The 221,640-nt window shown below is 64.7% G+C and carries 227 protein-coding genes, 1 tRNA gene, 2 pseudogenes and 1 riboswitch (2 of these 231 cut by a window edge); of the genes and pseudogenes, 109 read left to right on the top strand and 121 right to left on the bottom strand.

What is annotated here, in order from left to right; translation table 11 throughout:
* Window positions 1-187, bottom strand: partial view of a DNA topoisomerase IB gene (locus PVE73_RS04510; protein WP_277365795.1) — the beginning only. Its footprint begins 890 nt before the window's first position; the window shows 187 of its 1,077 coding nt (coding positions 1-187); its start codon is at window positions 185-187; the stop codon falls past the left edge of the window.
* A gap of 188 nt (window positions 188-375) precedes the next feature.
* Between PVE73_RS04510 and PVE73_RS04505 the strand changes: the two genes are divergently transcribed.
* Window positions 376-609, top strand: coding sequence for a hypothetical protein (locus PVE73_RS04505; protein WP_277365794.1), 234 nt, complete (start codon window positions 376-378; stop codon window positions 607-609).
* Here PVE73_RS04505 and PVE73_RS04500 read toward each other — a convergent pair.
* The 7 genes and pseudogenes from PVE73_RS04500 to PVE73_RS04470 all read right to left on the bottom strand — a co-directional run bounded on the left by PVE73_RS04500 (window position 596) and on the right by PVE73_RS04470 (window position 8,262).
* The gene (locus PVE73_RS04500) at window positions 596-1,588 is read right to left on the bottom strand and encodes a UDP-glucuronic acid decarboxylase family protein (RefSeq protein ID WP_277365793.1); all 993 of its coding nucleotides are present in this window, start codon (window positions 1,586-1,588) and stop codon (window positions 596-598) included. The two genes, PVE73_RS04505 and PVE73_RS04500, sit on opposite strands and share 14 nt — an antisense overlap.
* Window positions 1,589-1,614: 26 nt before the next feature.
* Window positions 1,615-2,706, bottom strand: coding sequence for a glycosyltransferase (locus PVE73_RS04495; RefSeq protein WP_277365792.1), 1,092 nt, complete (start codon window positions 2,704-2,706; stop codon window positions 1,615-1,617).
* On the bottom strand, window positions 2,706-3,800 hold the full coding sequence (locus PVE73_RS04490; RefSeq protein WP_277365791.1) for a glycosyltransferase: 1,095 nt from the start codon (window positions 3,798-3,800) through the stop codon (window positions 2,706-2,708). The genes PVE73_RS04495 and PVE73_RS04490 overlap by 1 nt, the downstream gene beginning before the upstream one ends.
* Window positions 3,800-4,930 carry a glycosyltransferase gene (locus tag PVE73_RS04485; protein WP_277365790.1) on the bottom strand — a complete coding sequence of 377 codons (1,131 nt, stop codon included), beginning with the start codon at window positions 4,928-4,930 and terminating at the stop codon, window positions 3,800-3,802. Before PVE73_RS04485 ends, PVE73_RS04490 begins: the two co-directional genes overlap by 1 nt.
* A 1-nt stretch (window position 4,931) precedes the next feature.
* Window positions 4,932-6,053 (bottom strand): glycosyltransferase family 4 protein, encoded by a 1,122-nt coding sequence (locus PVE73_RS04480; protein WP_277365789.1) that lies wholly within the window; start codon window positions 6,051-6,053, stop codon window positions 4,932-4,934.
* A pseudogene (locus tag PVE73_RS04475) lies at window positions 6,050-7,105 on the bottom strand (NAD-dependent epimerase/dehydratase family protein); the annotation flags it as partial. The pseudogene PVE73_RS04475 and the gene PVE73_RS04480, both read right to left, overlap by 4 nt.
* A 47-nt stretch (window positions 7,106-7,152) precedes the next feature.
* Window positions 7,153-8,262 carry an NAD-dependent epimerase/dehydratase family protein gene (locus tag PVE73_RS04470; RefSeq protein ID WP_277365787.1) on the bottom strand — a complete coding sequence of 370 codons (1,110 nt, stop codon included), beginning with the start codon at window positions 8,260-8,262 and terminating at the stop codon, window positions 7,153-7,155.
* 193 nt (window positions 8,263-8,455) lie between these two features.
* Here PVE73_RS04470 and PVE73_RS04465 point away from each other — a divergent pair, with 193 nt between their 5' ends.
* The 9 genes from PVE73_RS04465 (at window position 8,456) to PVE73_RS04425 (ending at window position 15,139) form a co-directional block, all read left to right on the top strand.
* A complete protein-coding gene (locus tag PVE73_RS04465; RefSeq protein WP_277365786.1) occupies window positions 8,456-8,716 on the top strand; it encodes a hypothetical protein in 261 nt (86 codons plus the stop codon).
* Window positions 8,717-8,895: 179 nt separating this feature from the next.
* A complete protein-coding gene (locus PVE73_RS04460; protein ID WP_277365785.1) occupies window positions 8,896-10,272 on the top strand; it encodes a UDP-glucose/GDP-mannose dehydrogenase family protein in 1,377 nt (458 codons plus the stop codon).
* A 240-nt stretch (window positions 10,273-10,512) separates the two neighbouring features.
* Entirely contained in the window at window positions 10,513-10,803 is a 291-nt protein-coding gene (locus PVE73_RS04455; protein WP_277365784.1) for a hypothetical protein, read from the top strand.
* 130 nt (window positions 10,804-10,933) lie between these two features.
* A complete protein-coding gene (locus PVE73_RS04450) occupies window positions 10,934-11,161 on the top strand; it encodes an aa3-type cytochrome c oxidase subunit IV (protein ID WP_277365783.1) in 228 nt (75 codons plus the stop codon).
* A gap of 59 nt (window positions 11,162-11,220) precedes the next feature.
* Window positions 11,221-12,564 (top strand): Re/Si-specific NAD(P)(+) transhydrogenase subunit alpha, encoded by a 1,344-nt coding sequence (locus PVE73_RS04445; RefSeq protein WP_277365782.1) that lies wholly within the window; start codon window positions 11,221-11,223, stop codon window positions 12,562-12,564.
* Window positions 12,564-12,989, top strand: coding sequence for an NAD(P) transhydrogenase subunit alpha (locus tag PVE73_RS04440; RefSeq protein WP_277365781.1), 426 nt, complete (start codon window positions 12,564-12,566; stop codon window positions 12,987-12,989). Before PVE73_RS04445 ends, PVE73_RS04440 begins: the two co-directional genes overlap by 1 nt.
* A gap of 1 nt (window position 12,990) precedes the next feature.
* On the top strand, window positions 12,991-14,388 hold the full coding sequence (locus PVE73_RS04435; RefSeq protein WP_277365780.1) for an NAD(P)(+) transhydrogenase (Re/Si-specific) subunit beta: 1,398 nt from the start codon (window positions 12,991-12,993) through the stop codon (window positions 14,386-14,388).
* A gap of 105 nt (window positions 14,389-14,493) precedes the next feature.
* On the top strand, window positions 14,494-14,724 hold the full coding sequence (locus PVE73_RS04430) for an AbrB/MazE/SpoVT family DNA-binding domain-containing protein (protein WP_277365779.1): 231 nt from the start codon (window positions 14,494-14,496) through the stop codon (window positions 14,722-14,724).
* Window positions 14,714-15,139: a PIN domain-containing protein gene (locus PVE73_RS04425; protein ID WP_277365778.1), complete on the top strand. Its 426-nt coding sequence runs from the start codon at window positions 14,714-14,716 to the stop codon at window positions 15,137-15,139. Before PVE73_RS04430 ends, PVE73_RS04425 begins: the two co-directional genes overlap by 11 nt.
* Window positions 15,140-15,181: 42 nt before the next feature.
* On the opposite strand, the gene PVE73_RS04420 is transcribed toward PVE73_RS04425, so the two are convergent.
* From PVE73_RS04420 to PVE73_RS04405, 4 genes are all read right to left on the bottom strand, one after another.
* A complete protein-coding gene (locus tag PVE73_RS04420) occupies window positions 15,182-15,673 on the bottom strand; it encodes a DUF992 domain-containing protein (RefSeq protein ID WP_277365777.1) in 492 nt (163 codons plus the stop codon).
* Between the two features lie 109 nt (window positions 15,674-15,782).
* Window positions 15,783-16,658 (bottom strand): tetratricopeptide repeat protein, encoded by an 876-nt coding sequence (locus PVE73_RS04415; protein WP_277365776.1) that lies wholly within the window; start codon window positions 16,656-16,658, stop codon window positions 15,783-15,785.
* A 129-nt stretch (window positions 16,659-16,787) separates the two neighbouring features.
* Window positions 16,788-17,015 carry a 30S ribosomal protein S21 gene (gene rpsU / locus PVE73_RS04410; protein ID WP_028033117.1) on the bottom strand — a complete coding sequence of 76 codons (228 nt, stop codon included), beginning with the start codon at window positions 17,013-17,015 and terminating at the stop codon, window positions 16,788-16,790.
* A gap of 151 nt (window positions 17,016-17,166) precedes the next feature.
* Entirely contained in the window at window positions 17,167-17,925 is a 759-nt protein-coding gene (locus PVE73_RS04405) for an SDR family oxidoreductase (protein WP_277365775.1), read from the bottom strand.
* Between the two features lie 203 nt (window positions 17,926-18,128).
* Here PVE73_RS04405 and PVE73_RS04400 point away from each other — a divergent pair, with 203 nt between their 5' ends.
* From PVE73_RS04400 to PVE73_RS04380, 5 genes are read left to right on the top strand one after another with little or no spacing between them, the layout of a single operon-like run.
* Window positions 18,129-19,382, top strand: coding sequence for a sarcosine oxidase subunit beta family protein (locus PVE73_RS04400; RefSeq protein WP_277365774.1), 1,254 nt, complete (start codon window positions 18,129-18,131; stop codon window positions 19,380-19,382).
* Between the two features lie 9 nt (window positions 19,383-19,391).
* Complete coding sequence (locus PVE73_RS04395) at window positions 19,392-19,688, top strand: sarcosine oxidase subunit delta (RefSeq protein ID WP_277365773.1); 297 nt, start codon at window positions 19,392-19,394, stop codon at window positions 19,686-19,688.
* On the top strand, window positions 19,688-22,678 hold the full coding sequence (locus PVE73_RS04390; protein ID WP_277367346.1) for a sarcosine oxidase subunit alpha: 2,991 nt from the start codon (window positions 19,688-19,690) through the stop codon (window positions 22,676-22,678). Before PVE73_RS04395 ends, PVE73_RS04390 begins: the two co-directional genes overlap by 1 nt.
* Window positions 22,671-23,216 (top strand): sarcosine oxidase subunit gamma, encoded by a 546-nt coding sequence (locus tag PVE73_RS04385; RefSeq protein WP_277365772.1) that lies wholly within the window; start codon window positions 22,671-22,673, stop codon window positions 23,214-23,216. The genes PVE73_RS04390 and PVE73_RS04385 overlap by 8 nt, the downstream gene beginning before the upstream one ends.
* A gap of 54 nt (window positions 23,217-23,270) precedes the next feature.
* On the top strand, window positions 23,271-23,570 hold the full coding sequence (locus PVE73_RS04380; protein WP_277365771.1) for a hypothetical protein: 300 nt from the start codon (window positions 23,271-23,273) through the stop codon (window positions 23,568-23,570).
* A gap of 122 nt (window positions 23,571-23,692) precedes the next feature.
* Here PVE73_RS04380 and PVE73_RS04375 read toward each other — a convergent pair.
* The 5 genes from PVE73_RS04375 to PVE73_RS04355 all read right to left on the bottom strand — a co-directional run bounded on the left by PVE73_RS04375 (window position 23,693) and on the right by PVE73_RS04355 (window position 30,589).
* Window positions 23,693-24,639 (bottom strand): IS630 family transposase gene (locus tag PVE73_RS04375; protein ID WP_277362644.1). Its coding sequence is split into 2 segments (ribosomal slippage): window positions 23,693-24,303 and window positions 24,303-24,639, totalling 948 coding nucleotides; the frame shifts between segments, so codons are not numbered across the junction.
* A 91-nt stretch (window positions 24,640-24,730) separates the two neighbouring features.
* Window positions 24,731-25,444 (bottom strand): SDR family oxidoreductase, encoded by a 714-nt coding sequence (locus PVE73_RS04370; protein ID WP_277365770.1) that lies wholly within the window; start codon window positions 25,442-25,444, stop codon window positions 24,731-24,733.
* Window positions 25,445-25,688: 244 nt separating this feature from the next.
* Window positions 25,689-26,174: a MaoC family dehydratase gene (locus tag PVE73_RS04365; RefSeq protein ID WP_277365769.1), complete on the bottom strand. Its 486-nt coding sequence runs from the start codon at window positions 26,172-26,174 to the stop codon at window positions 25,689-25,691.
* Between the two features lie 114 nt (window positions 26,175-26,288).
* Window positions 26,289-29,414 carry an efflux RND transporter permease subunit gene (locus tag PVE73_RS04360; protein ID WP_277365768.1) on the bottom strand — a complete coding sequence of 1,042 codons (3,126 nt, stop codon included), beginning with the start codon at window positions 29,412-29,414 and terminating at the stop codon, window positions 26,289-26,291.
* 14 nt (window positions 29,415-29,428) lie between these two features.
* Entirely contained in the window at window positions 29,429-30,589 is a 1,161-nt protein-coding gene (locus tag PVE73_RS04355; protein WP_277365767.1) for an efflux RND transporter periplasmic adaptor subunit, read from the bottom strand.
* A gap of 243 nt (window positions 30,590-30,832) precedes the next feature.
* On the opposite strand from PVE73_RS04355, the gene PVE73_RS04350 reads away from it, so the two are divergent.
* The 8 genes from PVE73_RS04350 to PVE73_RS04315 all read left to right on the top strand — a co-directional run bounded on the left by PVE73_RS04350 (window position 30,833) and on the right by PVE73_RS04315 (window position 37,623).
* The gene (locus tag PVE73_RS04350; protein WP_277365766.1) at window positions 30,833-31,387 is read left to right on the top strand and encodes a cytochrome c oxidase assembly protein; all 555 of its coding nucleotides are present in this window, start codon (window positions 30,833-30,835) and stop codon (window positions 31,385-31,387) included.
* Window positions 31,388-31,389: 2 nt separating this feature from the next.
* Window positions 31,390-32,538, top strand: a complete 1,149-nt coding sequence (locus PVE73_RS04345) for a c-type cytochrome (RefSeq protein ID WP_277365765.1) — start codon at window positions 31,390-31,392, stop codon at window positions 32,536-32,538.
* A complete protein-coding gene (locus PVE73_RS04340) occupies window positions 32,535-33,536 on the top strand; it encodes a c-type cytochrome (protein WP_277365764.1) in 1,002 nt (333 codons plus the stop codon). The genes PVE73_RS04345 and PVE73_RS04340 overlap by 4 nt, the downstream gene beginning before the upstream one ends.
* A 3-nt stretch (window positions 33,537-33,539) precedes the next feature.
* Window positions 33,540-36,077 (top strand): cytochrome c oxidase subunit I, encoded by a 2,538-nt coding sequence (gene ctaD, locus PVE73_RS04335; protein WP_277365763.1) that lies wholly within the window; start codon window positions 33,540-33,542, stop codon window positions 36,075-36,077.
* Between the two features lie 8 nt (window positions 36,078-36,085).
* Complete coding sequence (locus PVE73_RS04330) at window positions 36,086-36,469, top strand: hypothetical protein (protein ID WP_277365762.1); 384 nt, start codon at window positions 36,086-36,088, stop codon at window positions 36,467-36,469.
* An 87-nt stretch (window positions 36,470-36,556) separates the two neighbouring features.
* Window positions 36,557-36,736: a hypothetical protein gene (locus tag PVE73_RS04325; protein ID WP_277365761.1), complete on the top strand. Its 180-nt coding sequence runs from the start codon at window positions 36,557-36,559 to the stop codon at window positions 36,734-36,736.
* Window positions 36,737-36,856: 120 nt separating this feature from the next.
* Complete coding sequence (locus tag PVE73_RS04320) at window positions 36,857-37,312, top strand: CBS domain-containing protein (RefSeq protein ID WP_277365760.1); 456 nt, start codon at window positions 36,857-36,859, stop codon at window positions 37,310-37,312.
* A 20-nt stretch (window positions 37,313-37,332) separates the two neighbouring features.
* Window positions 37,333-37,623, top strand: a complete 291-nt coding sequence (locus PVE73_RS04315; protein ID WP_277365759.1) for a hypothetical protein — start codon at window positions 37,333-37,335, stop codon at window positions 37,621-37,623.
* 3 nt (window positions 37,624-37,626) lie between these two features.
* On the opposite strand, the gene PVE73_RS04310 is transcribed toward PVE73_RS04315, so the two are convergent.
* From PVE73_RS04310 to PVE73_RS04300, 3 genes are read right to left on the bottom strand one after another with little or no spacing between them, the layout of a single operon-like run.
* Window positions 37,627-37,905 (bottom strand): hypothetical protein, encoded by a 279-nt coding sequence (locus PVE73_RS04310; RefSeq protein WP_277365758.1) that lies wholly within the window; start codon window positions 37,903-37,905, stop codon window positions 37,627-37,629.
* Window positions 37,906-37,938: 33 nt separating this feature from the next.
* Window positions 37,939-38,985, bottom strand: coding sequence for a Gfo/Idh/MocA family oxidoreductase (locus PVE73_RS04305; RefSeq protein ID WP_277365757.1), 1,047 nt, complete (start codon window positions 38,983-38,985; stop codon window positions 37,939-37,941).
* Window positions 38,982-39,995, bottom strand: a complete 1,014-nt coding sequence (locus tag PVE73_RS04300) for a zinc-binding dehydrogenase (protein WP_277365756.1) — start codon at window positions 39,993-39,995, stop codon at window positions 38,982-38,984. Before PVE73_RS04300 ends, PVE73_RS04305 begins: the two co-directional genes overlap by 4 nt.
* A 245-nt stretch (window positions 39,996-40,240) precedes the next feature.
* Here PVE73_RS04300 and PVE73_RS04295 point away from each other — a divergent pair, with 245 nt between their 5' ends.
* Window positions 40,241-40,504 carry a hypothetical protein gene (locus tag PVE73_RS04295; RefSeq protein WP_277365755.1) on the top strand — a complete coding sequence of 88 codons (264 nt, stop codon included), beginning with the start codon at window positions 40,241-40,243 and terminating at the stop codon, window positions 40,502-40,504.
* Window positions 40,505-40,521: 17 nt separating this feature from the next.
* Here the strand turns inward: PVE73_RS04295 and PVE73_RS04290 are convergent, their stop codons facing one another.
* The 4 genes from PVE73_RS04290 to PVE73_RS04275 form a co-directional block, all read right to left on the bottom strand.
* Window positions 40,522-40,668: a DUF3096 domain-containing protein gene (locus PVE73_RS04290; RefSeq protein ID WP_277365754.1), complete on the bottom strand. Its 147-nt coding sequence runs from the start codon at window positions 40,666-40,668 to the stop codon at window positions 40,522-40,524.
* Window positions 40,669-40,697: 29 nt separating this feature from the next.
* A complete protein-coding gene (locus tag PVE73_RS04285) occupies window positions 40,698-41,453 on the bottom strand; it encodes a hypothetical protein (protein ID WP_277365753.1) in 756 nt (251 codons plus the stop codon).
* A 145-nt stretch (window positions 41,454-41,598) separates the two neighbouring features.
* Window positions 41,599-43,944: an EAL domain-containing protein gene (locus PVE73_RS04280; RefSeq protein ID WP_277365752.1), complete on the bottom strand. Its 2,346-nt coding sequence runs from the start codon at window positions 43,942-43,944 to the stop codon at window positions 41,599-41,601.
* Window positions 43,945-44,040: 96 nt separating this feature from the next.
* Window positions 44,041-47,517 carry an indolepyruvate ferredoxin oxidoreductase family protein gene (locus PVE73_RS04275; protein ID WP_277367345.1) on the bottom strand — a complete coding sequence of 1,159 codons (3,477 nt, stop codon included), beginning with the start codon at window positions 47,515-47,517 and terminating at the stop codon, window positions 44,041-44,043.
* A gap of 395 nt (window positions 47,518-47,912) precedes the next feature.
* Between PVE73_RS04275 and PVE73_RS04270 the strand changes: the two genes are divergently transcribed.
* From PVE73_RS04270 to PVE73_RS04260, 3 genes are read left to right on the top strand one after another with little or no spacing between them, the layout of a single operon-like run.
* On the top strand, window positions 47,913-48,485 hold the full coding sequence (locus PVE73_RS04270) for a TRAP transporter small permease subunit (RefSeq protein ID WP_277365751.1): 573 nt from the start codon (window positions 47,913-47,915) through the stop codon (window positions 48,483-48,485).
* Complete coding sequence (locus tag PVE73_RS04265) at window positions 48,485-49,876, top strand: TRAP transporter large permease subunit (RefSeq protein WP_277365750.1); 1,392 nt, start codon at window positions 48,485-48,487, stop codon at window positions 49,874-49,876. The genes PVE73_RS04270 and PVE73_RS04265 overlap by 1 nt, the downstream gene beginning before the upstream one ends.
* A gap of 18 nt (window positions 49,877-49,894) precedes the next feature.
* Window positions 49,895-50,533 (top strand): exopolysaccharide biosynthesis protein, encoded by a 639-nt coding sequence (locus PVE73_RS04260; RefSeq protein ID WP_277365749.1) that lies wholly within the window; start codon window positions 49,895-49,897, stop codon window positions 50,531-50,533.
* 53 nt (window positions 50,534-50,586) lie between these two features.
* On the opposite strand, the gene PVE73_RS04255 is transcribed toward PVE73_RS04260, so the two are convergent.
* The gene (locus PVE73_RS04255) at window positions 50,587-51,681 is read right to left on the bottom strand and encodes a TRAP transporter substrate-binding protein (protein ID WP_277365748.1); all 1,095 of its coding nucleotides are present in this window, start codon (window positions 51,679-51,681) and stop codon (window positions 50,587-50,589) included.
* A gap of 240 nt (window positions 51,682-51,921) precedes the next feature.
* Between PVE73_RS04255 and PVE73_RS04250 the strand changes: the two genes are divergently transcribed.
* Window positions 51,922-52,689, top strand: coding sequence for a gamma-glutamyl-gamma-aminobutyrate hydrolase family protein (locus PVE73_RS04250; RefSeq protein ID WP_277367344.1), 768 nt, complete (start codon window positions 51,922-51,924; stop codon window positions 52,687-52,689).
* Between the two features lie 7 nt (window positions 52,690-52,696).
* On the opposite strand, the gene PVE73_RS04245 is transcribed toward PVE73_RS04250, so the two are convergent.
* Together PVE73_RS04245 and PVE73_RS04240 are read right to left on the bottom strand one after the other, a co-directional pair.
* Window positions 52,697-53,095 carry a hypothetical protein gene (locus PVE73_RS04245; RefSeq protein WP_277365747.1) on the bottom strand — a complete coding sequence of 133 codons (399 nt, stop codon included), beginning with the start codon at window positions 53,093-53,095 and terminating at the stop codon, window positions 52,697-52,699.
* Window positions 53,096-53,176: 81 nt separating this feature from the next.
* Complete coding sequence (locus PVE73_RS04240) at window positions 53,177-54,151, bottom strand: 2-hydroxyacid dehydrogenase (RefSeq protein WP_277365746.1); 975 nt, start codon at window positions 54,149-54,151, stop codon at window positions 53,177-53,179.
* Between the two features lie 190 nt (window positions 54,152-54,341).
* Here PVE73_RS04240 and xylB point away from each other — a divergent pair, with 190 nt between their 5' ends.
* From xylB to PVE73_RS04225, 3 genes are all read left to right on the top strand, one after another.
* A complete protein-coding gene (gene xylB, locus PVE73_RS04235) occupies window positions 54,342-55,796 on the top strand; it encodes a xylulokinase (protein ID WP_277367343.1) in 1,455 nt (484 codons plus the stop codon).
* The gene (xylA, locus tag PVE73_RS04230) at window positions 55,793-57,103 is read left to right on the top strand and encodes a xylose isomerase (protein WP_277365745.1); all 1,311 of its coding nucleotides are present in this window, start codon (window positions 55,793-55,795) and stop codon (window positions 57,101-57,103) included. Before xylB ends, xylA begins: the two co-directional genes overlap by 4 nt.
* Before the next feature lie 281 nt (window positions 57,104-57,384).
* Window positions 57,385-57,609 (top strand): hypothetical protein, encoded by a 225-nt coding sequence (locus PVE73_RS04225; RefSeq protein ID WP_277365744.1) that lies wholly within the window; start codon window positions 57,385-57,387, stop codon window positions 57,607-57,609.
* Between the two features lie 23 nt (window positions 57,610-57,632).
* Here the strand turns inward: PVE73_RS04225 and PVE73_RS04220 are convergent, their stop codons facing one another.
* A complete protein-coding gene (locus tag PVE73_RS04220; protein WP_277365743.1) occupies window positions 57,633-58,427 on the bottom strand; it encodes an IclR family transcriptional regulator C-terminal domain-containing protein in 795 nt (264 codons plus the stop codon).
* Window positions 58,428-58,484: 57 nt separating this feature from the next.
* Here PVE73_RS04220 and PVE73_RS04215 point away from each other — a divergent pair, with 57 nt between their 5' ends.
* From PVE73_RS04215 to pcaF, 3 genes are read left to right on the top strand one after another with little or no spacing between them, the layout of a single operon-like run.
* Window positions 58,485-59,342 carry a CoA-transferase gene (locus tag PVE73_RS04215; RefSeq protein WP_277365742.1) on the top strand — a complete coding sequence of 286 codons (858 nt, stop codon included), beginning with the start codon at window positions 58,485-58,487 and terminating at the stop codon, window positions 59,340-59,342.
* Entirely contained in the window at window positions 59,339-60,151 is an 813-nt protein-coding gene (locus PVE73_RS04210; protein WP_277365741.1) for a CoA-transferase subunit beta, read from the top strand. The genes PVE73_RS04215 and PVE73_RS04210 overlap by 4 nt, the downstream gene beginning before the upstream one ends.
* Complete coding sequence (gene pcaF / locus PVE73_RS04205) at window positions 60,144-61,349, top strand: 3-oxoadipyl-CoA thiolase (protein WP_277365740.1); 1,206 nt, start codon at window positions 60,144-60,146, stop codon at window positions 61,347-61,349. The genes PVE73_RS04210 and pcaF overlap by 8 nt, the downstream gene beginning before the upstream one ends.
* Window positions 61,350-61,446: 97 nt before the next feature.
* Here pcaF and PVE73_RS04200 read toward each other — a convergent pair whose 3' ends face one another.
* From PVE73_RS04200 to puuE, 6 genes are read right to left on the bottom strand one after another with little or no spacing between them, the layout of a single operon-like run.
* The gene (locus PVE73_RS04200; RefSeq protein ID WP_277365739.1) at window positions 61,447-61,854 is read right to left on the bottom strand and encodes a type II toxin-antitoxin system VapC family toxin; all 408 of its coding nucleotides are present in this window, start codon (window positions 61,852-61,854) and stop codon (window positions 61,447-61,449) included.
* Window positions 61,851-62,111: an AbrB/MazE/SpoVT family DNA-binding domain-containing protein gene (locus tag PVE73_RS04195; protein ID WP_277365738.1), complete on the bottom strand. Its 261-nt coding sequence runs from the start codon at window positions 62,109-62,111 to the stop codon at window positions 61,851-61,853. The genes PVE73_RS04200 and PVE73_RS04195 overlap by 4 nt, the downstream gene beginning before the upstream one ends.
* A gap of 60 nt (window positions 62,112-62,171) precedes the next feature.
* Window positions 62,172-62,771: a nucleoside deaminase gene (locus PVE73_RS04190; RefSeq protein WP_277365737.1), complete on the bottom strand. Its 600-nt coding sequence runs from the start codon at window positions 62,769-62,771 to the stop codon at window positions 62,172-62,174.
* Complete coding sequence (locus PVE73_RS04185; RefSeq protein WP_277367342.1) at window positions 62,768-63,268, bottom strand: ureidoglycolate lyase; 501 nt, start codon at window positions 63,266-63,268, stop codon at window positions 62,768-62,770. The genes PVE73_RS04190 and PVE73_RS04185 overlap by 4 nt, the downstream gene beginning before the upstream one ends.
* Before the next feature lie 21 nt (window positions 63,269-63,289).
* Window positions 63,290-64,123, bottom strand: coding sequence for a bifunctional allantoicase/(S)-ureidoglycine aminohydrolase (locus PVE73_RS04180; protein WP_277365736.1), 834 nt, complete (start codon window positions 64,121-64,123; stop codon window positions 63,290-63,292).
* On the bottom strand, window positions 64,120-65,553 hold the full coding sequence (gene puuE, locus PVE73_RS04175; RefSeq protein WP_277367341.1) for an allantoinase PuuE: 1,434 nt from the start codon (window positions 65,551-65,553) through the stop codon (window positions 64,120-64,122). Before puuE ends, PVE73_RS04180 begins: the two co-directional genes overlap by 4 nt.
* Before the next feature lie 175 nt (window positions 65,554-65,728).
* Between puuE and uraH the strand changes: the two genes are divergently transcribed.
* From uraH to xdhC, 4 genes are all read left to right on the top strand, one after another.
* Complete coding sequence (gene uraH / locus PVE73_RS04170; protein ID WP_277365735.1) at window positions 65,729-66,094, top strand: hydroxyisourate hydrolase; 366 nt, start codon at window positions 65,729-65,731, stop codon at window positions 66,092-66,094.
* Window positions 66,094-67,572, top strand: a complete 1,479-nt coding sequence (gene xdhA / locus PVE73_RS04165) for a xanthine dehydrogenase small subunit (protein WP_277365734.1) — start codon at window positions 66,094-66,096, stop codon at window positions 67,570-67,572. Before uraH ends, xdhA begins: the two co-directional genes overlap by 1 nt.
* A complete protein-coding gene (xdhB, locus tag PVE73_RS04160; RefSeq protein ID WP_277365733.1) occupies window positions 67,569-69,914 on the top strand; it encodes a xanthine dehydrogenase molybdopterin binding subunit in 2,346 nt (781 codons plus the stop codon). The genes xdhA and xdhB overlap by 4 nt, the downstream gene beginning before the upstream one ends.
* A 265-nt stretch (window positions 69,915-70,179) precedes the next feature.
* On the top strand, window positions 70,180-70,980 hold the full coding sequence (gene xdhC / locus PVE73_RS04155; RefSeq protein WP_277365732.1) for a xanthine dehydrogenase accessory protein XdhC: 801 nt from the start codon (window positions 70,180-70,182) through the stop codon (window positions 70,978-70,980).
* Here xdhC and PVE73_RS04150 read toward each other — a convergent pair whose 3' ends face one another.
* The gene (locus PVE73_RS04150; protein WP_277365731.1) at window positions 70,981-71,901 is read right to left on the bottom strand and encodes a LysR family transcriptional regulator; all 921 of its coding nucleotides are present in this window, start codon (window positions 71,899-71,901) and stop codon (window positions 70,981-70,983) included. It lies immediately after the preceding gene.
* Window positions 71,902-72,024: 123 nt separating this feature from the next.
* Between PVE73_RS04150 and PVE73_RS04145 the strand changes: the two genes are divergently transcribed.
* From PVE73_RS04145 to PVE73_RS04130, 4 genes are all read left to right on the top strand, one after another.
* A complete protein-coding gene (locus PVE73_RS04145) occupies window positions 72,025-73,239 on the top strand; it encodes a urate hydroxylase PuuD (RefSeq protein ID WP_277365730.1) in 1,215 nt (404 codons plus the stop codon).
* Window positions 73,240-73,265: 26 nt separating this feature from the next.
* Complete coding sequence (gene guaD, locus PVE73_RS04140) at window positions 73,266-74,570, top strand: guanine deaminase (RefSeq protein ID WP_277365729.1); 1,305 nt, start codon at window positions 73,266-73,268, stop codon at window positions 74,568-74,570.
* 207 nt (window positions 74,571-74,777) lie between these two features.
* On the top strand, window positions 74,778-76,043 hold the full coding sequence (locus tag PVE73_RS04135; protein WP_277365728.1) for a glycerate kinase: 1,266 nt from the start codon (window positions 74,778-74,780) through the stop codon (window positions 76,041-76,043).
* Between the two features lie 738 nt (window positions 76,044-76,781).
* Window positions 76,782-77,402, top strand: coding sequence for a UdgX family uracil-DNA binding protein (locus PVE73_RS04130; RefSeq protein WP_277365727.1), 621 nt, complete (start codon window positions 76,782-76,784; stop codon window positions 77,400-77,402).
* A 90-nt stretch (window positions 77,403-77,492) separates the two neighbouring features.
* Here PVE73_RS04130 and PVE73_RS04125 read toward each other — a convergent pair whose 3' ends face one another.
* Together PVE73_RS04125 and PVE73_RS04120 are read right to left on the bottom strand one after the other, a co-directional pair.
* Window positions 77,493-78,467: a WD40 repeat domain-containing protein gene (locus tag PVE73_RS04125; protein WP_277365726.1), complete on the bottom strand. Its 975-nt coding sequence runs from the start codon at window positions 78,465-78,467 to the stop codon at window positions 77,493-77,495.
* A gap of 3 nt (window positions 78,468-78,470) precedes the next feature.
* Entirely contained in the window at window positions 78,471-79,508 is a 1,038-nt protein-coding gene (locus tag PVE73_RS04120; protein ID WP_277365725.1) for a GTP-binding protein, read from the bottom strand.
* A 152-nt stretch (window positions 79,509-79,660) separates the two neighbouring features.
* Between PVE73_RS04120 and PVE73_RS04115 the strand changes: the two genes are divergently transcribed.
* Entirely contained in the window at window positions 79,661-80,389 is a 729-nt protein-coding gene (locus PVE73_RS04115; protein ID WP_277365724.1) for an intradiol ring-cleavage dioxygenase, read from the top strand.
* Between the two features lie 2 nt (window positions 80,390-80,391).
* Here PVE73_RS04115 and PVE73_RS04110 read toward each other — a convergent pair whose 3' ends face one another.
* Window positions 80,392-81,174: a creatininase family protein gene (locus tag PVE73_RS04110; protein WP_277365723.1), complete on the bottom strand. Its 783-nt coding sequence runs from the start codon at window positions 81,172-81,174 to the stop codon at window positions 80,392-80,394.
* A 142-nt stretch (window positions 81,175-81,316) separates the two neighbouring features.
* Here PVE73_RS04110 and PVE73_RS04105 point away from each other — a divergent pair, with 142 nt between their 5' ends.
* The 3 genes from PVE73_RS04105 to PVE73_RS04095 all read left to right on the top strand — a co-directional run bounded on the left by PVE73_RS04105 (window position 81,317) and on the right by PVE73_RS04095 (window position 83,976).
* Complete coding sequence (locus tag PVE73_RS04105; RefSeq protein ID WP_277365722.1) at window positions 81,317-81,793, top strand: MarR family transcriptional regulator; 477 nt, start codon at window positions 81,317-81,319, stop codon at window positions 81,791-81,793.
* Between the two features lie 196 nt (window positions 81,794-81,989).
* Window positions 81,990-82,874 carry a DMT family transporter gene (locus tag PVE73_RS04100; protein ID WP_277367340.1) on the top strand — a complete coding sequence of 295 codons (885 nt, stop codon included), beginning with the start codon at window positions 81,990-81,992 and terminating at the stop codon, window positions 82,872-82,874.
* Window positions 82,875-82,956: 82 nt separating this feature from the next.
* Window positions 82,957-83,976 (top strand): LacI family DNA-binding transcriptional regulator, encoded by a 1,020-nt coding sequence (locus PVE73_RS04095; RefSeq protein ID WP_277367339.1) that lies wholly within the window; start codon window positions 82,957-82,959, stop codon window positions 83,974-83,976.
* 45 nt (window positions 83,977-84,021) lie between these two features.
* On the opposite strand, the gene PVE73_RS04090 is transcribed toward PVE73_RS04095, so the two are convergent.
* The gene (locus tag PVE73_RS04090; RefSeq protein ID WP_277365721.1) at window positions 84,022-84,450 is read right to left on the bottom strand and encodes a helix-turn-helix domain-containing protein; all 429 of its coding nucleotides are present in this window, start codon (window positions 84,448-84,450) and stop codon (window positions 84,022-84,024) included.
* A 68-nt stretch (window positions 84,451-84,518) separates the two neighbouring features.
* Here PVE73_RS04090 and PVE73_RS04085 point away from each other — a divergent pair, with 68 nt between their 5' ends.
* Complete coding sequence (locus PVE73_RS04085) at window positions 84,519-86,789, top strand: heavy metal translocating P-type ATPase (RefSeq protein WP_277365720.1); 2,271 nt, start codon at window positions 84,519-84,521, stop codon at window positions 86,787-86,789.
* On the opposite strand, the gene PVE73_RS04080 is transcribed toward PVE73_RS04085, so the two are convergent.
* The 5 genes from PVE73_RS04080 to PVE73_RS04060 all read right to left on the bottom strand — a co-directional run bounded on the left by PVE73_RS04080 (window position 86,722) and on the right by PVE73_RS04060 (window position 92,666).
* The gene (locus PVE73_RS04080; protein WP_277365719.1) at window positions 86,722-87,648 is read right to left on the bottom strand and encodes a metal ABC transporter permease; all 927 of its coding nucleotides are present in this window, start codon (window positions 87,646-87,648) and stop codon (window positions 86,722-86,724) included. The genes PVE73_RS04085 and PVE73_RS04080 overlap by 68 nt on opposite strands.
* A gap of 9 nt (window positions 87,649-87,657) precedes the next feature.
* The gene (locus PVE73_RS04075) at window positions 87,658-88,869 is read right to left on the bottom strand and encodes a metal ABC transporter permease (protein ID WP_277365718.1); all 1,212 of its coding nucleotides are present in this window, start codon (window positions 88,867-88,869) and stop codon (window positions 87,658-87,660) included.
* A 3-nt stretch (window positions 88,870-88,872) separates the two neighbouring features.
* The gene (locus PVE73_RS04070) at window positions 88,873-89,688 is read right to left on the bottom strand and encodes a metal ABC transporter ATP-binding protein (RefSeq protein WP_277365717.1); all 816 of its coding nucleotides are present in this window, start codon (window positions 89,686-89,688) and stop codon (window positions 88,873-88,875) included.
* A 14-nt stretch (window positions 89,689-89,702) separates the two neighbouring features.
* Entirely contained in the window at window positions 89,703-90,674 is a 972-nt protein-coding gene (locus PVE73_RS04065) for a zinc ABC transporter substrate-binding protein (protein ID WP_277365716.1), read from the bottom strand.
* A gap of 873 nt (window positions 90,675-91,547) precedes the next feature.
* A complete protein-coding gene (locus PVE73_RS04060) occupies window positions 91,548-92,666 on the bottom strand; it encodes a substrate-binding domain-containing protein (protein WP_277365715.1) in 1,119 nt (372 codons plus the stop codon).
* Between the two features lie 295 nt (window positions 92,667-92,961).
* On the opposite strand from PVE73_RS04060, the gene PVE73_RS04055 reads away from it, so the two are divergent.
* From PVE73_RS04055 to rlmN, 5 genes are all read left to right on the top strand, one after another.
* A complete protein-coding gene (locus PVE73_RS04055; protein WP_277365714.1) occupies window positions 92,962-94,317 on the top strand; it encodes an ABC transporter substrate-binding protein in 1,356 nt (451 codons plus the stop codon).
* 360 nt (window positions 94,318-94,677) lie between these two features.
* On the top strand, window positions 94,678-95,640 hold the full coding sequence (locus PVE73_RS04050; protein WP_277367338.1) for a sugar ABC transporter permease: 963 nt from the start codon (window positions 94,678-94,680) through the stop codon (window positions 95,638-95,640).
* Window positions 95,637-96,773 carry a carbohydrate ABC transporter permease gene (locus PVE73_RS04045; protein WP_277365713.1) on the top strand — a complete coding sequence of 379 codons (1,137 nt, stop codon included), beginning with the start codon at window positions 95,637-95,639 and terminating at the stop codon, window positions 96,771-96,773. Before PVE73_RS04050 ends, PVE73_RS04045 begins: the two co-directional genes overlap by 4 nt.
* 72 nt (window positions 96,774-96,845) lie before the next feature.
* Window positions 96,846-97,934, top strand: coding sequence for a sn-glycerol-3-phosphate ABC transporter ATP-binding protein UgpC (ugpC, locus tag PVE73_RS04040; RefSeq protein ID WP_277365712.1), 1,089 nt, complete (start codon window positions 96,846-96,848; stop codon window positions 97,932-97,934).
* A gap of 219 nt (window positions 97,935-98,153) precedes the next feature.
* The gene (gene rlmN / locus PVE73_RS04035; RefSeq protein WP_277365711.1) at window positions 98,154-99,383 is read left to right on the top strand and encodes a 23S rRNA (adenine(2503)-C(2))-methyltransferase RlmN; all 1,230 of its coding nucleotides are present in this window, start codon (window positions 98,154-98,156) and stop codon (window positions 99,381-99,383) included.
* A gap of 11 nt (window positions 99,384-99,394) precedes the next feature.
* Here the strand turns inward: rlmN and PVE73_RS04030 are convergent, their stop codons facing one another.
* From PVE73_RS04030 to PVE73_RS04020, 3 genes are all read right to left on the bottom strand, one after another.
* The gene (locus PVE73_RS04030) at window positions 99,395-100,036 is read right to left on the bottom strand and encodes a LysE family translocator (protein ID WP_277365710.1); all 642 of its coding nucleotides are present in this window, start codon (window positions 100,034-100,036) and stop codon (window positions 99,395-99,397) included.
* Between the two features lie 94 nt (window positions 100,037-100,130).
* Window positions 100,131-101,285 (bottom strand): N-acetylglucosamine-6-phosphate deacetylase, encoded by a 1,155-nt coding sequence (nagA, locus tag PVE73_RS04025; protein WP_277367337.1) that lies wholly within the window; start codon window positions 101,283-101,285, stop codon window positions 100,131-100,133.
* Complete coding sequence (locus PVE73_RS04020) at window positions 101,282-102,292, bottom strand: SIS domain-containing protein (RefSeq protein WP_277367336.1); 1,011 nt, start codon at window positions 102,290-102,292, stop codon at window positions 101,282-101,284. The genes nagA and PVE73_RS04020 overlap by 4 nt, the downstream gene beginning before the upstream one ends.
* 343 nt (window positions 102,293-102,635) lie before the next feature.
* Between PVE73_RS04020 and PVE73_RS04015 the strand changes: the two genes are divergently transcribed.
* The 3 genes from PVE73_RS04015 (at window position 102,636) to PVE73_RS04005 (ending at window position 105,409) form a co-directional block, all read left to right on the top strand.
* Window positions 102,636-103,589: an ABC transporter substrate-binding protein gene (locus PVE73_RS04015; protein ID WP_277365709.1), complete on the top strand. Its 954-nt coding sequence runs from the start codon at window positions 102,636-102,638 to the stop codon at window positions 103,587-103,589.
* A 141-nt stretch (window positions 103,590-103,730) separates the two neighbouring features.
* Window positions 103,731-104,615: an ABC transporter permease gene (locus PVE73_RS04010; protein WP_277365708.1), complete on the top strand. Its 885-nt coding sequence runs from the start codon at window positions 103,731-103,733 to the stop codon at window positions 104,613-104,615.
* Entirely contained in the window at window positions 104,612-105,409 is a 798-nt protein-coding gene (locus PVE73_RS04005; RefSeq protein WP_277365707.1) for an ABC transporter ATP-binding protein, read from the top strand. The genes PVE73_RS04010 and PVE73_RS04005 overlap by 4 nt, the downstream gene beginning before the upstream one ends.
* A gap of 23 nt (window positions 105,410-105,432) precedes the next feature.
* Here the strand turns inward: PVE73_RS04005 and PVE73_RS04000 are convergent, their stop codons facing one another.
* The 6 genes from PVE73_RS04000 to PVE73_RS03975 form a co-directional block, all read right to left on the bottom strand.
* Window positions 105,433-106,206 (bottom strand): carbohydrate ABC transporter permease, encoded by a 774-nt coding sequence (locus PVE73_RS04000; protein ID WP_277367335.1) that lies wholly within the window; start codon window positions 106,204-106,206, stop codon window positions 105,433-105,435.
* A gap of 109 nt (window positions 106,207-106,315) precedes the next feature.
* The gene (locus tag PVE73_RS03995) at window positions 106,316-107,251 is read right to left on the bottom strand and encodes a sugar ABC transporter permease (protein WP_346772395.1); all 936 of its coding nucleotides are present in this window, start codon (window positions 107,249-107,251) and stop codon (window positions 106,316-106,318) included.
* 83 nt (window positions 107,252-107,334) lie between these two features.
* Complete coding sequence (locus PVE73_RS03990) at window positions 107,335-108,627, bottom strand: extracellular solute-binding protein (protein ID WP_277365706.1); 1,293 nt, start codon at window positions 108,625-108,627, stop codon at window positions 107,335-107,337.
* A 137-nt stretch (window positions 108,628-108,764) separates the two neighbouring features.
* Window positions 108,765-109,592, bottom strand: a complete 828-nt coding sequence (locus PVE73_RS03985; RefSeq protein WP_277365705.1) for a sugar phosphate isomerase/epimerase family protein — start codon at window positions 109,590-109,592, stop codon at window positions 108,765-108,767.
* Window positions 109,593-109,628: 36 nt separating this feature from the next.
* Window positions 109,629-110,798, bottom strand: a complete 1,170-nt coding sequence (locus PVE73_RS03980) for a dihydrodipicolinate synthase family protein (RefSeq protein WP_277365704.1) — start codon at window positions 110,796-110,798, stop codon at window positions 109,629-109,631.
* A 10-nt stretch (window positions 110,799-110,808) separates the two neighbouring features.
* Window positions 110,809-111,960, bottom strand: coding sequence for a Gfo/Idh/MocA family oxidoreductase (locus PVE73_RS03975; RefSeq protein ID WP_277365703.1), 1,152 nt, complete (start codon window positions 111,958-111,960; stop codon window positions 110,809-110,811).
* A gap of 187 nt (window positions 111,961-112,147) precedes the next feature.
* Here PVE73_RS03975 and PVE73_RS03970 point away from each other — a divergent pair, with 187 nt between their 5' ends.
* The 4 genes from PVE73_RS03970 to PVE73_RS03955 all read left to right on the top strand — a co-directional run bounded on the left by PVE73_RS03970 (window position 112,148) and on the right by PVE73_RS03955 (window position 115,952).
* Window positions 112,148-113,176, top strand: coding sequence for a tripartite tricarboxylate transporter substrate binding protein (locus PVE73_RS03970; RefSeq protein WP_277365702.1), 1,029 nt, complete (start codon window positions 112,148-112,150; stop codon window positions 113,174-113,176).
* Window positions 113,177-113,242: 66 nt separating this feature from the next.
* Window positions 113,243-113,776 carry a tripartite tricarboxylate transporter TctB family protein gene (locus PVE73_RS03965; protein ID WP_277365701.1) on the top strand — a complete coding sequence of 178 codons (534 nt, stop codon included), beginning with the start codon at window positions 113,243-113,245 and terminating at the stop codon, window positions 113,774-113,776.
* A 15-nt stretch (window positions 113,777-113,791) separates the two neighbouring features.
* Complete coding sequence (locus PVE73_RS03960) at window positions 113,792-115,315, top strand: tripartite tricarboxylate transporter permease (RefSeq protein WP_277365700.1); 1,524 nt, start codon at window positions 113,792-113,794, stop codon at window positions 115,313-115,315.
* The gene (locus PVE73_RS03955; protein ID WP_277365699.1) at window positions 115,305-115,952 is read left to right on the top strand and encodes a TetR/AcrR family transcriptional regulator; all 648 of its coding nucleotides are present in this window, start codon (window positions 115,305-115,307) and stop codon (window positions 115,950-115,952) included. The genes PVE73_RS03960 and PVE73_RS03955 overlap by 11 nt, the downstream gene beginning before the upstream one ends.
* Here the strand turns inward: PVE73_RS03955 and PVE73_RS03950 are convergent.
* The 13 genes and pseudogenes from PVE73_RS03950 to PVE73_RS03890 form a co-directional block, all read right to left on the bottom strand.
* A complete protein-coding gene (locus tag PVE73_RS03950; RefSeq protein ID WP_277365698.1) occupies window positions 115,942-116,604 on the bottom strand; it encodes a TetR/AcrR family transcriptional regulator in 663 nt (220 codons plus the stop codon). The genes PVE73_RS03955 and PVE73_RS03950 overlap by 11 nt on opposite strands.
* Before the next feature lie 115 nt (window positions 116,605-116,719).
* Window positions 116,720-117,382 (bottom strand): ThuA domain-containing protein, encoded by a 663-nt coding sequence (locus PVE73_RS03945; protein ID WP_277365697.1) that lies wholly within the window; start codon window positions 117,380-117,382, stop codon window positions 116,720-116,722.
* Between the two features lie 9 nt (window positions 117,383-117,391).
* The gene (locus PVE73_RS03940; RefSeq protein ID WP_277365696.1) at window positions 117,392-119,053 is read right to left on the bottom strand and encodes an acyltransferase; all 1,662 of its coding nucleotides are present in this window, start codon (window positions 119,051-119,053) and stop codon (window positions 117,392-117,394) included.
* Window positions 119,050-120,060, bottom strand: a complete 1,011-nt coding sequence (locus PVE73_RS03935) for a hydroxyacid dehydrogenase (RefSeq protein WP_277365695.1) — start codon at window positions 120,058-120,060, stop codon at window positions 119,050-119,052. Before PVE73_RS03935 ends, PVE73_RS03940 begins: the two co-directional genes overlap by 4 nt.
* Window positions 120,057-121,916, bottom strand: a complete 1,860-nt coding sequence (locus PVE73_RS03930) for a DUF2264 domain-containing protein (protein ID WP_277365694.1) — start codon at window positions 121,914-121,916, stop codon at window positions 120,057-120,059. The genes PVE73_RS03935 and PVE73_RS03930 overlap by 4 nt, the downstream gene beginning before the upstream one ends.
* Window positions 121,917-122,948, bottom strand: a complete 1,032-nt coding sequence (locus tag PVE73_RS03925; protein ID WP_277365693.1) for an oligopeptide/dipeptide ABC transporter ATP-binding protein — start codon at window positions 122,946-122,948, stop codon at window positions 121,917-121,919. It abuts the gene before it with no gap.
* A complete protein-coding gene (locus PVE73_RS03920; protein ID WP_277365692.1) occupies window positions 122,945-123,985 on the bottom strand; it encodes an ABC transporter ATP-binding protein in 1,041 nt (346 codons plus the stop codon). The genes PVE73_RS03925 and PVE73_RS03920 overlap by 4 nt, the downstream gene beginning before the upstream one ends.
* On the bottom strand, window positions 123,960-125,096 hold the full coding sequence (locus tag PVE73_RS03915; protein ID WP_277365691.1) for an ABC transporter permease: 1,137 nt from the start codon (window positions 125,094-125,096) through the stop codon (window positions 123,960-123,962). The genes PVE73_RS03920 and PVE73_RS03915 overlap by 26 nt, the downstream gene beginning before the upstream one ends.
* On the bottom strand, window positions 125,093-126,088 hold the full coding sequence (locus tag PVE73_RS03910; protein WP_277365690.1) for an ABC transporter permease: 996 nt from the start codon (window positions 126,086-126,088) through the stop codon (window positions 125,093-125,095). The genes PVE73_RS03915 and PVE73_RS03910 overlap by 4 nt, the downstream gene beginning before the upstream one ends.
* Before the next feature lie 135 nt (window positions 126,089-126,223).
* Window positions 126,224-127,915 (bottom strand): annotated as a pseudogene (locus PVE73_RS03905) (ABC transporter substrate-binding protein).
* A 369-nt stretch (window positions 127,916-128,284) separates the two neighbouring features.
* Window positions 128,285-129,946: a heparinase II/III family protein gene (locus PVE73_RS03900; protein ID WP_277365689.1), complete on the bottom strand. Its 1,662-nt coding sequence runs from the start codon at window positions 129,944-129,946 to the stop codon at window positions 128,285-128,287.
* A gap of 232 nt (window positions 129,947-130,178) precedes the next feature.
* Window positions 130,179-131,189, bottom strand: a complete 1,011-nt coding sequence (locus PVE73_RS03895) for a LacI family DNA-binding transcriptional regulator (protein ID WP_277365688.1) — start codon at window positions 131,187-131,189, stop codon at window positions 130,179-130,181.
* A gap of 130 nt (window positions 131,190-131,319) precedes the next feature.
* Window positions 131,320-132,603: an FAD-binding oxidoreductase gene (locus PVE73_RS03890; protein ID WP_277365687.1), complete on the bottom strand. Its 1,284-nt coding sequence runs from the start codon at window positions 132,601-132,603 to the stop codon at window positions 131,320-131,322.
* A 478-nt stretch (window positions 132,604-133,081) separates the two neighbouring features.
* Here PVE73_RS03890 and PVE73_RS03885 point away from each other — a divergent pair, with 478 nt between their 5' ends.
* The 3 genes from PVE73_RS03885 to PVE73_RS03875 all read left to right on the top strand — a co-directional run bounded on the left by PVE73_RS03885 (window position 133,082) and on the right by PVE73_RS03875 (window position 135,175).
* Window positions 133,082-133,927, top strand: a complete 846-nt coding sequence (locus PVE73_RS03885) for a glycosyltransferase family A protein (RefSeq protein WP_277365686.1) — start codon at window positions 133,082-133,084, stop codon at window positions 133,925-133,927.
* 149 nt (window positions 133,928-134,076) lie between these two features.
* Window positions 134,077-134,658 carry a YqaA family protein gene (locus PVE73_RS03880; protein WP_277365685.1) on the top strand — a complete coding sequence of 194 codons (582 nt, stop codon included), beginning with the start codon at window positions 134,077-134,079 and terminating at the stop codon, window positions 134,656-134,658.
* 13 nt (window positions 134,659-134,671) lie between these two features.
* Entirely contained in the window at window positions 134,672-135,175 is a 504-nt protein-coding gene (locus tag PVE73_RS03875) for a disulfide bond formation protein B (protein ID WP_277365684.1), read from the top strand.
* 100 nt (window positions 135,176-135,275) lie between these two features.
* Here the strand turns inward: PVE73_RS03875 and PVE73_RS03870 are convergent, their stop codons facing one another.
* Window positions 135,276-135,833: an HNH endonuclease gene (locus PVE73_RS03870; RefSeq protein WP_277365683.1), complete on the bottom strand. Its 558-nt coding sequence runs from the start codon at window positions 135,831-135,833 to the stop codon at window positions 135,276-135,278.
* A gap of 129 nt (window positions 135,834-135,962) precedes the next feature.
* Window positions 135,963-136,607: a DNA-3-methyladenine glycosylase gene (locus tag PVE73_RS03865; protein ID WP_277365682.1), complete on the bottom strand. Its 645-nt coding sequence runs from the start codon at window positions 136,605-136,607 to the stop codon at window positions 135,963-135,965.
* A gap of 79 nt (window positions 136,608-136,686) precedes the next feature.
* On the opposite strand from PVE73_RS03865, the gene gluQRS reads away from it, so the two are divergent.
* Window positions 136,687-137,574, top strand: a complete 888-nt coding sequence (gene gluQRS / locus PVE73_RS03860) for a tRNA glutamyl-Q(34) synthetase GluQRS (RefSeq protein WP_277365681.1) — start codon at window positions 136,687-136,689, stop codon at window positions 137,572-137,574.
* Window positions 137,575-137,587: 13 nt separating this feature from the next.
* Here the strand turns inward: gluQRS and PVE73_RS03855 are convergent, their stop codons facing one another.
* Window positions 137,588-137,872 carry a hypothetical protein gene (locus PVE73_RS03855; protein WP_277365680.1) on the bottom strand — a complete coding sequence of 95 codons (285 nt, stop codon included), beginning with the start codon at window positions 137,870-137,872 and terminating at the stop codon, window positions 137,588-137,590.
* A gap of 130 nt (window positions 137,873-138,002) precedes the next feature.
* Here PVE73_RS03855 and PVE73_RS03850 point away from each other — a divergent pair, with 130 nt between their 5' ends.
* The gene (locus tag PVE73_RS03850) at window positions 138,003-138,893 is read left to right on the top strand and encodes a DMT family transporter (protein WP_277365679.1); all 891 of its coding nucleotides are present in this window, start codon (window positions 138,003-138,005) and stop codon (window positions 138,891-138,893) included.
* Here the strand turns inward: PVE73_RS03850 and PVE73_RS03845 are convergent.
* A complete protein-coding gene (locus tag PVE73_RS03845; protein ID WP_277365678.1) occupies window positions 138,860-139,711 on the bottom strand; it encodes a YihY/virulence factor BrkB family protein in 852 nt (283 codons plus the stop codon). The two genes, PVE73_RS03850 and PVE73_RS03845, sit on opposite strands and share 34 nt — an antisense overlap.
* Window positions 139,712-139,794: 83 nt before the next feature.
* Here PVE73_RS03845 and PVE73_RS03840 point away from each other — a divergent pair, with 83 nt between their 5' ends.
* The 7 genes from PVE73_RS03840 to PVE73_RS03810 all read left to right on the top strand — a co-directional run bounded on the left by PVE73_RS03840 (window position 139,795) and on the right by PVE73_RS03810 (window position 145,135).
* The gene (locus PVE73_RS03840; RefSeq protein ID WP_277365677.1) at window positions 139,795-140,628 is read left to right on the top strand and encodes an SDR family oxidoreductase; all 834 of its coding nucleotides are present in this window, start codon (window positions 139,795-139,797) and stop codon (window positions 140,626-140,628) included.
* 27 nt (window positions 140,629-140,655) lie between these two features.
* The gene (locus PVE73_RS03835; RefSeq protein WP_277365676.1) at window positions 140,656-140,856 is read left to right on the top strand and encodes a twin transmembrane helix small protein; all 201 of its coding nucleotides are present in this window, start codon (window positions 140,656-140,658) and stop codon (window positions 140,854-140,856) included.
* A 26-nt stretch (window positions 140,857-140,882) separates the two neighbouring features.
* Window positions 140,883-141,464, top strand: coding sequence for a cob(I)yrinic acid a,c-diamide adenosyltransferase (locus tag PVE73_RS03830; RefSeq protein WP_277365675.1), 582 nt, complete (start codon window positions 140,883-140,885; stop codon window positions 141,462-141,464).
* Between the two features lie 34 nt (window positions 141,465-141,498).
* Entirely contained in the window at window positions 141,499-142,212 is a 714-nt protein-coding gene (locus PVE73_RS03825; RefSeq protein ID WP_277365674.1) for a rhomboid family intramembrane serine protease, read from the top strand.
* Window positions 142,213-142,428: 216 nt separating this feature from the next.
* Window positions 142,429-143,178 carry an electron transfer flavoprotein subunit beta/FixA family protein gene (locus PVE73_RS03820; protein ID WP_277365673.1) on the top strand — a complete coding sequence of 250 codons (750 nt, stop codon included), beginning with the start codon at window positions 142,429-142,431 and terminating at the stop codon, window positions 143,176-143,178.
* A gap of 25 nt (window positions 143,179-143,203) precedes the next feature.
* Window positions 143,204-144,133 carry an electron transfer flavoprotein subunit alpha/FixB family protein gene (locus PVE73_RS03815; protein WP_277365672.1) on the top strand — a complete coding sequence of 310 codons (930 nt, stop codon included), beginning with the start codon at window positions 143,204-143,206 and terminating at the stop codon, window positions 144,131-144,133.
* Between the two features lie 120 nt (window positions 144,134-144,253).
* The gene (locus tag PVE73_RS03810; RefSeq protein ID WP_277367333.1) at window positions 144,254-145,135 is read left to right on the top strand and encodes a 3-hydroxybutyryl-CoA dehydrogenase; all 882 of its coding nucleotides are present in this window, start codon (window positions 144,254-144,256) and stop codon (window positions 145,133-145,135) included.
* A gap of 260 nt (window positions 145,136-145,395) precedes the next feature.
* Here the strand turns inward: PVE73_RS03810 and PVE73_RS03805 are convergent, their stop codons facing one another.
* A complete protein-coding gene (locus tag PVE73_RS03805) occupies window positions 145,396-147,711 on the bottom strand; it encodes an acyl-CoA dehydrogenase (protein WP_277365671.1) in 2,316 nt (771 codons plus the stop codon).
* A 242-nt stretch (window positions 147,712-147,953) separates the two neighbouring features.
* Here PVE73_RS03805 and PVE73_RS03800 point away from each other — a divergent pair, with 242 nt between their 5' ends.
* Window positions 147,954-149,096 (top strand): autotransporter outer membrane beta-barrel domain-containing protein, encoded by a 1,143-nt coding sequence (locus tag PVE73_RS03800; protein ID WP_277365670.1) that lies wholly within the window; start codon window positions 147,954-147,956, stop codon window positions 149,094-149,096.
* A 128-nt stretch (window positions 149,097-149,224) separates the two neighbouring features.
* Window positions 149,225-150,171, top strand: a protein-coding gene (locus PVE73_RS03795) for an IS630 family transposase (RefSeq protein WP_277364682.1) whose coding sequence is annotated in 2 segments (ribosomal slippage) — window positions 149,225-149,561 and window positions 149,561-150,171 — 948 coding nt in all. Because the reading frame shifts where the segments join, the coding sequence is not laid out codon by codon here.
* Window positions 150,172-150,177: 6 nt separating this feature from the next.
* Here the strand turns inward: PVE73_RS03795 and PVE73_RS03790 are convergent.
* Window positions 150,178-150,531, bottom strand: coding sequence for an MliC family protein (locus tag PVE73_RS03790; RefSeq protein WP_277365669.1), 354 nt, complete (start codon window positions 150,529-150,531; stop codon window positions 150,178-150,180).
* A 56-nt stretch (window positions 150,532-150,587) separates the two neighbouring features.
* Window positions 150,588-151,259 (bottom strand): TlpA disulfide reductase family protein, encoded by a 672-nt coding sequence (locus PVE73_RS03785; RefSeq protein WP_277365668.1) that lies wholly within the window; start codon window positions 151,257-151,259, stop codon window positions 150,588-150,590.
* A gap of 29 nt (window positions 151,260-151,288) precedes the next feature.
* Here PVE73_RS03785 and argH point away from each other — a divergent pair, with 29 nt between their 5' ends.
* Genes argH through lysA form a run of 3 tightly spaced genes read left to right on the top strand, consistent with a single transcriptional unit; the run spans window position 151,289 to window position 154,239 of the window.
* A complete protein-coding gene (gene argH / locus PVE73_RS03780) occupies window positions 151,289-152,710 on the top strand; it encodes an argininosuccinate lyase (protein WP_277365667.1) in 1,422 nt (473 codons plus the stop codon).
* Between the two features lie 34 nt (window positions 152,711-152,744).
* Window positions 152,745-152,948, top strand: a complete 204-nt coding sequence (locus tag PVE73_RS03775; RefSeq protein ID WP_277365666.1) for a lipoprotein — start codon at window positions 152,745-152,747, stop codon at window positions 152,946-152,948.
* A 25-nt stretch (window positions 152,949-152,973) separates the two neighbouring features.
* Window positions 152,974-154,239, top strand: a complete 1,266-nt coding sequence (lysA, locus tag PVE73_RS03770) for a diaminopimelate decarboxylase (protein ID WP_277365665.1) — start codon at window positions 152,974-152,976, stop codon at window positions 154,237-154,239.
* Window positions 154,240-154,245: 6 nt separating this feature from the next.
* Here the strand turns inward: lysA and PVE73_RS03765 are convergent, their stop codons facing one another.
* From PVE73_RS03765 to PVE73_RS03750, 4 genes are read right to left on the bottom strand one after another with little or no spacing between them, the layout of a single operon-like run.
* Window positions 154,246-155,427, bottom strand: coding sequence for an OpgC domain-containing protein (locus PVE73_RS03765; RefSeq protein WP_277365664.1), 1,182 nt, complete (start codon window positions 155,425-155,427; stop codon window positions 154,246-154,248).
* Window positions 155,424-157,232: a glucans biosynthesis glucosyltransferase MdoH gene (mdoH, locus tag PVE73_RS03760; RefSeq protein WP_277365663.1), complete on the bottom strand. Its 1,809-nt coding sequence runs from the start codon at window positions 157,230-157,232 to the stop codon at window positions 155,424-155,426. Before mdoH ends, PVE73_RS03765 begins: the two co-directional genes overlap by 4 nt.
* 48 nt (window positions 157,233-157,280) lie before the next feature.
* On the bottom strand, window positions 157,281-157,433 hold the full coding sequence (locus PVE73_RS03755; protein ID WP_277365662.1) for a hypothetical protein: 153 nt from the start codon (window positions 157,431-157,433) through the stop codon (window positions 157,281-157,283).
* Window positions 157,420-159,006: a glucan biosynthesis protein gene (locus PVE73_RS03750; protein ID WP_277365661.1), complete on the bottom strand. Its 1,587-nt coding sequence runs from the start codon at window positions 159,004-159,006 to the stop codon at window positions 157,420-157,422. Before PVE73_RS03750 ends, PVE73_RS03755 begins: the two co-directional genes overlap by 14 nt.
* Before the next feature lie 90 nt (window positions 159,007-159,096).
* On the opposite strand from PVE73_RS03750, the gene PVE73_RS03745 reads away from it, so the two are divergent.
* The gene (locus tag PVE73_RS03745) at window positions 159,097-159,435 is read left to right on the top strand and encodes a hypothetical protein (protein WP_277365660.1); all 339 of its coding nucleotides are present in this window, start codon (window positions 159,097-159,099) and stop codon (window positions 159,433-159,435) included.
* Window positions 159,436-159,457: 22 nt separating this feature from the next.
* On the opposite strand, the gene PVE73_RS03740 is transcribed toward PVE73_RS03745, so the two are convergent.
* Both PVE73_RS03740 and PVE73_RS03735 read right to left on the bottom strand, forming a co-directional pair.
* Window positions 159,458-159,534, bottom strand: a tRNA-Arg gene (locus PVE73_RS03740).
* Window positions 159,535-159,633: 99 nt separating this feature from the next.
* Complete coding sequence (locus PVE73_RS03735; RefSeq protein WP_277365659.1) at window positions 159,634-160,797, bottom strand: M20 aminoacylase family protein; 1,164 nt, start codon at window positions 160,795-160,797, stop codon at window positions 159,634-159,636.
* A 186-nt stretch (window positions 160,798-160,983) separates the two neighbouring features.
* Between PVE73_RS03735 and PVE73_RS03730 the strand changes: the two genes are divergently transcribed.
* Both PVE73_RS03730 and PVE73_RS03725 read left to right on the top strand, forming a co-directional pair.
* A complete protein-coding gene (locus PVE73_RS03730; protein ID WP_277365658.1) occupies window positions 160,984-162,090 on the top strand; it encodes a D-alanyl-D-alanine carboxypeptidase family protein in 1,107 nt (368 codons plus the stop codon).
* Window positions 162,091-162,094: 4 nt separating this feature from the next.
* Window positions 162,095-163,138: a GTP-binding protein gene (locus PVE73_RS03725; protein ID WP_277365657.1), complete on the top strand. Its 1,044-nt coding sequence runs from the start codon at window positions 162,095-162,097 to the stop codon at window positions 163,136-163,138.
* 54 nt (window positions 163,139-163,192) lie between these two features.
* Here the strand turns inward: PVE73_RS03725 and PVE73_RS03720 are convergent, their stop codons facing one another.
* The 5 genes from PVE73_RS03720 to PVE73_RS03700 all read right to left on the bottom strand — a co-directional run bounded on the left by PVE73_RS03720 (window position 163,193) and on the right by PVE73_RS03700 (window position 167,138).
* Entirely contained in the window at window positions 163,193-163,417 is a 225-nt protein-coding gene (locus tag PVE73_RS03720) for a sulfurtransferase TusA family protein (protein WP_277365656.1), read from the bottom strand.
* 14 nt (window positions 163,418-163,431) lie between these two features.
* The gene (locus PVE73_RS03715; RefSeq protein ID WP_277365655.1) at window positions 163,432-164,715 is read right to left on the bottom strand and encodes a murein L,D-transpeptidase family protein; all 1,284 of its coding nucleotides are present in this window, start codon (window positions 164,713-164,715) and stop codon (window positions 163,432-163,434) included.
* Window positions 164,716-164,942: 227 nt separating this feature from the next.
* A complete protein-coding gene (locus PVE73_RS03710) occupies window positions 164,943-165,893 on the bottom strand; it encodes an acetyl-CoA carboxylase carboxyltransferase subunit alpha (RefSeq protein ID WP_277365654.1) in 951 nt (316 codons plus the stop codon).
* 95 nt (window positions 165,894-165,988) lie between these two features.
* Window positions 165,989-166,915, bottom strand: coding sequence for a site-specific tyrosine recombinase XerD (locus PVE73_RS03705; RefSeq protein ID WP_277365653.1), 927 nt, complete (start codon window positions 166,913-166,915; stop codon window positions 165,989-165,991).
* Window positions 166,916-166,991: 76 nt separating this feature from the next.
* Window positions 166,992-167,138, bottom strand: a complete 147-nt coding sequence (locus tag PVE73_RS03700) for a histidine kinase (RefSeq protein WP_277365652.1) — start codon at window positions 167,136-167,138, stop codon at window positions 166,992-166,994.
* A 109-nt stretch (window positions 167,139-167,247) separates the two neighbouring features.
* Between PVE73_RS03700 and PVE73_RS03695 the strand changes: the two genes are divergently transcribed.
* The 5 genes from PVE73_RS03695 (at window position 167,248) to PVE73_RS03675 (ending at window position 170,995) form a co-directional block, all read left to right on the top strand.
* Window positions 167,248-167,835, top strand: a complete 588-nt coding sequence (locus PVE73_RS03695; RefSeq protein WP_277367332.1) for a shikimate kinase — start codon at window positions 167,248-167,250, stop codon at window positions 167,833-167,835.
* A gap of 17 nt (window positions 167,836-167,852) precedes the next feature.
* The gene (aroB, locus tag PVE73_RS03690; protein ID WP_277365651.1) at window positions 167,853-168,980 is read left to right on the top strand and encodes a 3-dehydroquinate synthase; all 1,128 of its coding nucleotides are present in this window, start codon (window positions 167,853-167,855) and stop codon (window positions 168,978-168,980) included.
* The gene (locus PVE73_RS03685) at window positions 168,977-170,266 is read left to right on the top strand and encodes an HlyC/CorC family transporter (protein WP_277365650.1); all 1,290 of its coding nucleotides are present in this window, start codon (window positions 168,977-168,979) and stop codon (window positions 170,264-170,266) included. The genes aroB and PVE73_RS03685 overlap by 4 nt, the downstream gene beginning before the upstream one ends.
* A gap of 102 nt (window positions 170,267-170,368) precedes the next feature.
* Window positions 170,369-170,596 (top strand): type II toxin-antitoxin system Phd/YefM family antitoxin, encoded by a 228-nt coding sequence (locus PVE73_RS03680; protein ID WP_277365649.1) that lies wholly within the window; start codon window positions 170,369-170,371, stop codon window positions 170,594-170,596.
* Window positions 170,597-170,995, top strand: coding sequence for a type II toxin-antitoxin system VapC family toxin (locus PVE73_RS03675; RefSeq protein WP_277365648.1), 399 nt, complete (start codon window positions 170,597-170,599; stop codon window positions 170,993-170,995).
* Between the two features lie 9 nt (window positions 170,996-171,004).
* Here PVE73_RS03675 and PVE73_RS03670 read toward each other — a convergent pair whose 3' ends face one another.
* A complete protein-coding gene (locus PVE73_RS03670) occupies window positions 171,005-171,307 on the bottom strand; it encodes a BolA family protein (RefSeq protein ID WP_277365647.1) in 303 nt (100 codons plus the stop codon).
* A gap of 229 nt (window positions 171,308-171,536) precedes the next feature.
* On the opposite strand from PVE73_RS03670, the gene PVE73_RS03665 reads away from it, so the two are divergent.
* The 5 genes from PVE73_RS03665 (at window position 171,537) to PVE73_RS03645 (ending at window position 176,494) form a co-directional block, all read left to right on the top strand.
* Window positions 171,537-172,154 (top strand): J domain-containing protein, encoded by a 618-nt coding sequence (locus tag PVE73_RS03665; protein WP_277365646.1) that lies wholly within the window; start codon window positions 171,537-171,539, stop codon window positions 172,152-172,154.
* A gap of 76 nt (window positions 172,155-172,230) precedes the next feature.
* Window positions 172,231-173,217, top strand: coding sequence for a cobaltochelatase subunit CobS (gene cobS, locus PVE73_RS03660; protein ID WP_277365645.1), 987 nt, complete (start codon window positions 172,231-172,233; stop codon window positions 173,215-173,217).
* 8 nt (window positions 173,218-173,225) lie between these two features.
* Window positions 173,226-173,573, top strand: a complete 348-nt coding sequence (locus tag PVE73_RS03655) for a GFA family protein (RefSeq protein WP_277365644.1) — start codon at window positions 173,226-173,228, stop codon at window positions 173,571-173,573.
* Window positions 173,574-173,589: 16 nt separating this feature from the next.
* Window positions 173,590-175,485: a cobaltochelatase subunit CobT gene (gene cobT / locus PVE73_RS03650; protein WP_277365643.1), complete on the top strand. Its 1,896-nt coding sequence runs from the start codon at window positions 173,590-173,592 to the stop codon at window positions 175,483-175,485.
* Window positions 175,475-176,494, top strand: a complete 1,020-nt coding sequence (locus PVE73_RS03645) for an esterase-like activity of phytase family protein (protein WP_277365642.1) — start codon at window positions 175,475-175,477, stop codon at window positions 176,492-176,494. Before cobT ends, PVE73_RS03645 begins: the two co-directional genes overlap by 11 nt.
* A gap of 4 nt (window positions 176,495-176,498) precedes the next feature.
* Here PVE73_RS03645 and PVE73_RS03640 read toward each other — a convergent pair whose 3' ends face one another.
* Window positions 176,499-177,125: a VUT family protein gene (locus PVE73_RS03640; RefSeq protein ID WP_277365641.1), complete on the bottom strand. Its 627-nt coding sequence runs from the start codon at window positions 177,123-177,125 to the stop codon at window positions 176,499-176,501.
* A 52-nt stretch (window positions 177,126-177,177) separates the two neighbouring features.
* The gene (gene rpmB, locus PVE73_RS03635; protein WP_277365640.1) at window positions 177,178-177,474 is read right to left on the bottom strand and encodes a 50S ribosomal protein L28; all 297 of its coding nucleotides are present in this window, start codon (window positions 177,472-177,474) and stop codon (window positions 177,178-177,180) included.
* 201 nt (window positions 177,475-177,675) lie between these two features.
* Between rpmB and PVE73_RS03630 the strand changes: the two genes are divergently transcribed.
* Window positions 177,676-178,455 carry a DUF3108 domain-containing protein gene (locus PVE73_RS03630; RefSeq protein WP_277365639.1) on the top strand — a complete coding sequence of 260 codons (780 nt, stop codon included), beginning with the start codon at window positions 177,676-177,678 and terminating at the stop codon, window positions 178,453-178,455.
* Window positions 178,456-178,473: 18 nt separating this feature from the next.
* Entirely contained in the window at window positions 178,474-179,367 is an 894-nt protein-coding gene (locus tag PVE73_RS03625) for an EamA family transporter (protein ID WP_277365638.1), read from the top strand.
* 3 nt (window positions 179,368-179,370) lie between these two features.
* Here PVE73_RS03625 and gloB read toward each other — a convergent pair whose 3' ends face one another.
* Window positions 179,371-180,138, bottom strand: coding sequence for a hydroxyacylglutathione hydrolase (gene gloB / locus PVE73_RS03620; RefSeq protein ID WP_277365637.1), 768 nt, complete (start codon window positions 180,136-180,138; stop codon window positions 179,371-179,373).
* 101 nt (window positions 180,139-180,239) lie between these two features.
* Here gloB and PVE73_RS03615 point away from each other — a divergent pair, with 101 nt between their 5' ends.
* Together PVE73_RS03615 and PVE73_RS03610 are read left to right on the top strand one after the other, a co-directional pair.
* Entirely contained in the window at window positions 180,240-181,010 is a 771-nt protein-coding gene (locus PVE73_RS03615; protein WP_277367331.1) for a class I SAM-dependent methyltransferase, read from the top strand.
* A 1-nt stretch (window position 181,011) separates the two neighbouring features.
* A complete protein-coding gene (locus PVE73_RS03610; protein ID WP_277365636.1) occupies window positions 181,012-182,082 on the top strand; it encodes a nitronate monooxygenase family protein in 1,071 nt (356 codons plus the stop codon).
* A 31-nt stretch (window positions 182,083-182,113) separates the two neighbouring features.
* Here the strand turns inward: PVE73_RS03610 and metA are convergent, their stop codons facing one another.
* Window positions 182,114-183,052, bottom strand: coding sequence for a homoserine O-succinyltransferase (gene metA, locus PVE73_RS03605; protein WP_277365635.1), 939 nt, complete (start codon window positions 183,050-183,052; stop codon window positions 182,114-182,116).
* Window positions 183,053-183,106: 54 nt separating this feature from the next.
* A riboswitch (SAM riboswitch) is annotated at window positions 183,107-183,184 on the bottom strand.
* Between the two features lie 80 nt (window positions 183,185-183,264).
* On the opposite strand from metA, the gene hisC reads away from it, so the two are divergent.
* Together hisC and PVE73_RS03595 are read left to right on the top strand one after the other, a co-directional pair.
* The gene (hisC, locus tag PVE73_RS03600) at window positions 183,265-184,365 is read left to right on the top strand and encodes a histidinol-phosphate transaminase (RefSeq protein WP_277365634.1); all 1,101 of its coding nucleotides are present in this window, start codon (window positions 183,265-183,267) and stop codon (window positions 184,363-184,365) included.
* A gap of 3 nt (window positions 184,366-184,368) precedes the next feature.
* On the top strand, window positions 184,369-185,313 hold the full coding sequence (locus PVE73_RS03595) for a prephenate/arogenate dehydrogenase family protein (RefSeq protein ID WP_277365633.1): 945 nt from the start codon (window positions 184,369-184,371) through the stop codon (window positions 185,311-185,313).
* A 709-nt stretch (window positions 185,314-186,022) separates the two neighbouring features.
* Here the strand turns inward: PVE73_RS03595 and PVE73_RS03590 are convergent.
* On the bottom strand, window positions 186,023-187,003 hold the full coding sequence (locus PVE73_RS03590) for a DUF2125 domain-containing protein (RefSeq protein WP_277365632.1): 981 nt from the start codon (window positions 187,001-187,003) through the stop codon (window positions 186,023-186,025).
* Between the two features lie 63 nt (window positions 187,004-187,066).
* Between PVE73_RS03590 and PVE73_RS03585 the strand changes: the two genes are divergently transcribed.
* Entirely contained in the window at window positions 187,067-187,609 is a 543-nt protein-coding gene (locus PVE73_RS03585) for a gamma-glutamylcyclotransferase (protein ID WP_277365631.1), read from the top strand.
* A gap of 10 nt (window positions 187,610-187,619) precedes the next feature.
* On the opposite strand, the gene PVE73_RS03580 is transcribed toward PVE73_RS03585, so the two are convergent.
* From PVE73_RS03580 to ftsE, 4 genes are all read right to left on the bottom strand, one after another.
* The gene (locus PVE73_RS03580) at window positions 187,620-188,426 is read right to left on the bottom strand and encodes a 1-acyl-sn-glycerol-3-phosphate acyltransferase (protein ID WP_277365630.1); all 807 of its coding nucleotides are present in this window, start codon (window positions 188,424-188,426) and stop codon (window positions 187,620-187,622) included.
* A gap of 86 nt (window positions 188,427-188,512) precedes the next feature.
* Window positions 188,513-189,139 (bottom strand): YdcF family protein, encoded by a 627-nt coding sequence (locus tag PVE73_RS03575; protein WP_277365629.1) that lies wholly within the window; start codon window positions 189,137-189,139, stop codon window positions 188,513-188,515.
* 170 nt (window positions 189,140-189,309) lie between these two features.
* Window positions 189,310-190,239 (bottom strand): ABC transporter permease, encoded by a 930-nt coding sequence (locus PVE73_RS03570; RefSeq protein ID WP_277367330.1) that lies wholly within the window; start codon window positions 190,237-190,239, stop codon window positions 189,310-189,312.
* A 52-nt stretch (window positions 190,240-190,291) separates the two neighbouring features.
* Complete coding sequence (ftsE, locus tag PVE73_RS03565; RefSeq protein WP_277365628.1) at window positions 190,292-190,951, bottom strand: cell division ATP-binding protein FtsE; 660 nt, start codon at window positions 190,949-190,951, stop codon at window positions 190,292-190,294.
* Between the two features lie 194 nt (window positions 190,952-191,145).
* Between ftsE and PVE73_RS03560 the strand changes: the two genes are divergently transcribed.
* The 3 genes from PVE73_RS03560 (at window position 191,146) to PVE73_RS03550 (ending at window position 192,595) form a co-directional block, all read left to right on the top strand.
* A complete protein-coding gene (locus PVE73_RS03560; RefSeq protein ID WP_277365627.1) occupies window positions 191,146-191,481 on the top strand; it encodes a hypothetical protein in 336 nt (111 codons plus the stop codon).
* A gap of 148 nt (window positions 191,482-191,629) precedes the next feature.
* A complete protein-coding gene (gene hpt, locus PVE73_RS03555; RefSeq protein ID WP_277365626.1) occupies window positions 191,630-192,172 on the top strand; it encodes a hypoxanthine phosphoribosyltransferase in 543 nt (180 codons plus the stop codon).
* A 57-nt stretch (window positions 192,173-192,229) separates the two neighbouring features.
* On the top strand, window positions 192,230-192,595 hold the full coding sequence (locus PVE73_RS03550) for a response regulator (protein WP_277365625.1): 366 nt from the start codon (window positions 192,230-192,232) through the stop codon (window positions 192,593-192,595).
* A gap of 138 nt (window positions 192,596-192,733) precedes the next feature.
* Here the strand turns inward: PVE73_RS03550 and groL are convergent, their stop codons facing one another.
* The 7 genes from groL to PVE73_RS03515 form a co-directional block, all read right to left on the bottom strand.
* On the bottom strand, window positions 192,734-194,362 hold the full coding sequence (groL, locus tag PVE73_RS03545; protein ID WP_277365624.1) for a chaperonin GroEL: 1,629 nt from the start codon (window positions 194,360-194,362) through the stop codon (window positions 192,734-192,736).
* A gap of 100 nt (window positions 194,363-194,462) precedes the next feature.
* Window positions 194,463-194,777: a co-chaperone GroES gene (locus tag PVE73_RS03540; RefSeq protein ID WP_277365623.1), complete on the bottom strand. Its 315-nt coding sequence runs from the start codon at window positions 194,775-194,777 to the stop codon at window positions 194,463-194,465.
* 277 nt (window positions 194,778-195,054) lie between these two features.
* Window positions 195,055-197,670 (bottom strand): TIGR02302 family protein, encoded by a 2,616-nt coding sequence (locus PVE73_RS03535; protein WP_277365622.1) that lies wholly within the window; start codon window positions 197,668-197,670, stop codon window positions 195,055-195,057.
* Window positions 197,671-197,826: 156 nt separating this feature from the next.
* On the bottom strand, window positions 197,827-198,123 hold the full coding sequence (locus PVE73_RS03530; protein ID WP_277365621.1) for a GNAT family N-acetyltransferase: 297 nt from the start codon (window positions 198,121-198,123) through the stop codon (window positions 197,827-197,829).
* On the bottom strand, window positions 198,104-198,751 hold the full coding sequence (locus PVE73_RS03525) for an alpha/beta hydrolase (protein WP_277365620.1): 648 nt from the start codon (window positions 198,749-198,751) through the stop codon (window positions 198,104-198,106). The genes PVE73_RS03530 and PVE73_RS03525 overlap by 20 nt, the downstream gene beginning before the upstream one ends.
* Window positions 198,752-198,754: 3 nt before the next feature.
* A complete protein-coding gene (locus PVE73_RS03520) occupies window positions 198,755-199,687 on the bottom strand; it encodes a ring-cleaving dioxygenase (protein WP_277365619.1) in 933 nt (310 codons plus the stop codon).
* A 199-nt stretch (window positions 199,688-199,886) separates the two neighbouring features.
* Window positions 199,887-201,032: a PRC-barrel domain-containing protein gene (locus PVE73_RS03515; protein WP_277365618.1), complete on the bottom strand. Its 1,146-nt coding sequence runs from the start codon at window positions 201,030-201,032 to the stop codon at window positions 199,887-199,889.
* Between the two features lie 200 nt (window positions 201,033-201,232).
* On the opposite strand from PVE73_RS03515, the gene PVE73_RS03510 reads away from it, so the two are divergent.
* On the top strand, window positions 201,233-202,126 hold the full coding sequence (locus tag PVE73_RS03510; RefSeq protein WP_277365617.1) for a diacylglycerol kinase family protein: 894 nt from the start codon (window positions 201,233-201,235) through the stop codon (window positions 202,124-202,126).
* A gap of 29 nt (window positions 202,127-202,155) precedes the next feature.
* Here PVE73_RS03510 and PVE73_RS03505 read toward each other — a convergent pair whose 3' ends face one another.
* The 3 genes from PVE73_RS03505 to PVE73_RS03495 are packed head-to-tail and all read right to left on the bottom strand — an operon-like array spanning window position 202,156 to window position 203,156.
* Window positions 202,156-202,356, bottom strand: coding sequence for a hypothetical protein (locus PVE73_RS03505; RefSeq protein ID WP_277365616.1), 201 nt, complete (start codon window positions 202,354-202,356; stop codon window positions 202,156-202,158).
* A 32-nt stretch (window positions 202,357-202,388) separates the two neighbouring features.
* Window positions 202,389-202,826: a hypothetical protein gene (locus tag PVE73_RS03500; RefSeq protein ID WP_277365615.1), complete on the bottom strand. Its 438-nt coding sequence runs from the start codon at window positions 202,824-202,826 to the stop codon at window positions 202,389-202,391.
* A 12-nt stretch (window positions 202,827-202,838) separates the two neighbouring features.
* Entirely contained in the window at window positions 202,839-203,156 is a 318-nt protein-coding gene (locus PVE73_RS03495; RefSeq protein ID WP_277365614.1) for a hypothetical protein, read from the bottom strand.
* A 131-nt stretch (window positions 203,157-203,287) separates the two neighbouring features.
* On the opposite strand from PVE73_RS03495, the gene PVE73_RS03490 reads away from it, so the two are divergent.
* Window positions 203,288-204,412: an AI-2E family transporter gene (locus tag PVE73_RS03490; RefSeq protein WP_277365613.1), complete on the top strand. Its 1,125-nt coding sequence runs from the start codon at window positions 203,288-203,290 to the stop codon at window positions 204,410-204,412.
* Window positions 204,413-204,418: 6 nt separating this feature from the next.
* On the opposite strand, the gene PVE73_RS03485 is transcribed toward PVE73_RS03490, so the two are convergent.
* Window positions 204,419-205,120, bottom strand: coding sequence for a Crp/Fnr family transcriptional regulator (locus PVE73_RS03485; protein ID WP_277365612.1), 702 nt, complete (start codon window positions 205,118-205,120; stop codon window positions 204,419-204,421).
* 181 nt (window positions 205,121-205,301) lie between these two features.
* Between PVE73_RS03485 and PVE73_RS03480 the strand changes: the two genes are divergently transcribed.
* Window positions 205,302-205,718, top strand: a complete 417-nt coding sequence (locus PVE73_RS03480; protein ID WP_277365611.1) for a response regulator — start codon at window positions 205,302-205,304, stop codon at window positions 205,716-205,718.
* On the opposite strand, the gene PVE73_RS03475 is transcribed toward PVE73_RS03480, so the two are convergent.
* Window positions 205,701-206,252: a sigma-70 family RNA polymerase sigma factor gene (locus PVE73_RS03475; RefSeq protein WP_277365610.1), complete on the bottom strand. Its 552-nt coding sequence runs from the start codon at window positions 206,250-206,252 to the stop codon at window positions 205,701-205,703. The genes PVE73_RS03480 and PVE73_RS03475 overlap by 18 nt on opposite strands.
* Window positions 206,253-206,254: 2 nt before the next feature.
* Window positions 206,255-206,464 (bottom strand): NepR family anti-sigma factor, encoded by a 210-nt coding sequence (locus PVE73_RS03470; protein WP_277367329.1) that lies wholly within the window; start codon window positions 206,462-206,464, stop codon window positions 206,255-206,257.
* Between the two features lie 206 nt (window positions 206,465-206,670).
* Here PVE73_RS03470 and PVE73_RS03465 point away from each other — a divergent pair, with 206 nt between their 5' ends.
* The 4 genes from PVE73_RS03465 (at window position 206,671) to PVE73_RS03450 (ending at window position 208,362) form a co-directional block, all read left to right on the top strand.
* On the top strand, window positions 206,671-207,468 hold the full coding sequence (locus PVE73_RS03465) for a response regulator (protein WP_277365609.1): 798 nt from the start codon (window positions 206,671-206,673) through the stop codon (window positions 207,466-207,468).
* Window positions 207,469-207,607: 139 nt separating this feature from the next.
* Window positions 207,608-207,775, top strand: coding sequence for a DUF1328 domain-containing protein (locus PVE73_RS03460; protein WP_028034735.1), 168 nt, complete (start codon window positions 207,608-207,610; stop codon window positions 207,773-207,775).
* Between the two features lie 35 nt (window positions 207,776-207,810).
* Window positions 207,811-207,981, top strand: coding sequence for a hypothetical protein (locus PVE73_RS03455; RefSeq protein ID WP_277365608.1), 171 nt, complete (start codon window positions 207,811-207,813; stop codon window positions 207,979-207,981).
* 69 nt (window positions 207,982-208,050) lie between these two features.
* Window positions 208,051-208,362 carry a hypothetical protein gene (locus PVE73_RS03450; protein ID WP_277365607.1) on the top strand — a complete coding sequence of 104 codons (312 nt, stop codon included), beginning with the start codon at window positions 208,051-208,053 and terminating at the stop codon, window positions 208,360-208,362.
* 60 nt (window positions 208,363-208,422) lie between these two features.
* Here the strand turns inward: PVE73_RS03450 and PVE73_RS03445 are convergent, their stop codons facing one another.
* The 3 genes from PVE73_RS03445 to xylF all read right to left on the bottom strand — a co-directional run bounded on the left by PVE73_RS03445 (window position 208,423) and on the right by xylF (window position 211,672).
* Window positions 208,423-209,211 carry an ATP-binding cassette domain-containing protein gene (locus tag PVE73_RS03445; RefSeq protein ID WP_277365606.1) on the bottom strand — a complete coding sequence of 263 codons (789 nt, stop codon included), beginning with the start codon at window positions 209,209-209,211 and terminating at the stop codon, window positions 208,423-208,425.
* Window positions 209,212-209,220: 9 nt separating this feature from the next.
* On the bottom strand, window positions 209,221-210,534 hold the full coding sequence (locus PVE73_RS03440) for a sugar ABC transporter permease (protein ID WP_277365605.1): 1,314 nt from the start codon (window positions 210,532-210,534) through the stop codon (window positions 209,221-209,223).
* A 94-nt stretch (window positions 210,535-210,628) separates the two neighbouring features.
* Complete coding sequence (gene xylF / locus PVE73_RS03435; protein ID WP_277365604.1) at window positions 210,629-211,672, bottom strand: D-xylose ABC transporter substrate-binding protein; 1,044 nt, start codon at window positions 211,670-211,672, stop codon at window positions 210,629-210,631.
* Between the two features lie 308 nt (window positions 211,673-211,980).
* On the opposite strand from xylF, the gene PVE73_RS03430 reads away from it, so the two are divergent.
* A complete protein-coding gene (locus tag PVE73_RS03430; protein WP_277365603.1) occupies window positions 211,981-213,249 on the top strand; it encodes an ROK family protein in 1,269 nt (422 codons plus the stop codon).
* Here PVE73_RS03430 and phoB read toward each other — a convergent pair.
* The 7 genes from phoB to PVE73_RS03395 all read right to left on the bottom strand — a co-directional run bounded on the left by phoB (window position 213,228) and on the right by PVE73_RS03395 (window position 219,965).
* Window positions 213,228-213,914: a phosphate regulon transcriptional regulator PhoB gene (gene phoB, locus PVE73_RS03425; RefSeq protein WP_277367328.1), complete on the bottom strand. Its 687-nt coding sequence runs from the start codon at window positions 213,912-213,914 to the stop codon at window positions 213,228-213,230. The two genes, PVE73_RS03430 and phoB, sit on opposite strands and share 22 nt — an antisense overlap.
* A gap of 17 nt (window positions 213,915-213,931) precedes the next feature.
* A complete protein-coding gene (gene phoU / locus PVE73_RS03420; protein WP_277365602.1) occupies window positions 213,932-214,630 on the bottom strand; it encodes a phosphate signaling complex protein PhoU in 699 nt (232 codons plus the stop codon).
* A gap of 30 nt (window positions 214,631-214,660) precedes the next feature.
* The gene (pstB, locus tag PVE73_RS03415) at window positions 214,661-215,476 is read right to left on the bottom strand and encodes a phosphate ABC transporter ATP-binding protein PstB (RefSeq protein ID WP_277365601.1); all 816 of its coding nucleotides are present in this window, start codon (window positions 215,474-215,476) and stop codon (window positions 214,661-214,663) included.
* Between the two features lie 12 nt (window positions 215,477-215,488).
* Window positions 215,489-216,781: a phosphate ABC transporter permease PstA gene (pstA, locus tag PVE73_RS03410; RefSeq protein WP_277365600.1), complete on the bottom strand. Its 1,293-nt coding sequence runs from the start codon at window positions 216,779-216,781 to the stop codon at window positions 215,489-215,491.
* A gap of 4 nt (window positions 216,782-216,785) precedes the next feature.
* Window positions 216,786-218,165, bottom strand: a complete 1,380-nt coding sequence (gene pstC, locus PVE73_RS03405; protein ID WP_277365599.1) for a phosphate ABC transporter permease subunit PstC — start codon at window positions 218,163-218,165, stop codon at window positions 216,786-216,788.
* A 77-nt stretch (window positions 218,166-218,242) separates the two neighbouring features.
* Window positions 218,243-219,277, bottom strand: a complete 1,035-nt coding sequence (locus PVE73_RS03400; RefSeq protein WP_277365598.1) for a substrate-binding domain-containing protein — start codon at window positions 219,275-219,277, stop codon at window positions 218,243-218,245.
* Window positions 219,278-219,695: 418 nt separating this feature from the next.
* Window positions 219,696-219,965, bottom strand: coding sequence for a PepSY domain-containing protein (locus PVE73_RS03395; RefSeq protein ID WP_277365597.1), 270 nt, complete (start codon window positions 219,963-219,965; stop codon window positions 219,696-219,698).
* Window positions 219,966-220,093: 128 nt separating this feature from the next.
* Between PVE73_RS03395 and PVE73_RS03390 the strand changes: the two genes are divergently transcribed.
* Complete coding sequence (locus tag PVE73_RS03390; protein WP_277365596.1) at window positions 220,094-220,330, top strand: DUF3072 domain-containing protein; 237 nt, start codon at window positions 220,094-220,096, stop codon at window positions 220,328-220,330.
* Between the two features lie 5 nt (window positions 220,331-220,335).
* Here PVE73_RS03390 and PVE73_RS03385 read toward each other — a convergent pair whose 3' ends face one another.
* The 3 genes from PVE73_RS03385 to PVE73_RS03375 all read right to left on the bottom strand — a co-directional run bounded on the left by PVE73_RS03385 (window position 220,336) and on the right by PVE73_RS03375 (window position 221,033).
* A complete protein-coding gene (locus tag PVE73_RS03385) occupies window positions 220,336-220,482 on the bottom strand; it encodes a hypothetical protein (protein ID WP_277365595.1) in 147 nt (48 codons plus the stop codon).
* Window positions 220,483-220,608: 126 nt separating this feature from the next.
* Entirely contained in the window at window positions 220,609-220,821 is a 213-nt protein-coding gene (locus PVE73_RS03380) for a hypothetical protein (protein WP_277365594.1), read from the bottom strand.
* Complete coding sequence (locus PVE73_RS03375; protein WP_277365593.1) at window positions 220,803-221,033, bottom strand: hypothetical protein; 231 nt, start codon at window positions 221,031-221,033, stop codon at window positions 220,803-220,805. Before PVE73_RS03375 ends, PVE73_RS03380 begins: the two co-directional genes overlap by 19 nt.
* Window positions 221,034-221,187: 154 nt before the next feature.
* Here PVE73_RS03375 and PVE73_RS03370 point away from each other — a divergent pair, with 154 nt between their 5' ends.
* Window positions 221,188-221,439: a DUF982 domain-containing protein gene (locus PVE73_RS03370; protein ID WP_277365592.1), complete on the top strand. Its 252-nt coding sequence runs from the start codon at window positions 221,188-221,190 to the stop codon at window positions 221,437-221,439.
* A gap of 10 nt (window positions 221,440-221,449) precedes the next feature.
* On the opposite strand, the gene PVE73_RS03365 is transcribed toward PVE73_RS03370, so the two are convergent.
* Window positions 221,450-221,640, bottom strand: partial view of a dihydrodipicolinate synthase family protein gene (locus tag PVE73_RS03365; RefSeq protein WP_277365591.1) — the 3' end only. The gene runs 736 nt beyond the window's last position; 191 of the gene's 927 nt are visible here — the last part of the coding sequence; its start codon lies off the right edge, out of view; its stop codon occupies window positions 221,450-221,452.

Raw genomic sequence — 221,640 nt, 5'->3', positions numbered from 1 at the left:
GGATGCGGGCAAGCGTTTCGGCGTCTTCCAGGCGTCCGCCGCCGGGACCGAGATAGTAGAAGCCCTTGCCTGCGCGGCGGCGCCGGATTCCGGGCTCGCTGTCGTTGACGTAGACGAGGTCGGCCCGGCGTGCATCCTCCATCGGATCGTGGCGTGCCTGTGCGGGAATATCCAGAGTGTTCAGCATTGGCTCCTTCATGCGTCAGGAAGCGACGCGCGAGGCCTTAATGAGCAGCAATGCCGATTGTTCCTTTGTGGCATCAGGCCGCGTCAAATCGCCGTGCAAAGGTGGAAAAATGACGCAATCATGCCCTTCGCGATTGCCAAGCGGATCATTAGGCGACAACCTTTTGCGACAGATTTGCAGGATCGCCGATGAGTCGCAGCAAAAGACAGCATCCACTGCCGGAGCAGACGGCCGAAGCTCTGCCGCCCGATTTACGCCTCCTCCTCGACGAGATCGAGAAGGAGGCCGTTCCGGAAAAGCTGCTCGTCCTGGCAATGAAGCTCCAGACAGCGCTCGCGGAAAAACGGCGTTCGGAAGAGGCCGCTCAGGGCGCACGCGCAAAGACGCGCACGGGCGCGGGGAATTGGGTCAAGCAGCCGTAATCCGCTTCTCCGCTTCGTGAGCGAGGCGGAACCACGCGATGGTCTCCTTCAATCCCTCCTGCAAAGGAACGCGCGGCTCCCATCCGAGCAGCGTTCTCGCCCGCGTGATATCCGGCCGGCGACGTTGCGGATCGTCCTGCGGAAGTGGTCGGCAGACCACGCCTGACCCCTCCGGCACCATCTCGCGCACCAGCGCTGCCAGTTCATTGACCGTGAACTCCCCCGGATTGCCGAGATTGACCGGCGTTTTCGGGTTGGGCTCCACCGCCATGAGCGCCATCAGCCCTTTCACGAGGTCGGAAACATGGCAGAAGGAACGCGTCTGCGCCCCGGTGCCGTAAATGGTCAGCGGCTCCCCCCGAAGCGCCTGGTTGATGAAATTGGAGACGATGCGCCCGTCATCGGCCTGCATGCGCGGACCATAGGTGTTGAAGATGCGCGCCACGCGGGCATCCACCTGTCCGAGCCGCAAAAGGTCGAAGCAGAGGGTCTCGGCCGCCCGTTTCCCTTCGTCGTAGCAAGCACGCGGCCCGGTCGGGTTGACGTTGCCGTGATAGTCCTCCGGCTGGGGGTGGACCTCCGGATCGCCGTAGACCTCGCTGGTCGAGGCAAGCAGGAACCGGGCGCCATGCTCTTGCGCAAGCTCGAGCAGGTTCCGCGTTCCCACCACGCTGGTCATCATCGTGTGCACGGGATCCGCCTGGTAACGCGGCGGCGAGGCCGCGCAGGCGAGATTGTAAATCTCGTCGAGCGGTTCATCGACGCCGAGCGGGCTGCAGATATCCTGCGTGACGAGCCGGAAATCCGGATGGTTTTCAAGCGGCACGACGTTCGCGCGCGCGCCGGTCAGAAAGCTGTCCACGCATACGACGGCACAGCCCTCCGAAAGCAGCGCGTCGCAAAGATGCGATCCCACGAAACCGGCCCCGCCGGCGACGAGCACGCGCTTCCGTCCCGCATTGGCTTTTACGACGTCCATGCCGTCCCCTTCCTGCCGCGCACCATCTAGACGGCCTTTGCCAGCAGGGCATTGCCGACCTCGCGCAGAACCCGTGCGAACTCCCGCGCCCTCACGGCGCCCGTATGGCCGCTCGCCACACGATCCCGGGCAGCGGCCCCGATGGCCCGCCGCTTCTCGTCGGACATTTGTCTAATCATCCGGACAACCGCACCACTGTCGTCGGCGAGCAGGATCGATTCGCCATCGGCGAAAATCTCCTCGATGCCCTCCCAGCGGTCGCTGATGATGGGCACGGCACAGGCCCCCGCCTCGAACAGCCGCACGCTGGGCGACCAGCCGGCAGCCACCATGTCCGCCCGGGTCACGTTCAGCGTGAAGCGCTGCCGGCTGTAGAAGGAGGCGTGCGCCTCCGGCGGGAGATGCGCGATGCGCTCCACGTTCGGCGGCCATTGGATATCCGCGGGATACTGCGCCCCCGCCACCACGAACCGCTTCTCCGGCAACCGCCGTGCCGGCTCGATCAGCAGCCGCTCCAGCACCGGCTGGCGGTCGGGGCTATAGGTGCCGAGATAGCCGAGGTCCCAGCGGGCGGGCTCGCCCGTGGGCGCGTAGGCATCCGCATCGACCGAGCAGTAGAGCGCCTCGGCGCGGCGTGCGCCGAACTCGCGCTCCAGCCGGTCGAGCACCTTGCCGCCGGAAAAGGAGAGGTAGATGTCGAAGAGCGGCATCTGCCTGCGGGCGAGGAACGCCTCCTCGCCCCGCTTCAGGGCCGCCATCGTGACCGGCGTATCGATGTCGTAGAAGCAGAGGAGCCGCGGTCCCATCTCGGCCACCCGATCGATCACCTCCGCGCCATCCGGCACGTAAGAGCCGACGATCACCGCGTCCGCGTTGCGGATCGCGGGTTTGAACCGGTCGAGATCGGCAAACGCCTCGTAATAGGCGAGCCGGCAGAAATCCGGGTCGGGCAGGTCGCGGCTGTCGGCGTACCAGGGCACGTCGCGCTCCAGGAAGAGCACCTCGTGCCCCTCGGCGCGAAGCCCGCGCAGGAGAGCGCGATAGGTGGTCGCGTGCCCGTTCCCCCAGGAGGAGGATAGCGTCAGGCCGAGGATGACGATGGAAAGCGGTCGGCTCATTACTCAGCCGCCTCCACACGCCGCGCGCGGAAAAACCCGGTGATGATCCGGTCGACTTCGGCCGCCCTATGGGCGTAGGTGTGGTCGCGCAGGATGCGTGCGCGCGCCTTCTCGCCGATGGACCGCGCCCAATTCGCATCGAGCCCGGCGAGGATCTCGGCGACCTCCTGGCCGTCCCGGGCCACCAGCACCTCCTCGCCTTCCTTCAGGAACAGGTCGAGCCCGATCCAGGCGTCGGTGATGAGACATGCGCCCGCGCCAGCCGCCTCGAACACGCGCGTGGCCGGCGAGAACCCGTTCTCCGCCATGCTGGAGCGGCTGATGTTGAGCACGGCCTTGGGCGTGACGTTGAAGGCGTTGTGGTCGCGCGTCGACACATGGCCGATATAGCGGACATTCCCGCTCATCGGCTTGTCGTTCCAGCCCGACCCGCCGAGCAGGAAGGACTGCTTGGGCGAGAGTGAGGCCGCCTTGAAGAAGAATTCGTCCACGCGCGCCTCGCGGTCGGGCAGCCGGTTGCCGAGAAAGGCCAGGTCGCACGCAAAACGGCTCTCCGGCGGGACGGGATGATGCGTCTCAGGATCGAGCGCGTTGTAGATCGGGATGCATTCGCGTGCGCCGAAACTGCGATAGCCATAGACCACCGGATCGCCGCCGCCATAGGTGAGCACGAGGTCCACCTGGGGAAGCTGCCGGTGCAGCGGGTGATCCGCGTCCTGCTTGAGTTCCGCCAGCGTGGCCGGTGCGTCCACGTCCCAGTAGATCTTCAAGGCATCCGGACGCGCCTCGGCCAGCACGCGATCCATGAGCAGGTCGTCTTCGTAGCCGACACCGCTTGCCTTCACCACCACATCGGCCTCCCGTGCCTTGGCGGTAACCTCCTTCAGCGCCTCCTGCGTGCCGTCATAGACGACGACGCGGCACCAGTCGGGCGGTGCCATGTCGCGGTGCTGCTGGCGCTCGTAGACATTCGGCTCGTAGAAGGTGACGTCGTACCCGAGCTGGGCGAGATGGCGGATCAGCCCCCGGTAGTAGGTGGCGGCACCATTCCAGTACGAAGAAACAAGGCTTGAACCGTAAAAAGCGATTTTCATTACTCCGCGGCCTCCATCGGTGCCAACTGCCTTTGAACCTTTGCCGTGCCGTGGCGGATGAGCGCATCGAAGAGCTCGTCCACGCGGTGCGCGCAGCTATGTCTCGCCCGTATCGTCTCGAGCCCCGCCGCCGAAAGGCTGGCGGCGAGCCCCCGGTCCGAGAGGACACGGCGAAGCTCGGCCGACATCTCCTCCCCGTCATTCGCGAAGAGGAAATCCGTGCCGGGCCGGAACAGGCCTTCCATGTCGTTCCAGGGCGCCGAGATCAGCGGAATGCCGCAGGCGAGCGCCTCGAAAACGCGGATCGTCGGAATTCCCGGCAGCGCCTCCACATAAGGCCGGCGCGGGATATGCATGGTGACGCGGTGACGCGCGAAGGCTTCCGGCACGTCGTGATTGGCGATCCAACCGCCGTAGGAAAGGCCGGCTTTTTCCAAAGCATCGAGCGCCTCGGGCGGATAGCGAACGCCGCGCACGGTTCCCGTCAAGCTGAGCTTCGCCGCCGGGCCGATCAGGAATTCGCCGATCTCGACCGTGCGCTCGTCGTCGCCCCAATTGCCGATCCAGATGAGATCGCCTTCCTTCTCCTCGCCTTCAATGGGGCGAAAGAGCCGCGTATCCGCCGCCTCGTGCCAGGTCACGACATTGCGGCCCCAGCCTGCCTTGAGATAGCGCTGGCGGAGCGTCTCGCCGAAGGCGAGCACCAGGTCGTAATCGCGCAACCGCATCTCCGCGATCTGCGGCTCGGCCGAGACGGCGCGATGATGCGTGTCGTGGAAGACGAGCGTGAAGGTGCCGCTGCCGGCGCGCGCGCGACCGATGCGCGCCACGAGCGCCGGGTCGGTCCATTCGTGCACGACCACCACATCGGCATCGTGCAGCAGTTCCTCATGATCGAATTCCGCTCCATAGACGATGGAAACGAGCTCCGGGAAATCACGCCGGAAGCGCTCGACTGCGCTCCCCCCCTGGTCCCGCAGGAGGTTGGCCCTGCTCCACCCGTCCTCCGGCTCCAGCGCCAGGGCCGTGTGCCCGCGCGCCACGAGTTCACGCATCACGCCGCGCAGGAAATGGGCGTTGCCGTGATTCCAGTCGGAAACGAGGGAATGCGTATAGAAGATGAATTTCATCTCATGCCGCCATCGGTTCGTCGACAAGCTGCCGGTAGAGTTCCGCCATGCGGCTCGCCTGCACGTCCGGCGTGAAGCGGCGCGACCGGGCGAGCGCCTTCGCGCCCATCTCCGCGCGCAGGCCGGAATCCGATGCCAGCCTGCTCACCGCATGCGCCAAGGCGTCCGCATCCTTCGGATCGAAGAAGATCGCAGCATTGCTCCACAGCTCCCGATAGGTCGGGATATCCGAAAGCACGAGTGCGGCGCCGGCGCGCGCGCCTTCCAGCGCGGCAAGCCCGAAAGGCTCGTAGAGGGAGGGCGAGACGACGATGCCGGCGCGCCTGATCGAATCGAGCACCTCGCGGTGCGGGATTTCGCCCGGGCACCGGACGCGGGAGAATGTGATCTCCTGGCCGTTCGGGCCGCGCGTCGACCCGGCCATCACCACGGGCCAATGCATGCGCGCGGCCGCCTCGTCCAGCACGCGGCCGTTCTTGCCTTCGTCCCACCAGCGCGCGGCGGAAAAGACGAACGGCTCCTTCTCCACGCCCTGCAGGAAGGCGCTGATCGCGTTGTGGACGACCGTGAGCCTCGGCTGCTCGCCGTAGCACGCGCTGATCGCCTGCGCATGACTGCCGCTCGGGGAAACGACGGCATGGGCCTGGTCCATGCCCACCGCATTCTGCCGCTTCATCCATTCCCAGTCCGCGGGCAGCGGCTCGTTCCGCATCGCGTGCCACCAGGTGACCACGCAGGAATGCGACGCCACCACCACCGGCAGCTCCGTATCCATGCCCGCCGCCTGGGATGGCAGGTTGAGGTGCAGGAGATCCGCGTGTTGCTGGCGGGCGAGCCGCGCGAGCTTCGCGGGCAGGCCCTTCACGGCGGTCTCATCCGGCGCGATCCAGTCGAGCGGCTCGTCGAGCCAGACCACTTTGCCGAGCCGCTTCGCCTCTTCCGCCTGGTAGGAGGAGGGCTGCGGCCCGAGCCCCGCAAAGACCACGCCGATATTGTGGGCCAGGAGCCCGCGCGCGAGTTCCATCGCATAGCGCCAGACGCCGCCGACCGCATCGACGGTCATCAGCACGCGCCGGTGTTCGACGGGCGCGCTCTCTCCCGAGGGTATACGCAGCAAGTTCATGCAGTCAGCCTTTCCTGCTGTGGCGGCCGCCCAAGCCCGCGCGCCGCGCGGAACCAGTCCGCAAGATTCTTCAGACCATCGCGCCAGCCGATCCCGGCCGCCCAGCCGAGTTCGCGCTGAAGGCGTGCGGTGTCGGCCACGAAGTAGTACTGGTCGCCCGGGCGCCAATCGCCCCAGCCGATTACCGGGTCCGTGCCGGTGACGCGGCGGATCTCCTGCAGCACCAGGCGCAGGCTGACGGCATTGTGCACGCCGCCACCAAGATTGAACGTTCTGCCGCTGACCCGCTCGATACCCGCGAGTACCGCGCGGTACGCGGCAACTGCGTCGGCCACGTGCAGCACGTCGCGCACCTGTTTGCCGTTGCCGTAGATCGAGATCGGCTCGCCCTTGAGTGCGCGGATGAGGAAGTGGGCGACCCATCCCTGGTCTTCCGTGCCGAACTGATGCGGCCCGTAGATGCAGCTCATGCGCAGCACTGCCGTCGGGATGCCGAAGGATTTCGCGTAATCGAGCACATACTGGTCTGCGACGCCCTTGGAGCAGCCATAGGGGGTGCAGAAGTCCAGCCTCCGGTCCTCGCCGATGCCGTTCTGTCGGACCTCCATCGAGGCCGGGATGTAGCGATCCTCGAGCTCGATCATCTCGAGATCCTCAAGCGCGCCATACACCTTGTTGGTGCTGGCGAAGATGACCGGCGTGCGGCGCCCGCAAGCGCGTACCGCCTCCAGCACGTTCAAGGTGCCCCGCGCGTTGACCTCGAAATCGTCCACCGGCTGTTCGAGACTGGTCGTGACGGCCGTCTGGCCTGCAAGATGGAACACCGCCTTGGCGCGTTCGAACACCGGCCGGATCCCTTCGAGGTCGCGGACGTCGGCCACGGCCGGATGCACCCGGTCGCCGAAATCGCCCTTGAGCCATTCCAGATTTTCGCGCACGCCCGGGCGGCTCAGATTGTCCAGCACCACCACATCCTCGCCGTCGCGCAGGAAGCTTTCCGCAAGGTTGCAGCCGATGAAGCCGCTGCCTCCGGTGATGACGACCGGCTCCGCCTTGCCGCCGACGAACGGCATGGCCGGCCGCTTCGACCTCGTCGCCGTCATGAAACCAGTCCCCGCTCTTCCAGTTGCTTGCGCATCTGTGCGGCGTTGTCGACCGCGCCGGTCTCCCGCACCCATTCCGCGAACTCCGCCACCGTGTCCTCCAGACGGTGCTGCGGCTCGAAGCCGAGCAGGTCATGAGCCTTGGAGATGTCCGCGAAGCAGTGGCGGATGTCGCCCGAGCGCATCTTGTCGAGGATTTCCGGCTCGATCTCCGGCAGTCCCATCGCATCGGCCAGGATCTCGGCCACCTGCCGGATCGTATAGGCGTTGCCGCTGCCCACATTGATCACCTGGCCGGGCGCGTCCTTCGCTTCGAGCGCCAGCCGGAAGGCGCGCGCCACGTCGCGCACATGCACGAAATCGCGCTTCTGCCGCCCGTCCTCGAAGATGAGCGGCCGCTGATCGTTGGCGAGCCGGGAGGCGAAATTGGCGAGCACGCCCGTATAGGGATTGGAGAGCGCCTGACCCGGTCCGAACACGTTGAAGAGCCTCAGCGCCACCGCTTCGACGGGATAAGCCTCGCCGAAGATCAGCACCGCCCTCTCCTGCGCATATTTCGTCAAGGCGTAGATCGAGGCGAGATCGACAGGCTTTTCCTCGTCCGTCGCTATCGGTGCGAGCGGCTTGCCGTCCGCATCCGCGGGATCCCACTGGCCCGCCCGCAGCCTCTCCTTGCGCCGGCGGGCGCGGTCGAACCGCCTTCCTTCCGCAGTCTCGTAGAGGCCCTCGCCATAGACGCTCATGGAAGAGGCGACGACAATGCGTTCGACCGGGTTCTCGATCAGCGCCTCCAGGAGCACCCCGGTACCCAGTTCGTTCACGCCGACATAGCGGGCGATCTCGTACATGGACTGGCCGACGCCCACCTCGGCGGCGAGGTGCACCACGAAATCGGCGCCTTTCAGCGCCGTTTTCACACATTCGGGGTCTCGTATATCGCCGATATGGTAAACGACGCGATCGTCTCTCGGTGGTGCGGCGTCTCCATGCACCTGCTCCACCAGATTGTCGAGGACGGAGACCGAATACCCATTTTCGAGGAGTTCGTCAGTGACTTGCCGGCCGATGAAGCCGCAGCCCCCGGTTATAAGTGCTTTCTTGCTCACGGCTGCTCCTGCTGTGAAGAAGGGGTCGCCAGCTACAAACAAACCAACGTGGGTTTTGGTTCCCGCTGCACGCAGAGGTGAGCCGGCAAACCGCATCCGTCAGGAACTTTTCGGAAAACGTCGCGTTCAGTCCCGTAGTCGGCGCAGCCACTTAGCGCCGCGAAACCGCAACCGAGCTTGATGGGACGCCACCATGTCGCAAGCGAACACCACGACTGACCATGACACCATTCGCAAATGGGCCGAATCGCGCGGCGGACGCCCTGCACGTGTAAAGACCGGCGAGCCTGGCGGCATTCTTCGCATCGATTTCGGCGAGCCGGAGGAGAGCCTGGAGGAAATCGGCTGGGACGAGTTCTTCCGCATCTTCGATGACCGGAAGCTCGCCTTCCTGTACCAGGAAGAAGCCGGCGGCGGCGGCACCAGCCGCTTCAACAAATTTGTTGATCGATAACCGGCGCTTATCGGCCTTTCCGAGGCCGCCGGGCGGGGAGGCCACACCTCCCCGCAGCTTTGCCTCAGGAAATTGCCATTTGTCCGGAAACACTTACCGCATCCGTCTTCTTCTTCTTCTTCGGAACAACAACATACCCTTCGATGTTAGAGCCGGCGTGAACCGTACAGGAGAACGGCATGCAGATCACCATGATAGGCGCCGGCTATGTCGGCCTGACAACCGGTACCTGCCTGGCGGATATGGGCCACAGCGTCCGTTGCCATGATATCGATGCCGCACGGATCGTGCGTCTGGAACAGTTCGATCTTCCTCTCTATGAACCCGGGCTCGAGGAGGCGATGCGCCTGGCCGTCGATGCCGGACGCCTCTCCTTTTCTTCACGGCTCCGGGAGAGCGTGGCCAAGGCCGACGCCGTTTTCATCGCGGTCGGCACACCGACGGGGCCGGATGGCGGGATCGATTTGTCCCACATGCTGTCCGCGGCCAGGCAGATCGCGCCGCATCTGAAGCGAGGCGCCCTCGTCGTCATCAAGTCCACTGTGGTGGTCGGCACGGCGCGACGCGTCCGTGAGGTCATCGCGCGGGAACGCGGGGCCTTCGATATCCGCGTCGCCTCGAACCCGGAATTCCTGCGCGAGGGCTCCGCCATGAGGGACTTCATGGAGCCGGACCGCATCGTGCTGGGAGCGGACGACGCACGCTCCCGCAACATCCTGCGGGCGATCTATCGCCCTTTCGAGAAAGCCGGCGTGCCGATGGTCATCACGACGACCGGCAACGCCGAGCTCATAAAATACTCCGCCAACGCGTTCCTGGCGCTCAAGATCGGCTTTATCAACGACGTTGCCGATCTCTGCGAGAAGACGGGCGGCGACATCAGGGATGTGACGCGCGGCATCGGGCTCGACCCGCGCATCGGCGAGAGCTTCCTCTCGCCCGGTCCCGGCTTCGGCGGCTCGTGCTTTCCGAAGGACACGCGTGCCTTCGCCGCCACCGGGCGGGAGTTCGGCGCACCGCAGAAGCTGGTTGAAACGCTGATTGCCCGCAACGACCAGCGCAAATCCGCGCTCGCCCGCCGCATTCTCAAGGATGGCAGGCTCCAGCCCGGCAGCACCGTGGCCGTTCTGGGCCTCGCCTTCAAGGCAAACACGGACGACGTGCGCGAAGCGGCCGCGCTCACGATCATCCCTGCCCTCCAGGAAGCGGGGCTGCGCGTGGTGGCCCACGATCCGAAGGCCATGCAGAATGCGCGCCGGCACATGCCGGACCTTTCCTGGGCCGACTGCCCCTACAAGGCCTGCAAGGGCGCTTCCGCCGTGGTCATCCTGACCGAGTGGGATGAGTACCGCCAGCTCAGTCTCAGCCGGCTCGCGCGTGTCCTTTCGGGCGACGTGCTCTTCGACTACCGCAACCTCTTCGAGCCGCGCGCGGTGACGCGCCTTGGCCTGCGCTATTTCAGTCTCGGCCGCGCGGCCGCGGCGGTCCGCCAGAAGGCAGGCGTCTCTCCGATCGATGTATGGGAGCGCCGGGTGGCGGCCCCCGGCCATGCATGAAATGCCGCCCTGCGCTCCTGTGGCGCGGGGACAGGCCCACGGAAACGGTTTCGGGCGAAGCATGGAACCATTCTTCGACGACGCGGGGGCGATCGTGCGGCGGTGCAGGCGTCGCCCATCTCCCCGGAACTTCCTCCACGCTTTGCCCCGCTTCAGGACCGAAATCGACGAACGACTTGCGCGTTCGCTTCATGCGGACAAGAATTCATTCGAGGAGTTCGACCGGAAAGGAAGCCGCCAATGAACACCGCGAACCTGCAGATGGAGGGCGTGCTGATGGCGATGGCGACGCTCTGTCACCTGTTGCGCCGGAAAGGCGTGGCCGACATGGCCGAGATCGAGGCGGCGCTCGCCGAGGCGGAGAAGGTGCTGGCCGAGGACAGCCGCCGGCCCGAGCAACTCTCCCACGCGAATGTCGAGGCCGCGCTTTTCCCCATACGTTTCCTGCGCGAGGCGAACAAGCGGGACCTGCCCGGCACCTCGAAGGCCTATACGGATATCGCCACGATGGTGGGCCGGGGCCGGCGCTGACGCCCCGGCAATAGGCGCGTCCCTCCACGCCGCACGGGAAACATGGCGCTCCTGCGGCCATGCAGCCCATTGCCCTTCGCCATCCTTTTCGCTATTCCCCTCCCCAGTTTTCTTCCCGAGGGGTTATGCGATGGCACATGATACGCCGGAAGGCCCGGCCGAAATGGGTGCGGAAATGGATTACGCCGAGCACGAGCGCACCTATAACCTCTTCCTGAATATCAGCAAATATGTCTGTCTGGTGGTCGGGGCGCTGCTGGTGGCGATGGCCTTCGGCTTCTTCACCGCCGCCGGCATCATTTCCAGCACCATCCTCTTCATCCTCATCTGCGCTGTCGGCGCCTGGATCTTGCGGTAGCCCTGCCGTCACGGCCGGGGGGCCGCACCGGGGGGACCGTCCAACAGAAGGACTTGACGGTGGGACAAACGATCTTCGTTCCAAGGGAGGCCGATGCGAACGAGCCGCGTGTCGCAGCTTCGCCGGATACGGTGAAGCGCCTCAAGGGGCTCGGCTTCGACGTGGCGGTCGAACGGGGCGCGGGGCTGGCCTCGCGCATCCCCGACGACGAGTTCGAGAAGGCCGGAGCCACGCTGGGCGGCGCCGCGGATGCCTCCAGGGCCGATATCGTGCTGAAGCTGCGCCGGCCGACCGCTGCTGAACTCGAGACCTACAGGAAAGGCGCCGTGGTCATCGCCACCATGGACCCCCATGGCAACGAGGCCGATATCGCCGCCATGGCCAAGGCCGGCGTCACCGCCTTCGCCATGGAATTCATGCCGCGCATCACGCGCGCCCAGTCCATGGATGTCTTGTCGAGCCAGGCGAACCTCGCCGGCTATCGCGCGGTGATCGATGCCGCGGCCGAGTATGACCGGGCCCTTCCGATGATGATGACCGCGGCGGGCACCGTGCCGGCCGCGAAAGTCTTCGTCATGGGCGCCGGCGTCGCCGGCCTGCAGGCGATCGCGACCGCGCGCCGGCTCGGCGCCGTCGTCACAGCCACCGACGTACGAGCGGCGGCGGGCGAGCAGGTCGCCTCCCTCGGCGCCAAATTCATCATGACGGATGCGTTGAAGGATGCTTCCGGCCAGGGCGGCTATGCCCGCGAGCTGACGGAAGACGAGAAGAAGGCCCAGGCCGAGCTCGTCGCCGACCACATCACCAAGCAGGACATCGTCATCACCACCGCCCTCATTCCCGGCCGGCCCGCGCCGCGCCTGGTGACGGCCGCGATGGTCGCCTCCATGCGCCCCGGCTCCGTGATCGTGGATCTCGCGGTGGAGCGGGGCGGCAATGTAGAGGGATCGGTCGCGGGCCAGGTGGTGACCACCGCCAACGACGTGAAGATCCTCGGCCATCTCAACGTGCCGGGTCGCGTCGCGGCTTCCGCTTCGCTGCTCTATGCGCGCAACCTGTTCGCTTTTTTGGAGACGATGGTCGACAAGGAAGCGAAAGCCCTCTCCATCGATTTCGACGACGAGCTGGTGAAGGCCACCATGCTCACCCATGACGGCGCGGTGGTGCATCCGAACTTCGCCGGCGCTGCGCCCGCGGCAGGCGCCAGGCCCTCGCCCTCCGATCCGGAGGTCGTGAAGGCGGCTGCGGGCACGGAGCCCGGGCTCGAAGTCGCGCCGAAGAGGAAAGCGCCGGCCCGGCGCAAAGCCGCAGCCAAGCCGGCTGCCGGGAAGGCGGCGGACGGCGCGAAGCCCGCCCGCAGGACCAGGAAACCTGCAACGCCCAGGACGGGGGGAGACGCCTGATGGAAGAGAACGCGATAGAACAGGCGCTCGACCAGCTCGAGCGTGCCACGGCGAGCGTCCGCGCCGCCGTCGAAAGCCTGGAAGCGCAGAACGTGGCAGACGCGGCCGGCGCCCTTGCGCATGGCGCGACGGGAGGGGCGATCGATCCTTTCATCTTCCGCTTCGCCATCTTTGTGCTCGCCATCTTCGTCGGCTACTACGTCGTCTGGTCCGTCACGCCGGCGCTACACACGCCGCTGATGTCTGTCACCAACGCCATTTCCTCCGTCATCGTGGTCGGCGCGCTGCTGGCCGTCGGCATCTCGGCCTCGGGGCTTGCCACCGGCTTCGGCTTCATTGCCCTGGTGCTTGCCTCGGTGAACATCTTCGGCGGCTTCCTCGTCACCCAGCGCATGCTGGCCATGTACAAGAAGAAGGAAAAGTGACGTGGGCGCCAATCTCGCTTCCTTCCTCTATCTCGTCTCCGGCATCCTCTTCATCCTGGCGCTGCGCGGGCTTTCGCACCCCACCACCAGCCGGCAGGGCAATCTCTACGGCATGGTGGGCATGGCGATCGCCATCGTCACCACCCTGCTCCTGACGCGCCCCACCGCCGGCGGTTTCGCCCTCATCCTGCTCGGCCTCGCCGTCGGCGGCGGCACGGGCGCGGTGATCGCGCGCCGCATCGCCATGACCGCGATGCCACAGCTCGTCGCTGCCTTCCACTCGCTCGTCGGCCTTGCCGCCGTCATGGTGGCCGCCGCCGCGCTCTACGCGCCGGAGAGCTTCGGCATCGGCCAGTTGGGCGCCATCCATGCGCAGGCGCTCGTGGAGATGTCGCTCGGCGTAGCCATCGGCGCCATCACCTTCACCGGTTCGGTGATCGCCTTCCTGAAGCTCGACGGCCGCATGTCCGGCAAGCCGATCCTGCTGCCGGCGCGCCACGCCGTGAACGCCGCGCTCGCGATCGCCCTCGTCGTGCTCATCGTCCTGCTGGTCACGACCCAGAGCCATCTCGTCTTCTGGCTGATCGTCCTGCTTTCTCTGGCCCTGGGCGTGCTCATCATCGTCCCGATCGGCGGAGCGGACATGCCTGTCGTCGTGTCGATGCTCAACTCCTATTCGGGATGGGCCGCTGCCGGCATCGGCTTCACGCTCGGCAACCTGGCGCTCATCATCACCGGCGCGCTGGTCGGCTCCTCGGGTGCGATCCTGTCCTACATCATGTGCAAGGGCATGAACCGCTCCTTCATCTCCGTGATCCTGGGCGGTTTCGGCGGCGAGACCGCTGCGGCTGCCGATGACGGCATCGAGCGCACGGTGAAGCAGGGTTCGGCTGACGATGCGGCCTACCTGATGATGAACGCGCAGAAGGTCATCATCGTCCCGGGCTACGGCATGGCGGTCGCCCAGGCCCAGCACGCCCTGCGCGAGATGGCCGACAAGCTAAAGGCCAACGGCGTCGAGGTGAAATACGCCATCCACCCCGTTGCCGGCCGCATGCCCGGCCACATGAACGTGCTGCTTGCCGAAGCCCAGGTACCCTACGACGAGGTGTTCGAACTCGAAGACATCAATTCCGAGTTCGCCCAGGCCGATGTCGCCTATGTGATCGGCGCCAACGACGTGACCAATCCGGCCGCGCGCGACGACAAGTCCTCTCCCATTTACGGCATGCCGATCCTGGATGTGGACAAGGCCCGCACCTGCCTTTTCGTCAAGCGTTCCCTCGGCTCAGGCTACGCCGGCATCGATAACACGCTGTTCTACAAGGACGGCACCATGATGCTGCTCGGCGACGCCAAGAAGATGACCGAGGACATCGTCAAGGCGATGGATCACTGAGGTTCAGGACAGAAGCGAAAAAAGCCCGGCCGTTGCGCCGGGCTTTTTGTTGAAAAACGCCTGAATTGGATATACATTTTTAAGGTGTATATCTTGGAGGCTGCAATGCGTGTGTCCAGGTGGGGCAACAGTCTTGCCATTCGCCTTCCCAGTTCGGTGGTCCAGCTTCTGAAGTTGGAGGAAGGAGATGAAATTGAGTTGCACGCACAGGGAATGCGTTCGCTGGCGGTCGCGAAAAAACCTGAGCGCGAGGAGCTATTGACACGCCTGAGGCACTTCCGCGGCAAATTGCCTGCAGATTTCCGTTTCGACCGGGATGAGTTGAATGCCCGATAGGCGGGGCGGCGCCCCTTCGAGCGCGTTCATCGATACGAATGTGATCCTCTATCTTGCCTCGGACGATCAGCGGAAGGCTGAGCGGGCCGAAGGGATTGTAAGGCAGGGAGGCACCATAAGCGTCCAGGTGTTAAACGAGATCGCCAACGCGGGGCGGCGCAAGATGCGCCTCGACTGGCAGCAGCTTCACGACTTCATAGATGCGATCCGCAGGCTTTTGAGGGTGGAGAGCCTGACTGTCGATGTCCATGAAAGCGGAATGGCGATCGCTGAACGCTACGGAGTCTCCATCTATGACGGACTTATCGTCGCTTCCGCCTTGCAGGCTGGCTGCACCATCCTTTGGTCGGAGGATATGCAAGACCGCCTGGCCATCGGGGACTTGCGGATCGCCAATCCATTCAGAACTTCATGAGGCCCAAGCTGGCGATGAGATTGCCAGCTTGGGGAGTGGCAGTCACTGCGCGGTCGATCTCAACACGAATTCGTCGACACCGACGGCGATGTTCAGCCCCGTCTGGGCCTGCAGGCTGATCGGCTGCAGGACGAGATTCCTGTTGGTCCGGCTGACGAGGACATTGGCGCCACCGCCGATGCCGGCGGTCACTTCGGCGCTTGGCCCCACATAGGTGTCGGCGAGCGCTCCGGGCGCGTAGGGGTCTGCCGTGGTCGGCGCCAGGACGGCCCAGCGCATCACGCGTTCGCTTGTGCTGCCGATCTCCAGGCCGAACTTCTTCACTGCGCCGACATAGGTCTCCGGCGGGCGCGAGGAATCCGCGGGCTGGAAGGTGCATGAAAGCTCCTTGGACGTCACGAAGCCGATATCGGTGCCGCCTTCGATGATGCAATCGAGCATGCCGACCTCCGTCCGCTGCTGCGCTGCGGCAGGCATGGCGGTGGTCGACAGGGCAAAAATCGCTCCAAGCGCGGCAATTGCGCTCCTGTGCATGGCTGAAACTCCTTTGACGTTGCCGTCTTAGAACAGCAGCAGGCCAAGGATGGTTCCGAAGGAGCGGAAATCCGCCGCGCTCCGTGCCCGACGCGCGTGATGCGGCGTGTTACGTCCGCGACGCCGTGGTGGTGCCGCCTGCCCCCCGCGTCCGCGCGAGGCCGTCCTTGGCCGGACCATAATTGGGGTCGAGCGCCAGGGCGCGCGCATAGGAGCGTGCAGCCTTGTCCATCTCGCCGCGTTTCTCATAGACGAGCGCCTGGTTGGCCCAGCTTTCGGCGATGCCGTCGTCCAGGCGGATCGCGGTGTTGAAATCCGTAAAGGCGTTCTCGTCGTCGCCCAGCGCCAGATAGGAAAGTCCGCGTCCGTTATAGCCGTAGGGCTGGTTGGGGGCGAACGAGATCGCCTTGGCGAAGTCCTCGATCGCGAATTGGTGCTGACCGCTCGCCTGGTAGAGCAGGCCGCGCCTGTGAAAGGCGCGCGGATCGGTGGTGTCGAGCTGGATCGCCCGCTCGAAATCCTGGAAAGCTTCGGTCGAGCGGCCGGCAAGGCGGTAAAGCTCGCCCCGGCCGATATAGGCGCCGTCATAGCTCGGATTGAGCGCGATCGCCTGGTTGTAATCGGCCAGCGCCTTCTGCTGATCGCCCATATAGCGGTAGATGAGCGCGCGATTGGCATAGGCGCGGAAGGAGCGCGGGTTGAGCTCTATCGCCCTGTCGAAATCCTTGAGGGCCTCCCGGTAGTTGCCGGCACGTCCATAGGCTGCGCCGCGGATATTGTAGGCTTCCGGATCGTTCGGCGTTCGCTCGATGACGGCGGTGAGCGAAGCGATGTTTTCCTGCGATCCCTGTGCGGTATCGATGCGCGTCAGGTCCGTCACGGGATCGGTGGTGTTGCAGGCGGCCAGGGTGACGAGGGCCAATAGCGCGAGCGCCGTCCGCACTCGCCCAGGGGTTGCGCTTTCTGCAATCACTCCATCAGCCATGAATCTGCCCGTCCTTTTTGCATGTGCCGACGCATTCTAGCGAGCGCGCCGCAATAAAAAAGGTGGCTGCGATGTTCCGATCGCGCCACCTTGCTCATAAAGCCGCGGAAAAGGACAAAATAGAGGCGCTCAGCGCGCCGCCGCCCGTCCGCCGACAATCCCTTCGCGCTGGGCGCGCTTACGCGCCAGCTTGCGTGCACGGCGCACGGCCTCGGCCTTCTCGCGCGCCCGCTTCTCCGACGGCTTCTCGTAATGCCCGCGCATCTTCATCTCGCGGAAAATGCCTTCGCGCTGCATCTTTTTCTTGAGCGCGCGGAGCGCCTGGTCAACATTGTTGTCGCGGACGAGTACCTGCACCTGGGTTTCCTGTCAAAGCGTTGATCCTCTTGGCCGCAAATCCGGGTTCGCTCAACGGCCAATATCCCGCGACAGATTGTCCCGCCGCAGGATGCGCGGGCTCATACCAGAATCCACGGCATTTGTCGAGAGCCCGCGCACTGTTTCCGCCTTACGTCCGGTTGATGGAGACGCCGCCGTCGGCGAGCATGGCCGCACCGGTCACGAAGCTTGCGGCATCGGAGGCGAGGAAGAGGGCCGCGCGCGCGATCTCCTCCGGCTTCGCCACGCGCTTCAACGCGTGCAGCCCCTCCACGAAAGCCCACTCCTCCGGGGTCTTGAAAGTGGCGGCCGGTGTGTCCGTGCCGCCCGGCAGGAGCGCGTTGACGCGGATGCCGCGCGGGCCGACTTCGACGGCAAGTGCCTGCGTGAGCCCGACCAGCCCGGCCTTGGATGCCGCATAGGCCGCCATGCCGGGCATGCCCACCGTGTTGCCGACGAAGCTCGATGTGAAGATCAACGCGCCTCCGCCGCGGTCGAGCAGCGCGGGAATTTGATGCTTTGCCGCGAGATAGGCCGCGGTAAGGTTGACCGAGAGCGTGTCCTCCCAGTCCTCCCGGCCGAGTTCGGGCACCTGAGCCAGGCGGCCGACGGCGCCCGCATTGTTGAACGCGATATCGAGGCCGCCGAAGCGGAAGATCGCCCGATCCACCAGGGCTTTCGCATGCGCTTCCTCCCGCACGTCGCCGGGGACCGCTTCCGCCTCTCCCCCTTCTTCGCCGATTTCGGCCACGAGGCGCTCGAGTTCCTTCCCGCGCCTCGCGCTCACCACCACCTTTGCGCCCTCTCTGGCGAATAGGCTTGCCGTGGCGCGACCGATGCCGGAGCTGGCACCGGTGACGATTGCCACCTTTCCGGAGAGTGAGAACATTCGCATCATCCTTTCGAGCTGCACCGGCTTGCTGCCGGCATGGAACCGTGTTCTCAAAAGGATGGGTGTTCGGCCACCCGAAAGCTGACGGCATGCTTGGCGCAAAACGGCAAGTCCCGTCGCAATCAGCGCAAGGCGGGTCTGTCACTTTCAGTAGAGGTAGACCTCATCTGGTCAGGCAGGATCGGCAAGCGGGGAACCTAATGAAGAAATATTCCGTCTTCGCCATCGCGCGCGAAGCGATGCGCGGCCAGAGCGGCTGGCCGGAGCAATGGGGCTCGCCCGAGCCGAAGAAGGCCTATGACGTGATCGTCGTGGGTGCCGGCGGCCACGGGCTCGCCACCGCCTATTATCTCGCCAGGGAGCATGGTATCACCAATGTGGCCGTGCTGGAGAAGGGATGGCTTGGCGGCGGCAACACCGGCCGCAACACCACCATCATCCGTTCGAACTATCTCTATGACGAAAGCGCTGCGATCTACGATCACGCGGTGACCTTGTGGGCAGGACTTTCCCAGGAACTCAACTACAACGTCATGTATTCCCCGCGCGGCGTGATGATGCTCGCGCACAACGTGCATGACGTGCAGGTATTCAAGAGGCACATCCACGCCAACCGGCTGAACGGCGTCGACAACGCGTGGCTGACGCCGGACGAAGCGAAGGAATATTGCCCTCCGCTCAACATCTCAAAGGACGGGCGATACCCGATCATGGGGGCGGCGCTCCAGCGCCGGGGCGGCACGGCGCGGCACGACGCGGTGGCCTGGGGCTATGCGCGCGGGGCCTCGGCGCGCGGCGTCGATATCATCCAGAATTGCGAGGTCACCGCCATCAGGCGCGGGCGGGACGGCGCGGTCGCAGGCGTGGAGACCACGCGCGGACCCATCGCGGCGAAGAAGATCGGCGTCGTCGCAGCCGGCCATTCCTCCGTGCTGATGCAGATGGCGGGCGTCGAGGTACCGCTCGAATCCTTCCCGCTGCAGGCGCTGGTCTCGGAGCCGGTGAAGCCGGTCTTTCCCTGCGTGGTCATGTCGAACACGGTGCACGCCTATATCTCGCAGTCCGACAAGGGCGAGCTGGTCATCGGCGCCGGTACCGACCAGTACACCTCCTATTCCCAGACCGGAGGCCTGCACATCATACAGCACACGCTGGACGCCATTTGCGAGATGTTCCCGATCTTCAGGCGCATGAAGATGCTGCGCTCCTGGGGCGGCATAGTCGACGTGACGCCGGACCGCTCGCCGATCCTGGCCAGGACCCCGGTGAAAGGGCTGTACGTGAATTGCGGCTGGGGTACGGGCGGCTTCAAGGCGACGCCCGGCTCGGGTCACGTCTTCGCCCACACCATCGCCCGCGACGAGCCGCACCCCATCAACGCGCCCTTCACGCTGGAGCGCTTCCGGAGGGGCCGGCTGATCGACGAGGCGGCGGCCGCGGCCGTCGCGCACTGAGGTTTCCGCATGCTGTTGATCCATTGCCCCTACTGCCAGGAAGAGCGGCCCGAACTCGAATTCCGCCATGCCGGTGAGGCGCATATCGCCCGGCCGGAGAACATCGCGGACATTTCCGACGAGGCATTCGAGCGATACTTCTTCATCCGCTCCAATCCGAAGGGCGTCACCTTCGAGCGCTGGCGCCACATCCATGGCTGCGCGCGCTTCTTCAACGCGGCGCGGGATACCGTGACCGACAAATTCCTGATGACTTACAAGGCCGGCGAGCCGAAGCCGGATCTGGGGAAGATGCATCGCAAATGATGAGACAGCCTTTCCGCCTCCCCTCCGCCGGCCGGCTCGATCCGGAAAGGACGGTCGGCTTCACCTTCGACGGCAGGAGCTATGACGGGCTTGCCGGCGACACGCTCGCCTCGGCCTTGCTCGCGAACGGCGTCCACCTCGTCGGCCGCTCGTTCAAGTATCACCGCCCGCGCGGAATCCTCTCCGCCGGCGCGGAGGAGCCGAATGCGCTGGTCGGCATCCATCGGGATTCCGCGCGCAGGACGCCGAATGTTCGCGCCACCGTGCAGGAAATCTATGAAGGCCTCGCAGCCGTCTCGCAGAACCGCTGGCCCTCGCTCGCTTTCGACCTGGGAGCGGCGAGCAATCTCGGGGCGCCTTTTTTCTCCGCGGGCTTCTACTACAAGACCTTCAAATGGCCGAGGGCCGCATGGGAACGGCTCTACGAGCCCGCCATTCGCCGCGCGGCGGGCCTGGGCGTGGCGCCGGATGAGCCCGACCCCGACGACTACTCCAACCGCTTCGCCCATTGCGACGTGCTCGTGATCGGTGGCGGCGCAGCGGGGCTTGCCGCGGCCCTCGCGGCGTCCGAAAGCGGCGCGCGCGTCGTCCTGGCCGACGAGCAGGCGGAACTTGGCGGCGCGCTGAAATTCGAATCGGGCGCGGTGGTCGAGGGCAAGCCCGGCTGGGAGTGGTCGCGGGAAGCGGGGGCCGAGCTGCGCGCCCGCCCGAATATGCGCGTGCTCACCCGCACCACGGGCTTCGGCTACTACGCGCAGAATATGCTGGGACTCGTCGAGCGTCTGACGGAGCATCTGGCGCAGCCTGATCCCGATGCCCCGCGCGAACGGCTGTGGCAGGTGCGGGCCAAGCGTGTCGTGCTCGCCACGGGCGCCATCGAGCGGCACATGGTCTTCCCGCAGAACGACCGGCCGGGCATCATGCTTGCTTCCGCAGCGCGTGCTTATCTCAACCATTTCGGCGTGGCCGTCGGCAGCAAGGTCGCGGTCTTCACGGCGGAGGATTCGGCATATGCGGCAGCGCTCGACCTGAAAAGGAGTGGCGTCGCGGTTCCCGTCATCATCGATTGGCGGGACAATCCGCAAGGTACGTATCTCGAGGACGCGAAGTCGCTCGACATCGAGGTGCTCCGCGGCTGCAACGTGGTGGGCACCGAGGGCAGGCTGCGCATAAATCGCGTTTGCGTCGTTCACCGCGAGGAAGGCTGGCGGCGCGAGATCGAGGTGGATGCGTTGCTCACCTCGTCCGGCTGGACCCCCGCCGTGCACCTCTTTTCCCAATCACGCGGAAAACTTGCGTTCGACGCCGACACGCAGCGCTTCCTTCCGGGGCAATATACGCAGGACGCGACCTCCGTCGGCGCCTGCAACGGAACGATCGGGCTCGCGGAAACGGTGGAGGAGGCACTCGCCGCCGGCGCGAAAGCGGCCAAGGAAAGCGGTGCCGGGACGAGGCGAAGGGCGCGCAAGCTCGTCGCGCACGCAGGCGACTGCTGGTCGCCGGGCATGGCTGGCGACGCGCTCGGCCATCGGAAAGGCGCCATGGCCTTCGTCGACTTCCAGAACGACGTGACCGCGAAGGACATTCGCCAGGCCGTCCGCGAGGGCATGCGCTCCATCGAGCATGTGAAGCGCTTCACCACGACGGGCATGGCGACCGACCAGGGCAAGACGTCCAACCTGCACGGCCTCGCCATCGCCGCGGAGATGCTGGGCAAATCCATTCCCGAGGTGGGGCTCACCACCTTCCGTCCGCCCTATACGCCGGTCACCTTCGGTGCACTGGCGGGGCATGCGCGGGGGGAGCTCTTCGAGCCGGTGCGGCGCACGCCCATTCATTCCTGGGCGGAGGAGAACGGCGCTGTATTCGAGGATGTCGGCCAGTGGAAGCGCGCGTGGTACTTTCCGAGGACGGGAGAGGACATGCACCGGGCCGTAGCGCGCGAATGCCGCACGGTGCGTGAGGCGGCGGGCATCTTCGATGCGTCAACGCTCGGCAAGATCGAGGTCGTCGGGCCGGACGCCGCCCGCTTCCTCGAACTCCTCTACACCAACTCCTGGCAGAAGCTTGGGGTCGGGCGCTGCCGCTACGGCATCATGCTGCGCGAGGACGGCTTCATCTACGACGACGGCGTGGTGGGGCGGCTTGCGGAAGATCGTTTCTACGTGACGACCACGACGGGCGGTGCGCCGCGCGTGCTCCATCACATGGAGGACTATCTCCAGACCGAATTCCCGGATCTGGAGGTCTGGCTCACCTCGGTCACCGAGCAATGGGCGGTTATCGCCGTCCAGGGGCCGAAGAGCCGCGACATCGTCGCGCCGCTGGTGGACGGGATCGATATGTCCGATGAGGCGATGCCGCACATGTCCGTGCGCGAAGGAAAAGTGTGCGGCGTGCCGGCGCGGCTTTTCCGCGTTTCCTTTACCGGCGAGCGCGGTTTCGAGATCAACGTGCCGGCCGATTATGGCCGTGCGGTATGGGAGGCGGTCTGGGCTCAGGCGCAGAAGCATGGCGCCTGCGCCTACGGCACCGAGACGATGCACGTGCTGCGCGCGGAAAAGGGTTATATCATCGTCGGCCAGGACACGGACGGCACCGTGACGCCCCACGACGCGGGCCTCTCCTGGGCGGTCGCCAAGGGCAAGGCCGACTTTGTCGGCATTCGTGGAGTGAAGCGACCGGATCTCGTCGCCGAAGGGCGCCGGCAGCTCGTCGGCCTCAAGACAAAGGACCCGAAGACCGTGCTGGAGGAAGGCGCGCAGATCGTCGCCGATCCCAAGCAGCCCGTGCCCATGAGGATGATCGGCCATGTGACCTCGTCCTACTGGTCAGAGAACTGCGGCCGCTCGATCGCGCTGGCATTGCTGGAAAACGGCCGTGAGAGGATGGGTGAGCGGCTCTGCGTGCCGATGCCGGACGGTGTGATTGAGGTCGAGGTGGCCTCCATGATCTTCTTCGACGAGAAGGGGGAGCGCATCCATGGCTGAGACCGCCCGCCGCATCTCCGCACTCGAGGGCCGCGCCTATGAGGGAGACGGCATATCGCTCGCGCACGCCGCGCCTGCAAGCCGCCTCTCGCTGCGCGCACCGCAGGCTTCGCTCCAGGCCCTGTCCGGAGCGCTGGCCATCGAGCTGTCGCAGCGGCCCAGATCCGCCGCGGCCAATGGTGCGCGCGCGGCGCTCTGGCTCGGCCCCGACGAGTGGCTGGTGATCGATGACGGGGCGGCGGATCTCACGACCATCTGCGCCAAGGCAGATGTGCTCCACTCGGCCGTCGACATCTCTCACCGGAATACCGCAATTCTCGTCTCCGGCCCGCGCTCGGAGGAAGTGCTGAATTCCGGGTGCCCGCAGGACCTTTCGCTCGATCGCTTTCCGGTGGGCGCCGCGTCGCGCACCGTTTTCGCCAAGGCTGAAATCGTGCTGTGGCGCACGCGCCAGGACGCTTTTCGCATTGAATGTTGGCGGTCCTTCTCCGACTATGTCTTCAGCCTTCTGGAGAAAGCGGCACGGGAGAACGGTTAGTCGTCGGAACCCGGCTCCCGCGTCGGCGTTTCCTTCATAAAAGGAGCCACGTCCATGCTGCCCGATAAACGCAAGCCCGACCAGCGCCCGGAGCCCGAGGAACTGGAGGACGAACTGGAGGAGGGTCTGGAAGACACCTTCCCCGCGAGCGATCCCGTCTCGGCCGCGCAGACCACGCGCACCGGGGCTCCCAAGGAGTTCGCCAAGCCGAAATCGGATGAGGCATCAGACGAAGCCGCCCATCGGAAGGACGACGAACTGGACGAAGGGCTGGAAGACACGTTTCCGGCGAGCGACCCGATTTCCGTGACTTCGACCACCCATGCCGGCAGGCCGGAAAAAAAGAAAGATTAGGCTTGCGTGCCTAGATCATTTCAGCGTTTCCTGGAAACACTGAAATGATCTAGGTTTTTGATTTTACGCAATCCCGGACGGAAAACCGGTTTCCACTTTTCCTGGAATTGCTCTAGAGCCTTTCAGGTTTTGACGGAAGCGTATCCTGCATTGACGAAGTAGTTGCTGCATTCACTGGGCTGGATTAAGGAGACGAGGCCGCCGATGTGCCGCCATGTCTCCTCGATGGTCCGCTTCTGAGCCGCGCGCATCCAATGCTTGATCTTGGCGAAGGCCTGCTCGATCGGATTGAGGTCGGGCGAGTATGGGGGCAGATACCAGAGCCTTGCGCCGGCGGCTTTGATCATCTGCCGGACGGCGGCCGACTTGTGCGAGCCGAGATTGTCCATGACGACGATGTCGCCCGGTTCAAGCACCGGCACGAGCTGCTGCTCGACATAGGCGCGGAAGCACTGGCCGTTGATCGGTCCATCGAAGACGCAAGGCGCCGTCAGCCGGTCATGGCGCAAAGCGCCGAGGAAGGTCAGCGTGCGCCAGTGGCCGTGCGGGGCAAAGCCGCGCAGGCGCTTGCCGCGTGGTCCCCAGCCCCGCAGCGGCGCCATGTTGGTCTTGATCCAGGTCTCGTCGATGAACACCAGCCGTGTCGGATCGAGACCGGACTGCCAAGAACGCCAGCGTTGCCGCCGGCGGGCGATGTCGGCACGAGCCTGCTCAAGGGCGAACAGCGTTTTTTGAACCGAAGCCCCTCGCGGCGCAGGAACCGCCACACCGTATCGTGCGACACCTTCACGCCGCGCGCCGCCAGCTCTTCCTTCAGCTTGTGCAGCGACAGATGCGGCGTCTGGCTGATCCGCTCGGCGATGAAGGCACGGTGCGGCTCCAGCACGCGCTTGCGGTGCCCGCCCATCTTGCCCGGCGCCACAGACCCGCTCGCACGGTAGCGCTGAGACCACTTCACCGCCGACGAGACGGCAACGCCGAAACGAGCCGCCACCGACCGGCAGCTCTCGCCGGCCTCGACCGCCCCAACAACACGTTCACGCAGATCATTCGAAAGAGGTCGCGTCATCCCATGCTGGCCTCCACTCCAGCCAGCATCTTGAATCACAAAACCTCCGAAATCGGAATCCCCCTTCGATTCAGACACAACCGGAACCGCTCTAGATCGCCGTCACACCGCCATCGGCAGCCAGCGCTTGCCCCGTCATGAAGCTGTTGTTGGGATTCGCGGCGAACAGGATGACTTCCACCACCTCCTCCACTTCGCCGAGGCGCTTCATGGGCACGCCGCGTGTCAGCCCTGCCTCCGCGTGCTTTGCCCTGGCGGGTGACATCTTGAGCACGCCGGTCACCATCTCGGTGCGCGCGTAGGAGGGACAGACCGCATTGATCCGCACCCCTTTGCCGGCATATTCGGCGGCGGCGGTGCGCGTAAAGCCGATCACGCCGTGCTTGGCCGCCGAATAGGCGGCAAGCCGCGGCGCGCCGGCAAGCCCCGCTACCGAGGCGACATTGACGATCGCGCTGCGCCGCTTGTCGCGCCTGTACTGGCGCTCCATAACGGGCAGTTGGTGCTTCATCGCGTAGAAGACGCCCATCAGGTCGACGTCGATCACCCGGCGCGCCTCTTCGGAGGGGATGAGGTGCAGCTTCACGAAAGCTTGCGCGATGCCGGCATTGTTGATGGCCACATCCAGCCCGCCGAAGCGTTCCTGCGCAAGCGCGACGAGGTTTTCGGAGAGCACTTCTTCCGCGATGTCGCCGGCGAGGATCGCCGTCTCGGTTTCGAGCGAGTCGGCAAGCTCCCTCAGCGGCTCTTCCTTCAGGTCGGAAAGCACGAGCCGCGCTCCCTGGCCGGCGAGCCTGCGTGCCAAGCATCTTCCAAAACCGCCAGCAGCGCCCGTCAGAAGCACCGTCAGCCCCTCAAAAGCCTCCATTCAGCCCTCTCGCTCCAAATCCTCGTACGGCCTGCGACGACCATCGGCCGCGGCCCTGTCTTTTTTCATCTTCCCCAAGGAGTTGGTGCGCCACCAGACTCGTCCCCGCCGGGTCTTTTCACGGTTTGCTCCGCCACAGTCAAGAAACCGCTGAACGGGAGAATGGTTGCCGGCTGTCTTCTCACGCGGCTGTCTGGCCGGGAAGCTCGGAAGGCAGCGCCAGGGTTAGCCATCGGGCTGTGAGCGCGGGCTTTACGCTCTCCTCGATCTCGATCGTGACGTCGTAATGCGTCTCGACGATCCCGGATGGGCGGACCTTCATATGCGCCAGCACGAACCGGGCGCGTATGCGGGCCCCGGACTTTACGGGATTGAGGAAGCGCACGCGGTCGAAGCCGAAATTCATGCCCATCGAAACGCCTTCCAGCGGGGGAACGGCTTCGAAGATCAGTGTCGACAGGAGCGAGAGCGTCAGGAAGCCATGCGCGATCGTGCCGCCATAGGGCGTCTCCTCGGCGGCCCGCTCGGGGTCCGTGTGGATGAACTGGTGGTCATCCGTCGCGGAGGCGAACTGGTCGATCATCTCCTGGGAGACGGTGCGCCAGTTGGATACGCCGACCTCCTTGCCGACGAGAGCCAACGCTTCCTCGATTGCTACCGCCTTCATGGACAATGATCGCGCTCCGTTCTACGCTTGGCAGGCCACGGGTTTCGGCGGCTGCCTACAAAATGCGCGCACAGATACAGCGTTGAACGCGTGATGTCATCCCGCGTTTGAAGGCTATGTCTTCCTGGCGGTCGAGCTTGCGTTGGCAAGCTCGCGCTCCAGCCGCGCCTCCTCCTCCACCTTCGGCGTTATGAAACGGCCGAGCAGAAGATAGGCGACGGGGGTGAGATAGAGCGTCGAGAGCGCCGAAAGGCCCAGCCCACCCACGATCACCCAGCCGAGCGCAATGCGCGCCTCCGCACCCGCGCCCGAGGCGAGCACCAGGGGAACACCGCCGACGACAGTGCAGATCATCGTCATCATGACGGGGCGGAGGCGAATGAGCGACGCCTGCTCGACGGCCTCGCGGACCTTGAGCCCGCGATCCCTCAACTGGTTGGCGAATTCGACGACCAGGATGCCGTTCTTGGCCATGATGCCGACCAGGAGCACCAGGCCGATCTGGCTATAGACGTTCAGGCTGGTGCCGGTGAGCATGAGCGCAAACACCGCGCAGGCAAGTCCCAGCGGAACGGTGGCCATGATGATGATCGCGCTGACGAAGCTCTCGAACTGCGCCGCCAGGACCAGCAGGATGACGACCAGCGCGAAGCCGAAGACGGTCAGCATGCTGTTGCCGGTCTCGCCGAGGCTCGCCGCCTCCGCAAGCGGAATGATGCGGCTGCCCGGCGGCAGGTGAGGCGCGGCGATCTCCTCCGCCCGCTCGAGCGCGTCGCCCAGCGGAAAGTCCGCAGCGAGCGCGGAGGTTATGCGCACCACGCGCATCTGCTGCTCGCGGTTGAGGGAGGGCGGTACCGCCTCCTCGCGCAGGGACGTGACCGTGGCAAGCGGAACGAAACGACCGTCCCCGGTCTTTACGAAGACGTTCTCGAGGTCCGTCGGATCGTTGATCGGATTCATCGTGGAGACGAGCTTCACGTCGTAGCTCTTGTCGTCGATGAACAGGTCGGCGATCTTGCGCCCGTCGAGCAGCGCCTGGATGGATTCGCCGAGACCGTTGATGTTGATGCCGAGATCCGCCGCCCGGTCGCGATCGACCTCCACCTTGAGCTGCGGTTGGGTGGCATCTTGCGAGAGGCGCGGCTGATCGAAGCGCGGATCCTTCTCCATATCCGCGACGATCGCGAGGGCGGCCTCGGTCAGCCGCTCGTAGTTGCTTCCCGCGATGGCGAATTGCAGGCCGCTTCCTGAGCCCCGGATACCGAGGCTGTTCGGCTGGAAGGCGAAGGCGCGCACGCCCGGAATGCGTGCCGCCCGCGCGTTTATGTCCTCCATGATCTCCTGCTGGGAGCGCTCGCGCTCCTCCCAGGGGGCAAGGCCCATCATGAGGAACCCGCTATTGGTGCTGCCGCCCATCCCCGTGATGGAGAAGGTGGTGCGGATTTCGCCGCTGTCGCGCAGCGGCTGGATGGTCGCCTCCACCTCGCGCATCTTGCCGGCGAGATAATCCAGGCTCACCCCCTGGGGCGCGGAGACACGCATCATCGCCACCGCCCGGTCCTCGCTCGGCGTAAGCTCCGATTTGATCATCCCGAACGCGCCATAGGCAGCACCGGCAAAGAGGATCGAGAACAGGATCACCACCGAGGGCGCATCGAGGCAGAAATGCAGCGTGCGGGCGTAAAGGTCCGCAAGCCCCCCGCCCAAGCGCCCCAGAAGCCCGCCGCTTGTTTCTTCCGCCGCCTCACCGGACGAGAGCATGCGCGAGGCGAGCATGGGGCAGAGCGAAAGCGCGACGATCGAGGAGAGGAACACCGCGAACGCGAGCACGAAACCGAACTCGCGGAAAAGGCCGCCCGCCTGGCCGGGCAGGAACGAGAGCGGCACGAAGACGGCGACCAGCGTGGCGGTCGTCGCGATGACGGCGAAGAACACCTCTTGCGTGCCGAGAACGGCGGCCGCACGTGGCCCCATGCCCTGGTTGCGCCGGCGCACGATGTTCTCCAGCACGACGATGGCGTCGTCCACCACGAGGCCGGTGGCGAGCACCAGGGCGAGCAGCGTCAGGATATTGACGGAGAAGCCCACCAGATAGATCGCGGCGACGGTGCCGATGAGGGCGACCGGAATGGCGATGCCGGGAATGATCGTCGCCCGCCAGTCGCGCAGGAAGAGATAGATCACGAGGAGCACGATCGTCACGGAGATGAACAGCGCGATCTCCACTTCGTGGATCGCCCCGTTGATGAAGATCGCATCGTCGCTGGTGATCTGGATCGACATGCCCTCGGGCATCGTCTTCCTGAGGTCCTCGACCGCCTGCTTCACGCCCGAGGAGATATCGAGCGTGTTCGACTGCGCCTGGCGCAGGATGCCGAGACCGATGCCCGCGCGTCCATTGGTGCGCAGACGGCTCTCGCCGTCGTCGGGCCCGAGCGTCACGGTGGCGACGTCGCCGAGCCGCACATTCGGCGAAAGCTGGATGTTCTCCATATCCGCCGGCGTGGTGACGGAGGAGGTGGCGCGCACGATCAGGTCCTGCGTGCTGCTGGTGAGCGAGCCGGCAGGACTGTCGAAGGCCACCGTCTCCAGCGCAGTCCCGATATCGCCGACGGTCATCCCGTGGCTTGCCAGCCGCGACTGGTCGATATCGACGCGGAAGATCTTGGTGCGATCGCCGTAGACCTGCACGTCGGCGACACCAGGCACGGCCGCCAGCTTGTCGACGATCTCGTCGTCGATATAGAGCGTCATGTCCTCCACGTTCATCCTGTCGGACGTGACGGCGAGGCGCATGATCGCGTCGGCATTGTCGTCGGTCTTGACGACGACGGGGCTGTCCGCGTCGTCGGGCAGCCGGTTCTGGATGCGCCCCACCGCGTCGCGGACATCCGAAGCGGCAGTGTCGAGATTGACGCTCTCGCGGAACTCGATGGTGACCCGGCTTCTACCGAAGGATGAGGAGGAGGATATCGCCGAAACACCGGCGACGCGCGCCACCGCACCCTCGATCGTGGCGGTGATCTCGCGATCGATGGTTTCGGCGGCGGCCCCGTCGAAATTGGTGGAGACGGAGATCACCGGGCGGTCGACATCGGGAAGCTCGCGTACCTCCACTCCGAAGAGAGCGGCCAGGCCCGCGACCACGATCAACGTGTTGACGACGAAGGCGAAGACCGGGCGGCGCACGAAAAGCGCCGTCATGCCGTCCGCCGCCTTGTCGATATCCTTCTGGCTCATCCGCGCAGTCCCTTTCAGCCCCTGGGGGCAGGCGGCGTGCCGGCGCCTTCTTCATTGCCCGCAACGGCGATCGGCTGGCCTTCGCGCACGGCATGCACGCCTTCCACCACCACATAGTCGCCGTCGGCGAACACCCCGTCGACCAGGATGCTGTCGGAATTGCGCTGGATGATGCGCACGGGCAGGCGCCGCGCAGCCCCTTCCCGCACGACCCAGACATAGGCGCCTTCGGTGCTCCACTGCACCGCGAGCGGATCCACCGCCGGGTAGCTCTCGCCCGGGAAGCGCATGGTGACGCGGAACGCCATGCCCGAACGCAGCGTATCGGCGGGGTTCGCGATGCGGCCCTGCACGTGCAGGGTGCGGCTTGCCGTGTCGACCTCGTTGTCGATGGCGCTGACGGTGCCCTCGTACCGCTCGTCGGAGCGGGCGATCGACTCCGCCCAAAGCGGCATGCCGACCTCCAGAAGCCGCGCGAAGCGCTCGGGCACCCAGAAATCGACCAGGATCTGGGAGCGGTCGGCGATGGTGGCGATCTCGTCGGAGGAGGTGACGTAATCCCCCGGCGAGACGGGCAGGATACCGACGGTGCCGCCGATGGGCGCCACGATATCGCGCCGCTCGAGCGCCAGCGTGGCTTCACGCAGCGCGAGCTCGGCATTGCGAACGGCAAGCTCGGCCTCCGTTTGCTGGACGGCGGTGGCGGTGTTGGAAGAGCGCAGCGCGTTGACGCGCTCCAGCGTCGTGCGGGCATCGTCGAGCGCGATCTGCGCGCGGTCGACGGCGATGCGCTCGGATTCCGAATCCATCCGCGCGATGGCGTCGCCCGCTTCCACTTCGGCCCCTGGTTCGACGAGGATCTCCGTCAGCCTGCCTGACGTATAGGGCCGGACCGCGACCGTATGAAGCGCCTTGCCGTTGCCGATGGCGGTGAAGCGGTCGTTGATCGTGGCGCTGGCGACCGGGGCCGAGACGATGGCGGCCTGCATGCCGCCCCCGCGCCGGCGCGCCATGCCGCCTTGCCGATCCTCACTCGTGGGGGCGGCTTCGGCCGGTGCCTGCACCAGGCCCAGGTCGGCCACCATCTGGCGCGACCCGGGGAAGAACTGGTACCAGGCCCCGGCGGCGGCCGCGAGAATGAAGAAACATAGGAGGGCCTGCTTCCACCAGGACATTCGATTCTCCGGATCAGAACCGCGGCTGGCGCGGAGCGGGCGTGCGAACCCCATGGCCGCGACGCAATTATCATAAGTCTCTTCTACGACAATATTGAGCCTGATTTCACCAACCGGATTATTAAATTGCTGTAAGGATGCCGCCGCCGTGCAAAGGGAATTCCGCGACGGGTCTGGAACAAGTGGGGACTTTCGTCCGTTCACCGGATCATGTTGGAGACCGGCGGGTTCCTTGCCCAACACATGGCTGTCCACATCCTGGCGATGAATGTCGCAGCCCCCGCGCTCGTGCTCGCCTGGCGTCTTGTCGCCCCTCCCCGCGTGAAGCCGCCCGATGCGCGGTGGATCGGGCCGGCCGCGGCTCTGCAGGTCGGGCTGCTCTGGGTCTGGCACCTCCCCCTGCCGCTGGCCTTCGCCTACTCGGTGACTGGAGGAGAGGTGCTGATGCATCTCTCGCTTTTCGCCGCCGCGCTGTGGTTCTGGAGAGCGGTGCTCGACGAGGCGGAGGCTGCGCGCTGGCGCGCGCTGGGTGCCCTCCTCCTCACCGGAAAGCTCTTCTGCCTGCTCGGCGTGCTGCTGACCTTCGCGCCGCGCTCGCTCTATCTCAGGGCGGCCGAGCTTTGCCTCGGCGGCCGCATCGCCCCTGAGGCGCTGCTCGCCGATCAGCAGCTTGCCGGACTGATGATGCTGGTGGCCTGCCCTCTGGTCTATGTGCTCGCCGGCATCATCATTGCCGCACGCTGGCTGCGTGAGATCGAAAGCCGCAAGCCGACCTATCTGCCCGAAGGGAACGGTTGACCATGCGCTGGCTGAAAGTGCCAAGCTGGCCAGCGATCGTCATCGGGGTCGTCATCGCCGTGATTGGAGGTCTTTTCCTGGGTGCCGTCTTCGTACTTTCCGGCGTCTACAACGTCGCCGCCTCCCAAGAGCACTTCGGCATCACCAACGCGATCATCCGTCTGACGCTCCGCCGCTCGGTGGATGTGCACAGCATCACGACCGACGTGCCGGATCTGTCGGACGAGGGTCTGGCGGCCCTCGGCGCCAGGCATTTCGCGCTAGGCTGCGCGGCCTGCCACGGCTCCCCCGCCTCCGCGCAGAATCCGGTCGTCGCGGAGATGTATCCCGCGCCGCCGCCCCTTTCGGAGGCGGTGGAGGACTGGGACACGGAAGAGCTGTTCTGGATCGTCAAGCACGGGCTGAAATTCACGGGCATGCCTTCCTGGCCCGCGCTCGAGCGGGACGAGGAGGTCTGGGCACTGGTGGCCTTCCTGGAGCGCCTGCCGGAGACCGACGCCGAGGACTACGCGGCCCTGGCCGGCCTGGAGAATACGCGCAGCAAGGCCAGCCTGGAATTCGGCGCAGGCAGTGCCGGCCAGGAAAGCACGCTGGCCCTTTGCACCAATTGCCACGGAAGCGCGGAGGAGCCGCCCGTCCATCCTCTCGTGCCCGCACTCGAGGGCCAGAAGCAGCCCTATCTTCTGCGCGCGCTGGAGGAGTATGCCGCGCGCAAACGCCCGAGCGGCATCATGCAGGCGGTCGCCGAGGCGCTCGATCCGCAGCAAATGGAAACCCTCGCGCGGGCCTATTCGCTGCAGGCGATGACGCGCGACCGGTCCGCCGCGCTCGACGCGCAGGCGGTCGCGCGCGGTGAGGAGATCGCCCTGAACGGCGTGCGCGCCGACGACGTCCCCGCCTGCTCTTCCTGTCACCGTGCCGATACGTCCGGTCAGTTCCCGCGCCTCGACGGTCTTTCGGCCGAGTACATCTCCACGCAGCTGTCGCTCTTCCGCAACGGCATCCGCGACGGCTCCACCTATAGCGCCATCATGATGCCCATCGCCCGCCGGCTGAGCGACCGGCAAATAGAGGACCTCACCGCCTACTATGCCTCCCGTACACGGCAGCCGTCCGTCAGCGCCTCGCGTGGCTCGGGAGCCTTCCCATGAGGAGGACGAGGGGGCGATTCCGGCGGGCGTGCCTTCTTCTGCCGTTCGCGGCGTTGGCGGGATGCTCCGGCGTCCAATCGGTCCTGTCGCCCAGCGGCGTGGAAGCACTGCGGATCGACCCGCTGTTCTGGATGGCGACGGGGGTCAGCGCGGCCGTCACGCTGATGGTGGTCGTGCTCGTGGCGGTGGCGCTCTACGGGCCGGCGCGCTGGAGAGCACGTCTGGGAGGCGACCGTGTCGTCATCGGCGGGGGCATCGTCCTGCCGATCGTCGTGCTCACCGGCCTTTTCGCCTATGGCCTCTTCGTAATGCAGGCGGGAGCCGTGCGCGCCGAGCAGGATGGCGGGACGACGGTGACCGTTACCGGAAAGCTCTGGTGGTGGGAGGTCGTCTACGAGGGACCGGATGGCGAAGAGGTGCTGAGCGCCAACGAGCTGCGCCTGCCCGTCGGCCAGCCCGTCCGCCTGCGGCTCGAATCGGACAACGTCATCCATAGTTTATGGGCGCCGCAGATCGCCGGCAAGCTCGACATGATCCCCGGCCGCACCAACGAGGTGGTCTTCGAGGCCACCGAACCCGGCATCAGCCGCGGCCAATGCGCCGAATATTGCGGCGGCGCCCACGCGCTCATGGCCTTTTACGTCGTGGCCATGCCGCCGGAGGAGTATGAAGCGTGGCTGGCGCGCGAGGCGGGTGCGGCCCCGGAACCCGCGACCGAGCAACAGGCGCGCGGGCGCGAGATTTTCATGGAGCACGGCTGCGGCGGCTGCCATCAGGTGCGCGGAACCGGGGCGCAAGGCCTCATCGGTCCCGACCTCACCCATGTGGGCAGCCGCATGTCGCTCGCCGCCGGCATCATGCCGAACGACGAGGAGGCCTTCGCGCGCTGGATAAGCGAGAACCAGCACATCAAGCCGGAGAACAAGATGCCGCCCTTCCGCCAGTTTTCCGAAGAGGAGCTTTCCGCCCTTGCCGCCTATCTGGACAGCCTGGAGTAGACGATGAGCGAGGCCAAGGAGCTTCCCAACAAAGCCCCGCGCCCGGAAGGCGAATTGGAGGAGCTCGAGCGCGTCTGGAAGATCCCCATGGGCTTCCGGATGATCTCGGCGGTCAACAACCAGGTGATCGGCATCCTCTATGTCGGCATCGCCTTCCTGTTCTTCCTGCTTGCCGGCATCCTCGGCCTCATCATGCGCACGCAACTTGCCGTGCCGGAAAACGACCTCGTCAGCCAGGATTTCTACAACCAGATTTTCACCGTGCACGGCACGACGATGATGTTCCTCTTCGCCGTACCGGTGGTGGAGGCACTCGGCGTCCTCCTCCTGCCGCAGATGCTGGCCGCACGCGACCTGCCCTTCCCGCGGCTCTCCGCCTTCGCCATCTGGGCCTATATCGTAGGCGGGCTCGTCTTCTTCTCCACGGTCTTCTACGATCTCGCGCCCAAAGGCGGATGGTTCATGTATCCGCCGCTGACGCTGAAGGAGTTTTCGCCCGGCGATAATGCGGATTTCTGGCTGCTCGGCATCGGATTCATCGAGATATCCGCGATTGCCGGCGCCATCGAGATCGTCGTCGGCACGCTGAGGACGCGCCCGCCGGGCATGTCGCTCACGCGCATGCCCATCTTCGCCTGGGCGATGCTGATCTTCGCCGCCATGATCATGATCGCCTTCCCGGCGGTGATCCTGGGCACCATGCTGCTCGAGATCGAGCGCTCCTTCGGTTGGCCGTTCTTCACGGCGGCAAAGGGGGGAGACCCGCTTCTGTGGCAGCATCTCTTCTGGTTCTTCGGCCACCCGGAGGTCTACATCATCTTCCTGCCGGCGGCGGGGCTCGTCTCCATGATCGTCCCCACGATGGCGCGGCATCCGCTGGTGGGCTACCGGCTCATCGTCGTGGCGCTCATCGGCACCGGCTTTTTCTCCTTCGGCCTGTGGGTGCACCACATGTTCACCACCGGCATCCCGTCGCTCAGCCTTGGTTTCTTCTCGGCGGCCAGCATGGCCGTGGCGATACCCTCCGGCATCCAGGTCTTCTCCTGGATTGCCACCATGGCATCCAGCAGGGAGCGCTTCCGCCTCACCACGCCCTCGCTTTTCATCCTGGGTTTCCTGTTCATCTTCACCGTGGGCGGGGTGACGGGCGTGATGGTGGCGCTGGTGCCGATCGATTTCCAGGTGCACGACACCTATTTCGTCGTTGCCCACTTCCACTATGTGCTGATCGGCGGCATGGTTTTCCCGCTCTTTGCCACCTTCTACTACTGGGTGCCTGCATTCAGCCGGAACATGCTGTCCGAGCGGCTTGGCCGCTGGGTCTTCTGGCTGATGTTCATCGGCTTCAACGTCACCTTCTTCCCCATGCACATCACCGGGCTCGTCGGCATGCCGCGGCGGGTGTGGACCTATCCGGAAGGCCTCGGCTGGGACACGCTCAACATGGTCTCGACCGCAGGCTCCTATATCCTAGCGGCGGGCATCGCCCTCTTCGTGATCGATCTCTTCCGGCGCTTCCGGCCGACGGTCTCGGGTGGGGTCGATGATCCATGGGGGGCCGGCACGCTGGAGTGGCTCCCGGCCGGCGCCTATTCCGCCCGCAGCATCCCCTTCATCACAAGCCGCGATCCCCTGTGGGAGCAGCCAGGCCTGGCACGCGAGGTCGAGCAAGGACTCCACTTCTTGCCCGGAGCACCGACCGGCGGGCGCGAAACCATCGTCACGAGCCCGGTGGACGCCAAGCCGCAATACATCATCCGCATGCCCGGCGCGGGCTGGTCGCAGCTGATCGCGGCGGTCTTCATGGCCGGCTTCTTCCTGCTGCTCACCATCAAGCTGGTCGTGCCGGCGCTCGTCTGCAGCCTGGTCATGATCGTGGCCTGCTTCGTCTGGGGCTGGAAGCTGGACCATGGGCCCGAGATCGGGCCCGTCGACATCGGCGCGGGTATTCGCCTGCCCACCTACATGGCAGGGCCGAAGTCCCATGCCTGGTGGGCGATGATGGTGCTCATTCTGGTCGCCTCCTCGCTCTACATCGCCTATATCTTCTCCTATCTCTATCTCTGGATCGTTTCGCCGGAGGTCTGGGCGCCGCGGGGCTCGCCCGATCTGCCGGGTCGCGTGTGGCCCTTGGGCACAGCGCTTCTCATTGTCGCCGGCACTCTTGCGATCGCAATCGTCCGCAAATGGCTGCCGGATCCGGGGCGCAGGCAGGCGGGCGTTCCCCTGCTGCTGGCCATCGGCGCGATCTGCCTGGCGGGCGCTTTCACGGCCGAGATCCTCGGCCACTGGATGACGGGCCTGCGCCCGATGCAGAACGCTTACGGTGCCATGGTCTATATGGCCAGCGTGATCAATTTCCAGGTCGTCTTTGCCTGCGTCATTCTCGCCGGCTTCGCCATCGCGCGCTATCTGACGGGCAAGCTCGACCGTGAGCGCCGCGTCAACTACGAGAACGCGGCCCTGCTCAGCTATTACGCCGCCGCGCAGATGCTGCTCGGCCTGGCGCTTGTGCACGGCTTTCCGCGCCTGACGGGATAGGAGGTTCGATGAGCGAACTGGACCGGATGCGCAATCCGAACGAGGGGGCCGGCGCGGTCGCCGTCCTTCTCTACATCACGGTCGGCCTGTTTCTTTGGGGGCTGCATCTCACCATCGTCTATGCCGCGCATACGGCGATCTGCGCGCTCGCGGCCGCACCCGCAGCCGCCACCGTGACGATCGCAGCGGTCACAGTCCTCCTCGCGCTGCCGCTTGCAGCCATCCTCTTCAACCAGCGCCGTTTCGCGCGGCTTCTGGGCATCGGGGAAACGGTCACCGAGCCGAGGATATATGACGCCATCTCCTTCTTCGTGAACCTCCTCTCCCTGGTGGGAATCCTCTGGTCGGGCCTTGCCGTGGCGATGCTTTCCTCCTGTATTCTGGCCCGCTGAAAAGTGCCGGAAGCCGACGGAACCAAGTGCCCCGAAGCGGATTGGAAACGGGACATCGGGCCGTAACGGCCGCAGGAGAACAAGGAAATGTCCAACCGGGAACGCAAGATAGACCGCCTGTCGCGGGAGCAGACCAACGACTTCCTCCGACGATCCTCCCTCACTTACCTGGAATGCTGCGTCAGCCTGATGCTGACGCATCTGACCCGAGAAGAAGTCGCCACCATCCTGGAGCAGGAAGCCCACATGGTGCGCGAGCTCGGCTGAGCGCCTGCACGAAATCGCACTCCGGACAGGGAACACCCCAACGGTGGCATCCGTTGGGTCTCTGAGGACCGCTGGTAGAGGCCGCGAGTCCGGATGAAATTCTTGAGATGCGAGGTTACCATGAAAGTGAGCGAGATGATGACGCGGGACGTCCGCGTTGCCAACCCCGACGATACCATTCAGCAGGCCGCCCGCATCATGGCGGAGATCGACGCCGGTTCCCTGCCCGTCGGCGACAATGACAGGCTGGTCGGCATGCTCACCGACCGCGACATCGCGGTGCGGGCCATAGCCCAGGGGCAAGGTCCCGATTGCCGCGTGGGCGATATCATGACGCGGGACGTGAGATACTGCTTCGAGGACGAGGATACCGATCACGTGGCCCACAACATGGCCGACCAGCAGATCCGCCGCCTCCCGGTGGTCAGTCGCGACAAGCGCCTGGTCGGAATTCTTTCGCTGGGCGATCTCGCCTTCACCGAGGGCAAGCAGCCGGCCGGCGAGGCGCTCACAGGCATTTCACGGCCGGGTGGACGCCACACCCAGACAGGTGGCGACGGCGCCGCACGTGTCTGATCCGAACAAGGAGAGCCGCCATGGCTGACGACCGGAAAAGTAGGGGTCCCGAGGATGCTCACGAGGAAGCACCCGGACGCGCGGACGGCGACTGGGATGCCGTAAGAGGTGTGGAGACCGTTCCCGCACGCCCCAGTGACGGAAAAGACGTGCCTCTTGACCGTTCCGGCCGCGTGGATACGGACGAGCACTACGCGGAGGGGCAGGACAATCCCTATATGGAAAGTGACGATGCCCTTCCCGACGACGAGGAAGAGCGCGTCTTCCGCCGCAACAATGCGCGCGAGGGCGGCCGTTTCGACGAAACCTGAGCGTCAGCCGCCTGGGCGAGCGCTCGGGATCTGCTCCTGAGCGTCGCTCAGGATGCGGCGAAATTCGCTTTTCGCCGCAGCTTCGACGGCAAAGGCACCGCCTGATGGCACCGCGCCGGGATCCTCCTGATGATCCTGGAAAAGCGAGTGCGCCTCCAGCACTCGAAGAAGCCTGGAGGCGTGCTCGTCATAGCGTTCTTCCATCCGTGCCACATGTGCGATGAGAAAGGCCAGGGCCTCGCGCTGGGCCACCAGCCGTCCTTCGATTTCCTCGTTCGGCAACTCAGACAATGCTTCCTCCCTGCCTGCTGCGGTTCATTCCGCCGCCGCGCGCATGGTCTGCCGGCCATAGATGCGGTCCAGCACCTCCGCCACGTCCACGAACGCGTCGGCCTCCCGGTCGTAACCCGCATTCGCGGCGAGCCGCACGGCCCAGTCGATCGCGGCGCGCCCGCCCCAGTCGTCGGGCGGGGCGGCCAGCTGTTCGCGGGCGGTGCCGCGATAGCGTTCCGCCACGAAATCGTAGAATGAACCGTTCACATTGTGGAGCGCCAGGCCGCCCTCCGATCCGTAGAAGGCGGCGGCGATCTCGGCATCCTGCCCGGCGTGGAGGCGCCACGAGCAGGCGAGCCGCACGACCGTCCCCGGCTCCAGCGTCAAGGTCGCCACCGCGAAATCCTCTACGACCGAAGGGTCGGCGGGCAGGACTTCGCCGCCGGCGAAGAGATGGCTGGAAATGGCGCTCACCTTGGGAAAGCCGAGCGTCCACAGCGCAAGGTCCACCAGATGGACGCCGAGGTCAATCACGCAGCCGCCGCCGGAGAGCGCCGGGTCGTAGAACCAGGGCTTGTCCGGCCCATAAGCGTTGTGGAAAAGGAGATCGACCGCATGGACATGGCCGAGCCCGCCCCCCGCGACGATCGGACGAATCTGCCGCATCGCATGCGTATGGCGGTAGGAGAGGTCGAGTCCCAGGAGACGGTCGGCGGTTCTCGCCGCCTCCACGACCGCCCGAACCTCTTCACGGTTGCGGCCGAGCGGCTTCTGACAAAAGACCGCCACATCGCTGCCGAGCGCCTGCAGCACCTGCTGAGCGTGCTGCGCGCTTGGTGTTGCGATCACCACACCGTCGACGCCCTCCTCCAGAAGACCAGAAAGCCCCTTCACCGGCTTTGCTGCCGGCGCCAGCTTCAAGGCCTCCTTCAGACACGCTTTCGAGGGATCGGCCACCGCAGCCGCTTCGGCGACGCCGGCTTCGACCAGCGCCTTCATGCGGTTGCGGCCGATCCAGCCCATGCCTAGGAAGCCCAGGCGCGGCTTCTTGAGCGCCGCCCTGCGAGGATGATCGACCACGATCGTCATGGCATCCTCACCACCGCCTTGAGGAAGCCGTCCGGCCGGTCGCGCGTTGCATTGAGCGCGTCGTCCAGTCCCGAGAGCGGAAACATGTCGGTGATCAGCGGCATGGGGTCGAGCCTGCCGGAGAGGACCGCCTCGACGGCCTCCCGCATTCCCCGGATATAGGCCGCCGGATCGCGCTCATGCGCATTGACGACGTCGAAGCCCCGCCAGTTCCACAGCTGCATATTGATCTGCCGCGGCCCGTCCTGATGATAGCCCGCGACGATCAGCCTGCCGCCCTCCGCGGTCAGTTCGCCGGCGAGATCGAGCGGCCATGCCTTGCCGGTCGCCTCGATGACCCGCTCGCACAAGCGGCCCTCCGTCAGGGTGCCTACTTTCTCGATAATGGCGTGATGATCCTCCATGGGGATGGTCCGCGTCGCGCCCATCTGGCGCGCCATCCCCAGCGCGTATCCGCGCCGCGAGATGGCGATCACCTCGGCCCCGGCCTGCGTGGCGAGCCGGGTGAGGATGGCGCCCAGGAAACCCACCCCCACGATGGCGACCGTCTGGTCCGCCCGGATGTTGGCCCGGCGGAAGATGTTCATCGCGCAACCGAGCGGCTCCCCGGGCAGTGGCATATGCGCGAGCTCCGGCGGCAGGAGGACGGCCTGGCTCGCCTCGCCGACGTCGAATTCCGCATAGCTGTTCTGGAAAAGCGTGGTCACCGGCTGTCCCGGTTCGAGCCCCGTCACGCCCGGACCGACCGCATCGATCACGCCCCATCCCTCATGGCCGAGCGCGCCCGGCGCCGTCGGGAACGTCATCCATTCCGGCCCCGACCAGGGGCCGAGATTGGAGGCGCAGACGCCGCAGCCCGTCAGCCGCACACGGATCTGGCCGTCGCCGGGCTCCGGCACCGGCACGTCCTGGACCTCGATCGTCCCCGGGCCGGTGACGACGACTGCCTGCATGGTGGAGGGAGTGGAAGAGGAAGAGATGAAATTCGCGCGTTGGAGCGTTGTGGTCATTCCTGCCGCCTGGTGATTGGAGATTGCTCCTGATCAACAAGGAGAGCGCAACTTGGTTCCGCCGGCGGGTGGCATTCCGCTGGTCTTCAGGGGCCGGGGGCCCTCGCGCCTCGTGACCCAACGTCAGGAATTTTCGAAGGTTCCGCCCAGGGCTGGTTTACAGGCAATCGGGCCGGGCGCCGCGCTGCGAGGGAACAACGGGGCACATGCCCCGGTTCTGGAGAAAAGACGAGTCAGGAGCGGTCATGTCCATGTCCAGGAAGGAAGAGAAGAAGCCCGTGAAGGGCACGCCCACGCCCGCCGATCGGGAAGTGTTGAGGAGAGCCGGCGAGCCCGTATCCGGAGAAGCGCCGGATGCCGGCGGGTTCGAAGGCAACGAAACGATCAAGCCCGTCGATCTCTCGTTGCACGGCGATGGAATAACCGATTGGCAGGACGAACCGATGTCCGCGCGCAAAAGGCACCGCGAGCGCGAAGAGGAGAGGACCCTCAAGAAGAAGGGTGGCTGAAGCGGGTTCCGGGCGTTTCAGCCGGCAAGCTGCGGGAAAAGCCCCAACACACCGATGAGGATGAGGTAGAACGCCACGATATAGTTCAGCAGCCGCGGCATGATCAGGATGAGGATGCCGGCGATCAGGGAAACGAGCGGCGTAAGTCCGAATTCCATCATCATGGTTCACCTTTCAGCTTTGTTTCGGCCGGTCAGGCCGCGTGCATGAGATATTTGGCGGTCGGCAGGATGGTGAGTGGGGCGAGTTCGCCGTACCGGGGCCGATCGAACAACATGCGGCGTTCGCTCGCGGTCGATCCGAAGAACGGAAAGCGGTCCAGTGAAAGCTGCGCGCTGACATCGTAGCGCGTTTCGTACAGATAGATCGGCATCGTGAACGGCGGATAGAGGCGCGGTTCGCAAACTGCAGCCGAATCGAAGCTCCGGTTGTAGAAGGCCGTGTGCTCCTCCCGGATCATCGAGATGCAGCCGGTCGTCTGGAAACGCACCGTCGCGATGAAGGCCAGGCGAAGGGTGATGTAGGGGAGGACGCGCGAGCTTTTCGTCACCTCGGGATCCGTGGCGAGCCGGCTGGGGTCGATGAAGGTGTCCCCGCGATCGAGACGCGGCTGCAACACGTCCTTGAACACCGTCATCGTCGGCGCGTAGGGCATTTCCCGGGTAAGATAGTGGAGGCGGATCGTGCTGATGAGCTCGTTGTCCATGAAGACACCGAACTTGTAGCAGTTCGGCGTATTGTCGAGATCGTCGACCATCCGCTCGTCGGCGGATTCGGTGAGCAGCAGCCCATGGTGGCGAAAGGATTTGTAACGGAGCTTGTAGATCGCCTCCAGATCCTCGCCGCGATCACAGCGGCGGTATTCGATGCGGTCGAGAAGCGACATCGCCGTCCGCGTGAACGCCGAGGATTCATTGCCAACTCGCCTGGTCGGGATGGGATTCGACATACTTTCCGATGACATGGGCGCCCGCCTTCGCACACTAGTAGCAACAGCTCAGCATAACAGATGAAAAAAGAATAAAATCTAACATCACCGGTAACCCCTCATTAACCTTAAATTGGGGCGAAAGACCCTGCCTTCAAGCGCAGGTTCAGTGGCCGGTTGGTTTTGCGTGATGGTCCTGCTTGAGCTTCGCGGCGATCGCCGAGCGCGACGGCGTGTCGAAGCCGGCGAGAGACCAGGTGTGGGCGGACATCGTCTTGATGCCCGAAGACGTGAGGGCAGAACCGAAGAGAAAGCCCTGCACGAAGTCCGCCTGCACGCTCGAAGCGAGGATCTTCAGCTGGCCGAAGGTCTCGACACCTTCCACGGTGACGGCCAGGCCGAGATTCTTGGACAGGTCCACCACCCCCGTGAGCAGGCGAAGCGAGCGCTTGTTGTTGGTCACGTCGGCGAGGAAGCTGCCGTCGATCTTGACCTTGTCGAGCGGCAGCCGATGGAGGTAGCTGAGGCTGGAATAGCCCGTGCCGAAGTCGTCGAGCGCTATTCCCACGCCAAGCTGCTTCAGCGCCTCCAGATAGCCTCGGGTAGCGATATGGTCGTCGAGCAGCGTGGTTTCGGTGACCTCGATTTCCAGGCGGCGAGGATCGAGCTGCGCCTTCGAGAGCGCCTCGCGTACCGTTTCCACGACGGAGCCACTGTAGAAGTCCTTGGCCGAGAGATTGACGGAAACGCAGAGATGGGAGGGCCACTGGGCGCATTGCCCGCAGGCTTCCTGCAGCACGAACGCGCTGATTTCGGATATCAGGCCCATCTCCTCGGCGAGCGGGATGAAGACTGCCGGAGAGACGGCGCCAAGCTCGGCATGGTCCCATCGGCACAGCGCTTCGCAACTGGAGATCTGCATCGTGCTGAGATCGATGATCGGCTGGAAGACGACCCGCAACGCCTTCGTCTCGACCGCTGTCCTGAGATCCGCCTTCATCGTCTGCCGATGGCGGAAGGCGGCATCCATCTCGGTCTCGAACACGCGCCAGCCGTTCTTCCCCTCCTCCTTCGCCTTGTAGAGGGCGAGGTCGGCCTTCACGATCATCGCATCGACACTGTTCTCCCCGACGGACGAAAGAACGCCGCCGCCGCTGACCTGGATGCGCAGGATGTGCCCGGCCACGTCCACCTCGCCACGCAGGCTCTCGAAAACCTCGCAGGAGCGCCGGGTGAAATCCTCCTCGTTCTCCACCTGATTGAAAAAGATCATGAACTCGTCGCCGCCGAACCGGCTGACCTTGACGTCGTCGCCCGCGAAGGAGGCGAGTTTCTCGGCGACGGCATAGATGAGGCCGTCGCCGACCGGATGCCCCAACGTGTCGTTGATGCTCTTGAAATCGTCGAGATCGAAAACAGAAAGTCCACAGAGCCTCGTCTGGTCGCCCGTCGCCATCATCTCGGCGATGACGTCGTGAAAATAGGCTCTGTTCGGCAGGCCGGTCAGGCTGTCGTACCTGGCCATGTAGCGGATCTTCTCCTCCGCTTCGACGCGCTGCGTCACCTCCTCGAAGGTGAGCACCTTGAGCTCGTCCCGGCCCGCGCGCGCGGAGAATTCGAGATAGCGCCGGTCCGCGAGCCTCAGGAGCACCTTCCGGTCGCGCCCCCGCCGCAAGGCTTCCGTCAAGAGGTTCTCCGCGTATTTGGAATCCTTCTTGTTGAGCATTCCGGCCGCCACGCCGCGCATCAGAAGCGTCTTGAGCGTCCGCCCGATCATCTTGTCGGCCGAGGAAAAGCCCATGATGTCGGCGGCCTGGGCATTGGCGACGACCACCTTGCCGTCGGTGCCGAACATGACCAGTCCGTGGGACATCGTGTTCAGCGCCCGGTCGAAACGCTGTGCCAGCCGGCGCGACCGGTTGCCCTGGATGATCGCATCGAACAGCACGGTCTGGACGTTGTTCGACATCTTCCTGAGAACGAAGATGAAGGGGATCAGATAGAGCCCGAGAATGATGAACTGATAGCCTCCTCTCAGGATCATCCCTGCGGCCATCGGAACGACGATCGCCAGGGACTGCAGCAGCACCATCTTCTTCGACCCGTAGTTCCGGCCGACGATGGTGATCGTGGACCCCATGACGACGGTGACGGCACCGATTTCGCCGAAGACGTCGGGCCGATAGTAGAGGGTCACGAAGCTGAACAGCCCCATGGTGAGGGCCTGAAAGAAGCCTGTGTAGAGGTAGCTCACCTCCCAGCGGCGCGCCTCCTCATAGGTCGTGATCTGCGCCTTCTTCCCACCGGAAATGTTGAAATACCGGACGATGCCGGCGATCAGGAGCACCACGGCAAACCAGAGATAGATTGGTTCGCGCGAACTCGTATAGACAAGGATGGCGAGCAGGCAGTGGCAGACGCCGCCGATCAGCAGCACTTCGCCCTCGTTGAACAACGAGCGCACGAAGCCGACATAGACCTCTTCAGGTATGCCCGGTTTGCTTTTTCTCACGGCATCAACCCATTGCCCCGGCTCTCCCATCGCATAGCCGAATTAAGAAAACTTTATAACTGAAAAAGAGGATAAAGTTAGGTTCAGCCGAAGGGACTACTCCGCGGCCGCCTGCAACCGGGGGTCGGGGCTGGCGGTCTGCAGCCTTTGGAGGAGCCGCTCCCGCTCTTCGGCCGCTTTCCGGGCGTTCGCCTCCTTCACATGGCCGAAACCGCGGATGAGCGCGGGCACAGAGGCGAGCGCTGCCGCCGCTTCCTCGCGGTCCGGGGAGAGCATGTCTTCGATGAGGTCGAGATCAGCCTCGTATTGCCTGAGAAGCGCGCGTTCCATGCGCCGCTCGGCCGTGTAGCCGAACGGGTCGAACACGGTGCCGCGCAGCCCCTTGAGGCCGGCAAGCAGGGAGAAGGCCTTCAACATCCACTGCCCGTAGCGCGCTTTCTTCAGATGCCCCGCGCCGTCGCGCTTGGCGAAGACGGGCGGAGCCAGATGGAATTCAAGCCTGTCATAGCCTTCGAACTCGGCTGCGAGCTGGCGCCGGAAGGAGCCGTCCGTATAAAGCCGCGCCACCTCGTACTCGTCCTTGATCGCCATCAGCTTGAAAAGGTTGCGCGCGGCCGCCTCGGTGACCGCGGTGGAGCCGGGAACGGCCTTTTCCTCGGTCGCACGGAGCTTTGCGATTCGGGCGCGATAACGCTCGGCGTAAGTTTCGTCCTGATAGCCGGCGAGGAATTGCGCGCGCCGCTCTATGACCTCCTCCAGCGCCTGCGCGGACCCCTCCCGGCCGCCGGTGGCCGAGCGCGCCACCAGGTCGCGCACGAAGGCCGGCTCGTGCGCGGCGCGCCGGCCCCAGCGGAACGCCGCCACATTCATCTTCACCGCCTGTCCATTGAGCTCGATCGCCTTTTCGATCGCGTCTGCCGAGACCGGCAGGCCGCCTCGCTGATAGGCCATGCCCAGCATGAACATGTTGGCGCCGATGGAGTTGCCGAAAAGCACGGAGGCGGTCTGCGTGGCGTCGAAGAAGTGCGCCTTGTCCTCGCCGGCGGCCTTGCGCACCGCCCGCTTCAGGCTCTCCACCGGCAGCATGAAATCGGCCGAGCGCGCAAAATCGCCCGGCATCACCTCCGCCGTGTTGGCGAGGAAAAGCGTATGGCCCTCGCGCACCGTCGAAAGCACCTTGCGCGAGCCGGAGACGACGAGATCGCAGCCGAGCACCAGGTCGGCCTTGCCGGCCGCCACATGGATGGAGTTGATGTCGGAGGGCCGCCGCGCGATCCTGAGATGGGAGAAGACGGCGCCGCCCTTCTGGGCGAGGCCCGCCATATCGATGATGCCCGAGCCCTTCCCTTCCAGATGCGCGGCCATGCCGAGCACGGCGCCGATCGTCACCACGCCCGTGCCGCCGATGCCGTCGACGATGCCAGACCAGCCGCGCTCGATGGGGAAGAGCGCGGGCTCCGGCACGCCCTGAAGCGGATCGATGTTGCCCGCCGCGCCGTCCACCTTCTTGAGCTTCGCGCCGTGCACGGTCACGAAGGAGGGGCAGAAACCGTTGAGGCAGGAGAAGTCCTTGTTGCAGCTCGACTGGTCGATGCGCCGCTTGCGGCCGAACTCCGTCTCGAGCGGCTGCACCGAGACGCAGTTGGACTTCACGCCGCAATCGCCGCAGCCCTCGCAGACGAGCTCGTTGATGATCACCCGCCTGTCGGGATCGGGAAAGGTGCCGCGCTTGCGCCGCCGGCGCTTCTCGGCCGCGCAGGTCTGGTCGTAGATGAGGACGGAGACGCCCTTCACTTCCCTGAGACCGCGCTGCACCTCGTCAAGGTCGTCGCGGTGGTGCACCGTCGTGCCGGCCGGGAAGCGCAGGACACCTTCGTACTTTTCCGGCTCGTCGCTGACGACCGCGATGCGCTTCACGCCCATCGCCCGCACTTCCTCGGCGATCTGGCCCATGCTGAGCCCGCCCTCGTGCGGTTGGCCGCCGGTCATTGCGACGGCGTCGTTGTAGAGGATCTTGTAGGTCATGTTGGCGCCGGCGGCGATGGCGAAGCGGATCGCCAGCGAGCCCGAATGGTTGAAGGTGCCGTCGCCGAGATTCTGGAAGAAGTGCTCGCGTTTCGAGAACGGCGCCTGGCCGATCCACTGCGCCCCCTCTCCGCCCATGGCGGTGAAGCCCACCGTGCCGCGGTCCATCCACAGCGCCATGAAATGGCAGCCGATGCCGCCGCCCGCGATCGAGCCTTCGGGCAGCTGCGTCGAGGTGTTGTGCGGGCAACCCGAGCAGAAATAGGGCATCCGGCTCGCCACGTCCTTGGTCTCCGCCAGCATCGCCTGGAACTGACGGAGCCTGGCGACGCGGCCGGTGATTTCCTCCGAAGGCCCGATCACCCGCAGGATGCGCTCGCCGATGGCGATCGCGATCTCGTTGGGATCGAGCGCCCCTTTCACCGGAAAGAGCTGCGCGCCGCGCTCGTCCTTCTTGCCGATGATGACGGGATGGTTGGCCGTGCCGTAGAGGTTCTCGCGCAGCTGCACCTCCAGCAGGGAGCGCTTCTCCTCCACCACGATCACCATCTCCAGCCCGCGCACGAAATCGGCCATGTGCTCGAAGTCGAAGGGCCACGGGCAGGCCACCTTGTAGAGCCGCAGGCCGAGTTGGGCCGCGCGCTCCTCGTCGATGCCGAGATCCTCGAGCGCCTGGCGGGTGTCCAGATAGCTGGTGCCGATCGTGACGATCCCGAGCTTTGCGTGCGGCCCGCCCGACCAGACGACGCGGTTGAGCCCGTTGGCTTTCACGAACGCCGCCGCCGCTGCGCGCTTATGATCGTGCAGCCGCTCCTCCTGGCCGAGCTGGTTCACCTCGTGGCGGATGTTCAGGCCGCCCGGCGGCATGTCGAACTCGGGGATCGCGATATCGAACCGGTCGAGCGCCACGTCCACGGACGCCGTCGATTCGATATTGTCCTTCACGCATTTGATGGCCGTCCAGGTGCCGGCGAAGCGTGACAGCGCATAGCCGTAGAGGCCGTAGTCGATCAGCTCCTGGACCCCGGCCGGGTTGAGGACCGGCACCATCGTGTCCACGAAGGCGAACTCGCTCTGATGCGCCACGGTGGAGGATTCGGCCGCGTGGTCGTCGCCCATCAGGGCAAGCACGCCGCCATGCTTGGAGGATCCCGCCATATTGGCGTGGCGGAAGACGTCGCCCGTGCGGTCGACGCCCGGCCCCTTGCCGTACCACAGGGCGAAGACGCCGTCATATCTGCCCTCGCCCAGAAGCTCCGTCTGCTGCGAGCCCCAGCACGCCGTCGCCGCCAGTTCCTCGTTGAGGCCGGGCTGGAAGACGATATTGGCCGCCGAAAGCTCCTTGCCCGCCTTCCACAGCTGATGGTCGATCCCGGCCACGGGCGAGCCGCGATAGCCCGAGATGAAGCCTGCCGTGTCGAGGCCGGCGCGCCTGTCGCGTTCGCGCTGCATCAGAAGCATGCGCACGATCGCCTGCGCCCCCGAAACGAAGATCCGCTCCTGGCCGAGATCGTATTTGTCGCCGAGCGACACCTCATGGAGCGTCATGCCGAGTTCCTCCGCGCGGTCTACCGCCGTGGCGAGCCCCAAGCGAAGGGCCGGAAAGCCCATTCGCCTGAATCATAATAGTTTTCGCGCACGCTGCGGCCAAATGAAATCGGGCCGCGGAAAAAAAGAGCAACACGAATATGTGAAGATGCCGTGGCCGGACATTTTATTAGCCGGAGCAGGCCCGGCCCGCACGAATCGGTCGATCCACGATCCGGGGATATGGAGCGGTCACACTTTTGCCTGCAATGCAAAGCTGCTAAGAACCCGGTCTCAAAAGTCGGCCGGCGTCAAATCAGCATGGTCAACATGCGCCGGGACGGGTCCCGGAATGCCGGCGGGGAGTGGAGTGAAGGGATGAAACCAAGAGGTGGTGGGCACGCCAAGGCGGCCCGATGGGGGGCGTCGCCGTGCGGATAATCGCCCTGGTCGTCCGCGCGATCAGCGATCTGAACCGGCTGGTTGGCAATCTCTTCTCCTGGCTTTCGCTCGCCATCGTGCTCGTCTGCTTCACGGTGGTCGTCCAGCGCTATGTCTTCTCCATCAGCTATGTCTGGATGCAGGATCTCTATGTCTGGCTGAACGGCGCGATGTTCACCGCCGTGGCCGGTTTCGCGCTCCTGCGCAACGACCATGTCCGCGTCGACATCTTCTACCGCCCGGCCGCCATCCGCACCAAGGCGATCGTGGACCTCATCGGCGTCGTGGTCTTCCTGCTGCCCTTCTGCTGGATCGTCCTTTACTATGGATGGCCTTTCGTCGCCCGCTCCTGGCGCATCTATGAAGGTTCGGCCAACCCGGCGGGCATGCCGGGCCTCTTCATCCTGAAGAGCTTCATCCTCGTCTTTGCAGGGTCCGTTGCACTGCAGGGCGTAGCTATGGCCTTGCGCAGCATTCTGGTTCTCGCCGGAAACGAAGAGCTTCTTCCCGAAGGGCTGCGCTATGAAGGCGACGGGGGTGCCCACTGATGGACCCGAAGCTGATCGGCGAGATCCTCGCGGGCCTGATGTTCTTCGGCATCATCGGCTTCCTCATGATGGGCTTTCCGGTAGCCTTCACGCTGGCCGGCGTGTCCCTGCTCTTCGGCGCGGTCGGCCTGTTCTTCGGCGTGTTCGACCCCTCCAATCTCGGCAGCCTGCCGCCGCGCTATGCCGGCTTCATGACCAATGAAGTGCTGGTTGCTGTCCCCCTCTTCATTTTCATGGGCGTCGTTCTGGAACGGTCCAAGATCGCCGAGCAACTGCTCCTCACCATGGGCAAGCTGTTCGGCAATCTGCGCGGCGGCCTGGGCATTTCGGTCGTCGTCGTGGGGGCGCTGCTCGCCGCCTCCACCGGTGTCGTGGGCGCGACGGTCGTTACCATGGGGCTGATTTCGCTGCCCGCCATGCTGCGTGCGGGCTACGACCCGAAGCTCGCCTCCGGCGTCATCTGCGCGTCCGGCACGCTTGGCCAGATCATCCCGCCGTCGACGGTGCTCATCTTCATGGGCGACATGCTGGCCGGCATCAATTCGCAGGTGCAGATGGCGAAGGGTAATTTCGCGCCTGCACCCGTCTCTGTGGGCGATCTCTTCGCCGGTGCTCTTCTGCCGGGCCTGCTCCTGGTCAGCCTCTATCTCGGCTGGATGATCTTCAAGGCCGTATTCCAGCCGGAGACCTGCCCTGCAACGCCGGTTCCGCCCGAGGAGCGGCAGCATCTGCTCCGTGAGGTGGTGGTGGCGCTCGTGCCGCCTCTGCTCCTCATCATTGCCGTGCTCGGCTCGATCCTGGGCGGCGTCGCCACGGCGACGGAAGCCGCTTCGGTGGGCGCCGTCGGGGCTATGGTGCTCGCCGCCCTCCGATGGCGCCTTTCCTTCCGCGTGCTGCGCGAGGCCGTCATCTCCACCGCGGCGATCACCTCGATGGTGTTCATCATCCTTCTCGGCGCGTCGGTCTTCTCGATCGTCTTCCGCCTGATGGGCGGCGACAATCTCGTGCACGAGTTCCTCGCCAATCTTCCGGGCGGCCAGTTGGCGCCGGTGATCGCCGTGATGCTCATCATGTTCCTGCTGGGCTTCATCCTCGACACATTCGAGATCATCTTCATCGTGATCCCGATCACCGCCCCCATCCTGCTTGCGCTCGATGTCGACCCGGTCTGGCTCGGCGTTCTGGTGGGCGTGAACCTGCAGACGAGCTTCCTCACCCCGCCTTTCGGCTTTTCGCTCTTCTACCTGCGGGGCGTGGCTCCTTCGAGCGTGTCGACCGGCATGATCTACAGGGGCATCATTCCCTTCGTCTTCCTTCAGTTCGTCGCAATTGCCATCATGCTGAGCTTTCCGGGGATCGCCACATGGCTGCCCCGCTGGATCTACGGCTGAGAAACGGAGTGACTGCGCATGCGGTTGAACTTCGGCGACACCTCGCAGCCCCTCCGCGAGACGATCCGCAAGACGGTGGAAGCCATCGACGGGCGCAACGTCACGCTGCGCGAGATCGTCGAGCTCACGGGCGAGCAGGGCCTGCTCCTGCTCTGTGCGATCCTGACCCTGCCCTTTCTCCTGCCCGTCTCCATCCCCGGCGTGAGCACGGTGTTCGGGCTTGCCATTATCCTCATCTCGGTCGGCATCACCCTGAACCGCGCGCCATGGCTGCCCAAGAGGATCACCGACCGGCCGATCGATGCCGACAAGCTGATCCCCACCCTTCGAAAAGGATCGGAGATCGTGGAGCGCATCGAGAAGGTCATCAGACCGCGCATCGAGGCCCTGACGACGGGAGCAGCGATCAACCGCTTCAACGGCCTGGTGCTGGTCCTGGGCGGCGTCCTCCTGATGTTCCCGCTCGGGCTCGTGCCTTTCTCCAACACCCTTCCCGCCTTCGGCATCCTGTTCCTCGCCGTTGGCATTTCCCAGCGCGACGGACTTTTCGTGCTCGCCGGCTATGGCATGGCGCTCGCCACCATCGTCTATTTCTCGGTGCTTGGTTACGGGGCCTATATGGCCGGCCGCGGCTTGACGTCGGTCTTCGGCGGCTGAACGAAAAAGCCCGGGCGTTTCCGCCCGGGCCCGACACTTGAAGGCTCCACGCCTCAGATCTTGAAGTATTTTTCGCGCGCCTGGATGAAGAGCGAATCGGTGCCCTCCGTCTTCTGGCGCACGATGTTGAGTGCCGAGACGAAGCTTTCCGCCGTCTTCTTGGTCAGGGGATCGCTGGATTCGAGCAGACCCTGCAGGATCTCCTTCGCCGCGGTCGCGCCCGCCTCCATGATGTCCTCGGGGAAGGTGCGCACCTGCACGCCGTGGTCGTCGACCAGCGTCTGAAGAGCACGCGGATCGTTGGCCGCGAAATCGGCGGCAACATTGTCGTACTCGGCCTGGCTGGCGTCACGGATGATCGCCTGCAGATCCTCCGGCAGCTCCTGGTATTTCGCCTTGGAGACGACGAGTTCGGTCGCAAGCCCCGGCTCCACGAAGCTCGGGAAATAGTAGTTCTTGCAGACCTGGTAGAAACCGAGCGCGAGGTCGTTGTAGGGCCCCACGAACTCCGCCGCGTCCAGAGTGCCGGACTGCAGCGCCTGGAAGATTTCGCCCGCCGCCATGTTGGTGACGGTGGCGCCGAGCTTCTCCCACACCTGGCCGCCGAGGCCCGGAGTGCGGAAGCGCAGGCCCCTGACGGAGTCCACCCCGGTGAGTTCGTCGCGGAACCAGCCGCCCGCCTGCGTGCCCGTGTCGCCCGAGAGGAAGCCCTGCACGCCGAACTGGTCGTAGATCTCGTCCCAGATCTCCTGCCCGCCGAGATAACGCACCCAGGCCGTCAGCTCGCGCGAGGTCATGCCGTAGGGCACGCCGGTGAAGAACGACAGACCCTGGCTCTTGTTCTGCCAGTAATAGGCCGCGCCGTGGCTCATCTCGGCCGAGCCGTCGATGACGGCGTCGAGCGACTGCAGCGGCGGCACCAATTCGCCCGCGGCATAGACCTGGATGGTGAGCCGCCCGCCGGAAGCGGCGGTGATTCGGTCGGCGAGCCGCTGGGCGCCCACGCCGAGCCCCGGGAAGTTCTTGGGCCAGGTGGTGACCATGCGCCAGGTCTGGTTGCCCTGCGAGATGGCGGGTGTGGCGAGCGCGGCGGCACCTGCGCCGACACCGGCCAGTCCTGCCTTTTTTATGAATGAGCGGCGATCCATGAAGTACCTCCCATATTGCGGATCGAAAACAAGCGGAGATCGAGCGCGGCGGCGCGCGCCAGCCTCCCCCGATTGCCGGCGGCTATCAATACACGCGTGTGCGGCCAAGTCCAGTTGCCCCGGGCGGGCAATCGGCAGCTTGGGTAAACGCGTCCGACGGCCGCTTCGGCCGACGTTGGAGCTTGGAAGCTCCGGGAGACGTAATTACATGGGGAGCGTATGATCACCAGGACCGATTCCATGCCGCAGCCGCTCGTCGCCGTATCCACGGATGTGAAGCATTTCGAGAACTACACCTGGCACGCTGCGCCGGAGCAGTATCTCGAAGCGGCGCTCTCGGTTGCCCGTGTCCTGCCCGTGCTGGTGCCCTCCTTCGGCGAGAGGATCGACCTCGACGGGCTCCTTGCCTCGGTCGACGGCGTCATGCTCACCGGCGCGAAATCCAATGTCTACCCACCCCTCTATGGAGCAGCGGCGGACGAGGAGCACGGACCCTATGACGAGCGGCGCGACGCCACCACCATTCCGCTCATCCGCAAGGCGATCGAAAAGGGCGTCCCGCTGCTTGCCATCTGCCGCGGCATACAGGAGCTCAACGTGGCGCTGGGCGGCACGCTCGTCCGCGAGATCCAGGAGCGCGAGGGTGCGCTCGACCATCGCGGCCTCGGCGACACCCAGGACGAGCGCTTCGCCATCCGCCAGAAGGTGGAGATCAGGCCGGAAACCTGCCTTGCCGGTATTCTCGGCTCCGGCGAGGTCATGGTCAATTCCGTGCACCGGCAGGGCATCGACCGCCTCGGCCCGGATCTTCAGGTGGAAGCCCTGGCGCCGGATGGCACCGTAGAGGCGATTTCCGTCCGCGGGGTCCCGGGCTTTGCCGTGGGCGTGCAGTGGCATCCGGAGTACTGGGTGGCAAGCGACGACGCCTCACGTAAGGTCTTCGAGGCTTTCGGCGATGCGGTGCGCGCGCACGCGGCGGCGCGCCTGCGCCCTGCCGCGGCCGAGTGAGCGCTTCCTACTGCGCCCTGAGCGCGACGATTGGCGACAACGGCTTGAGCGATTCGTAGGCGACACCGTCCGCCGCGAAGAATTCCACGACGGATCTGCCGTCCGCCGCCACGAAGGAGAGTTCGCCCGCGCCGTCTTCCTGCCAGTAGCGCGCTTCGGCAAGGCGCGGCATCATGTCCACGCATTCCGGCGTAAGTTCGAGCGCCGCCCGCTGCAGTTCCGCACCGCCGCGCTTGACGACCGTGCAGTTCCCCTTCTGTCCGGAAACACTGAGCTCGTACCGGGATTGCGGCTTTGCCTTTGTACCCGCAGCCTGCGCCGCGTCGGAAGCGTTACGCCCCGGCGAAACAAAGGGTGCCGTCCCGAGCACCGCCAGAACAGCGAGTGCGGAGATTGCCAACTTCATTCCTCGCCCCTGCAACTTTTGCGATAATAAATGCATCATTATGGACAATCGTTAAGAAAACTTGACTGGAATGCAGCGCATTTAGGGTTCCTTCAGATGCGCCGTTTCCGCCACCGGGGTGAGCGGCGCGCCCCGCGTGAACCATGCAACCAGATTGTCGACCACGAGATCGGCCATCGCCTGGCGCGTGTGGACGGAAGCCGAAGCCACATGCGGCAACAGGCATGCATTCCCCAGCGACAGAAGGCTGTCGGGCACATTGGGCTCGTCCGCGAAGACATCGAGGCCTGCTGCCAGGATCGTACCGTCCCGGAGCGCGGCCGCAAGCGCGGCCTCGTCTACCGTGCTGCCGCGCCCCACATTGATGAAGACGCCGTTCGGCCCGAGCGCCCGCAGCACTTCGGCATTGACGGCCTTCTCCGTCGCCGCCCCGCCAGGCGCAACGGAAATCAGCGTGTCGACCGCCTCGGCGAGGCCGACGAGCGTCTGGTGATAGGCGTAGGGCGCATCCTCGACCTTGCGCCTGTTGTGATAGCTCACCGGCAGCCCGAAAGCCTCGACGCGCCGGGCGATCGCCCGGCCGATCCGGCCCATGCCGAAGATGCCGACGCTACGCCCGCGCAGCGTGGCGCATGTCAGCGGATAAGCGCCCTCGCGCCGCCAGCGTCCCTCGCGCAGATAGTTTTCCGCCTTGGGCAGTTCGCGAACGGTGTTGATGAGCAGGCCGAGCGCCGTGTCGGCGACCTCCTCCGTGAGTACGTCCGGCGTGTTGGTCACCACGATGCCTTTTCGACCCGCATGGGCGGCATCCACCGCGTCATAGCCGACGCCGAAGCTAGCGACGATCTGGAGTTTGGGCAGCGCATCCATGAATGCCGAGCTGATGGCGCCGGAAGCAGCCACTCCGACGACGCTCCGCTTCATCTCGTCCGTCAGGAGCGCAGGATCGGAGCGCTCCACCGCCATGAGCCTGAAGCGCTCGCCGATACGGCTCACCGCATGCGAATGCAACTTCCCAGGCACGAGAATGGTGACGTCTTCGGCTCCGTCGGGCATCGCACAGTCTCCAATGAGAATCAGCAATGCTATTGGAACGGGCGGCGCACGCAAATGTAAAGCCGGTTGCCTTTTCGTGGCTTGACGAATTGCCTCGCCGCGGGTGTTATATATATTTGTTTCGAAACTCGAAATAAATATGTTTGCAGCCGCGGCAACGGAGATCGCTGCGGTTGCATGGGAGGAAGCGATGTATCTCGGGCTCGACCTCGGCACCTCAGGGGTGAAGGCGCTCCTGGTTGACGACGGACAGGAAATCGTTGGCTCGGCCACCGGAACGCTTGATGTTTCAAGGCCGCACACGGGCTGGTCCGAACAGGATCCCGCCGACTGGATTCGCGCGGCGGAGGAAGCCGTCGCCGCGCTGAGATCCGCCCACGGGGCGGAGCTTGCGGCGGTGAAGGGCATCGGCCTTTCCGGCCAGATGCACGGCGCCACCCTCCTGGACGAAGCGGACAACCCGCTGCGCCCCTGCATCCTGTGGAACGACACCCGCAGCCACAAGGAGGCGGCCGATCTCGATGCCGATCCGCGCTTCCGCAGGATCACCGGCAACATCGTTTTCCCCGGCTTCACCGCTCCGAAGCTGAACTGGGTGAGGAACAACGAGCCCGACATCTTCGCCAGGACGGCAAGGGTGCTGCTGCCGAAAGACTATCTGCGCCTGTGGCTCACCGGCGAGCACATCTCCGAGATGTCGGACGCTGCCGGTACCGCCTGGCTCGACGTGGAGAACCGCCGCTGGTCGGCCGAACTGCTGGCTGCGACCTCCCTTGAGGAAAGCCAGATGCCGCGCCTTGTGGAGGGTACGGAGCGTGCGGGCACGCTGCGCGCCGAACTGGCGGGCCGCTGGGGCATTGGCCACGGCGTGGTGGTCGCGGGCGGTGCCGGAGACAACGCGGCCTCCGCCTGCGGCGCGGGCACGGTGACGCCCGGCGCTGCCTTCGTCTCGCTCGGCACGTCCGGCGTGCTCTTCGCCTCCAACGCCGCCTACCTCCCCAATCCGGAAAGCGCGGTGCACACCTTCTGCCACGCCCTGCCGGACACCTGGCACCAGATGGGCGTCATCCTGTCGGCCACCGATTCGCTCAACTGGCTCGCCGGCGTCACCGGAACCAAGCCGAGCGAGCTCACCGGCGAGCTCGGCGAGGGGCTGACGGCGCCCTCGGGCGTCATCTTCCTGCCTTATCTCTCCGGCGAGCGAACACCGCACAACGACGCCGTCATCCGCGGCAGCTTCGTGGGCCTCGCCCACCGGACGGACCGCGCCGCCCTCACCCGGGCCGTCGTCGAAGGCGTGGCCTTCGCCTTCCGCGACAGCCTCGAAGCCCTGAAGCAGGCCGGCACGGAACTTTCCCGCGTCACTGCGATCGGCGGCGGCTCGCGCTCGACCTATTGGCTCAACGCCATCGCCACCGCGCTCGGCATTCCCGTCGATGTCCCCGCCGAGGGAGACTTCGGCGCGGCCTTCGGGGCGGCCCGCCTCGGTCTCGTCGCGGCGGAGGGTGCGGACCCCCTCGCCGTCTGCACGCCGCCGGCTATCTCCGCCACCATCGAGCCTGCCTCCAGCCTCGTTCCGGCCTTCGAGGACGCCTATCGCCGCTACCGCGGCCTTTACCCCGCAATACGAGGAGTTTCGTCATGAGCACCGGTTTTTTCGGCGATCTGAAGCCGATCGCCTATGAAGGGCCCGAAAGCGACAATCCGCTCGCCTTCCGCCACTACAACCCTGACGAAATCGTGCTCGGCAAGCGACTCGAGGATCATCTGCGCTTCGCCGTCTGCTACTGGCACACTTTCGTCTGGCCGGGCGGCGACCCCTTCGGCGGCCAGACCTTCGAGCGCCCCTGGTTCGGCGACACGATGGAGAAGGCGAAGCTCAAAGCCGATGTCGCCTTCGAGATGTTCGAGATCCTCGGCGCCCCCTACTTCACCTTCCATGACGCGGACGTGCGTCCGGAAGGCTCCAGCCATTCCGAAAGCGTCTCCCGCCTGAACGAGATCGCCGACCACTTCGCCGGAAAGATGGAGAAGACGGGGGTCAAGCTGCTTTGGGGCACCGCGAACCTCTTCTCCCACCGCCGCTACATGTCGGGCGCCGCGACCAACCCGGATCCGGACGTCTTCGCCTATGCCGCCGCCACGGTGAAATCCTGCATTGACGTAACGAAGCGCCTGGGCGGCGAGAATTATGTGCTCTGGGGCGGGCGCGAAGGCTACGAGACCCTGCTCAACACCGATATGGGCCGCGAGCTCGACCAGCTCGGTCGCTTCCTCTCCATGGTGGTCGACTACAAGCACAAGATCGGATTCGGCGGCACCATCCTGATCGAGCCCAAGCCGCAGGAGCCGACGAAGCACCAGTATGACTTCGATGTGGCGACCGTCTTCGGTTTCCTGAAGCGCTACGGGCTGGAAAACGAGGTGAAGGTGAATATCGAGCAGGGCCACGCGCTGCTCGCCGGCCACTCCTTCGAGCATGAGCTGGCGCTGGCCACGGCCCTCGGCATCTTCGGCTCCATCGACATGAACCGCAACGATTACCAGTCGGGCTGGGACACGGACCAGTTCCCCAACAGCGCGCCGGAAGCGGCGCTGGCCTACTACTACGTTCTGCAGGCCGGCGGCTTCGCGACGGGCGGCACCAATTTCGACGCCAAGCTGCGCCGCCAGTCGCTCGATCCGGAAGATCTGATCGCCGCCCATATCGGCGGCATGGACATCTGCGCGCGGGGCCTGAAGGCGGCCGCCCACATGATCGAGGACAAGGCGCTGAGCGCGCCGCTGGAAGAGCGCTACGCGGGCTGGAAGGGCGCCGAAGCGCAGGCCATGCTGGCAGGCGAGCGCACGCTCGAGGAGATCGCCGAGCGCGTCGCGCGCGAGAACCTCGACCCCAAGCCGCGCTCCGGCCGCCAGGAGAAGCTGGAGAATATCGTAAACCGTTACGTCTAGCCGCTCCGGCGCTTCCCGCCGCTCCACGCCAAGGTTCGCAAGGCCTTGGGGCGGACGGCGGGAGGATGCTGATTTCTAACGATTTTAGGTAAGCTCCAAGCAAGACACGCGCCGTGACCGCGGCCTCGTGCCCGCATCCTGCTCGCGGAACACGACATATTAATGCGATGTAAACAAGCGAGATACTTCTCTATAAACTTGTCGCCAAATCTTCATCCCACCGCCTTCATCCCGACAGGATTGATGGCCTAGATTCAGGCCTCCAGATTCGGAGGCGTAGGATGACTGTTGATAAGAAGGTTGAAGCGGAGATCGACGCGCTGCTCGCGTGCAACGATCAGGCGTCCGTTATCGACACGCTGCTGTCGATGCCTCACGCGATGGCCGCCGATGATCCGGCCTGGGAAAAGCTGATGCACGCCCGCCTGCAGGAGCGGCTCGCCCGCAAGATGCGGGATATGCTCGAAGGTGCGGAAGAACGGAAGGATTCAAGGAGCGCCGCATGACTGTGGCGCGATCGCTCGAAACCCTATTGGAATGCGAGAATATCCTCGATCTTGGCTGCCGCCTCGAGAAGCGGCGGCAGGAGGGTCCTGCCCATTTCCTCGCAGGAAAAGCGCGCCGCCTGGGTGGAGACGTTGATCGCCGCCACGACGGCACCGGGACGCGCGCGCACCGGCACGGCGATCGACCGCAGACCCAGCTCGAGTTCCTCGTCGACGATGGCGTAGCCTGCCCGCCGGACGTCGGCGATGCGGGCCGCAAGGGCCTGCCGGTCCGTAACCGTCTTGGGCGTATTGGCGCGGATCGCCGCCTTGTCCAGAAAACAGGCGAGTTCGGCATCGTCCAGGCCTGACAGAAGCACCCGGCCCATCGAGGTGCAGTAGGCCGGCAGCCGGGTGCCGACGGAAAGGGATACGGAAACGATCCGCCGGCCCGCCACGCGGGCGACATAGACAACGTCTTCCCCTTCCAGCACCGCCGCCGAGCAGGATTCCCCCACCGCCTGCGAGACCTCCCGCAAGACAGGCTCCGCACGCGACCATCCGGATGTAGCGCCAAGCCACGTGCGGCTGAGCGAGAGCATCTTGGCGGTAAGCAGGAATTGCCGGCCCTCCTGCCGCACATAGCCTTCCGCCACCAGCGTAAGCAGCAGCCGCCGGGCGCCGGCGCGCGTCAGCCCCGCCGCCTCGGCGACCTCCGTGAGGCGCAGTCCGGAAGGCGCGCCCGCGAGGATCTGGAGCACACCGAGCCCCTTCGCCAGCGAACCCACCAGTTCGCTGCGTGCAGCACCGCTTTCCGTTGACTCGACCGCCTCGCTCATTTAAGAAAGTATCGCATATAAAACTTATGTTCGCAATACGAACATTTTGGAGGCGATATGGTGCGCTTCATGCCGCTCGACCAGGCGGTGCGGGAAAACCTTCACGACGGGAACACCGCGGCTTTCGAGGGATTTACCCATCTCATTCCCACCGCTGCCGCCCACGAGGCGATCCGCCAAGGCTTCAAGGACCTGACGCTCATCCGCATGACGCCTGATCTGGTCTATGATCAGATGGTGGGCATGGGCATGGCGAAGAAGCTGGTCTTCTCCTATGCCGGCAATCCGGGCGTCGGCCTGCTCCGGCGGCTGCGCGACGCTGTCGAGAACGGCTGGCCGCACCCGGTCGAGGTGGAGGAGCACTCCCACGCCGCCATGGCCAATGCCTACGAGGCGGGTGCCGCCGGCCTGCCGCTCACCGTCTTCCGCGGCTATCGCGGCGCCGGCCTGCCCAAGGTGAACCCGAACATCAAGAGCGTCACCTGCCCTTTCACCGGGGAGGAGCTCGCGGCAGTACCGGCCATCCGCCCAGACGTTTCCTTCATTCACGCCCAGAAGGCGGACAGGAAGGGCAATGTGCTGGTGGAAGGCATCATCGGCATCCAGAAGGAGGCCGTGCTTGCTGCCAGGCGCGCCGTGGTGACGGTCGAAGAGGTGGTGGACGATTTCTCCGGTCTCCACCCCAATCTGTGCGTTCTCCCGCACTGGACCATCACCGCGATCTCCGTGGTCCCCGGTGGGGCGCATCCCTCCTACACCCACGGCTATTACGCCCGCGACAACGCCTCCTATCTGGAATGGGACCAGGTGGCGGCCGACCGCGAGCGCTTCCGGGCATGGATGGAGGAGAATGTGATCAAGGCGAGGCCGGAGGATTTCGCCGACCGAGTCGAAAATCTGAGGGTGGCGTCATGAGCGAGCAGTCCTTCACCCCCAACGAGATGATGACCATCGCGGCCTCCCGCGCGCTGACGAGCCGGGATGTCTGCTTCGTCGGCATCGGCGCGCCGTCGGCCGCCTGCAACGTCGCCCGCCTCACCCACGCGCCGGACATCACGCTGATCTATGAATCCGGCACCATCGGCACCGCGCCGGATGTGCTGCCGCTCTCGATCGGCGACGGTGAGCTCTGCGACACCGCGCTCACCACGGTCTCCGTGCCGGAGATGTTCCGCTACTGGCTGCAGGGCGGGCGCATCACCATCGGTTTCCTCGGTGCCGCGCAGCTCGACAGGTTCGGCAACATCAACACCACCGTCATCGGCGATTACCACAAGCCCAAGACGCGCCTGCCCGGCGGCGGCGGCGCACCGGAGATCGCCTCCTCCTGTGGCGAGGTCTACATCACCATGGCCCAGTCGAAGCGCGGCATGGTGGAGAAGATCGATTTCTACACCTCCTTCGGCCACGGCGATGGCGGCGATCATCGCCAGCGGCTGGGTATTGCGACCAAGGGCCCGACGCTCCTCATCACCGACCTTGCGATCTGGAAGCCCGATCCGGAGACCAAGGAGTTCACGGTCGTCTCGCTCCACCCCGGCGTCACGCGCGAGATGGTGCAGGAGACCTGCGGCTGGCAGGTGAAATTTGCCGACAGGCTTGAAGAAACCCCGCCGCCCACCGAATTGGAACTGAAGACCCTGCGCGACCTCAAGGCGCGCACGGATGCGGCACACAAGGGCACCGGCAGCCCGGCCGCCAAGAGAGGATCCAAGGATGGCTGAAGCCTTCATCTGCGACTACATCCGCACGCCCATCGGTCGATTCGGCGGCGTCCTTTCCTCCGTGCGCGCCGACGATCTCGCCGCCATCCCGCTGAAAGCGCTGGTCGAACGCAATGCGGGCGTGGATTGGGCGGCCGTGGACGATGTCATCTATGGCTGCGCCAACCAGGCCGGCGAGGACAACCGGAATGTCGCGCGCATGGCGCTTCTTCTGGCGGGCCTGCCCGTGGAAGTGCCGGGTTCCACCATCAACCGGCTCTGTGGCTCGGGCATGGATGCGGTCGCCACCGCCGCACGCGCCATCAAGGCGGGCGAGACGGAATTGATGATCGCCGGCGGTGTGGAATCCATGAGCCGCGCACCGTTCGTCCTGCCCAAGGCGGAAACCGCCTTCTCCCGCAACGCAGAGATCTACGACACCACCATCGGCTGGCGCTTCGTCAACCCGCTGATGAAGAAGCAGTACGGCGTCGATTCCATGCCCGAGACGGGCGAGAACGTGGCCGAGGACTTCTCCATCGGCCGCGCAGAGCAGGATGCCTTCGCTGTCCGCAGCCAGGACAAAGCTGTGGCGGCGCAGGAAAACGGCCGGCTGGCAAAGGAGATCACGCCCGTCACCATCCCGCAGCGCAAGGGGGAGCCGGTCATCGTGGAGAAGGACGAGCACCCTCGCCCGGGCACGACGGTGGAGAAGCTCGCCAAGCTGCCCACGCCCTTCCGCGAGGGCGGCACGGTGACGGCCGGCAACGCCTCCGGCGTGAACGACGGTGCGGCAGCACTCATCATCGCCTCCGAAGCCGCGGCAAGGAAACATGGCCTCACGCCCATCGCCCGCATCCTGGGCGGGGCTGCCGCCGGCGTTCCCCCGCGCATCATGGGCATGGGCCCGGCGCCGGCGGCGAAGAAGCTCTGCGCCCGGCTCGGACTCGGCCCTTCGGATTTCGACGTGATCGAACTGAACGAGGCCTTCGCCTCGCAAGGCATCGCCGTGCTGCGCGAGCTTGGCATTCCGGAAGATGCTGCGCACGTGAATCCCAATGGTGGAGCGATCGCGCTCGGCCACCCGCTCGGCATGTCCGGCGCTCGCATTTCCGGCACGGCGGCGCTGGAACTGAGGGAACGCAGTGCAAGGCTGGCGCTTGCCACCATGTGCATCGGCGTGGGCCAGGGCATCGCACTCGCGCTGGAGCGTGCCTAGAGCATGATCCCGAAAAGTGGGTGCCGATCTTCGGAAAAGATCATGCTCAAGCAAAAAGTTAGATCATGATGCCGATTCGACGAAGCGGCATCATGATCTAGTCGTCGAGCCAGTTCTCGACGGCAAGCCCCGGCACGAAGCGGAACGCGCGGTCGCTGGTCACCAGCGTTGCGCCAGCTTCAAGCGCGTGCGCGGCGATGAGCATGTCGAGCGGCTGCATCGTGCGCCCCCGCCTGCGCAATTCGGCGCGCATCTCGCCGTAGCGGCATGCTGCCTCCGGCGTCCACGGCGATATTTTTACGAGACCGAACAACAGCTCCGCGGCGGCAGCAAGGTGTTTCGCCCCAGGCCGCAGGGCGAGCCCGTATCTGGTCTCGCCATAGCTCACGACGGAAACGCAAAGATCGTCCTTCCCATAGGCTGAGATCCGCCTGTCCAAGGCGCGGCTGCGGCCATGCATGAAGGCGCTCACCACATTGGTGTCCAGCATGAAGGGCGGCTTCATGCCAGCGGGTCGTCCCGTTCATGGAGTCCTTGCTCACGATCCTCCATGAATCCTTCCAATTCCTCGGGAGGAATCTGGTCACGCAGCCTGAAAAACCTGTCCCACGATCCCGTCCGTTGCGGCTTGGGCGAGAGAACCACATCTCCCGTGGCCGGATCGCGGCGAATTTCCACCTCATCGCCCTCGAAGCGGAATTCCGCCGGCAGACGCACGGCTTGGCTGCGGCCATTCCAGAAAAGCTTTGCGGTCCGGGGCATGGGCGCCTCCATTGATGGTATATACCATGATATATACCATCAATGTGCCCCGCAAGGCTGTCAACTCAACGGAATGGCGTTCCCCGCCTTGCTCTCCTGATAGATTTCTGAAAGCTGCGCATAGGTTTCGGTCAGCCGCGCGATTTTTTCCGAGACCCGGCTTCTCTCCGGCTCCGGCAGTTTTCGCCCAAGAGCAGGGATCGAATAGCTCTTCCAGAAGGCGTTTTCCGCATTGTAGCCGCCGGGGTCCAGCCGGAAGACCTCCTTCAGGATCTTGAGGTCATGCGGGATGGCGAAGGCGTCCCGCGAATCCTCATGGCTGAAGAGGTAGAAGAAATTGTCGAAGCCGGTCCAGGTGATGGCCGAGAGGCAGAGCGAGCAGGGCTCATGCGTGGAAAGGAAGATGCAGTCCGCGGTGTCGGGCCGCTTGTCCTTTGGCAGTTCATAGAACCGCTTCAGCGCGTGCATTTCGCCGTGCCACAGCGGGTTCTCCAACTCGTTGTTCGTCTCCGCCAATACCAAGGAAAGATCGCCTTTCCTCAGGATCGCCGCGCCGAAGAGCTTGTTTCCTGCTTCCACGCCGGCCCGTGTCTTCGGCACGATGTTCTGCTCGATGACCTCGAGCAGGCGGTCGATCAGGGTGGGATTGTCGGGTTTCATGGCTGTTCCGGCACATGGATCTCGTACAGGTCGGAAAAGAAGTACTCCTCCAGATTGCTGCCGTCTCCCCCGCGATCGACGATGAGGAAGTCCTGTTCTTCCCCGACCGGCGTCAGCACGCCGTGCCAGGTATTGCGCGCATAGTTCACGCCCTGTCCAGGCTTGGTGATGAAGGCGCGCGGCGTGCCCGGGCGGCCCGTTTCATCCGGGCAGACGGTCACCAGGAAGGGGCGCGGCGAAAGCGGCACGAAGGCCTGGCTGCCCAGCGGATGGCGCTCCACCATCCTCAGCGTCAGCGGCAGATCGTAGGGCTGCCCCCGCGCGATGCTGACGAGCACCCGCGCCTTCTCCCCCGTCATCTCCACGCGCGCCAGGTCGTGAAACCGCTGCGTCCTGCCGTTATTGATAGGAAAGCTTTCGGCACCCTCCGCTTCGATCACGTCGCCGAATGGAGCGAAAGCCTCCCGCGTCAACGGCTGGGCGATGATCCTCATGATATCCCCACTGACATCATGACGTCACCGTCCGCCCAACGGCCAAAGCTTCGCATGCCGGTTCACGTCCTTGTAAAGCAGGTAGCGGAATTTTTCGGGCCCGCCGGCGTAGCAGGCTTGCGGGCAGAAGGCGCGCAGCCACATGAAGTCGCCAGCCTCCACCTCCACCCAATCCTGGTTGAGCCGGTAGACGGCCTTGCCTTCGAGCACATAGAGTCCGTGCTCCATCACATGGGTCTCGGCGAAGGGGATCGCCGCACCCGGCTCGAAGGTGACGATCGTCACATGCATGTCGTGGCGCATATCCTCGGGGTCCACGAAGCGCGTGGTGGCCCACCTCCCCTCCGTGCCCGGCATAGGCGTTGGCGCCACGTCATTGTCGCTGGTGAAGAACGCTTCCGGCACCTCGATCCCGTCCACCGCCTCGTAAGCCTTGCGGATCCAGTGGAAGCGTGCAGGCGCCGAGCCTTCGTTGCGCACCGTCCAGCGGCTCGCGGGCGGCAGAAAGGCAAAGCCGCCGGGCTGCATGCGATGCATCCGTCCGTCGAGATGCACCGTCAGCTCGCCCTCCACCACGAAGAGCACCGCTTCCGCCGCGCCGTCGGGCTCGGGCTTCTCGCTGCCGCCGCCCGGCTGCACTTCCATGATGTATTGCGAAAACGTCTCCGCGAAGCCGGAAAGGGGCCGCGCGATGATCCAGCAGCGGGTCTTCTCCCAGAACGGCAGGCAACTGGTGACGATGTCGCGCATCACCCCCTTGGGGATCACCGCATAGGCCTCGGTGAAGACCGCCCGCCCCGTCAGAAGCTCCGTCTGCGGCGGGTGGCCGCCCTTTGGCGCGAAGTAGTTTCCGGTCATGACGGCAGCACGTCCTTGAGCCTCAGATAGGCGATGCGCTCCACTTGCCCGCAGGCGGTGGCGAATTCCTGCTCGCGGCTGTTCTCGGTGCGTGTCTCAAAGGCGCGCAGGATGCTCTCCTTCGTATTGTCCTTGACGGCGATGATGAAGGGAAAGCCGAATTTTCCCACGTAGCGTGTATTGAGCTCGGTAAAGCGCGCGCGCTCCTCGTCCGTCAGTGCGTCGAGCCCTGCCGAAGCCTGTTCGCGGGCCGATTCCGGCGTGAGCCGCCTCGCCGCTGCGAGCTTTCCCGCAAGATCGGGATGGGCCTTCAGCACGCCCAGCCTCTCCTCCTCGCTTGCCCTGCGGAAGACGCGCGCCAGCGCATTGGCGAGACCTCCGGCGCTATCGTGCGCCGGGCCAAGCTCCAGTCCGAACGCCCGCTCCGCGATCCACGGCGAATGCTCGAAGATCGAGCCGAAGCGTTCGACGAACTCGGCCCTGCCCATCCGGCTCGGCCTCAGTTTCGGCGGCTGATAGGCATGATGTTCCATCCAATGGTGTGCGATGTCGATGCGCCGAGGCAGCCATACCTTTTCATGGCTTTTCACATAGTCGATGAAGCGCTTGAGCGACGCCGCCCGCCCCGGCCGCCCCACGAGCCGGCAGTGCAGGCCCACGCTCATCATGGCCGGCCGCCCCGCCTTTCCCTCGTTATAAAGCGTATCGAACGCATCCTTGAGATAGGCGGAGAACTGGTCGCCCGAGTTGAACCCCTGCGGCGTGGCGAAACGCATGTCGTTGGCGTCGAGCGTATAGGGGATCACGAGTTGCGGCCGCGTGGCATTGCCCTGCCCGTCATGGTCGAGCCAATAGGGCAGGTCGTCGTCATAGGTATCGGAGATCCAGTCGAACCCGCCCTCCTCGATGGCAAGCTTCACCGAATTCACCGAAGTCCGCCCGAGATAAAGCCCCCGAGGCCGCTCGCCCACCACCTCCGCATGCAGCCGCACGGCTTCCTCGAGATCGCGGCGCTCGTCCTCCTGCGAATGCGCCCGGTAATCGATCCAGCGCAAACCGTGGCTGGCGATTTCCCATCCCGCCTCTTTCATCGCCGCCACCTGGTCCGGAGAGCGCGCCAATGCGCTCGCCACGCCATAGACGGTGACGGGAACTGCCGCCTCCGTGAACATGCGGTGCAGCCGCCAGAAGCCTGCCCGCGCGCCATATTCGTAGATTGATTCCATGTTCCAGTGGCGCATGTCCTGCCAGGGCGCCGCACCCACGATCTCCGACAGGAACGCCTCCGAAGCCGCGTCGCCGTGGAGGACGCAGTTCTCCCCGCCCTCCTCGTAGTTGACGACGAACTGCACGGCCACATGGGCGCCGTCAGGCCATTTCGGGTCCGGCGGCTTGGGGCCGTAGCCGCGCATGTTCCGGCAGTAGCGCATCTGGCCTTTCTCGTCTGTCATCTCGCCTCTTTCAAGGATAGTCCAAGGTGCGGGCGATCATTCCCGTCGAAAAATTTGAAAGTCTTTCTGCAGCCTTTCCCCCGCACCCCCCTTATGCGCCTCGCAGATTTGCCGCACAATCACCGGCTACGATGAGAAAAACAGGGGAGACCGCATGGGCGAGCGAGCTGAAGGCCGGCTGACGACCCATGTCCTGGACACGGCGGCAGGCCGGCCCGCCGCGGGCATGGAGATCACGCTCTACCGGCTGGATGGCGAGAACCGCACGTATCTGAAGACCGTCCGCACCAACGCGGATGGGCGCTGCGACGCGCCGCTTCTGGAAGGCAGCGCGTTCGCGCCCGGCGAATACGAGCTGATCTTCGAAGTCGGCAACTATCTGCGCGCCAGCCAGGTGGCGCTCCCCGCGCCGGCCTTTCTCGACCGCGTGCCCATCCGCTTCGGGATTTCGGAGCTTGCGCACTACCACGTGCCTTTGCTCGTTTCGCCCTATGGCTATTCGACCTACCGGGGGAGCTGATGACGGCAGTTCGCCACGAAATCCGCCTCCTCCTGAACGGCCTGAAGGTCGCGCTCACCGACGTGCGGCCGGAAGAAACCCTGCTCGACTATCTCCGCCTCGCCCGCCGCCTGACCGGCACGAAGGAAGGCTGCGCAGAGGGGGATTGCGGCGCCTGCACGGTGCTGGTCGGCCGGCTTTCCGGCGATGCCCTCGTCTATGAAGGCGTCAACGCCTGCATCCGCTTCCTTGCCTCGCTCGATGGCTGCCACGTCGTCACCGTCGAGCACCTGCAGCGGCCTGATGGCAGCCTCCATCCCGTCCAGCAGGCGATGGTGGATTTCCACGGCTCCCAATGCGGCTTCTGCACGCCGGGCATCGTCATGTCGCTCTATGCACTGTGGATGCGGAACCCGCGCCCCTCCGAACAGGCAATCGAGAAGGCGCTGCAGGGCAATCTCTGCCGCTGCACGGGCTACGAGCCCATCGTGCGCGCCGCCCGCGCCATTTCCTCCTATGGCGACCCCGGTTCTGACCCGCTGGCGCTGGAGCGCGGGAGGGTCATTGCCGAACTCAAGGCCATGAGGGACGGCACGTGCGTCGAGATGGGTCACGGGCGCGAGCGCCTCGTCGTTCCTGCAAGCGTAGATGATCTCGCCGAAGTGTTGGAGGCGGAGCCGAACGCCACCCTCGTCGCCGGCTCCACCGATGTCGGCCTGTGGGTGACCAAATTCATGCGCGAGATCGCGCCCGCGGTCTTCATCGGCGGCATCGAGGAATTGCGGACGATTTCGGAAAGCGACGGCGTCCTCACCATCGGTGCCGGCGTCAGCTATTCGGACGCCTTCTCACTGCTTGCGGAGTGCATTCCGGCTTTCGGCCGGCTCATAGACCGCATCGGCGGCGACCAGGTGCGCAATATGGGCACGATCGGCGGCAACATCGCCAACGGCTCGCCCATCGGCGACACGCCGCCTCCCCTGATCGCGCTCGGCGCGACCCTCACCCTGCGCAAAGGTGCCAGGCGGCGCACCATCCCGCTGGAAGACTTCTTCATCGCCTACGGGAAGCAGAACCGGCAGCCCGGCGAATTTGTCGAAGCCGTGCACGTGCCCTTACCCGCGCCCGACGCTCACTTCGCCGCCTGGAAGATCTCGAAGCGTCGCGACGAGGACATCACCGTCACGCTCGGCGCTTTCCACATGGAGCTCGGCGCGGATCATACGGTCGCTTCCATCCGCATCGCCTATGGCGGCATGGCGGCCACACCCAAACGCGCGCTCGCCGCGGAAACCGCACTCACCGCCAAGCCCTGGACGATGGAAACCGTCGAACAGGCTTTGCCCGCCTACGAGCGGGACTTCACGCCGATCACGGACATGCGCGCTTCCGCCGAATACCGGATGCTCGCGGCGAAAAACCTGCTGAGGCGGTTTTTCCTGGATACTTCGGGAACAAGCGGGCCGGTGACGGTCGAGCGATACGAGGAGGCGGTATGAACAAACACGCCTCCCAAAATGTCACAGCCCCCAAAATCACCGGCGGTGTCGCCACCGACCGCCGCCACGATTCCGCCCACAAGCACGTCACCGGCGAGGCGGTCTATATCGACGATATGCCCGAGCCCGCGGGCACGCTGCACGCCTATCTCGGTCTCTCGACCGTCGCCCACGGCACGATCCTTTCCATGGACCTTTCGGAGGTCGAGACCGCCCCTGGCGTGGTGGCGGTGCTCGCGGCCAAGGACGTGCCCGGCGAGAACGATATCGGCTCCACCGGGCATCACGATGAGCCGATCTTTCCCGAAATCGATGTTCAGTTCCTCGGCCAACCCATCTTTGCCGTCATCGCGGAAACCCGCGAAGCCGCCCGCCGCGCCTGCCGCCTGGCAAAGATCGAATACGAAGAAAAGCCGGCCATCATCGATGTCGCCGATGCCGAACCCGAAAATCCCCGTCTCGTCACGAAGCTGTTGAAACTCGAGCGCGGCGACGCGGCCCGGGCCATCGCCGCCGCCCCCCGCCGCATCGCGGGCCGGATGCGCGTGGGTGGGCAGGACCATTTCTATCTCGAAGGCCAGATTGCCTTCGCCATGCCCGGCGAGGATACGGACGTCACCGTTCACTCCTCCACGCAGCATCCCAGCGAAGTGCAGCACATGGTGGCGCAGGCACTGGGCGTGCCGTCCCACGCCGTCACCATAGAGGTGCGCCGCATGGGCGGCGGCTTCGGCGGCAAGGAAACACAGGCCAACCTTTTTGCCGTGGTTGCGGCCATCGCTGCCCGGAAGACCCGCCGGCCGGTGAAGCTCCGCCCGGACCGCGACGACGACATGATCGTCACCGGCAAGCGGCACGATTTCCTGATCGACTACGACGTGGGTTTCGACGACGAGGGCAACATCCTCGGCGTCGACTTCACCTACGCCGCCCGTTGCGGCTTCTCCGCCGATCTGTCCGGCCCGGTGACGGACCGCGCGCTGTTTCACTGCGACAACGCCTATTTCTATCCCGCCGTGCGTGCCGTCTCGGCGCCGCTCTACACCAACACGGTCTCCAACACCGCCTTCCGCGGCTTCGGCGGCCCACAGGGGCTGGTCGGAGCAGAGCGCGTGATCGAGGAGGTGGCCTTCGCGCTGGGCAAGGACCCGCTCGAAATCCGCAGGAAGAACTTCTACGGCGAGGCGGAGCGTAACGTCACGCCCTACCATCAGACGGTGGAGGACAATATCGTCCACCGCATCGTGGCGGAGTTGGAAGAAAGCGCCGACTATGCCGCCCGCCGCCGCGCCATCGCTGAATTCAACGGCCGAAGCGCGGTCGTGAAGCGCGGCATCGCGCTCACCCCCGTCAAATTCGGCATCTCCTTCACCGCCACCCATTTCAATCAGGCCGGCGCCCTGGTGCATGTCTATACGGATGGTTCCGTGCACCTGAACCACGGCGGCACGGAAATGGGCCAGGGTCTTTACGTGAAGGTCGCCCAGGTGGTCGCCGAGGAGTTCCAGATCGATATCGACCAGGTGAAGATCACCGCCACCACCACGGGCAAGGTGCCCAACACCTCGGCGACCGCCGCGTCCTCCGGCTCGGATCTGAACGGCATGGCCGCACAGAACGCCGCCCGCCAGATCAGGGACCGCCTGATCGACTTTGCCGCCCGTCACTACGAGGTGCCGAAGGAACAGATCGTTTTCCTGCCCAACCGGGTGCGGGTGGGCAACCAGGAGATTCCCTTCGCCGGTCTGGTCCGCCAGGCCTATATGGCCCGTGTCCAGCTCTCCGCCGCCGGCTTCTACAAGACGCCGAAGATCCATTGGGACCGGGAAAAAGGCTGCGGCCGGCCGTTCTACTACTTCGCCTATGGCGCCGCCTGCTCCGAAGTGTCGATCGACACGCTCACCGGGGAATACATGGTCGAGCGGGTCGACATTCTGCACGAAACCGGAAAGTCGCTGAACCCCGCCATCGATCTCGGCCAGGTCGAGGGCGGCTTCATCCAGGGCATGGGCTGGCTCACCACCGAGGAGCTGGTTTGGGACGAAAAGGGCGGGCTGCGCACCCATGCGCCCTCCACCTACAAGATTCCCCTCGCCTCCGACCGGCCCAGGATATTCAACGTGCAGCTCGCCGATTGGGCGGAGAACACGGAACCCACGATCCACCGTTCCAAAGCCGTGGGTGAGCCGCCCTTCATGCTGGCCATCTCCGTTCTGCACGCTCTTTCCGATGCGGTGGCGAGCGTCGCCGGCCACAAGATCTGCCCGCGCCTCGACACCCCCGCCACACCCGAACGCGTGCTGATGGCGGTCGAAAGGCTGAAGGCGGAAGCGGGGAAGTAGATTGCGGGGCCTTGGCTCGCTATTGTTCTGAAATGTTTTCGCCTTCTGTCACCCCCCTCTGCCCTGCCGGGCATCTCCCCCTCAAGGGGGGAGATTGGCTGGCCGAGGCCTATGCGCCAGCTTTGCAACGCATCAAGCAAGAGCGAGGCGACGGCGAAGGCGTAATCTCCCCCCTTGAGGGGGAGATGCCCGGCAGGGCAGAGGGGGGTAAGAGACGCTGCCGCCTACTCTCGAGCCGCACTCAAAACAAGCGGTCCCACTCGCCATGACCGCCCTCGCCAAAAGCCTCGCCGCCTTCCTCGATGCCTCCCCTGCCGCAGCCCTTGTCACCGTGGCCGAGGCAAAAGGCTCCACCCCGCGCGAAGAGGGAGCGTGGATGCTGGTTTCGCCTGAAAAGACCCTCGGCACGATCGGCGGCGGGCAGCTCGAATTCCTGGCAATCGCCAAGGCCCGCGAACTGATCGCGGAGAACATCGAGAGCGGAGCGATGGATATCCCGCTCGGCCCTGAAATCGGCCAGTGCTGTGGCGGCCGCGTGGCGCTCGACATCCGCATAGCGGAGCCGGATGCGCGCGCGCAGCTTGTGAAGCGTACCGAAGCCGAGGACGCCGCGCGCCCGCATGTCCATCTCCTCGGCGGCGGGCATGTGGGCCATGCACTGGCCGCCGCCTTCGCGCTGCTTCCCGTGCGCACGATTCTCGTCGAGACGCGGGTCGAGGCGCTGGAAGGAATACCCTCCGGCGTGGAGACCAGGCTGACGGCGGTGCCCGAGGAGACCGTTCGTGAAGCGCCGCTCCGCTCCGCCTTCATCGTGCTCACCCACGACCACGCGCTCGACTTCCTGATCGTGTCCGAGGCGTTGGCACGCGACGACGCCGCCTATGTCGGCATGATCGGGTCGAGGACGAAGAAGGCCACCTTCAAAAGCTGGTATCTGAAGAACGGCGGTGACGAGTCCCGCCTCGCCCGCCTCGTCACGCCCATCGGCGGCGCCGACGTACACGACAAGCGCCCGGCCGTCATCGCCGCCTTGACGGCAGCTGAGGTGATGCGGGCGCTGAGCTGACTATCGCCCCCGGAGAATCTCGCCGATCATGCGCTGGCACCGCTCGGCCATGAAATCCACGAGCAGGCGCACTTTCGGATCCTGCAGCTTCTTGTGCGGATAGACGGCCGCGAGTTTCACCGGCGCGGGCGGTGTGTCGGGCAGGATGACCTTGAGCCGCCGGTCGCGCAGGAAGGGCTCGATCTCGAAGCGTGGCTTGTTGATGATGCCGTGGCCGGCGAGCGCCCAACCGGTGATCACGTCTCCGTCATCCGTGTCGAAGGGCCCGCGCACTTCGAATTTCCTCGGCCCCTCCCGTGTCTGGAGCGTCCAGAAATATTCGCGCGTGCCCGGGAAGCGCAGCATCAGGCAATCGTGCCCGTCCTCCACCAGCTGCTCCGGCCGCTCGGGCTCTCCCCGCCGTTCCAGATAGGCGGGCGAGGCGGCGAGCACGCGCTCGCAATCCATGATGCCGCGCATGCGCAGACTGGAATTTTCCAGGAGCCCCAGCTTGAAGGCGACATCGATGCCCTCGCGCATGATGTCGACCTCGTGGTCGGAGAGCCTCAGCCGCACCTCTATATGCGGATAGCGCTCGCGGAACTCGGGAATGCCGCTGGCGATCAGCCTCTTGCCCAATCCGAGCGGCGCGGTGACCCGGATCGTCCCGCGCGGCTGGCCGGAAAGCGCGGCCACGGCCGCTTCCGCCTCCTCGACGGCCTCGATCACCTTCTTTGCACCGTCATAGAAGGCGCGGCCGTGCTCGGTCGGCGTGAGCTGCCGCGTGGTGCGATTCAGGAGCCGCACGCCGAGATGCTTCTCCAGTTCCTTGATGCGGTTCGAGGCCACGGCCGGCGAAATGCGCATGTCCCGCCCGGCAGCCGAAAGGCTGCCCAGTTCCACCACGCGCACGAAGACCGCGATATTGTCGAGATAGGCCATGCAGCCTTAAAACCCATTCGCACAGTCATTTTCCAGATAAATTTGAAAGTCATCGTGTCTGCCATCCCTTTTCCTTTAGAACGGAAACCGTAAGCTCGGTCCAAAACCGGAGTGGGAACGGGCATGAACGATTTCGCGGTGATGTGGGATTGGTTTTCCTTCGCAGTGCGCTGGCTGCACGTGGTGACGGCCATCGCCTGGATCGGCTCGTCCTTCTATTTCATCGCGCTGGATCTGGGCCTCGTGAAGCGCCCAGGCTTGCCCGAGGGCGTCTCCGGCGAGGAGTGGCAGGTGCATGGCGGCGGCTTCTACCACATCCAGAAATACATGGTCGCGCCGGCGTCCCTTCCCGAACACCTCACCTGGTTCAAGTGGGAGTCCTACTCCACCTGGCTGTCCGGATTCGCGCTGCTTGCCATCGTCTACTATGCCGGCGCGGACTTATTTCTCATCGACCGCAGCGTGCTCGACGTCTCCGCCCCGGTGGCGATCCTGATCTCGCTGGCCTCCATCGGGCTCGGCTGGCTCGTCTACGACACGCTCTGCAAGTCCCCGCTGGGAAGAAGCGACACCGGGCTGATGCTGGTGCTCTACGCCATCCTCGTTGCCATGAGCTGGGGCTACACGCAGCTCTTCACCGGCCGCGCAGCCTTCCTGCATCTCGGCGCCTTCACCGCCACGATCATGTCGGCGAATGTCTTCCTCCTCATCATCCCCAACCAGAAGATCGTGGTGGCGGATCTGAAGGCCGGCCGCACGCCCGACCCGAAGCTGGGGCTTCAGGCCAAGCAGCGCTCCCTGCACAACAACTATCTCACCCTGCCGGTGATCTTCCTGATGCTGTCGAATCATTACCCGCTTGCATTCGGCACCAGGTTCAACTGGATCATCGCCGCGCTGATCTTCATCATCGGCGTGCTCATCCGCCACTATTTCAACACCGTGCACGCGCGAAAGGGCAATCCGCACTGGACCTGGGCGGCAACAGGCATCCTCTTCGTCATCGTCATGTGGCTCTCCACCGTGCCCGGGGTGCTGACCGGCGAGCGCCGGGCCTCCGCCGCGGAGGAGCGCTTCATCGCCTCGGCGCATTTTCCCGCCGTGCGCGATACGGTGATGGGGCGCTGCTCCATGTGCCATGCGGCCGAGCCCGGCTATGAAGGAATCCATGCCGCACCCAAGGGCGTGCTGCTCGATTCGGATGCGGGCATTGCCGCCCACGCCCGCGAAATCTACCTTCAGGCGGGCCGCAGCCACGCCATGCCGCCGGGAAACGTCTCGGGCATGACGGAAGACGAGCGCCGGCTGCTCGCCACCTGGTTCGAGGAAGCGCGCTGAGCCCCGCGCCTGAAAGGCAAGATACGATGGCGAAAACCCTGATCCGCGCCCGCCTGCTCACTTTCCTCGCCGAGCCGCTGGCCTTCGACGATCATGCCTCCTACCGGTATGAGGAAGACGGCGCGGTGCTGGTGGAAGGCGGCGTCATCAGCGCCTGCGGAGATTACACGGCGATCGCGCCGGCGGCCGCCGATGCGGACGTGATCGACCATCGTCCGCACCTGCTCCTGCCCGGCTTCATCGATGCGCATGCGCATTTCCCGCAGATGCAGGTGATCGCGAGCTACGGGGCGGAGCTCCTCGATTGGCTCAACACCTATACCTTCCCGACCGAATCCGAGTTCGGCGACGCCGGCCATGCCGCCCGCATCGCGCGCTTCTTCCTGGACGAGATGGTGCGCCACGGCACCACCACGGCTGCGATCTACTGCACCGTCCACCCGCAATCGGCCGACGCCTTCTTCGCCGAAGCCCAGCGACGCGGCATGTGCATGATCGCAGGCAAGGTGATGATGGACCGCAACGCGCCGGCAGCACTCACCGACACGCCGCAATCGAGCTACGACGACACCAATGCGCTGATCGCGAAGTGGCACGGCACGGGCCGGCTCCACTATGCGATCACGCCGCGCTTCGCCATCACCTCGAGCCCCGAGCAGATGGAGATGGTGCAGGCGCTGGTGGCCGATCACCCGGATCTGCACTTGCAGACCCATCTTTCGGAAAACCACGCCGAGATCGCGCTTGCCTGCGAGTTCTACCCGCAGGCGAAGGACTACACCGGCATCTACGAACACTACGGCCTTCTCGGCCCGAAAAGCCTCTTCGGCCACTGCATCCACCTCTCGGACCGCGAGGCGGACGCGCTTTCCGAGTCGGGCTCCGTCGCCGTCTTCTGCCCCACCTCGAACCTGTTCCTGGGCTCCGGGCTCTTCGATTATTTCCGTTATCGCCGGCGCGAAAAGCCGCTGCGCATCGCAGCCGCCACCGACACGGGCGGCGGCACCAGCTATTCCATGCTGCGCACCATGGACGAGGGCTACAAGGTCGTCGCCTTCCACGGAGAAAAGCTCAATCCCCTCGCCTCCTTCTGGCAGATCACGCGCGGCAATGCCGAGGCACTCTCGCTCGGTCACCGCATCGGCACGCTGGAGCCGGGCACCGATGCGGATCTCGTCGTCCTCGACGCCCGCGCCACGCCAGCCATGCGCCTGCGCATGGAACGCGCCGAAACCCTTGCCGAGGAGCTCTTCGTGCTCCAGACCCTCGGCGACGACCGCGCGGTTGTGGAGACCTATGTGGCGGGGCGGGCGGCGAAGGGGCAGATTTAGCGTCACCAGACGAGCCCTTCTCTTGCTAACCTCAGTAACTTAGAACTACCAAGCTCTTTGACTTGACCGGCGCGATTTGGGATCGCTCAGGCATGGATCCTCGGGTCAAGCCCAAGGATCCATGCCTGACCGTCGATACCCTCGCCGACGGCCGAGCCTAAGAGCCATTCACACAGGGCTCTATCGGAAGGAAATCGGGAGGCTTTCATGACAATCTCGCCAGAACCATTCTTCGAAAGCCTCTTCCGCACCGCCGTCGCCGCCGCCGACCCGCAAAGGATCATCCCCGCTTTCCTGCCGGAGCGCCCCAAGGGCCGCACCATCGTGGTCGGTGCCGGCAAGGGCGCCGCCCAGATGGCGCAAGCCTTCGAGGAAGCGTGGGACGGACCGCTGGAAGGCGCCGTGGTCACCCGCTACGGCTATGGCGCGCCCACGAAGCGGATCGCGGTCATGGAGGCGGCCCATCCGGTGCCCGATGCGGCTGGGCTCGAGGGCTCGCGCCACCTCCTCCGCCTCGTCGGCAACCTCACGGAAAATGATCTGGTTGTGGCGCTGATCTGCGGCGGCGGTTCGGCTTTGCTCCCCTCCCCGCCGCCCGGAATGGCGCTGGAGGACGAGATAGCCGTCAACGAGGCGCTGCTTGCCTCCGGCGCGCCGATCTCTGCCATGAACACGGTGCGAAAACATCTTTCCACCATCAAGGGCGGCAGGCTCGCCGCAGCCGCACATCCGGCGCGCGTGGTCTCCCTCGTCGTCTCCGATATTCCCGGTGACGATCCGGCGCTCGTTTCCTCCGGGCCCACCGTCCCGAACCCGGCGACGCGCCAGGATGCGCTTGCCGTGGTGAAGGCCTATGGCCTCCGCCTGCCCGCGGCGGCGCTCCGCCATCTGCATTCGCAGGCAGCCGACGCCCCGAAGCCCGACGACCCGCGCTTTGCCGGCAATGAGGTGCGCATCGTCGCCTCCGCCGCCCGCTCGCTCGAAGCCGCCGCCGCCGAGGCGGAGAAACAAGGGGTCAAAACCGTGATCCTCTCCGATGCGATCGAAGGCGAAGCGCGCGAGGTGGGCCGGGTGCATGCGGCGATCGCCCGCGAGGTCGCGCTGCGCGACCGGCCCTTCCAAAGACCCGTGCTGATGCTCTCCGGCGGCGAGACCACCGTCACGATTCGTGGGAAGGGCGGGCGCGGTGGCCGCAATACGGAGTTCCTGCTGTCGCTCGCGCTTGCCATCGACGGCGTTCCGGGCATCGACGCCTTCGCCGCCGATACCGACGGTATCGACGGCTCGGAAAGCAATGCCGGCGCCTTCGCAGACTACACCACCACGCTCCGCCTGCGCGCGTTGGGCCATGATCCGAAGGCGCTGCTCGCCGCCCATGATTCCTGGAGCGCCTTCCGCGCGCTGGGAGATCTTTTCGCCCCCGGCCCGACGGGAACGAATGTGAATGATCTGAGGGCGGTGCTGGTGAGGTGAAGCGCTCAGGATCGTTTCGGCCCCTTCGCGTCGCCGTTTCCGTGATCCGAACATCAAGCCGTGCCTCACCGTCGCCACGCCCGCTTTCGCGTCTGGCCATTGATTGGTTTGGGAAGCGGGGCGCACTGTTCACGCCACAAAATTAAAAAGGCGCTCCCTTTGGCCCTCCGCTTTCGCTCCGGGCGTTCGTTCGCTCGAAAAGCCAAATCGTTGGCTTTTCGTCCGCTGCGCGGACCGCTCCTCACCCCCGCCGGAGTCTGTCCCGACCTCGGCCGATCACTCGGACCCTTCTCCTTCCCGGCTGCACCCAATGAAGGGGGTGGTCTCTGCCGGGCCGAAGGAGAGCCCTGGCGGCTTCTCCGCGGTTTCCGCGATGCCGTCTCTCACCCAGCATCCGTTTTTCCGGAAACGGCGTCTGTCACCCACCGCCCCGGCACCGCCGGCCTGTCGCGGGCCCTCGGATCCCCAGGTTCCGATCCTGGGGAGGGAGGTTTCCGCCGCCCTCCCGAACACCCGGTGCGCATCCGGTTCCCGCGAGAGCGATGGGGAAAGAATAATACGGGCTGAGAGGGTGGGGAGAAAAAGAGTGGAATGAGCGATTGATGAAACAGCGAATAGCGAGTGGGAACAGAGGGTTGGCGGGTGAGAAAAATTCCGGAGGGGCGGATTTTATCCCCGCCGCCGAGCTTGCGGGGAACATTTGGCCCTGGGCCGGCTTTTTTGTCAAAGGGAATAGCCATGGCTGTGGACACCGCCGAGAAGACCGTCGCAGCTTCTCTGGATGCCCTGCGGGAGGATGCTGCAGGCTGCACGCGCTGCGATCTCTACAGGAACGCCACCCAGACCGTTTTCGGCGAGGGTGGAAGCAATGCGCGCGTGGTGTTCGTGGGCGAGCAGCCGGGCGACAAGGAGGACATCGAGGGGCGCCCCTTCGTCGGCCCCGCGGGCAGGCTCTTCGATGCCATTCTGGAAGAGGCCGGCATCGACCGGAAGAAGACCTATGTCACCAATGCGGTGAAGCATTTCAAGTTCGAGCCGCGCGGCAAGCGGCGCATCCACTCCAAACCCAATGCGGGCGAAATCCGCGCCTGCCGCTGGTGGCTGGATCAGGAACTGACGCAGATCCAGCCCGATGTGGCGGTGGCGCTGGGTGCGACGGCGGCACGGGCGCTGATTGGCAAGGCGGTGCCGGTGATGAAACTGCGCGGCACGGTGGCAGAAAGCCTGGAAGGTGTGCCCGTTTTCATCACGGTCCACCCCTCCTCCCTTCTGCGCATTCCGGATGAGATGGACAGGCACCGCGCGCGCGAACTCTTTGCCGCGGACATGCGCAGGGTGAAGAAGATGATGAGGGGGTGATCTTCAGCGCCAGCGCGCCAGGTTGCCCTGCCGGCTCCGGCCCCTGCTTCGCAGCGTCGACGATTGGCGAAACCCTTCGCAGGGCACTTGTTAGGCCGAGATGTCGACCACGCCGCAGTCGCCGGCCTCGGTGCCGAAGGCAAGGCGGCGGCCCTCGCCGTCCCAGCTCATGGCCGTTACCGCGCCCTTGCCCGGCCGGCGCAGGAGCACCTCCTTGGCGTCCGCAAAGCGCGCGGCAAGGATCATGCCATCGGAATAGCCGATCGCCGCGATGTCCTCCACAGGATGGCAGCAAACCTGGGTGACCATCACATCGCCCCGCGTGCCGAGCTCCAGCGGCGCCTTGCCCATCGGCCCGTCCTTGCCCTGGAAGGGCCAGACGATCGCCGCCGGCGCGCCGGAGGTGGCGAGCCAGCGCCCTTTCGCGCTCCAGGAGCAGCTCTTCACCTTCGACGGATAGCCCGCCATGCGCATATGCCTGCCGTCGGAGAACTTCCAGCCGTGCAGGGCGTTCTCCTGCATCGTCGTGACGAGGAAGCTGCCGTCCGGCGAGAAGGTGATGCCGGTATGCGCGCCCGCCCATTCAAGCTCGGTCGGCTTTCCCTCGGTGGCAGGGAAATGCAGCGTGGCGCCGTTGTAGCGCGCCACGCCGAGCCGGATGCCCTTGGGCGCGAAGGCGAGTCCTTCCACGCTGCGCGGATGCTGGAACTCGCGGATCCTGCCTTCCGGAAAGCGGACGTAAGCCACCCGCCCGCTCGCGAAGGCGACCATCTCCTGAGGGCCGGCGGCCACGCTCGTCACCCATTTGCGGCCGATCTCGGCAAGCTGCTCCACGGAGCCGTCCGGAGAGAGGGCGCATGCCCTGCCGTCTTCGCCGCCCGTCAAGAGTCGCCGGTGATCGCGCGTCGGAATGGCCGAAAGCAACCCGTCATGCAGTTCCGCCCACTTGTGGCCGTTGTCCAGCCGGTGGACGACACCGTCCGCCAGCGCGAAATGCGGGATGTCGTTCAGCCATACGGTTGCAATGCAGTGGCCGTCGAGGTCCAGCGGGGCAACAGTAGGCATGCCTCAGGCCTGGCAAGCTTCGAAGGTGCGCTTCAGGCGTTCGGCATCGAGCTCCCGGCCGATGAAGACCAAGCGGCTTTCGCGCTTTTCGCCCTCCTTCCAGGCGCGCTGGTGGTCGCCCTCGACGATCATGTGCACACCCTGCACCACATAGCGCTCCGGATCGTCGGCGAGCGCGATGATGCCCTTGAGCCGCAGGATGTTCGGCCCGTCCATCTGCGTGGTCTTCTGGATCCAGGGAAAGAATTTCTTCGGATCCATCTCACCCGCACGCAGCGAGATCGAGGTCACCCCGACATCGTGAATATCGGAAAGGGCGCCATGATGGTGATGGTGGTCATGATCGTGGTCGTGGTCGTGGTCGTGGTGGTCATGATCGTGATCATGGTCGTCGAGGAAATGCGGATCGCTTTCCAGCGCGCGCTGCAGGTCGAAAGCGCCCCGATCGAGCACGTCCGACAGCGCCACGCCGGCGCGCTCCGTCTTGTGGATGCGCGCACTCGGATTGATCTGCCGCACGGCAGCTTCCACCTGGCGAAGCTCCTCGGGCGAAACGAGATCTGTCTTGTTGAGCACCACCACGTCGGCGAAGGCGATCTGGTCCGCCGCCTCTCGGGAGTCCTTGAGCCTCAGCGGCAGGTGCTTGGCGTCCACCAGCGCCACCACGGCGTCGAGCTTGGTCTTGGCGCGCACATCGTCGTCCATGAAGAAGGTCTGCGCCACGGGGGCCGGATCGGCCAGCCCCGTGGTCTCCACGATGATGGCGTCGAAACGGCCCGGCCGGCGCGTCAGCCCCTCCACCACGCGCACGAGGTCGCCGCGCACGGTGCAGCACACGCAGCCATTGTTCATCTCGTAGATCTCCTCGTCCGATTCGACGATGAGGTCGTTGTCGATGCCGATCTCGCCGAACTCGTTGACGATCACAGCATAGCGCTTGCCGTGATCTTCCGAGAGGATGCGGTTCAGAAGCGTGGTCTTGCCGGAGCCGAGATAGCCGGTCAGGACCGTGACCGGGATTTGCGAAAGCTGTTCGGACATGGATTCCCTCGCGGGCGAATGATGGTCGTTGCCGTCCATATAAGACGCCGCGGCCCGATTTGCACGGGCGGAGTTGGCCCGCCGCTTCCATTCTTACGAAGAGTTCATTCGTCGCTGCGGCATCCAGCGGCTAACCTGGTGAGGACGACTGAATGCTTCGATTGATGAAGGGCGAGAGAATGACGACGATCACCCGACGAAAAGCCTTCGCGCTTCTGGCGGTGACCGCCGGAGGAGGCACGTTCCTTACGGCCGAACTCTTCAGCAAGACGCGGACGGCAGCCGCCGCCCAGCCGCTGATCACCGGCGCGGGCGTCTGCTCCATCATGCCGGAGACGACGGAAGGTCCCTTCTACTTCGATCCCAAGCTCGAGCGGTCGGATATCGCGGAAGGCGTGCCCGGTCTTCCCCTGCGGGTGCGGCTGCAGGTGGTAGACGCCTCCTGCGAACCCATTCCCGGCGCACGCGTGGATATATGGCATTGCGATGCCGAGGGTGCCTATTCCGGCTATCCGCGACAGCCCGGCCGCCGTGACACGACGGGCGAAAGCTTCCTGCGCGGCACGCAGTTTGCCGATGAGCAGGGAATAGCCACCTTCTCGACCATCTATCCCGGCTGGTATCCCGGGCGCACGCCCCACATCCATTTCAAGGCGTTTCCGAACGAGCGCAGCGTGCTGACGGGGCAGATGTTCTTCCCAGACGAGTTCAGCCGCTCCGTTTACACGGAGATCGCCCCTTATAACAGCCGCGCGCTCCAAGCTGCGACCTTCAACGACCGCGACGGCATTGCCCGGCGCGCCGGCTCGTCCGCGCTCGCCGAGACGGAGCGGACAGGCGGGACGGCGGAGGCAGCACTCGTCATCGCGGTGGCGGGTTAGCGCTATCTCAAGGCTTTGAGGTCGAAGCGGTCGACATCCGCGAGCAGCTCGGCGAAGCCCGAAACCGCATGCTCCAGCAGCCTTTCGCCCGCTTCGCGGCTTGCGGCGGCGGCATTGCCCACCACGCCTTCAGGCGAAAGATCGCGCATCATCCAGCCGAAGGCGTGCGGACCGTAGGCTCTCAGATGGGTGAACTCCCGCTGGAACCGCGCCTGCTCGGAAGGAAAATCGCGAGCCTCTTCCAACTCTACGAGGTCCGGCCGCAGCGCCAGCATCACGGACGTTTCGATGAAGCCGCCATGGATGCCCTGTGCCTTCTCCTCCTCCGGCACGAGGCCGGGCGGCGTGCCGAAGCGCGTCCAGCTCGTCGCCACCGCAAGCATGCGGTGGCGGGCGCGCAGTTCCGTTGCCGCGATGGTCATGAGAGGAGAATTGCCGCCATGGGCGTTCAGCATGACGAATTTGCGAGTGCCCCGTCGGCAAAGATCTTCGCCGATGCCCACCCAGCGCCGAACCGCCTCGTCGAAGCCGAGCGAGACCGTGCGCGGGTCGTCAGAATGCTCGATCGAGTAGCCGGCTTTCTCGACCGCCAGGATATCGAGCTTGATTGCGTCACCGGACCGCGCCCGGGTCCTCTCGGCGACGGCCTCCGCGATGATCCAGTCCGTCTCGGGCGGCAGGTGCGGCCCGTGCTGCTCTGTCGCGCCCAGAGGCAGGACGGCTATCTTTTCATGGCTTGCCACGGAAACTCCGTTTGTCACATGATTGAAACGCCGATTTGGCATAGGCTCGAAAAAGATAGCCGGCGAGGCGAAAAGCTAACCTGTGCAGGCCGGTGCGGCAAGCTGGCTCACCATTGTCGTCGTCGCGCGCCGGACTATCTTTTGTGGGCCTCAATCGCCGTAGGCGGGCATAGGAAGCGATCTCATGTCAAGGACATCCAAGGGTTCGATCATTGGCCGGCTCCAGTCGGCTGCCCGGCTTTCGCGCACGGCGCTCGCCGAGCGGCTTCTAGACCAGGGCCTCTATGCCGGCCAGGACAAGATCATGCTGGCCCTCGATCAGGAGAACGGCCTGACGCCGAGCCAGCTCGCCGAGAAGCTGGGCGTGCGCCCGCCGACGATCACCAAGACGATCAACCGGCTTGCCGCCCAGGGTTTCCTGGAGAAGCGGGCCTCCGACACCGACGCGCGCCGCGCCCATGTCTATCTCACCGAAAGCGGCGCCGAGCTGATCCGCGCCATCGAGCGCTCGGTGCGCAAGACGGAGAAGCAGGCGCTGAAGAGTCTCGACAAGAAGGAGCAGAAGGCGCTGGTGAAGCTTCTCGCGCGCATCGAGGCCAATCTTTCCCGCAAGGCTCCGATCATCGTGGAGGAAGAGGAAGAGGTCGAGGAAGACGCCTGAACGCCTCTTCCGTGCCGGCCGCCCCGCCGGCGGCACCACGCCGCCCTTGCTTTCCGGCCGTAAAGGCGTATGCGCATCTTGTGATGCGTTCTCACACACGAAATCCCGACGAATGAAGACTGCAGCCGACCCGGAGCCAAGCAGGGACCCGCGCGCGGCCGCCGAGCCGGCCGCACCGGCTTCCGCCATCGCCCTCATGTTCAGCGCGGGACTGCTGTTCTCCTGCCTCGACACCAGCGCCAAGTTCCTCGTCACCGGCGGGCTCGAAGCGCCCTTCGTCGCCTGGGCGCGTTTCGCCATCCACCTCGTGCTGGTGCTTCTTCTCCTGCGCGCCTGGCGCAACCCGGCAATTTTCGCGGTAAAGAGCCTGCCGTGGCAGCTCCTGCGCAGCGTTTTCCTGTTCGGCTCCACCTTCTTCAACTTCCAGGCCCTGAAGACGCTGCAGCTTGCCGAGACCGTGTCGATCAGCTTCTTCGCGCCCATGTTCATCACCGCGCTCGCGGGGCCGCTGCTCGGCGAATGGGCCGGGTGGCGGCGCTGGGCGGCGATCCTGTTCGGCTTCCTCGGCATGCTCGTCATCACGCGCCCCGGCTTCGGCGCCTTCGGTGTCGGCCACGTCTTCGCCCTCTGCTCGATGACGTCCTATTCCTTCTACGTGATCCTCACGCGCCGCATGGGCGCGACCGAGACGGCCGAGAGCCTGATCTTCTATTCCGCGCTGTGCCCGGTGATCCTGATGGCGCCCGCCGTGCCGCTCTACGGCTCCCTGCCGCAGGAGCCGCTGCAATGGGCGGTCCTCCTGTCGCTCGGCTTCTTCGGAGGCGTCGGGCACTGGCTCCTCATCCTCGCCTTCCGCCAGGCGACGACCATCGCATTGGCACCCTATCCCTATCTGCAGATCGTGTGGATGATCGGCCTCGGCTATCTCGTCTTCGGCCAATTGCCGGACGCAGCCACGCTCGTGGGAGCGGCCATCATCGTAGCGAGCGGCCTCTACATCGTGCATCGCGAGCATCGGCTGCGGCTTGCCAGCCGCAGTCTCCCCACCGCCGAGACCGAGACGCTGGCAAAAAAGCTTTGACCTTCCCGAGCGCGATGGCATAAGCGAGCCTTAAACAGTTTAAGGAGCACCCGAAGAGGCAGCTCCGCGAAGGAGGGGCGCGCTGGCGCAGAAGATCAAGCTTTCCACCATTGCCGACGCCCTGGGCGTGTCGACGGCAACGGTTTCGCTGGCGTTGCGGGACAGCCCCCTCGTGGCGGAGGCCACGCGCCAGCGCATCAAGGAGCACGCGCGGGCGATCGGCTACATCTACAACCGGCGGGCGGCAAGCCTGCGCACATCCCGGTCGGGCATCGTGGGCGTCGTGGTGCACGACATCATGAACCCGTTCTTCGCCGAGATCCTGCGCTCCATCGAAAGCGAGCTCGACCGCTCGCGCCAGACTTTTCTGCTGTCGAACCACTATGACCAACTGGAGAAGCAGCGCACCTTCCTCGACACGCTGCTGCAGCTCGGCGCCGACGGCGTGATCATGTCGCCCGCCATCGGCACGCCCCCCGAGGACATCCGGATGGCGGAGGACAATGGGCTTCCGGCCGTCCTCATCGCCCGCACGGTGGAGGGCGCGCGCGTGCCTGTCTTCCGCGGTGACGACGCCTATGGAATCGGGCTTGCCACGAACCACCTCATCTCGCTCGGCCACACGCGCATCGCGATGGTCGGCGGCACCGACCAGACCTCGACGGGCCGTGACCGATATCAGGGCTATGTGGCGGCCATGCAGAAGGCCGGCTTGGAAGTGCGGCCGGGATGGCGCTTCCCCGGCCCGCGCACGAAGCAGGCGGGCTTCGAAATGACGGGCGCTTTCCTGGCACTGAAGGACAAGCCGACGGCCGCGGTCTGCTGGAACGATCTTGTCGCCATCGGCCTCATGAACGGCATCGCCCGCGCCGGGCTCGTGCCGGGCGTCGATATCTCCGTGACCGGCTACGACGATCTCGAAGAGGCAGCGATCGCCACCCCGGCGCTGACGACGGTCTGGAACGGCCAGCGGGAGGTGGGCCGGCGTGCCGCCCGCGTGCTGCTCGACAGGCTGAACGGAGCGGAGGTGAACCCTGTCCAGGTGCTGATCAAGCCGGAACTGCATGTCCGCCAATCGACCGGGAAGCCCGTGGACAGATAGCGCGGAGCATCCGCGAGGCGACTTGGCTTTCCGCAGAACTGGCGATCAATGCGTGTGACTGCGGCACTCGCCATGATCGGCCAGAACCTGGATGACGCGGCACTCGCACACCTTTCCGTGTCCGCACTCCTCGACCATTCTCCTCAATTCGCCCCGCAAGGCCTGGAGCTTGGTGATCCGCTCCTCGATCTCGCGGAGATGCCTCGCGGCTATGCTGTCGGCCTCGTGGCAGGAACTTTGCGGCTGCTCCGTCATCGTCAGGAGCTCGCGGATATCTGCGACCTCGAAGCCCAGCTCCCGTGCGTGGCGTATGAAGGCCAGGCGATTCAGGTCCTTCTCGCCATATTGCCTCCGGTTGCCTTCGCTACGCGGCGGCGCCGGAAGGAGGCCGATCTGCTCGTAAAACCGGATCGTGGGCACCTTGACGCCGCTCTGCCGGGCGGCCTCGCCGATGGAAAATCCGCGTGCAGTCATTTTTTGCTTGCTCCTCTAGTCGCTAGAGGAGGTAGGCCTGCCGTCGTACGAGATCAAGGAGGCGATGAATGGCCGAGGCAGCACGCAAGAGCCGCTATCGGGTCGACGGCATGGACTGCGCGGGCTGTGCGCAGAAGGTCGACACGGCCGTGCGCCGCATACCGGGTGTCGAGGATGTCGCGGTTTCAGTCGTGAGCGGCACGATGACCGTAGAGCATGCAGACGGGGCACAACTTGACTCCGAGATCGCAAGGCGGGTGACGCGGCTCGGCTATCGCATCGCCCCTCAGACGACGACGGGTCCCGGCGCAAACGGCGCCGAAGCCTGCGCGGCTCCATGCTGCAGCGGTGGTGGCTCGCGCGACATCCCTGACGATACGATACATCGAGGCATCACCCGCGAGGCACGATGGTGGCAGCGGCCCGCAGTACAGCTTACCCTGGCATCGGGCCTGGCATTCCTGGTCGCTTACGGTGCCGGCTGGCTTCTGCCGCGATACGAGCAGTGGTTCTTTGGCCTTGCGATGCTTGTAGGACTTGTGCCGATCGCCCGCCGCGCCTTTGCCGCGGCCGTGACCGGGACGCCCTTTTCCATCGAGACGCTGATGACAATCGCCGCAGTGGGCGCCATCTTCATCGGTGCGGTCCAGGAAGCCGCTGCCGTCATCTTCCTTTTCCTGGTCGGGGAACTGCTGGAAGGGGTGGCGGCCGACCGTTCGCGCGCCAGCATACGCGGGCTTGCCGATCTCGTGCCCAGGCTTGCCCGCGTGGAGAGGAAGGGCGGAATCGAGGAGATTCCCGCAGAACGGCTCTCGGTCGGCGACGTGATCCTGGTGCGTCCCGGTGACCGGATCGCCGCCGACGGCGAGATTCTGTCCGGAGAAAGCAGCGTCAACGAGGCGCCCGTAACGGGCGAAAGCATTCCGAATTCCAAGGGACCGGGGGACCCGGTGTTCGCGGGCACGGTGAACGGCAATGCGGCGCTGCGCGTGGGCGTGACCGCGGCGGCGGAGGACAACACCATCGCCCGCGTCATCAAGCTGGTCGAGGAGGCGCAGGAGAAGAAGGCGCCGACCGAGCGCTTCATCAACCGCTTTTCCCGCTACTATACGCCGGGCGTGGTGGTGCTGGCGGCTCTCGTCGCGTGCCTCCCGCCGCTCGCCACGGGCGAGCCCTGGTCGGAATGGGTCTATAAGGGGCTGGCGATCCTCCTCATCGGCTGTCCCTGCGCGCTGGTGATCTCCACGCCGGCGGCCATTGCCGCCGCACTCGCCTCCGGCGCGCGGCGCGGTCTGCTCATGAAGGGCGGAGCGGTGCTCGAAGGCGCAGGCCGGTTGCAGGCGATCGCATTCGACAAGACGGGCACGCTGACCGAAGGCAAGCCGAAGGTGACCGACATCATCGCGTTCGACGGCGACCAGCGCGAGGTGCTGCGGCTGGCCTCCGCGCTTGAACAGGGTTCCAGTCATCCGCTCGCCGCCGCCATCCTGGAACGCGCTGCCCAGGAGGGCATCGCCATTCCCGAAGCCACGAGAAGTGCTGCCGTCGGCGGCAAAGGTGTGACGGGGACTGTTGAAGGGCGACCGCTCTTCCTGGGCTCCGTCAACGCCGCGGGCGAGCGGCAGGCGCTCTCGAAGGAGCAGTCGCGCTCACTCGCCACGTTCAACGACGAGGGCAAGACCGTATCCGTCCTGCTCGTGGGAGAAAAGGCGCTCGGGGCCATCGCCATGCGCGACGAGCCGCGGGAGGACGCCCGCTCCGGGCTTGCAAATCTCGAGGCGCAGGGCATTCGCGCCTTGATGCTGACCGGAGATAACCGGCGCACGGCGGAGGCGATCGCCGGCTCTCTGAACATCGAGGCTCGTGCCGAGCTTCTGCCGGAGGACAAGAGCCGCATCGTGGGAGAATTGAAGGCCGGCGGTCTGAAGGTCGGCAAGGTAGGCGACGGCATCAACGACGCCCCGGCGCTCGCCGCCGCCGATATCGGCATTGCCATGGGGGGCGGCACCGACGTGGCGCTGGAGACCGCCGATGCCGCCATCCTGCACGGGCGGGTAAGCGATGTTGCCGCCATGGTGGAGCTTTCAAGGCGCACCATGGGCAATATCCGGCAGAACATCACGATCGCGATCGGGCTGAAGGTCCTCTTCTTCTTCACCACCATCCTGGGCATTACCGGTCTGTGGCCGGCGATCCTGGCGGATACGGGCGCGACGGTGCTGGTGACGGCGAACGCGATGCGGCTGCTCGGCTGGAAACCGCGGAGCTGGCCTAAGTCCCCTTCGGCGCGCCCATCCGCGCACGGTGCGGCGCAAACAGGCAGGCGAACGCCAGGATGAGGCCGGACACGGTGGCAATCATGCCGGCTGCGCTCACCGCGTGCTGGCCGCCGAGCCAGAGCGGCCCATAGCCGGCAAGCACATAGCCGAGCACAGCGGAGAGGATGGCGAAAATCACGCTCCAGAGCACCTGGATCTCGAGCCTGTTCGTCATGAGCCGCGCTGCGGCCGGCGGGCAGATGAACATGGCGATCACGATGATGGAGCCGACCGCATCGAAAGCGGCGACCGCAGCCACGGCAGCCGCGATCACCAGCCCGAAGCCGAAGGCGGCGGTGGGAATGCCCACGGCGCCGGCAAATCCCTCGTCGAAGGTCGACAGCTTCAAGGGCCGCCAGAAGACGATGACGAGAACCGCGATCAGAGCTGCCACCGCGCCCATGCGGAAGAGCTCCGGCGGCAGGTCCGCCAAGGCCACGGGATCGAGAAGCGAGCCCCACCCTTCGGCGGTGAGCCAGATCAGGCTTTCGAGATTGCCGTAGAGCGCATGCTCCACGTCGAGATGGACGCCGCTCGTGTCGCTCTGTTCCAGCAGCAGGACGCCGGCGGCGAACAGCGAGGTGAAGGTGACGCCCATCGCCGCCCCCGCCTCGATACGGCCGACGCGTTTTATCGTCTCGATGAGGATCACCGCCACGACGGCGGCCCCCGCCGCCCCGAGGAGCATGGGCCAGGTGGAAATCGTGCCGGTGACCAGGAAGGCGACCACGATGCCCGGCAGGACCACATGGCTGATCGCATCGCCGATCAGGGCCTGCCGCCGCAGGATGAGGAAATTGCCGGGCAACGCGCAGGCGATCGCCGCCAGGACGCCGATCAGCAGCGGCGTGAGGCTGAGCTGTACGAATTCGGCACCCATCGAGCTCTCCTAATTCACCACCGCCGGCCCGCCGATCCGCCGGTCGATCTCCGCGATCTCGTCGCGCGTCAGGACGGATTCGATCGGCGTCAGCCCGTCATAGCGGGCCGAGACCGCCTCATCCTCGTAGAGCTGCCGGGCAACGGCCCAGCGGCTCTCGTCGCGCAGCGTCTTGGCGGCGGCAGCCTTGCCGTCTCCGGTGGCCACCGCATCCTGCCGGATGAACCCCTCGCGCCTGAGCACGGAGAGGGTGAGCCTGTCGAAGATCGCCTCGCCGCGGGCGAGCGCCAGGAGACCTTGCCGCCGATGCACGCGGATTTGGAACTGACGATGCCGGATGAAGGAGGCGAGCACCCCGCGCGCCGGCGCGAAAAGCAGAGAAAGCACGAAAAAGCCGAAGCCCACCAGCACGATGATGGGCCCGGTCGGCAGGTCGGGCGCGGACGCCGACAGCGCCGCCCCCACATAGCCGGAGAGCCCGCCGATAGAGCCGCCCGCAAGGATCACGCGCTCGGTCCTGTCCGTCCACAACCGGGCAGTGACCGGAGGGATGATGAGCAGCGCCACCACGAGAATGAGCCCGACCAGCTTGAGCCCGATGACGGTGACCGCCATGACGAGTCCCATCATGGCCAGATCCATCCGCCGCACATCGATGCCGGAAGAGGCGGCAAATTCGGGGTCGAAGGCGACGAGCGTCATCGGGCGGCGCAGAAGAAGGACGAAGAAGACGGCAAGCCCGCCGCCGAGCGCGATCACCACCGCATCGTTGAAGAGCATGCCGGCGGTCGAGCCGAGCAGGAATCCTTCGAGGCCTGCCTGATAGCCGCTCGACATGGTCTGGATGATCGTGAGGAGCACGATGCCGAAGCCGAAGAACACCGAGAGCACCGCGCCGATGGCCGTATCCTCGGCGAGCCGGGTGCGGCTCGCGATCCATTGCACCGCGAACAGCCCCGCCGCGGCGGAAAGGGCCGAGCCCAGGAGGAGGCCGGGAAGGCTGCGCCCCTCCCCCCCGAGCGCCACCATCACCATGAAGGCGATGCCGACGCCGGGAAGCGTGGAATGGGCGACCGCATCGCTCACCAGCGCCCGTTTGCGCAGGAAGAGGAAGGTGCCGCCGGCGCCAGCCGCGATGCCCAGCAGCGCCGCGCCGATCGCCACCAGCGCGGCGTTGTAGCCGGCCTGCAGCGCGAGCGCGTCGAGAAAGGCGGCAAGCATGGCTCAGGCCGCCGGCAGCTTCAGCTGGTCGATATGGGTGGTGGCGAGCCGCCCGCCATAGGTCTTCTGCAGGTTCTCGGCCGTAAAGGTCGTCGCGACCGGTCCCTCGGCGATCCTGCGTATGTTGATGAGCAGGATATGGTCGAAGTATTGGGTGACGGTGGCGAGGTCGTGATGCACGCAGACCACCGTCCGGTGCTCCGCCTTGAGCGCCTTCAGCACGTCGATGATGGCCTTTTCCGTGGCCGCATCAACGCCGGCGAAAGGCTCGTCGAGCAGATAGAGATCGGCATTCTGCGCCAGGGCGCGGGCCAGGAAGACCCTCTGCTGCTGCCCACCGGAGAGTTGGCCGATCTGACGGTCGCCGAAATCCGCCATGCCGACGCGCTCGAGGCAGGCGAGCGCCCGCTCCTTATGTACACGGCTCACCGGGCGCAGGAGGCCGAGTTCCCGGTAGAGCCCCATCAGCACCACATCGATGACTCGGGTGGGGAAATCCCAGTCCACCGAGGCGCGCTGCGGCACATAGGCGATGCGGTGCATGACCTGCGCAAGCGGCTTGCCGAACACGAGCACCCGGCCCGAAAGGCGCGGCACGATGCCGAGTGCGGCCTTCAAAAGCGTGGATTTGCCTGCACCGTTCGGCCCGACGATGGCGGTCATGGATTCGGCCGGGACCGTGGCATCCACCGAGAAGACCGCAGGCTTTTCACCATAGGAGACCGTGAGCTCGCGGATGGCGAGGGGGCTCTCGGCGGGCGCTGGAGCAGCCACCCTGCGTCCTTCCGTGCTTGCGATCTCGATCGCCGCGTTGTTCATCCGGGCTTTCTCCTTCAACTCGCGGCCGCAAGGCGGCCCAGCATGCCGCGCTCCGGCGCCTCCCCGCCCAGCGCCCGCGTGATTGCCGTGACGTTATGGTCGATCATGCCGATATAGGTGCCTTCATAGGTGCCCTCGCGGCCCATCGCGTCGGAGAAAAGCTGTCCGCCGACCTCGACCTTCCAGCCCTTCGACGCGGCGCCCTCCACGAGCGCGCGCATGTTCCTGTCCGAAACGGAGGATTCCACGAAGACGGCGCGGATCTTCCGGTTCACCAGCGTATCGACCAGTTCCGACACACGGCTCAGCCCCGCCTCGCTCTGCGTGGAGATGCCCTGGATGCCCAGCACGTCATAACCATAGGCGCGGCCGAAATATTTGAACGCATCATGCGCGGTCACCAGCACGCGGCTTTGCTCCGGCACGGTCGCGAGCACCTTCTTCGAATAGTCGGAAAGCGCTGCGATCTCCTGGAGATGCCGTTCCGCATTGGCACGGAATTGTGCGTCTCCTTCAGGGTGAGCCGCAATCAGCGCGTCCCGCACCACCACCACCACCCGCGACCACAGGTCGGGATCCATCCAGACATGGGGATCATAACGATTCTGGTAGACGTCGTGCGACAGCAGGAGATCACGCGGAAGCGCATCGGCAACGGCCACCACGGTGCGCCGGGCGCCCAGCGTCTTCATGAAATCCTCCATCTGGGCCTCCAGATAGAGCCCGTGCCAAAGCACGAGATCGGCCTTGGCCATGGCCAGGATGTCGGTACGCGTCTGGCGATAGGCGTGGGGGTCCACCCCCGGCCCCATGAGGCCCTGGACCTCGACCTGATCCCCGCCCACCTGACGCGCCGCATCGGCGATCATCCCGGTGGTCGCGACGACTTTGAGCTTTTCCTGCGCCATCGCCGCGCCGGCATACGCCGGCATCATCGCCAGCAGCCCGGCCAATACAAGCAGCGAACGCCGCACCCTGTCTGCCATGGTTCCACGCCCTTCTGGTTTTGCATTCCATTTGCAACAAAGATCTTCACCAACTCCTTTGCAGCGGAGCTTGTTCCAGACAATTAATGCAGTTGCAAACCATTTGCAAGTGAAAATCGACGGTCCGCGATTCGAGACGACGGCCGCATGAGTCGTCCGAACGGAATCGGAGAGCGCGGAACGGCAAGGAGAGGGAGCCGGCGCAGCGAGCCGCATCTGCTTATCAGGTGATCGATCCACCTGAGCGAGCGAAGCCGGCCACCGGCAACATCGGGCCCACCGAATGCGAAACAGCTAAATTCGACTATAAACAAACAACGGTTCAGTTAGAGGGATATGTTGAATATGGCCATGAGTCGCTGGCGTCACATGCTGCGATAACGGTGTAAAATACGGTTTCTCGATATCAGGGAGGACTTGTCGACGCGAGCTGCAATACGTCTGTTTACGAGATTGGTGGAGCGAATCAGCTTTTTGATGACGTAGACATTTTCCTGCATCAGCGCGGAGACCGACGAGCCAAGGAGTCGTTTCTCCGGATCGGCGGGTCAAAGATGCGGCTGATGCATCCGTTGAGTAAGCCGAGATGCCCGCAGGCATCTCCGCCTACACCAAGCGATATGGATCTGGGACCAGTTTTCAGGACGCGACAATTATCACTCACCACAGCCCAGAGAGGGGTTACGGCTGCCATGCCGGGGGCCGTAACCCCTTCTTTATGCTTCCGGCAGCGCGCAGGTGCAAGATCGATTTCGTTTGACTTGGGTGGCGCATAAGCAATCCAGGTGCCTGAGCGACCGAATGCAAGTGAACGAGATACCGCCGAAGCAGCAGCCTCGGGGCTGGTTCTTCCAATGCAGAAGCGCTGATCTTCTAAGCCGAGCGGGTGCGGAAGCGACCTTGAGCCTCTCCCCCGCGGGCGGGCAGTGGAAGGTCGCCGGCGGGCGCATGGGGCCCGGTCGTCTGGCCGATGACGAGCTCGGCCTCCCACAATTCGTGCTTTGGCTTGCCGCCGGGTGCCTGGATCTGCTCCAGAAGGAGTTCCGCCACCCGGCGGGCGGCCTGACGGATGGAGGAACGCATGGCGGTGAAATAGGAAATGCCCTGCGGTCGCGTTTCATTGGCCGGCTGCAGGAACGAGAGGCAGTCGTCGAACACGATGATGGAGAGATCGGCCGCCGGACGGAGCCCCATCTCCGCGAGCGCGCGCATGATTCCCATGGCGGGCAGGATGCTGGACACCAGGACGGCGGTGGGCGGACCACTGCCCGAGAACATTTCCTTGGCGGCGTGGTAGCCGTAAGGCTCGACCATGTCGGCGCTGAACATGATGGACGGATCGAGCGCGATGCCGCGGGCCGCAAGTGCGGACTCATAGCCCTGGCGGCGGCGGTCTGCGAAATTCATCGCCTCGATCCCGTTGACGAGGGCGATTCGGCGATGGCCGAGGTCGGTGAGGAACTCCGTGGCTCGCATGAAAGCGCGGCGGTTGTCGACGTCAAGCCACGAATAACTCTCCGGATCCTCTCCGCAGCGGCCGTGCACCACGAAGGGCACGCCGAGGGATTTCAGGAACGGGATGCGCGGATCGACGGTCAACGGCCCGTGCACCACGATCCCGTCCACCCGCCCGCGGCTCACCAGATCGCGGTAGACGTCCGCTTCATCGCCGGGCGCCGCGACCCGCAGCAGAAACTCGTAGCCGTAGCGTGAATAGACTTCCCCGGCTCCGGCGAGAAAATCCGTGAAATGCGGGTTCATCATCATATGCTCGCCGAGCGTCACCACATGGCCGATGGTGCGGGCCTTACCCGTGGCGAGGCTGGCCGCGCTCGCGCTGGGGCGATAGTTCAACCGACGTGCCGCCTCGACCACGCGCGCCCGGGTTGCCTCGTTCACCTCCGGAAAACCGTTGAGCGCGCGCGAAACGGTGGTCTGGGACACGCCCAGCACCTCCGCCAGCCTGCGCAGATTGATCGTCTCGCGTGCCAATGATGAAACCACCTGGGTTCAAAGCGCTTTGGGAAGTATTCGCGTGAAGCCTTGGACAAATCAAGGCCTCACCATGCTGCACCCGCTCAATACGACGTTGAATTACAGAAGTTCTTTCCGCACTGCGGCAAAAGCATTCTCCATGTCGGCCGACTTGACTCGTCAAGGCGGAGGCGGGATGCTACGCACTCTCAAAGCGCTTTGAGCTTTGAGAGACGAGCGGGCGGGCCGCTTGTTAGCCCGCAATGGATGGATTGCCGGGTCTTGGCGAGCAGAGGCCCATGTGGAGGAAGTGATGAAGAAATGGACGATTGCCGGCGCGGCTGCGCTGATATTTGCCTGCAGCACCGCCCTGGCGCAGGATCTCAAATTTGCGCCGGGAGAAGACGACCGTTTCAACTGGCAGAGTTTCGAGGATTTTAAGGCGAAATACGACCTCGAGGGCCAGAGCCTGACGATTTTTGCCGATTGGCTGAGCCCCGAACGAGAGCTTTTCGAGTCCGTGCTCGCCTATTTCGAGGAGGCGACGGGGGCGGACGCGACTTATTCCGGCTCCGATTCCTTCGAGCAGCAGATCATCATCGACATCCAAGCCGGCAGCCCCCCGAATATCACCATCTTCCCGCAGCCGGGCATCGCCGACAATCTCGCCTCCCAAGGCCATCTCATCCCCCTCGGGGAGGAGACGGCGAACTGGGTGAGGGAAAACTATGCCGCCGGCGATTCCTGGGCCGATCTCGGCACCTATGAGGGCCAGGACGGAACCGAGGCCTTCTATGCTCTCCCGTACAAGGCGGATGTGAAGTCGCTGGTCTGGTACGTGCCCGAGAATTTCGAGGACGCCGGTTACGAGGTGCCCGAGACGATGGAGGAGTTGAAGGCTCTCACCGAGCAGATCGTGGCCGACGGCGGCACGCCCTGGTGCATCGGGCTCGGCGCGGGCGCCGCCACGGGCTGGCCGGCGACCGACTGGGTTGAGGATATGATGCTGCGCACCCAGCCACCCGAGGTCTACGACCAGTGGGTCACGAACGAGATCCCCTTCAACGACGAACGCGTCGTGGGCGCGATCGAGGAATTCGGCTGGTTCGCCAAGAACAACGATTTCGTCGCCGGCGGCACCGAAGGGGTTGTCTCCACGGACTTCCGCGACAGCCCGGCGGGCCTCTTCTCTTCCCCGCCGCGCTGCTACATGCACCACCAGGCCTCGTTTATTCCCAGCTTCTTTCCCGAGGGGACGGAAGTGGGCGTCGATGCCGACTTCTTCTACATGCCCGCCTATGCGGAGAAGGATCTCGGCAGGCCGGTCCTGGGCTCGGGCAACATCGTCGCGATCACCTCGGATTCGGAAGCGGCGCGTGCTTTTGTCGAATTCCTGAAGACGCCGATCGCGCATGAGGTCTGGATGGCGCAGTCGGGGTTCCTGACGCCCTTCAAGGGCGCCAACCCGGAGGCCTACGCCAACGAGCCGCTCAGGAACCAGGGCGACATCCTGACCAGCGCCACGACCTTCCGCTTCGATGCCTCCGACCTGATGCCGGGCCGCGTCGGCGCGGGCGCGTTCTGGACCGGCATGGTGGACTTCGTCGGCGGCAAATCGGCCCAGCAGGCGGCGGACGAGATCCAGCAGGATTGGGAAGCGATCAAGTGACGCACTGAACCGACGGGCGAGCCGCCATTGCCGGGCGGCCCGCCCCGGCGCTAAACTCATCACCTGTAGGCCCCAAGGAGGGCAAGGACAGGAACGAAGAAGTAGAACAACAATACAAGAAAAAACCTCCGGCCGGCGCGCGACCCGGCCCGATCGGGAGGGAGAAAAGTGGCACTGTCACAAGCAACACGGGCACCGGCCGCCGCCGAGTCGAAGCTGGTCTCGATCCTGTCCACAGTCATCGTCACGCTTGCCGTCATGGCGGCCGGACTCGCCGTCAGTGTGGTGATCGCGCTCGCCGCGTACACGCTCATCGCGCTCCTCCTGCCGGACTCCAAGCTGCTCTGGGCGCTCGTCGTCATGGTGCTCGGGGTCGCCGCCTGCTTCGGCTATTTCTGGAGCTCGAACAGGCTTCTGGATACGATCTATCCGGGCACGGGCGCAAATGTCGCGGCCAACCTGACCAAGGCGAACGCCATCCGGCCCTGGCTGTTCCTCGGTCCCGCGATCATCATCCTCGGCATCTATCTCGTCTACCCGGTGGTCAATTCGATCGTTCTGAGCTTCCACGGCCCCAACGGTGAGCACTGGGTGGGCGGCTACAACTACAACTGGCTCATCCATGACGCCGCCTTCCGCGAAAGTGTGCGCAACAACATCCTGTGGCTCATCGTGGTGCCCACCGCCGCCACGTTTTTCGGCCTGATCGCGGCAACGCTTACCGACCGCATCGGCTGGGGCAATATCGCCAAGAGCCTGATCTTCATGCCCATGGCGATCTCCTTCGTCGGCGCCAGCGTGATCTGGAAATTCATCTACGACTACCGTCCGGCCGGCTCCGGGCAGATCGGCCTCCTGAACGCCATCGTCACTTCGTTCGGCGGCGAGCCGCAGGCCTGGCTCACCATTCCGCTCTGGAACAACTTCTTCCTCATGGTGGTGCTGATCTGGATCCAGACGGGCTTCGCCATGGTCATCCTCTCGGCGGCCCTTCGCGGCATTCCGGAAGAGACCATCGAGGCGGCGATCATCGACGGCGCCTCGCCTTTCCAGATCTTCTACAAGATCAAGGTTCCTCAGATCTGGAGCACCATCGCCGTGGTGTGGACGACGATCACCATCCTGGTCCTCAAGGTCTTCGACATCGTGATCGCCATGACGAACGGCCAGTGGGGCACCCAGGTGCTCGCCAACTACATGTTCGACTGGATGTTCCGCGGGCTCGACTTCGGCCGCGCCTCCACCATTGCGCTCGTCATCATGATCATGGTCGTACCGATCATGATCTGGAACGTCCGCGAGGCAAGAAAGGGAACGCGATGAGCACGGCAGTCGGCACCCGCCCCGCGCTCACCTGGGCGGTTCACCTCGCGGTCCTCCTGCTCGTGGCGGTCTGGACCATCCCCACGTTCGGCATCCTCGTCTCCTCCTTCCGCGACCGGGACCAACTCGTCGTCAGCGGCTGGTGGACGGCGCTGACTTCCGCCGAGCGCAACATCGTGGCCCGCTCCGCCCCGCCGGAGGAGGCGGTCGAGGAGAACGGGCAATGGGTGCTGCGCGGCAATGTCTTCGCAGAAGGCTCCGGCAGCATAAGCGCCTTCGGCACCTCCATCCAGCGGCCGCGCGAGTTCGAGCCCGGTGCCACCGCGGAGATGCGCGGCGGCGGCACCATGACCGTGGAGGAAAACGGCGACTACGTGATCTCCTATCCGGAACAGCCGGAGGGCGGCCGCGGACAGCGCCTTTTCGTCACGTCGCTCGAGGCGCCGAAATTCACCGCCGAGAACTACGAGCGCGTGCTGTTCTCCGAAGGGATCGGCCAGAGCTTCATCAATACGCTGACGGTGACGATACCCGCAACGGTGATCCCCATCCTGATCGCGGCCTATGCGGCCTATGCGCTCTCCTGGATGCAGTTTCCCGGCCGGGCGCTGCTTCTGGCCACCATCGTCGGCTTGATCGTGGTGCCGCTGCAGATGGCGCTGATTCCGCTCCTGAGGCTCTACAACGACATCGGGGTCGGAAAATCCTTTATCGGCATCTGGCTCGCCCATACGGGCTTCGGCCTGCCGCTCGCGGTGTATCTCCTGCGCAACTACATCGCCGGTCTGCCCCGTGAGATCATCGAGAGCGCGAGAGTGGACGGAGCTTCGGATTTCGAGATCTTCCGCAAGATCGTCCTGCCGCTTTCCTTCCCGGCGCTCGCCTCCTTCGCAATCTTCCAGTTCCTGTGGGTGTGGAACGATCTTCTGATCGCGACCGTGTTCCTGGGCAACAATGAAGAGCAACTCGTGCTGACGGGACGTTTGCGCGAACTGCTCGGTTCGCGCGGCGGCGACTGGGAAATCCTCACCGCCTCGGCCTTCGTCGCCATCGTGGTGCCGATCGTCGTCTTTTTCGCGCTGCAGCGCTACCTCGTCCGCGGGCTGCTTTCGGGCTCCGTGAAGGGAGGGTGACCGCGGCATGGATGGCGACATCACTGTTCATTCGGCAGGAAGAAACATCGTGGGCAACCGGGGAGAGCACTGATGGCCGGCGTTCTGATGAAGAACATCAAGAAGAATTACGGGGCGACCGAGGTCATCCACGGCATCGACCTGGAGATCAAGACGGGCGAGTTCGTCGTCTTTGTGGGGCCGTCGGGCTGCGGCAAGTCCACGCTGCTGCGCATGATCGCGGGACTGGAGACCATCACCGGCGGCGACATGTATATCGGCGAGGAGCGGGTGAACGACATCCCTCCGTCGCAGCGCGGCATCGCCATGGTGTTCCAGTCCTATGCGCTTTATCCGCATATGAGTGTCTACGACAACATGGCTTTCGGCATGAAGATCGCCAAGGCGCCGAAGGCGGAGATCGAGAAGCGCGTGCATGCAGCCGCGGAGATCCTGCAGCTGACCCCCTACCTCGACCGCCTGCCCAAGGCGCTGTCCGGCGGCCAGCGCCAGCGCGTCGCGATCGGCCGCGCCATCGTGCGCGACCCGAAGGTGTTCCTGTTCGACGAGCCGCTTTCCAATCTCGACGCCGCCCTGCGCGTCGCAACGCGGATCGAGATCGCCAAGCTCAAGGAGTCGATGCCGGACTCCACCATGATCTATGTGACGCATGATCAGGTGGAGGCCATGACGCTGGCCGACCGCATCGTCGTGCTTTCGGCCGGCGATATCGAGCAGGTCGGGGCGCCGATCGAGCTTTACGAAAGACCGGCGAATCTCTTCGTCGCCCAGTTCATCGGCTCGCCCGCCATGAACGTGCAGCGCGCCCGGATCGAGAAGGCCGGCGAGCAGACGACCATCTCGCTCGGGCAGCGCAAGGCCGACCTGCCCATCCCCTCGCCCGCCGGAATGACGGGTCAGGAAATCCATCTCGGCGTGCGGCCCGAGGACCTGACGATCGCCTCCAACGGCAGCGGCTTGATCGACGGCCGCGTGGACATCGTGGAATCCCTGGGCGAGGTCACGAACGTCTATCTCGATGTCGAGAACGCGCCGCAGCCGATGGTCGTAAAGCTGCCGGGAGTGCAGAAATTCGCCCGGGGAGAGATCGTCTCGCTGGAAGCGCAGCCCGGCAAGATGCATCTCTTCAACGAGAAGGGCCGCTCTCTGCTTTATCTGTGAGGGGCAGGTGCGGATCGGTTTCTCATTCGATCGTCTTACCGCACGGACGTTCAGGCATGGATGCTTCCGCCGGCGATCAAGAATTTAGGCCTATATGTGCCGCGTAAGCGGATATCATCGCACCAAATGCGGCAAAGGGTGACCACGCGCGCCTCTTGTGCTATGAGCGCCCGCAAGAGTAGCGGGCGGCCTGGGTGCCGCCCTATATGTTAGAGCATCATGACCCTGACGATCGATACATCGACCCCTGAAAGCCGTGCGTTCCTGCGCACCGACATGCGGGCGGAAAAGAAGGCGCTCATCGGCCTGTCGCGCGAGGAGATGGCCGGCGCGCTCGCCTCCATCGGCGTGCCCGAGCGGCAGGTGCGCATGCGCGTGCGCCAATTGTGGCACTGGCTTTACGTGCGCGGCGTCTCCGATTTCTCCCGCATGTTCAACATTTCCAAGGAACTGCGGGCCGCCCTCGACGAGCACTTCACCATCGCGCGGCCGGAGATCGTGGAAGAGCAGATCTCGCAGGACGGCACGCGCAAATGGCTTCTGCGCTTTCCGCCGCGTGGCGCCGGCCGTCCCGTCGAGGTCGAGACGGTCTACATCCCCGAGGAGGACCGCGGGACGCTCTGCATCTCCTCGCAGGTCGGCTGCACTCTCACCTGTTCCTTCTGCCATACCGGCACGCAGAAGATGGTGCGCAACCTGACGGCCGGCGAAATCCTCGACCAGCTTCTGGTCGCCCGTGATCGCCTCGGCGACTTCCCGGATGCCGACACGCCCGATGGCGCGATCGTTCCGGCCGAAGGCCGCAAGGTCACCAACATCGTCATGATGGGCATGGGCGAGCCGCTCTACAATTTCGAGAATGTCAAGCAGGCGCTTCTCGTCGCCTCGGATGGGGAAGGCCTGTCGCTGTCCAGGCGCCGCATCACGCTTTCCACCTCTGGTGTCGTCCCTGAAATCTACCGTACCGGCGAAGAGATCGGCGTCATGCTGGCGATCTCGCTGCATGCGGTGCGCGACGAGCTTCGCAACGAGCTTGTGCCCATCAACAGGAAATACCCGCTGAAGGATTTGCTCGACGCCTGCCGCGCCTATCCCGGCCTGTCGAACGCCCGCCGCATCACCTTCGAATATGTGATGCTGAAGGGCGTCAACGATTCCCTCGAGGACGCCCGCGAGCTGGTGCGGCTCTTGCGGGGCATTCCGGCCAAGATCAACCTGATCCCGTTCAATCCGTGGCCGGGCAGCGCCTATGAATGCTCGGACTGGGAGCAGATCGAGAAATTCGCCGAGCTGGTGAACCGCGCCGGCTATGCCTCGCCGATCCGCACCCCGCGCGGCCGCGACATCCTCGCCGCCTGCGGGCAGCTCAAATCGGCGTCGGAGCGCATGAAGAAGACGGAGCGCCTGAAGCTCGAGGCGATGATGATCGCCGGCCACGGCGAGGCCTGAGCCACACGCCCTTACCGCGCCTGGGCTGTCAGGATCTTCAGCGCGAAGGCGGAGAATACGCCGGCAAACAGGTAGTCCACCACGCGTGTCACTGTCGGGCTCTTCCGCAGAAGCCCGGCGAACTTGTCCGCCGCGATCACCATGGGCGCGACGATGGGCAGCGACAGCGGAATGAAGAGCACGCCGAGGAAGAACAGTTTTCCCGGCGCATGCGGATCGCTCGGCGAGACGAACTGCGGCAGGAAGGTCATGAAGAAGAGGATGATCTTCGGGTTGAGCAGATTGATGCCAAGCCCGGTGGCCCAGTTCTTGAAGAGCGAAGCCTGCTTGCCCGTGCGTGCCTCCGGATTGAAAGCGGAGCCGTGGCGGAGCGCCTGCCAGGCGAGCCAGACCAGATAGCCCGCGCCGAAGATCTTCAGGATCCAGAAGGCCGTGGGCGATGCCACGAGCAGCGCCGACAAGCCCAGCGCAACAAGCGCCGTGTGGATCACAATGCCCGTCATGGCGCCGAACATGCAGGCAAACCCCGCCGCCCGCCCCTGCGACAGCGCGCGCCCGACGAACAGCGTCATGTCTGGCCCGGGCGTGATCGCCAGCACGAAAACCGCCACCGCGAACTGCAGGATGATGATGGTATCGGGAACGAAATCCATCGCGACTTCCCTCACATGCTGTGTGACGGCAAACTAGCCCGACCTTCCTCGATAGACCAGAGCCGACATTCCCGTCCGGAAAGCTCCTGCCGGGTCACCTTACCCTGCCCGAAATCCAGGCCTGTTGCACGCGCAAGTCGTCGGTGAGGTGGATGCAATCAGCCCGGCAGCCGAGCTTCAGGAAGCCTCGCTCCTTCTCGATCCCGAGATAGGTCGCCGGATAGGCGGAGGCCATCCTGAGCGACTCCTCGACTGGGAGTTCCAGCACCTGCACGCCGAAGCGCACGCCCGACGCCATGTCGAGATCGGAACCCGCCAGCGTCCCGTCCTCCAGCACGAGCTTGGAACAGACCTCGCCAGGCTCGCGCCGGACCGTGCGCCCATTGAGTTCAAAACTTTCCGCGTTGCTGCCCACCAGCGCCATGGCGTCCGTGACGTGGAAGAGCCTGCCCGGCCCGCGCTTGGCACGCAGGGCGATACGCAACGCGGCAGGGTCGACGTGATGCCCGTCGGCGATGATGCCGCCCCAGACATCGCCCGCATCGAGGGCGGCCCCCACCAATCCCGGTGCGCGATGCGTCAACCCGCTCATCGCGTTGTAGAGATGCGTGATTCCGCGCGCACCCGCATTGAAGAGACGCCGCGCGTCCTCGCTCGTGCAATCGGTGTGGCCGAGGCTGACGACCACGCCGGCATTCGCCAGGCGCTCAACCTGCTGTGGCGTCACCTGCTCCGCGGCAACGGTGATGTGCAGCACGGGCATGCCGCCCGCCGCCCGGCAAAGAAGATCGAGATCGACGTCGTCCACCGGCCGCATGAGCTCGGCCAGATGCGCCCCGCGCCGCGCGGGCGCCAGATGCGGCCCTTCGAGATGGATGCCGAGCACGCCCTCGTCCGCCTTGGCTGCCTCGACCGCGGCCTCGACCGCCTTGCGCGTGACCTCGCGCGTGTCGGTGACCAGCGTGGGCAGCAGCGCCGTCGTGCCGAATGTCCGATGCGCCCGCGCGACGACGAAGAAGGTCTCCGGCGTGGGATCATTGTTGAGCAGGCGCCCGCCGCCGCCGTTCACCTGCACGTCGACGAAGCCCGGGGCCAGGATCCCGCCCTCCAGCCGCGTCACCTTGCCGGAAACCTCCGCCTCCGGCACGATGGCCTTTACCCGCCCGCCTTCCACGACGAGGGCGTGCCGGTCAAAGAAGCGTTCGCCATCGAACAGGCGCGCGCCGGCGAGGACGGTGTTTTCCATCAGATCGTCTCCGTGACCTTCTTGAGCTTGTCGGGCGTGTCCGGATCGAACCCGCGCTCCCGCGCCAGCCGCTCGACCAGGCGGTAGTAGGCGGCCAGCGCCGCCAGCGGGTCGAGCTGACCATAACCCGTCGAGGGCACGGCAATCGTGTCCTGCCCGAGCTCACGGGAGGAGAAGGCGACGATGCGTGCGCCCATCCCACGCAAACGCTCCATCACCGCAACGCTCGAGGGGAGCGCCTCGTCATCCGGCGCGAAGGCGAGGATGGGAAAACCTTCCTCCACGAGCTGCATCGGCCCGTGCATCAGTTCAGCCAGCGAGAAAGCCTCCGCGTGGAGCTTCGCCGTTTCCTTCGCCTTGAGCGCGGCTTCCAGAGCAATCGCAAATCCCGGCCCGCGCCCGCTGGTGAACAGCGACTGCGCCTTGAGGAGGAACGGCAGCGCCGGCTCGTAATCCGCGTCGCTGGCGGTCCGCAGCGCCTCGGGCAGGCGCGCAAGCCCCGCCGCGAGCGCCTCGCTGCCCGATGCAGCCCGGGTCACCGCAGCCAGCGCGGCGGCCGAGGCGATGAAGCTCTTCGTCGCCGCCACGCTCTTCTCCTCGCCCGCATGGATGGGCAGCACGATGTCGGCCGTATCCGCGAGCGGGCTCTCGGCCACGTTGACGATCGCCACCGTCAGCGCACCGCCGCGCTTGGCCTCGTCCTGCACGGCAATGATGTCCGGGCTTGCGCCCGACTGCGAGACAGTGATGTGCAGCCCGCCCGGCACCCGGAGCGAGGCGCGATAAACCGACGCGACGGATGGCCCGATGGACGCCACCGGGATCCCGCAGGAGATCTCGAACAGATATTTGAAGAAGCTGACCGCATGGTCGGACGAACCGCGCGCTGCAACGGTGACGACCGGCGGGCGCCGCTCCGCGATAAGCCGGCCGATTTCCGAAAATGTCTTCTCCTCCCGCTGCAGGAGCCTGCTGACGGCTTCCGCCGCTTCGTCCGTTTCCTGAAACATCAGCGATCGTCCACTCACCGCTTCATCTCCACTTCATCATGCCCCGGGCATAGGAACCAATATGATACCAATGCACAATACAAGTGCCCCGGTCAAATCGATGCCCCACCAGCAGCATCGCTGACGTGTTGTACATGGCCCCGGTGACATTGCCATGAGAAGACCACGCCGGCCCGCAATGCAGCCTGAAGTTTTGCCTGTGGCGGCTTTCTCCATCTGGACGAACCCTCGCCTCATCCCTTAAAGAAATGCGTTCAAAGCCGCGGAATTCTTCCGCATGACCGGGCCGGAGGGGGTTGTCCGGCAAAGACTGAACACAAGACACAAGATTAGGGAGCGATACATGCGAAAGATCCTTCTGCTTGCCGCGGCGAGCCTCGCCCTGGCGACGGCAGCCTCTGCCCAGACCGTGAAAGTGTCGGTGACGGCCATCGTCGAGCATCCGGCGCTGGATGCCGTGCGTGACGGCGTGCGCGACGGATTGGGCGAGGCCGGTTACAAGGAAGGTGAAAACCTCGAATTCACCTACGAGTCGGCCCAGGGCAATACTGCGACGGCCGCCCAGATCGCCCGAGAATTCGTTGGCGACAATCCGGATGTGATCGTCCCGATCTCCACGCCCTCCGCCCAGGCGGTGGCAGCGGCCACGCGCGACATTCCGGTGGTCTTCACTGCGGTCACCGACCCGGTCTCCGCCGGCCTGGCCAAGTCCAACGAGGAGCCGGGCGGCAATGTGACCGGCGTTTCGGACCTGTCGCCGATCTCCGATCACGTGGCGCTCATCAAGGAGCTCGTTCCGGACGCCGAGAGCATCGGCTTCGTCTACAACCCTGGCGAGGCGAATTCCGTGGTGCTTCTCGACCTCTTCAAGAAAGCCGCCGAGGAGCAGGGCCTCTCCGTGGTCGAGGCGCCGGCCAACAAGTCGGCCGACGTGCAGGCGGCTGCCCGCAGTGCCGTCGGCAAGGTGCAGGCCCTCTACGTGCCCACCGACAACACGATCGTTTCAGCGCTCGAATCCCTGATCGGCGTCGCGGAGGAGAACGATATCCCGCTCGTCTCCGGCGATACGGATTCGGTCGAGCGCGGCACACTCGCTTCGGTCGGCTTCAACTACTACCAGGTGGGCAAGGAGACCGCCGAGGTGGTCGTCCGCGTGCTCAAGGGCGAGAATCCCGGCACGATCCCGGTCACCTTCGCATCCGGGACGGATCTCGTCGTCAACCGCAAGGCGGCCGAAGCCATGGGCGTTGACCTGCCCCAGGCGGTGCTCGACCGCGCTTCCAAGGTGATCGAATAGCGATCATGCGGCCCCTCGCCTGAGGCAGGGGGCCGCTTTTCACCCGGTTTTCCGGCCGCAGTTCATTTTTTTGCTTGCACTCGCGGGTGCTTCGCGCCACCGGGGTGTGCAATTTTTACGATTGCGGGGTTCTTCCTTCTGATGTCTGCCATTGCGTTCTGGGGCGCCGTCGAACTCGGCCTCGTCTACGGCTTCGTCGCCCTTGGCGTCTTCCTCGCCTTCCGCATCCTCGACTTCCCGGACCTGACGGTGGACGGATCCTTCCCGTTGGGTGCCGCGGTCGCCGCCGTGGCGCTCACGGCCGGCTGGAACCCCTGGCTCGCCTGTTTCATCGCCGCGCTCGGCGGTGCCGCCTGCGGCCTGGTGACGGCGTTTCTGAACGTGCGCTTCGGCATCCTCAACCTGCTCGCCTCCATCCTCACCATGATCGCGCTCTTCTCCGTCAACCTGAGGATCATGGGGCGCCCCAATATGGCGGTGCTCAACCGGGACACGGTCATCACCCCGTTCTACGACCTCGGCCTGCCGGATCACCTCGTCCGCCCGCTCGTGCTCGCGGTCCTGATCATCATCGCCGTACTGCTTCTGGCGCGCTTCCTCGGCAGCGATTTCGGGCTGGCCATGCGGGCGGCCGGCGCCAATCCGCGCATGGCGCGCGCCAACGGCGTGGATGTCGGCCGTCAGATCTATGTCGGGATGGGGCTTTCCAATGCGCTCACCGGCCTCGCCGGCGCGCTTTTCGCGCAAGTCTCGGGCTTCGCCGATGTCACCTCCGGCGTCGGCACGATCGTGGTGGGTCTCGCCTCCGTTATCGTGGGCGAGACACTCTTCCGCAGCCGCGCGATGCTGATCGCGCTCGCAGCCTGCGTGATCGGCTCCGTCATCTATCGCATCGCCGTACAGCTGGCGCTTTCCGCCGATCTCCTTTACCTCAAACCGTCGGATCTCAACCTCGTCACGGCGGTTCTCGTGGCGCTTGCGCTCATCCTGCCCAGGCTGCGCGCCGGCAGGAGGGTCGCACGATGATCTCCGTCAAGGGCCTGCACGTCACCTTCAACCCCGGCACGCCGCTGGAGCGGCGGGCGATCGCCGGCATCGATCTGGTGCTGAACGAGGGCGAGTTCGCCACCGTCATCGGTTCGAACGGTGCCGGCAAGTCGACCCTGCTCGCCGCCATCGCCGGCGACGTTATCCCGCGCAACGGCACGATAGAGATCGGCGGCCGGAATGTGACGAGGGAGCAGCCCGCCAAGCGGGCGGCGCGTGTCGCCCGCGTGTTCCAGGATCCGCTCGCCGGCTCCTGCGCCGAACTTTCGATCGAGGAAAACCTGGCCCTCGCCTCTATGCGGGGAGCAAGGAGGGGTTTCCGGTTAGCTCTTCAAGCCGGCCGGCGCCGCGCGCTGCGTGACCGGGTGGCCGAACTCGGCCTCAATCTCGAAAACCGGATGGGCGACCGGATGGGCCTGCTTTCCGGCGGTCAACGGCAGGCGCTCTCGCTCGTCATGGCCACGCTGGCGGAAGCGGAGGTGCTGCTGCTCGACGAGCATACGGCAGCCCTCGATCCAGGCATGGCGGAATTCGTTGCCGAACTCACGCAGCGCCTCGTCAGCGCCCATCGCCTGACCACCCTCATGGTGACCCATTCCATGCGCCAGGCACTCGACCTCGGCACGCGCACGATCATGCTGCACGAGGGACTCATCGTCCTCGACATCACCGGCGACCGCCGCAGGGACATGACGGTGGACGACCTCGTCGAGATGTTCCGCCGCGTGCGCGGCGGTGCGGAGCTCGACGACGATTCGCTCCGTATCGGCTGAACCGGTCTCCGGCCGGCTGGCTCCTACCGCTTCATGCCGGTCGTGGCGATGCCTTCGATCAGAAGCCGCTGGAAGAACAGAAAGAAGAAGAAGACCGGCAGCAGCGACAGGATCGACATCGCGAACAGGCCCGACCAGTCGGACTGGCTGGAGGAGTCGACGAAGGAGCGCAGCCCGAGCTGCACGGTATATTCGCGGATGTCCGTGAGATAGATCAGCGGTCCGAAGAAGTCGTCCCAGGTCCAGATGAAGGTGAAGATCGCGGCCGTGGCGAGCACCGGCAGGGACAGCGGCAGCATCACCTTCCAGTAGATGCGCCAGGCGCTGCATCCGTCCATGAGTGCGGCCTCGTGGAGCTCACGCGGAATCCCGCGAAAGAACTGCACCATGAGGAAGATGAAGAACGCGTCGACCGCCAGGAATTTCGGCACGATCAGCGGCAGGTTCGTGCCCACCCAATCGAGGTTGAGGAAGAGCACGTATTGGGGGATCAGCGTCACATGATAGGGCAGCATCAGCGTGCCCAGCATGATCGCGAACCAGAAATTGCGCCCGCGGAATTCGAGCCGGGCAAAGGCGAAGGCGGCGAGCGAGCAAGCCATCAGATTGCCGATGACCGACAGGACGGAAATGACGAAGGAATTCCAGAAGAACGTGCCGAAATCGACCGAGAGCCCGTTCCACCCGCGCACATAGGCCTCCAGCGAGACCGCTGACGGGATCAGCGATGTCGAGCTGAATATCTCCTCCTCTGGGCGGAAGGACGCTGAAAGCATCCAGAGCAGCGGATAAAGCATCAGGATCGAAGCGCCGATCAGGAGCACGTGCAGCGCCGTCGAGACCCAAGCCTTCCGCCTTGTCAGGCCCTCCCTTGGGCGGGCGTCATCGGCAACGGCAACCGAGGGATCAGTCATCGTAATGCACCCAGTAGCGCGCGGAAAGGAAGGAAAAGGCCGTGAAGAGCGCGATGATCACCAGAAGGATCCATGCAAGCGCGGAGGCATAGCCCATGCGAAAGAAGCCGAAGGCCTCCTGGTAGAGATAGAGCGTGTAGAAAAGGGTCGAATTGATCGGCCCTCCGGTTCCGCCCGAGATGATGAAGGCCGGCGTGAAGGCCTTGAAGGCTTCGATCGTCTGCACCACGGCATTGAAGAACACGACCGGGGTCAGGAGCGGCAGAGTGATCTTCCAGAACTGGCGCCACTTCGATGCGCCGTCGATGGATGCCGCCTCGTACATGTCCTGCGGTATCTGCCTCAGCCCGGCAAGGAAGATGATCATCGGCGAGCCGAACTGCCAGACCGACAGGATGACCAGCGTATAGAGCGAATAATTGGGATTGGAGATCCAGCTCGGCCCGATGATGCCGAAATTGGCGAGGAAGGAGTTGACGAGCCCGTTGCCGGCAAAGAGCTGGCGCCAAAGGACGGCGATCGCCACCGAAGCGCCGAGCAGGGAGGGCAGGTAGAAAATCGCCCTGTACCAGGGCAGGCCGCGGATACCGCGATTGAGCGCCATGGCCACGAGCAGCGCGAAGGCAAGCTTCAGGGGCACCGACAGGAGCACGTAGAAGAAAGTGACGTTCATCGAGGCGACGAAGCGCGGGTCGGCCGTGGCGATGCGCACATAATTGGCCGCGCCCACCCACCGCGGCGAGGTCAGCAGATCGAAATCGGTGAAGGAGAGATAGAGCGACACCAGAGCCGGCCCGGCCGTGAGGCCGAAGAAGCCGATGAACCAGGGCAGGAGGAACATGTAGCCGGCGCCATTTCGCGACCAGGCGCGTGCGAGCCATCCCCGCGTCGGGGTGCTCGGGGTGGCCGGCGAGGTGATGGTCGTCATGGCGATGACTTCGCGCTCGATCTATCGCGGATGCCCACCCTCCCTGGCCCTGGCCGGGAGGGTGGAAGCGAACCGGTCTATGCTTACCCGCGTGAAAGGATCGATTGGGCCTCGGCTACGAAAGCTTCTGCACCGGACTCGGGCGTATGCTGCCCGAAAGCGACTTCCTGGCTGACGCGGAGCAGCATCTTGTCGATCTCGCCCGCACCGAGCGGCGGCGGGGGCGGCAGCGGGCCGGCAAGATCGCCCAGGCCGCCGATATATTCGACCGCGGCCGCCCCTGTTTCGTCCAGCTTCGGCTTGAGAAGTTCGCGTACCGCGGCCGATTCCGGCACGCCGCGTTCCACATCCAGGATCGCCGCCGCCTCCGGATCCGTGACGAAGAAGGAGATGTAGGCGGCTGCCGCTTCCGGATTGGCACTCTGCGAGGAGACCGAGAAGAACATGGAGGGCTTGCGGTAGTGCCCACCGCCCACGCCGGCCTCGATGCGCGGATAGGGATGCATGACGATCGGCTCTTTGTTGATCGCCTGATAGCCCACGAGCTGGTTCGAATGGGCGTAGGAGACGGCTGCATGGCCGAGCGAAACCATACCCGTCTCGATCTGGTTCTTGTCCAGTGCCTGCAGATCCGGCGGCACGCAAGCCTTGGAGTCGCGCATGGCCGCCCATAGTTCGAACCATTCGCGCGTATCCTCCGCATCGAAGGCAAGTTCGCCCTCGGCCGTATAGAGCGCCTTTCCGCGCTGGCGCACGAAGTTCTCGAAGAAGGGTTCCACGCCTGATCCGTCGGACAGGCCGTAGAAATTCTGGCGCTTGCCCGCGTTCGTGATCTCCTCGCCGATGCGCTTCATTTCGTCGAAGGTGAGCGAATTGTCCGGGATCGGGATACCAGCCTCCTCGAAGGCGGCGGAATTGATCATCATGGCCGAGGAGTTCGCGCCGAGGCTGATGCCGTAGAGCGAGCCATCCACGGATCCACCATCGAGGGCAGCCTTGTCGAAATCGGACACTTTGAGGACGTCTGGCACGTAGCCCTCAAGCGGCGCCAGTGTTCCGCGGCGGGCATATTCGAAGATATAGCGGTAGTCCATCTGCATGACGTCCGGCGCGTTGCGGCCCGCCACCTGTGTCGCCAGCCGCGGCCAGTAATCGTCCCAGCCGACCGTCTCGCCATCGATCGTGACGCCGGCATTGTTCTTCATGTAGAGGTCGCTGACCTTCATGGTCCGCTCGGCGCGGGGCTGCGAGCCCCACCACATCAGCCGGAGCCGCGTGTCCTGGCCGAAGGCTAGGCGCGGAAGCCCAACCGCCGAGGCTGAAAGGGCGGCCGCTCCGCCCGCAAGTACCCTTCGCCTGCTCAAGGTGAATGTCATGCCGTTCCTCCCATTGATCTGCCGGGCAGCCGCACTTTCCTGCGCGCGTCACCCGGCTACCTCCCAAATAACCAAGTGGTTACAAAGCTGACCCATCGCTGTCCGCCTGTCAAGGAGCAGAATCGCGGCTCGCCGGATCAGCACACGGTGTCGAATCGCTCGATGCAGGTGGAGAGTACCTCGTCGCCCGGCTTCCTCCACCAGTTGTCCCTGGAAAAGATCTCCACCTCCTGGGGACCGTGGAAGCCCGCCTCCTCCACCATGCGGCGGATGCCGGGAAGATCGATGACGCCGTCGCCCATCATGCCCCGGTCAAGCAAAAGGTCCGTGGTGGGCACCAGCCAGTCGCAGATGTGATGCGCAAGTATTGCACCCATCTGCCCGGCCCGGGCGATCTGCGTTTCGAGCTGCGGGTCCCACCAGACGTGATAAACGTCGACCGCCACACCCACGCCTTCCCCCAGTTCCACGCAGAGGTCAAGCGCCTGGGAAAGAGTGTTCACGCAGGCCCGGTCCGCCGCATACATGGGATGCAGAGGCTCGATCGCCAGCGGCATCCCGTTCTCCCGCGCATAGGGCAGGATAGCGGCGATGCCATCGGCCACCTGCTTGCGCGCCTCGACGATGTTCCTGGACGAACCCGGCAGTCCGCCCACCACCAGCACCAGGCAATCGGCCTTGAGCGCCACCGCTTCGTCGATCGCGCGTTTGTTGTCGTCGATCCTGGCCCGCCGGCCGGCAGCGTCCTCGGCAGGAAACATGCCGCCGCGGCAGAGCCCGGTCACCTTGAGCCCGTTCATCTCCACGATGCGGGCGGCCTCCTCGAGGCCGATCGCCTCCACCTGGTCGCGCCAGGGGGCAATCGCGGTAATGCCGTGCCTGAGGCATCCGTCTACCGCCTCGGCGAAGCCCCAGCTCCCGCGCGTGGTGGCGAGATTGATCGAAAGACGCCCCTCGAGGCTCATGATGCAGTTCCTCCCAGCTTCTTCTCTTTCGTCCGCCTAGCGCGGCTGTGACACTCCATGCACCGCCATCACCTGCCGCATGCGGGTGACCGCGAGATCGGGGTCGATCAGCACGCGGCCGGCATCCGCCAAGCGGAAGAGCTCGGCCAGATGCAGCGTCGAGCGCGCCGATTCCTGCCCGCCGACCATGGTGAAGTGGTCCTGCAGCCCGTTCAGATAGGCGAGGAACACGACACCCGTCTTGTAGAAGCGGGTGGGCGCCTTGAAGATGTGGCGCGAGAGCGGCACGGTGGGCTCGAGCAGCTCGAAGAAGCGTTTTTCTTCCCCTGCGCCCAATGCCGCGAGCGCCGCCGAGGCAGCCGGCGCGATGGCGTCGAAGATGCCCAGAAGCGCATCCGAATAGCCCTGTTCGTCACCGGCGATGAGCTCGGCATAATTGAAGTCGTCGCCCGTATACATGCGCACGCCCTCAGGCAGGCGCCGCCGCATGACGATCTCCTTCTCCTTCGACAGCAGCGAAATCTTTATCCCGTCCACCTTGTCGGTGTGTGCAGCGATCACGTCGATCGCCACCTCCATCGCCGCCATATGATCCGCCGCGCCCCAATAGCCTTCGAGCGCCGGATCGAACATCTCGCCCAGCCAGTGGATGATCACCGGTTCCTTCACTTGTGAAAGGATGCGGTCGTACACACGCCTGTAATCGTCGGGACTTTTCGCCGCTGCCGCAAGGGCGCGGCTCGCCATCAGGATGATGCGGCCGCCATGGGCCTCGATCGCTTCGATCTGCTCCTCATAGGCCGCGATGATGCCGTCGATGGTGACGTCCGGCCCGGGAGCCAGGTGATCCGTACCGGCACCGCAGGCGATGCGCACGCCCGGCCGGCCGCGGGCCTCCTTCAGCGCCCGCTCGATGAGCTCGCGCGCTTCCGCCCAACCGAGGCCCATGCCGCGCTGGGCCGTATCCATGGCTTCCGCCACGCCGAAGCCCAGATCCCAGAGGTGATGACGGAAAGCCATCGTCTTGTCCCAATCGATAGCGGGAGCGAGCCAGGGATCGTTGTCGGCCAGCGGATCGGCCACCACATGGGCCGCCGCATAGGCGATGCGGTTGAAGCCCGCGGCATCGCGCTTGGCGATCTCGACAGGGACGTTCTTCACCTCATAAGCGGAGACGGAGCCGTCCGCGTAGGGAAGGTTCAGCATGAAAGCCTCCTCAGAACCGGAGCTCGGGCACGTCGAGCCAGCGCCGCTCGGCCCAGGATTTGAGGCCGAGTTCCGCAAGCTGCACGCCCTTGGCGCCCTGCTCCAGGCCATAGGCCCAGGGGGCATCCTCCGCCACATGGCGCAGGAACTGCTCCCACTGCACCTTGAACCCGTTGTCGGCCGGCCAGTTCTCCGGCACCTCCTCCCAATCGTCGAAGAAGTTCATGGTCTGCGGCTGGTCCGGGTTCCACACGGGCTTCGGCGTGTTCACCCGGTGCTGTGTCCAGCATTTGTGAAGGCCGGCCACCGCCGAGCCATGCGTGCCGTCCACCTGGAAGGTGACGAGATCGTCGCGGCGCACGCGCACCGCCCAGCTGGAATTGATATGCGCGACGATGCCGCCTTCGAGCTCGAACGTGGCATAGGCGGCATCGTCCGCGTCCGCCTTGTACGGCTTGCCCGCTTCGTCGACCCGCTCGGGGATATGGGTGGCGCCCAGGCACGAGACAGCCTTGACGGGCGCGAAGGTGTTGTCGAGCACGTAGCGCCAGTGGCAGAGCATGTCGATGATGATGCCGCCGCCATCGGCCTTGCGGTAGTTCCAGGAGGGGCGCTGCGCCTTCTGCCAGTCACCCTCGAACACCCAGTAGCCGAACTCACCGCGCACGGACAGGATGCGGCCGAAGAACCCGGAATCGCGCAACATCTTGAGCTTCATGAGACCGGGCAGGAACAGCTTGTCCTGCACGACACCGTGCTTCAGCCCCGACGCGCGCGCCTTTCTGGCAATGTCGACTGCGACTTCCAGATCGTCCGATGTGGGCTTTTCGCAATAGACGTGCTTGCCTGCGGCAAGCGCCTTTTCCAGGAGCCCGGCGCGGATCTTCGTGGCGCCCGCATCGAAAAAGATCTCGTCATCCCCGTTGGCGAGCGCCGCATCGAGATCGTTGGTGAAGCGCTCCACCCCGTGCTTCTTCGCGATCGCTTCGACCTTGTCGAGGTTGCGGCCCACCAGGATGGGATCGACCATCAGCCGATCGCCGCCGGAAAGCTGCAGCCCTCCCTGGTCTCTGATAGCGAGAATGGATCGCACGAGGTGCTGATTGTAGCCCATCCGCCCGGTGATTCCGTGCATGATGATGCCGATGCGCCGCTCTGCCATGGTTCCTCCGCTGTATTTGTAACCATCCAGTTACTTCCTACCGGAGAGCCGAACGTCCGTCAAGCCGGCCGCGAGCGGAAGAGAACTAACCAGTTACTTACTTCTTGACAGGCCGCGGAACTGGCTTCAGTCTTTGGCCACGCGGATCGGGAGAGGTCCGTCGGCACTGAAAGTTTGGGAGGAAATCATGGGTCTTTTGGCCAGGGCTGCGCTCGTCGCGGCTGCATCCGCGTTCAGCTTTTCCGCTTCATCGGTTCTCGCTCAGGAATGGAAGCCGGAGCGCCCGATCAACATCATCGTGCCGTGGGGCGCCGGCGGCTCGACCGACCAGGTGACCCGCGTGACGGCACCCATCATCGCCGAGGCGCTGGGCCAGTCCGTCGTCGTCGTCAACCAGCCGGGTGCCTCGGGCGCCGTGGGCACGCAGGAAGTGCTCAACGCGCCGAAGGACGGCTACACCTGGACTGCCAACGCCATCGCCAACAACGCGACCTATTCGGTGACGGGGCTCGTGCCCGACACGAACATCGATGACTGGCACATCTACCTTTCCGTGGCCAACGTGCCCGTGGTCGCGGTCCCCGCCGACAGCGAATTCCAGGATTTCGGGCAGTTGCTCGAGGCCTTCAAGGAGCGTGGCAGTGAGATCACGGTCGCCACGGCGGGCGTGACCTCCTCGGGTGGCACGGCGATCGCCGCGCTCGCCAATGAAGGCGGCTTCGAATACCGCATGGTGGCCTATGACGGCGGCGGCCCGGCCGCGATCGCCACGGCAGCCGGCGAGGCCATGGTGACGACGCAGCTTGCTGTCGAGCAGGCGGAGCTGATCCGCGGCGACAGGCTGAGGCCTCTGGCGGTTCTCAGCGACGAGCCGCTGTCGATCCAGGGTGCCGACTCGATCCCGCCGATCACGCAATGGCTGCCGGACATGCCGCTCGCGCCGGACTATTTCGGCATCTTCATTCCGCGCGGCGTGCCGGAGGAGGTCGTGGCCACCATGGACCGCATCTGGCAGGAGAAGGTCATGACCTCGGATGCACTGCGCGAATATGCCGAAACCAATGGTGCGGTGTTCGCGCCCTCCTTTGGCGATGAAGCCCGCGCCCGCGCCATGCCGGTCGCGATCGAGGAGGCCTGCGCCGTGAAGGAGCGGGGAGAAGCCGTCGTCGATCCCGCCGAGATCGGCATCGATTGCGAGAGCAAGACGGAAATGTAGGGCGAAGGCCTTCAAAGCCGGCCGGCTCCCTGAAACGGTGCCGGCCGACAGCGAAACGAGGCTATGATGAGCGACACTTCGGCTCCCGAAGCTTCGCGCCGGCGCATGGGCCGGGCGGACCTGATCTCCGGCGGCGTCTTCACCCTTCTCGGTTTGGCGATCGTCTACTTCTCCTGGATTATGCCGCGACTCGAGGTGCGCGGCATCCACCCGGCCACCGTGCCCGGCCTCGTGCCCGGCCTCCTGGGCGGCGCGCTTACCGTCTGCGGCGCAGGACTGGCCGTGAAATCGTGGCTGGATATTGCCGGAAGAGGCGGCTGGGGCGACTTTTTCGCCCTGTTCCGCTCCCCGGAGGCGGGCCGGGCCTATGTGGCCGCCGGCCTGGCGCTCCTCTATTCCCTCGTCCTCGTGGGGCTTCTGCCCTTCTGGCTTGCCACCGCCCTTTTCGTGTCCGTCTTCATCTTCGTGTTCGAGGCGTGGCTTTCACTGGCGCCCAAGCCCGCCGGACGGGCAGCGATCTGGGCGGTTTCGCTCGGCCTGGTCACCGGCGCGGTCGTCACGTTCGTTTTCCAGTACGGTTTCCTCGTGCGGCTTCCCTAGCCCGAAAGCACATTCATGTTCGAAGGCTTTTCCTATCTCGGTCTCGGCATCCTTCACTTCCTCACCTGGGAGGGGCTGTTCAACCTGGCCTGGGCGAGCCTGCTCGGCATCGTCATCGGCGCCTTGCCCGGCCTGACGGCGACGATGGGGGTGGCCCTCCTCGTTACCCTTACCTACAAGATGCCGCCGGACCAGGCGATGCTCAGCCTCATGGCGCTCTATGTCGGCGCCATCTATGGCGGCAGCCGCTCGGCCATCCTCCTCTCCATACCGGGCACGCCGGCCAGTGCTGCGACCGCGCTGGACGGATTTCCGCTGGCGCGCGCCGGCAAGGCGGGCATGGCGATGGGCATCGCCACCACCTCGTCGGCACTGGGCACGCTGGTCGGCATCTTCTTTCTCGCGCTCATAGCACCGTGGCTTGCCGAGTTCGCCCTGCGCTTCGGCTCTTACGAATTCTTCTGGCTCGCTCTCTTCGGCGTGCTGATCTCAGGCCGCATGACCGCCGTGGAGAACCCGCTAAAGGGCTTCATCGCAGGCCTCCTGGGGCTGCTCGTCGCCATGATCGGCATGGAGGGCCTGCATGCCTATCAGCGCTTCACCTTCGGCATCTCCGCGCTCGGCGGCGGTGTGGACATCATCCCGGCCATGGTGGGCGCGTTCGGCTTTGCCGAGATCCTGGGCGTCATGAAGGCGCGCATGGCCGGCACGCCGGTGACGAGCAGTGACCGCGTGCTGCCCCGGATCTCCGATCTTTCCCGTTATTGGCGCACGACGATCCGCTCCGGCGTCATAGGCACCATCGTGGGCATCATCCCCGGCGTGGGCGAAGACATCGGCGCTTGGGCTTCCTATGCGGCTGCCCGGCGCAAGAGCAAGGAAGCAGACCAGTTCGGCAAGGGATCGATCGAAGGGCTGGTGGCCGCCGAAACCGGCAACTCCGCCGTCATCCCCGGCGCGATGATCCCGACCCTCACCCTCGCCCTTCCCGGTTCGGCGGCGGCTGCCGTGCTGATCGCGGCCATGTTCATCCATGGCATCCGCCCCGGCCCGATGCTGATGACGGAGAATCCCGCCTTCCTCTACCAGGTCGTCGGCATGCTCCTGCTTTCGACGATTGCGATTACCATCTACGGGCTGTCGCTGACAAAGCCTCTGATGCAGATCCTGCAGGTGCCGCGCGAGAGGCTGATGCCGATCGTCTATGTGCTTTGCGTGGTGGGCTCCTTCGCCATCACGCAGCGCATGTTCGACGTTTATGTGATGATCGCCTTCGGGCTTATCGGTTTCGTCCTGCGCGAGATGCGCTATCCGATGGCACCGCTGGTGCTGGGCATCATCCTGGGTGAGCTTCTGGACGTCAATCTGCGCCGGGGGCTTCTCCTGTCGAACGGTGACCCGACGCCCTTCTTCACGCGCCCGATCAGCGCTGTGCTCTTCGCGATAACCCTGCTCACGATCCTCATGAGCATGCCCATGGTGAACCGCCGTGTCTCAGGCCTCTTCAAGCGCCTCGATCCCCAGAGCCGTGCAGGCTAGGGACCCGGCGGCCATCCGCACGCGCGACCCCGTCCGCACGCGCGCCGGCATTCTTGCGGCCGCCCGCGCGGAGTTTTCCGAACGCGGGCTGGAAGGCGCCCGCATCGACGCGATCGCAAGGCGCGCCGGCACCAACAAGCGGATGCTCTACCACTATTTCGGCAGCAAGGACGCGCTCTACTGCGCCGTGCTGACAGAGGCTTATCGCGAGATCAGGCAGGGAGAGCGCGCACTCGATCTCGACCAGGTGGAGCCCGTGGAAGCCGTCGAGCGGCTCGTGCGCTTCACCTTCCGCCACTTCCTCGAATGCCCGTGGTTCATCGCGCTCCTCACCAATGAGAACCTGCTCAAGGCGCGCTATCTGCGTACATTGCCGGAAATGCACGGGCTGCATTCGCCGCTGGTGGACGAACTGAGGAAACTCGTCCGGCGCGGAACGGAAAGCGGCGCCTTCCGCGGGGATGTGGATCCCGTGCAGCTCTACATCTCGATTGCCGCCCTGGGGTACTTCTACTTCTCCAACAATGCCACGCTTTCCGTCATCTTCGAGACGGACCTTTCGAGCGGCGGCAGGATCAGGGAACGTGAGGACCACGCGGTGGAGATGGTCCTCGACCATCTGAGGATCAAGGCCTGACGGAAGCGAGCACCGACTCCACGATGTGATCCTCCCATTCGGCGAGCCGCTTCGGGCTGCCGAGTTCCCGGTCGAAGATGGCAGAGAGCGTGTGCCGGTTCGAGAGATAGAAATAGCCGAGCGCGGCGATGGTGAGATAGACGTTCACCGGATCGATGCCGGGCCGGAAGATGCCGGCCTCAGCTCCGCGCCTGAGCACGTCGGCAAGCTCGGTGACGAAATGAGAATGCATCTCCATGAGTTTGCGCGAGCCTCTCAGATGCTCCGCCTTGTGGAGATTCTCCGTATTGAGCAGGCTGATGAACTCGGGATGCTCCAGGAAATAGTGCCATGTGAAGCGCGACAGCTCCGCCAGTGCTTCCTCCGGTTCCTTGTGCGTCAGATCCAGGTTGCGCTCGGCCGAGCGGATCGAGCCATAGGCCGCTTCCAGCACCGCGACGTACAGGCCCGTCTTGTCCCCGAAATAGTGGTACAGCATGCGCTTGTTCGTGCCGGCACGCTCGGCGATCGTATCGACGCGGGCGCCTCCTATGCCTTTTTCGGCGAATTCGGCGGTCGCCGCCTCGAGGATCAAGGCGCGCGTGCGCTCCGGATCGCGGCTCGCCCGCGACCGGCCTGTCGCTGCCCCCTGCGTCTTCACATCCACCTTCAATCTCCTGTCCTCCGCACAGCAGGACCGGACGCTTATAGCGGAAACGCTGCGATATTCTCAATGAAAGCCGGCTCCACGCGCATGGCGCTGCACGGAGGGCGCGACCATCCTCCGCTTACGAAGCGATGGAGCGCGCACACCAGAGGAGGCCGCGCTTCAGGATCGTTCGTATTTGCGGGATTTCGAGTTCGTCGGCGGTATGGCCGAGCGATGAATAGAAGACGCGACCCGCGCCATGCATCGTGGTGAAGACCACCGGCATCGCGATATCTTTCCGCCAGGGATCGAATTCGCCGGAAAACGTGGTCGTCGCCAGCACCTCGACCGCAGGATCGTAGTTGAGATAATACTGCTCGGAGGTGTGTTCGAAGCTCTCGATACCGGCCATGATCGGGTGGTCTGGCCGCGTGACATCCACCCGGTAGGTGATGATGTTGCCGGGATGCGCGACCCAGTAGCAGCTTGCGGCATAGCGGAAGGGAACGCAGTCGCGGAAGCTCGTCGCGAGACCCATGTGGTAGCCGGCGAGCCCCGTGCCGGCCCGGATGGCGGCCGTCAGCCGCTGACCCTGCTCACGAGTGAGCTTGCCGTCGGTGACCACCGGCACGACGAGATCATAGCTGCCGATGTCGTCCGCCCCGAGCACGTCGTAGTCTTCGGTGAGCGTAACCTCGAAGCCTTCGGGTTCGAGCAGGTCACGAACTGTCTCCGCTCCACGCCGGGGCGTGTGCAATTCCATGCCTCCGAAGACGACGAGTGCCTTGCGTGATCCGGCCATCAGCGCCTCCTAGAGCCCGAACCCGGTCGGGCGCGTGCGGTGAACGCCCTTGGGTACGAAGGGAAAAGCGTCGGCCAGGCCAAGGAGGTCGGCGGCCACATGCAGGACAGAGAGCCACATCTCGGTGCCCTGCAGGCTCGCCGGCTGGCCGTCCGCGAAGGGGAAGCCCTCGCCCGGCAGCCAGCGCTCCTCAGCCCTGGCGATCACTGTCTCTGCGATTGCTTCCGCTTCGACGCGGCGGTGATCCGTCTGCTTCAGGCACAGCCATAATGGATGGATCGTGTCGAGCAGATTGCAGGCGGTATGGGTGGGGCCGGAAAAGCCGCCATAATTGCGATGGTTTGCCAGCACGGAATTGATAGCCGCCTCCGGATAGGGAACCGGCAGGCCGAACTGCGCATAGGTGCCGCGTGTGAGCCGGTAGAAGCCGTTGACCGGCTGCAGCAGGCCTTCTTCCGTCGTGGGGCTGCCCCAGAGGCCGGTGGCTCGGTCGGCCTTCATCGTCATCCAGCCGAACAGGGTTTCCCGTGCCCGTCCGCTCGTGAAATAACGGGCGTTGAAATAGTACGCCGTGCCGATGGCATCCACGACAGCACCTGCCGACCAGGCGCGGGTCTTCCAAGGCAGGTTTTCAAGCCAATGGCACAGCTCGGGAGCGTCAAGCTCGACCGTGGCGATGGAATGGAGCGGTTTTGCGCCGAGCACCTCCAGCGCATAGCCGACGGCGAGCACGTTGTAGAGCGCAAGGCCGTCGTCGCGGAGCGCTCTGCCCGATTCGACCGTGCGGTACGGATCGGGGAAAAGTCCGGTCCGTCGCTCCTGTACCGCCTGCAGCCGCGTGACCGTCGCTTCGACATCGAGGCCTTCCGGCATCGCGCCGAATCCGGCCGCGATCTCTACGGCATCACAGAGGTGCCGGATGCTCATGCGGGCTTCACCGTCCGCTTCGCGGGAAAGATAGCCGTCGGCGGTCAGGCTCCTCGCCAGCACATCCCGCCATTCAGTGGCGGCCGTCCGTCCGATCTTCACCAGTGCCGCTTCCGCCTCACCGCGCCGCGGGCGCGCCTTGCCCTCACCTCGGCGGCGGACCATCTTCGCCGGCACCCCGGCCATGATGGCCATCTCCGGCGCGTCGTGGGTGACCACTGCGCCCGCCGCGATCACCGCGCCCCGGCCAATGGTGACACCATCGACGACCACGGCATTCGCGCCGATCCAGACATCGTCTTCGATCACAATGCCCAGAGACTCGTGCTCCTGAAGATGAATAGGTCTGCCTGGATCATCGAAGCCGTGATTGAAGCCGATGATCGAGACGAGGGAGGCGATGCGGACACCATCGCCGCAGCGCACCCTGCCGGAAATGCAGGCATAGGGGTTCACCGTGCAGTTGGCCCCGAACTCGACATCACCACGCACCAGCGCGTGGCCCGCGATCCAGGAATGCTCGCCCAAGACAAGGCGGGACGTGAACACGCGCGCCTCGGCCGCCACATAGGCCGTATCGGCGATGTGGGCGCCGGCATGACGGGCGAGGCTTTCCTTTCGCGCACGGTGCTCCGGGCTGTCCATATCCGCTTCGGTGCGCTCCCAGGTCAGGAACTGCAGGCGCGCCTCGTGCACATTGTCCGCTTCTCGTGGGTCCTCGCCAAGGGCCTTCGCCATGTTCATGCCAACCGCTCCAGTATCTGCGGTTCTATGGCATAGAGCAGCGGCTCCCCGGCGACAAAACGCTCGATCTCCTCTACCGCCACATGCCCGAGCCGCAGCCGTTCCAGCCCTGCCGCACCCGCCACATGCGGCGTGAGAAAAACGTTCGGGAGTGTGAAAAAGGGCGAGTCCGCCGACGGGATTTCAGGATCGGTGACGTCGATCACCGCCTGGATGCGACCAGTCCTGAGCTCGGCAAGAAGCGCCTCTTCATCGACCAGCGCGCCGCGTGCGGTGTTGATGAAGGTGGCGCCGTCCCGCATGAGCTTCAGCTGCCGCGCGCCGATCATGTGGCGGGTAGACGCGAGCGAGGGCGCATGCAGCGAGATGACATCTGAACGCGCCATCAGCTCATCGAGATCTGTGACCTCAGCCAACCGCGCCACGGGGTCCATCTCGTCGACATATGGATCGGCGAGCAGAACCTCCACCTCCAGCATCTGGAGGTGGGCGGCGACCTTGCGGCCGATGCGCGAGGCGCCGACGAGCCCGACCGTGCGGCGGTAGTTCCCGATCGGCTCATCCATGAGCGCCCAGGTGGTGCGGCGGGACGGATCGGCCCTGTAGAGGTCCCGCAGTTCGAAGACGCGCTTGTTAGCGAAGATGATGGCCGCGAGCGTGAACTCGGCAACGGGCACCGCATTGGCTTCGGCCGCGTGCGTCACCATGATGCCGGCTTCATAGACGGCGGGGTCGAGCGTGTATTTCACCGTACCGGCCGCATGGGCGACGAGGCGAAGATCCGGCATGCCGGCAAGCACCTCCCGGGAAAGGTAGGGACAACCCCACCCGGTAACCAGGATTTGCGCCTGCCGCAGCATGCTCCTCGCGGCGTCGCTGGAAAATTCCTCGAGCGGAGTGCTGGAGAGGATTTCGCAGCTTCTGCCGAGCCGCGCGAGCAGGTCTTCGTCGAAGACGTGACGCGTCTTGGCCGCGGCCATGGCGAGAAGGACCTTTGGCCGCATCAAAACCTCTCCGGCACTTGGATGGCACTCACTTCGATTCCCTGGAGCGCGAAAAGTCCCTCCAGCTCCGCGACATCCGGCAGCGTCGGAGGCTTTGCAAGCGCCGCATCCGAATCGCTCCCCACGGGCAAGGCCATCGCTGCCGTGACAAGGATCGTCGTGCCCGCAGGAATCTCGCCGCGCAATTGTGGAACGATCGTCTTGGCGGACACGAGATTGGTATTGGGAAGGGCCCGATGGGCGCGTCCGCCGCGCTTTGATGCCTCCGAGAGATCGAGAATGATGCTCACATCCGAGACGGAGCGCGCCAGTGCCATGCCCTCGCCTTCCTCGCAGACATCCGCATTGAGATCGGTGCGCGCGATGGCGAAACCGCCTTCCGTGGCGGAGAGGGGCCGCGGCGTTTCGATCCTGTGGACGCGGATGTGCCAGGGATTGGCGGGCAGAAGCCAGGTCTCGACCGTCACGTCGGTCCATGGTTTCCAGCGGGCATAGAGCTTGTCGCCAGCGATCGTTGCGACCTCGTTGCCCTCACGCACGCGGTAGTGCCGCCCGTAGTCGGAAAACCCGATCATGCCGTCGAAGGCCGCGCTGGCATAAGCCCGTTCGTCTGCTTCGACCGAAAAGCCGTAGCGCGAGGAATAGACGAACTTGGCATATTTCTCGGCGCCGAAGCGCATCTGGTAATTCTGCTGGCCGGAGGAGAGCGCCACCACATTGCTCCGTGTGTGCATCATCACCATGCCTGGGTGCTTGAGCGGTATCGGTTCTGGCGAAGCGACGGCCGGCGACTCTTCCGCCTGCCAGAAGGGATGGCTTTCTGGCAGGGCCAGCGGCAGGAACGCCTTCAGCGCCCAATAGGGCGACCCCGCGGAATTGTAGCTCTCGCTCATCAGCAGGTTCGGATAGCAATAGCCGACGGAGAGCACACCGTCGCGGTCGGCGATCGGGTGCGCGGCCCACCAGCGCAGATGCCGCATGTACTGGCCCTTGATCTCGCCCCAGGGCAGCGCCTCCAAGTCGGCGAAGGCGAATGCGCCCCAGATACCGGCGCACGCGAAGCGGTAGGTAAGGCTGCGACCGAATGCGAGTGCGCCGCCGTCTTCGTCGTACCAGTGGCGGATATCACGGGCGAACCGCTCCGCCCGCTCCCGATAGCGCGCCGCCCGGTCCTCGTCTCCCTTGGCGAGCCTCGCATAGATCAGGCCATAGAAATGCATGGCGAAGGGGATGTAATGATCGATTCGCCGCACGTTTCCATCACGATACCAGCCGTCGCCGAGGTAAAAGCCGTCGAGCTCCTCCAGGTAGCTCTCGGTAAGCGAGCGGTCGAAGTCGATGCCGACCTCCTCGAGCCCCAGATCGACGAGAATGCGGAAGAACTTCCAATTGTTGTCGGCGTAGTCGAACCGGCGGATGTGCTTGAGATAGGCGGCGATGTTCCTCTTCGCGCGGTCCGGAAGCGGGTCCCAGGCAAGATGCGGGACCATCCTGAGCGTGAAACCGATGGCCGCCATCTCCACCATTCGCTGGTCCGTCGCGCTCACCTCGCCCCAATAGTCCGGGTGCTCGGGATCCATGCCGTTGGCGAGGCCTTCGCGATAAAGTGCCCAGTGGTCGAAGCGTCCCCCGCCGGCCGCGAGCGGTGCAATGCCCCAGAGGGGGCGGGCAAAACCTTCGACATCGGCGGCGATGCGGTCGAAATGGGCGGCCGCTCCGTTGAGCCGCACTCTCGCCCCGCCCTGCGAAAAGAAGGGCAGCAACGGATTGAAAAGGTCATGCAGCGCCTTTTCGACGTCGGCGCGGCTCCTCAATGGGTTTCCGGCAAGCGGATTGGCGCTTGAGGGGTCGTATGTCATTCAGGCAAAGGTCCTTGTGTCGGGCGCCTCGCTATAGGCTCCCCTCAGTTCGAGAGTTTCGGCAAAGTGGCATGCGACATCCGTCTGCCCGACCTTGCGCAGCGCCGGCTTCTCGGCGCGGCAGCGACCCTGGGCGTAACGGCAGCGGGTGTGGAAAGGACAGCCGGCCGGCCTGTTGCCGAGATAGGGAATCTCACCGCGCACTTCCTTGGCGCGCCGTCCTCGCCGCGTGGGATCGGCAATGGGGAGCGCATCGAGCAGCACCTCGGTGTAGGGATGGCGCGGGCGCTCGAACAGCGCCTCGGTCGGCGCGCTTTCGACCACATGGCCGAGATACATCACCACCACGCGGTCGGCGATGTAATTCACCACGCCGAGGTCGTGGCTGATGAAGATATAGGTGAGGCCGAATTCGTCCTTCAGATCCTCGAGCAGGTTCAGAACCTGCGCCTGGATGGAGACATCGAGCGCGGAGACCGCCTCGTCCGCGATCACGAGCTTGGGATCGAGCACCAGAGTGCGGGCAATCCCGATGCGCTGGCGCTGCCCGCCCGAAAAGGCGTGCGGATACCGCCCCATGGCGTCGGGCGCAATGCCCACCTTGCCGAGCACGCCGGCGACACGATCTTCGAGCTCGCGACCGGCGGCAACCTTGTGGATGCGCAGCGGTTCGGCCACGATATCGAACACCCGCATCATAGGGTTGAGCGAACTCATCGGATCCTGGAAGATCATGCGGATATCGCGCCGCCATGGCTTCATGGCCCGCTTGTCGAGCGCGGTGAGTTCGACCGGCGCGTGCTCCTGGGGGAAATAGGTCACTCTGCCCGCACTCACCGGTTGCGCCTGTACGATCGAGCGGCCGAGCGTCGTCTTCCCGCAGCCGCTTTCACCGACGATCGCCAGTGTTTCGCCGGCGGCCACCGAGAGGCTTACGTCAGTAAGCGCGTCCAGCGTACGTTCAGGGCCGAACCAGCCGCTGCGGAATGCGAAAGTCTTCGAGACATTCTCGACGGAGAGCAGCGTGCTCATGCCGGCACCTCCTCGCGGCTTTCCGCGTTCAGGAGATGGCAGCGTGCCACATGGCCTTCTCCCAACAGCGTGCGCTGGGGCTGGCTGCCGGCGCAAGGTTCAAAGGCGAAGGGGCAGCGGCTCGTGAAGGAGCAGCCCTGCGGCCGGTCTTTGGCCGAGGGCACGGTGCCCTTGATCGGCGACAGGCGCTGCCGGTCCGCCTTGCGCTGCAGGATCGGGATCGAGCGCATGAGCGCCTGGGTGTAGGGGTGGCGCGGGGCACGGAAGACATCGAAAACATCGCCCTGCTCGACCACGTCCCCAAGATACATCACGGCCACTTCGTCGGCGATCTCGGCCACGACACCGAGATCATGCGTGATGAAGAGCATCGCCATCCCGTAGTCGTCCTGGAGCTGCCTGAGAAGATCGAGGATCTGCGCCTGAGTGGTGACGTCGAGCGCGGTAGTGGGTTCATCGGCGATGAGAAGGTTCGGCGTGCAGGCGAGCGCCATGGCGATCATCGCGCGCTGGCGCAGCCCGCCCGAAAGCTGGAAGGGATAGGCGTCCGCCCGCTCGCGGGCGCCGGGCACGCCCACCTGATCGAGCAGGCCGACCGTCCGCTCACGCGCTTCTCTCGGCCTCAGCCCTTCGTGCAGGATGATCATTTCGTCGATCTGATCGCCGATCGTGTGCACCGGCGAGAGCGAACTCATCGGCTCCTGGAAGACCATGGAGATCTGGTTGCCACGGATCCGGCGCATGGCGGGGCTGTCGGGCTTGAGCGCAGCGATGTCCACCCTCTCCTCGCCGGAAGGGGAGAAGAGGATACGTCCGCGGCTGATCGCGGCATTCTGGTCGAGCAGCTGAAGCACGGCGCGCGCCGTGACCGATTTCCCGCAACCGCTTTCGCCCACGAGGCAGAGCGTCTTGCCGGCATGAAGCGTCAGATCCACCTGGCGCACGGCCACGATATCCGCCTCGTCGGGAGAGGAGAAGGTGATCTCGACGTCCTCGATCTTCAGGAGCGCCTTATCTTCCATGGGGGTCTGCGGCATCGCGAAGTCCGTCTCCGAGGAAGTTGAGGGCAAGGATGACAATCACCACGGCTACTCCTGGAAGAAGCAGCCACGGTGCGCTCGCGAGCGCCCGGATGTTCTGGGCGTCCTGGAGCAGCGTGCCCCAGCTGACGATCGGCGCCTGAAGCCCGAGGCCGAGGAAGGAAAGCGCGGTTTCCGCCAGGATCATGCCGGGAATCGCGAGCGTGGCGGCGGCGATGATGTGGCTGGTGAAATTCGGCACCATATGGCGGGTGACGATGCGCCAGTCGCTTGCGCCGTCGAGCCGGGCGGCAGTCACGAAATCCTCCGTCCGCAACGCCAGGAAGCGGCCGCGCACGACGCGCGCAAGCTCCGTCCAGCCGATGAGCGACAGGATGATCGTGATAGCGAAATAGGTCTGGAGCGCGGACCAGTCGCGCGGCATCGCTGCGGCAAGCCCCAGCCAAAGGGGAATGGTGGGCAACGAGCGGACGAATTCGATCGCGCGCTGTACGATGCTGTCGAACCAGCCGCCGTAATAGCCGGAAAACCCGCCGATGATGACGCCGAAAACGAGACTCATCACCACGCCGACGAGGCCGATCGAGAGCGAGATCCGCGTGCCGTGAATGAGCCGGCTGAGAAGATCGCGCCCCAGGCGGTCGGCACCGAGGATGTAAAGCGGTGCGCGCGGCTCGGTCGGGCCGAACAGCTTGACCGTCATCGGGATGACACCGAGAAGCCGATAGGGCTCCGTCTCGATGAAGAACCCTACGGGATGCTTCTTCTCCCTATCGATGACGAAGGTCCGCCGCATCGCCTCCTGGTCTATTTCCGTCTTGTAGCCGTACACGAAAGGCTGGAACTGCCAGTTCCCCTCTTCGTTGGTCGTGAAAAAGTGGAGCCCCTGTGGCGCGGCATAGGTGTAGCGCGGGTTGTAGGCGGAGGGATCGAAAGGCGCGAGGAACTCCGCAAAGAGCGCCACGAAGTAGAAGAAGCCGACGATCCAGAGGCTCCACACCGCCAGCCGATGCTGGCGGAAGCGACGCCACATCAAAGCGGCCTGGGTTTCGCGCGCCTGCCGCTCCTTGGGCAGTTCGGCTTGATGGGTGAGTGCTTCCACGGTCATCGCCCCACTCCGTGGCGAATGCGAGGGTCGATCCAGGCGAGGATAAGGTCGGAAATGAGTGTGCCGATCACCGTGAGCACACCGAGCAGCATGATGATCGCGCCCGCCAGATACATGTCCTGGCTGGTGAGCGAACGCAGGAGCAGCGGACCGGCGGTGGGCAGGTTCATCACCACCGAAACGATCACCGAGGAGGAGACGAGCGTCGGCAGGAGCCAGCCGATGGTGGAGACCAAGGGATTGAGTGCGACGCGCACCGGATATTTCAGCACCACCTTCCACTCGGGCAGGCCCTTCGAACGCGCCGTGGTGACATAGGGCTTCTTCAACTCGTCGAGCAGGTTGGCGCGCATGATGCGGATGAGCTGCGCCGTGCCGGCAGTGGCGAGCACGATGGTGGGCGCCCAGGCATGAGTGAGGAAATCCCACAGCCGCGACAGGCTCCACCGCGCCGTCTCGAAACCGGGCGAGAAGAGACCGCCCAATGTCGTGCCGAACCACACATAGGCGAGATACATGAGCACGAGCGCAAAGAGGAAATTGGGGACGGCAAGCCCAAGGAAACCGAAGACGGTGGCGAGATAGTCGCCAAGCGAATATTTGCGCACCGCCGCATAAACCCCGATGGGAAGGGCCACGAACCACATGACGACGACGGCGAGGCCTTCGAGCAGGATCGAGTTGCCGAGCCTTCCCCAGATCAGTTCCGTCACCGGCCGCTTCCACTCGAAGCTGCGCCCGAAATCCCAGCTCGTCAGAATTCCGGATATCCATTTCCAATACTGAATGAGGAAAGGATCGCCGAGGCCGTATTGCCGGCGCATCGCCTCGAGCTCGGCCGGTGTGACCCGCTCCCCCTGTGAGCTGAGCTCGGCCAGATATGCCGTCAGGTAATCGCCTGGAGGAAGCTGGATGATGGCAAAGGCCACGAAGGAGACAGCCCAGATCGTGAGAGCCATGGAGATGATCCGGCCGGCGAGAAATCGGAGCATGAGCTCAAACTCCGGTTGTTCGGAAGGTTATGGAAGAGGCGGCGAGTACTGTCAGGGAGGTGCCGGGCACCCGCCGCGCTCTCGGTCCGGCCGCAGCCGGGCATCGCGCCCGGAGAGCAGGCGCGAACCGGACCGCTATTCAAAATACCACTGCACGGGATCGTAGCCGCCGGGTTCCGGGAAGAGCCAGGCGTTGATCATGGTCGGAGCGACGTTCTTCAGGTTGTTCCTGGCGATGTAGTAGCTGTCCGGCATCAGGCTGATGCCGATCACCGGGAAATTCTCCCTGGCGATGGCGAGAATTTCGCGCATCAGTTCCGCGCGCCGATCCGCGTCGGCCTCCGCCTTGAGCTGGTCATAGAGCGCCATCTGCTGCTTCGCCCAATCCGCAGGCTCCTCGGCGATATCCGGGGTGGCGCCGGTGTACCAGGCTTGCCACTTGTAGGCCCAGACCGACTCTTCGCTGTAGGGGAAGTAGTAACGGGGCTCCTGCATCACATCGAGGCCACCGTCGCCGGCCCAGACCTGAGCGTCGTAATCGTTGCCCGGCCGCTTGTCGTAGAAGATCGTGCGGTCGATATTGTTGATTTCGAGCTGGACGCCGACATTGGCGAGCTGAAGCTGCATCAGTTCCAGCATGTCGATCCATTCGGGCCTGAGCGCGGCGATGACGTCGACGACGATGCGCACGGGCCGCCCGTCGCTCATCAGGCGGACGCCGTCGCCATTCGTCTCCGTGAGACCCGCTGCCTCCAGATGCTGGACGGCCGCCTCCGGATCGAACTCGGTGTACTGCTTGGCCATCTTCTCGTCATAGAAGGGCGATTCCGGTCGCGGCGCGACCTAGAACGGCTCACCCTGGCCGATGAAGACCGCATCGATGATCTCCTGGCGATCAATCGCCTGCGAGAGACCGATGCGGAAATCCTTGTTCTGAAAGAGCTCACGCTTGACCGGATCATCATGGTTGAGGTTGAGCTGAAGCACGAGCGAGGAGGACACCGACTGGATGACCTTGCCCAGGTGATAGCCGCCCTTCTCCTGCCCGTCGAAGAAGACCGCCTGGTTGGCGTTGGTGGCGATGTGGCGGTCCTGAAAATCGATCTCGCCGTTGAGCGCCAGCAGCGTCAGCTCTTCCAGGCTGCGGCTCACCCGCATGTCGAGCTGATCGATATAGGGGAGCTGGTTGCCCTCGGAATCCACCTTGAAATAATACGGATTGCGCTCCCATACGATGCGGGCGGCATCGCCCGAGAGCGGCTGCGTGACGCGCCACGCATACATGACCGGAAGGTCCGGATTGGTCCAGCGCTGCGTTTCCCAGCCCCAGGCACACTTGTCCTGCATCAGGAACGTCCAGTTGTCGAAGCCCGCATCCTTCGCCATCTTGTCGGCATCCGGATTGTATTTGGGAGTGAACTGGCTGCAATAGTGCTTCGGAATGGTGAGCACCTGCGTGCCGTTGATCGTGGCGAGCGTGTCCATGAGCATGCCGTTCGGCTTCTCGAACACGAATTTGAAGGTGGTGTCATCGATCACCTCCACCTTCACCGGATTGTCCTTGATATCGATCCAGTTGCTGTTGGCAGGATATTCGGGCGTCTGGAACATCTCCACAGCGAAGGCGATGTCGTCCGAGGTCAGGGGGTGCCCGTCCGACCATTTCAGCCCTTCGCGCAGCTTGAAGGTGTATTCCGTGGCGGCGTCGTTGACCTCCCAGGACTCGGCCACATTGGGGACCACCTCCTGCCATTTCTGATCATAGCGCACCAGGCCTTCGTAGGCCGTGGTCTTGGCGATCAGGCCGTTGTCGTCGCCACCGCGCATACCCATGCGCCAGACGCCGCCATATTTGCCGATGCTCTCCAGAGGCTCGATAACCAGGGGATTCTTCGGCAGCCGCTCGTCGACCGGCGCCAAGTCCCCGCTCTCCACACGCTCGTCGAGCATGGGGGCCTGCTGATAGGCAACGGCCGGCGCAACGGAAACCATAAGTCCTGCAAACACCGCCATCGATAATTTTCGCGGCCCACCCGCCGCGTGAAGCAAATGACGAAGACCACGATCGATCATTGAACAAATCCTCCCATTCAGCCGCAGATGGCGGCAAGCACTCCTCTACACGAAAAGGCTAGCACAAATTTGCATCCACGCAACAATTTTTCCATATTTTGCTTTTTTTGCGCAAGTGTCGCATCAAAAAGCCGGACGCATGGCGAGCCTGACGCGCCCCTCGCATGACGCAGGGGCGGAGAAGATGACGCGGGTCAGATCCACAGGCGGTGCGTATTGCTTTTCGACGGCGGGATGGTGTTCCAGCCGCACCGAAAGCAAATCGGGGTCGAAGGTGACCTCGACAACGGCATCTCCCGTGCGCAGAACAACCGCACCTCCGGCAACCTGCGCCTCCCCTGCCGTCACCAATACGCTGTCAAAACCTCCGGAACGGCCACTGAAAGCGAACTCGTCGACAAGGACGACAGATCCGCCCGGCGCCAGCCGGTCCATTTCGAGCGTCCTTCGCAGCATGGCGAGGCCGGCCTCGGGGGGATAGGCAGCTGCCATATCGAGAAGGAGGTAATCCCGCGCGGCGTCATGTCCGTGCTCAATGATCCTGGCGGCGTGTCGCCGTCCCGCCTGCTGCAGATAGCCGTTCACCACAGGGACGGAGTGACCCCGCGAGGACGTCATGAGGTTTTCGTACCGCGCCGGCCCGAAATAGGCCTTCGAATAGCGGCCACGGCCTGGATCCGTCACCACGGCACGCCCGCGCATCATCATGATGAACGAGCCGACGTCGTTCTGGTTATGCATCTCGTCGTTGTGCCCGCCCTTGATGGCGACACGCAGCGAATTCGGATCAGCCGGCTCGACGCGGGAGATCATCCACGCCATATCGGGGAACCAGTCATGGGAACTGCCGGTGAAAGGGGCCGGACTCTCCGGCAGCGGCCATAGATACTGGCGCAAAGGCCAGGCGAATTGGTTGAAGTGATCGACAGCGAAGTCGTTTTCGATCCCCATCCCGGCGAGTTGCGGGAGATTCAGCCTCTGGGCCAGGAAGGCCAGCAGGCCGGGATGAAAGCCGGCTTTGAGATCGGAATCGGAAAAGCTCACCCACGCGCCGGGAGCAAGAATCGTTCGCAGGGGGAACTGGGCGATCTCGCGCACGAAAGGATCGTCGAGCAGCCGCACGCCCCCGCCCGTGCGCGCTTCCAGGAGATGGGCGAAGACAACGAAATTGCCGAAGCCGTAGCTCCAGTAGTCGGGGCCTTCCGTCGAGCCCCCACGGGAATCGAAGGTTTCGAGATAGTCTGCGAGAGACGCCAGCCCGCGGGCGAGGATTTCGGCAAGCCGCGCGCGGTCCGGCTCCAGGTAGCAGGCGGCCCCCGCGGCGCCTGCTACACAAACGGCGGTCCAATTGTTGACCTGCCTCTTCGGCGTGGAATGCAGCCACCAGTGATCGTGCCGTTCGAGAAAGGGCGAGATCACGCGACGGTCGACTTCGCTGCGGATATGGGCGCGCAGATTGGGCTCGAGCCTCTCGCCCAACAGATAGTCGATCTCCGCGAGATCCAGTGCGGTCATGGCGGCGGCAAGATCGAGCGTCGGACTGTCAGGCAGGTCGAGCATGCGGGCATGGGCGGGCCAGGCCCAGTTGGTCTCCTCCAGTCGTGCCCAGAGGAGATCCGCTATCGCTTCGAGAAAGGTGCCCCGCCAATCCAGACATTCCGCAAGCACCAGCCGGTAGAGCATGTTGCGTCGCTGCCGCTGGGCGTCTTCATAGGGTTCGCGGCGGCCGGTACGCTGGAAATCCGAATAGAGGCTCGCGGGCAGCTGTGGGATGACCGCCGGCAAATCCTGCTCTGCCCGAGCGCACAGCAAATCTGCCTGCCGCCTGCCGACCTTTCCGGCGGTCGCGGCCCAGGCGGACCTGTTTGCTCCATATGCGAAGGGGAGAAAATCAGGCGCTTCCTGCAGCGCTTCATCAATACTGCGACTGTTCCAAAATCGAGCCGGAGCCATGGCGCACCTCCCGCGCAGGAAGATAAGGCCAATTGCTAAATTTGCAATAACGCAAAAAATTGCTCTAACGTTTCAGTTGCCGGACCGTCTGACCTTCCACGAGCGTCACGCCGATTTCGAGCTGCTGCACCGCCGCTTCTCCTTCCATCTGGGTGACCAGCAGGCGGATGGCACCACGCCCGATCGCCTCCCGGTCGACCCTCATCGTGGAAAGCCTGGGGCTCGTCATGCCCGCAAGCGGCAGATCGTCGAAACCCACGATGGAGAAGGTTTCCGGCAGGATTCCGCTGCCTCCGTGAAGTCCCTCGATGATCTCCACCGCGGCCAGGTCGTTCCAGGAAAAGACGGCGGTCACCTGATGGCGGTTGGAAAGCAGGTCTTCCAGCAATTGGGGAATGGTTCGCTCTGACGTGCTGATGATTACGCTTTCCGCGCCTGAGACGGCCGCCATCGCACTTTCGAAACCGCGACGGCGCTCGAGAATCGTTGGTCGCGCCAGGTGGGTGTAATGGAGAATGCGGCGGTGGCCGGCATCGAGCAACCGCTGTGCGGCGCGGTAGGCACCATAGAAATTCGCCGGCGAGACGGAATTGAGCCGCATGAGCGGATCCGTCCCGTTCACCAGCACGACAGGGAAAGCCCGCTCCGCGCACCAGTCCACCAGTCCATCCCAGGCGTCGATCCCGGCAAGCAGGAGGCCGCTCGCCTCCGACTGCGTGATATGTCTTTCGATGAGATCGAGGCTGACCTGTGATTCGTTGATGAGGCGCATATCGAGCTCGAGCCCCGTCTCCTCGGCGGCAGCGCGCATCCCATCGACGATCCCGACATAGAATCCGGACATGCCACTGGTTGCCCCGCCGAGCGGAACCAGAGCCACGGCGCGCCGCTCCACTCCCATCGCACCGGCATGCTTGCTCCTGTAGCCTAGCGCTCGGGCGATCTTATAGACGTCCCGCCGCAAGGCTTCGCTCACGCCCGCTTCGTTGGCGAGCGCGCGGGAGACGGTACTCACCGACACGCCCAGGCGCGCGGCAATCTCCGCCTGGTTCGGACGTCGGGTGGCGATGGTCATCATCAGGTTCTACATTGCCCAAGAGTCTTTTCCCTCCCTACGCAAATTTTGCGTTTTTTGAAAGAGGGCGGAAAAGGAACCCACCGAAAAAACCGGAGTGGCTTGAGCATCGCGCCTGACCCTTCCACGCCTATATGCGCGCGCCGGCGAAGTGCACGATTTGCGCGCCGGCTTCGTAATAGGCTTCACGGAGCGTGCGGAAGCTCTGCTCCCGCGGGTCGGAGACCGGCAGCGGCAAGTCCGCTTCTCCGACTTTCCCGGCCACAAGGTGGGCGAGGTAGCGGCCGAACACCGTCCCCGGCGCTATGCCGCGCCCGTTATACCCGCTGAAACCGATGATGTTGCGGTCGAATCGGTGGAATCGGGGGACGGCGTCGGTCGTCATGCCGATCATGCCGTACCAGGCATCCTCAAAGTCGATCCAGTCCAGAAACGGGAAAAGCTTGCGCAGGGAGCGCTTTGCCCAGGCACCGTGCACGGCGGCACCCGTCCCTCGCAGCGCGCCTACGCTGCCGAAGACGAGGCGGCCCTGCCGGTCCCGGCGCAACGAACTCAGGACCTCCTTCGTATCCCACATACCTTCCCGCCCCGGCAGGATGCGCTCGAGCACCCGCTCGGGAAGTGGTGCCGTGGCAAAATTGAAATAGGGCAATTGGACGAGCTCCGCCCGCACCTGCGGCCAGGGGCCAGAGGTGTAGGCGTTGGTTGCCACGATCACCCAATCGGTCCTGACGCTTCCGCCCGGCGTGCGGACGCGCCATGCATCGCCCTCCCGTTCCGCCCCGGTCACGGGTGAAGCGGTGAAGATTTTCGCGCCCGCCTGAATGGCCGCGCATGCAAGCCCTCGGACATAGGCAAGCGGCTGGATCGTGCCTGCGCGATCATCGAAAAGGGATGCGAGGTAAGCCTCGGTACCGACGCGCGCGCCAGTCTCCTCCCTGCCCAGAAGGCGTACCGGTGCGCCGCGCGCCTGCCACTGCCGCGCTCGATCTTCCAGTTCCTTCAGCCCTTTCCGGTCCGCCGCGCAGTGAAGCGTCCCGGCATGCTCGGCTTCGCAGGCGATGCCGTGCTTGCGGATAAGATCGAAGACCACACCCGGCGCGGCGCTCAAGACCTGCAGCAACCGCTCCCCGTGTTCCTCGCCGAGGATTGCGGGAACCTCGTCCGGCATGATCCATAGGCCTGCATTCACCAGCCCGACATTGCGGCCCGAGCCGCCGAAGCCGATCTGCGCGGCCTCCAGAACCGCAACCGAAATGCCCGCTTCGGCGAGATGAAGAGCGGCAGAAAGCCCCGTGAAGCCCGCGCCGACGACCACCACATCGGTGCGGAGGTGCCCTTCCAGGCACTGCGTGGGGGGCGCCGCCGGCGCCGTTTTCTCCCAGAGTCCGTGAGAATGGGGATCGTTGTGCATAACCTGGAGGCCGTTTGGGATGGAGACTGCGTTGGTGCCGAATCATCGCTGAACCGGAGAAAAGGGCAAGGATGCCTGGACCCCTTTCAGGCACGAATTCGTTTCCCGACGCCTTCCAGTGAGCGCGCGCTTGTCGCTTAGGCTCGATGCCGATCCGATGGAATCGCGATCCACCATGCCGATCGTGAAGGGGGCAGATGATATGGCGCATGGCGAGCATGAAAGCTTTGCCGCCATCGGGCTGGGTACGTTCGGGACGACCATTGCGAGCGAACTGGCGCGTTTCGGCAACCATGTCCACACCGCGTGCCACCCAGGATCCGCTATCCGACGGGCCGCATATATCTTGGCTGAAAGGCAGCCGCTTCGCGCGAAAACCAGCCTCAAGAGTGCACTCCACAGCAAATCCGGATCGCCGCGCAGCGGCCGGGAGCCCTGCTCAATGGAACGCTGCGGAGCCGGGCGGCGTTAGCGAAGCATGACGCATATCCTTCCCTTCACCTTTGGCATCCCGCTCCTGCCGCGCGCCTGCGCGCGCGACTGGCCGATGGTTGAAAGGCTGCTCGGGTTGGCCCTGACCTCCGCGCTCGCGCAGACCGACCAGCGCTTTAACGTGATCGTCGCGGGCCATGAGCGGCCGCAATGTCTGCCGGAAGATGCGCGCGTGTCCTTCCTCCGAGCGGACTGGCCGGTGGAGGCGGTGCGCCCCGACAACCGCGACCGGGGGCGCAAGACCGATCTTATCAACCGCCATGTGCTGGACCATGGCGGCGGTCTGTTGATGTTCCTGGACGCCGACGACTGGGTCGATACGCGGCTCGTCGGGACCGCCCGATCGCATATTGGCCCGAACGACGCGGCGGGCGTAATCCAGAACGGCTACGCGGTCGACTTCCGACGGCTCAAGGCAGCGCCCCTGCCTCACCCTGACATCTTCGACGGCTCGTTCCATCGCATCTGCGGATCAAGCGTGGTGCTGAAATTGAAACCCGACGATCCCGATCCCGTCCGCCGCGATCCGAACCGGCTGCTGCACGAGCATTACCGTGTCGTGGAAACGGCCGCCGATGCCGGCTTCGGCCTGGCGCGGCTGCCGGTTCTCGGCTGCTACCTCGTCAACACGTCGGACAGCCATTCGGAAGTCCACGGTCCTTATGCCGAGTGGCGCAGGGAGTTCAACGAGGGAGTGAACCGTCTCGGACGCCGTCTCGACGACGCGTTCACGGCCCGGTTTGGCCTCGATCTTCACCGCCTCCGCGCTCCGATCCATGGCCACCGGTTCGAAAGCCGGCCCGCAGAAGCCGGTTGGGCCCCCTCCTGCTAGAGGGCTCCAGGACGTGATTTGAAACGGCGCTGCAGGACCGGCTTGCCGCAGAAAGAAGTGCCCGCGTCAACTCTTCGCATGCGGAAGCAATGACATTGCGCCCGATCGCCGCCCCCTTTAGATAGAAGCGCTCGATCGAAGGACGCTCCATGCTTCGCAGATTGTACGATTCCACCATGGCGCTTGCTGCGACACGCCATGCGGAAAAGGGCCTCGCCGGCGTTTCCTTCATCGAAAGCTCCTTCTTTCCAATCCCACCGGACGTGCTGCTCGTTCCGATGGTGCTCGCCGAGCGTGGGAAGTGGCTGCGCTATGCCTTCATCTGCACGCTTGCTTCCGTGGCGGGCGCACTGCTCGGCTACGTCATCGGCGCCTTCCTCTATGAGGCGATCGGCGAGCCGATCCTGCGCTTCTACGGCAAGGAAGATTCGTTCCAGCGCGTTGCGGAATGGTACAACCGGTGGGGCGGCTGGGGTGTGCTCTTCGCCGCGGTGACGCCCTTTCCCTACAAGGTGCTGACGATCTTCTCGGGTGCGACGAAGCTGAGCCTGCCGGTTTTCATCATCGTATCGATCGTCGGACGCGGCCTGCGCTTCTTCCTGGTTTCCTGGCTGCTATTCCGTTTCGGCCCGCCCATCCGCACATTCATCGAAAGGAATCTGGGCCTTCTTTTCACCCTTTTCATGGTTTTGCTGATCGGCGGCTTTGCTGCCGTCCGCTTCGTCTTCTGAAGGCAATTCGACAATGACGCTTACATCGCCCACCGGCAGACCGCAGACCTTGACTGCCGCCGTCCTGGCGCTCGCGATGGCTGCGACCGTAGGCACGGCCCTGGGCTTCCAGCATATCGGCGGCTTCATTCCCTGCAAGCTCTGCCTGGAGCAGCGAATCCCCTACTATATCGGCGTGCCGGTGATGGTGCTGGCATTCATCTCGTCGTCTCTCCGCGCGCCGGCGATCCTGACAAGGGGACTGCTCCTTGTTGGCGGACTTCTGATGCTCTGGGGCCTTGGCCTCGGCTCCTACCACGCCGGTATCGAATGGGGTTGGTGGGAAGGCCCGTCCGATTGCGGCGCCGTCGCTCCCACGAGCGCATCGGGCAGCCTGCTCGACCAGCTCAATGCGGTTGTGCCGCCCTCCTGCGACAAGGCCGCAGGCCGCTTCCTCGGCCTCTCCTTCGCAGGCTGGAACGTGATCGCCAGCGCCATTCTCGCGGCAGCGGCGCTGCGCGGGGCGCTGAAGCGCTGACGGCGGCTGGTCTCCGCAGGCCAGAAGGACGATGGACCGCACCGGGGCTGCTTGACCATCAGGCGCCCCCACGTCCGGTACGACAGGCTTTTGAGCGACCTTACGGTTCGAGCTCGACGTCCCAGTATAGATAGTCCATCCAGCTTTCGTGCAAATAATTGGGCGGGAAAAGCCGCCCATTATTGTGCAGGTCGTGGACTGTCGGCCGGTATGGTTTTTGTTGCGGCCACATTTTCACCTGAGCCGGCATGAGGCCGCCCTTCCGGAGATTGCAGGGCGAACAGGCCGCAACCACGTTCTCCCACGAGGTGACGCCCCCATGACGGCGGGGGACCACGTGGTCGAAGGTGAGTTCTTCCCGCGTCCCGCAATATTGGCACTGGAAACGGTCCCGCAAGAAGACGTTGAAGCGCGTGAAGGCCGGATAACGCGACGGCTTCACATAAGTCTTGAGAGAGACCACGCTCGGCAGCCGCATCGTGAAGGACGGCGAGGAGACCGCGTGCTCGTATTCGGCGACGATGTTCACCCTGTCGAGGAACACGGCCTTGATCGCGTCCTGCCACGACCACAGCGACAGGGGATAGTAGCTGAGCGGGCGGTAGTCCGCATTAAGCACCAGAGCGGGCATGCCGTCCGGCGATACAGCGATCGTCACGTCCTCATGGCTCCTACTAGGCAGATCGATCGGCCGGGATAATGTAATCCCGTGGTGACAGGAATGTGAAGCAGATATTGTTGGTCCAACAACGGCAAACCGCGCATATTTTGCTGATTTTTCAGCGTTTCACGCTGCAGGAGCCGCTTCCGCGCCGCGGATCTCGCGATAATAGGCCCAGAAAAGACGTGCCGCGACGGAGCGCAGCGGACTCCATGATTCGGCTATCAGGGCCAGCTGATTCGCCCCCGGGCGCGGTTCGAGGCGCAGTGCATGCGCCACCGCCGTCTGGAGCGCGACATCGCCCGCGGGGAAGATGTCCGCGTGCCCAGCCGCCACCAGGAGATAGACCTGCGCCGTCCAGGGACCAACTCCCGGGACGGCGGTGAGTGCGGCGATCGCCTCCTCAGGCGAGAGAGCATCGAGGCCGTGGAGATCGAGTTCGCGCTCCCGCAAAGCCACGGAAAGTGCGGTCAGCGTGCGCTGCTTGGCGCGCGACAGGCCCGCCTCCGCCATGACCCTCTCGCCGCCGGCGAGAAATCCCTCCGGTGTCAGCGGGTCCACCAGCCGGCAGAGCCTGCCGAAGATCGCGTCCGCGCTCGCCCGCGAGACCTGCTGCGAGACGATCACCGAGGCGAGGCTGTGAAAGCCTGCGGGGCTGCGCCGGAGCGGCACCGCGCCCGCCATGGCACGCACGGGCCCGAGCCTGCGGTCGAGCATGACCAGCGTGTCGAGCCCGCTTGCGATGTCGGCGTCCGTTTCGATGCGCTGCATGGGCCCGATCCTTGCACTTTCTTCCGCTGGACCGTAGCAATGCCCGGATGGCCCCCACAATCCGTTTCCTGCGAGGATCATGACAGTTCCTGTCTTCCGTTTCGCGCCGAGTTCCAACGGGGCGCTTCATCTGGGCCACGCCTATTCGGCGCTGCTCAACCATTCGATGGCCCGCCTGGCGGAGGGTCGTTTCCTGCTGCGCATCGAGGACATCGACACCACCCGCTGCTCGCCCGAGCTGGAAGCCGGGATCTACCGCGACCTCGCTTGGCTGGGCGTCGTATGGGAGGAGCCCGTGCGCCGGCAATCGGAGCATTTCGAGGACTATGCAGAGGCTCTGGAGCGCCTGGCCGACGCGGAGATCGTCTACCCCTCCTTCATGAGCCGCGGGGAAATGCGCGCCTGTATCGCGGATATGGAAGCCGGCGGCACGCCCTGGCCGCGCGATCCCGACGGCGCGCCGCTCTTCCCGTCCGTCGACAAGCGGCGCCCGAAGGCGGAGCGCCGCCGGCGGATCGAAGAAGGAGAACCCTTCGCCTGGCGGCTCGACATGGAAGCGGCGCGCGCGCATGTGGCGCGGCCCTTCTTCTGGGAGGAAAGCGGCAGCGGTCCGAAGGGCGAGACGGGGCGCATCGCCGCCCGGCCCGAGGACTGGGGCGACGTGGTGATCGCCCGGAAGGAGGTGCCGACGAGCTACCATCTGGCAGTGGTGGTGGACGACGCGCTCCAGGGCGTCACCCATGTGGTGCGCGGCCGCGATCTCTTCCATGCGACGGCGGTCCACAGGCTCCTGCAGGAGCTCCTGGGTCTGCCCGTACCACGCTACCACCACCATGCGCTCATCGTCGACGAGGACGGCCGCAAGCTGTCCAAGAGCCGCGGGGACACCGGCATCGCCGCCCTGCGTGAAGCCGGCGCCACACCGGGCGATATTGCCAGGATGGTGGGACTGGAATGGCCGTCATGAAAGCGATGCAGGCCTACAGCCGCTTCAGCGCCGCCTTGAGGAGCACGACAGCGAGGAGGAGCACAAAGGCGCCGGCCACACCGGTTAGCGCGCCACCCGCGAGATCAAAGCGCATCTCACGGGAATTGCCCAGATGGATCGCCGCGAAGAAGCCCGCGGTGATGACGGCGGCATTTGCGACGACGCCGAAGCCGGCATCCCGCAGCACGCCCTGGAGCGCAACGGAGAACAGATAGGCCAGCATAGACACGGCAGCGACGGCGAAGACCAGCCAGATCGGATCGAGCCTCGTCAGCATCCAGCCCTCCTGGGCCATCGGGCGGCAGCTTCAGCATCATTGACATTAGAATGCAAAACTTTCGCTTTTCTTGCCGCGCCCGGCGGTGCAGATGTTGCGGCGAATCGCAGTGAAACTCCCTGGAACCCCGATGTCCCATCTTGCAAAGGCAGCGCCGGCGCTTTTCGTCGTTCTCTGGTCTACGGGGTTCATCGGCGCGCGCTATGCCATGCCCTGGGCGGAGCCATTCACCTTCCTCTGGGTGCGCTTTGCGCTGAGCTTCGCGCTTCTCCTGCTGCTGATTCCCGTTTTCGGCGCCGGCCGGCTCTCTCCACGCACGGCCTTTCATTCGTGCGTGGCCGGAGTGCTCATGCACGGCATCTATCTGGGCGGCGTGTTCTGGGCGATCCGCCACGGCTTGCCGGCCGGGCTCGCGGGGCTCATCATCGGGCTTCAGCCGCTCATCACAGCGTTGATGGCGGGTGCGGTAGCCGGAGAAGAGGTAGACAGCCGCCACTGGCTGGGCCTCGTCGTCGGCCTTCTCGGCGTCGCCATCGTGCTTTCGCCCAAGCTCGGCATGGTGACCGGCGGCATTACTCCGGCCACCGTCGGCGTGGGCCTTCTGGCCGTCGCCGCCATGAGTGCCGGCACGGTGTGGCAGAAGCGGTTCGTCGGGCATGTGGATCTCATCACCGGCACGCTCTACCAGTATCTGGGTGGCTTCCTCGTCGCTTTCCCGATCTCGCTTCTTTTCGAGACGAGGCGCTTCGTGCTCAATGGCGAACTGATCTTCGCCATGGCGTGGCTGGTGCTGGTCCTGTCGCTCGGTGCTATCTTCCTCCTGATGCTGCTCATCCGCAAAGGCGCCGTTGCACGCGTGGCCTCGCTGTTCTACCTCGTGCCCGCCGTGACGGCGATCATGGCCTGGGCGCTCTTCGGCGAAACGCTCACGCTCATCCAGATCGGCGGAATGGTCCTCACCACTCTTGGGGTGGCGCTGGCGACCGTTCAGCCCTCCAATGTCCTGCGCGCGGCCCGATAGCGCATGATAGCGGCGTTGATCTCGCCGCCGAGGATGAAGATCGCGGAGATGATGTAGAGGAAGACCACGGCGATCATGATCGATGCGAGCCCCGCATAGGTGCTCGCATAGCTGCTGAAGCGACCGAGATAGGCAGCAAACAGGCTGGAACCGGCGAGCCAGCCGAGAAGCGTGAAAATAATGCCAGGGACGATGTCGACCAATCTCCGCTCGCCGGCCGGCAGCCATATATGCACGACGATGAGCGCCAGCACGAGCACCACGACGGCCACGACGTATCGCCAGGCGGTGATCGTGCCCATATAGGGCCCGAGCCATTCCATATGCGAGAGCGCAATATTGGCCGCCACCGGGGCGATGACCAGGAGCACGCTGATGGCCATGAAGCCCACCGTGGCGATCAGCACGAAGGCGAGGCTCTGCAGACGCAGGAAGATGATCGAGCGCCTTTCCTCGACGCGGTAGGCGCGGTTGAGCGAAAGCCGGAGCGCCTCCACCCCGTTGGAGGCGAAGAAGGCAGCGAAGACGACACCGAAGGTGAGCACGTCTCCGCGCCGCACGCCGAGAACGTTGTTGACCTCCCGCGCGATCGGTTCGGCCACTTCCCTGGGCCAGGTGTCGAAGACGATGTGCACCGCGGTGTCCGCAAACGCGTCGGCTCCCAGGAAGCTCGCCAGCGCGGTGGCGAAGATCAGGAAGGGGAAGAGCGCCAGGAGCGCGCTGACGGCGAGATGACTGGCCATGGCCCAACCATCGTCGGCATTGAAATGACCGAACGCGTCTCTTGCGACCCTTCTCAGTGCCACCAACCTGCGCAATCCCGAATCCTCTCGTTGTGCCGGATAGGCCGAATATGTGAAACCCGTGTGCTGAAGCAAGAAGCTGGAGAAATCGACCCTCGATGAACGCGAACGGCACGATCCTCGTCACCGGCGCCTCCTCCGGGATTGGCGCGCACTGCGCCCGCGCGCTAAAGGGCGATGGCTGGCGCGTCTTCGCGACCGCGCGCAGGCAGGAGGATCTGGCGGCCCTGGAGCGGGACGGGATCGAGGCCTTCTACCTGGATTATGCCGAGCCCACATCCATTGCCGCGCTTGTGGAAAACGTCCTCGGCAGGACCGGCGGGCGGCTGGACGCCCTCTTCAACAACGGTGCCCACGCGCAAGCGGGTGCGGTGGAAGACCTGCCGATGGAAGCGCTGCGCGCGCAGTTTGAGGCCAATTTCTTCGGCTGGCATGACCTGACACGCCGGATCGTGCCGGTTATGCGCGCCCAGGGGCATGGCCGCATCGTCCACTGCTCCTCGATTCTCGGGCTGCTGCCGATCAAGTATCGCGGGGCTTATACCGCCTCGAAACACGCGGTGGAGGGGCTGATGCTCTGCATGCGGGCCGAGCTTGCCGGCTCCGGCATCCATGTCAGCCTGATCGAGCCTGGGCCCGTCCGCTCGCGGATCGCCATCAACGGCCTTGGCTGGTTCGAGCGCTATATCGACGTGGAAGGCTCGGTGCACGGCAGCGAATATCGGGCGCAGCTCGCGCGGATGAAGGCCGGCGGCAGCAAGTCGCGCTTAAAGCTGGGACCGGAAGCGGTATATAAGGCCTTGCGTCACGCGCTCCTTCATCCGCAGCCGCGTCCGCACTATGTCGTGACCCTGCCGGCGAAGATCGGGGTAGCCCTGAAACGCATCCTGCCCGCGCGCCTCTTTTACCGGCTGATCGCCAACCAGGGATGACCCTGCCTTCCGGAGAAAGCGAAAAACATGTCCTCCACCATCTTCAACATCCTGGCCGTCATCGTAATGGTCGCAGTCGTCTTCGTCCTCATCCGCGGCCTCATGAATATGGTCCGCGGCGGCTCCGGAAACACCTCGAACAAGCTGATGCAGGCGCGCGTGGCGCTACAGTTCGTGGCCATCGTTCTGATCGTGCTGGCGATGTGGTACAGCCAGTCCGGAAACTGATCCGCAGACATCCAGGAGGCCGTCCCATGGTGAAGCTCAACAAGATCTACACCCGCACAGGCGACGACGGCACCACGGGGCTCGTGGGTGGGGCGCGGCGTCTGAAAAGCGATATGCGCGTGGCAGCCTATGGCACGGTGGACGAGGTGAGCGCCTGCATCGGCATGGCCCGCATCCATACGGGCGAAGGCCACCCCGAGATCGATCGCATGCTCCAGCGTATCCAGAACGACCTCTTCGATCTCGGCGCCGACCTCGCCACACCCGAGGGCGCGGGGAAGAGCGGGGTGCAGTCGCTGCGCATCGTCGCCTCCCAGGTCGAGCGGCTCGAACGGGAGATCGACCGGCTCAACGCCGGCCTTGCGCCGCTCAACTCCTTCGTGCTGCCGGGCGGCTCGCCGGCCGCGGCGGCACTTCACCTTGCCCGTACGGTGACCCGCCGCGCCGAGCGGCTGATGGTGGAACTGCGCCGGATGCCGGAGGAAAGCGTAGGAGAGGAGGCGCTGCGCTACATCAACCGCCTCTCCGACTTCCTCTTCGTCGCCGCAAGGGCGGTCAATGACAAAGGCGCGCTCGACGTGCTATGGGTTCCCGGGCAGAACCGCTGATGGGCGCGGGCTGACGGTTGCGGGGCGCAGGCTCATGTTCATTCCACTCCACGATGCGAACCGCCTGCGCTACATCAAGCACCAGTATATGACCTTTTCCATCATCGCCCTCAACATCTTCATCTGGGCGTTGACCTCGCTGAGCGGCGTAGAATCCATGCAGGCGGCGGTGCTTGGCCTCGGCTATATCCCTTCCGTCGTGCATGACCTTGCGGTGCTGCCGCCCGAGCTCGAGCTCGTACCCGCCCCGCTCACTTACGTCACCTATGCCTTCCTGCATGGCGACATCTTTCACCTCGGCGGCAACATGCTCTTCCTCTGGGTCTTCGGCGACAATGTCGAGGATGCGCTGGGGCATTTCCGCTACCTGCTGTTCTACCTTGTATGCACGATCGCTGCGGCTGCCTTCCACGGCATGACGGTGCCGGATTCCCAGGCGCCGCTCATCGGCGCCTCGGGCGCGGTGGCGGGCGTCATCGCCGCCTATCTCATCCTGCATCCGCGCGTGAAGCTCTGGGTCCTGGCCTTCGCACGCATCCCGCTGCGCCTGCCGGCCTATATTGTGCTCCTGCTCTGGATCGGTACGCAGTTCCTGATGTTCGTCATCGACCGGGAGAACCAGATCTCCTGGTCTGCGCATATCGGCGGCATCATCGCGGGGGCGGTGCTGGTCTTTCCCATGCGGCGGCGCGGCGTGCCGCTGTTCGACCGCCCGGTCGTCGTGCCGGAGGCGGTGAAAGTGAAATAAAATCGATCCAATTCCGCATGCCAGGAGCCGGGTGCGCCGGCGCATATTGACGTGTGCGTCAGTCCTAACTACGGTCCGGCGGCTTGCGCGGCGGGCCGTTCTCAACACCGTCCTGCGCATGTTCGTTTCCCCTGAACATGGTGGAAATCGGCTGACGGATCGGGCTATTCGGATGATGTGATCCGGACCAGATTTTGGACTTGGAGAGGTAGGCGCATGAAGGTCCTTGTACCGGTGAAGCGGGTGATCGACGCAAATGTGAAGCCGCGCGTGAAGGCGGACGGCACAGGCGTCGAGCTCGCCAATGTAAAGATGGCGATGAACCCGTTCGACGAGATCGCGGTGGAAGAGGCGATCCGCCTGAAGGAGGCCGGCAAGGTGGAGGAGATCGTGGCCGTCTCCATCGGCCCGGACAAGGCGCAGGAAACCCTGCGCACCGCGCTCGCAATGGGCGCCGACCGCGCCATTCTCGTCAAGACCGATGAAACCGTCGAACCGCTCGACGTGGCGAAGATCCTGAAGGGAGTGGCAGAGGAGGAGAAACCCGGCCTCGTCATCCTCGGCAAGCAGGCGATCGACGACGACGCCAACCAGACCGGCCAGATGCTGGCCGCCCTCCTCGGCTGGGCGCAGGGCACCTTCGCCTCCAAGGTGGAGGTGGGCGACGGGCATGTGACCGTCACGCGTGAGGTGGACGGCGGCCTGCAGGTGGTGGAATTGAAGCTGCCCGCCATCGTCACCACCGACCTGCGCCTGAACCAGCCGCGTTATGCCTCGCTGCCCAACATCATGAAGGCCAAGAAGAAGCCGCTCGACGAGAAGTCACCCGCCGATTACGGCGTGGAGGTGAAGACGAGGCTCAAGGTGCTCAAGACCGAGGAGCCGGCGGGACGCAAGGCCGGCATCAAGGTGAATTCGGTGGCCGAACTGGTCGACCGGCTGAAGAACGAAGCCGGCGTGCTGTGATCTGGCGATAGGAAAGGATAGGACAATGGCAATTCTTCTTGTCGCAGAGCACGACAACCAGTCGCTTTCCGAGCAGACAGCCAAGACGCTTTCGGCGGCGAAGGAAATCGGCGGCGAAATCGACATCCTCGTCGCGGGCGAGGGCGCCAAACCGGCAGCGGAGGCCGCCGCCAAGCTGGCCGGCGTTCGGAAGGTCCTGCTGGCCGAGAGCGAAGCGCTCGCGCAGCAGCTCGCCGAACCGCTCGCCGCCACGATCGTGGCGCTGGCGGACGGCTATGACGCCTTCGTGGCGCCGGCGACCACGACGGGCAAGAACGTGATGCCGCGCGTGGCCGCCCTTCTCGACGTGATGCAGGTTTCCGACGTCGTCGAGGTGGTGAACGCCACCACGTTCAAGCGGCCGACCTATGCGGGCAACGCCATCCAGACGGTGGAATCGACGGACCCGAAGCGTGTCGTCACGGTGCGCACCTCCTCCTTCCAGGTAGCGGACGAGGGTGGCGCGGCCCCGGTGGAGAACGCGAACGCAGCCGACGATGCCGGCCTTTCGCGCTTCGTGGAGAACCGGATCGCGGCAAGCGACCGCCCGGAACTCACCTCGGCCAAGATCATCATCTCCGGCGGCCGCGCGCTCGGCTCGTCGGAAAAGTTCGAGGAAGTGATCCTGCCGCTCGCCGACAAACTGGGGGCGGCGGTGGGCGCCTCCCGCGCGGCGGTGGATGCCGGCTATGCACCGAACGACTGGCAGGTGGGGCAGACCGGCAAGGTGGTGGCGCCCGACCTCTACATCGCCTGCGGCATTTCCGGCGCGATCCAGCATTTGGCCGGGATGAAGGATTCCAAGGTCATCGTCGCCATCAACAAGGACGAGGAAGCCCCGATTTTTCAGGTCGCCGACTACGGCATCGTCGGCGACCTCTTCGTCATCCTGCCGGAGCTACAAAAGGCGCTTTGACAATTCTTCAGGCACATGCAGAATCCGGAAGGGCGGGGGTAGACGAGGCGACCCCGCCCTTTTAGTTTGCACTGCAACAAAGGCGGGCGGGGCGGCATGGATTGCCCCGAAGGTGAGGACATGTCGGGCAGCATCAAGACAGTGGGCATCGTCGGCGCAGGCCAGATGGGGAGCGGCATCGCCCATGTGGCGGCGCTCGCAGGATACAAGGTCAAGCTCTATGATCTCTCCTCCGACCGCATCGAGGCGGGCATCGCCACGATCAGCGGCAATATGGCCCGCCAGGTCTCCTCGGGGAAGCTCGAGGAGAAGATCCGGCAGGAGGCGCTCGCCCGCATCATGCCGGCGGCGATGCTGGAGGACCTGTCCGATTGCGACCTGGTGATCGAGGCGGCCACCGAGGACGAGACGGTCAAGCGCAAGATCTTCGCCCAGCTCTGCCCGATCCTGAATCCGGAGGCGCTGCTCGCCACCAACACCTCTTCGATCTCCATCACGCGGCTCGGCTCGCAGACCGACCGCGCCGAGCGCTTCATCGGCATCCATTTCATGAATCCGGTCCCGGTGATGAAGCTGGTGGAACTCGTCCGCGGCATCGCTACGGAGGATGCGACCTTCGAGACCGCGCGCGGCTTCGTCGAGAGCCTGGACAAGACGATCACGGTGGCGGAGGATTTTCCGGCCTTCATCGTCAACCGCATCCTGCTGCCGATGATCAACGAGGCGATCTACACCCTCTATGAGGGCGTCGGCTCCGTCGAGGCGATCGACACGGCCATGAAACTCGGTGCAAACCACCCCATGGGCCCGCTGCAGCTGGCGGATTTCATCGGCCTCGACACCTGTCTTTCCATCATGCAGGTGCTCTATGAGGGCTTGGCGGATTCCAAATACCGCCCCTGCCCGCTGCTCGTGAAATATGTCGAGGCGGGCTGGCTCGGCCGCAAGACCGGCCGCGGTTTTTACGACTACCGCGAGGACCCGCCGGTGCCGACGCGGTAGTAGGCTCAGCGATATCAGAGATCATTTTCCTGCAGCGCCGGCACAAGCGGTCAAGTTGAGGCATGGATCCACGGGTCAAGCCCGAGGACGACGAATGTCTGGAACCTTTCCGCCAATCCCCGGCGCTGTTGATTTGCGCAAGCCCGACCACCTCGTCATCCTCGGGCTTGACCTGGCTTGACCCGAGGATCCATGCCTGAATGATGGCGAGGAGAGCCGGCGATGGGCATGCGGGAAACGCTTCAACCGGCCGCTCACATCTAAAGCCCCTTCACCGTCTCACGCTTCGCGCGAGCCTCCCCGCTTCGTGAGGGCGCGGAACGGGCGCGCTTCCGCGTGCCGCGATCCTGCCGCTTATGCTGCCCGGCGATCGGCGAGATGTCCTCCATAGGAAATGCATCCACGGCGACCACCTTCTCCACCGCCTCCTCCACGCGGGCCAGCAGCTCGCGCTCCGCATCCGAGATGACGCCCTTCTCGAAAGCCTCCTGAACCTCGCGTACGCGCGCCTCCCGCATCTTCTTTTCGACGGGAGCCGCTTCCACCACGAGCCGGAAGGCTTCCTCCAGATCCTTTACCGGATGCTCGGCATGGCCCTGGCCGAGATAGAGGCCAGGCGTCAGCCGGTCGCGCTGGGCGGAAGGCTTCATCAGGACCTCGGCGAGCCGCGTCGTCAGGCGGTCCGAAGGGACCGGGTCCGGCACGCCGAAGGGGAAGGCGAGGAGCCGGACGAGCCGCGCGGCCCAGCGCGCCGGCAGGTTGTCGAGCACACCGCGGAAGGCGGCGGCGATCCTGCTTTCCCCCTGCTGCATGAGATAATCGACGATCGGCCGGTCCTCCTCCTGCCGTCCTTCATCCTCGAACCGCTTCAGGACCGCACCGAGAAGATAAAGCTCCGCGAGGATGTCGCCCAGCCGGGCCGAGAGCATCTCCTTGCGCTTCAGCGCGCCGCCGAGGGTGAGCAGAGCCAAGTCCGCCGTGAGCGCAAAGGCCGCCGCATGGCGCGACAGCCTCTTCCAGTAACGGGGCATTGCGGCATTGTCCGGGGCTGGCCCCAGAAGGCTGCCGGACCAGCCGCGCAGGAATGCACGCCCGGCATTCCTGGCCGCGTGGCCGAGATGCTTCCAGAACGCATCGTCGAACGCATCGAGCCCGCGCTTCTTGTCCTGGTCGGAAAGCGCCAGCAATTCCTTCAGCATGAAGGGATGCGAGCGGATCGCGCCCTGACCGAAGATCATCAGATTGCGGGTGAGGATGTTGGCGCCTTCGACCGTGATGCCGACGGGCACCGAGCGATAGCCGGCGGCAAGATAGTTGCGCGGCCCCTCGATAATGCCCTTGCCGCCATGCACATCCATGGCATGGGTCATGGACCGGCGCATGCGCTCCGTCGCATGGTATTTCATGATGGCCGAGAGCACGGACGGTCTGTGCCCCTGGTCGAGCGCGGCGAGGGTGAGCCGCCGGGCGGCATCGATGAGATAGGCGTTGGCCGCCATCTCCGCGAGCGGCACCTGCACGCCTTCGAACAGGCCGATCGGAACGTTGAACTGCGTGCGCACGCGTGCATAGGCTCCGCTCGCCCGGGCGCACATGGCGGCGGACGCCGCCGATTGCGAGGGGAGCGAAATGCTGCGGCCGGCGGCGAGCGCCGTCATCAGCATGGTCCAGCCCTGGCCGATCTGCGCTTCGCCGCCCAGGATGTGATCGAGCGGGACGAACACGTCCTTGCCGTAGAGCGGGCCATTCTGGAAGAAAGTAAAGAGGGGGATGTGCCGCTCACCATGGGAAACGCCTGGCGTGTTGGTGGGCAGCAAGGCCACCGTAATGCCAAGTTCCTCGCCGCGCCCCAGGTGGTTTTCCGGATCGCGCATCTTGAAGGCGAGGCCCATCACGGTCGCGATCGGCCCCAGCGTGATGTAACGCTTGTGGAAGTTGAGCCTGACGCCGAGCGTCTTCTTGCCCTTCCACATGCCGTATTCGACAACGCCCGTATCGGTCATGGCCGCCGCATCCGAGCCGGCATGGGGAGAGGTGAGGCCGAAGCAAGGAATCTCGCGCCCGTCGGCAAGCCTGGGCAGCCAATAGTCACGCTGCTCGTCCGTGCCGAAATGCATGAGCAGTTCGCCAGGCCCCAGCGAGTTGGGCACCATGACGGTCACGCCCGCGACCACGCTCGCCGAGGAGACGGTGCGCACCACTTCCGAATGGGCGTAGTTGGAGAAGCCGAGCCCGCCATGTTCCTTGGGTATGATCATGCCGAAGAATTTCTTCTGGCGCATGAAGTCCCAGACGGACTTGGCGAGGTCCCGGTCGCGCCAATTGAGCGTCCAGTCGTCGACGAGGGCGCAGAGCTGGGCCACTTCCCCGTCCATGAAGGCCTGTTCTTCGGCGGAAAGCTTCGCCTTCGGCATGGCGAGAAGCTCGCTCCAGTCCGGGTTGCCGGTGAAGAGCGCCCCGTCCCACCACACCGTACCGGCGTTGATCGCCTCCTGCTCCGTCTCGGATATGGGCGGCATGATGCTGGAGGCCCAGTTGAAGATGGGCGCGGTGACGTAGTCACGACGAAAACTCATGAGTTGCTCTCCTTCGTCTCCGCTTGCTCCCCATTGGTTCGCAATGGACGACCCTGCGGCCATGTTCCCTTGCCCGTCCACTATGGCAGAGACACAACACCCACGAAATAACGACACGTTACACGGAGAAACGGCTCGTTACCAATTGCGTGAGGAACCCTTGGCGCGTATCTACGGAATGCATGTGAGGAGCGCAGGAATTGCGCATGATGTGCTCCCGATCGTGAAACAGCGGAGCGATGTTGAAACTGGGTATCCTCGAACCGGCAGCCATTGCCGGAATGTTGCTTTTTGCCTTGGCAAATGCGCCTGGCGCTGCGGCCGACGACGATCCTGTTGTGGCTGCCTTTTCTGAAGGCCGTGCCGCGCTGTCAGGTCAGAAGGCAAAGAGCGCCAGCACCCCGGAACGGCAGCTCGGCCTCGTCGGAGGCAGGCTGGAAAGCACGCGCGGCGCACGCGTCGAAGGCCGCAACGTCAATGCGAGCTCGCTCGCCCTGCGCTTTTCCGGCGGTTCGGCTGAGAAGAACGTCGCCTATGAGACGAAGCACCTTCTCGCGCCGGAGAAGGCGCGGCGCACGCGACGCACCGCCGTCTGGTTCGGCGGCGATGTCACCCTGGACAGCGAGCGCGCGGAGAGCCCACGCCTGGCGGCCGTCTACAGCAACGGCCTGGCTTTCGGTGTGGATACCCGCTTCGGCCCCCGTCTCCTCGTGGGCAATGCCGTCGGCATGGCCTTCGACCGGACCGGGATCGGGACCAGTGGTTCGCTCGAGACGCGCTCTCTTTCCGACACGCTCTATGCCAGCTTGACGACTGCGCGGAACACCTATCTCGACGTGATGCTGGGCGCCTCCCGCTATGCGTTCCACGATGAGCTGGCCGCCGCGTCCATTTCCGCCGGCCGGCGTTCGGCGAGCCAGGCCTTTGGCCTGGCGCGCTTCAGCCGGCAGTTCGAGCGCAACCGGCTGCGGCTGCGATCGTATGGGCAGGCGCGCTACCGGCACACTCGTCTTTCGGGCTACGCGATGCGAGGTGAGGAGACCTATTCCGTCGAGCCCTACACTTCCGGCTCGCTCGAGCTTACGGCCGGATTGCGCGGCGAGACCGTGGCCAGGACGCGAATCGGCAGGCTGGCGCCGCACGCCGTGCTGGAAGTATCCCGGAGCCTGAAGCGGACCTCGGGCACGGTCATGACCTCCGTCGACGGAGCTGAAGAGGTGGCGGCGCCCTCGAGCGGCCATTCCGGCAAGCTGTCCGCCAGAACGGGACTGAACTGGACCATCACGGACCGCGCCAGCATCAACGGCGAATATTCGCTGTCCTCCGCATTCGACGATCCCGATGTGAAGCAGCGCGTGACCGCCAGGTTCAAGCTGACGTTCTGAGACGCAAGAATGCCCGCTCGCGCGGACAGCACTTCTAGAGCGGTTCAGGTTGTGTCTGAATCGGAGGGGATTCCGATTTCGGAGGTTTTGTGATTCAAGATGCTGGCTGGAGTGGAGGCCAGCATGGGATGACGCGACCTCTTTCGAATGATCTGCGTGAACGTGTTGTTGGGGCGGTCGAGGCCGGCGAGAGCTGCCGGTCGGTGGCGGCTCGTTTCGGCGTTGCCGTCTCGTCGGCGGTGAAGTGGTCTCAGCGCTACCGTGCGAGCGGGTCTGTGGCGCCGGGCAAGATGGGCGGGCACCGCAAGCGCGTGCTGGAGCCGCACCGTGCCTTCATCGCCGAGCGGATCAGCCAGACGCCGCATCTGTCGCTGCACAAGCTGAAGGAAGAGCTGGCGGCGCGCGGCGTGAAGGTGTCGCACGATACGGTGTGGCGGTTCCTGCGCCGCGAGGGGCTTCGGTTCAAAAAACGCTGTTCGCCCTTGAGCAGGCTCGTGCCGACATCGCCCGCCGGCGGCAACGCTGGCGTTCTTGGCAGTCCGGTCTCGATCCGACACGGCTGGTGTTCATCGACGAGACCTGGATCAAGACCAACATGGCGCCGCTGCGGGGCTGGGGACCACGCGGCAAGCGCCTGCGCGGCTTTGCCCCGCACGGCCACTGGCGCACGCTGACCTTCCTCGGCGCTTTGCGCCATGACCGGCTGACGGCGCCTTGCGTCTTCGATGGACCGATCAACGGCCAGTGCTTCCGCGCCTATGTCGAGCAGCAGCTCGTGCCGGTGCTTGAACCGGGCGACATCGTCGTCATGGACAATCTCGGCTCGCACAAGTCGGCCGCCGTCCGGCAGATGATCAAAGCCGCCGGTGCCAGGCTCTGGTACCTGCCGCCTTATTCCCCAGACCTTAACCCCATCGAGCAGGCTTTCGCCAAGATCAAGCACTGGATGCGCGCGGCCCAAAAAGTGAACCATGAGGAGACATGGCGTCATATCGGCGGCCTCGTCTCCTCAATCCAGCCCAGTGAATGCAGCAACTACTTCGTCAATGCAGGATACGCTTCCGCCAAAACCTGAAAGGCTCTAGGATTGTTCCCTGCACTCGGCGATGGGCGCTGCATTTTCGCCCTTGGTTGCGTCATAAAGCGATGCCTCCGGCCCCTTGGTCCACCACACCAGCCGCCCGCCGACATAACGCACGCCCGACGCAGACAGCCCCGCAGCAGCGATGACGGGCTCGCCCTCGTGCTCGAAAACCGCCAGCGATACGGGCCCTGCGTTTACATAGTCGACCGACATGCTGTTCCCGCCGCAGTCGTAGCTGACCTTCACCCGCTCGACCGCGACCTCTCCCGGCAGCTCTATCGTGATTTCCGTGGCCTCGGCGCGGTGGGTCAAGGCGACGAGGCCTGCGGCAACAAGCAACAAACGTCTCATAGCGGATCCTCCTCCGCGGCAAGGATAGGCGCTGGTGGGCACCCCGTGCAAATGCCTCAACCTTCGGCGGAAGACAGCGCCGCCCGGATGAGTTTCCTGGCGTCGTCGCTTGCCCATTCGGCGGGGCCGTTCATATGTGCGAGCAGGCAACCATCCTCGTCCACCAGGAGCGTGACCGGCAGGCCAAGCGCCAACCCGCGCGTCTTCAGCTCGTTGAAGACGCCCACGGTATTGTCCCTATAATGGGCAAGTGCCTGGATGCCGGTCTCCTCAAGAAAGGCCTGCGGCTTCTCGTCGCCGCCGCGATCGACATTGACGGCCACGACCTCGAAGCGATCGGAACCCATCTCGCGCTCCAGCGCATCGAGCGCCGGCATCTCGGTGCGGCACGGCACGCACCAGGTGGCCCAGAGATTGACGAGCAGCGTCTTGCCCGAAAAATCCGCGAGGGTGAGCTGTTTGCCGTCCGGCCCGTTGAACCGAAGTGTCGTGAGCGACTGCGGGGGATCGGCGGGCAGCATCGCCGCCACCTCGCCGCCGATAGCGGGATCGAGCGCCGCCGCCAGGCCGCTCTTCGCAGCACAGGCGGTTTCATCGGCCGTTCCTGCGCCCGTGTTGCCATTTGGCCTTTCGATCACGTATAGGGCGATGACCCCGGCGAGAATGCCTGCGACCGCCGAAAGCGCGACCAGACCGAACGCTGGAAATTTCCTATTCATCATCGGCATTTTTCATACTCCAGCGCCCGGTTATCACGATGAACGAGACCAAGACCAGCAACCGCATGTGGGGCGGACGTTTTGCCTCAGGGCCCGACGCCATCATGGAGGCGATCAACGCCTCGATCGGCTTCGACCGGAAGCTCTACGCACAGGACATCCGCGGCAGTCTCGCGCATGCGGCGATGCTGGCCGAAACTGGCATAATTTCGGCCGAGGACGAACGGAAGATCGCTCACGGGCTGAACACGATCCTGTCAGAAATAGAAGCCGGCAAGTTCGAGTTCTCGACGAGGCTGGAAGACATTCACATGAATGTCGAGGCCAGGCTCGCCGAACTGGTCGGCGCCGCCGCGGGCCGGCTACACACGGCGCGCTCGCGCAACGACCAGGTGGCCGTCGATTTTCGCCTGTGGGTGAAGGAGGAACTGCAGCGCATCGATGCCGCACTCGGCCGGCTGATCGAAGCCTTCCTCGACAGGGCCGAAGAGCATGCGGCGACCGTGATGCCAGGCTTCACGCATCTGCAGACGGCGCAGCCTGTCACCTTCGGCCATCACTTGATGGCCTATGTGGAGATGTTCGGCCGCGACCGCTCAAGAGTGCGCGACGCGATCGAGCGACTTGACGAATGTCCCCTGGGGGCAGCCGCCCTTGCCGGCACGAGCTTCGCGATAGACCGGCACATGACGGCGAAGGCGCTGGGCTTCCGCGAGCCCACACGCAACTCCATCGACACGGTGTCCGACCGTGATTTCGCGCTGGAGTTCCTGTCCGTGGCTGCCATCTGCGGCACGCATCTTTCACGGCTGGCGGAGGAGATCATCATCTGGTCTACGCCGCAATTCGGCTTCATCCGCCTGTCGGACGCCTTCTCCACCGGCTCTTCCATCATGCCGCAGAAGAAGAACCCGGATGCGGCGGAGCTGATCCGCGCCAAGACGGGCCGGGTCAACGGTCACCTGATCGGGCTTTTGACCGTGATGAAAGGCCTGCCGCTCGCCTATTCGAAGGACATGCAGGAGGACAAGGAGGCGGTCTTCGACGCCGCCGAGACGCTGGACCTGATGCTCGCGGCCATGACCGGCATGGTGGGCGACATCGAGGTGAGCGCAGCGGCGATGAAGAAAGCCGCCGGCAGCGGCTTTTCCACCGCGACGGATCTGGCCGACTGGCTGGTGCGCGAGGCGGACCTGCCTTTCCGCGAGGCACACCATGTGACGGGCCGCGCCGTGGCGCTCGCCGAGGAAAGGAAATGCGGCCTCGAAAAGCTCCCGCTTTCCGACCTCCAGGCGATCCACCCGGCCATTACCGACGGCGTCTATTCCGTCCTGTCGGTTTCGAATTCGGTAAGGAGCCGCACTTCCTATGGAGGAACGGCTCCGGCGGAGGTCCGTCGGCAGATCCGCGCCTGGCGAAAGCGATTGAAACGGGATGCAAGACCCGGCGAAAACCGCTAGAACCGCTCCGGTATCTCCAAGGATTGGACGGCAGATGAAAGCGCGGACAACGTTCACCCTTATCCTGCTCGGCTTGTCGGTCGGTCTCTCCGCCTGCGGCCGCAAGGGCCCGCTCGACACACCCTACGAGGCCGCGGTCGAGGCTCGGAAAGAGGCGGAGCGCAACGACCAGCCCCTGCCGCCCGAGCCGCAGAAGCCCGTCGAGGACCGCCCGTTCATCCTCGACCGGCTGCTTTGACGCCGAGCAAGAAAGCTGAGTTGAAGTGAACCACTTCCAGTATCGTGACGGCGTGCTCCACGCCGAGGACGTGCCGGTGCCGCAGATTGCGGCGGCCGTGGGTACGCCTTTCTACTGCTATTCGACGGCCACGCTGACGCGGCACTATCGCGTGTTCTCCGAGGCGCTTTCGGGTCTGGATTCCCTCGTCTGCTACGCGATGAAGGCCAATTCCAACCAGGCGGTGCTGAAGACGCTCGGCGAGCTCGGCGCGGGCGCGGATGTGGTATCCGAAGGCGAGTTGCGCCGGGCGCTGGCCGCTGACATCCCCGCTAGGAAGATTCTGTTCTCCGGCGTCGGAAAGACGGCGCGGGAAATGGATTTCGCACTGGCGGCAGGCATTCTCTGCTTCAATGTGGAATCGCTGCCGGAGCTGGAGCTGCTCTCCGCCCGCGCGCAGGCACTGGGGCTGGAAGCGCCCATTTCGCTGCGCATCAACCCGGATGTCGACGCAAAGACGCACAAGAAGATCTCCACCGGCAAATCGGAGAACAAGTTCGGCATTCCCTGGAAGGATGCGCGCGAGGCCTACACACGCGCGGCCGAGCTTCCGGGGCTCAAGGTGACCGGCATCGACATGCATATCGGCAGCCAGATCACCGAGCTCGAGCCCTTCGACCAGGCGTTCGCGCTGCTGACCGAGCTCACCGAGACGCTGCGCGCCGACGGCCACACGGTCGAGCATGTGGACCTGGGCGGCGGGCTCGGCGTGCCCTATCGCGAGGACAACGAGCCGCCTCCCCTGCCCGATGCCTATGCCGAGGTGGTGCGCAGGCACGTCACGAGACTGGGGCTGAAGGTCGTCTTCGAACCCGGAAGGCTCATTGTCGGCAATGCCGGCATCCTCGTCTCGGAAGTCCTCTACGTGAAGGAGGGCGATGCGAAGAGCTTCCTCGTCGTCGACGCGGCGATGAACGATCTCATCCGGCCGACGCTTTACGACGCCTATCACGCGATCCGCCCCGTGCGCGAGCCGGCAGGAGACGCTGCCCGCATGAAGGTCGATGTGGTCGGCCCAGTCTGCGAAACCGGCGATTTCCTGGCGCTCGACCGCGACCTGCCGACGATGAAGCAGGGCGATCTCATTGCGATCGGCACGGCCGGTGCCTATGGCGCCGTCCAGGCGAGCACTTACAATTCGCGCCTTCTCGTGCCGGAGGTGCTGGTGAACGGTAACCGCTTCCACGTGGTGCGCACGCGGCCGAGCTATGAGGACTTGATCGGCCTCGACTCTCTGCCCGACTGGCTCTGACCAGCGCTACGGACGCGATGCCTGCCCAGCGGCTGGGTTGCCGGCGAGCGACGGCTTGCGCGCGCCGCTTTCCTGCGCCTTGCCACGCTTCTTCTCCGATGTTGCGGCAAACAAGCGGGCGACGCCATACTGGATCAGGAGACCGCCTGCGAGAAGCGCGCCGTCCTCGATGGCGCTGGTCTCGAAGCGCGCCCGATAGACCTGCAGAGCGATCGACAGCACCGTACCGACAGCGAAAACGGCGAGGCCATACTGGCCGATGAGTTCAACGGGGCGGAAAGCGGGCCGGGCCAGAAACCGTGAGACCGCAGCCAGATTGGTCAGCACATAGGCAAGCGCAAGCACGTGCAGGAGGCGCGGCAGGGCCAGGAACGTCTTGTCGAATCCGCCGACGAAGAAGGGCAGATACGGCTCGAGAGGCAGGTTCCCTTTCTGCATCTGCACCCAAAGCAGCGAGAACGCCAGATAGGCGAGACAGGCGGAGAACAGCCAGCCATGGTAGCCTATAAGCTTGCGCTTGTGGATCATCGCCAGGCCGCAGGCTATGCCGATCGCATAGATGAGTTGCCAACTCACCGGATTGAAGAACCATCCGCCCGGCAGCGGGTAATTGGGCAGGTTGATGCGGAACGTGCCCGCCAGCACCCACACCACAATGGCGACGGCGATCAGCCCCATGCGGCTCCACAGCCCGATCAGGATGTAGAGAGGTGAGACCAGGAGCAGCGTCGAATAGAGCGGGAGAATGTTGAGATAGCCGAGCTGGTGGGTAAGCAGCGGGATGCCGATCATCGCCTTGAGGGGCTGCTCCAGCAATGCGGTGAAGTTCACGCGCGGCAGCACGTCGATCGTGTCCAGAACCACGACGCCAGCCGCGAGAATCGCGATGGCGAACGCGGTCGTGACGATATGGGTGACATAGAGCGTCCCGGCCCTTCGCCACACCCGCATGCATCCGCTGAGGAATTCCCCGGCCCGGAAGAGACGCGCATAGGCGAGCCCCACCGCTATGCCGGACATGAGGACGAATGCCTCCGCTGCGTCGGAGAAGCCGAAATTCCGTGACGTGAGATTCTCGAACACGTTGCCTGGAACATGGTTGACGAAGATCATCACCAAGGCGAGCCCGCGGAAGACATCGAGCCTGTGGTCGCGGCCGATGCCCTGGGGCGGTATCGTGGTGGTCATCGGCCGGTCCCGATCTCGGCGGACTTGCGGGATTCGGAGCCTTCGATCGCCCCGGAGGCGGAAGCGGGAATCTTCACCGGATCGGCGCGCCAGCGCGACAGGACCGACTGCTGTTCGCGCATGACCGGCGAAGGGGAGATCTCGTCGATCGTGCCGAAGAGACCGAGCGGCGAGCGAAGGAGCGCACCGCTCGCACAGGACGTGACGCTGATGATGAGCGGCGCCATCACCTGCGGCGCGGCTACAAGCAGGACGAAGGGCAGATATTCGGGCGCGAGCCTGTAGGCCGTGCCGATCGTGATCAGGCCGACCACCACGATCCACCAGCTCGCCGCCCACGCTTCCGTCAGGCTGACACGGCCGGCCTCGCGGTTGGCTGCCGGCCAACCGGCATCCGCTCCGGCAAGAATCTCGATCACAGCGCGGGTTTGGAAGAGCATCATGACAGGCGCAAGCACGCTCGTGCAGACGATCTCCGTCACGACCCCCAAGAAGGCGCGGAGCGTCCCACCGAAACGCCGGTTGCGGCCCGTCATCATTCCGTCGACGAGGATGAGGAGCTTGGGGCCGAGCAGGAGCCCGACGACGCCGGTCAAGAGTGCCAGCGCATTGGCCGTCTCCACGCGCGGAAAGACCGGCAGCCCCGGTACGGGGAAATAATCGGGAATGACCTGCATGGCCGGCGCCGCGATGCTGGCAGCCAGGAACAGCGCCCAGAGCGGCGCGGAGACATAGGCCATGATGCCCTGCACGAAGACGAAGCGGTTCCAGCCCTTCAGGCCTGGTGCCGGCACGATCCGGCTGTGCTGAAGGTTGCCTTGGCACCAGCGGCGGTCGCGCTTCGCATAATCGACCACATTGTCCGGCCCTTCCTCATAGGAGCCGCGCAGATCAGGATCGAGCCGGACCTTCCAGCCATTGCGCGCCAGAAGCGCGGCCTCCACATAGTCGTGGCTGAGGACGTGGCCGCCGAAGGGCGGCTTGCCCGGCAACTCCGGCAAGCCGCAGCTCTGCGCGAAGGCGCGTGTGCGCGTGATGGCGTTGTGCCCCCAGAACGGCCCCTCGGCTCCCTGCAGCAGGGCCACGCCCAGCGCAAAGATCGGTGAATAATAGGAAGCGGAGAACTGGATCGCCCGGCCGAAGAAGGAGCGTGCGCGGATCACCTTGGGCAGCGTCTGCAGGAGCCCGAGTTCGGGATCGGCCTCCATGCGCCGCACCATCTCCACCATCGTCGCGCCTTCCATCAGGCTGTCGGCGTCGAGAATGATGAGATAGTCGTACAGCGCGCCCGACGTCTTGATGAAATCGGCGACATTGCCGGCCTTCTTGCCCGGATTGGAAACGCGGCGCCGGTAATAGATGTTGCAGGACGCGCCCACCTCGTCCTTGAGCCGCGCCAGCCAGAACTCCTCCTTCGCCGCGATGCGCGGATCATTCGTGTCCGAGAGGATGGCGAAATCGAACCGCGCGGCGAAGGAGGTCCGGCCCAGGCTCCCCGCCATCGCGGCCACATGGGAGAAGGATTTTACGGGGTCTTCGTTGTAGACGGGGACGATCACCGCCGTCCTGGCCGAGATCGGGCCGCGCGCCCGCGCAACCCGGCCGCGGCGCAGGGAAAAGAGCCCGTTGAGGGCGAGCACCGCGCCCCAGGCGAGCCAGGCCGTGGTGAGCGCGAGCAGCGCCACACGCGCCAGGTCGAGCCATTGCAGGCCGTCCACGTTGAAGAAGCCGATGGCGAGGTAGCTCGCCACCAGGGCCATCGCCAACGCAAAGAAGAGGGAAGTTGTGCGCCGCAGCGTCACCATGGTGGGAGTCCCGTGGTCGGGCCGGCGAAAGCCGGCATTGGTCCCGCGCTATCTCAGCGCAAGCCATTGGAAGAAGGGGCGCAGCAGAATGCCGCGCCGTCGCCGGGTCAGCGTTTGCTCGGGCATGGCCATGGGAGCCACCGGCAGCGCACTCTCTTGAAGGACATGACGCGCCCGCAGGTCTTCGTCAGCGCTGATCATCACTTCTTCTCCACTGATACGCCCACGTTTCAGACAATCTCTGGCCGTCCAAACTCAAAAAACCACTCATTTCGACCGGCGCGTCACCTTCCGGTATCAAGTCGACCACCAGCCGCCAGGCCCCGTTGGCCTCGATCCGAGATACCGCGCTGTGCACGATTTCCGCCCTCGTCACCGAAATACTCGCTTCAACGTGGGAATCGGCGGAAAGGTTCCCGAGTACCTCGCCTTCGAAGTCGATGACGAATTTCCTGAGATCTTCGGGATTCTCCACGCCCGATGTGCCGCCTATGCCCGTCCGCAGGGCGGAGACCCGCGCGAGCTGCCCGGTGGCCTCCTCGATCGACCCCCAGGTGAGCCGGTACCGGTATTCGAGCTCCTGACCGGCCTTCACGTCTCCCTCGGGCATCCAGAAGGCGACGATATTGTCGTTCACCTCGAGTTCGGTCGGGATTTCCACGAGGTTGATATGGCCCTTGCCCCAATCGCCGAGCGGCTCCACCAACAGGGAGGGCCGGCGCTGATAGTTGGCCTCCGCGTCCTGGTAGTGATCGAAATCGCGGTCGCGCTGGAACAGGCCGAACGCCTTGAGGCTGGTTTCCCCGAAGAAGGAATTGGCGAGTTCCTTCGGGTTGTTCAGGTTGCGCCACAGCTCCTCGCCGCTGGCGCGCACGATCTTCAGCCCTTCGCTGTCGTGCACCTCGCCGCGATAGTCGTCAAAGGCATGGTGATTGTTCTCGGAGAAGAGGAACATGGAGGTCATCGGTGCGATGCCGAGCCGCTGGATGTCCTTGCGGATGAAGAGACGCGCCGTCACCTCCATCGCGGTGGTTGCGCCCGGCGTGACCTTGAAGGCGTAAGCGCCCGTCACGCTCGCGCTGTCGAGCGCGGCATAGACAGTGATCGATTTTTCGCGGCGGTCGGGTTTGTGGATCCAGAAATCCGTGAATATCGGAAATTCCTCGCCCGCCGAGGTCGCCGTATTGACGGCGAGCCCGCGCGCGGAGATCCCGTAGACACTGCCGCGCCCGAGCGCGCGGAAATAGCTGGCGCCCAGGAACGACACCAGCTCGTCCATGACATCCGGGGTGTTGAGCGGGTAGTGAAGGCGGAAACCCGCCACGCCCGCGAAGTCCATCCCTTGGAACGTCTGCGGATCGAGCGGCTTGCGATACTCGAACATCTCCGCGCCGATATGGAGCCTGGAGGCGGCGCCGTTTTCGACGACATGGAGGTGCACGGGCTGCTTGAAGAGCCAGCCGGGATGGAAGGCCTGCAACTCGAAGGGCGCTTCGCCGGCCCAGATCGCCGCATCCGGACGGAAACGGATGGCCCGATGCTGGTCATAGGTAAGCTCCGTCACCACCTCCGGGAGCGTCTCGTTGACGGGCTCGTACTCCTTTCCCGCCTTCTCCTTCATGGCGGCCGTCAGAAGGTCGAAGGAGAAGGGCTGAGGTGCCTCGGCAGCGGCAGCCGGGGTGGCCTGCTCCTGGGCGAAAGCAGCGGCACTGTTCAGGAGCGCGGTCGTTCCCGCAAGTGCCCCGCCGCCGATGATGAATGCGCGTCTGTCCATGAAAATCCTGCTTTTGTATAGAGTGGGGAATGCCGGGACGTCTTCGTCAGAATTGGGGCAAACACACCCATCAACTTGAAAAGCTTGAGAATGCTGCGTAAAATTCAGAAACGCATTGTCATAGAATATGATAAAACGTTACGTGCATTCCCTCGTTTGGCCAAAAGCCATTCAGGCGCCTACCAACTATGGGGGATAGTGCTCGGCGGCAAACCGACTGCACGAAACTGTCGACCCGACAAAAACGCGACGCGAAATCATGAAAGCGCGGAAGCCGACCAAAGGCCATCCCTGTTCGGGGGAACGGCTTTCCCGGAACAGAGCGATCTGGCGATAGCCACAATCTTCTTTCCCATAACGTGCAGCCAATTAAAACGCAAGCGTTTCAATACGTTGAGCGATGCGTGCAGCGCAGGGCAGGAAGCTTGAAATGCGGTGGCGGCAAAGAGGATGGCGATCCCGGCAGGATTCGAACCTGCGACCCTCAGATTAGGAATCTGATGCTCTATCCTACTGAGCTACGGGACCGTTCCGCACCGCACTCATACCGCGTCGTTTCGGTATCGCCAAGCCGAAATAGCTGCCTTGCGCGACCTGCCGCGGATAACTTGAGACATTTCGCCGCGCTCAGGGAGCCAGCGCCCTCTCCGCCAGCCGCACCCAGTAGCTCACCCCGTGCGGGATGGCTTCATCGTTGAAGTCGTATGCCGGGTTGTGGAGGCCGGCACTGTCCCCGTTCCCGACGAAGATGAAGGCGCCGGGGCGGGCCTCGAGCATGTAGGAGAAGTCTTCCCCGCCCATCATGGGAGGCATGTCCGTGAACACATTGGCAGCGCCCGCCACCTCGCTCGCCACGCTTCCAGCGAACCCCGTCTCCTCGGGATGGTTCACCGTCACAGGATAGTTCGGGTCGTATTCGACGCTCACGCTCGCTCCGCCGGCGTCGGCGATTCCCCGGCAGATGGCATGAAGCCGCTCTTCGGCAAGCGCGCTTACCTCCCTCTTCAAGGTGCGGATCGTGCCCGCCAGTTCCACCTTGTCGGGGATGATGTTGTGCGCGTCGCCGCCATGGACCTTCGTCACCGAAACCACCACCGATTCCAGCGGATCGATCGAGCGCGCGGCGATGGTCTGCAGGCCGAGCACGATCTGCGCCGCCATCACCACCGGATCCACCGTCCTGTGGGGCATGGCGGCATGCCCGCCTTTGCCGTGGACAGTGATGGCGAACTCCGCCGTGGACGCCATGATCGGCCCCGGGCGGATGCCGAACTGCCCCACCGGCAGGCCCGGCAGGTTGTGCATGCCGAAGACGCGGGTGATCCCGAAGCGCTCCATCATGCCGTCCTTCACCATCTCGTTACCACCGCCGCCGCCTTCCTCCGCGGGCTGGAAGATCACCGCCACGGTACCCGCGAAATTGCGCGTTTCGGCGAGGTACTTCGCCGCTCCGAGCAGCATCGCCGTGTGCCCGTCATGCCCGCAGGCATGCATGCGCCCAGGCATGGCGGAGGCGTAGGGCTTGCCGGTCGCCTCTTGCAGGGGGAGCGCATCCATGTCCGCGCGCAGCCCGACGCACGGCCCCTCGCCGCGGCTGCCGCGGATGATACCGACCACGCCCGTTCGCCCGATCCCCGTGGCCACCTCATCGCAGCCGAACCTCTCGAGCTTTTCCCGCACGAACGCAGCGGTCTCATGGACGTCGAAGAGGATTTCCGGCCTGCGGTGCAGATCACGGCGCCACTCCCTGATCTCTGCATGAAGCTCTGCTGCGCGGTTAACGATCGGCATGAAAAACTCTTTCCCTGTGCTTGCGGTCGGCGAGAAGTTTAGAAACAATGAATCAGCGATCGCGCCACGATAACGACAAATTGCGTTGGCTATCGCGGCAAGCGGTTGGAAAATCCGCGGTGAACGGTAATTTCCTCGCGCATTTTTCGGATATCCGCAACAGGCGCGCAACATGGAATTGGACGCATGCGGCATTGGCGACACAAACCGATCATTCTGGCCGCGACGCTCTTCGCGTTGCTCCTCGGTCTTCCGGCACATGCCGGCCCCTTTGTTCTCCTCGACGTCGGCAGCGGCCGGGTTCTGGCCCATGAGGATGCCTTCCAGCGCTGGTATCCCGCCTCGCTCACCAAGCTGATGACGGCCTATGTGGTCTTCCGCGCTCTCGAATCCGGCGCGGTTCAGCTCAATTCGCCCGTGCGCATCACGCAGAACGCCGCAAAGGAGCCGCCCAGCAAGATCGGTTATCCGCAAGGTTCGGTGCTGACGCTCGACAACGCGCTGAAGATCTTCCTCGTGATGTCGGCCAACGACGTCACCACGGCGGTAGCCGAAAGCGTCGGCGGCTCGGAGGAGGCATTCGTCGCACGGATGAACGGGGAAGCACGCCGCCTGGGAATGACGGATACCCGCTTCATCAACGCCCATGGCCTGCCCGGGCCGTCGCAGTATACCACGGCGCGAGACCTTGCCATCCTGGTGCGCGCGCTGCGCACCGAATTTCCCCGGTATGCCGGCTATTTCTCCATCGAAGGCGTGCGCAACGGCGAATCCGTCAAGGAGAACACCAATTTCCTGATCGGCCGGTTCGATGGCGCCGACGGAATGAAGACGGGCTATATCTGCTCGTCCGGCTTCAATCTGGTGGCCACCGCAACGCGTGGCCGGCGAACGCTGGCAGCCATCGTCCTGGGGGCGCACTCGCAGGTGGAGCGAGCGGAGCTGGCCGCGGAGTTGCTTGCCCGCGGCTTCAAGGCACCCGGTCTCGGCGGGCCCAACATCGCCAGCCTCCGCCCGTCGGGCCAGACCACGGCGGCCGTTGCGGATATACGAGGCGAGATCTGCACGCAGGAGGCCGTTGAGCAGCGCATGAAGGAGCGCGACGACCAAGGCCGCTTCGTGCTCACCTCGCCCCATGTCCATCCCATGCAGCGCGAGCCGCGCGTCGTCGCCGTCGGCCTTGGCGGCGCGATGGGCGAGGAACCGGCCAAGCCGCGCTATGCCGATGTGCCGATCCCGACACCGCGCCCCGACTACACGCCTCAGCCGGTCGCCGTGCAGCAGGGCGGCTGACGTCTTGGAACCGACGCCGACCGTTGCACTCGTCGTGCTCACCGGATTTCTGGGCTCCGGCAAGACGACGCTGCTCAACCGCCTGCTGAAGACCCCGTCGCTGGCTCATACGGCCGTCGTCATCAACGAGTTCGGCGAGGTAGCGATCGATCACCTTCTGGTGGAGCAGGCGGCGGACGGCATCGTCGAAATCGGCGGCGGCTGCCTTTGCTGCACCGTTCGCGGCGAGCTCGTGGACACGCTCCTCTCCCTCACGGAGCGCCGGCCGGCGCTGGATCGCGTCGTTGTGGAAACGAGCGGGCTCGCCGATCCCGTGCCCATGCTCCAGTCGATCATCGCCCATCCGACGCTTTCGCGTCGCTACAGGCTCGAATGCGTGGTCACGATTGTCGACGCCATGCATGGAGCAGCCACTCTGGATGCCTATGAGGAGGCACGGCAACAGGTAACTTTGGCCGACCAGATCGTTGTTTCCAAAGCCGATCTGGCGGTGGAGGAGGACCGGCGGGCGCTCATGACCCGGCTTTCGGCCCTCAACAGCAGTGCCGAGCTTCTCGACAGCCGCCACCCGGCCGTCGTCGAGTGCCTGCTTCGCCCCGCTCTCGACCGGGTGAAGCCCGGTCTACCGGGCGCAGATCACCACGGGCACGATCACGACGGACATGATCATCACCACGATGACTTCCGCAGCGTCTCGCTCAGCTATGACGGCCCTTTGCCGGCTTCCGCGATCGAGAATTTCCTGGACCTGCTGACCACGCAGCAGGGCGAAGAGATCCTGCGGATAAAAGGGCTGGCCGAGACCTCCGAGAACCCGGGCCGCCCCCTCCTGATCCAGGGCGCGCAGAAACTCCTGCATCCACCAGAGCTCCTGGGTGCCTGGCCCGATGGCACGCGAGGCACGCGCATCGTCGTGATCGGCCGTGCTCTAGACACCGACTATGTGCGCCGCCTCTTCGCCGCCTTTACGGGCCAGACGGCGATCGATACTCCCGATCGCGCCGCCCTTGAACGCAACCCGCTTTCGATCCCGGGGATCAGGCGTTAACCTGCCGGCGGCGGTTTCCGACCTTGATCGAGGTCAAGGTGCGGCCTCTCGACGTCAACCACCGCGCTCGATGAGGAAGCGGTGCCCGCCGGATACGGTTTCCGTCTCCACCAGGGGGTGCTTCTCATTATTGCAGAAGGCCGGAATGTCGATGACGGCCAGAGGGTCCGTCGTTTCGACCCAGAGGCGTTCTCCGGGCTTCATGCCCGCCAGGCGCTTTTTGGCCTTCAGCACTGGCAAGGGGCAGTTGAGCCCCCTGAGGTCGTAAACATCCGACATGCGTCCTTGGGAACTCACTTGCGGAACATGTTCCAGAGGCGGCTCATCCGGCCCTGCTCCGGCTCGGGAGCGGTTTCCGGTTGCGCGGCAGCAGCGGCGGGACGATTCGGATTGGGTGCCGGCGCTGGTGTGGAGCCGGTGGTGAGTGGGGTCGCACCGACTTGCATCTGCGTCTCCGTCACCGCACCGTTCGCCTCTGCGGCCGCCGTCGCGGCTTCCTGCTCCGCTGGCGGCTGTTCGGCCGCGGCGGTCGCCTGCGTGGCCGGGGCCGGGCGTGGGGGCGGCGCATACGCGGTGACGGGCGCCGATTCCGGTGCCTTTTGCTTCGCCACCATCACCGGTGTCAGGGACGGCGGCTCGGGCGTGACCCTCTCGCCACGGGCGCGGCGGCGGCTCCAGTCGGCAACGAGCTTGGCCTCCTCGAGGCCGGCGATCGTGGGCTTCGGCTGCTGCTTGCTCCACTTCCAGGCCGCCTGGGAGACGGCGAGGTCCTGTTTCTTCTTATAGGCCTGATAGGCCGTCAGCAGCGCCTGCGGCTGGGTGGAGGGCGGACAGGCCTGCGTCGGTTCGAAGCTGTAGCCGTCGGCCGCGACGCGGTTGAAGACATAGCGCCGTTCGCAGACATCCACCTTGGGCGGGGACTTGGTGATCTCGAAATGGTCATAGCCTTCCTTCAGCATCTGCCAGAAGGGATAGTTCGGATCGTCGCGGTAGCGTGCCATGTTTTCCGGCGTCATGCGGAAGGGGAAGGCCTGGAGCTGGAACGCCTGCTGACCGCCGCGGAAGGCGTCCCGCGCGAAGGCGTAGATCTCCTCCACCTGCTCGTCGGTCATGGAATAACAGCCGGCGGAAGAACAGGCACCATGCACCATCAGATGCTGGCCCGTTCGACCGTTCGCCTGGTCATAGGCATTCGGAAAACCGACGTTGAACGAGAGATGATAGCTGGAATTCGGGTTCATCTGCTGCGGCCGGACGGTATAGAATCCCTCCGGCGCCTGCCGGTCACCCTCCGTGTATTTCGGACCGAGCTTGCCGGACCACTTGCAGATGTCGTAGCTCGCGATGCGGTCGTAGCGCCCGTCCCGTTTCTGCTTCCAGACCTCCAGCACACCCTCTTCCTTGAAGATGCGCATCATGATGGGCGAGTTCTTGCTCATCCCCTTGGCCTGCATGGCCTCTGTGACTTCCTGCGGCAGCTTGCGCTCGGCCTTGGGCGCGATGTCTTCCAGGGACCCGCTGCAGCCCGCGAGGATGAAGACCGGCAGAAGCACAGCACAAGCAAGACGGCTTTTCATGCGATGGTCTCGTTTTTGGGTCGCCATTCCCCTCTCCCGGCGGCAGGAGGCGGATATCTCCGCTACTAAAGACCGTTAGCCTTGACAAATCATTACCAGCCACGGCGCATTACGGCTTATCTTGAAGTGGGCGGCAAGGCAAGAATATGACGAACAACAGAATCTTGCTTGTTGGAGATAAGCGTGAGGGCTGAGGCCCGGACGGACCGGAACGATCGCTGGCGGCTTTAGAGCTGTCGACCGATGGCGAGGAATTTCTCCCGCCTGAGTTCGCGATAGTCGCCGCCAGCCTCGGTCAGGTCGCGGAACCCTTTTTCGATGGTCTCGCCAGCGGCCTGGATCACCGTCTCCGGCGAGCGGTGCGCGCCGCCCACGGGCTCGGGAATGATCCCGTCGATCACCTTCAGTTGCAGCAGATCCTGCGCGGTGATCTTCATATTGGTCGCCGCGTCCTTGGCGCGCGTGGAATCGTGCCACAGGATGGACGCAGCCCCCTCCGGCGAGATCACTGAATAGATGGAATGCTCCAGCATATAGACCAGATTGGCCGTGGCGATGGCGATCGCCCCGCCCGAGCCACCCTCGCCGATGATCAGGGCGACATTGGGCACCTTTAGGCCCAGGCATTTCGACGTGGACCGCGCGATCGCCTCGGCCTGCCCCCGCTCCTCCGCATCGATGCCCGGATAGGCGCCCGCCGTATCGACGAGACTGACCACCGGCACGCCGAAACGGTCGGCAAGATCCATCACCCGCACGGCCTTGCGATAGCCGTCCGGTCGGGCCATACCGAAATTGTGCTTCAGCCGGCTCTGGGTGTCGTTCCCTTTTTCCTGGCCTATGACGGCGATGGATTCACCGCGGAAGCGGGCAAAGCCGGCGACCACCGCCTCGTCCTCGCCGAAAGCGCGGTCGCCGGCGAGCGGCGTGAAGTCCGTGAAGAGCGCGCGCACATAGTCCATGCAGTGCGGCCGGTCAGGGTGACGGGCCACCTGCGCCTTCTGCCAAGGCGTCAGCGCCCTGTAGATGTCGCGCAGGGCATCCTTGGAGCGCCGCTCGAGCCGCGCGATCTCTTCACCAACGTCGACGGCCTCGCCGCTTTCGGTAAGCTTCTTGAGTTCGAGGATCTTGCCTTCGAGATCGGCGACCGGCTTTTCGAAATCGAGATAGTTATACATTCACCCGCCAAAAAATCGGACACGAGACACTGCGGTTTTGAGCACAAACGGCGAGGCCGCCGCTAAAATCGTGGTTTCACATAGCGGCCATGGCGCTAGTCGGCAAGCGGGTGGTGCTTCTGCACCAGTTCCTGCAGCCTCTTTTCGAGCACATGGGTATAGATCTGCGTGGTAGAGATGTCCGCATGGCCTAGGAGCTGCTGGACGGCCCTGAGATCCGCACCGTTTTGCAGAAGATGGCTTGCGAAGGCATGGCGCAGCACGTGCGGCGAGATCTTCGCGGCGGATATGCCCGCCCGCGCCGCCAGCCCCTTGAGCTCGCGCGCAAAGACCTGGCGGGGCAGGTGGCCGCTCGCGGACGCGGCCGGGAAAAGCCACGGGCTTTCCGCGAAGGCGGGATGCCGCGCCCGCTCCCGGACCCAGTGCGCCACGGCTTGCCGCGCCTTGGCTGAAAGCGGCACGATGCGTTCCTTGCCCCCTTTTCCCCGAACCGCGAAGAACCGTTCGTCCCTGAGCGCGACGCGGAGCGGCAGTGTCACAAGTTCCGAGACGCGCAGGCCGGAGGCATAGAGCATCTCGAGCAGCGTCGAGAGGCGCTGCGCGGCAAGGCGCTCCGGCGTGCCTTCGGACGCTGCGCGCGCCTCCTCCGCGGCCCGGTCGAGAAGAGCAAGCATCTGCTCCTCGCTCAGTGTCTTGGGCAGCGGGCGGCCTTTCTTCGGGCTGTCCAGCACGCCTGTCGGATCGTCGCCGCGCAAACCTTCCGCATAGAGGAATTTGAAGAACTGCCTGAGGGAGGAAAGCTTCCGCGCCTGCGTCGTGGGAGCAAAGCCGCGCCCGGCGATATCCGCGAGATAGGCGCGGATGCCCGCTGCGCTCGCATCCGCCAGCCCCAATCCGCCCGCGGTCATGAACACATCCGCGTCTTCGAGATCGCGCCGATAGGAGGCGAGCGTGTTGTCGCTTGCTCCGCGCTCGGCCGCCATCATCTCCAGAAACGCTTCGATCTTCGTTCCGCTCGCCATGAACCTTCGCCGCCATTGATGAGCCGTCCCGCCGATGATCGCAACAGAATGGAAAGAAACTGACAACGGATCGGGACTAGCGTTGCTCGAGTCGTTCCGGCGGGATAGGCACGATCATTTCCGTCCGCTTCGGCTCCACGAAGGTGGCCAGCGCATACATGGCGGCATAGAGGAGTGCCGCGAGGATCGCGATCGTCGTGAGAAGCCGAAAAAGTGTAGGCATACCCAACCCGTGTTGAAGCTCACGCTTATGTCGCGCGGCACCCGGCAATGCAAGGCCGTGGGGGTTGCGCTTGACGTAACTTGGTTTTCGTGTCGAAAGCTGTTGGATGATGCCGGTCGACAACACCTACTCCACTGCGAACTTGCCGGACGCCCGCGCCGTACTTGCGCGGCTCGGGCGGCGCAGCATCGTGTTCGTCGGCCTGATGGGGGCGGGGAAGACCGTCGTCGGGCGCAAGGTGGCCGGCATGCTGGGCCTGCCCTTCGTCGACAGCGATCATGAGATCGAGACCGTGTCCCGCATGACCATTCCCGAGCTTTTCGCCAGTTACGGCGAGGAAGAGTTCCGCGCGCTGGAGCGGCGGGTCATCGCCCGGCTGCTGCGGGAGGGCCCCCGGGTGCTTTCCACCGGCGGCGGCGCCTTTATCGCTGAAACCACGCGCCGCGCCATCATCCGCCAAGGCGTATCCGTCTGGCTGAAGGCCGATCTGGACACTCTCATGAACCGTGTGGCGAGGAGACAGAACCGCCCGCTTCTCAACACGAAGAATCCGCGCGCCGTCATGCAGGGCTTGATGGATCTTCGCTATCCGGTCTACGAGCAGGCCGACATTACCGTCCGCACGCGGGATGAACCCAAGGAAGTGATCGCGGCGGAGGTCGTCGAAGGTCTTGTCTCCTTCCTGGAGAAGAGCTGAGGAATGCAGGAAGCCTGATGAATAATGACGAGACAAGCCTGGCCACCGTTCCCGTCGGCCTGAGCGACCGCGCCTATGACATTCTGATCGGCCCCGGCCTGATCGCGCGCGCCGGCGGCGAGATCGCGTCGCGCCTGCCGGGCATCCGTACTGCGATCGTGACGGACGACAATGTCGCGGCGGCCCATCTCGAGGCCTTCGAGGCGAGCCTTTCCGCCGCCGGGATCGGCAGCGTCGCGATCAAGCTGAAGCCGGGCGAGCGCAGCAAGAGCTTCGAATCCCTTCAAGAGACCGTCGATGCCGTTATCGGCGCGCGCCTGGAAAGGCGGGATGCGGTCGTCGCGCTGGGCGGCGGCGTGGTGGGCGACCTCGCCGGCTTTGCCGCGGGGATTGTCCGCCGCGGCATGAATTTCGTGCAGGTGCCGACCTCGCTGCTCGCCCAGGTGGATTCCTCGGTCGGCGGGAAGACCGGCATCAACACGCAGCGCGGCAAGAACCTCGTCGGCGTCTTCTATCAGCCGAAGCTGGTGCTTGCCGACACGAGCGTGCTCGACACGCTGCCCGCGCGCGAGTTCCGGGCGGGCTATGCCGAGGTCGCCAAATACGGACTCATCGACAGGCCCGGCTTCTTCGAATGGCTGGAGACGCACTGGCGGGAGGTCTTCGCCGGCGGTAGCGCGCGGATCGAGGCGATCGCCGAATGCTGCCGCGCCAAGGCGGAGATCGTCGAGAGGGACGAGCGCGAGACCGGCGAGCGCGCGCTGCTCAATCTCGGCCACACTTTCGGTCACGCCCTCGAGGCGGCGACCGGCTATGACGGCGCGCGGCTGGTCCATGGGGAGGCTGTCGCCATCGGCATGGTCATGGCCCATAGATTTTCGGCGCGCATGAACCAGGCGAGCCCGGACGATGCCCGCCGCGTGGAAGCCCATCTGGGCGCGGTCGGCCTGCCGACGCGGCTGGGCGATATCCCCGGCGGCCTTCCGGACGCCGAGGCGCTGCTCGGCTATATCGCCCAGGACAAGAAGGTCACGCGCGGCGCGCTCACCTTCATCCTCACCCACGGGATCGGCCGGTCCTTCATCGCCAGCGATGTGCCCGCTGCGGAGGTCCTGGCCTTCCTGAAGGAGGAGGCGCCGCGATGACCACGGAAATCCTCGTCACGGGCGGGATCATTCTCTTTCTGATCGGGCTGTCCTTTCTCTTTTCAGGCACCGAGACCGGCATGACCGCCGTGTCCCGCGCGAGGCTTCACACGCTGGAGCGCGGCGGGGAAAAGCGTGCGGCTCTCGTGCAGAAGCTGGTGGTGCGGCGCGACCGCCTGGTGGGCGCGCTGCTCATCGGCAACAATCTGGTCAATATCCTCGCCTCCGCGCTCGCGACCAGCCTTATGCTCACCCTGTTCGGCGAAGCGGGCGTCATCTATGCCACGATCGCTATGACGTTGATGCTCGTCATCTTCTCCGAGATCCTGCCGAAATCCTGGGCACTCGCCCGACCGGAGCAGTTCGCGCTCTCCGTCTCGCCTTTTGCGCGGCTTGTCGTCCTCGTCTTCGGCCCGCTCTCCTCGGTCGCAAATGCGATCGTACGCGTTCTGCTGGCGGTCTTCGGCATCAATCTCGCGCGTGACATGCCGCTTCTCTCGGCCCATGAGGAACTGCGCGGCACGGTGGAGGTCCTGCACCGGGAGGGCGGCGTCGTGAAGCAGGACCGGGACCGCATGGGCGCCCTGCTGGACCTGCACGAGCTCGAAGTGTCCGACATCATGATCCACCGCACCAATATGCGCTCCGTCAGCGCCGACGAACCACCCGCAGCCGTGGTAAGCGAGATCCTGAAAAGCCCCTACACGCGGATTCCGGTCTGGAAGACGACGACGGAGAATATCGTCGGTGTGGTGCACACGAAGGATCTCCTGCGCGCGCTCCACGAGGTCGGCAACGATCCGGGCCGTATCGATATCATGAAGGTGGCGAGCAAGCCTTGGTTCGTGCCGGACACCACCTCGCTGCAGGACCAGCTCAATGCCTTCCTGCGGCGCAAGGCGCATATCGCCATTGTCGTCGACGAGTATGGCGAGGTGGAGGGGCTGGTGACACTTGAGGACATCATCGAGGAGATCGTCGGCGATATATCCGACGAGCATGACGTGGAGATGCAGGGTGTCAAGCAGGAGGCGGACGGCTCCATCGTCGTTGAAGGCTCTGTGCCGATCCGGGATCTGAACCGTGCCCTCGACTGGAACCTGCCGGACGACGAAGCCACCACGATCGCGGGTCTCGTCATCCACGAGACGCAGACGATCCCCGAGGAGAAGCAGGCCTTCACATTTTTCGGCAAGCGCTTCATCGTCATGAAGCGTGAGCGGAACCGTATCACCCGCCTGCGTATCCGCCCGGCGGTGGAGGACAAGGCGACGGCAAAGAATTAGACGGAGTCCTTCAGCTTTACGTCGAGCCGTGACGCGCGATATGACCATAGGCATTGTCCATGGTCATATCTCGATTATATTCAGGCGAGGTCGGAGGCGAAGATGCTCGCGCACGTATCTAAATCGCAATTCAAGGCGAAGGCGCTTGAATACTTCCGGCAAGTGGAAGCAAGCGGTGAACCGCTGATCGTAACGGATCACGGCAAGCCGGCGATAGAGATTCGCCCGGTTACGGAGAGGAAGCAGGATCCGCGGGAGCAATTAAAGGGGTCGGGTTTGCGCTATGGCGATCCCTTCGAACCCGTCGGGTTGGGGATTGGGAAGCGCTAAGTGATCGTCATCGACACCCATGCGCTCGTCTGGTGGATTAACGACGACAAGACGAAACTCACGGCCAAAGCGTCGCAAGTTATAGAAGAAGAGCTGGAGCGCGACGGCGTCATTGTATCATCGATTTCAGCCTGGGAGATCGCCTTACTGGTATCAAAAGGCAAACTCGATCTGTCGATGGATGTTTCGCACTGGCTGAAAACAGCGGAGCAGATCGCGGGTCTTCGATTTGCTCCAATCGACAACTCGGTTGCGGTGAAGAGCGTCACGCTTCCAGGCGATTCTCATCCAGACCCCTCAGACCAGATAATTGTGGCGCTGGCGCGAGAATTAGGCGTTCCGCTCGTTACCGCTGACAGCAGGATCACCCGCTATCCGCATGTGAGCACCATCTGGTAGGCTGCGCCCTCACCATCGCGTCTTCTCACCGGGTGCGGCCGGCTCGATGGCGAGCGCATGCACGCCGCGCTTGAGCTCCTCGGCCAGCACCTCGTTCACCGCGCGATGTCGCTCGATACGGCTTTTGCCGGCGAAGGCATCCGAAACGATGCGCACCCGGAAGTGCGTTTCGCCCGCGCCGTCGAAGGTCTCCTCATGGCCGTGCTCCACATGGTGATGGCCGGCGTGAAGATGGCTCTCGTTGACGACGGCGAGCCGCTGCGGCGAAAAGGCTTTGGTCAGCTTGATTTCGATTGCGGACTGAATGGACAAGAACGCCTCCTGATACCATATAGGGGATGCTTCCCGGATCCTCGAGCGATTGGCCTAAAGCATTTTGCAGCCGAGTGGAAACCTTGGCGCCCGCGAATGCGGCCGCGCGAGGGACCGAAGCGGCAGCACCCACGCTGCGCCCTTGGTCCATCGACTGCGAAATGTCAATTCTTGTTTCGCAGCCGCGAAAGGCCATAATCTAAACTGATTTGCTGTTTTCAGGACGGGCATGAAACTGAACTCGAAATATTTCGAGAAGATCCGCATCCGCCCGGATCCGCGGACCGAACCGAAGGCCGAGGGACCTCGCTGCCAGTGGGATGGCTGCGCGGAACCAGGCTTGCATCGCGCGCCGGTGGGCCGGGACAGGGAGGGCGAGTATTTCCGCTTCTGCTTCGAGCATGTTCGGGAATACAATAAGAATTACAATTACTTCTCTGGATTGAAGGACGGCGAGATCGCGCGTTTCCAGAAGGAAGCGCTGACCGGGCATCGTCCCACCTGGAAGGTCGGCTCGAACGCGACCGGGCCGGCGGCGGCCGATTTCGCGCCCTTCCGCTCCGGCCAGGCCACCTATTACCGGCGCCTGGGCGACCCGTTCAATCTCTTCGGCGGCGAAGCGAGAAGCCGCGCCCCCGTCGAGAAACGCGTGAAGCCCCTTGAGGCCAAGGCGCTGGAAACGCTGGGCCTCACGGCGAATGCGACTGGCGCGGACATAAAGGCGCGCTATAAGACGCTGGTGAAGCGCCACCATCCGGATGCGAATGGCGGCGATCGGGGGTCCGAGGCGCGTCTGCGCGAGGTCCTTCAGGCCTATCGGCTCCTCAAGCAGGCGGGTTTCTGTTAGCCCCGGTCTCTGCTAAGAGGCCACCGTTACGATGACAAGCGGCGCGGGCCCTCCCATCGCGCGCGCTGGAGGTATGATGAACAAGATCGACCGCGATATCGCCAACCTGCCCGACACCACGGTTCCCGTGCGCGAGACCTTCGGCTTCGATGCCGACATGGTCGTGCCCGCCTACTCGGAATCGGACCCGCATGTGCCCGATATCGATCCTGACTACCTGTTCGATAAGCAGACCACGCTGGCGATCCTGGCCGGCTTTGCCTACAACCGCCGCGTCATGGTCTCGGGCTATCACGGCACCGGCAAATCCACCCATATCGAGCAGGTCGCCGCGCGCCTCAACTGGCCCTGCGTGCGCATCAATCTCGACAGCCATGTCAGTCGCATCGACCTCGTCGGGAAGGATGCCATCGTGGTCAAGGAAGGCAAGCAGATCACCGAATTCCGCGACGGCATCCTGCCCTGGGCCTACCAGCACAACATTGCGCTCGTCTTCGACGAGTATGATGCCGGCCGCCCGGACGTGATGTTCGTGATCCAGCGCGTGCTCGAATCTTCCGGCCGCCTGACCCTGCTCGACCAGAGCCGCGTCATCAGGCCGCACCCTGCCTTCCGCCTCTTTTCCACCGCCAACACCGTGGGCCTGGGGGATACCACCGGTCTCTACCACGGCACGCAGCAGATCAACCAGGCGCAGATGGACCGCTGGTCGATCGTGACCACGCTCAACTACCTGCCGCACGACGAGGAGGTGGCGATCGTCCAGGCCAAGGCCAAGCACTACCAGAACGACAAGGGCCGCGAGATCGTCGGCCGCATGGTGCGCGTGGCGGACATGACGCGCTCGGCCTTCATGAACGGCGATCTTTCCACCGTCATGAGCCCGCGCACGGTGATCATGTGGGCGGAGAACGCCGAGATATTCGGCGATGTCGGCTTCGCCTTCCGCCTCACTTTCCTCAACAAATGCGACGAGCTGGAGCGGGCCATGGTGGCCGAGTTCTATCAGCGCGCTTTCGGCGAGGAATTGCCGGAATCGGCCGCCAATGTGGTGCTGAGCTAGAGGTTGAGATGCAGTATCAAGGCAGTTGCCACTGCGGCGAAATACGCTTCAATGTGGACGTGGACCTCTCCAATCCGATCACCTGCAATTGCTCGTATTGCACGCAGCGCGGCAGCATCCTGGCCTTCACGCCGGCCGAGAAATTCGAGCTGCAGCAGGGCGAGCAGAAGCTGACGGAATATCGTTTCCATACGAAGAAAATCCAGCATCTCTTCTGCTCGGTCTGCGGGATGGAGTCCTTCGCCCGCGCTGCCTTGCCGAACGGCACCGAGATGACGGCGATCAACGTGCGCTGCCTTGAGGGTGTGGATCTCGACAGCCTCGAGCCCACTCAAGTCGACGGCCGCTCGCGCTAGAAAGCAAGACAGTCCCGTGAGCACGACGAACCGGAAGCCAGGACAGCCCGCTGAAGCCCCGCTCGACCCTTTCAAGCGGGCGGTTACCGGCTGCGTGCGCGCGATTTCGGGCGACAACGAGGTGGAGGTCGTCTTCTCGAAGGACAAACCGGCGCTGACGGGAAACCGCATCCGCCTGCCGGATCTGCCGAAGAAGCCCACTGCCGAGGCGCTCAACGTCACCCGCGGCCTGGGCGATTCCATGGCCTTGCGCCACGCCTGCCACGACGTCCGCCTCCACAGCCGTCTTGCCCCCCAGGGCAAGCAGGCGCGCGCCATTTTCGACGCTGTCGAGCAGGCGCGCGTGGAAGCGATCGGCGCGCGCTCCATGAAAGGCGTGTCGGACAATCTGGCCGCCATGCTGGAGGACAAGTACGCCCGCGCCAACCTTGCCGATGTGAGCGACCGCGCCGACGCGCCGCTGGAGGAAGCGGTCGCGCTGATGGTGCGCGAGAAGCTGACCGGCCGCCCTGCTCCCAAGAGCGGCAAAAGGCTCGTCGACCTTTGGCGCGACTGGATCCAGGAGAAGGCGGGAACCGACCTCGAGACCCTGCTGCCGCGTATCAACGATCAGGACGGCTTCGCCCGCGCCGTCCGCGAGCTTCTCGGCGCCATGGATATGGGCGAGGACCTCTCCGAGGAGGAGCAAACCGAGGAGAGCGAGGAAGACAGCGACCAGCCGCAGGGCGAGGACTCCAACGAGGAAGGCGGCGAGGAGCAGTCGGAAGGCGAGCGTAGCCAGGCCGATGAGGCCGACGCTTCGAGCGACGAGAACGAGGCGGGCGAGAGCGAAGCCGCCGCCACCACCGCCGAAGACACCACCGACCAGGAGGACATCGACGCCGAAACGCCCGGCGAGGCCCGGCGTCCCGAAAGCCCCTTCGATCAGGCCGCGCACGCGATCGACTACCGCGTCTTCACGACCGAGTTCGACGAGGTGGTCGGCGCCGAGGACCTCTGTGACGAGGAGGAGCTCGATCGCCTGCGCGCCTTCCTGGACAAGCAGCTCGCCAATCTGCAGGGCGTCGTCGGCCGGCTGGCCAACCGCCTGCAGCGCCGCCTGATGGCGCAGCAGAACCGCTCCTGGGAGTTCGACCTGGAGGAAGGCGTGCTCGATACGGCACGCCTGCCGCGCCTCATCATCGACCCCATGCAGCCGCTCTCCTTCAAGCAGGAGCACGACACCAATTTCCGCGACACCGTGGTGACGCTGCTGATCGACAATTCCGGCTCCATGCGCGGCCGGCCCATCTCCGTCGCCGCCACCTGCGCGGACATCCTGGCCCGCACGCTGGAGCGCTGCGGCGTACGCGTCGAGCTCCTCGGCTTCACCACCCGCGCCTGGAAAGGCGGCCAGGCGCGCGAGAAATGGCTCAAGGAAGGCAAGCCTGCCAATCCCGGAAGGCTCAATGATCTGCGCCACATCGTCTATAAGTCGGCCGACGCGCCCTGGCGGCGCGCCCGGCGCAATCTCGGCCTCATGATGCGCGAGGGGCTGCTCAAGGAGAACATCGACGGCGAGGCGCTTCTCTGGGCGCATCAACGCCTCGTCGCCCGGCCGGAGCAGCGCAAGATCCTCATGATGATCTCCGATGGGGCGCCGGTGGACGATTCCACCCTGTCGGTCAATCCGGGGAATTATCTGGAGCGGCATCTGCGCGGCATCATCGAGCTCATCGAGACCCGCTCGCCGGTCGAACTGCTCGCCATCGGCATCGGACATGACGTCACGCGGTACTACCGCCGCGCCGTCACGATCGTCGACGCGGAGGAACTGGCCGGCGCGATGACCGAGCAGCTCGCCTCCCTGTTCGAGGAGGAAGGTCTCGGGCGCGGCGGCCGGCTTGCGGGGCACATGCGTCGTGCGGGCTGACGCGGCGCGGGCAGGCGTCTTCGCTCTCGCACTCCTCGGCGCCGGCCTTGTCTTTCTGCAGCCGAGCCCGGCTCAGGAGACGGGGCTGCAGAGTCTCTCGATTTCGGCCCGCCCGATACCCGAATTCCGCATCGGCTCGAGCCAGACGCGGTTCGGCCCGCTGGAATTCACCGGCGGGCTGGAGATGGTCTCGCGCGATCGCGACTTCGGCGCGCTCTCCTCCTTCCGCTTTCTCTCGCCAGGCGGGAGGTTCGTCGGCGTCGCCGACACGGGTTTCTGGTTCTTCGGCACCCTCCTGCACGACGAGGAGGGCCGACCCAGCGTCGTGGCGGATTTCACGATGAGCGCAATCCTTGATCCTGACGGCAGGACAGGAGAGAAATGGACCACCGACGCGGAGTCGATCGCCGTGCGCGACGGCGTGGTGACCGTGGGCTTCGAGCGCCAGCATCGCATCTCTCAATTCCGTCTCGAGCCCGAGCATATGGGCAGCGCGATCGCCGACCTCAACTTCCTCGTTCCATCTTATGAACTGCGCACCAATCGCGGGTTCGAGACGATCGCCTACGCACCGGCGGGCGGCGCGCTCGATGGCGCCCTCGTGGCCGTAGCCGAGCGGAGCATCGATCAGAACGGCAATATCTTCGCCGCCGTGCTCGACGGCCCGCAGAAAGGGATTTTCACCGTCGCCCGCCGGGACGGCTTCGACATCACCGACGGCGCCTTCCTGCCCGATGGCGATCTGCTGCTGCTCGAGCGCAGCTTCTCCATGGCGACGGGCGTGGGCATGCGGCTCCGCCGCATCGAGGCGGAGACCATACGGCAGGGCAGGGTGGCGGACGGTCCCGTGCTCCTGCAGGCCGATATGGGCTATCAGATCGACAATATGGAAGCGCTCGATGTCTGGCAGCGGCCCGACGGGGCAACCATGGTCTCGCTGATGTCGGACGACAACCACTCCATCCTGCAGCGCAACCTCTATCTGGAATTCAGGTTGGTGGAGGAGTGAAGAGCTATCGCGCCGCCTCGACCGGCCTCAGAATGGCGAGCATCGCGCCATAGGGCACCAGCATGGCGAGGCCGATGAGAAGCTTCACGGCGAAATCCCCGAGCGCCAGCGAAACCCAGAGCGGCACGTCCGCCCCGATACCGAACAGGGGCACCGGAAAGGCGAGCGAACCGTCTTCCAGGCTAAGGCTCGTGTCGAGGAAGGAGAAGGCCGCCGCGAAGGCGAGCGAGAAAAACAGCAGCGTGTCGAGCGCGGAGCCGACGAGCGTCGAGATCAGCGGCGCGCGCCACCATGAACTTCGGCGCAGCCGGTCGAAGATCGCAATGTCGAGAAGCTGGGCGGCCAGGAACGCGGTGCCTGAAGCGAACGCGATGCGCGGGCTGGCGAGCACCGCCGACAGCACCATCGCCGCCAGGAAACCCACCATCACGACCTGACGCGCGGCTGCCGGCCCGAAACGGCGATTTGTCAGGTCATTGACAAGAAAGGCGATCGGATAGGTGAAAGCGCCCCATGTCAGGATCTCGCCGAGCCCGAAATGCGTGAAGGGGAACTGGACGAGGACGTTGGAGGCGGCGACGACGATCGCCATGGCGGCCACGAAGGGCCATACTGTAAGGGTGCGGTTCATTTTTTTATCCTGGGTGATGGAACCAGTGGGCAGGTAGGCCCGCCCAGGGAAATCAGGCTTCGGCCTGCTCGGAAAGCTTCTTGGCGACCTGCTTCTTGAGGAGCCGGGCGCGCTGCGAAAGCTCGTTCGACTTGGCTTTCAGCAGGAAGGCGTCGAGCCCGCCGCGATGCTCCACGGAGCGGAGTGCATTGGCGGAAACGCGCAGGCGGAAATTCTGGCCGAGCGCCTCGGACATCAGCGTGACGTCGCAGAGATTGGGAAGGAAGCGACGCCGGGTCTTGTTGTTGGCGTGGCTCACATTGTTGCCGCTCATCACGGCCTTGCCGGTCAGTTCGCAAGCGCGGGACATCTGTTTATCCTTTGTCTTTCGGGCCATGCCGATTGCCGCACCAGTTTGGTCGGCGCTCGGACTTGATCAGCGGCCTCGTGGAAATTTGCCGTTCCCATAAAGGCAATTGCCTTCTGGGTCAAGCTTTGCCTTGGCGGCACCCTGTCGGCCCCGCTTCACATATTTGCCCCAATGCGCGCTTTCCCTCTGGGCGGAGGGGAAATGAACGATGGGAAAGCAGCCATGGCCAGCGCCAGCCAGAGCACCCTTCTTGCAACAGCCCTCCTCCTTGCGGCCGTCTCGAGCGCCGGCGCGGAGTCCTACCGCACGCATTACGGCGCATCTCTCTTCGGACTTCCGGTGGGGCGTGCCACCTTCGAAAGCCGTTTCGAAGGAAACGGCTTCGCCATCGCGGGCCGTTTCGCGAGCGCCGGCATCGCCCGCCTCTTCGAGCGCACGGACGGCACCGTGGCCGTGAACGGCGTCTTCGCCGGGGGAGCAAGCCACCCGGCCCGCTATGAACTCGAATATACCGAAGGGAAGGAACGCCAGAAGACGGTCATCCGCTTTGCCAGGGGCGCGGTTGCCGAGACGAAGAACGAGCCGCCGCTGAAGAAGCGGGGGGATGATTGGGTGCCGCTGGGAAGAGAGCACCTCTCCGGTGCGGCAGACCCGATCTCGGCCCTTCTCCTTCCGGTGTCGAGCAGCGAGGAGGTCTGCAGCCGCACGATCCGCGTCTATGACGGCGAGATCCGCGCCGACATCGTGCTTCAGCCGGCCACGGAGCGTGAGAGCTTCCGTGGTGCGGCGATCACGTGCCGGGCGCGTTTCGTGCCCGTTTCGGGTTATCGCAGGAATCACTCCTCCATCACCTATCTGCGCGACCGGGCGCGGATGTTCGTAGGGTTCGAGCCGGTGGGAGGCCGCGATCTCTATTCTCCCGTGGAAGCAACCATTGCCACGAAGATCGGAACGGTGCACATCAGGGCGCGTACGATGTAAGTCCGGCGGAGGGAGAGGATGGCGCGTGCCACATTGATCGGCTTTTCGGCTGTCGCCATGTGGGCGCTCCTGGCGCTGATGACGGCGGCTTCCGGCCAGGTGCCGCCTTTCCAGCTTTCCGCGATCACCTTTGCCGTCGGCACCGGCGTCGGGCTTGCCGCGCGGGCGGCCTCGCCGGCTTTCCGCAGACACGAGAAGGTTCCTCCGGTGGTCTGGCTCGTCGGCATCGGCGGCCTCTTCGGCTACCACTTCCTTTATTTCACCGCGCTCAGGAACGCGCCCGCTGTCGAGGCGAGCCTCATCGCCTATCTCTGGCCGCTTCTCATCGTGCTGGGCTCGGCGCTGATGCCCGGAGAGCGCCTCGGCTGGCATCACATCACCGGCGCCTGCCTCGGCCTTCTCGGCACGTTCCTCATCATCACCAAGGGTGGCGGCTTCACCTTCGACAGCCGCTACGCGCTGGGCTATGCGGCAGCGGGCGGCTGTGCACTCTTCTGGTCCGGCTATTCGCTGCTCTCGCGCCGCTTCCAGGCCGTGCCGACCAGCATCGTCACCTGGTTCTGCGCCGCTACCGCCATCCTCTCCGCATTCTGCCACCTCGCGCTGGAGGAGACCGTGTGGCCGGCGAATGCAGGCGAGTGGCTCGCGGTGCTCGGCCTCGGCCTTCTGCCGGTCGGCGCCGCCTTCTACGCGTGGGACTACGGCGTGAAGCACGGCAATATCCAGGTTCTGGGTGCCGCGAGCTACGCGGCACCACTGCTCTCCACGCTCATCCTGATCGCCGCCGGCCAGGCCGAACCGGCCGCCAGCATTCTCGCGGCCTGCCTGCTCATCACCGGCGGCGCCGCGCTTGCCGCCAAGAATATGATCTTCCGCCGGAAGCCGGCGGTTGCCGGCGACGCGGCGGCTTGAACGCTAGAAGAGGTCCTTCCTCTTGCGGATTTCGGCAAAGACCTCGGCATCCGCAGCGTTCTCCATGCCGAGATTCCGCCGGATGATCGTGTCGTGCCAGCGCAGGAATGGATTGGTGGCCATCTCATCGGCCAGCGTGGTGGGCAATGTCGGCTTGCCTTCGCGTCGCAGTGCCTCGATTGTCTTCGCCCGCTCCTTGAGCGCCGAGTTGGTAGGATCGACCGAAAGCGCGAAACGCGCATTGGACTCGGTATATTCGTGGCCGCAATAGATGACGGTCTCGAGCGGCAGTTCGGAAAGCTTCCTCAGCGATTCGTACATCACCGGCGGCTTGCACTCGAAGAGCCGGCCGCAGCCGAGCGCGAAGAGTGTGTCGGCCGTGAACGCGACGCCCGCACCCGCGAAATGATAGGTGATATGGCCGGCCGTGTGCCCCGGCGTCTCGATGACGCGCGCCTCCTGCTTGCCGACGCGCACCACGTCGCCCTCCTTCACCTGCCGGTCGATGCCAGGAATTTTTTCCGCCTCCTTGGCCGGCCCGACGATGGTGAGCCCGAAACGCTCCTTGAGCGCCAGATTCGCCTCGACATGGTCAACGTGGTGATGGGTGATCAGGAGCAGCGACGGCTTCCAGCCCGTGCGCTCGACCGCCTCCAGGATCGGCCGCTCCTCCGGTGCATCCACCAGTGCGGCGATGCCGCTTTCCGTATCGCGCATGAGGATGCCGAAATTATCGCTGCGGCACATGAACTGTTCGATTTCGAGCGTCATCGTCACCTCCGTATGGGGTCAGACATAGAGTTTCGATCGTCCGTTGTCACCCGCCGAAAGACTTCCTTGCGGCGATGGCCGACCATGCTTACCCTCTTATCATGAACACCGATATCGTGGACCTCAGGGCCTTCTATGCGAGCCTGCTCGGAAAGCTTGCCGAACGCTCCATCGCCATGGCCCTGTCGTCCATCTGGGCCAAGCTGCCGGACGAGCGGCTCGTCGGCCTCGGCTATGCCCTTCCCTGGCTGGACCGCTTCGGCAGCGATGCCGAGCGCGTCTTCGCCTTCATGCCCGCGCGCCAGGGCGCCATCCATTGGCCGGCGGGCCGGCCGGCCGCGACCGCCCTCGTCGATGAAGAGGAACTCCCGCTCGCCGACTCCACCGTGGACCGCGTTCTGGTGGTTCACGCTCTGGAGCACGCTGAGAACCCGCGCCAGATGCTGATCGAGCTCTGGCGCGTGCTGGCGCCGGGTGGACGCATCGTCCTCGTCGTGCCGAACCGGCGCGGGATCTGGGCGCGCTTCGAGCACACGCCTTTCGGCACCGGGCGCCCCTACTCGCGCGCCCAGCTCGTCGAACTCCTGCGCGAGGCGAATTTCACGCCCGGCGCCTGGGCGGATACGCTGCATTTTCCCCCGGCGCGGCGGCGCTGGGTCATGCGGCTGCACCAAGTGCTGGAGCGGGCGGGCCGGCGCTTCTGGCCGCTTTTCGCCGGCGTGCTGGTGGTGGAGGCGGAGAAGCGTCTTTATCAAGGCCTGCCCGCCAAGGCACGGCGCGCGCGCCGGGTGCTGGTGCCGGTGCTGAGCCCGCAGGGGGCGACGCGCGTCCGCGGCGGCATCACGGCCAATCTGGACAAGAAGGGTGGATGACATGTGGCGTGATCAGCGGATACTCGATCTGTTCGGCATCGAACAGCCAATCCTCCTCGCCCCCATGGCCGGCTCAGGGGGCGCGGAACTGGCGATCGCGGCTGCCGAAGCAGGCGGGCTCGGTTCGCTTCCCTGCGCCATGCTCTCGCCGGACCAGATCCGCACCGAACTCGGCATCATGCGTCAACGCGTGAACAGACCTGTCAACCTCAATTTCTTCTGCCATACGCCACCGGAGCCGGACCCCGATCGCGAAGCGGGCTGGCGCAGGCGGCTCGCACCCTATTATGCCGAATTCGGCCTCGATCCGGAGTCCCCACCCGCGGGCGGCGGCCGCAATCCCTTCAGCGAGGAAGCCTGCGCCATTGTCGAGGAGTGCCGGCCGGAGGTGGTGAGCTTCCATTTCGGTCTGCCCGAAGAGGCGTTGCTCGACCGCGTGCGGGAGACGGGCGCGAAGATCATCTCCTCCGCTACGACCGTGGCCGAGGCCCGCTGGCTGGAGGAGCGCGGCTGCGACGCCATCATCGCCCAAGGCGCCGAGGCCGGGGGGCATCGGGGCATCTTCCTGGAGGACGATATCGCCACGCAGCCGGGAACCATGGCGCTGGTGCCGCAGGTGGTGGACGCGGTGTCCGTGCCCGTGATCGCCGCGGGCGGCATCTCCGACGGGCGCGGCGTTGCGGCGGCCTTCATGCTCGGGGCTTCGGCAGTGCAGGTCGGCACGGCCTATCTGCAGTCTCCGGAAGCGCTGGCCGGGCCGGCGCATCGGGAAGCTCTCGCCAGGGCGCGTGACGACCGCACGGTGCTCACCAACGTCTTCACCGGCCGGCCAGCGCGCGGACTCGTCAACCGCATCGTCCGCGAGGTGGGCCCGATCAGCGCCGAGGCACCCGCCTTTCCTCTGGCCACCACCGCGGTGATGCCGCTGCGCAAGGCGGCGGAGGGCTCAGGCTCCGGCGATTTCTCGCCGCTCTGGGCCGGGCAGGCGGCGGCGCTGGCGAAACCGATGCCGGCGAAAGAGCTGACGACATCGATCATGCAGGACGCGGCAGCCCTCCTCCGAGGCTCTTGAAGCTGCCGCGCGGCGAGCGCTGCCCGACCGCTCAGGACAAGGCCAGTTGCAAGCTCGTGCCGATCTTCTCCAGGCGGTATGGCGTGGTCTGGTAGACCTGGTTGATCCAGTTGCCGAAGAGCAGATGGGCGTGCGAGCGCCAGCGGTTGAGCGGCGGACGGCTTGGGTCGTCTTCCGGAAAGTAGGCGTGCGGCACCTCGACCGGCACGCCGGCGGCCACGTCGCGATCATACTCCTCCTTGAGCGAGGTGGAGTCGTATTCGATGTGATTGAACATGTAGAGCCGGTTGCCGGTCTTTTCCGTCAGCAGGCAGGGGCCGGTCACATCCGATTCCATGAGCAGCTCCAGACCCACCCCTGTGGGAATGTCGGACGCGCGCACCTCGGTCCAGCGCGAGACGGGAATGGAGAAGTCGTCCGAAAAGCCGGCAAGGTAGGGGGAGGCCGGAGCGTTGTTCTGGTGCCGGAACACGCCAAAGGCCTTTTTCTCGAGCTTGTGCTTCGGAATGCGATGGAAATGCCAGGCGGCCGCCATCGCCCCCCAGCAGATGAAGAAGGAGGAATGCACGTTGGATGTCGTCCAATCGAAGATGCGCGCCAGTTCGTCCCAGTAGGTGACGTCCTCGAAGGGCAGAAGCTCCACGGGCGCACCGGTGACGATGAAGCCGTCGAACTTTCGCGCCGCGACCTCCTCCCAGGTCTGGTAGAAGGAGATGAGGTGCTCTTCGGGCGTGTTCCTGGCCTTGTGGTTGCCGATGCGCACCAGCGTCAGTTCCACCTGCAGGGGCGTGGCGCCGATCAGGCGGGCGAACTGCGTTTCCGTGCGGATCTTGTTGGGCATGAGGTTGAGGAGCCCGATCTGAAGCGGGCGGATGTCCTGACGCAGCGCCGTCTCCTCATCCATGATGGATACGCCCTCGCGCGTAAGCACTTCACGGGCGGGAAGCTGGTCGGGAATCTTGATTGGCATCACACAGGCTCCAAAACAAAAAGACCGGCGGCGAAATCGCGGCCGGTCCTTGCGAACATATACGCAACGGCCTTTTAGCGACTTCTTTAACGTGGCTGCAAGCCGACCGGCCAAATCACCACGGAGTTATCGAGTATTTAAGCCGGCCGACCCTTTGCGTCAACGCAGTTCATGGGCTAAAGCAAGCGGCCTCGATCTAATGGAACTGCCCGATGACTTCGCTCGACCGTCCGCAGCCCAAGCCCGGCGTCATGGACATCGCCGCCTATGTTCCCGGCCGCGAAAGCGTGCCCGGCGCGGCAAAGGTTTGGAAACTCTCCTCGAACGAGACGCCGCTCGGCCCCTCGCCGGCCGCGCTGGAAGCGGTCCGGGAGGCGAGCCGGCATCTTGACCGATACCCGGACGGTTCCGCCACGAAGCTGCGCGAGGCGATCGCGCAGGCGCACGGCCTCAATCCCGCGAACATCCTGTGCTCCAACGGCTCGGACGAGCTTTTGGGCCTGCTGGCGCAGACCTATGTGAAGCCCGGCGACGAGGGCATCTTCACCGAGCATGGCTTCCTGATCTACAAGATCCAGATCCTGGCCGCGGGAGGCGTGCCGGTCGTGGCCGAGGAGACGGACGAGCGCGCCGATGTCGACGCCATCCTGGCGGCGGTGACGGAGCGTACGAAGATCGTCTTCCTCGCCAATCCCAACAATCCGACCGGCACCTACCTGCCGGTGGACGAGGTGAAGCGCCTGCGGGCCGGCCTGCCCAGGCATGTGCTGCTGGTGCTCGACGCAGCCTATGCGGAATATGTCCGCCGCAACGACTACGAGGCAGGCGTCGAGCTCGTCTCTTCGAGCGAAAACGTCGTCATGACACGCACCTTTTCCAAGATCCACGGGCTTGCCGGCCTGCGCATCGGCTGGATGTACGCGCCGGCCCATGTGGTGGACGCGGTCAATCGCGTGCGCGGCCCATTCAACGTCAACGCGATCGCCATCGAGGCGGGCGCGGCCGCGATCCGCGACAAGGCGCATGTGGAGCAGGCGGTCGCCTTCAACGAAACCTGGCGCACGTGGCTGACCGACGAGATCACCAAGCTCGGGCTGCGCGTGACGCCGAGCGTGGGCAATTTCCTGCTGATCCATTTCCCGGAAAACGGCGGCAGGACGGCCGAGGAGGCGGACGCGTTTCTCACCGCACGCGGCTATATATTGCGCCGGGTTGCGGGCTACGGGCTTCCCAACGCCCTGCGACTCACCGTCGGGCCCGAGGAGGCCAATCGCGGCGTGATCGCCACCCTCGCCGAGTTCCTGGGCAGGTGAGCCGTGGCCGACCCGCTTTTTGACAAGATCGCCCTTGTCGGCATCGGGCTGATCGGCTCGTCGATCGCACGCGTCGTCCGCCGGGAGGGGTTGGCAGGGACTGTCGCCATCTCGACACGGCACCCGGAGACGCTGGCGCGCGCCCGCGCGCTCGACCTGGGCGACGCATATTTCAGCTCGGCTGCCGAGGCCGTGACCGATGCCGATCTGGTGATCGTCTCCGTACCCGTGGGAGCTTCGGGCGACGTGGCCGCGGAGATCGCGGGGGCGCTCAAGCCTGGCGCGATCGTGAGCGATGTGGGCTCGACGAAATCCTCCGTCATCCAGCAGATGGCGCCGAAACTGCCGGGCACCGTGCACTTCATTCCCGGCCATCCGATCGCCGGCACCGAGCATTCCGGCCCGGATGCAGGCTTCGCCGAACTCTTTGAAGGACGCTGGTGCATCCTCACCCCCCTTCCGGCAACGGACGAGGAGGCTCTCGAACGCCTCACCCGGTTCTGGGAGCGCTGCGGCTCGAGGGTCGACCGCATGGACCCGGAGCACCACGACATGGTGCTCGCCATCGTCTCGCACCTGCCGCACATCATCGCCTACAACATCGTCGGCACCGCGGACGACCTGGAGACGGTGACCAAGTCAGAGGTGATCAAATACTCGGCCTCCGGCTTCCGCGACTTCACCCGCCTCGCCGCCTCCGATCCCACAATGTGGCGCGACGTTTGCCTGCACAACAAGGACGCCATACTGGAGATGCTGGCGCGCTTCTCCGAGGACCTTTCCGCCTTGCAGCGGGCCATCCGCTGGGGCGACGGCGAAAAGCTGTTCGAACTCTTCGCACGCACCCGTGCGGTCCGCCGCTCCATCATCGAGGCCGGCCAGGAAGTGGACGCGCCGGATTTCGGCCGGCAGGTCGTCGCTCACCCGCCGAAGCTCGAAGGCGATTAGGCGTTGCGGCCGGCCGCACGACGCGCGGTCGATCGGGCGCCGCCTCACTTCGCGGTGCCGCTCCTTCGCGTCGTCGTTTCCGTGATCCGAACATCAAGCCGTGCCTCACCGTCGCCACGCCCGCTTTCGCGTCTGGCCATTGATTGGTTTGGGAAGCGGGGCGCACCGTTCGCGCCACAAAAATAAAAAAGGCGCTCCCAATGCGCCCCGCCGGAGTCTGTCCCGACCTCGGCCGATCACTCGGACCCTTCTCCTTCCCGGCTGCACCCAATGAAGGGGGTGGTCTTGGCCGGGCCGAAGGAGAGCCCTAGCGGCTTCTCCGCGGTTTCCGCGATGCCGTCTCTCACCAGCATCCGTTTTTCCGGAAACGGCGTCTCACACCCACCGCCCCGGCACCGCCGGCCTGTCGCGGGCCCTCGGATCCCCAGGTTCCGATCCTGGGGAGGGAGGTTTCCGCCGCCCTCCCGAACACCCGGTGCGCATCCGGTTCCCGCGAGAGCGATGGGGAAAGAATAATACGGGCTGAGGGGATGGGGAGAAAAAGAGTGCGATGAGCGAGTGGCGAAACAGCGAATAGCGAGTGGGAACAGAGGGTTGGCGGGTGAGAAAAATTCCGGAGGGGCGATTTCTATTCCCATGGCTGGGTCTCCCGCCCCTTCTGACGCCAAATCAGAAGCGCGGTGCTGCACCGCTGACAGATGAAGCCTGGCTAGTCGACCGGCGGGATGGTGCCGAGCGGGATGAAGCCGAGAAAGATCCTGCCGCTCACGATGCGGATCTGAAGCGGTGCGCCCGCGAACCCTCCGACCATGCCGGAAGCGGCCATGATCTGGTCGCGCTCATCGGGAAAGATCCGGGCCACCTGCTCCGCGACCGCCGCAGGATCATCGATGCCGACGGACAGCTCGGCATCGATCAGTCCTTCATCATCAACCGAGATCGGGCCGGAAAGCGAGACCTCCGCCCTTTGGCCGGCGAGGCCGACAACCATCTCCTCGATGGTGAGGGACTGCCCGCGCAGGCTCCTTGTCCTGTTCTGGACAAGCGCAACACCATCGGTCACGAGCAAGAGCATCCTGCCCTCGAGCGCCGGAAGACCGGTCACGATCTCCTCGCCCACCCGGAGATTGCGGAAGCTGAGCGCGGCTTCGAGATCGGCCTCCCTCTGCCGGGCATGCACCTGAAGGTCGTCCATCTCCGCGAGCAGCGTCCCGCCACCCTCCTCCGCCGAGACGCGAACGGCCTTGCCTTCTACCGAGACGGTTTCCGGCAGAGGGCGCGTGAGCCTGGTGCTGGCGCGCAAACTTCCCCACTGCGCCCGCAAGGGGACCGTGAAGGGCGTCATGATGGAAGCGGGGCCGTCCACCTCGCTCAGCACCCGGAAGGGCTGGTAGACATGGGCCGCGGACCGAAGCTGCCCTGCGCGGACGGAGACGCCGTCATGGATGTTCTCATAGAAGATGCTCTTGCAGAAAAGGCCGATGCGGAAGGGAAAGCCCCTCGCCTGCGGCTCTTCGCAGAATGCGCGCACACCGCCTCCGTTCACCTTCTCCAGAACGGCGACTGCACGGGATTCGAGCATGCGCGCCGCATAGAACCAGGCACCGGTGTAAGCCGCGCAGACCAGGACGATCGCGATTGCTAGCCACAGGATGCGCCGGCCGAAACGCGAGCTTGTCCTTGACGCCATACCGTTGCTCCCGCTAACCGAATCAGTTCCCGCCCAGCACGATCAAGGCAGAAGTCAGGGGAAATGGACAATTTTTGGGTCTTTGGCTACGGGTCTCTCATGTGGCGCCCGGGTTTTGCCCATGTGGAAACACGCAAGGCGCGGCTGTTCGGCTATCGCCGCGCACTTTGCGTGCATTCCCACGTGCATCGCGGCACGCCGGACCGGCCGGGGCTCGTTCTGGGCCTCGACAGGGGCGGCTCCTGCCTTGGCTTGGCCTTTTCCGTTCCGGGCGAACTCGCGAACGAGGTCATCGCCTATCTGCGCGAGCGCGAACTGGTGACCAATGTCTATCTCGAGCGCCGCCTGCCCATCAGGCTGGAAGGCGGGCCGATCGTCGAAGGGCTCACCTATGTGGTCGACCGCGCCCACCCGCAATATGCCGGGCGCATGGAGCCCGAACAGGCGGCCGCACGGGTCTCGGGCGCCGTCGGGCAGTCGGGCCGCAATGAGGACTATGTGATCAACACGGTCGACCATCTGAAAGCGCTCGGCATTCGCGACCACTGGTTGGAGGTGGTGGCGAAGCGTATTGCGCCCTCGGCGCCGGAGCGCCGGACGCTCTGATTGGAGCCTCTCAGCCCCGGGCCGCCTCGGACTCCACTGCTGCGCCAAGCTCCGCGAGCCTTTTCCGCGCCGTTTCAGGCAAGGGCGGCGGGTTCGGCCCTTTCGCCGCCTCCAGGAGCAGTGCGTCGCAGGCCGCCTCGGTCTCGCGGACGAGACGCTCCAGAAACGCCTCGCGCGTAAGGCCGGGCTCGATCGGCGGCAGGAAGCGCGCGCGGATCACGCCCGGATAGCGCAGGAATTTCCGCCGCGGCCAGTAAAGGCCGGCCACATGCGCGACCGGCACGACCGGCACCTTGAGCTGGGCGTAGAGTTCCACGATGCCGTATTTATAGGCGGGCTCCGCGCCCGGCGGGCGGCGGGTGCCCTCGGGATAGATGATAAGCTGACGGTTCTCCTTCATCAGCTCCCGGCCGGTCTTCACGGCCTGCCGGAGCGCCTTGGAACGGCTGCCGCGGTCGATGGGGATCATGCGCATCTTGGCGACGTACCAGCCGAAAAGCGGAATCCACATGAGCTCCCGCTTCAAGATGTAGAGCGCATCGGGAATCCAGGGCAGGAAGGCGATGGTGTCCCAGAAGGACTGGTGCTTGGGAGCAATGATGCAGGAGCCCTGCGGCAGGTTCTCGATGCCGGAGATCTCCGCCCGCGTGCCCGCGATAACCCGGTGCAGCCACAGGCAGGACGCGGCCCAGACCTTCGGCACGAACCACGCCTTCTTGCGCGGCAACAGGAAGTAGAGGGGCGTCCAGAAGATCATCTGGACGACGAGATTCGCATAGAAGACGAAATTGAAGGCCAGGGAGCGGAGATACAGCATGCGGGATCCCGAACAAGACGCGGACGGCGCCGCCAGCCGTTGGTTACCGCAAGCAGGCCCGTTGTAAAGAGCAGAATGGGAAGAACTTACTTGTGTGCCACGGCCGCGCTGACGGTGCCAGGGAACTCGGCCGCGCTGTTCGCCGGCAGGAGGCCCCGCGCGAGGGCGTAGAGATACTTGGCATACTCGGTGACCAGCACCCTGAGCGCGTCCGGATCGCTCATCCAGGCGCCGTCGTCGAGCGGTGTGTTCACCACGGGATAAGGCTGGAGATCGGCCTTGGGAAGGATCCGCCGCATTTCGAGCAGGCTGCGCGGCATGTGGTAGTTGTTCGTGACGACGATGATGCTGCCAAAGGTATTGGCGCTGACCCACTTCGCGCTTTCCTGGGCATTGCCGATCGTGTTGAGGGCAGCCCGGTCGATATCCACGCAGCAGTTGAACAGGGTGCGGTCGCCGCCGGTCGCAAGCCTCAGATCGTCGGCGCGGGCGATCGGGTTGACGCCGCTGATGAGCAGGCGCTTGCCCTTCCCCGCCGCAAGCAGGTCCATGCCTGTATCGATGCGCGACTGGCCGCCCGTCAGCACCACGATGCCGTCGGCGGGATTGAGCGTAGCCGGCGCCTGCAGGCGCGCGACGTGATCGGCGAAGAAGGCGAAACCGGTGACGAATGCCGCGCAGGACAGGAGGAAACCGGCGGTGAGAGCGCGCAAGGCCACCCTCGCGCGGCGTGGGCGGCGCAGGCCACTGCCCAATTGTGAGACTGCAATTCCCGTCATCTTCCCATAGGTAACCTGCAATTGCGGCAAGGGCGAGTCCGCGCGGCTTGCGTTGGAGCACAAAGCGTTACCGCACGAATCGGCTCGTGAGAATTGCTGAGCCGTCATGTCTCGATGCGCCTGAGATAGGTGATCACCGTGATGTGCGAGGTGGCCGCCGTCAAAACCGCGATGAGCACCACCACAAGCCCCACGCCGAGATAGCCCGACAGCCCGATGGAGAAGTTGCCGAACAGGGCGGAGGCCTGGTCTCCCTCCGGCGTGGCGACATTGTGCGACGACCACCAGGAGAAGATGACGAACACGATGACCGCGGCCACGCCGCCCGCGGCCGCACCGCGCGAACCGGCCAGCAGGAAGTGGCGGCGGAACTCGCGGGCGATGAGCTGCGCCTCCGCCCCGACGAAGTGCAGGACCTCGATCACATGCCCGTTGCCGGCCATCGCGCCGCGGGTCGCGAAGATGACCGTGAGCGCGGTCGCAGACAGCATCAGGACGAGAACGCCGATGCCGATCGTGACGGTGGTGCGCGCCATGGCCACCAGCCGGTCGACCCAGGTGCGGTGATCGTCGAGGATGGCGCTCGGCACCGCCCCGGCAAGCTCTGCCCGCATCGCCGCGAAATCCGGCCGCTCCGCCGGATCGATCGTCACGATGATGAGCCGCGGCACCGGCAATTCGTCGATGTCGAGGCCCGGTCCGAGCCAGGGTTCCAAGAGCCGCGCGGTGGCCTGGCGATCGACGATGCTGGCGCTTTGCACGCCCGCATAGCCGGCGGCCACGTGCCGTGCATCCGCCAGCGCGGCCTCCATGTCCAGCCCCTCCACGGGCTTGATCTGGATCGTCGCCTCGCGCGCGATCTGCGTCTGCCAGACAGCGGCGGTGTCGCGCACCAGCGTGACCGCGCCGAGCGTGAGGCAGGAGAGAAAGGTCATGATGGCGATGACGAGCACCATCGCCCGCCCGGCGACATTGTCGGGCGGCACGATCGGGTTCTGCCTGCGCGCCCGGCGCGCAGCGGCCTGTCGCTTCATGACGCCGACCTTCTCCACGAGGCGGATCGCCTGGTCCCTGGCGGCCATCGACCTAATCATAGATCTGAAGCCTTCCGCCCGAAAGGATCATCCGGCGCGCATCGACCTGCTCCATGAGCCCCACGTCATGTGTCGCGATCACCACGGCGGTGCCCAGGCGGTTGAGCTCGATCAGGAGACGCAGCAGGCGGCGGGCGAGCTGCGGATCGACATTGCCGGTGGGCTCGTCGGCGAGCAGGATCTGCGGCTGCTCGATCAGCGCGCGGGCGATCGCGGCGCGCTGCTTTTCGCCGCCCGAAAGCACCGGCGGGAAGACGTGCATGCGGTCGCCGAGCCCGACCCATTTCAGCAGCTCGACCACGTCGCTGCGATAGCCCGCCTCCTCCCGTCCGCGCACGCGCAGCGGCAGGGCCACGTTCTCATAGGTGGTGAGGTGGTCGAGGAGGCGGAAATCCTGGAACACGACGCCGATGCGCCGGCGCAGGAGCGGTAGCTCCTCGCGCGTGATGCGCGAACGGTCCTTGCCGAAAATGGTGATGAGCCCGCGCGTGGGCTTGAGCGACATGAAGAGGAGCCTGAGCAGCGTCGTCTTGCCCGTACCCGAAGGGCCGCTCAGGAACTGGAAGGACCGCTCCGGCAGCTGGAACGAGACGTCACGGAGCACCTCCGGGCCCATCCCGTATCTCAAGCCCACATTCTCGAAGCGAATCACGTGTACTGACCTGCGCTTTTTCGGAGCGGATGAACCAGCCGCGGCGACGATGACGGCGGCCCGAGACGCGCGAACCACCTTTGGCTTTTATGGTTAATGCCCGATTAACATCCAGGCGAAAACAGCGAAATCGTGAAACATTAACCACTGCGGCCTACAAACGGCGCAGATCAGCGGAAAACGGTTCTGCCCCGATGGGAAAAAGTGGACTGCGCCCCGTTTCGGGCGAGCTTCTCGTGAGTGCTGCTTCCACCCGCCGGGCTGATCCGCACGGCAAGGACGACAGCATTCTCGACGCGGAATTCGAGACGCTGGTGAGAGCCTCCGGGAGGCGGTCCGGCTTACCGGCCGCGGGTGCTCCGGCAGGCGTGGCGGGCCTCGAGATCCTCCGGCGCGGCAGGGGGCTTCCCCGCGATCCTTCCCGTGCCGGCCGGGCCATCCTCTGGATCGGCGCGCTCCTGCTCGTGGCCGGCGCGTTCTGGGTCAGCGGCGGGCATGCGGCGTTCGGCCAGGCTGCGACGATATTTTGAGCGACAACGGCCGCATTGCGCATTATTTCCTGGGGACAAGCGGGCAACCGCTCGCGGCGGGCGGGCATGTCGCCTTCTCCATGCTTCCGGCCGTTCCTAAGGATGGCGGGAAATCTGTTGCAGTCACCTTCAGGGAGCAAGCCGCACGATGCCTGTGGTCCGTGGCAAGCAAATCGAGGTCCTCTACTCGGCGTCCGCCATCGCGCAGCGCAATCTGGAACTTGCCAAACAAATCGCCGCGCGCGACCACCACGACCTGCTCGTGGTTTCGGTCCTGAAGGGCTCCTTCATCTTCGCCGCCGATCTGATCCGCGCCATGCATGACGCGGGGATCTCGCCCGAGGTCGAATTCATCATGATCTCGAGCTACGGCGCGGGCACCACGAGCGGCGACGTCAAGGTGCTGCGCGACATCGACAACGACGTGAGCGGGCGCGACATCCTGCTTGTCGACGACATACTCGAATCCGGAAAGACGCTGAAATTCACGCGCGACCTCATGCTTTCGCGCGGTGCGAGGTCCGTCTCGATCGCGGTGCTGCTCGACAAGCGCTCGCGGCGGCAGGCGACCCTCGAAGCCGATTTCGTCGGGTTCGAATGCCCTGACTATTTCGTGGTCGGCTACGGAATGGACGTGGCGCATGCCTTCCGCGAACTGCCCTTCGTGGGTGTCGTGAAAGGCGACGCCTGAGGCGGCTTCTTGCGCTCCGTTCAGCGAACGTCAACAATTGCCGGAGACAATCGCCCCATGGCAAAGCTTCTGATCGTTGACGACGACCTTTCGGTCCGGACATTCACCGCACGCGCTCTCGCCGCCGCCGGCCACATGGTGGACATGGCGGAGGACGGGGCCGATGCGCTCGACAAGATCGAGAAGGCGTCCGGCGCCTTCGATCTCGTCTTGTCCGACATCCGCATGCCCGCCATGGACGGGATCGAGATGGCGCGCACGGCGGCCAAGACCTTCCCCGGCCTCAAGCTCCTGCTCATGACCGGCTTCGCCGACCAGCAGGAGCGTGCGGCCGAACTGGACGGCACGGTGCTGGGCGTGGTCAACAAGCCCTTCTCACTGGCCGAGATCCGCGATCGCGTGGGCAAGGCCCTGGCGGCTTGACGCGGGATACTGAAGAACAGGCCCCCTCTATAGCCTTGCCGGCCAGAGGGGGTGTTGGGAGCATGGTGTCTTCAAGCACGAAGAAAAAAGGCGCGGCCGGAGGGCGGCCGCGCCCGATGCACGATAAATTTAGCCGGCTCAGAAATCCATGCCGGCGCCGGCGGGCATCGCCGGGGCGGTTTCCTTCTTCGGCCGGTCGGCCACCATCGCCTCCGTGGTGATCAGCAGGCCCGCGACGGAAGCCGCATCCTGCAGCGCGGTGCGCACCACTTTCACCGGATCGACGACGCCCATCTGGAAGAGGTCGCCATATTCACCGGTCTGCGCGTTCCAGCCATGGCCGAACTCGGACTTCTCGCGCAGCTTGCCGACGATGATGGAGCCTTCCGCGCCCGCATTCTCGGCGATCTGCCGGATGGGGGCCTCGATGGCGCGGCGCACGATGTTGATGCCGACCTTCTGGTCCTCGTTCTCGCCGCTGACGGCGTCCAGCGCTTTGGACGCGCGCAGCAGCGCCACGCCGCCGCCGGGCAGAAGGCCTTCCTCGACGGCTGCGCGGGTGGCATGCATGGCGTCGTCGACGCGGTCCTTGCGCTCCTTCACCTCGACCTCGGTCGACCCGCCGACGCGGATCACCGCGACGCCACCGGCGAGCTTGGCAAGACGCTCCTGCAGCTTCTCGCGATCGTAGTCGGAGGTGGTCTCCTCGATCTGCGCCTTGATCTGCGCCACGCGCCCTTCGATCTCGGCCTTGGAGCCGGCGCCGTCCACGATCGTGGTGTTCTCCTTCTCGATCACCACCTTCTTGGCGCGGCCGAGCATCTCGATCGTGACATTCTCGAGCTTGATGCCGAGGTCCTCGGAAATGGCCGTACCGCCTGTCAGGATCGCGATATCCTGCAGCATGGCCTTGCGGCGGTCGCCGAAGCCCGGCGCCTTCACCGCGGCAACCTTGAGGCCGCCGCGCAGCTTGTTGACGACCAGCGTGGCGAGCGCCTCGCCCTCGACATCCTCGGCGATGATGAGCAGCGGCTTGCCGGACTGCACCACGGCCTCGAGCACGGGAAGCAGCGACTGGAGGTTCGAAAGCTTCTTTTCGTGGATGAGCACATAGGGCTCATCCAGCTCGACACGCATTTTCTCCTGGTTGGTGATGAAATAGGGGGAGAGATAGCCCCGGTCGAACTGCATGCCTTCCACCACTTCGAGCTCGGTCTCCGCGGTCTTGGCCTCCTCGACCGTGATGACGCCCTCATTGCCGACCTTTTCCATCGCCTGGGCGAGGAAGCGGCCGATCTCCTGATCGCCATTGGCCGAGATGGTGCCGACCTGGGCGATCTCGTCGTTGCGGGTGACCTTGCGGGCGTTCTTCTTGAGCTCTTCGACGACGGCGGCGACCGCCTTGTCGATGCCGCGCTTCAGGTCCATCGGGTTCATGCCGGAGGCGACCGCCTTGGCACCTTCCTTTACGATGGCCTGGGCGAGAATGGTCGCGGTGGTGGTGCCGTCGCCGGCGGCGTCATTGGTCTTGGACGCCACTTCGCGCACCATCTGCGCGCCCATATTCTCGAACTTGTCCTCGAGCTCGATCTCCTTGGCGACCGTCACACCATCCTTGGTGATGCGCGGAGCGCCGAAGGACTTGTCGAGAACGACGTTGCGGCCCTTGGGACCGAGGGTGACCTTTACGGCATTGGCGAGGATATCGACGCCCTTGAGCATGCGTTCGCGGGCATCGGCATGGAACTTCACGTCTTTGGCAGCCATTTCAACACTCCTTCATAGGCAGCATTCGACTGATGGAAGAACTCTTTCGTTCTGCGCATCGGGCTTTCCGAAAAATCGCTCCGATTTTCGGACCGATGCGCTAGGCGGCCTTCTTCGCCTCGGCTTCCTGGTCGAGAATGCCGAGCACGTCGCTTTCCTTCATGATGAGGAGATCCTCGCCCTGCAGCCGGATTTCCGTGCCGGACCACTTGCCGAACAGGATGCGGTCGCCGACCTTCACCTCGAGAGGCACGAGCGTGCCCTTCTCGTCGCGAGCGCCGGGGCCGACGGCCAGCACCTCGCCTTCCTGCGGTTTCTCCTTCGCGGTGTCGGGAATGATCACCCCTCCCGCCGTCTTCTCCTCCGCCTCGATGCGGCGGACAAGCAGGCGGTCATGCAAAGGACGGAACTTCATGTCTTCCTCCTGGACAAACAGTTTCGAAGCACCTCCCGCGCCGGCCCGCCGGCGCGGTACGCGGCCCGTCATGGCGCCGCGCGCGAAAAATTTGGTTGTGCCTGAATCCAGCTTCAAGAGGTCTGCAAGGAAAAATTAGCACTCATCCCTTGCGAGTGCCAAAAAGATTTCCATTGGGGGGTATGCCTGCGACCTTGGGACGGGTGTGTCCCCGCCTTCGCACGCGGCAAAGAGGCGCCCGCGAAGCGGGTCGGTGCGGCGATGGCGCCGCGCGCCTTCACTGCATATCGAGGAGGCGCTCCAGATATTCGCGCTCCAGCTCGGGACTGAGAGCATCGCCGAGACGGCGGCGGATCGCATCCAGGATCTCTCGCGCGCGCTGCCGGTCGATCTCGTCCGGCACCTGGACGTCGTCACCGAAATCCGGCCCGGTCGTCGCCCGCGGACGGCCCAGCGGGTCGCGCCCGAAATTGCCCTGGCGGGTGCCCTGCTGGCCCTGGCCGCCCTGTTCGCCCTGCATGGCCTGCATCTGGTTCATCATGTCCTGGGCGCCGCGGCGCAGTGCTTCGAGCGCACGGCCCTGCTCGCCCACGGCCCGCTCGCCCTGACCTTCGCCGAGCGCGCCCTCGGCCTCGCCCATGGCTTCACCCGCTTCGCCGAATCCTTCTCCGGGCTCGATGCCGAGGCCGCGCAGCCCTTCCATCAGGCTCTCCAGGTCCTGCCGGAGCCCGCCCTGGCCCTCCTGCAGCCCGCGCAGGGCATCGGCGAGTTCCTCCGGGGACATGCCCTGGCCCTGGCCCTGACCTTGGCCCTGTCCCTGGCCGGGCGGCCGTCCCTGGCCGGGCGGCCGTCCCTGGCCTTGCTGGCCCATCTGTCCCTGCTGGCCTTGCTGACCCTGTTGCCCTTGCTCGCCCTGTTGACCGCGCTGCTGCTGATCGAGCCGGAAGGTCTCGTTCATGAGTTCCTGCTGGCGGCGCAGGAGCTCGCCCAGTTGGTCCATCTGCTGGCGCATCTCCGACTGCTGCTGCCCCTGACCCTGCTGGGGTTGGGCCATCTGCAGGTTGTTCATCATGTTTTCGAGCTGGGAGAGCAGATCCTGCGCCTGGTCGCGCGCGCCCGATCTCGCGAGATCCTCGATCTGATCGAGCATGCGCTCCAGATCGTTCTGGCTAAGCATCTCCATGTTCGGGTTCTGCGACATCTGTGGGTTCTGCATGGCGCGCTCGGCAAACTCGCGCATGAACTCCTGCATCGCCTCGCGCAGCTCCTGCATCAGCTCCGCGATCTCCTCGTCGCTGGCGCCGTTCTCCAGCGCCTGCTTCAAAGCCTCCTGCGCCTGGCGCAGACGCTTTTCGGCGGCGGTGAGGTCGCCGTCCTCGATGATGAGCGCGATCTCCCAAAGCTCGTTCACCACATCGCGCAGCGCATCGTCGCTCCGCGCGCCGGAAAGGCGCGAGCGCACGGCCGAGAGGAGAAGGAAGTGCGTCGGCTCTGTGAAGGTCTCTTCCGGCCACAGAAGCACGGCGTCCATGAGGGAAAGCACACGCGGTTTCTTCTGGGCGTCGAGCGCCAGAACGCGCCGCTGTTCGATCACCGAACGGGCGAGCGGATTGGTGAAGATCCGCTCCGGCAGACTGAACCTCTTCGTCTCGCTCTCACTCGTCTGGTCGGCCGCATCGGTCGCGGACAGAGAGAGCTCCACCTCGGAGCCTGCCCATGGGTGCTCAGTCAGGTCGCGCGACGTCTTGGCCGCCTTGCGGTCGCCCCCGCGCGGCAGGGTGAGCGGCATTTCCGGTGCCTCGAACAGCGGATGCGCGTCTGGATCGGCCTCGGTCGGCACGAACCTGGCCTCCGCGCTCGCCACGCCGTAATCGTCCTCGATTTCGTAGGCGAGTTCCAGCGCGCCGTTCACCGCCCGCTTCGGATCCTCCACGAAACGGATCTGCGGCGGCTCGTCGGGAATGACCGAGAAGCGCCAGTTCTGCTGTTCGCGGACGCCGCTGCGCAGGCTCATGACGCCGTCGGCGGCCAGGATATGCGAGAAACGCACCGCCGCGCCGGTCTGCGCCGCCGCGGCAGCATCCTCACTGGTCCCCTCCTCCGGCGCGATCGGCTGTTCGGTGCCGGAAGCATCCATGAAGGTCAGGGCCTCATCGCCCGATCCACCGCTGACACGAACCGCGACCGTGCTGTTTTCCGGCACGCTGAAAGCCTGCTGCTCGCGATTGGCATCGGCGGTGAGGAAGACGGGCGGCCGGCGTGTATAGGCCGGCGGCGTCACCCATGCATCGATGCGTGCGGAGGCCGTCTGCCCGTTCGCCGCCGGCGGCTGCAACGCATCGGCGATGCGGCCGCCGTAAGGTCCGGTGGAATAGGCGAGCGCGGTCACGAAAAGGAGCGCCGCCACGGCCCGCAAGCCGAGCGGATCGCGCTCGGGAACCGATGTTCGCGGCAGGTCGCCCCTGAGCCGCGACAGCCGCTCCGCCATGCGTTTCTGGTGCTCGCGCCAGAGCGCGGCGGCAAATGCGTCGTCTTCCCGCGAGGCGAGGCGGTCCGTCTGCGTGGAGACCGGGGCGTGTTCCAGAAGATTTCTCTGCTCGATGCGACGATCGACCTCGCCCGGGGTGGGGGCGCGGAAACCGCGGAAGAGCCAGAGGCTGGCGACCGCACCGGCGCCGAGGATCCCCAGAATGCCGAAACGCCCCCAATCGGGCAGGATGCGGAAGACGCCGAACCAGGACAGGCTCAGGAAGAGGCTCGCCAGCACCAAAAGCGGCAAGAGGATCGGCCACAGCCGTTCAACGATGATCGCGCAGTGCACGACGGCCCGGGTCCGCCGCAGGCGGCCGACAAGTCCGGGTTTCAGGCCGTTGGTGGGGCGGGGTTCAGCCATCGATCCTTTCCAGGGGTCCAGGGCGAACCGCGCAAGGCACGCCCTAGCTTAAGATAGCATCAAACACGGCAAAGGCGAGGCGACGCCGCCACACTTTGCGGAAACGCTCTTCACAATGACGTTGGGAAAGAAGCTGTTGCGGAACGCTCCCGCACGTCACGTCGCCAGAACGTCGCTCCACTCGGGATGGCGTCGGAACTGGGCGGCGGCGAAGGGGCAGAGCGGCCCGACCTTCCACCCGTTCTCCCGGGCATCCTCGACGGCGTGCGACACCAGCGCCTCGCCGACGCCCTGGCCGCGGAAGCGCGACGGCACCTCGGTATGGTCGATGATGATCTGGCTTGCACCGATCCTGACGAAGGTCATCTCCGCCTCGTCGCGGTCGGCGGCGTGCACGTAGCGGCCCTTGTTGCCGAAATCCTGGCGGGCGATCTCAATCGCGCTCATTGGCATCTCTCTTTCCTTTGCCGCCGCCATAGGGAGCAAGGAAGTCCCTTGCGGCATCGACCTCGTTGGATCGCAATTCATGGCCGCCCTCGTGCCAGACGAGCTCGGTCGCGGCGCCGGCCGCCTCCAGATAGGCGACGAGCCTGCCGGTGAGCGCGGCCGGGCAGATCGGATCGTGACGGCCCGCGGTCAGAAGCAGCCTGGTCCTCGCATGCGCCGAGGAGAAACGCGGCTCAAAAGGGATGAGCGGGTGCATCAGCACGGCGGCATCGAACAATGCGGGATCTGCGAACACGACAGAGGCGAGGATGTTCGCCCCGTTCGAATATCCGAGGCCGAGCACCGCACTCGGCCGCTCCGCCGCGACATGGGCGCGGACGAAGCCCGCCATCTTCTCCGTCGCGCGGGCAAGGTCGTCCATGTCGTAGACGCCTTCACCCGTGCGGCGGAAGAAACGCGGCGCCCCGTGCTCGCTTACGTCGCCCAGCGGCGCCACGATCCCGGCACCGGGAAGCACGTCGCCCGCAAGGGACAGGAGCTGCCGCTCGTCTCCTCCCGTGCCGTGGAAGAGGAAGAGAAGCGGCCGGCCGGGACCAGCCGACATCGCAAGGTGCCTGTAGGCATCGGCCGCCATTGCTCAGCCCCCGATCGCCGGAAGATGGGATTCCAGATAGGGCCGCAGGTGCTCGTGCTGGCGCGGCAACTTCAAGGCTTCGCCCAGATGCTCCAGATCCTCGTCGCGTGCGAATCCCGGATCGTCGGTGGCGATCTCGAAAAGCACGCCGCCCGGCGCCCGGAAATAGATCGACAGGAAATAGTCGCGGTCGATCACCGGCGTGATGTGGAAGCCCTCGTTCACGAGCGCCTCCCGGACGTCTCGTTGCGCAGCAGCATCCGGCACAGCGAAGGCGATATGATGCACCGAGCCGGCGCCCTGGCGGGCGGGCGGCGCCGCAGGGTCCGTCACGATGTCCACGATCACCGCGCCGTTGCCTCCCGCACGCTCCAGGCGGAGCGTGTTGCCCTCGCGGCCGGTCTCCTTGAACCCCATCATCTCCAGGAGTTCGCGGGTAGGCGCGCCGTCACGGAGCAGCATCGTTGCGGAATGGAAGCCGCGGATCGCCTCGCCGGCCGGAACGCCGCCGCCGGTCCAGGGCTCGCGCGCATCCCCCGCCACCGCCGCGAGGGCAAAGCCGTCGCCATCCACGCCGTCGAAAAGAAGCCGGTCTTCTGCAAAGACCCTCTCGCGCCGGATGCCGCCCACAGCATTCTCCGCCAGACGCTTCTCCCAATAGCCGAGACTGCCTTCGGGCACTGAGAAGACGGTGGTGCCGACCTCGCCCGCTCCGCGCACACCGGGGGCGATGTTCGGGAACGGGAAATAGGTAAGCACCGTGCCGGGCTGTCCGCTCCGGTTGGCGTAGTAGAGGTGGTAGACGTCGGGCGCGTCGAAGTTGACGGTCTTCTTGACACGCCGCAGGCCCAGCACGGCGGTATGGAAATGATCGGTCGCCGGCGCATCGCGCGCCATGGATGTGATGTGGTGAATGCCTTCGATGGTGTCGAGCATTGTGTCGCCTCCTTGGCGGCGCGCATCTCGCGCCACCCTGTTGCCCGATAGATGGACTCCGGGGCGCCACGGCGAAAGGCACGCTTCAAAGATGCACTGTCCACCTGGCAAAGACAGTGGCAGGTTTTTTATGCCCGGTAAATGAAAAGGCCCCGCTGGAGCGAGGCCTTTCCGGATGCGAAGCAGGTGTTTCTACGCGTTACTGCACCCGCATGCGCATCTGGTCGCGATTTTCCGCATAGGTTGCTTCATCGTAGGCGGGCTGCGCCTCTAGCTCATCCTGCGTGAAATCGGTGAAGAGGTAAAGCTCACCATTGTCGTCCGTCTGGAAGACCAGGTTGTCCATGCCAATGGCGACTTCCTTCTCCCCGATGCCGAGGAACCCGCCGACGTCCACGATCGCGGCATCCACATCGCCTTCAGGGGTGAGGACGACGTCGCCGATCTCGCCGACACGTTCGTCATTAGCTCCGTAGACGGCGGTCCCGGTGAGGTTTTCAGCCCGGATCTGGTCTGGAGCCGCCTGATTCAGCGTGTTCCGGTCGATCGCGCCGGTCTGGGTCTGATCGGTAGCCGCTTCCCCGCCGGCGGCCGGCGGCTGGTCGCTCTGCGCGGTCTGCTGATCGGACGCGGCAGTGTCAGCGGCGTTGTCGCTTGCCGCCATATCGCCGCTCGTTCCGGCAGTGTCGTCGGCCGGCGCGGTTGCCGCCATGTCGCCGCTCGTTCCGGCGGTGTCGTCGGCCGGCGCGGTTGCCATGTCGCCGCTTATTCCAGCGGTGTCGTCGGCCGGCGCGGTTGCCGCCATATCGCCGGAGGTGTCGGCACCTTCGGCGCCTTCCTGGGTCGGGGCGGCGGCGAGGTCTTCCTGCGTGGCAGGCTTGGGTGCGCTCACCTGAGCGTCAGCCGGCATCGGCTCGAAGGCCGAGCGGTCGAACTCTTGCTGCGCCCTCAGGGCGTCCTCGGTGGTTTCCACGACGAGCCAGCGCTCGCCATCCTGCTGCTCTGACCATTGGACGAGGTCGTATTGGAGGGCAACTTCCTTCTGGCCGATGCCCAGGAAGCCTCCTACGCCGACCACGATCGCTTCGACGGTACCGTCGTCGTTGATCACGAGATCGGTCACGTCGCCGATATTCTCGGCATCCTCGGCCGTGCTGTTGTAGACGGCCTCCCCGATGAGGTTCGATGCCAGATGCCCTTCCGCATGGACCGTCATCTGCTGCGACTGGCCTTCCATGGGCGCAGCCGAAGGCGTCGTGGTCGAAGGCGTGGTTGTTGTCTGCGCGACTGCACCGCCTGCAAGCAGTGTCGCAATCGCGGTGGTCGCTAAAAGAGTGCGGATCATGTTAAGCTCTCCATGTGCAGTTTCACTGTACATGGCCGCGCATCCGACCGAACCTGGCAGTGAGGATCGGGTGTGCGGCCACCACTTCCGTTAAAACGTCGAGGGGCTAAAACGGTTCCGCGACGCGCCCAGGGCCGGGAACGGAAGCGCTGCCCGTTCATTCTTCAGCACGCCATGCAAAAGCTGCAACGGGTTCCTTCATGCGTATTCATGCGGTGCTGAACCGCGGCGGCGGCACGCTCAGCACAATGGACCTCGACGCCCTCTCCGCCCGTCTCCGCGAGGTGATGACACGGGCCGGGCACGACACCGAGGTGCGTATCGTCGACGGCGCCGAGATCGTCGGCGCGATCCGCGACGCCTGCGCACATCCGCAGGCCGAGATCGTGCTGGCGGGCGGCGGTGACGGCACCGTCTCGCTTGCCGCAGGCCTCCTTGCAGGCTCCCAGAAGGTTCTGGCCATCCTCCCTGCCGGAACCATGAATCTCTTCGCCCGCAGCCTCGGGATCCCCCTGGACATCGATGCCGCCATGCTGGCCCTGGCGTACGGACGCATACGCAACGTCGATATCGCGCGCGTGAACGGAAGACCGTTCGTCCATCAGTTCTCGATCGGGATGCATCCGCAGCTCATCCATCTGCGCTCCCGCATGCCCTTTCACGGGCGTATTGGCAAGCTCCTAGCTTCGGCGCGCGCTGCCTTGGCGACGTTCCGCAATCCACATAACATGGAAGTGGCCCTCACCTTCGGCAACGCCGAGATGATCACCACCACATCGGGAATTGGCATCACCAACAATCTGTTCGGCGAGGGTCACCTGCCCTACGCGGACAAGCCGGACGGAGGCGTGCTGGGGATCTACATCATGCGCGCCGAGCACCGCTCGGACCTGCTGTCCTTCTTCGTCAATATGGGGCTTGGCCGCTGGCGCCGGAACGATCAGGTGGAGATCCACGAGGCGGAAGAGGTGCACCTGAAGATCCTCTCCGCATCGAGACAGCTCAAAAACGCCATCGACGGCGAGCTATGCCCGCTGGAGCGCGACATCCACGTCGCGCTCCAGCCGGGATCGCTGCGCGTGCTGGTCGTTTGAACCGGCTCAGGCCGACCTCTTTCCTGCCGTCAATCCTGCGGCCGTTCGATCGGCACCTCGTCGGTCGACTGCGGCATCTCGACCGGCTGCTGCTGGTCGATGAAAATTCCATAGACTTCGACCAACGCCCAGATGATGCCCGCCAGCACGAGGCCGCCAATCAGGACGAGAAGGACGGGAAAGCCTTCCCGGCCTTGACGCGCCTTCTTGGGTGGGACTTTCTGTTCCATGGGTCGGTTTCCTTTCAACAGGGCCGTGCGGCTCAATCCTCTTCGCGGCGATCCCGCCGCGAAACTCGCGTGTAGGCAGCATAGCCGGCTAGGCCCGCAAGAAGGGTGAGAGCGGTCACCCAACTGCCCTTTCGGCCGATCAGGCTGGGCAGCATCGCAAGCGCGGAGGCACCTACCATCATGCTTTCCGTCCGCCTGTGCATCGCGGCGCGCCGGCGGGCCCGTGCGGTGAGCCGGTAGGCGATCAGGATCACGCCCGCGAGCACGAGGAACCCGATTCCGAACCAAAGCGCCGCCTCGATCGGTCCCCAACGGACTGCCACCGTGAGATAGGCGGCCAGAACCAGAAAAACGACCGCGAAGAAAGCCAGGATGCCTACCGCCGCGTAGGAAACCACCGCAGCCTTGATTCTCCGCTTGATGGAAGCCGCCTCACCGGTGGCGAGCAGAGCAAGGAGGTGTCCGAACATCCTTCACAGCGCCTAACGGCGCATCATCATGGCGAGAAGGAAGCCGGCACCTGCGGCGAGTGCGAGCGCCGTGATCGGCTTTTCGCGTACCGACTCGATGACGTCGTCCTGGAATTCCTCCGCACTCCCCCGCAGATGGTCGGCCTGCTCCGATGCGGCACGGCGGGCGCGAAACATCGACCGGTTGCCGAGTTGCATCAGATGCTCGGTGAGCTGGGAGATATCGTCCCGGAGTTGCTGAATATCCGCTTCGAGATTACGCGATTCCGCCCGCTCGTTGCTTTCCTTCGGGGCATCGTCCTTGGGGGCTCGCGAGCCAGTCGTTGCCATCATCCACTCCTCTTGAAATTCCTTGAGGGAACGCACAACCACCTACTTGGTTCCGTTGCCGCGCGGCCACCGCGCCCGGGGGAACCTTCCTCATCCTCTGCCGTTGACACATCCTCATCCCGGAAGCGCCCATGAGAAAAACAGTGCGGAACAGAAAGCTACCGGCGGTGAGCTTCCCACCAAAGTCGGGCCTGGACCAGGCATTGGCCAGGGGAGCGCAGGTGGCGGTGATCGGGCTTGCGGTGCTTGCGATCCTGGTGGGACTTCACAGTGCACGTTTTCTGCTTGCGCCCGTCTCACTCGCGATCGTCGTCGGCCTGATGCTGGGACCGGTGGCGCAAAGACTCGAGAATCGCGGCGCGCCATCCAGCGTCTCGGCGGTCGCGACGGTCCTGGTCTTCATCCTGATCGTCGGCTTCCTCGCAGCGGCGGTCGCGACCCCGCTCACCTCCTGGGCCGGGCGGGTGCCCCAGATTTGGAGCGAACTGCGCCTTCAACTCTCGAGCCTTTCCGAGCCACTGGAGACGATCCGCGGAATCCGAGAGCAGATCCGCAGCGCGACGGGCGGTTCCAACGTAACGGTCTCGGTGGAGGAGGGGTCGCCCATGGAAAGCGTGGCGGTTCTTGCGCCCACGCTCATCGCACAGGTACTCATCTTCCTGGCCAGCCTCTATTTCTTTGTCGCCACCCGGCACGACACGCGGATGACGGTGCTTCGGCTCTGCTCCGGGCGGCTGCTGCGCTGGCGCGTGGCCCACATCTTCCGTGATGTGGAGGAATTGGTCTCGCATTATCTCCTGGCGATCACGATCATCAATATCGGTCTCGGATGCGCCGTGGGCATAGCGCTCTGGCTCGCGGGCGTCCCCTCCGCACCGCTCTGGGGCGCCCTTGCCGGCCTGCTCAATTTCATCGTCTATATCGGGCCGGCAGTGATGGCCGTGATCCTGCTCGGCATCGGCGTTGCAACTTTCGATACGTCCTGGGGAAGTCTTCTGCCGCTGATCATCTATCTCGTGCTCAACGGCATCGAAGCGCAGTTCGTCACGCCGACGGTCATCGGCAGGCGCATGACGCTGAACCCGTTCCTGGTGTTCCTGTCGGTCGCGTTCTGGCTCTGGATCTGGGGGCCCGTCGGCGGCTTCGTGGCCATACCGGCACTGCTCGTCTTCTTCGCCATTGCGCGCAATATGGTTCCCGGCCTCGAGTGGACATTGTCGAAGGAGCGGCGGCGCCAGTACTCCCGCCTGCCCTGAGCCGGCCTACAGGAAGGGGCGCGGACGCGGCGTCGGATCCAGCCAGCGTGCGATCGTTCGCAAGCCTGCGACGTCGTTCACGCGGCATCCGCCATCGCCCCAGCTGAGCAGCTTGCGGTCGGCCAGCTTGCGGATGGTCTTGTTGGTATGGACCACGGAAAGGCCGAGTGTGTCGGCGACATGCTGCTGGGTGATGGGAAGGTCGAGCCCGTTGCGCACCTGCAGCCCCGTCTCCACGAAGCGGCTGAGGAGAAACACGACCAGATAGGCCACCTTCTCGATCGCGGTGCGGCGGCCGACCGTAAGCAGGTTCTCGTCAAGCATGCATTCCTGGCGCGATGCGATCCAGGTCACATCGAAGGCAAGCTGTGGAAACGCTTCGAAAAGGCTGAAGAGCCTTGCGCGCTCGAAGGTGCAGAGGATCATCGGCGACAGCGCCTCGACCGAATGCTGCATCTCCCCCATCAAGCTGCCCTGCAGCCCCACGAGATCCCCCGGCATGGCGTAATTGACGATCTGCCTCCGGCCGTCGCTCATGGCCTTGTAACGGAACCCCCAGCCCGAGAGCACGGTGTAGAGATGCTGATTGGGCACTCCCTCCTCGAGGATGGTTTCGCCCTTGGCCACATGCAGTTCGCCGCGCTTGAACTCCTTGATGAAGGCGAGTTCCTTCTCGTTGAAATCGCGAAATTCCGGGCGGGCCCGCAAGGGGCAAATCCCGCAGGGGATTTGCGTCGGCAACCCTACGGCACCCGAGCCCACGCGCTTCCCTCGTATTTTGCCGTTTTCGTTCACGTCATTCTCACCATACGTTATGTCTTTTTTTAATGACAGCTCTGCCGATTGATGAGACTGCAATGGGACGCGGCGGGGTTGTCGGGGGAAGCGGTTGGAAAACAGAATTCTCGAGGGGCTGAAAATCCTGCTTGTAGAGGAAGAGGTTCTGATCGCGATGGATCTGGAACAGCTCTGCTACGACCTGGGCGCATTCAGCGTCTCGACGATCAGCTCGGAGACGGAGCTCACGCCGGAAGCGCTCGATTCCGACGAGGGGCAAGCGCGGATCAGGGAGGCGACCGCCGCCATCCTCGACGCCAAGGTCGGCACGGACTGGACATCCGAACTCGCCCGCCGCCTCAGCCGGCTTGGAACGCCGTTCATCTTCGCGACAGGCTACACGAGAAACGACAGCTTTTTCGACGAGTTCCCGGACATCCCGGTCATCGCGAAACCCTATGCCGGCATGGAACTTGCGGAGGTGATCGCGGCCGCGGTCGCGCAGGCCCGCTCAGGCCACGGCGGCTGAGTTCGTGACCTGGGCGGAGATCGGATCGGGGCCGAAATCGCCCTCGCCGGAAATCGCGAGGATCTCCTGGAGACGGCTGCGGGCCCGGCTCACGCGGCTTTTGATGGTGCCCACCGCGCATCCGCAGATTTCCGCCGCCTCCTCATAGGAGAACCCGGAAGCGCCGATGAGGATGATGGCTTCCCGCTGGTCCTCTGGCAGAAGCTCCAACGCCCGGCGGAAATCGGTAAGGTCCGACGAGCCGTCCTGGCTCGGATGGACCGACAGCCGCGCGGTGATGCTCCCGTCGCTATCCTCCACCTCGCGCCGGCGCTTGCGCATCTGCGAGTAGAACTCATTGCGCAGGATCGTGAAGAGCCACGCCTTGAGATTGGTGCCCGGCTGGAAGCTCTCCTGCTTGTCCCACGCCTTGACCAGCGTTTCCTGCACGAGATCGTCCGCGCGGTCGGCATTCTTGGCGAGAGACACCGCAAATGCGCGCAAGGTCGGTACCGCGGTCAGGAGACCGTCGCGAAAACTCGGAGACGCCGACATGGTCAATCCTCTTTCGCCGCAGAACCCGGCTGCTGTTCCTCCTGCTGAAGCTCGTTCAGCAGTTGACTGAAACGATCCGGGATCTCATCGGAAACCAACTCGTCATAGTACTGCCTAAGCTTTCGCCCAATTTCGGAATTAGGACCCAACATATCGGGTCCGGAGCCAAGCTTGTCCCCGTTCCGGCTCTTCGCGAGCTTCTGGTACGTCATCCGCTTCTCGTCATTTATCTCCTGCCCCACGTCTTTGTACATTCTCGTCATTTTGCATCTTTGCCCCGAGATCACAATTCCAGCCTTAACGGGAGGCGGCCAAGAAAGTTCCAAAGTCGGGGGAACTTTTTTTTCCCGGCCACGTTGAGCACCATAACTTTGACCGTAGTTCCAGGTTTCCATTCTCTCAAGGAGATCAAACCAGCATGAGTCTGTCAGCGAGAATTGCCCCCCATTTGCCCTATCTGCGCCGGTTCTCCCGTGCCGTTTCCGGATCGCAGAGCAGCGGTGACGCTTTGGTGGCAGCAACTCTGGAAGCCTTGATCGCCGACACGTCCATCTTCCCCGAAGCCTCCACCGACCGGATTGCGCTCTTCAAGCTTTTCACCAAGCTTTTCGGCACCTTCGAGATCCGCGTCCCCGAGGTGCGGCCGACTTCCGCCTGGGAGCAGCGCGCCGTCACCAATCTTTCCGCGCTGGCACCCCAGCCGCGTCAAGCTTTCCTGCTTGTCGCGGTCGAGGGCTTCGATACGGCCGAAGCGGCCGAGATCATGGACGTGGACGAGGATCGCCTCAATGTCCTGCTGAAGCAGGCGAGCGACGAGATCTCGCGCCAGGTCGCCACGGACATCATGATCATCGAGGACGAGCCGCTGATCGCCATGGACATCGAGGAGCTCGTGGAAAGCCTCGGACACCGCGTGGTTGGCACCGCGCGCACGCACCAGGAGGCGACCGCCCTCTTCGAGAGGACGCAGCCGAGCATGGTGCTGGCCGATATCCAGCTTGCGGACGGCAGCTCCGGCATCGACGCGGTGAACGAGATCCTGAGCACGACGCCGGTTCCCGTCATCTTCATCACCGCCTTCCCCGAGCGACTTTTGACGGGCGAGCGCCCCGAGCCCGCCTTCCTCGTCACGAAGCCCTTCAACCCCGACATGGTGAAGGCACTGATCAGCCAGGCCCTGTTCTTCGATCATCAGGCGAAAGCCGCGGCGGCCTGACCGCGCGGCGGTGGATTGCGGACAAAGCCGCCTTCGGGCGGCTTTTTTCGTTCGGAACCAACACCAAAGACCGGGCGTTTGCCAGCAAGCGCTCGGGAGACCGGAACGTCTCTCGCGGATAGAACACGGGAGACGTGACATGCTGTACTGGGCACTTGTTTTTCTGGTGGTGGCGATCATAGCCGGCGCTCTTGGCTTCGGCGGCATTGCCGGCGCATCCGCCGGAATCGCACAGATCCTTTTCTACATATTCCTCGTCCTCCTGGTCGTGTCGCTCCTGTTCGGCCTCTTCCGCCGGGCGCGCTGAGGAAAGCCGATGACCGCTTGTGAGGAGGAACGCAGATGAAGATGCTGAACGGGGCCGAGGACGCAGCGCGTGTTGCCATGGTCAATATGGAACCGCGCGATCCCCTTCCGCCGGGCCCGAATTATGGTCCCTTCGGATATTTCCGCTTGGCGGTGCTTCTGCTCGCGGCATTCGCCGGCATCCTGTTCGTGATCAACCTCTTTTGATCGCACGCCGGCGTTCGACCCGGAACCGGGCCAGGGCGCCGGCCGTTTCCATGGCGAGAGGACAAAGCCATGGAACCCGCAGCATTCCTTCTACTGATCATCGGCTGCAGCGACGACCTGAACCGCTGCATCGAACTGCCGGCGCCCGCGCCCGCCTATGCGGACGCGGAAACCTGTGAGAGCGTGCTGCCCTCCGAAATGCGCAGTTACGCCGGGCAATTCCCCCAGATCCTGGCAAAATGCGTGAGATTCGACGCCGCGCTAGAAGAGGGCGATGCCGAACTCGTCTGGCATATCGAGGATAACGGGGACCTGATCGCCTCCGTCAGGCCCTTGCCTCACGAAGACCTGGAGGTGGTGCAGAACGGCAAGCCGCTGTGATCTCCCGCCTCCGCCGCATTTTCGCGGGCGCCGGGTGATCCTCCCGGCCGCGAAGATGCCTCAGGCGGCCGCCACCTGCAGCGCGCCGGGGCCGGCCCTGGCGCCGGGTGGGCATTTACCGAGAATGATCATGCCGAGAACCTCGTCCTCGGTGACATCCGACGTGTTTGCGGTGCCCACCACCTGCCCGTTCTTCATCACCACCACGCGGTCGGCAAGGCTGAAGACGTCATGGATGTCGTGGCTGATGAGGAAAATGCCGATCCCCTCCGCCTTGAGCTGCCGGACAAGGTCGGCGACCTGCGCCGTCTCCTGCGGCCCGAGCGCGGCCGTCGGCTCGTCCATGATCAGAATGCGCGCATCGAAATGGATGGCGCGGGCGATGGCCACGGACTGGCGCTGCCCTCCCGACAGCCGGCTTACCGGCTCCTTGAAGCGCTGAAAGCGCGGATTGAGCCGCCCCATGACCTTGCGGGTTTCCGCTTCCATGGCAACGTCGTCCAGCGTGCCCCAGGACGTCATCAATTCGCGGCCGAGGAAGAGATTTGCCGCCGCATCCACGTTATCGGCCAGTGCGAGGGTCTGATAGATCGTCTCGATGCCGTATTTCTTGGCATCGCGCGGATTGGAGATCTGCGCCTTCTCGCCCTTGATGAAGATATCTCCCGCATCCCGCTTGTAGGCGCCCGACAGGATCTTGATCAGCGTCGACTTGCCGGCGCCGTTATGTCCGACCAGCGCCACGACCTCTTTTTCGTGAAGATCGACCGAAACATCCTCGACGGCGTGGATGCCGCCGAACGCGATGGAGATGTTCTTCATCTCCACCAGCGGTGCCTTGTCTGCCATGGCGCCCTCCTACTGCACACGCTTGCGATAGACCGTGTCGAGCCACACCGCGACGACAAGCACGGCTCCGACGACGATATTCTGCAGCGGCGTATCGACCCCGAGCAGGATCATGCCGGAGGCGAGCGACTGCATGAGAACGGCACCGATCATGGCGCCGGCGATGGTGCCGACGCCGCCGCCGAGCGACGTGCCGCCGATGACTGCGGCAGCGATCACGAGAAGCTCGTCGAGCGTGCCCATAGCATTGGTCGCCGCATTGAGCCGCGCTGTGGAGATGCCCGCCGAGATCGAGGCGAGCATGCCCATGAGCATGAAAATCTTCATCACCACCCAGCGCGTGTTGATGCCGGCGAGTTCGGCCGCTTCAGGATTGCCGCCGATGGCGAAGACATAGCGGCCGAAGCGGGTGCGGTTGGTCAGGAAGGTCATGACCACGCCCACGCCGATTGCGATCAGCACGGGAATGGCGATGCCGTGCGCGATGAACAGCCCGCCTTCGGGAAGGGTTATGTTGTGTTGCTCGGCGTAGCGCCGCACGATACCGGTCGGCCACGGATATGAATTGGCGACGGCGACCGCACCCAGGATCAGCGCGCATCCCACGGTGGCCAGGAACCCCTCCGCCCAGAGCGGCCGCAGCGGAAAGTTGAACTTCCGCCGCTGCCTGCGGCCCTGCACAAGCATGAGCACGACAGCGGCGCAGGCGACAACGCCCACGACCCAGCTCCAGAAGGCCCCGATGGCGCCGTCGGGGCCGCCGCCCATCAGACGGAACGTTGCGTCCATCGGCGCCACCGTGCGCCCGCTGGTGACCCACCAGGCAGCTCCGCGCCAGACGAGGAGCCCGCCGAGCGTCACGATGAAGGCCGGAACGCCCATATAGGCGATGATATAGCCATGCAGTGCGCCAATCAGCGCTCCAAGCAGAATGCCGACCAGAAGGGTGACGATCCAGATGGCCGGATGGCCGAAACCCAGCCAGTCCGGCAGGATCTCCGCCTGTGTCACGCCCATGATCATGCCGACGAAACCGAGCAGCGAGCCGACCGACAGGTCGATGTTGCGCGTCACGATGACAAGCACCATGCCCGTGGACATGATGGCCACCGAAGCCGATTGGACCGACAGGTTCCACAGATTGCGCGGTGTCAGGAACAGTCCGCCGGAAAAGAAGTGAAAGCCGATCCAGATGGCGGCGAGCGCCGCCAGCATGCCCAGCATGCGTGTATCGAGCTCGGTGGCCTTGAGGAAGCGCCGGGGCAGGCTGCCGGGAGAGGCGGAAGCACCTTGCGAAGCTGCACTGGAGGTCACGTCGGCCATCTTGAATCTCCTGGCCGGGCCGGAGACCGCCCGGCCCGGTTGCGAAAACGCCGCGGTCGCTAAACCGCGGCGTCGCCCGTCATCCTATCGCGTTTCAGCCACACACGTCGACCGTGCCGGGCTGCACGCCCTGGCAGACGACATCCTTGGAAACCCAGCCAGCGTCGATCACGACATCCAGATTGTCCCTGGTGATCGGCACCGGCTTCAGGAACACCGCATTCATCTCGACCTTGTTGGGGCCATCGGCCCACGTGGTCGCGCCTTCGATCTCGTCCATGGCCGTGCCTTCGGCGAGCTGGTTGGCGATGTTGGCGGCTTCCTTGCCGAGCTCGCGGGCATCCTTCCAAACGGAGACGGTCTGCGTGCCCAGAGCGATGCGATTGAGCGCCGCATGGTCCCCATCCTGGCCGGAAACCGGCACGGACCCCGCGAGGCCCTGGGCTTCGAGCGCGGCGATCACGCCGCCTGCGGTGCCGTCGTTGGAAGCCACGACCGCGTCCACCTCGTTGTTGTTGGAAGTCAGGATCTGCTCCATGTTGCGCTGCGCATTGGCGGGCAGCCAACCGTCCGTATAAGCTTCACCGACATTCTTGATCTCGCCGGAATCGATCGCCTCCTTCAGCACTTCCATCTGGCCCTCGAACAGAAAGTCCGCGTTCGGGTCGGCAGAGGAGCCCTTGATGAAGGCGTAGTTGCCTTCCGGCTGGACCTCATAGACCGCGCGGGCCTGCATGCGGCCCACTTCCTTGTTGTCGAAGGTCAGGTAAAAGGCGTCCGGATTCTCGATGAGGCGGTCATAACCGACCACCGGAATACCCTCGTTCACGGCGCTCTGCACCGCAGGGCCGATGGCGGAGGCGTCCTGCGCGAGAATGATGAGCGCATCGGCGCCCTGCGCGATCAGCGATTCGACATCGGTGAGCTGCTTGGAGGGTGAGGATTGCGCGTCCGCGGAGATATAGGTGTTCCCATCTGCCTCGATCTGCGCCTTCATGGCGGCCTCGTCCGTCTTCCAGCGCTCCTCCTGGAAATTCGACCAGGAAACGCCGATCGTCTTGCCCTCGGCCAGGGCGGCCGTGGAGAGCGAAAGAGACAGGGTAAGCCCCGCCAGAACAGCGGTGACGGTGTTCTTCATGATTTTCCTCCCAGCGCCTGATGCGCGACTTCGGTTTGGCTTGCGCCGACCTCACGGATTTGACATTCCTGCACCGCTGCGGAAGCGGGCGGCCGGAATCCCGGCCCGAGAACCAGATCGGAACAAATGCTCGCCGGCTTCACACGATCGGAGCCGTACCGTAGCACACCGATCAACCCGAACGCATGACGCCGGAAGGCTCATTTTTTCGAGCCTCGAAAAAAAGAATGACGCAGGTTGTTACGCGTGTCAATATCAACTGAAGTGCAAGATCGACGGCAGCATGCCGCCCGGTCGAGGGAGGAGACGTGACTGCAGGCATCCGCCATGACGAGATGCGCAAGCGCAACCGGGCACTGGTGATCGCCGCGGTCAGGCGGGCCGGACAGCCCTCGCGCACCGAGATCGCCGGGCTGACGGGCCTCAGCCACTCCACCATTTCGGCCATCGCCTCCGACCTGATCGAGGCGGGCGCGATGCGCGAGACAGGACAGGGCGACCCGCCGCCCCTGCGGCGCGGCCGACCGCAGGTCGCCATCAGCCTCAATCCCGATGCCGCATCGGTGGTTTGCCTCTATCTCTCCTTCAACAGCCTGTCGGCGATCCTGGTCGACTATCGCGGCGAGGTGATCGACCGAAGGACACATCGGCTTTCCACGCTCGATATGAGCCGGGACGAGTTGCTGAACGCGACCATATCCGCCGTGCGCGACATCGCCCAGGGCCGATCCGATCTGCTGCGAATCGCCTGCGCGGTGCAGGGCATCACCGATTCCGCCGGACGCGAGCTCCTGTGGTCGCCGATCACGCCGCTCAGCGATCTGCCGATCGGCCCCAAACTCGAAGAAGCGTTCAACGTGCCGGTGACGGTGCAGAACGACTGCAACATGATTGCCGTGGCGCTGCGGTGGCTCAATCCCGAGCGCTACGGCGACAACTTCATCACCATTCTCCTTTCCCACGGCATCGGCATGGGCCTGATGCTGGACGGGAAGATGTTCAGCGGCACACGCTCCTCGGCGGGCGAATTCGGCCACATGGTGCATGAACCTGGGGGTGCACTATGCCGTTGCGGGCGCCGGGGCTGCATCGAAGCCTATGCCGGCAACTACGCCATCTGGCGCCGCGCCTCCGGGAAGAGCAGGGACGAGAAGCCGGTGGCCGATATCGAGGCGGGGGAAATGCAGAGGCTTGCGGGGCAAGCGCGGCAAGAAGAGGGACAGGCGCGGGACGCCTTCCGCGAGGCGGGGCGGGCGATCGGCTTCGGCCTCGGCAATCTCTTTGCCCTAATCGACCCGGCACCGGTGGCGATGGTGGGCCAGGGTACGGCGGCCTTCGACATTCTCGAGCCTGAGATCCGCCGTGCGCTGGCCGAGACCGCAGGGGGCCAGCACGCCGAAGCCGTTGCCTTCGAAACATTGCCCAATGCGGTGCCGCTTATCCTGCACGGCGCGGCGATGAGCGCACTGACGGGCCTCGACCGCGACATGTTCGCGCCGGGCCTTCGCACATCAGCGGCGGGCTGGGGGAAAGAGCAGCCCGAACGGGCCTCTCCTCAGTTTTCGCGAATGGCGTAGCCCGCGCCGCGGATGGTGCGGATGACATCGGGCATCCGCCCCTGGTTCACCGCCTTGCGCAGCCGCCCGACATGAACGTCCACCGTCCGCTCGTCGATGTAGATCGTCTCGCCCCAGACATTGTCGAGGAGCTGGCTGCGGGAGAAGACGCGGCCGGGATGCTGCATCATGAACTCGAGCAGGCGGAATTCCGTCGGCCCGAGGCGGATCTCGCTCTTGCGCCGATAGACGCGATGGGATTCACGGTCGAGCACGATATCGCCGACCTTCAGCACCGTGGAAAGCACTTCGGGCTTGGCGCGCCGGAGAAGCGCACGCACCCGCGCGATGAATTCGGGCGTCGAGAAGGGCTTCACCAGATAGTCGTCCGCGCCGGTGGAAAGCCCGCGGACACGGTCGCTCTCCTCCCCGCGCGCGGTCAGCATGATGATCGGGAGCCGCTCCGTCTCCGGACGCATCCTGAGCCGGCGGCACAGCTCGATCCCCGAGACGGCAGGCACCATCCAGTCGAGCACGAGCAGGTCCGGGACGTTCTCCTGCAGCCGCACTTCCGCCTCGTCGCCGCGCGTGATCACCTCGACCTGGTAGCCTTCCGCCTCGAGATTGTAGCGCAGCAGCACACAGAGCGGTTCGTCATCCTCGACCACCATGACTTTCGGTGCGATCATTCAACAGCCTCCAGCTACCCGGCCGTCACCTGCGTTTCGTCCTGCTTCGGCCGTTGCACGGGGAGTTGCAGGCCTGTGAGCACATAATAGGCGTTCTCCGCGATGTTGGTCACATGGTCGCCGATGCGCTCGAGGTTCTTTGCGCAGAACAGGAGATGCGTGCAGGCGGTGATGTTGCGCGGATCCTCCATCATATAGGTGAGGAGCTGCCGGAACACCGACGTGTACTGGATATCGATCTTCTCGTCCTCGTCGCGCAGCTTGGTCAGCGCTTCGGGCTGGCGCGTGACATAGCGGTCCACCACCAGGTTCACTTGTTCCAGCACCATGTTGGACATGGTCTCGATCGGCTGCGTCAGGCCGCGGGGAGCGCCGCCGCCCACCGCACCGACGCGCTTGGCGATGTTCTTGGCGAGATCGCCGATCCGCTCGAGGTCGGCCGCCATGCGGATCGCACCGACAACCGCCCGCAGGTCCTGCGCCATGGGCTGGCGCTTGGCGATGAGCGTGATCGCGCGCTCATCGAGTTCGCGCTGCTTTGCGTCCATGACGACGTCGTCGGAGATCACGCGCTGCGCGAGCGCATTGTCTGAATAGAGCAGCGACCTGGTTGCAGCCTGCGTCATGGCCGCCGAAAGGTCGCCCATCTCACGGATGAGGCGGTCGAGGTGCTCCAGATCCTCGTCGAAAGAGGCGACGGTATGCTGGCCCATGAGTCCGTTCCTTTTGCAAACTGCGCCGGATCAGCCGAACCGGCCTGTGATGTAATCCTGGGTCCGCTTGTCTTCCGGGTTGGTGAACATCTTGTCGGTCGGCCCCTCTTCGACCAGGTTCCCGAGATGGAACATCGCCGTGCGCTGGGAGACGCGGGCGGCCTGCTGCATGGAGTGGGTCACGATGACGATCGTATAGTTCTCGCGCAGTTCGTCGATCAGCTCCTCGACCTTGGCGGTCGCGATCGGATCAAGCGCCGAGCAAGGCTCGTCCATCAGGATGACTTCGGGCGAGACGGCGATGGCGCGGGCAATGCAGAGGCGCTGCTGCTGGCCGCCGGAGAGGCCCGTTCCAGGCTCTTGCAGCCGGTCTTTCACCTCGCTCCAGAGGCCCGCTTTCTGCAGGCTGGTCTCCACAACGCCGTCGAGATCGCTCTTGGCACTGGCCAGGCCATGAATACGAGGGCCGTAGGCGACGTTCTCGTAAATCGACTTTGGAAACGGATTGGGCTTCTGGAACACCATGCCGACGCGGGCGCGCAATTCCACCACGTCGATGCGCGGATCGTAGATGTTCTCGCCATCGAGGGTGATGTCGCCCGTTACGCGGGCGCTCTCGATCGTGTCGTTCATGCGGTTCAGACAACGCAGGAACGTCGACTTGCCACAGCCCGAGGGACCGATCAACGCCGTCACCTGGTTTTCACGGATGTCGAGACCAACCTCGAAGAGCGCCTGCTTCTCACCATAGAAGACACTGACTTTGGAGCCACGCATCTTCACGGTTTCAGCCCGGGGCGCTTCGTCGAGCGCATTTTCGACGGCTGTATCTGTCAGCATATTCATATCCTCACTCCGTTACCAGCGACGTTCGAACCGTTGCCGGAGATAGATGGCCACCGCGTTCATGAATATCAGGAAGCCCAAGAGCACGAGAATTGCGGCCGAGGTGCGTGAGACGAAGCCGCGCTCGGGGCTGTCTGCCCAGATGAAGATCTGCGTCGGCAGGGCGGTGGCTGGATCCATGATACCACCCGGCGGCGTGGTCAGGAAGGCGTTCATCCCGATAAGCAGCAGGGGGGCTGTCTCGCCCAGTGCCTGCGCCAGACCGATGATCGTGCCCGTCAGGATGCCAGGCAGCGCCAGCGGCAGGACGTGGTGCAGGATGACCTCGTGGCGCGACGCGCCGATGCCGAGAGCGGCTTCACGGATGGAAGGAGGAATCGACTTCATCGCCGCGCGCGTGACGATGATCATGGTTGGCAGGGTCATCAGCGAGAGCACCAGACCGCCGACCAGCGGCGCGGACCGCGGCAGACCGAAGACCTGGATGAAGACGGCAAGTCCCAGCAGGCCGAAGACGATCGACGGCACGGCAGCCAGATTGTTGATGTTCACTTCGATGAGGTCCGTCCAGCGGTTCTTGGGCGCGAACTCCTCCAGATAGATCGCCGCCGCGATGCCCACCGGGAAAGAGATCAGGAACGTCACCAGAAGGGCATAAAAGGAACCAACGATAGCACCCGCAAGACCGGCCAGTTCTGGGAAGCGGCTGTCGGCGTTGACGAACAGGCCCCAGTTGAACGGCGCGGACACCAGACCGCGCTCCTCCAGCGATTGAAAAAGCGCAATCTGCGCATCCGAAACCCTGCGGCGATCCTCTGGAAGGTCTCGGTCGATCACGCCCTTGTAAAGCTGGTCATAGGGATCCGAGGCGGGAACGTTCAAAGTGAACGAGCTGCCGACGACCTGCGGATTCCCGGCCACGTAGTTTCGCACGATATTGACCGTGCCATTGGAGAGAATGCCTGCTGCCGTCCGTAGTTCACGCGGATTGTCGATCCCGGGGAACAACCGCTGCACGGCATCGGAGACCACGGCGCGGAAATTGCCCGAGGCGGGATCGTCCGCCGGCACGTTCGCCGGATCGGCTGTGAACTCGACGGCGATCTTCGTCTGGAGGAAGGCACTATGGCCGGTGGCGACCAGTGATGCGATCAGCACGCCGAGGAGACCGATTGCGGTCAAAATCGATATCAGGCCATAGAGCCGCAGGCGGCGATCCGCGGCATAGCGGCGCTTGCGCACCGCTGCCGCTTCCGGCGACGACCAATTGAAAGGCTTGGGGGCGGAAGTTGTCGTATCGGCCATGGATCTACTCATACTTCTCGCGATAGCGGCGCACGATGCGCAGCGCCAGGACATTGAGGCAAAGCGTCACGACAAACAGGACCAGGCCGAGCGCAAAGGCCGAGAGGGTCTTTGGATTGTCGAAAGCTGTATCGCCGATCAGCAGCGTGACGATCTGCACCGTCACCGTGGTGACGCCCTCGAGCGGATTGGCTGTAAGCGTCGCGGTAAGGCCCGCGGCCATCACCACGATCATCGTCTCTCCGATGGCGCGGCTTGCAGCCAGCAGGACACCGCCGACAATGCCCGGAAGGGCAGCGGGGAGCAGCACCCGCGTGATCGTCTCGGCGCGCGTGGCACCCATGGCGAAGGAACCGTCGCGCATCGACTGCGGCACTGCCCTCAACGCATCGTCGGACAGAGAGGAGATGAAGGGGATGATCATGATCCCCATGACCCCGCCCGCAGCCAGCGCGCTGTTTGGCGATATGGCGATACCCATCAGGCCGCCGGCCTGCCGGATCGCGGGGGCGACCGTAAGCACGGCAAAGAAGCCGTAGACCACGGTGGGCACGCCTGCGAGGATTTCCAGGAGCGGCTTGATGATGCCCCGAACGCGCTCATTCGCGAACTCGACCAGGTAGATTGCCGAGAAGAGGCCGATCGGAATGGCGACGAGAAGCGCGATTGTCGCGATCAGGAGCGTTCCTGTGAAGACAGGAACTGCGCCGAACGCGCCCGTTCCGGCCACTTGGTCCTCGCGGATGGCGATCTGCGGCTCCCAATTGAGCCCGAAGAAGAATTCCTGCGGCGGCACGAGCCTGAAGAAGCGCATCGCCTCGAAAGTGAGCGACACGACGATGCCGATCGTCACCAGGATCGCCACGACGGCGGAAAAGATCATGACGATGTCCAGCGCCCGCTCGAAATTCTGACGCGCACGGAAGCGCGGCGCCATGCGGGTCCGGGCGAGATAAAGCGCCAGCGCGGCAACCGCGAGCGCCACCACCACCATCGCCCATTGCGCGATCATCTGCCAGTTGCTGTAGCGCTCCGCAGCGGCGGTGATCTCCGGCGACGGCTCGCTGAAGATGCGCCCCGAAGCGACATTCTTGATCTCGCTGAGATAGAGCGAAAGCTGCGAGGCTGACGCGCCTTCGGTCAGGCTGTCCGGCAAAGAGGCCAGAAGCAACCGATCAAGGACGGCGCCCTGCATAAGGAGCCACAGAAGAACGAGGATAAGGGCGGGAAGGCCCACCCAGACGGCCGCGAAGGCGCCGTGATAGATCGGGCGCGAATGTACTTCCGCCCTATTTGCGGCGACGAACCGGCTTGCCGTCGTCCGCCCCACATAGAAGGCGATGAGCGACAGGGCCAGGATTGTGAAGAACAGATATCCGGTCACGGGCTGCCTGCGTTCGGTTCGACTGTGTGAGGGATGTCTGCACCGCAAGGAAGGCGCGGTGCAGACTCGCTGGATGGTTACTGCGTGAAGCGGGTGAGGCTCTTGCCTTCGATCGCCGCATTGCGGACTTCTTCACGCTTCTCGTCGGAGAGCGGAATGAGACCGCGCTCTTCGAGATAGCCGCCGGGGCCCATCGCCTCTTCAGAGACGTATTCCTCGACGAACTCCTGAAGACCCGGAACGACGCCGCGATGCGCGTTCTTGACATAGAAGAACAGCGGACGAGAGACCGTGTAGGACTCGTCGGCAATGGACTCGGGAGAGGGCTTTACGCCATCGACCGCCACCGCCTTCAGCGTATCCTGGTTCTCATAGAGGAAGGAATAGCCGAAGATGCCCAGTGCGTTGTGGTCGGCCTGCAGGCGCTGAACGATCAGGTTGTCGTTCTCGCCGGCTTCGATGAACGGGCCGTCGGTGCGCATGCGCTGGCAGACCTCATCCTTACGGTCACCTTCGAGCGCTTCGATGGCAGGGAACTCTTCGCAACCAGCTTCCATAACCAGCTCGACGAAGGCATCGCGGGTGCCGGAGGTGGGAGGAGGCCCAAAAACGGTGATTTCCGCATCCGGCAGCGAGGAGTCGATCTCGTTCCACCGCTTGTACGGGTTCGCCACGACTTCCCCGTCCACCTCGACCTCAGCGGCGAGCGCCTGGAATATCTGCGCCTTGGTCAGGTCGATTTCCGGACCATCGACCGAGTGTGCGATCGACAGGCCGTCGGAGCCGATCTGCACTTCGGTGACATTGTCCACGCCATTCTCGACGCAGAGTTCGTACTCGCTCTCCTTCATGGCGCGCGAGGCTCCGGTGATATCGGGATGGTCGACACCAACGCCGCCGCAGAAGATCTGCATGCCGCCGCCCGTACCCGTCGATTCGGTCACCGGAGCCGGGAAGCTGCCGAGATTGCCGAACTCTTCAGCGACGGCTTGCGTGTAGGGAAACACCGTCGATGAGCCGACGATGCGAATCTGATCACGCGCAGCAGCCGAGCCAACCGCCGCAACAAGAGCGATTGAGGCCGCCGAAGCGGTTAAGACGATTCTTTTCATTAGGGCTACTCCCTGTTCGGAATTCGGTGTCGACGCCGTGTCGCGTCGGGAGTCGCATAAAGGCCCTATGTAACAGTTCGATGACACTTTCGTGTCGGTCCGGTAAAGATCGACGGACTTGCCATCCGACGGCTACGGCAAGCCTGCAGCCAACCCCCGACGGCACGACCGGTGCCGTTCAATGCAAGGGGGCCTTGCATGCGTATAGATTACAACGCATCCGCCAGAAGCGGAAGGACTGCAAAGATGTCGGCCTTTGTTATCCGACGAACGACCTGCCGAGCGGCACCCATATGGACGCGGCGGCGAGGTTCAACTCCTCTTCCTGCGGCTTGTCGCCATAGCGCGGGACCGGTGTCCCGTCCGCTTCATCCGGCCTTGCGGAGCGGGTTTCGCATGGGGAAACAGACCCTGCGCCTTAAATCGGCTCCCCGGTGACCGGATTGATGCGCATTTCCACCTTGGCCTTGTCGTTGGTGAAATAGGTGATCTGGTAATAGCCGTCTCCGTCCCAATCGACCTCGTCGAGATAACGGAAATCGGGCCGCGCCTCGATCTTCGCCACGATCTCCGAGACCTTCATGGCGTTTTCCGGCGGGATCGCCTCTTCCTCCAAGGTCTGCGCGTGCAGCGGCGTGCAGGCGATGACGGTGGCCGAGGAAAGCGCGAGCATGGTCCTGCGGTTCATCGAGACATCCTTTCTGTGTTGCCGACATCTCTCAACGGGGAGCACCGCACGCGGTTCCGAAAGCCTGCTCCGCCTGCCGGAACTCCCGCGGCGGAACCGCGTTTCAATGACCACGACAGGAGCGGACGATGCAGGACAAGGACAATCCCAAGCAGCACCCCGGCTCGAACATGGAAAAGGACCCGCGGGACTGGCTGAGCGGTGACGAGCCGATGACCGGCGCGCAGGCCTCCTACCTGAAAACCCTTTCGGAGCAGGCGGACGAGCCCGATGCCTATGCGGACGGTCTCAGCAAGGCTGAGGCATCGGAGAGAATCGACGCACTGAAGCGGAAGCTTGGGCTGGAGGACGAGGACGGCCGGTAAGCGCCCTATTCAAGGACGCTAAAGCCGGCGGCCTGCCCATAGTAAGGTTGCGCCTGCGAGGCGCGCTTGCTGAGCGACGGATCGAGCGCCATCGAGAGGACGCCACCGAGGCAGAAAGCAAATACGACCGCGAAGAACAAACGTACGAGCATTGGATCACCCCCTTGGAGGATCTCACGCTAGCTGCCAACGCCCGAACTGTCGCTGAATACAGCATTCATCCGCAATTCAAACATCTTACCCGCAGGTAAACTCGCGTGTTTCCGGCGCGGCAACCTTCACGGCCCGCCGGCCATCGCGCCGATCACGACCATTGCGAGATCATCGAGGTCGAACTCGCCCTCCACCGAAACCGTGGTTCCGGTCGCGGAGACCTTGCGCGCGCCGGGGGTGATATCCGCCTGACGCTTCAACTCGTCGACGATCGCCTGCTTGACCTTGTCTTCAAGCGGGGACGCACCGCCCCCGCGGTTCATATCGCCGGTACCCATTTCCAGAACACGCCTTCCATCCGGTCAGGATAATATTCGAACTCGCACTCGAACCGCCGGCCATAGACCTTCGCAGCCTCGATGGCCTTGCCGCTCACCGGGTTCATTCCCGTGCCCGGGGCGAACCACTCCTCCAGAAGGTCGCTCGGCACATAGGCACCGATACGCAAGGGAAGCTTCGCAAGAACAACGTCCATCTCCTCCGGCGGCATTGAACCCTCCGATCGCCCTCTCGAACCGGCATAGGGCCGGATCGTTCCAACTGGATAGTCGGACCACGGACGGGGAAATTCAAGCGGGAGGAAAAAGATGGAACCTTTCAGGCCGTCAGTCGTTCTACTCCTCTTGAGCAGGTCGAGGATCCCAATGAATCAAGAACAATCCACTCAGCCCCGCTTCGAAACGCCCGTCCGCATCACCCTTAGGCCCGGAAAGACCAAGGAGATCGCGAATGCCCGGGAGGCCTTCGATTTCCTGAGGACTTGCCCGGTGCAGGAGGGACCGATCTTCGAAAGCGCGCTGGAGGCCTGCTTCGTCGCCACCTATAGGAGCGAAGCCGTCGGCGAGGCGCGCAGAAGTCTCAAGACATTCGCCAAGGCGCACGGCTTCATTGCATAAGGGGCTGGCGCTAAAGCCTCGCCCGCCGATCGTACCGCCCGACGCGCGACAGAAGATAATCCACTTCGGCCCTTGCGGTGGCCGAAATGCCGCTCGCGGGCTTGCGTTGCGCGTCGCTGGCGATCGCTCCGCGCTTCTGCAGGACGTATTTGCGCACCGCCAGCCCCACGCCTTGCTGCTGCTCATAACGGATGAGCGGCA

It is taken from the genome of Chelativorans sp. AA-79 (genome assembly GCF_029457495.1).
Classification (GTDB): Bacteria; Pseudomonadota; Alphaproteobacteria; order Rhizobiales; family Rhizobiaceae; genus Chelativorans.
The sequence above is the reverse complement of the archived record's forward strand: the minus strand, read 5'-3'. Positions and strand labels throughout refer to the sequence as shown.

Bases quoted from the DNA above. Each gene is read 5' to 3' on its own strand.
- PVE73_RS04505 (WP_277365794.1), top strand. From the start codon at position 376: ATGAGTCGCAGCAAAAGACAGCATCCACTGCCGGAGCAGACGGCCGAA.
- PVE73_RS04500 (WP_277365793.1), bottom strand. From the start codon at position 1,588: ATGGACGTCGTAAAAGCCAATGCGGGACGGAAGCGCGTGCTCGTCGCC.
- PVE73_RS04495 (WP_277365792.1), bottom strand. From the start codon at position 2,706: ATGAGCCGACCGCTTTCCATCGTCATCCTCGGCCTGACGCTATCCTCC.
- PVE73_RS04490 (WP_277365791.1), bottom strand. From the start codon at position 3,800: ATGAAAATCGCTTTTTACGGTTCAAGCCTTGTTTCTTCGTACTGGAAT.
- PVE73_RS04485 (WP_277365790.1), bottom strand. From the start codon at position 4,930: ATGAAATTCATCTTCTATACGCATTCCCTCGTTTCCGACTGGAATCAC.
- PVE73_RS04480 (WP_277365789.1), bottom strand. From the start codon at position 6,053: ATGAACTTGCTGCGTATACCCTCGGGAGAGAGCGCGCCCGTCGAACAC.
- PVE73_RS04465 (WP_277365786.1), top strand. From the start codon at position 8,456: ATGTCGCAAGCGAACACCACGACTGACCATGACACCATTCGCAAATGG.
- PVE73_RS04460 (WP_277365785.1), top strand. From the start codon at position 8,896: ATGCAGATCACCATGATAGGCGCCGGCTATGTCGGCCTGACAACCGGT.
- PVE73_RS04455 (WP_277365784.1), top strand. From the start codon at position 10,513: ATGAACACCGCGAACCTGCAGATGGAGGGCGTGCTGATGGCGATGGCG.
- PVE73_RS04450 (WP_277365783.1), top strand. From the start codon at position 10,934: ATGGCACATGATACGCCGGAAGGCCCGGCCGAAATGGGTGCGGAAATG.
- PVE73_RS04440 (WP_277365781.1), top strand. From the start codon at position 12,564: ATGGAAGAGAACGCGATAGAACAGGCGCTCGACCAGCTCGAGCGTGCC.
- PVE73_RS04430 (WP_277365779.1), top strand. From the start codon at position 14,494: ATGCGTGTGTCCAGGTGGGGCAACAGTCTTGCCATTCGCCTTCCCAGT.
- PVE73_RS04425 (WP_277365778.1), top strand. From the start codon at position 14,714: ATGCCCGATAGGCGGGGCGGCGCCCCTTCGAGCGCGTTCATCGATACG.
- PVE73_RS04420 (WP_277365777.1), bottom strand. From the start codon at position 15,673: ATGCACAGGAGCGCAATTGCCGCGCTTGGAGCGATTTTTGCCCTGTCG.
- PVE73_RS04415 (WP_277365776.1), bottom strand. From the start codon at position 16,658: ATGGCTGATGGAGTGATTGCAGAAAGCGCAACCCCTGGGCGAGTGCGG.
- PVE73_RS04405 (WP_277365775.1), bottom strand. From the start codon at position 17,925: ATGTTCTCACTCTCCGGAAAGGTGGCAATCGTCACCGGTGCCAGCTCC.
- PVE73_RS04400 (WP_277365774.1), top strand. From the start codon at position 18,129: ATGAAGAAATATTCCGTCTTCGCCATCGCGCGCGAAGCGATGCGCGGC.
- PVE73_RS04395 (WP_277365773.1), top strand. From the start codon at position 19,392: ATGCTGTTGATCCATTGCCCCTACTGCCAGGAAGAGCGGCCCGAACTC.
- PVE73_RS04390 (WP_277367346.1), top strand. From the start codon at position 19,688: ATGAGACAGCCTTTCCGCCTCCCCTCCGCCGGCCGGCTCGATCCGGAA.
- PVE73_RS04385 (WP_277365772.1), top strand. From the start codon at position 22,671: ATGGCTGAGACCGCCCGCCGCATCTCCGCACTCGAGGGCCGCGCCTAT.
- PVE73_RS04380 (WP_277365771.1), top strand. From the start codon at position 23,271: ATGCTGCCCGATAAACGCAAGCCCGACCAGCGCCCGGAGCCCGAGGAA.
- PVE73_RS04365 (WP_277365769.1), bottom strand. From the start codon at position 26,174: ATGAAGGCGGTAGCAATCGAGGAAGCGTTGGCTCTCGTCGGCAAGGAG.
- PVE73_RS04360 (WP_277365768.1), bottom strand. From the start codon at position 29,414: ATGAGCCAGAAGGATATCGACAAGGCGGCGGACGGCATGACGGCGCTT.
- PVE73_RS04355 (WP_277365767.1), bottom strand. From the start codon at position 30,589: ATGTCCTGGTGGAAGCAGGCCCTCCTATGTTTCTTCATTCTCGCGGCC.
- PVE73_RS04350 (WP_277365766.1), top strand. From the start codon at position 30,833: ATGGCTGTCCACATCCTGGCGATGAATGTCGCAGCCCCCGCGCTCGTG.
- PVE73_RS04345 (WP_277365765.1), top strand. From the start codon at position 31,390: ATGCGCTGGCTGAAAGTGCCAAGCTGGCCAGCGATCGTCATCGGGGTC.
- PVE73_RS04340 (WP_277365764.1), top strand. From the start codon at position 32,535: ATGAGGAGGACGAGGGGGCGATTCCGGCGGGCGTGCCTTCTTCTGCCG.
- ctaD (WP_277365763.1), top strand. From the start codon at position 33,540: ATGAGCGAGGCCAAGGAGCTTCCCAACAAAGCCCCGCGCCCGGAAGGC.
- PVE73_RS04330 (WP_277365762.1), top strand. From the start codon at position 36,086: ATGAGCGAACTGGACCGGATGCGCAATCCGAACGAGGGGGCCGGCGCG.
- PVE73_RS04325 (WP_277365761.1), top strand. From the start codon at position 36,557: ATGTCCAACCGGGAACGCAAGATAGACCGCCTGTCGCGGGAGCAGACC.
- PVE73_RS04320 (WP_277365760.1), top strand. From the start codon at position 36,857: ATGAAAGTGAGCGAGATGATGACGCGGGACGTCCGCGTTGCCAACCCC.
- PVE73_RS04315 (WP_277365759.1), top strand. From the start codon at position 37,333: ATGGCTGACGACCGGAAAAGTAGGGGTCCCGAGGATGCTCACGAGGAA.
- PVE73_RS04305 (WP_277365757.1), bottom strand. From the start codon at position 38,985: ATGACGATCGTGGTCGATCATCCTCGCAGGGCGGCGCTCAAGAAGCCG.
- PVE73_RS04300 (WP_277365756.1), bottom strand. From the start codon at position 39,995: ATGACCACAACGCTCCAACGCGCGAATTTCATCTCTTCCTCTTCCACT.
- PVE73_RS04295 (WP_277365755.1), top strand. From the start codon at position 40,241: ATGTCCATGTCCAGGAAGGAAGAGAAGAAGCCCGTGAAGGGCACGCCC.
- PVE73_RS04290 (WP_277365754.1), bottom strand. From the start codon at position 40,668: ATGATGATGGAATTCGGACTTACGCCGCTCGTTTCCCTGATCGCCGGC.
- PVE73_RS04285 (WP_277365753.1), bottom strand. From the start codon at position 41,453: ATGTCGAATCCCATCCCGACCAGGCGAGTTGGCAATGAATCCTCGGCG.
- PVE73_RS04275 (WP_277367345.1), bottom strand. From the start codon at position 47,517: ATGACGCTCCATGAGGTGTCGCTCGGCGACAAATACGATCTCGGCCAG.
- PVE73_RS04270 (WP_277365751.1), top strand. From the start codon at position 47,913: ATGGGGGGCGTCGCCGTGCGGATAATCGCCCTGGTCGTCCGCGCGATC.
- PVE73_RS04265 (WP_277365750.1), top strand. From the start codon at position 48,485: ATGGACCCGAAGCTGATCGGCGAGATCCTCGCGGGCCTGATGTTCTTC.
- PVE73_RS04260 (WP_277365749.1), top strand. From the start codon at position 49,895: ATGCGGTTGAACTTCGGCGACACCTCGCAGCCCCTCCGCGAGACGATC.
- PVE73_RS04255 (WP_277365748.1), bottom strand. From the start codon at position 51,681: ATGGATCGCCGCTCATTCATAAAAAAGGCAGGACTGGCCGGTGTCGGC.
- PVE73_RS04250 (WP_277367344.1), top strand. From the start codon at position 51,922: ATGCCGCAGCCGCTCGTCGCCGTATCCACGGATGTGAAGCATTTCGAG.
- PVE73_RS04245 (WP_277365747.1), bottom strand. From the start codon at position 53,095: ATGAAGTTGGCAATCTCCGCACTCGCTGTTCTGGCGGTGCTCGGGACG.
- PVE73_RS04240 (WP_277365746.1), bottom strand. From the start codon at position 54,151: ATGCCCGACGGAGCCGAAGACGTCACCATTCTCGTGCCTGGGAAGTTG.
- xylB (WP_277367343.1), top strand. From the start codon at position 54,342: ATGTATCTCGGGCTCGACCTCGGCACCTCAGGGGTGAAGGCGCTCCTG.
- xylA (WP_277365745.1), top strand. From the start codon at position 55,793: ATGAGCACCGGTTTTTTCGGCGATCTGAAGCCGATCGCCTATGAAGGG.
- PVE73_RS04225 (WP_277365744.1), top strand. From the start codon at position 57,385: ATGACTGTTGATAAGAAGGTTGAAGCGGAGATCGACGCGCTGCTCGCG.
- PVE73_RS04220 (WP_277365743.1), bottom strand. From the start codon at position 58,427: ATGAGCGAGGCGGTCGAGTCAACGGAAAGCGGTGCTGCACGCAGCGAA.
- PVE73_RS04215 (WP_277365742.1), top strand. From the start codon at position 58,485: ATGGTGCGCTTCATGCCGCTCGACCAGGCGGTGCGGGAAAACCTTCAC.
- PVE73_RS04210 (WP_277365741.1), top strand. From the start codon at position 59,339: ATGAGCGAGCAGTCCTTCACCCCCAACGAGATGATGACCATCGCGGCC.
- pcaF (WP_277365740.1), top strand. From the start codon at position 60,144: ATGGCTGAAGCCTTCATCTGCGACTACATCCGCACGCCCATCGGTCGA.
- PVE73_RS04200 (WP_277365739.1), bottom strand. From the start codon at position 61,854: ATGAAGCCGCCCTTCATGCTGGACACCAATGTGGTGAGCGCCTTCATG.
- PVE73_RS04195 (WP_277365738.1), bottom strand. From the start codon at position 62,111: ATGCCCCGGACCGCAAAGCTTTTCTGGAATGGCCGCAGCCAAGCCGTG.
- PVE73_RS04190 (WP_277365737.1), bottom strand. From the start codon at position 62,771: ATGAAACCCGACAATCCCACCCTGATCGACCGCCTGCTCGAGGTCATC.
- PVE73_RS04180 (WP_277365736.1), bottom strand. From the start codon at position 64,123: ATGACCGGAAACTACTTCGCGCCAAAGGGCGGCCACCCGCCGCAGACG.
- puuE (WP_277367341.1), bottom strand. From the start codon at position 65,553: ATGCGCTACTGCCGGAACATGCGCGGCTACGGCCCCAAGCCGCCGGAC.
- uraH (WP_277365735.1), top strand. From the start codon at position 65,729: ATGGGCGAGCGAGCTGAAGGCCGGCTGACGACCCATGTCCTGGACACG.
- xdhA (WP_277365734.1), top strand. From the start codon at position 66,094: ATGACGGCAGTTCGCCACGAAATCCGCCTCCTCCTGAACGGCCTGAAG.
- xdhB (WP_277365733.1), top strand. From the start codon at position 67,569: ATGAACAAACACGCCTCCCAAAATGTCACAGCCCCCAAAATCACCGGC.
- xdhC (WP_277365732.1), top strand. From the start codon at position 70,180: ATGACCGCCCTCGCCAAAAGCCTCGCCGCCTTCCTCGATGCCTCCCCT.
- PVE73_RS04150 (WP_277365731.1), bottom strand. From the start codon at position 71,901: ATGGCCTATCTCGACAATATCGCGGTCTTCGTGCGCGTGGTGGAACTG.
- PVE73_RS04145 (WP_277365730.1), top strand. From the start codon at position 72,025: ATGAACGATTTCGCGGTGATGTGGGATTGGTTTTCCTTCGCAGTGCGC.
- guaD (WP_277365729.1), top strand. From the start codon at position 73,266: ATGGCGAAAACCCTGATCCGCGCCCGCCTGCTCACTTTCCTCGCCGAG.
- PVE73_RS04135 (WP_277365728.1), top strand. From the start codon at position 74,778: ATGACAATCTCGCCAGAACCATTCTTCGAAAGCCTCTTCCGCACCGCC.
- PVE73_RS04130 (WP_277365727.1), top strand. From the start codon at position 76,782: ATGGCTGTGGACACCGCCGAGAAGACCGTCGCAGCTTCTCTGGATGCC.
- PVE73_RS04125 (WP_277365726.1), bottom strand. From the start codon at position 78,467: ATGCCTACTGTTGCCCCGCTGGACCTCGACGGCCACTGCATTGCAACC.
- PVE73_RS04120 (WP_277365725.1), bottom strand. From the start codon at position 79,508: ATGTCCGAACAGCTTTCGCAAATCCCGGTCACGGTCCTGACCGGCTAT.
- PVE73_RS04115 (WP_277365724.1), top strand. From the start codon at position 79,661: ATGCTTCGATTGATGAAGGGCGAGAGAATGACGACGATCACCCGACGA.
- PVE73_RS04110 (WP_277365723.1), bottom strand. From the start codon at position 81,174: ATGCCAAATCGGCGTTTCAATCATGTGACAAACGGAGTTTCCGTGGCA.
- PVE73_RS04105 (WP_277365722.1), top strand. From the start codon at position 81,317: ATGTCAAGGACATCCAAGGGTTCGATCATTGGCCGGCTCCAGTCGGCT.
- PVE73_RS04100 (WP_277367340.1), top strand. From the start codon at position 81,990: ATGTTCAGCGCGGGACTGCTGTTCTCCTGCCTCGACACCAGCGCCAAG.
- PVE73_RS04090 (WP_277365721.1), bottom strand. From the start codon at position 84,450: ATGACTGCACGCGGATTTTCCATCGGCGAGGCCGCCCGGCAGAGCGGC.
- PVE73_RS04085 (WP_277365720.1), top strand. From the start codon at position 84,519: ATGGCCGAGGCAGCACGCAAGAGCCGCTATCGGGTCGACGGCATGGAC.
- PVE73_RS04080 (WP_277365719.1), bottom strand. From the start codon at position 87,648: ATGGGTGCCGAATTCGTACAGCTCAGCCTCACGCCGCTGCTGATCGGC.
- PVE73_RS04075 (WP_277365718.1), bottom strand. From the start codon at position 88,869: ATGCTTGCCGCCTTTCTCGACGCGCTCGCGCTGCAGGCCGGCTACAAC.
- PVE73_RS04070 (WP_277365717.1), bottom strand. From the start codon at position 89,688: ATGAACAACGCGGCGATCGAGATCGCAAGCACGGAAGGACGCAGGGTG.
- PVE73_RS04065 (WP_277365716.1), bottom strand. From the start codon at position 90,674: ATGGCAGACAGGGTGCGGCGTTCGCTGCTTGTATTGGCCGGGCTGCTG.
- PVE73_RS04055 (WP_277365714.1), top strand. From the start codon at position 92,962: ATGAAGAAATGGACGATTGCCGGCGCGGCTGCGCTGATATTTGCCTGC.
- PVE73_RS04050 (WP_277367338.1), top strand. From the start codon at position 94,678: ATGGTGCTCGGGGTCGCCGCCTGCTTCGGCTATTTCTGGAGCTCGAAC.
- PVE73_RS04045 (WP_277365713.1), top strand. From the start codon at position 95,637: ATGAGCACGGCAGTCGGCACCCGCCCCGCGCTCACCTGGGCGGTTCAC.
- ugpC (WP_277365712.1), top strand. From the start codon at position 96,846: ATGGCCGGCGTTCTGATGAAGAACATCAAGAAGAATTACGGGGCGACC.
- rlmN (WP_277365711.1), top strand. From the start codon at position 98,154: ATGACCCTGACGATCGATACATCGACCCCTGAAAGCCGTGCGTTCCTG.
- PVE73_RS04030 (WP_277365710.1), bottom strand. From the start codon at position 100,036: ATGGATTTCGTTCCCGATACCATCATCATCCTGCAGTTCGCGGTGGCG.
- PVE73_RS04020 (WP_277367336.1), bottom strand. From the start codon at position 102,292: ATGTTTCAGGAAACGGACGAAGCGGCGGAAGCCGTCAGCAGGCTCCTG.
- PVE73_RS04015 (WP_277365709.1), top strand. From the start codon at position 102,636: ATGCGAAAGATCCTTCTGCTTGCCGCGGCGAGCCTCGCCCTGGCGACG.
- PVE73_RS04010 (WP_277365708.1), top strand. From the start codon at position 103,731: ATGTCTGCCATTGCGTTCTGGGGCGCCGTCGAACTCGGCCTCGTCTAC.
- PVE73_RS04005 (WP_277365707.1), top strand. From the start codon at position 104,612: ATGATCTCCGTCAAGGGCCTGCACGTCACCTTCAACCCCGGCACGCCG.
- PVE73_RS04000 (WP_277367335.1), bottom strand. From the start codon at position 106,206: ATGCTTTATCCGCTGCTCTGGATGCTTTCAGCGTCCTTCCGCCCAGAG.
- PVE73_RS03995 (WP_346772395.1), bottom strand. From the start codon at position 107,251: ATGACGACCATCACCTCGCCGGCCACCCCGAGCACCCCGACGCGGGGA.
- PVE73_RS03990 (WP_277365706.1), bottom strand. From the start codon at position 108,627: ATGACATTCACCTTGAGCAGGCGAAGGGTACTTGCGGGCGGAGCGGCC.
- PVE73_RS03985 (WP_277365705.1), bottom strand. From the start codon at position 109,592: ATGAGCCTCGAGGGGCGTCTTTCGATCAATCTCGCCACCACGCGCGGG.
- PVE73_RS03980 (WP_277365704.1), bottom strand. From the start codon at position 110,798: ATGCTGAACCTTCCCTACGCGGACGGCTCCGTCTCCGCTTATGAGGTG.
- PVE73_RS03975 (WP_277365703.1), bottom strand. From the start codon at position 111,960: ATGGCAGAGCGGCGCATCGGCATCATCATGCACGGAATCACCGGGCGG.
- PVE73_RS03970 (WP_277365702.1), top strand. From the start codon at position 112,148: ATGGGTCTTTTGGCCAGGGCTGCGCTCGTCGCGGCTGCATCCGCGTTC.
- PVE73_RS03965 (WP_277365701.1), top strand. From the start codon at position 113,243: ATGAGCGACACTTCGGCTCCCGAAGCTTCGCGCCGGCGCATGGGCCGG.
- PVE73_RS03960 (WP_277365700.1), top strand. From the start codon at position 113,792: ATGTTCGAAGGCTTTTCCTATCTCGGTCTCGGCATCCTTCACTTCCTC.
- PVE73_RS03945 (WP_277365697.1), bottom strand. From the start codon at position 117,382: ATGGCCGGATCACGCAAGGCACTCGTCGTCTTCGGAGGCATGGAATTG.
- PVE73_RS03940 (WP_277365696.1), bottom strand. From the start codon at position 119,053: ATGAACATGGCGAAGGCCCTTGGCGAGGACCCACGAGAAGCGGACAAT.
- PVE73_RS03930 (WP_277365694.1), bottom strand. From the start codon at position 121,916: ATGACATACGACCCCTCAAGCGCCAATCCGCTTGCCGGAAACCCATTG.
- PVE73_RS03925 (WP_277365693.1), bottom strand. From the start codon at position 122,948: ATGAGCACGCTGCTCTCCGTCGAGAATGTCTCGAAGACTTTCGCATTC.
- PVE73_RS03920 (WP_277365692.1), bottom strand. From the start codon at position 123,985: ATGCCGCAGACCCCCATGGAAGATAAGGCGCTCCTGAAGATCGAGGAC.
- PVE73_RS03915 (WP_277365691.1), bottom strand. From the start codon at position 125,096: ATGACCGTGGAAGCACTCACCCATCAAGCCGAACTGCCCAAGGAGCGG.
- PVE73_RS03910 (WP_277365690.1), bottom strand. From the start codon at position 126,088: ATGCTCCGATTTCTCGCCGGCCGGATCATCTCCATGGCTCTCACGATC.
- PVE73_RS03895 (WP_277365688.1), bottom strand. From the start codon at position 131,189: ATGACCATCGCCACCCGACGTCCGAACCAGGCGGAGATTGCCGCGCGC.
- PVE73_RS03890 (WP_277365687.1), bottom strand. From the start codon at position 132,603: ATGCACAACGATCCCCATTCTCACGGACTCTGGGAGAAAACGGCGCCG.
- PVE73_RS03885 (WP_277365686.1), top strand. From the start codon at position 133,082: ATGACGCATATCCTTCCCTTCACCTTTGGCATCCCGCTCCTGCCGCGC.
- PVE73_RS03880 (WP_277365685.1), top strand. From the start codon at position 134,077: ATGCTTCGCAGATTGTACGATTCCACCATGGCGCTTGCTGCGACACGC.
- PVE73_RS03875 (WP_277365684.1), top strand. From the start codon at position 134,672: ATGACGCTTACATCGCCCACCGGCAGACCGCAGACCTTGACTGCCGCC.
- PVE73_RS03865 (WP_277365682.1), bottom strand. From the start codon at position 136,607: ATGCAGCGCATCGAAACGGACGCCGACATCGCAAGCGGGCTCGACACG.
- gluQRS (WP_277365681.1), top strand. From the start codon at position 136,687: ATGACAGTTCCTGTCTTCCGTTTCGCGCCGAGTTCCAACGGGGCGCTT.
- PVE73_RS03855 (WP_277365680.1), bottom strand. From the start codon at position 137,872: ATGCTGACGAGGCTCGATCCGATCTGGCTGGTCTTCGCCGTCGCTGCC.
- PVE73_RS03850 (WP_277365679.1), top strand. From the start codon at position 138,003: ATGTCCCATCTTGCAAAGGCAGCGCCGGCGCTTTTCGTCGTTCTCTGG.
- PVE73_RS03840 (WP_277365677.1), top strand. From the start codon at position 139,795: ATGAACGCGAACGGCACGATCCTCGTCACCGGCGCCTCCTCCGGGATT.
- PVE73_RS03835 (WP_277365676.1), top strand. From the start codon at position 140,656: ATGTCCTCCACCATCTTCAACATCCTGGCCGTCATCGTAATGGTCGCA.
- PVE73_RS03830 (WP_277365675.1), top strand. From the start codon at position 140,883: ATGGTGAAGCTCAACAAGATCTACACCCGCACAGGCGACGACGGCACC.
- PVE73_RS03825 (WP_277365674.1), top strand. From the start codon at position 141,499: ATGTTCATTCCACTCCACGATGCGAACCGCCTGCGCTACATCAAGCAC.
- PVE73_RS03820 (WP_277365673.1), top strand. From the start codon at position 142,429: ATGAAGGTCCTTGTACCGGTGAAGCGGGTGATCGACGCAAATGTGAAG.
- PVE73_RS03815 (WP_277365672.1), top strand. From the start codon at position 143,204: ATGGCAATTCTTCTTGTCGCAGAGCACGACAACCAGTCGCTTTCCGAG.
- PVE73_RS03810 (WP_277367333.1), top strand. From the start codon at position 144,254: ATGTCGGGCAGCATCAAGACAGTGGGCATCGTCGGCGCAGGCCAGATG.
- PVE73_RS03805 (WP_277365671.1), bottom strand. From the start codon at position 147,711: ATGAGTTTTCGTCGTGACTACGTCACCGCGCCCATCTTCAACTGGGCC.
- PVE73_RS03790 (WP_277365669.1), bottom strand. From the start codon at position 150,531: ATGAGACGTTTGTTGCTTGTTGCCGCAGGCCTCGTCGCCTTGACCCAC.
- PVE73_RS03785 (WP_277365668.1), bottom strand. From the start codon at position 151,259: ATGCCGATGATGAATAGGAAATTTCCAGCGTTCGGTCTGGTCGCGCTT.
- argH (WP_277365667.1), top strand. From the start codon at position 151,289: ATGAACGAGACCAAGACCAGCAACCGCATGTGGGGCGGACGTTTTGCC.
- PVE73_RS03775 (WP_277365666.1), top strand. From the start codon at position 152,745: ATGAAAGCGCGGACAACGTTCACCCTTATCCTGCTCGGCTTGTCGGTC.
- PVE73_RS03765 (WP_277365664.1), bottom strand. From the start codon at position 155,427: ATGACCACCACGATACCGCCCCAGGGCATCGGCCGCGACCACAGGCTC.
- mdoH (WP_277365663.1), bottom strand. From the start codon at position 157,232: ATGGTGACGCTGCGGCGCACAACTTCCCTCTTCTTTGCGTTGGCGATG.
- PVE73_RS03755 (WP_277365662.1), bottom strand. From the start codon at position 157,433: ATGATCAGCGCTGACGAAGACCTGCGGGCGCGTCATGTCCTTCAAGAG.
- PVE73_RS03750 (WP_277365661.1), bottom strand. From the start codon at position 159,006: ATGGACAGACGCGCATTCATCATCGGCGGCGGGGCACTTGCGGGAACG.
- PVE73_RS03745 (WP_277365660.1), top strand. From the start codon at position 159,097: ATGCTGCGTAAAATTCAGAAACGCATTGTCATAGAATATGATAAAACG.
- PVE73_RS03735 (WP_277365659.1), bottom strand. From the start codon at position 160,797: ATGCCGATCGTTAACCGCGCAGCAGAGCTTCATGCAGAGATCAGGGAG.
- PVE73_RS03730 (WP_277365658.1), top strand. From the start codon at position 160,984: ATGCGGCATTGGCGACACAAACCGATCATTCTGGCCGCGACGCTCTTC.
- PVE73_RS03720 (WP_277365656.1), bottom strand. From the start codon at position 163,417: ATGTCGGATGTTTACGACCTCAGGGGGCTCAACTGCCCCTTGCCAGTG.
- PVE73_RS03715 (WP_277365655.1), bottom strand. From the start codon at position 164,715: ATGAAAAGCCGTCTTGCTTGTGCTGTGCTTCTGCCGGTCTTCATCCTC.
- PVE73_RS03710 (WP_277365654.1), bottom strand. From the start codon at position 165,893: ATGTATAACTATCTCGATTTCGAAAAGCCGGTCGCCGATCTCGAAGGC.
- PVE73_RS03705 (WP_277365653.1), bottom strand. From the start codon at position 166,915: ATGGCGAGCGGAACGAAGATCGAAGCGTTTCTGGAGATGATGGCGGCC.
- PVE73_RS03700 (WP_277365652.1), bottom strand. From the start codon at position 167,138: ATGCCTACACTTTTTCGGCTTCTCACGACGATCGCGATCCTCGCGGCA.
- PVE73_RS03695 (WP_277367332.1), top strand. From the start codon at position 167,248: ATGCCGGTCGACAACACCTACTCCACTGCGAACTTGCCGGACGCCCGC.
- aroB (WP_277365651.1), top strand. From the start codon at position 167,853: ATGAATAATGACGAGACAAGCCTGGCCACCGTTCCCGTCGGCCTGAGC.
- PVE73_RS03685 (WP_277365650.1), top strand. From the start codon at position 168,977: ATGACCACGGAAATCCTCGTCACGGGCGGGATCATTCTCTTTCTGATC.
- PVE73_RS03680 (WP_277365649.1), top strand. From the start codon at position 170,369: ATGCTCGCGCACGTATCTAAATCGCAATTCAAGGCGAAGGCGCTTGAA.
- PVE73_RS03665 (WP_277365646.1), top strand. From the start codon at position 171,537: ATGAAACTGAACTCGAAATATTTCGAGAAGATCCGCATCCGCCCGGAT.
- cobS (WP_277365645.1), top strand. From the start codon at position 172,231: ATGAACAAGATCGACCGCGATATCGCCAACCTGCCCGACACCACGGTT.
- PVE73_RS03655 (WP_277365644.1), top strand. From the start codon at position 173,226: ATGCAGTATCAAGGCAGTTGCCACTGCGGCGAAATACGCTTCAATGTG.
- PVE73_RS03640 (WP_277365641.1), bottom strand. From the start codon at position 177,125: ATGAACCGCACCCTTACAGTATGGCCCTTCGTGGCCGCCATGGCGATC.
- rpmB (WP_277365640.1), bottom strand. From the start codon at position 177,474: ATGTCCCGCGCTTGCGAACTGACCGGCAAGGCCGTGATGAGCGGCAAC.
- PVE73_RS03630 (WP_277365639.1), top strand. From the start codon at position 177,676: ATGAACGATGGGAAAGCAGCCATGGCCAGCGCCAGCCAGAGCACCCTT.
- PVE73_RS03625 (WP_277365638.1), top strand. From the start codon at position 178,474: ATGGCGCGTGCCACATTGATCGGCTTTTCGGCTGTCGCCATGTGGGCG.
- gloB (WP_277365637.1), bottom strand. From the start codon at position 180,138: ATGACGCTCGAAATCGAACAGTTCATGTGCCGCAGCGATAATTTCGGC.
- PVE73_RS03615 (WP_277367331.1), top strand. From the start codon at position 180,240: ATGAACACCGATATCGTGGACCTCAGGGCCTTCTATGCGAGCCTGCTC.
- PVE73_RS03610 (WP_277365636.1), top strand. From the start codon at position 181,012: ATGTGGCGTGATCAGCGGATACTCGATCTGTTCGGCATCGAACAGCCA.
- metA (WP_277365635.1), bottom strand. From the start codon at position 183,052: ATGCCAATCAAGATTCCCGACCAGCTTCCCGCCCGTGAAGTGCTTACG.
- hisC (WP_277365634.1), top strand. From the start codon at position 183,265: ATGACTTCGCTCGACCGTCCGCAGCCCAAGCCCGGCGTCATGGACATC.
- PVE73_RS03590 (WP_277365632.1), bottom strand. From the start codon at position 187,003: ATGGCGTCAAGGACAAGCTCGCGTTTCGGCCGGCGCATCCTGTGGCTA.
- PVE73_RS03585 (WP_277365631.1), top strand. From the start codon at position 187,067: ATGGACAATTTTTGGGTCTTTGGCTACGGGTCTCTCATGTGGCGCCCG.
- PVE73_RS03580 (WP_277365630.1), bottom strand. From the start codon at position 188,426: ATGCTGTATCTCCGCTCCCTGGCCTTCAATTTCGTCTTCTATGCGAAT.
- PVE73_RS03570 (WP_277367330.1), bottom strand. From the start codon at position 190,239: ATGAAGCGACAGGCCGCTGCGCGCCGGGCGCGCAGGCAGAACCCGATC.
- PVE73_RS03560 (WP_277365627.1), top strand. From the start codon at position 191,146: ATGGGAAAAAGTGGACTGCGCCCCGTTTCGGGCGAGCTTCTCGTGAGT.
- hpt (WP_277365626.1), top strand. From the start codon at position 191,630: ATGCCTGTGGTCCGTGGCAAGCAAATCGAGGTCCTCTACTCGGCGTCC.
- PVE73_RS03550 (WP_277365625.1), top strand. From the start codon at position 192,230: ATGGCAAAGCTTCTGATCGTTGACGACGACCTTTCGGTCCGGACATTC.
- groL (WP_277365624.1), bottom strand. From the start codon at position 194,362: ATGGCTGCCAAAGACGTGAAGTTCCATGCCGATGCCCGCGAACGCATG.
- PVE73_RS03540 (WP_277365623.1), bottom strand. From the start codon at position 194,777: ATGAAGTTCCGTCCTTTGCATGACCGCCTGCTTGTCCGCCGCATCGAG.
- PVE73_RS03535 (WP_277365622.1), bottom strand. From the start codon at position 197,670: ATGGCTGAACCCCGCCCCACCAACGGCCTGAAACCCGGACTTGTCGGC.
- PVE73_RS03530 (WP_277365621.1), bottom strand. From the start codon at position 198,123: ATGCCAATGAGCGCGATTGAGATCGCCCGCCAGGATTTCGGCAACAAG.
- PVE73_RS03525 (WP_277365620.1), bottom strand. From the start codon at position 198,751: ATGGCGGCCGATGCCTACAGGCACCTTGCGATGTCGGCTGGTCCCGGC.
- PVE73_RS03520 (WP_277365619.1), bottom strand. From the start codon at position 199,687: ATGCTCGACACCATCGAAGGCATTCACCACATCACATCCATGGCGCGC.
- PVE73_RS03515 (WP_277365618.1), bottom strand. From the start codon at position 201,032: ATGATCCGCACTCTTTTAGCGACCACCGCGATTGCGACACTGCTTGCA.
- PVE73_RS03510 (WP_277365617.1), top strand. From the start codon at position 201,233: ATGCGTATTCATGCGGTGCTGAACCGCGGCGGCGGCACGCTCAGCACA.
- PVE73_RS03505 (WP_277365616.1), bottom strand. From the start codon at position 202,356: ATGGAACAGAAAGTCCCACCCAAGAAGGCGCGTCAAGGCCGGGAAGGC.
- PVE73_RS03500 (WP_277365615.1), bottom strand. From the start codon at position 202,826: ATGTTCGGACACCTCCTTGCTCTGCTCGCCACCGGTGAGGCGGCTTCC.
- PVE73_RS03495 (WP_277365614.1), bottom strand. From the start codon at position 203,156: ATGGCAACGACTGGCTCGCGAGCCCCCAAGGACGATGCCCCGAAGGAA.
- PVE73_RS03490 (WP_277365613.1), top strand. From the start codon at position 203,288: ATGAGAAAAACAGTGCGGAACAGAAAGCTACCGGCGGTGAGCTTCCCA.
- PVE73_RS03475 (WP_277365610.1), bottom strand. From the start codon at position 206,252: ATGTCGGCGTCTCCGAGTTTTCGCGACGGTCTCCTGACCGCGGTACCG.
- PVE73_RS03470 (WP_277367329.1), bottom strand. From the start codon at position 206,464: ATGACGTACCAGAAGCTCGCGAAGAGCCGGAACGGGGACAAGCTTGGC.
- PVE73_RS03465 (WP_277365609.1), top strand. From the start codon at position 206,671: ATGAGTCTGTCAGCGAGAATTGCCCCCCATTTGCCCTATCTGCGCCGG.
- PVE73_RS03460 (WP_028034735.1), top strand. From the start codon at position 207,608: ATGCTGTACTGGGCACTTGTTTTTCTGGTGGTGGCGATCATAGCCGGC.
- PVE73_RS03455 (WP_277365608.1), top strand. From the start codon at position 207,811: ATGAAGATGCTGAACGGGGCCGAGGACGCAGCGCGTGTTGCCATGGTC.
- PVE73_RS03450 (WP_277365607.1), top strand. From the start codon at position 208,051: ATGGAACCCGCAGCATTCCTTCTACTGATCATCGGCTGCAGCGACGAC.
- PVE73_RS03445 (WP_277365606.1), bottom strand. From the start codon at position 209,211: ATGGCAGACAAGGCACCGCTGGTGGAGATGAAGAACATCTCCATCGCG.
- PVE73_RS03440 (WP_277365605.1), bottom strand. From the start codon at position 210,534: ATGGCCGACGTGACCTCCAGTGCAGCTTCGCAAGGTGCTTCCGCCTCT.
- xylF (WP_277365604.1), bottom strand. From the start codon at position 211,672: ATGAAGAACACCGTCACCGCTGTTCTGGCGGGGCTTACCCTGTCTCTT.
- phoU (WP_277365602.1), bottom strand. From the start codon at position 214,630: ATGGGCCAGCATACCGTCGCCTCTTTCGACGAGGATCTGGAGCACCTC.
- pstB (WP_277365601.1), bottom strand. From the start codon at position 215,476: ATGAATATGCTGACAGATACAGCCGTCGAAAATGCGCTCGACGAAGCG.
- pstA (WP_277365600.1), bottom strand. From the start codon at position 216,781: ATGGCCGATACGACAACTTCCGCCCCCAAGCCTTTCAATTGGTCGTCG.
- PVE73_RS03400 (WP_277365598.1), bottom strand. From the start codon at position 219,277: ATGAAAAGAATCGTCTTAACCGCTTCGGCGGCCTCAATCGCTCTTGTT.
- PVE73_RS03395 (WP_277365597.1), bottom strand. From the start codon at position 219,965: ATGAACCGCAGGACCATGCTCGCGCTTTCCTCGGCCACCGTCATCGCC.
- PVE73_RS03390 (WP_277365596.1), top strand. From the start codon at position 220,094: ATGCAGGACAAGGACAATCCCAAGCAGCACCCCGGCTCGAACATGGAA.
- PVE73_RS03385 (WP_277365595.1), bottom strand. From the start codon at position 220,482: ATGCTCGTACGTTTGTTCTTCGCGGTCGTATTTGCTTTCTGCCTCGGT.
- PVE73_RS03380 (WP_277365594.1), bottom strand. From the start codon at position 220,821: ATGGGTACCGGCGATATGAACCGCGGGGGCGGTGCGTCCCCGCTTGAA.
- PVE73_RS03375 (WP_277365593.1), bottom strand. From the start codon at position 221,033: ATGCCGCCGGAGGAGATGGACGTTGTTCTTGCGAAGCTTCCCTTGCGT.
- PVE73_RS03370 (WP_277365592.1), top strand. From the start codon at position 221,188: ATGAATCAAGAACAATCCACTCAGCCCCGCTTCGAAACGCCCGTCCGC.